The 230,686-nt window shown below is 50.9% G+C and carries 198 protein-coding genes, 2 pseudogenes, 4 riboswitches and 1 other annotated feature (1 of these 205 cut by a window edge); of the genes and pseudogenes, 135 read left to right on the top strand and 65 right to left on the bottom strand.

The features are described 5' to 3' along the window. Both A3848_RS00520 and aroB read left to right on the top strand, forming a co-directional pair. A protein-coding gene (locus tag A3848_RS00520; protein ID WP_256702106.1) for a YoqH family protein crosses the window boundary here: on the top strand, nucleotides 1-212 show its end. It extends 340 nt beyond the left edge of the window; the window shows 212 of its 552 coding nt (coding positions 341-552); its start codon lies beyond the left edge, outside the window; its stop codon occupies nucleotides 210-212. A gap of 112 nt (nucleotides 213-324) precedes the next feature. Continuing rightward, the gene (gene aroB / locus A3848_RS00525; protein WP_074082914.1) at nucleotides 325-1,467 is read left to right on the top strand and encodes a 3-dehydroquinate synthase; all 1,143 of its coding nucleotides are present in this window, start codon (nucleotides 325-327) and stop codon (nucleotides 1,465-1,467) included. A gap of 104 nt (nucleotides 1,468-1,571) precedes the next feature. Here aroB and A3848_RS00530 read toward each other — a convergent pair whose 3' ends face one another. The 3 genes from A3848_RS00530 to A3848_RS00540 all read right to left on the bottom strand — a co-directional run bounded on the left by A3848_RS00530 (nucleotide 1,572) and on the right by A3848_RS00540 (nucleotide 6,782). Continuing rightward, nucleotides 1,572-3,251, bottom strand: coding sequence for a type 2 periplasmic-binding domain-containing protein (locus tag A3848_RS00530; protein ID WP_074082916.1), 1,680 nt, complete (start codon nucleotides 3,249-3,251; stop codon nucleotides 1,572-1,574). Between the two features lie 104 nt (nucleotides 3,252-3,355). Continuing rightward, nucleotides 3,356-4,966 carry a response regulator transcription factor gene (locus A3848_RS00535; protein WP_074082918.1) on the bottom strand — a complete coding sequence of 537 codons (1,611 nt, stop codon included), beginning with the start codon at nucleotides 4,964-4,966 and terminating at the stop codon, nucleotides 3,356-3,358. Next, complete coding sequence (locus A3848_RS00540; protein ID WP_074082920.1) at nucleotides 4,947-6,782, bottom strand: cache domain-containing sensor histidine kinase; 1,836 nt, start codon at nucleotides 6,780-6,782, stop codon at nucleotides 4,947-4,949. The genes A3848_RS00535 and A3848_RS00540 overlap by 20 nt, the downstream gene beginning before the upstream one ends. 143 nt (nucleotides 6,783-6,925) lie before the next feature. Here A3848_RS00540 and A3848_RS00545 point away from each other — a divergent pair, with 143 nt between their 5' ends. Both A3848_RS00545 and A3848_RS00550 read left to right on the top strand, forming a co-directional pair. Continuing rightward, entirely contained in the window at nucleotides 6,926-7,876 is a 951-nt protein-coding gene (locus A3848_RS00545) for an ABC transporter permease (protein ID WP_074082922.1), read from the top strand. Between the two features lie 15 nt (nucleotides 7,877-7,891). Next, nucleotides 7,892-8,764 (top strand): carbohydrate ABC transporter permease, encoded by an 873-nt coding sequence (locus A3848_RS00550; protein WP_074082924.1) that lies wholly within the window; start codon nucleotides 7,892-7,894, stop codon nucleotides 8,762-8,764. Between the two features lie 90 nt (nucleotides 8,765-8,854). On the opposite strand, the gene A3848_RS00555 is transcribed toward A3848_RS00550, so the two are convergent. The 6 genes from A3848_RS00555 to A3848_RS32020 form a co-directional block, all read right to left on the bottom strand. Beyond that, nucleotides 8,855-9,331: a DUF2231 domain-containing protein gene (locus A3848_RS00555; RefSeq protein ID WP_074082926.1), complete on the bottom strand. Its 477-nt coding sequence runs from the start codon at nucleotides 9,329-9,331 to the stop codon at nucleotides 8,855-8,857. A 17-nt stretch (nucleotides 9,332-9,348) separates the two neighbouring features. Continuing rightward, the gene (locus tag A3848_RS00560) at nucleotides 9,349-10,686 is read right to left on the bottom strand and encodes a sensor histidine kinase (RefSeq protein WP_083609433.1); all 1,338 of its coding nucleotides are present in this window, start codon (nucleotides 10,684-10,686) and stop codon (nucleotides 9,349-9,351) included. Beyond that, on the bottom strand, nucleotides 10,673-11,368 hold the full coding sequence (locus A3848_RS00565) for a response regulator transcription factor (RefSeq protein WP_074082931.1): 696 nt from the start codon (nucleotides 11,366-11,368) through the stop codon (nucleotides 10,673-10,675). The genes A3848_RS00560 and A3848_RS00565 overlap by 14 nt, the downstream gene beginning before the upstream one ends. 130 nt (nucleotides 11,369-11,498) lie before the next feature. After that, nucleotides 11,499-13,280 (bottom strand): hypothetical protein, encoded by a 1,782-nt coding sequence (locus A3848_RS00570; RefSeq protein WP_074082934.1) that lies wholly within the window; start codon nucleotides 13,278-13,280, stop codon nucleotides 11,499-11,501. 37 nt (nucleotides 13,281-13,317) lie between these two features. Beyond that, complete coding sequence (locus tag A3848_RS00575; protein ID WP_074082936.1) at nucleotides 13,318-14,247, bottom strand: hypothetical protein; 930 nt, start codon at nucleotides 14,245-14,247, stop codon at nucleotides 13,318-13,320. Continuing rightward, entirely contained in the window at nucleotides 14,234-14,386 is a 153-nt protein-coding gene (locus tag A3848_RS32020; protein WP_167374697.1) for a hypothetical protein, read from the bottom strand. Before A3848_RS32020 ends, A3848_RS00575 begins: the two co-directional genes overlap by 14 nt. A gap of 150 nt (nucleotides 14,387-14,536) precedes the next feature. Between A3848_RS32020 and A3848_RS00580 the strand changes: the two genes are divergently transcribed. From A3848_RS00580 to A3848_RS00610, 7 genes are all read left to right on the top strand, one after another. After that, nucleotides 14,537-16,354: a vWA domain-containing protein gene (locus A3848_RS00580; protein WP_074082938.1), complete on the top strand. Its 1,818-nt coding sequence runs from the start codon at nucleotides 14,537-14,539 to the stop codon at nucleotides 16,352-16,354. A 12-nt stretch (nucleotides 16,355-16,366) separates the two neighbouring features. Further along, nucleotides 16,367-19,756 carry a tubulin-like doman-containing protein gene (locus A3848_RS00585; RefSeq protein ID WP_074082940.1) on the top strand — a complete coding sequence of 1,130 codons (3,390 nt, stop codon included), beginning with the start codon at nucleotides 16,367-16,369 and terminating at the stop codon, nucleotides 19,754-19,756. A gap of 4 nt (nucleotides 19,757-19,760) precedes the next feature. Next, nucleotides 19,761-22,211 carry a transcription initiation factor TFIID gene (locus A3848_RS00590; RefSeq protein ID WP_083611830.1) on the top strand — a complete coding sequence of 817 codons (2,451 nt, stop codon included), beginning with the start codon at nucleotides 19,761-19,763 and terminating at the stop codon, nucleotides 22,209-22,211. A 79-nt stretch (nucleotides 22,212-22,290) separates the two neighbouring features. Then, the gene (locus A3848_RS00595; RefSeq protein WP_074082942.1) at nucleotides 22,291-23,568 is read left to right on the top strand and encodes a vWA domain-containing protein; all 1,278 of its coding nucleotides are present in this window, start codon (nucleotides 22,291-22,293) and stop codon (nucleotides 23,566-23,568) included. A gap of 55 nt (nucleotides 23,569-23,623) precedes the next feature. Continuing rightward, a complete protein-coding gene (locus tag A3848_RS00600; RefSeq protein WP_074082945.1) occupies nucleotides 23,624-24,259 on the top strand; it encodes a beta-mannanase in 636 nt (211 codons plus the stop codon). Nucleotides 24,260-24,535: 276 nt separating this feature from the next. After that, on the top strand, nucleotides 24,536-25,798 hold the full coding sequence (locus tag A3848_RS00605; protein WP_074082947.1) for a hypothetical protein: 1,263 nt from the start codon (nucleotides 24,536-24,538) through the stop codon (nucleotides 25,796-25,798). After that, nucleotides 25,795-28,887: a GAP1-N2 domain-containing protein gene (locus tag A3848_RS00610; protein ID WP_074082948.1), complete on the top strand. Its 3,093-nt coding sequence runs from the start codon at nucleotides 25,795-25,797 to the stop codon at nucleotides 28,885-28,887. Before A3848_RS00605 ends, A3848_RS00610 begins: the two co-directional genes overlap by 4 nt. 267 nt (nucleotides 28,888-29,154) lie before the next feature. Here the strand turns inward: A3848_RS00610 and A3848_RS00615 are convergent, their stop codons facing one another. Together A3848_RS00615 and A3848_RS31135 are read right to left on the bottom strand one after the other, a co-directional pair. Beyond that, nucleotides 29,155-30,063: a GNAT family N-acetyltransferase gene (locus A3848_RS00615; RefSeq protein WP_178381865.1), complete on the bottom strand. Its 909-nt coding sequence runs from the start codon at nucleotides 30,061-30,063 to the stop codon at nucleotides 29,155-29,157. A 356-nt stretch (nucleotides 30,064-30,419) separates the two neighbouring features. Next, a protein-coding gene (locus A3848_RS31135; RefSeq protein ID WP_178381866.1) for an IS5 family transposase occupies nucleotides 30,420-31,195 on the bottom strand; the annotation gives its coding sequence in 2 pieces (ribosomal slippage) (nucleotides 30,420-30,868 and nucleotides 30,868-31,195; 777 coding nt in all). 684 nt (nucleotides 31,196-31,879) lie between these two features. Next, nucleotides 31,880-32,083: riboswitch (cobalamin riboswitch) on the top strand. Between the two features lie 182 nt (nucleotides 32,084-32,265). On the opposite strand from A3848_RS31135, the gene A3848_RS00635 reads away from it, so the two are divergent. The 6 genes from A3848_RS00635 to A3848_RS00660 all read left to right on the top strand — a co-directional run bounded on the left by A3848_RS00635 (nucleotide 32,266) and on the right by A3848_RS00660 (nucleotide 43,043). Further along, a complete protein-coding gene (locus tag A3848_RS00635; RefSeq protein ID WP_074082956.1) occupies nucleotides 32,266-36,870 on the top strand; it encodes an S-layer homology domain-containing protein in 4,605 nt (1,534 codons plus the stop codon). A 451-nt stretch (nucleotides 36,871-37,321) separates the two neighbouring features. Further along, nucleotides 37,322-38,185: a DUF4430 domain-containing protein gene (locus A3848_RS00640; RefSeq protein ID WP_074083323.1), complete on the top strand. Its 864-nt coding sequence runs from the start codon at nucleotides 37,322-37,324 to the stop codon at nucleotides 38,183-38,185. After that, nucleotides 38,182-39,126 (top strand): energy-coupling factor transporter transmembrane component T, encoded by a 945-nt coding sequence (locus A3848_RS00645; RefSeq protein ID WP_074082958.1) that lies wholly within the window; start codon nucleotides 38,182-38,184, stop codon nucleotides 39,124-39,126. The genes A3848_RS00640 and A3848_RS00645 overlap by 4 nt, the downstream gene beginning before the upstream one ends. After that, a complete protein-coding gene (locus A3848_RS00650) occupies nucleotides 39,042-40,817 on the top strand; it encodes an ABC transporter ATP-binding protein (protein WP_074082960.1) in 1,776 nt (591 codons plus the stop codon). Before A3848_RS00645 ends, A3848_RS00650 begins: the two co-directional genes overlap by 85 nt. Beyond that, nucleotides 40,790-41,476 carry an ECF transporter S component gene (locus tag A3848_RS00655; RefSeq protein ID WP_074082962.1) on the top strand — a complete coding sequence of 229 codons (687 nt, stop codon included), beginning with the start codon at nucleotides 40,790-40,792 and terminating at the stop codon, nucleotides 41,474-41,476. Before A3848_RS00650 ends, A3848_RS00655 begins: the two co-directional genes overlap by 28 nt. Before the next feature lie 142 nt (nucleotides 41,477-41,618). Further along, on the top strand, nucleotides 41,619-43,043 hold the full coding sequence (locus A3848_RS00660; RefSeq protein WP_074082965.1) for a methyl-accepting chemotaxis protein: 1,425 nt from the start codon (nucleotides 41,619-41,621) through the stop codon (nucleotides 43,041-43,043). 128 nt (nucleotides 43,044-43,171) lie between these two features. Here A3848_RS00660 and qoxD read toward each other — a convergent pair whose 3' ends face one another. From qoxD to qoxA, 4 genes are read right to left on the bottom strand one after another with little or no spacing between them, the layout of a single operon-like run. After that, nucleotides 43,172-43,465, bottom strand: a complete 294-nt coding sequence (qoxD, locus tag A3848_RS00665; protein WP_178381867.1) for a cytochrome aa3 quinol oxidase subunit IV — start codon at nucleotides 43,463-43,465, stop codon at nucleotides 43,172-43,174. A 1-nt stretch (nucleotide 43,466) separates the two neighbouring features. Next, the gene (locus tag A3848_RS00670; RefSeq protein WP_074082968.1) at nucleotides 43,467-44,063 is read right to left on the bottom strand and encodes a cytochrome (ubi)quinol oxidase subunit III; all 597 of its coding nucleotides are present in this window, start codon (nucleotides 44,061-44,063) and stop codon (nucleotides 43,467-43,469) included. Continuing rightward, nucleotides 44,060-46,006 (bottom strand): cytochrome aa3 quinol oxidase subunit I, encoded by a 1,947-nt coding sequence (gene qoxB, locus A3848_RS00675; protein WP_074082970.1) that lies wholly within the window; start codon nucleotides 46,004-46,006, stop codon nucleotides 44,060-44,062. Before qoxB ends, A3848_RS00670 begins: the two co-directional genes overlap by 4 nt. A gap of 39 nt (nucleotides 46,007-46,045) precedes the next feature. Continuing rightward, nucleotides 46,046-47,065, bottom strand: a complete 1,020-nt coding sequence (gene qoxA / locus A3848_RS00680) for a cytochrome aa3 quinol oxidase subunit II (protein WP_074082972.1) — start codon at nucleotides 47,063-47,065, stop codon at nucleotides 46,046-46,048. A 501-nt stretch (nucleotides 47,066-47,566) separates the two neighbouring features. Between qoxA and A3848_RS00685 the strand changes: the two genes are divergently transcribed. Beyond that, the gene (locus A3848_RS00685; protein WP_143192314.1) at nucleotides 47,567-48,703 is read left to right on the top strand and encodes a polysaccharide deacetylase family protein; all 1,137 of its coding nucleotides are present in this window, start codon (nucleotides 47,567-47,569) and stop codon (nucleotides 48,701-48,703) included. 164 nt (nucleotides 48,704-48,867) lie between these two features. Here the strand turns inward: A3848_RS00685 and A3848_RS00690 are convergent, their stop codons facing one another. Beyond that, complete coding sequence (locus A3848_RS00690) at nucleotides 48,868-49,485, bottom strand: TetR/AcrR family transcriptional regulator (protein ID WP_074082976.1); 618 nt, start codon at nucleotides 49,483-49,485, stop codon at nucleotides 48,868-48,870. 167 nt (nucleotides 49,486-49,652) lie between these two features. Between A3848_RS00690 and A3848_RS00695 the strand changes: the two genes are divergently transcribed. The 9 genes from A3848_RS00695 (at nucleotide 49,653) to A3848_RS00730 (ending at nucleotide 58,416) form a co-directional block, all read left to right on the top strand. Next, the gene (locus tag A3848_RS00695; protein ID WP_074082978.1) at nucleotides 49,653-51,350 is read left to right on the top strand and encodes an MFS transporter; all 1,698 of its coding nucleotides are present in this window, start codon (nucleotides 49,653-49,655) and stop codon (nucleotides 51,348-51,350) included. 89 nt (nucleotides 51,351-51,439) lie between these two features. After that, the gene (aguA, locus tag A3848_RS00700) at nucleotides 51,440-52,540 is read left to right on the top strand and encodes an agmatine deiminase (protein ID WP_074082980.1); all 1,101 of its coding nucleotides are present in this window, start codon (nucleotides 51,440-51,442) and stop codon (nucleotides 52,538-52,540) included. A 149-nt stretch (nucleotides 52,541-52,689) separates the two neighbouring features. Next, nucleotides 52,690-53,076, top strand: a complete 387-nt coding sequence (locus A3848_RS00705; protein ID WP_074082983.1) for a GntR family transcriptional regulator — start codon at nucleotides 52,690-52,692, stop codon at nucleotides 53,074-53,076. Further along, entirely contained in the window at nucleotides 53,073-53,975 is a 903-nt protein-coding gene (locus A3848_RS00710) for an ABC transporter ATP-binding protein (RefSeq protein WP_074082985.1), read from the top strand. The genes A3848_RS00705 and A3848_RS00710 overlap by 4 nt, the downstream gene beginning before the upstream one ends. Next, on the top strand, nucleotides 53,950-56,007 hold the full coding sequence (locus A3848_RS00715) for a DUF6449 domain-containing protein (RefSeq protein ID WP_074082987.1): 2,058 nt from the start codon (nucleotides 53,950-53,952) through the stop codon (nucleotides 56,005-56,007). The genes A3848_RS00710 and A3848_RS00715 overlap by 26 nt, the downstream gene beginning before the upstream one ends. Nucleotides 56,008-56,125: 118 nt before the next feature. Continuing rightward, nucleotides 56,126-56,266: a hypothetical protein gene (locus tag A3848_RS32025; RefSeq protein ID WP_178381868.1), complete on the top strand. Its 141-nt coding sequence runs from the start codon at nucleotides 56,126-56,128 to the stop codon at nucleotides 56,264-56,266. A gap of 99 nt (nucleotides 56,267-56,365) precedes the next feature. After that, nucleotides 56,366-57,169, top strand: coding sequence for a nucleotidyltransferase domain-containing protein (locus A3848_RS00720; RefSeq protein WP_074082990.1), 804 nt, complete (start codon nucleotides 56,366-56,368; stop codon nucleotides 57,167-57,169). Between the two features lie 130 nt (nucleotides 57,170-57,299). Beyond that, complete coding sequence (locus A3848_RS00725) at nucleotides 57,300-57,857, top strand: RNA 2'-phosphotransferase (protein ID WP_074082991.1); 558 nt, start codon at nucleotides 57,300-57,302, stop codon at nucleotides 57,855-57,857. A gap of 40 nt (nucleotides 57,858-57,897) precedes the next feature. Then, nucleotides 57,898-58,416 (top strand): mismatch-specific DNA-glycosylase, encoded by a 519-nt coding sequence (locus A3848_RS00730; protein WP_074082993.1) that lies wholly within the window; start codon nucleotides 57,898-57,900, stop codon nucleotides 58,414-58,416. 214 nt (nucleotides 58,417-58,630) lie between these two features. Here A3848_RS00730 and A3848_RS00735 read toward each other — a convergent pair whose 3' ends face one another. Next, nucleotides 58,631-59,590 carry an MraY family glycosyltransferase gene (locus A3848_RS00735; RefSeq protein WP_371916002.1) on the bottom strand — a complete coding sequence of 320 codons (960 nt, stop codon included), beginning with the start codon at nucleotides 59,588-59,590 and terminating at the stop codon, nucleotides 58,631-58,633. Between the two features lie 102 nt (nucleotides 59,591-59,692). Between A3848_RS00735 and A3848_RS00740 the strand changes: the two genes are divergently transcribed. From A3848_RS00740 to A3848_RS32035, 3 genes are all read left to right on the top strand, one after another. Then, nucleotides 59,693-60,376 carry a YjjG family noncanonical pyrimidine nucleotidase gene (locus A3848_RS00740; protein ID WP_074082997.1) on the top strand — a complete coding sequence of 228 codons (684 nt, stop codon included), beginning with the start codon at nucleotides 59,693-59,695 and terminating at the stop codon, nucleotides 60,374-60,376. A 102-nt stretch (nucleotides 60,377-60,478) separates the two neighbouring features. Continuing rightward, the gene (locus A3848_RS32030; RefSeq protein ID WP_074082999.1) at nucleotides 60,479-61,147 is read left to right on the top strand and encodes a stalk domain-containing protein; all 669 of its coding nucleotides are present in this window, start codon (nucleotides 60,479-60,481) and stop codon (nucleotides 61,145-61,147) included. 9 nt (nucleotides 61,148-61,156) lie between these two features. Then, the gene (locus A3848_RS32035; RefSeq protein ID WP_178381869.1) at nucleotides 61,157-61,333 is read left to right on the top strand and encodes a hypothetical protein; all 177 of its coding nucleotides are present in this window, start codon (nucleotides 61,157-61,159) and stop codon (nucleotides 61,331-61,333) included. On the opposite strand, the gene A3848_RS00750 is transcribed toward A3848_RS32035, so the two are convergent. After that, on the bottom strand, nucleotides 61,330-62,313 hold the full coding sequence (locus tag A3848_RS00750) for a ring-cleaving dioxygenase (RefSeq protein ID WP_074083001.1): 984 nt from the start codon (nucleotides 62,311-62,313) through the stop codon (nucleotides 61,330-61,332). The two genes, A3848_RS32035 and A3848_RS00750, sit on opposite strands and share 4 nt — an antisense overlap. 261 nt (nucleotides 62,314-62,574) lie before the next feature. Between A3848_RS00750 and A3848_RS00755 the strand changes: the two genes are divergently transcribed. The 7 genes from A3848_RS00755 to A3848_RS00785 all read left to right on the top strand — a co-directional run bounded on the left by A3848_RS00755 (nucleotide 62,575) and on the right by A3848_RS00785 (nucleotide 68,480). After that, nucleotides 62,575-63,387 (top strand): AAC(3) family N-acetyltransferase, encoded by an 813-nt coding sequence (locus A3848_RS00755; protein ID WP_074083002.1) that lies wholly within the window; start codon nucleotides 62,575-62,577, stop codon nucleotides 63,385-63,387. A 131-nt stretch (nucleotides 63,388-63,518) separates the two neighbouring features. Next, nucleotides 63,519-64,451 carry a manganese-dependent inorganic pyrophosphatase gene (locus A3848_RS00760; RefSeq protein ID WP_074083004.1) on the top strand — a complete coding sequence of 311 codons (933 nt, stop codon included), beginning with the start codon at nucleotides 63,519-63,521 and terminating at the stop codon, nucleotides 64,449-64,451. Between the two features lie 329 nt (nucleotides 64,452-64,780). Further along, complete coding sequence (locus A3848_RS00765) at nucleotides 64,781-65,221, top strand: RrF2 family transcriptional regulator (RefSeq protein WP_074083005.1); 441 nt, start codon at nucleotides 64,781-64,783, stop codon at nucleotides 65,219-65,221. Nucleotides 65,222-65,312: 91 nt separating this feature from the next. Continuing rightward, complete coding sequence (locus A3848_RS00770; protein WP_074083007.1) at nucleotides 65,313-65,960, top strand: nitroreductase family protein; 648 nt, start codon at nucleotides 65,313-65,315, stop codon at nucleotides 65,958-65,960. A 252-nt stretch (nucleotides 65,961-66,212) separates the two neighbouring features. Next, the gene (locus A3848_RS00775) at nucleotides 66,213-66,914 is read left to right on the top strand and encodes a pirin family protein (RefSeq protein ID WP_074083009.1); all 702 of its coding nucleotides are present in this window, start codon (nucleotides 66,213-66,215) and stop codon (nucleotides 66,912-66,914) included. A gap of 32 nt (nucleotides 66,915-66,946) precedes the next feature. Next, entirely contained in the window at nucleotides 66,947-67,273 is a 327-nt protein-coding gene (locus tag A3848_RS00780; RefSeq protein ID WP_074083010.1) for a hypothetical protein, read from the top strand. 112 nt (nucleotides 67,274-67,385) lie between these two features. Then, the gene (locus A3848_RS00785) at nucleotides 67,386-68,480 is read left to right on the top strand and encodes a Glu/Leu/Phe/Val family dehydrogenase (RefSeq protein ID WP_074083012.1); all 1,095 of its coding nucleotides are present in this window, start codon (nucleotides 67,386-67,388) and stop codon (nucleotides 68,478-68,480) included. A 99-nt stretch (nucleotides 68,481-68,579) separates the two neighbouring features. On the opposite strand, the gene A3848_RS00790 is transcribed toward A3848_RS00785, so the two are convergent. Next, nucleotides 68,580-69,278 (bottom strand): peptidylprolyl isomerase, encoded by a 699-nt coding sequence (locus A3848_RS00790; RefSeq protein WP_074083325.1) that lies wholly within the window; start codon nucleotides 69,276-69,278, stop codon nucleotides 68,580-68,582. A 210-nt stretch (nucleotides 69,279-69,488) separates the two neighbouring features. On the opposite strand from A3848_RS00790, the gene A3848_RS00795 reads away from it, so the two are divergent. Then, nucleotides 69,489-70,718 (top strand): MFS transporter, encoded by a 1,230-nt coding sequence (locus A3848_RS00795; RefSeq protein WP_074083014.1) that lies wholly within the window; start codon nucleotides 69,489-69,491, stop codon nucleotides 70,716-70,718. Between the two features lie 72 nt (nucleotides 70,719-70,790). Here the strand turns inward: A3848_RS00795 and A3848_RS00800 are convergent, their stop codons facing one another. Both A3848_RS00800 and A3848_RS32040 read right to left on the bottom strand, forming a co-directional pair. Continuing rightward, the gene (locus tag A3848_RS00800) at nucleotides 70,791-72,125 is read right to left on the bottom strand and encodes a voltage-gated chloride channel family protein (protein ID WP_074083015.1); all 1,335 of its coding nucleotides are present in this window, start codon (nucleotides 72,123-72,125) and stop codon (nucleotides 70,791-70,793) included. Nucleotides 72,126-72,200: 75 nt separating this feature from the next. Further along, nucleotides 72,201-72,263, bottom strand: a riboswitch (Fluoride riboswitch). A gap of 54 nt (nucleotides 72,264-72,317) precedes the next feature. Further along, nucleotides 72,318-72,833: a hypothetical protein gene (locus A3848_RS32040; protein ID WP_074083017.1), complete on the bottom strand. Its 516-nt coding sequence runs from the start codon at nucleotides 72,831-72,833 to the stop codon at nucleotides 72,318-72,320. A gap of 274 nt (nucleotides 72,834-73,107) precedes the next feature. Here A3848_RS32040 and A3848_RS00810 point away from each other — a divergent pair, with 274 nt between their 5' ends. Beyond that, nucleotides 73,108-75,003, top strand: a complete 1,896-nt coding sequence (locus A3848_RS00810) for a sensor histidine kinase (protein ID WP_074083019.1) — start codon at nucleotides 73,108-73,110, stop codon at nucleotides 75,001-75,003. Between the two features lie 162 nt (nucleotides 75,004-75,165). After that, nucleotides 75,166-77,046: a sensor histidine kinase gene (locus A3848_RS00815; protein WP_256702108.1), complete on the top strand. Its 1,881-nt coding sequence runs from the start codon at nucleotides 75,166-75,168 to the stop codon at nucleotides 77,044-77,046. 42 nt (nucleotides 77,047-77,088) lie between these two features. On the opposite strand, the gene A3848_RS00820 is transcribed toward A3848_RS00815, so the two are convergent. Then, complete coding sequence (locus A3848_RS00820) at nucleotides 77,089-77,328, bottom strand: NHLP leader peptide family RiPP precursor (protein WP_371916000.1); 240 nt, start codon at nucleotides 77,326-77,328, stop codon at nucleotides 77,089-77,091. Between the two features lie 83 nt (nucleotides 77,329-77,411). Beyond that, nucleotides 77,412-78,347, bottom strand: coding sequence for a hypothetical protein (locus A3848_RS00825; protein ID WP_074083024.1), 936 nt, complete (start codon nucleotides 78,345-78,347; stop codon nucleotides 77,412-77,414). 131 nt (nucleotides 78,348-78,478) lie between these two features. Here A3848_RS00825 and A3848_RS00830 point away from each other — a divergent pair, with 131 nt between their 5' ends. Then, nucleotides 78,479-78,793, top strand: coding sequence for a hypothetical protein (locus A3848_RS00830; RefSeq protein ID WP_074083026.1), 315 nt, complete (start codon nucleotides 78,479-78,481; stop codon nucleotides 78,791-78,793). Nucleotides 78,794-78,842: 49 nt separating this feature from the next. Next, nucleotides 78,843-79,919: a Gfo/Idh/MocA family protein gene (locus A3848_RS00835; RefSeq protein ID WP_074083028.1), complete on the top strand. Its 1,077-nt coding sequence runs from the start codon at nucleotides 78,843-78,845 to the stop codon at nucleotides 79,917-79,919. Between the two features lie 164 nt (nucleotides 79,920-80,083). Here the strand turns inward: A3848_RS00835 and A3848_RS00840 are convergent, their stop codons facing one another. Continuing rightward, nucleotides 80,084-82,015, bottom strand: a complete 1,932-nt coding sequence (locus tag A3848_RS00840) for a beta-N-acetylhexosaminidase (RefSeq protein ID WP_074083030.1) — start codon at nucleotides 82,013-82,015, stop codon at nucleotides 80,084-80,086. An 84-nt stretch (nucleotides 82,016-82,099) separates the two neighbouring features. Here A3848_RS00840 and A3848_RS00845 point away from each other — a divergent pair, with 84 nt between their 5' ends. The 24 genes from A3848_RS00845 to A3848_RS00975 all read left to right on the top strand — a co-directional run bounded on the left by A3848_RS00845 (nucleotide 82,100) and on the right by A3848_RS00975 (nucleotide 112,410). After that, nucleotides 82,100-82,954: a helix-turn-helix domain-containing protein gene (locus tag A3848_RS00845; protein WP_074083032.1), complete on the top strand. Its 855-nt coding sequence runs from the start codon at nucleotides 82,100-82,102 to the stop codon at nucleotides 82,952-82,954. 480 nt (nucleotides 82,955-83,434) lie between these two features. Further along, entirely contained in the window at nucleotides 83,435-83,596 is a 162-nt protein-coding gene (locus tag A3848_RS32045) for a hypothetical protein (RefSeq protein WP_178381870.1), read from the top strand. A 125-nt stretch (nucleotides 83,597-83,721) separates the two neighbouring features. Then, nucleotides 83,722-85,239: a sensor histidine kinase gene (locus A3848_RS00850; protein WP_256702109.1), complete on the top strand. Its 1,518-nt coding sequence runs from the start codon at nucleotides 83,722-83,724 to the stop codon at nucleotides 85,237-85,239. Between the two features lie 23 nt (nucleotides 85,240-85,262). Beyond that, nucleotides 85,263-85,898 (top strand): response regulator, encoded by a 636-nt coding sequence (locus tag A3848_RS00855; RefSeq protein ID WP_074083036.1) that lies wholly within the window; start codon nucleotides 85,263-85,265, stop codon nucleotides 85,896-85,898. A 382-nt stretch (nucleotides 85,899-86,280) separates the two neighbouring features. Beyond that, nucleotides 86,281-87,021, top strand: coding sequence for a YveK family protein (locus tag A3848_RS00860; protein WP_074083038.1), 741 nt, complete (start codon nucleotides 86,281-86,283; stop codon nucleotides 87,019-87,021). Beyond that, nucleotides 87,005-87,646 (top strand): CpsD/CapB family tyrosine-protein kinase, encoded by a 642-nt coding sequence (locus A3848_RS00865; RefSeq protein WP_074083040.1) that lies wholly within the window; start codon nucleotides 87,005-87,007, stop codon nucleotides 87,644-87,646. The genes A3848_RS00860 and A3848_RS00865 overlap by 17 nt, the downstream gene beginning before the upstream one ends. 142 nt (nucleotides 87,647-87,788) lie before the next feature. Beyond that, complete coding sequence (galU, locus tag A3848_RS00870; RefSeq protein WP_074083042.1) at nucleotides 87,789-88,676, top strand: UTP--glucose-1-phosphate uridylyltransferase GalU; 888 nt, start codon at nucleotides 87,789-87,791, stop codon at nucleotides 88,674-88,676. A 53-nt stretch (nucleotides 88,677-88,729) separates the two neighbouring features. Continuing rightward, the gene (locus tag A3848_RS00875) at nucleotides 88,730-89,422 is read left to right on the top strand and encodes a sugar transferase (protein WP_074083044.1); all 693 of its coding nucleotides are present in this window, start codon (nucleotides 88,730-88,732) and stop codon (nucleotides 89,420-89,422) included. Between the two features lie 19 nt (nucleotides 89,423-89,441). Next, a complete protein-coding gene (locus A3848_RS00880) occupies nucleotides 89,442-90,383 on the top strand; it encodes a glycosyltransferase (protein ID WP_256702110.1) in 942 nt (313 codons plus the stop codon). A gap of 8 nt (nucleotides 90,384-90,391) precedes the next feature. Continuing rightward, entirely contained in the window at nucleotides 90,392-91,738 is a 1,347-nt protein-coding gene (locus tag A3848_RS00885) for an O-antigen ligase family protein (RefSeq protein WP_074083046.1), read from the top strand. Then, nucleotides 91,735-92,508 (top strand): WecB/TagA/CpsF family glycosyltransferase, encoded by a 774-nt coding sequence (locus A3848_RS00890; RefSeq protein WP_074083048.1) that lies wholly within the window; start codon nucleotides 91,735-91,737, stop codon nucleotides 92,506-92,508. The genes A3848_RS00885 and A3848_RS00890 overlap by 4 nt, the downstream gene beginning before the upstream one ends. 17 nt (nucleotides 92,509-92,525) lie before the next feature. After that, on the top strand, nucleotides 92,526-93,971 hold the full coding sequence (locus A3848_RS00895; RefSeq protein ID WP_371916073.1) for an O-antigen ligase family protein: 1,446 nt from the start codon (nucleotides 92,526-92,528) through the stop codon (nucleotides 93,969-93,971). Next, the gene (locus A3848_RS00900; protein WP_074083052.1) at nucleotides 93,937-95,316 is read left to right on the top strand and encodes an oligosaccharide flippase family protein; all 1,380 of its coding nucleotides are present in this window, start codon (nucleotides 93,937-93,939) and stop codon (nucleotides 95,314-95,316) included. Before A3848_RS00895 ends, A3848_RS00900 begins: the two co-directional genes overlap by 35 nt. 232 nt (nucleotides 95,317-95,548) lie before the next feature. Beyond that, complete coding sequence (locus A3848_RS00905; RefSeq protein ID WP_074083054.1) at nucleotides 95,549-96,403, top strand: glycosyltransferase family 2 protein; 855 nt, start codon at nucleotides 95,549-95,551, stop codon at nucleotides 96,401-96,403. Next, nucleotides 96,390-97,583 (top strand): glycosyltransferase family 4 protein, encoded by a 1,194-nt coding sequence (locus tag A3848_RS00910; RefSeq protein ID WP_074083058.1) that lies wholly within the window; start codon nucleotides 96,390-96,392, stop codon nucleotides 97,581-97,583. Before A3848_RS00905 ends, A3848_RS00910 begins: the two co-directional genes overlap by 14 nt. Next, nucleotides 97,577-98,716, top strand: coding sequence for a glycosyltransferase family 4 protein (locus A3848_RS00915; protein WP_074083062.1), 1,140 nt, complete (start codon nucleotides 97,577-97,579; stop codon nucleotides 98,714-98,716). Before A3848_RS00910 ends, A3848_RS00915 begins: the two co-directional genes overlap by 7 nt. A 100-nt stretch (nucleotides 98,717-98,816) precedes the next feature. Then, nucleotides 98,817-99,917 (top strand): glycosyltransferase, encoded by a 1,101-nt coding sequence (locus tag A3848_RS00920; RefSeq protein ID WP_074083064.1) that lies wholly within the window; start codon nucleotides 98,817-98,819, stop codon nucleotides 99,915-99,917. Between the two features lie 4 nt (nucleotides 99,918-99,921). Beyond that, nucleotides 99,922-101,262, top strand: a complete 1,341-nt coding sequence (locus A3848_RS00925) for a UDP-glucose dehydrogenase family protein (protein ID WP_074083066.1) — start codon at nucleotides 99,922-99,924, stop codon at nucleotides 101,260-101,262. Nucleotides 101,263-101,707: 445 nt separating this feature from the next. Beyond that, entirely contained in the window at nucleotides 101,708-103,081 is a 1,374-nt protein-coding gene (locus A3848_RS00930; RefSeq protein WP_074083068.1) for a sugar phosphate nucleotidyltransferase, read from the top strand. Nucleotides 103,082-103,293: 212 nt separating this feature from the next. Continuing rightward, nucleotides 103,294-103,374: riboswitch (cyclic di-GMP riboswitch) on the top strand. A 13-nt stretch (nucleotides 103,375-103,387) separates the two neighbouring features. After that, the gene (locus A3848_RS31140) at nucleotides 103,388-105,784 is read left to right on the top strand and encodes a glycosyl hydrolase (protein ID WP_256702111.1); all 2,397 of its coding nucleotides are present in this window, start codon (nucleotides 103,388-103,390) and stop codon (nucleotides 105,782-105,784) included. Between the two features lie 198 nt (nucleotides 105,785-105,982). After that, entirely contained in the window at nucleotides 105,983-107,506 is a 1,524-nt protein-coding gene (locus tag A3848_RS00960; RefSeq protein WP_074083072.1) for a glycosyl hydrolase, read from the top strand. Nucleotides 107,507-107,571: 65 nt separating this feature from the next. Further along, a complete protein-coding gene (locus A3848_RS00965; RefSeq protein WP_371916070.1) occupies nucleotides 107,572-110,256 on the top strand; it encodes a discoidin domain-containing protein in 2,685 nt (894 codons plus the stop codon). Nucleotides 110,257-110,379: 123 nt separating this feature from the next. Continuing rightward, nucleotides 110,380-111,855: a potassium/proton antiporter gene (locus tag A3848_RS00970; RefSeq protein ID WP_074083074.1), complete on the top strand. Its 1,476-nt coding sequence runs from the start codon at nucleotides 110,380-110,382 to the stop codon at nucleotides 111,853-111,855. 99 nt (nucleotides 111,856-111,954) lie between these two features. Continuing rightward, nucleotides 111,955-112,410, top strand: coding sequence for a Dps family protein (locus tag A3848_RS00975; protein ID WP_074083076.1), 456 nt, complete (start codon nucleotides 111,955-111,957; stop codon nucleotides 112,408-112,410). 113 nt (nucleotides 112,411-112,523) lie between these two features. Here A3848_RS00975 and A3848_RS00980 read toward each other — a convergent pair whose 3' ends face one another. Together A3848_RS00980 and A3848_RS00985 are read right to left on the bottom strand one after the other, a co-directional pair. Next, complete coding sequence (locus tag A3848_RS00980; RefSeq protein WP_074083078.1) at nucleotides 112,524-113,228, bottom strand: AIM24 family protein; 705 nt, start codon at nucleotides 113,226-113,228, stop codon at nucleotides 112,524-112,526. Between the two features lie 24 nt (nucleotides 113,229-113,252). Continuing rightward, nucleotides 113,253-113,741, bottom strand: coding sequence for a hypothetical protein (locus tag A3848_RS00985; protein WP_074083080.1), 489 nt, complete (start codon nucleotides 113,739-113,741; stop codon nucleotides 113,253-113,255). Nucleotides 113,742-114,025: 284 nt separating this feature from the next. Here A3848_RS00985 and A3848_RS00990 point away from each other — a divergent pair, with 284 nt between their 5' ends. From A3848_RS00990 to modB, 10 genes are all read left to right on the top strand, one after another. After that, nucleotides 114,026-114,718 (top strand): M50 family metallopeptidase, encoded by a 693-nt coding sequence (locus A3848_RS00990; protein WP_074083082.1) that lies wholly within the window; start codon nucleotides 114,026-114,028, stop codon nucleotides 114,716-114,718. A 182-nt stretch (nucleotides 114,719-114,900) separates the two neighbouring features. Further along, nucleotides 114,901-115,584, top strand: coding sequence for a hypothetical protein (locus tag A3848_RS00995; RefSeq protein ID WP_074083083.1), 684 nt, complete (start codon nucleotides 114,901-114,903; stop codon nucleotides 115,582-115,584). Between the two features lie 231 nt (nucleotides 115,585-115,815). Next, nucleotides 115,816-116,781, top strand: coding sequence for a helix-turn-helix transcriptional regulator (locus tag A3848_RS01000; protein ID WP_074083084.1), 966 nt, complete (start codon nucleotides 115,816-115,818; stop codon nucleotides 116,779-116,781). 251 nt (nucleotides 116,782-117,032) lie between these two features. Next, nucleotides 117,033-118,022 carry an ABC transporter ATP-binding protein gene (locus A3848_RS01005; RefSeq protein WP_074083085.1) on the top strand — a complete coding sequence of 330 codons (990 nt, stop codon included), beginning with the start codon at nucleotides 117,033-117,035 and terminating at the stop codon, nucleotides 118,020-118,022. Continuing rightward, nucleotides 118,019-119,011 carry an ABC transporter ATP-binding protein gene (locus A3848_RS01010; protein ID WP_074083086.1) on the top strand — a complete coding sequence of 331 codons (993 nt, stop codon included), beginning with the start codon at nucleotides 118,019-118,021 and terminating at the stop codon, nucleotides 119,009-119,011. The genes A3848_RS01005 and A3848_RS01010 overlap by 4 nt, the downstream gene beginning before the upstream one ends. Before the next feature lie 119 nt (nucleotides 119,012-119,130). Further along, on the top strand, nucleotides 119,131-120,798 hold the full coding sequence (locus A3848_RS01015) for an ABC transporter substrate-binding protein (RefSeq protein WP_256702112.1): 1,668 nt from the start codon (nucleotides 119,131-119,133) through the stop codon (nucleotides 120,796-120,798). An 80-nt stretch (nucleotides 120,799-120,878) separates the two neighbouring features. Beyond that, nucleotides 120,879-121,883: an ABC transporter permease gene (locus A3848_RS01020; protein WP_074083088.1), complete on the top strand. Its 1,005-nt coding sequence runs from the start codon at nucleotides 120,879-120,881 to the stop codon at nucleotides 121,881-121,883. A gap of 11 nt (nucleotides 121,884-121,894) precedes the next feature. Continuing rightward, nucleotides 121,895-122,791, top strand: a complete 897-nt coding sequence (locus tag A3848_RS01025; protein ID WP_074083089.1) for an ABC transporter permease — start codon at nucleotides 121,895-121,897, stop codon at nucleotides 122,789-122,791. Nucleotides 122,792-122,996: 205 nt separating this feature from the next. Next, entirely contained in the window at nucleotides 122,997-123,776 is a 780-nt protein-coding gene (gene modA / locus A3848_RS01030; protein ID WP_083611834.1) for a molybdate ABC transporter substrate-binding protein, read from the top strand. Nucleotides 123,777-123,828: 52 nt separating this feature from the next. Next, a complete protein-coding gene (gene modB / locus A3848_RS01035) occupies nucleotides 123,829-124,491 on the top strand; it encodes a molybdate ABC transporter permease subunit (RefSeq protein ID WP_074083091.1) in 663 nt (220 codons plus the stop codon). 395 nt (nucleotides 124,492-124,886) lie between these two features. Here modB and A3848_RS01040 read toward each other — a convergent pair whose 3' ends face one another. Continuing rightward, a complete protein-coding gene (locus A3848_RS01040) occupies nucleotides 124,887-125,882 on the bottom strand; it encodes a helix-turn-helix transcriptional regulator (protein WP_074083092.1) in 996 nt (331 codons plus the stop codon). Nucleotides 125,883-126,005: 123 nt separating this feature from the next. Further along, entirely contained in the window at nucleotides 126,006-126,719 is a 714-nt protein-coding gene (locus A3848_RS01045) for a polysaccharide deacetylase family protein (protein WP_256702113.1), read from the bottom strand. A gap of 250 nt (nucleotides 126,720-126,969) precedes the next feature. On the opposite strand from A3848_RS01045, the gene A3848_RS01050 reads away from it, so the two are divergent. The 3 genes from A3848_RS01050 to A3848_RS01060 all read left to right on the top strand — a co-directional run bounded on the left by A3848_RS01050 (nucleotide 126,970) and on the right by A3848_RS01060 (nucleotide 135,072). Beyond that, nucleotides 126,970-128,379 (top strand): deoxyguanosinetriphosphate triphosphohydrolase family protein, encoded by a 1,410-nt coding sequence (locus A3848_RS01050; protein ID WP_074083093.1) that lies wholly within the window; start codon nucleotides 126,970-126,972, stop codon nucleotides 128,377-128,379. A gap of 429 nt (nucleotides 128,380-128,808) precedes the next feature. After that, the gene (locus A3848_RS01055; protein WP_074083094.1) at nucleotides 128,809-133,020 is read left to right on the top strand and encodes a glycosyl hydrolase; all 4,212 of its coding nucleotides are present in this window, start codon (nucleotides 128,809-128,811) and stop codon (nucleotides 133,018-133,020) included. Between the two features lie 261 nt (nucleotides 133,021-133,281). After that, nucleotides 133,282-135,072, top strand: coding sequence for a methyl-accepting chemotaxis protein (locus A3848_RS01060; RefSeq protein ID WP_074083095.1), 1,791 nt, complete (start codon nucleotides 133,282-133,284; stop codon nucleotides 135,070-135,072). Between the two features lie 108 nt (nucleotides 135,073-135,180). Here the strand turns inward: A3848_RS01060 and A3848_RS01065 are convergent, their stop codons facing one another. After that, entirely contained in the window at nucleotides 135,181-136,137 is a 957-nt protein-coding gene (locus A3848_RS01065) for a D-2-hydroxyacid dehydrogenase (RefSeq protein WP_074083096.1), read from the bottom strand. Between the two features lie 166 nt (nucleotides 136,138-136,303). Here A3848_RS01065 and tnpB point away from each other — a divergent pair, with 166 nt between their 5' ends. From tnpB to A3848_RS01080, 3 genes are all read left to right on the top strand, one after another. Beyond that, on the top strand, nucleotides 136,304-137,386 hold the full coding sequence (gene tnpB / locus A3848_RS01070) for an IS200/IS605 family element RNA-guided endonuclease TnpB (protein WP_074083097.1): 1,083 nt from the start codon (nucleotides 136,304-136,306) through the stop codon (nucleotides 137,384-137,386). A 164-nt stretch (nucleotides 137,387-137,550) separates the two neighbouring features. Beyond that, nucleotides 137,551-138,156: an RNA 2',3'-cyclic phosphodiesterase gene (thpR, locus tag A3848_RS01075; protein WP_074083098.1), complete on the top strand. Its 606-nt coding sequence runs from the start codon at nucleotides 137,551-137,553 to the stop codon at nucleotides 138,154-138,156. Nucleotides 138,157-138,239: 83 nt separating this feature from the next. Next, nucleotides 138,240-139,133: a cell wall hydrolase gene (locus A3848_RS01080; protein WP_074083099.1), complete on the top strand. Its 894-nt coding sequence runs from the start codon at nucleotides 138,240-138,242 to the stop codon at nucleotides 139,131-139,133. 139 nt (nucleotides 139,134-139,272) lie between these two features. On the opposite strand, the gene A3848_RS01085 is transcribed toward A3848_RS01080, so the two are convergent. Beyond that, nucleotides 139,273-140,469 (bottom strand): MGDG synthase family glycosyltransferase, encoded by a 1,197-nt coding sequence (locus A3848_RS01085; protein ID WP_074083100.1) that lies wholly within the window; start codon nucleotides 140,467-140,469, stop codon nucleotides 139,273-139,275. Between the two features lie 263 nt (nucleotides 140,470-140,732). Here A3848_RS01085 and A3848_RS01090 point away from each other — a divergent pair, with 263 nt between their 5' ends. The 5 genes from A3848_RS01090 (at nucleotide 140,733) to A3848_RS01110 (ending at nucleotide 150,908) form a co-directional block, all read left to right on the top strand. Beyond that, the gene (locus A3848_RS01090; protein ID WP_143186335.1) at nucleotides 140,733-141,308 is read left to right on the top strand and encodes a TetR/AcrR family transcriptional regulator; all 576 of its coding nucleotides are present in this window, start codon (nucleotides 140,733-140,735) and stop codon (nucleotides 141,306-141,308) included. A gap of 177 nt (nucleotides 141,309-141,485) precedes the next feature. Beyond that, entirely contained in the window at nucleotides 141,486-143,840 is a 2,355-nt protein-coding gene (locus A3848_RS01095) for a YhgE/Pip domain-containing protein (RefSeq protein ID WP_074083102.1), read from the top strand. 431 nt (nucleotides 143,841-144,271) lie between these two features. After that, nucleotides 144,272-148,867, top strand: a complete 4,596-nt coding sequence (gltB, locus tag A3848_RS01100; RefSeq protein WP_074083103.1) for a glutamate synthase large subunit — start codon at nucleotides 144,272-144,274, stop codon at nucleotides 148,865-148,867. Between the two features lie 336 nt (nucleotides 148,868-149,203). Further along, nucleotides 149,204-150,130: an ABC transporter ATP-binding protein gene (locus A3848_RS01105; RefSeq protein ID WP_074083330.1), complete on the top strand. Its 927-nt coding sequence runs from the start codon at nucleotides 149,204-149,206 to the stop codon at nucleotides 150,128-150,130. Next, entirely contained in the window at nucleotides 150,123-150,908 is a 786-nt protein-coding gene (locus A3848_RS01110) for an ABC transporter permease (protein WP_074083104.1), read from the top strand. The genes A3848_RS01105 and A3848_RS01110 overlap by 8 nt, the downstream gene beginning before the upstream one ends. 69 nt (nucleotides 150,909-150,977) lie before the next feature. On the opposite strand, the gene A3848_RS01115 is transcribed toward A3848_RS01110, so the two are convergent. After that, a complete protein-coding gene (locus tag A3848_RS01115; RefSeq protein ID WP_074083105.1) occupies nucleotides 150,978-151,418 on the bottom strand; it encodes a bactofilin family protein in 441 nt (146 codons plus the stop codon). A gap of 70 nt (nucleotides 151,419-151,488) precedes the next feature. Further along, entirely contained in the window at nucleotides 151,489-152,640 is a 1,152-nt protein-coding gene (locus A3848_RS01120; protein WP_074083106.1) for a M23 family metallopeptidase, read from the bottom strand. Nucleotides 152,641-152,876: 236 nt separating this feature from the next. Between A3848_RS01120 and cls the strand changes: the two genes are divergently transcribed. Continuing rightward, complete coding sequence (gene cls, locus A3848_RS01125) at nucleotides 152,877-154,307, top strand: cardiolipin synthase (protein ID WP_074083107.1); 1,431 nt, start codon at nucleotides 152,877-152,879, stop codon at nucleotides 154,305-154,307. A gap of 122 nt (nucleotides 154,308-154,429) precedes the next feature. Then, complete coding sequence (locus tag A3848_RS01130) at nucleotides 154,430-155,338, top strand: YitT family protein (protein ID WP_074083108.1); 909 nt, start codon at nucleotides 154,430-154,432, stop codon at nucleotides 155,336-155,338. Nucleotides 155,339-155,530: 192 nt separating this feature from the next. Here the strand turns inward: A3848_RS01130 and ligD are convergent, their stop codons facing one another. From ligD to ku, 3 genes are read right to left on the bottom strand one after another with little or no spacing between them, the layout of a single operon-like run. Continuing rightward, on the bottom strand, nucleotides 155,531-156,415 hold the full coding sequence (gene ligD, locus A3848_RS01135; protein ID WP_074083109.1) for a non-homologous end-joining DNA ligase: 885 nt from the start codon (nucleotides 156,413-156,415) through the stop codon (nucleotides 155,531-155,533). Nucleotides 156,416-156,454: 39 nt separating this feature from the next. Next, nucleotides 156,455-157,402: an ATP-dependent DNA ligase gene (locus A3848_RS01140; protein ID WP_074083110.1), complete on the bottom strand. Its 948-nt coding sequence runs from the start codon at nucleotides 157,400-157,402 to the stop codon at nucleotides 156,455-156,457. Between the two features lie 3 nt (nucleotides 157,403-157,405). Beyond that, the gene (gene ku, locus A3848_RS01145) at nucleotides 157,406-158,380 is read right to left on the bottom strand and encodes a non-homologous end joining protein Ku (protein ID WP_074083111.1); all 975 of its coding nucleotides are present in this window, start codon (nucleotides 158,378-158,380) and stop codon (nucleotides 157,406-157,408) included. Nucleotides 158,381-158,521: 141 nt separating this feature from the next. Between ku and A3848_RS01150 the strand changes: the two genes are divergently transcribed. From A3848_RS01150 to A3848_RS01185, 7 genes are all read left to right on the top strand, one after another. Beyond that, on the top strand, nucleotides 158,522-158,719 hold the full coding sequence (locus A3848_RS01150) for a hypothetical protein (RefSeq protein WP_074083112.1): 198 nt from the start codon (nucleotides 158,522-158,524) through the stop codon (nucleotides 158,717-158,719). Next, on the top strand, nucleotides 158,716-158,901 hold the full coding sequence (locus A3848_RS01155) for an H-type small acid-soluble spore protein (RefSeq protein ID WP_074083113.1): 186 nt from the start codon (nucleotides 158,716-158,718) through the stop codon (nucleotides 158,899-158,901). The genes A3848_RS01150 and A3848_RS01155 overlap by 4 nt, the downstream gene beginning before the upstream one ends. A 335-nt stretch (nucleotides 158,902-159,236) precedes the next feature. Next, the gene (tsaE, locus tag A3848_RS01160) at nucleotides 159,237-159,728 is read left to right on the top strand and encodes a tRNA (adenosine(37)-N6)-threonylcarbamoyltransferase complex ATPase subunit type 1 TsaE (protein ID WP_074083114.1); all 492 of its coding nucleotides are present in this window, start codon (nucleotides 159,237-159,239) and stop codon (nucleotides 159,726-159,728) included. Further along, nucleotides 159,725-160,546: a tRNA (adenosine(37)-N6)-threonylcarbamoyltransferase complex dimerization subunit type 1 TsaB gene (gene tsaB, locus A3848_RS01165; RefSeq protein WP_074083115.1), complete on the top strand. Its 822-nt coding sequence runs from the start codon at nucleotides 159,725-159,727 to the stop codon at nucleotides 160,544-160,546. Before tsaE ends, tsaB begins: the two co-directional genes overlap by 4 nt. Continuing rightward, nucleotides 160,546-161,070 (top strand): ribosomal protein S18-alanine N-acetyltransferase, encoded by a 525-nt coding sequence (gene rimI / locus A3848_RS01170; protein WP_083607010.1) that lies wholly within the window; start codon nucleotides 160,546-160,548, stop codon nucleotides 161,068-161,070. The genes tsaB and rimI overlap by 1 nt, the downstream gene beginning before the upstream one ends. Next, nucleotides 161,067-162,116: a tRNA (adenosine(37)-N6)-threonylcarbamoyltransferase complex transferase subunit TsaD gene (gene tsaD, locus A3848_RS01175; RefSeq protein WP_074083116.1), complete on the top strand. Its 1,050-nt coding sequence runs from the start codon at nucleotides 161,067-161,069 to the stop codon at nucleotides 162,114-162,116. The genes rimI and tsaD overlap by 4 nt, the downstream gene beginning before the upstream one ends. A gap of 449 nt (nucleotides 162,117-162,565) precedes the next feature. Further along, nucleotides 162,566-162,858: a binding site (T-box leader), on the top strand. A 218-nt stretch (nucleotides 162,859-163,076) separates the two neighbouring features. After that, nucleotides 163,077-164,651, top strand: coding sequence for a 2-isopropylmalate synthase (locus A3848_RS01185; protein ID WP_074083118.1), 1,575 nt, complete (start codon nucleotides 163,077-163,079; stop codon nucleotides 164,649-164,651). 494 nt (nucleotides 164,652-165,145) lie between these two features. On the opposite strand, the gene A3848_RS01190 is transcribed toward A3848_RS01185, so the two are convergent. Continuing rightward, nucleotides 165,146-167,101: an ABC-F family ATP-binding cassette domain-containing protein gene (locus A3848_RS01190; protein ID WP_074083119.1), complete on the bottom strand. Its 1,956-nt coding sequence runs from the start codon at nucleotides 167,099-167,101 to the stop codon at nucleotides 165,146-165,148. A 310-nt stretch (nucleotides 167,102-167,411) separates the two neighbouring features. On the opposite strand from A3848_RS01190, the gene A3848_RS01195 reads away from it, so the two are divergent. The 7 genes from A3848_RS01195 (at nucleotide 167,412) to groL (ending at nucleotide 172,870) form a co-directional block, all read left to right on the top strand. Continuing rightward, the gene (locus A3848_RS01195) at nucleotides 167,412-168,059 is read left to right on the top strand and encodes a 5-formyltetrahydrofolate cyclo-ligase (protein ID WP_074083120.1); all 648 of its coding nucleotides are present in this window, start codon (nucleotides 167,412-167,414) and stop codon (nucleotides 168,057-168,059) included. Further along, complete coding sequence (gene moaC, locus A3848_RS01200; RefSeq protein ID WP_074083121.1) at nucleotides 168,050-168,556, top strand: cyclic pyranopterin monophosphate synthase MoaC; 507 nt, start codon at nucleotides 168,050-168,052, stop codon at nucleotides 168,554-168,556. Before A3848_RS01195 ends, moaC begins: the two co-directional genes overlap by 10 nt. 53 nt (nucleotides 168,557-168,609) lie before the next feature. Then, nucleotides 168,610-169,095 carry a MogA/MoaB family molybdenum cofactor biosynthesis protein gene (locus tag A3848_RS01205; RefSeq protein ID WP_020429419.1) on the top strand — a complete coding sequence of 162 codons (486 nt, stop codon included), beginning with the start codon at nucleotides 168,610-168,612 and terminating at the stop codon, nucleotides 169,093-169,095. A gap of 129 nt (nucleotides 169,096-169,224) precedes the next feature. Further along, nucleotides 169,225-169,467, top strand: coding sequence for a twin-arginine translocase TatA/TatE family subunit (gene tatA, locus A3848_RS01210; protein WP_074083122.1), 243 nt, complete (start codon nucleotides 169,225-169,227; stop codon nucleotides 169,465-169,467). Between the two features lie 199 nt (nucleotides 169,468-169,666). Next, nucleotides 169,667-170,440 carry a twin-arginine translocase subunit TatC gene (tatC, locus tag A3848_RS01215; protein ID WP_074083123.1) on the top strand — a complete coding sequence of 258 codons (774 nt, stop codon included), beginning with the start codon at nucleotides 169,667-169,669 and terminating at the stop codon, nucleotides 170,438-170,440. Nucleotides 170,441-170,828: 388 nt separating this feature from the next. Beyond that, nucleotides 170,829-171,110 carry a co-chaperone GroES gene (gene groES, locus A3848_RS01220; RefSeq protein ID WP_074083124.1) on the top strand — a complete coding sequence of 94 codons (282 nt, stop codon included), beginning with the start codon at nucleotides 170,829-170,831 and terminating at the stop codon, nucleotides 171,108-171,110. Between the two features lie 128 nt (nucleotides 171,111-171,238). Beyond that, nucleotides 171,239-172,870 (top strand): chaperonin GroEL, encoded by a 1,632-nt coding sequence (gene groL, locus A3848_RS01225; protein ID WP_074083125.1) that lies wholly within the window; start codon nucleotides 171,239-171,241, stop codon nucleotides 172,868-172,870. Between the two features lie 155 nt (nucleotides 172,871-173,025). Here groL and A3848_RS01230 read toward each other — a convergent pair whose 3' ends face one another. The 4 genes from A3848_RS01230 to A3848_RS01250 form a co-directional block, all read right to left on the bottom strand. Further along, on the bottom strand, nucleotides 173,026-173,997 hold the full coding sequence (locus A3848_RS01230) for a tRNA dihydrouridine synthase (protein WP_074083126.1): 972 nt from the start codon (nucleotides 173,995-173,997) through the stop codon (nucleotides 173,026-173,028). 345 nt (nucleotides 173,998-174,342) lie between these two features. Continuing rightward, the gene (locus A3848_RS31145) at nucleotides 174,343-175,272 is read right to left on the bottom strand and encodes a stalk domain-containing protein (protein WP_083611837.1); all 930 of its coding nucleotides are present in this window, start codon (nucleotides 175,270-175,272) and stop codon (nucleotides 174,343-174,345) included. 287 nt (nucleotides 175,273-175,559) lie between these two features. After that, nucleotides 175,560-176,846 (bottom strand): ammonium transporter, encoded by a 1,287-nt coding sequence (locus A3848_RS01245; RefSeq protein ID WP_371916029.1) that lies wholly within the window; start codon nucleotides 176,844-176,846, stop codon nucleotides 175,560-175,562. Nucleotides 176,847-176,848: 2 nt separating this feature from the next. After that, complete coding sequence (locus A3848_RS01250) at nucleotides 176,849-177,256, bottom strand: hypothetical protein (RefSeq protein ID WP_074083127.1); 408 nt, start codon at nucleotides 177,254-177,256, stop codon at nucleotides 176,849-176,851. A gap of 184 nt (nucleotides 177,257-177,440) precedes the next feature. Here A3848_RS01250 and A3848_RS01255 point away from each other — a divergent pair, with 184 nt between their 5' ends. Further along, nucleotides 177,441-177,626 (top strand): hypothetical protein, encoded by a 186-nt coding sequence (locus tag A3848_RS01255; RefSeq protein WP_143192316.1) that lies wholly within the window; start codon nucleotides 177,441-177,443, stop codon nucleotides 177,624-177,626. A 203-nt stretch (nucleotides 177,627-177,829) separates the two neighbouring features. Here A3848_RS01255 and A3848_RS33270 read toward each other — a convergent pair whose 3' ends face one another. From A3848_RS33270 to A3848_RS01275, 4 genes are all read right to left on the bottom strand, one after another. Beyond that, nucleotides 177,830-178,063, bottom strand: coding sequence for a Rossmann-fold NAD(P)-binding domain-containing protein (locus A3848_RS33270; protein WP_074083129.1), 234 nt, complete (start codon nucleotides 178,061-178,063; stop codon nucleotides 177,830-177,832). A 37-nt stretch (nucleotides 178,064-178,100) separates the two neighbouring features. After that, complete coding sequence (locus A3848_RS33275; RefSeq protein WP_074083130.1) at nucleotides 178,101-178,412, bottom strand: NAD-dependent epimerase/dehydratase family protein; 312 nt, start codon at nucleotides 178,410-178,412, stop codon at nucleotides 178,101-178,103. Between the two features lie 75 nt (nucleotides 178,413-178,487). After that, nucleotides 178,488-179,621, bottom strand: a complete 1,134-nt coding sequence (locus A3848_RS01270) for an ATP-binding protein (protein ID WP_074083131.1) — start codon at nucleotides 179,619-179,621, stop codon at nucleotides 178,488-178,490. A 185-nt stretch (nucleotides 179,622-179,806) separates the two neighbouring features. Next, the gene (locus tag A3848_RS01275) at nucleotides 179,807-180,553 is read right to left on the bottom strand and encodes a LytR/AlgR family response regulator transcription factor (protein ID WP_143192317.1); all 747 of its coding nucleotides are present in this window, start codon (nucleotides 180,551-180,553) and stop codon (nucleotides 179,807-179,809) included. Between the two features lie 148 nt (nucleotides 180,554-180,701). Between A3848_RS01275 and A3848_RS01280 the strand changes: the two genes are divergently transcribed. From A3848_RS01280 to A3848_RS01295, 4 genes are read left to right on the top strand one after another with little or no spacing between them, the layout of a single operon-like run. After that, nucleotides 180,702-181,622 (top strand): ABC transporter ATP-binding protein, encoded by a 921-nt coding sequence (locus A3848_RS01280; RefSeq protein ID WP_074083133.1) that lies wholly within the window; start codon nucleotides 180,702-180,704, stop codon nucleotides 181,620-181,622. After that, a complete protein-coding gene (locus A3848_RS01285; protein WP_074083134.1) occupies nucleotides 181,619-182,416 on the top strand; it encodes an ABC transporter permease in 798 nt (265 codons plus the stop codon). The genes A3848_RS01280 and A3848_RS01285 overlap by 4 nt, the downstream gene beginning before the upstream one ends. Nucleotides 182,417-182,447: 31 nt before the next feature. Continuing rightward, entirely contained in the window at nucleotides 182,448-183,410 is a 963-nt protein-coding gene (gene msrA / locus A3848_RS01290; protein WP_074083135.1) for a peptide-methionine (S)-S-oxide reductase MsrA, read from the top strand. A gap of 54 nt (nucleotides 183,411-183,464) precedes the next feature. Then, the gene (locus tag A3848_RS01295; protein WP_074083136.1) at nucleotides 183,465-184,061 is read left to right on the top strand and encodes a Crp/Fnr family transcriptional regulator; all 597 of its coding nucleotides are present in this window, start codon (nucleotides 183,465-183,467) and stop codon (nucleotides 184,059-184,061) included. Here A3848_RS01295 and A3848_RS01300 read toward each other — a convergent pair. Continuing rightward, complete coding sequence (locus A3848_RS01300) at nucleotides 184,018-184,728, bottom strand: DUF4386 domain-containing protein (RefSeq protein WP_074083137.1); 711 nt, start codon at nucleotides 184,726-184,728, stop codon at nucleotides 184,018-184,020. The two genes, A3848_RS01295 and A3848_RS01300, sit on opposite strands and share 44 nt — an antisense overlap. A 251-nt stretch (nucleotides 184,729-184,979) precedes the next feature. On the opposite strand from A3848_RS01300, the gene A3848_RS01305 reads away from it, so the two are divergent. From A3848_RS01305 to A3848_RS01360, 12 genes and pseudogenes are all read left to right on the top strand, one after another. Continuing rightward, nucleotides 184,980-185,732: an alpha/beta hydrolase family protein gene (locus tag A3848_RS01305; protein ID WP_074083138.1), complete on the top strand. Its 753-nt coding sequence runs from the start codon at nucleotides 184,980-184,982 to the stop codon at nucleotides 185,730-185,732. Between the two features lie 172 nt (nucleotides 185,733-185,904). After that, nucleotides 185,905-186,927 (top strand): DUF2804 domain-containing protein, encoded by a 1,023-nt coding sequence (locus tag A3848_RS01310; protein WP_074083139.1) that lies wholly within the window; start codon nucleotides 185,905-185,907, stop codon nucleotides 186,925-186,927. A 215-nt stretch (nucleotides 186,928-187,142) separates the two neighbouring features. Beyond that, nucleotides 187,143-187,312: pseudogene (locus A3848_RS33365) on the top strand (alpha/beta hydrolase); the annotation flags it as partial. A gap of 93 nt (nucleotides 187,313-187,405) precedes the next feature. After that, entirely contained in the window at nucleotides 187,406-187,708 is a 303-nt protein-coding gene (locus tag A3848_RS01320; RefSeq protein ID WP_074083140.1) for an ArsR/SmtB family transcription factor, read from the top strand. Between the two features lie 30 nt (nucleotides 187,709-187,738). Then, on the top strand, nucleotides 187,739-189,130 hold the full coding sequence (locus A3848_RS01325; RefSeq protein WP_074083141.1) for an aldehyde dehydrogenase: 1,392 nt from the start codon (nucleotides 187,739-187,741) through the stop codon (nucleotides 189,128-189,130). 33 nt (nucleotides 189,131-189,163) lie between these two features. Beyond that, the gene (locus A3848_RS01330) at nucleotides 189,164-189,616 is read left to right on the top strand and encodes a DUF1569 domain-containing protein (protein WP_178381871.1); all 453 of its coding nucleotides are present in this window, start codon (nucleotides 189,164-189,166) and stop codon (nucleotides 189,614-189,616) included. Nucleotides 189,617-189,834: 218 nt separating this feature from the next. Further along, nucleotides 189,835-189,915: riboswitch (glycine riboswitch) on the top strand. Between the two features lie 130 nt (nucleotides 189,916-190,045). Next, on the top strand, nucleotides 190,046-191,431 hold the full coding sequence (locus A3848_RS01335; protein WP_074083143.1) for an amino acid permease: 1,386 nt from the start codon (nucleotides 190,046-190,048) through the stop codon (nucleotides 191,429-191,431). Between the two features lie 92 nt (nucleotides 191,432-191,523). Continuing rightward, nucleotides 191,524-192,195, top strand: coding sequence for a YdeI/OmpD-associated family protein (locus A3848_RS01340; RefSeq protein ID WP_074083144.1), 672 nt, complete (start codon nucleotides 191,524-191,526; stop codon nucleotides 192,193-192,195). A gap of 85 nt (nucleotides 192,196-192,280) precedes the next feature. Continuing rightward, nucleotides 192,281-193,246, top strand: coding sequence for an SseB family protein (locus A3848_RS01345; protein WP_074083145.1), 966 nt, complete (start codon nucleotides 192,281-192,283; stop codon nucleotides 193,244-193,246). Between the two features lie 20 nt (nucleotides 193,247-193,266). Continuing rightward, nucleotides 193,267-193,671: an acyl-CoA-like ligand-binding transcription factor gene (locus A3848_RS01350; protein ID WP_178381872.1), complete on the top strand. Its 405-nt coding sequence runs from the start codon at nucleotides 193,267-193,269 to the stop codon at nucleotides 193,669-193,671. A 97-nt stretch (nucleotides 193,672-193,768) separates the two neighbouring features. Next, nucleotides 193,769-194,506, top strand: coding sequence for a leucine-rich repeat domain-containing protein (locus A3848_RS01355; protein ID WP_074083146.1), 738 nt, complete (start codon nucleotides 193,769-193,771; stop codon nucleotides 194,504-194,506). Nucleotides 194,507-194,566: 60 nt separating this feature from the next. Then, on the top strand, nucleotides 194,567-195,049 hold the full coding sequence (locus A3848_RS01360; protein WP_074083147.1) for a GyrI-like domain-containing protein: 483 nt from the start codon (nucleotides 194,567-194,569) through the stop codon (nucleotides 195,047-195,049). A gap of 50 nt (nucleotides 195,050-195,099) precedes the next feature. Here A3848_RS01360 and A3848_RS01365 read toward each other — a convergent pair whose 3' ends face one another. From A3848_RS01365 to A3848_RS01375, 3 genes are all read right to left on the bottom strand, one after another. Then, nucleotides 195,100-195,426, bottom strand: a complete 327-nt coding sequence (locus tag A3848_RS01365; RefSeq protein ID WP_074083148.1) for a Rossmann-fold NAD(P)-binding domain-containing protein — start codon at nucleotides 195,424-195,426, stop codon at nucleotides 195,100-195,102. 187 nt (nucleotides 195,427-195,613) lie between these two features. Then, complete coding sequence (locus A3848_RS01370) at nucleotides 195,614-195,982, bottom strand: DUF1304 domain-containing protein (protein WP_074083149.1); 369 nt, start codon at nucleotides 195,980-195,982, stop codon at nucleotides 195,614-195,616. A gap of 24 nt (nucleotides 195,983-196,006) precedes the next feature. Then, nucleotides 196,007-196,504 carry a DinB family protein gene (locus A3848_RS01375; RefSeq protein ID WP_074083150.1) on the bottom strand — a complete coding sequence of 166 codons (498 nt, stop codon included), beginning with the start codon at nucleotides 196,502-196,504 and terminating at the stop codon, nucleotides 196,007-196,009. Nucleotides 196,505-196,727: 223 nt separating this feature from the next. On the opposite strand from A3848_RS01375, the gene A3848_RS01380 reads away from it, so the two are divergent. The 4 genes from A3848_RS01380 (at nucleotide 196,728) to A3848_RS01395 (ending at nucleotide 202,310) form a co-directional block, all read left to right on the top strand. Beyond that, nucleotides 196,728-197,243: a GNAT family N-acetyltransferase gene (locus A3848_RS01380; RefSeq protein WP_074083151.1), complete on the top strand. Its 516-nt coding sequence runs from the start codon at nucleotides 196,728-196,730 to the stop codon at nucleotides 197,241-197,243. Nucleotides 197,244-197,330: 87 nt separating this feature from the next. Further along, on the top strand, nucleotides 197,331-198,062 hold the full coding sequence (locus A3848_RS01385; RefSeq protein ID WP_074083152.1) for a ZIP family metal transporter: 732 nt from the start codon (nucleotides 197,331-197,333) through the stop codon (nucleotides 198,060-198,062). A gap of 46 nt (nucleotides 198,063-198,108) precedes the next feature. Further along, the gene (locus tag A3848_RS01390) at nucleotides 198,109-199,572 is read left to right on the top strand and encodes an O-antigen ligase family protein (RefSeq protein WP_074083153.1); all 1,464 of its coding nucleotides are present in this window, start codon (nucleotides 198,109-198,111) and stop codon (nucleotides 199,570-199,572) included. Nucleotides 199,573-199,631: 59 nt separating this feature from the next. After that, nucleotides 199,632-202,310 (top strand): S-layer homology domain-containing protein, encoded by a 2,679-nt coding sequence (locus A3848_RS01395; protein WP_074083154.1) that lies wholly within the window; start codon nucleotides 199,632-199,634, stop codon nucleotides 202,308-202,310. A 90-nt stretch (nucleotides 202,311-202,400) separates the two neighbouring features. Here A3848_RS01395 and A3848_RS01400 read toward each other — a convergent pair whose 3' ends face one another. The 4 genes from A3848_RS01400 to A3848_RS01415 all read right to left on the bottom strand — a co-directional run bounded on the left by A3848_RS01400 (nucleotide 202,401) and on the right by A3848_RS01415 (nucleotide 206,119). Continuing rightward, nucleotides 202,401-203,309, bottom strand: a complete 909-nt coding sequence (locus tag A3848_RS01400; RefSeq protein WP_074083155.1) for an aldo/keto reductase — start codon at nucleotides 203,307-203,309, stop codon at nucleotides 202,401-202,403. A 131-nt stretch (nucleotides 203,310-203,440) separates the two neighbouring features. Further along, nucleotides 203,441-204,430, bottom strand: a complete 990-nt coding sequence (locus A3848_RS01405; RefSeq protein ID WP_074083156.1) for an aldo/keto reductase — start codon at nucleotides 204,428-204,430, stop codon at nucleotides 203,441-203,443. A gap of 323 nt (nucleotides 204,431-204,753) precedes the next feature. Further along, a complete protein-coding gene (locus tag A3848_RS01410; protein WP_074083157.1) occupies nucleotides 204,754-205,602 on the bottom strand; it encodes an AraC family transcriptional regulator in 849 nt (282 codons plus the stop codon). 205 nt (nucleotides 205,603-205,807) lie between these two features. Next, complete coding sequence (locus tag A3848_RS01415; RefSeq protein ID WP_074083158.1) at nucleotides 205,808-206,119, bottom strand: (2Fe-2S) ferredoxin domain-containing protein; 312 nt, start codon at nucleotides 206,117-206,119, stop codon at nucleotides 205,808-205,810. Nucleotides 206,120-206,468: 349 nt separating this feature from the next. Here A3848_RS01415 and A3848_RS01420 point away from each other — a divergent pair, with 349 nt between their 5' ends. The 8 genes and pseudogenes from A3848_RS01420 to A3848_RS01460 all read left to right on the top strand — a co-directional run. Further along, on the top strand, nucleotides 206,469-207,185 hold the full coding sequence (locus A3848_RS01420) for a general stress protein (protein ID WP_074083159.1): 717 nt from the start codon (nucleotides 206,469-206,471) through the stop codon (nucleotides 207,183-207,185). Between the two features lie 620 nt (nucleotides 207,186-207,805). Beyond that, nucleotides 207,806-208,327 carry a MarR family transcriptional regulator gene (locus A3848_RS01430; protein WP_074083160.1) on the top strand — a complete coding sequence of 174 codons (522 nt, stop codon included), beginning with the start codon at nucleotides 207,806-207,808 and terminating at the stop codon, nucleotides 208,325-208,327. Next, nucleotides 208,308-209,087 carry a Fe-S cluster assembly ATPase SufC gene (sufC, locus tag A3848_RS01435; protein WP_074083161.1) on the top strand — a complete coding sequence of 260 codons (780 nt, stop codon included), beginning with the start codon at nucleotides 208,308-208,310 and terminating at the stop codon, nucleotides 209,085-209,087. Before A3848_RS01430 ends, sufC begins: the two co-directional genes overlap by 20 nt. A gap of 23 nt (nucleotides 209,088-209,110) precedes the next feature. Beyond that, on the top strand, nucleotides 209,111-210,418 hold the full coding sequence (gene sufD, locus A3848_RS01440) for a Fe-S cluster assembly protein SufD (protein ID WP_371916071.1): 1,308 nt from the start codon (nucleotides 209,111-209,113) through the stop codon (nucleotides 210,416-210,418). A 53-nt stretch (nucleotides 210,419-210,471) separates the two neighbouring features. Beyond that, on the top strand, nucleotides 210,472-211,869 hold the full coding sequence (gene sufB, locus A3848_RS01445; RefSeq protein WP_074083163.1) for a Fe-S cluster assembly protein SufB: 1,398 nt from the start codon (nucleotides 210,472-210,474) through the stop codon (nucleotides 211,867-211,869). A gap of 28 nt (nucleotides 211,870-211,897) precedes the next feature. Then, nucleotides 211,898-212,125, top strand: a complete 228-nt coding sequence (locus tag A3848_RS01450; protein ID WP_074083164.1) for a hypothetical protein — start codon at nucleotides 211,898-211,900, stop codon at nucleotides 212,123-212,125. Between the two features lie 32 nt (nucleotides 212,126-212,157). Continuing rightward, nucleotides 212,158-212,397, top strand: a complete 240-nt coding sequence (locus tag A3848_RS01455; protein ID WP_074083165.1) for a NifU family protein — start codon at nucleotides 212,158-212,160, stop codon at nucleotides 212,395-212,397. Between the two features lie 24 nt (nucleotides 212,398-212,421). Further along, a pseudogene (locus tag A3848_RS01460) lies at nucleotides 212,422-212,604 on the top strand (transposase); the annotation flags it as partial. Between the two features lie 336 nt (nucleotides 212,605-212,940). Here the strand turns inward: A3848_RS01460 and glpX are convergent. The 4 genes from glpX to A3848_RS01485 all read right to left on the bottom strand — a co-directional run bounded on the left by glpX (nucleotide 212,941) and on the right by A3848_RS01485 (nucleotide 217,019). After that, a complete protein-coding gene (gene glpX / locus A3848_RS01465) occupies nucleotides 212,941-213,936 on the bottom strand; it encodes a class II fructose-bisphosphatase (RefSeq protein ID WP_074083167.1) in 996 nt (331 codons plus the stop codon). Nucleotides 213,937-213,990: 54 nt separating this feature from the next. Then, a complete protein-coding gene (locus tag A3848_RS01470) occupies nucleotides 213,991-214,803 on the bottom strand; it encodes a pyruvate, water dikinase regulatory protein (protein ID WP_074083168.1) in 813 nt (270 codons plus the stop codon). 19 nt (nucleotides 214,804-214,822) lie between these two features. Then, on the bottom strand, nucleotides 214,823-215,467 hold the full coding sequence (locus tag A3848_RS01475) for a helix-turn-helix transcriptional regulator (protein WP_074083169.1): 645 nt from the start codon (nucleotides 215,465-215,467) through the stop codon (nucleotides 214,823-214,825). Between the two features lie 592 nt (nucleotides 215,468-216,059). Then, a complete protein-coding gene (locus tag A3848_RS01485; protein WP_074083171.1) occupies nucleotides 216,060-217,019 on the bottom strand; it encodes a DMT family transporter in 960 nt (319 codons plus the stop codon). Nucleotides 217,020-217,220: 201 nt separating this feature from the next. Here A3848_RS01485 and A3848_RS01490 point away from each other — a divergent pair, with 201 nt between their 5' ends. From A3848_RS01490 to A3848_RS01500, 3 genes are all read left to right on the top strand, one after another. Then, nucleotides 217,221-218,642 (top strand): aminotransferase-like domain-containing protein, encoded by a 1,422-nt coding sequence (locus tag A3848_RS01490; RefSeq protein WP_074083172.1) that lies wholly within the window; start codon nucleotides 217,221-217,223, stop codon nucleotides 218,640-218,642. 164 nt (nucleotides 218,643-218,806) lie between these two features. Next, nucleotides 218,807-220,075 carry an alkaline phosphatase gene (locus A3848_RS01495; protein WP_074083173.1) on the top strand — a complete coding sequence of 423 codons (1,269 nt, stop codon included), beginning with the start codon at nucleotides 218,807-218,809 and terminating at the stop codon, nucleotides 220,073-220,075. Between the two features lie 228 nt (nucleotides 220,076-220,303). Beyond that, nucleotides 220,304-220,855, top strand: coding sequence for a hypothetical protein (locus tag A3848_RS01500; protein ID WP_074083174.1), 552 nt, complete (start codon nucleotides 220,304-220,306; stop codon nucleotides 220,853-220,855). 91 nt (nucleotides 220,856-220,946) lie between these two features. On the opposite strand, the gene A3848_RS01505 is transcribed toward A3848_RS01500, so the two are convergent. The 9 genes from A3848_RS01505 to A3848_RS01550 form a co-directional block, all read right to left on the bottom strand. Then, on the bottom strand, nucleotides 220,947-222,356 hold the full coding sequence (locus A3848_RS01505) for a nucleoside recognition domain-containing protein (RefSeq protein WP_074083175.1): 1,410 nt from the start codon (nucleotides 222,354-222,356) through the stop codon (nucleotides 220,947-220,949). Beyond that, nucleotides 222,334-223,065, bottom strand: a complete 732-nt coding sequence (locus tag A3848_RS01510) for a FeoB small GTPase domain-containing protein (protein WP_074083176.1) — start codon at nucleotides 223,063-223,065, stop codon at nucleotides 222,334-222,336. Before A3848_RS01510 ends, A3848_RS01505 begins: the two co-directional genes overlap by 23 nt. Beyond that, entirely contained in the window at nucleotides 223,062-223,316 is a 255-nt protein-coding gene (locus A3848_RS01515) for a FeoA family protein (protein WP_074083177.1), read from the bottom strand. Before A3848_RS01515 ends, A3848_RS01510 begins: the two co-directional genes overlap by 4 nt. 274 nt (nucleotides 223,317-223,590) lie before the next feature. Further along, entirely contained in the window at nucleotides 223,591-224,046 is a 456-nt protein-coding gene (locus A3848_RS01520) for an SRPBCC domain-containing protein (protein WP_074083178.1), read from the bottom strand. Nucleotides 224,047-224,147: 101 nt separating this feature from the next. After that, a complete protein-coding gene (locus A3848_RS01525) occupies nucleotides 224,148-225,104 on the bottom strand; it encodes a helix-turn-helix transcriptional regulator (protein WP_074083179.1) in 957 nt (318 codons plus the stop codon). 151 nt (nucleotides 225,105-225,255) lie between these two features. Beyond that, nucleotides 225,256-226,353 carry a GerAB/ArcD/ProY family transporter gene (locus A3848_RS01530; protein WP_074083180.1) on the bottom strand — a complete coding sequence of 366 codons (1,098 nt, stop codon included), beginning with the start codon at nucleotides 226,351-226,353 and terminating at the stop codon, nucleotides 225,256-225,258. Between the two features lie 253 nt (nucleotides 226,354-226,606). Then, on the bottom strand, nucleotides 226,607-227,839 hold the full coding sequence (locus A3848_RS01540; RefSeq protein ID WP_074083182.1) for a Ger(x)C family spore germination protein: 1,233 nt from the start codon (nucleotides 227,837-227,839) through the stop codon (nucleotides 226,607-226,609). Further along, the gene (locus A3848_RS01545; protein ID WP_074083183.1) at nucleotides 227,836-228,939 is read right to left on the bottom strand and encodes a GerAB/ArcD/ProY family transporter; all 1,104 of its coding nucleotides are present in this window, start codon (nucleotides 228,937-228,939) and stop codon (nucleotides 227,836-227,838) included. Before A3848_RS01545 ends, A3848_RS01540 begins: the two co-directional genes overlap by 4 nt. Continuing rightward, nucleotides 228,936-230,558 carry a spore germination protein gene (locus A3848_RS01550; RefSeq protein WP_074083333.1) on the bottom strand — a complete coding sequence of 541 codons (1,623 nt, stop codon included), beginning with the start codon at nucleotides 230,556-230,558 and terminating at the stop codon, nucleotides 228,936-228,938. The genes A3848_RS01545 and A3848_RS01550 overlap by 4 nt, the downstream gene beginning before the upstream one ends. Nucleotides 230,559-230,686: the final 128 nt, after the last annotated feature.

Raw genomic sequence — 230,686 nt, forward strand, 5'->3', positions numbered from 1 at the left:
ATGAGGGATTTGCTCAAGTGGCGGGTGAGATCAGCTGGCGATTCCCTTTGCATCCGGCTCCTGCAGGAACGGAGAATCCAACCTGGGCTGGCCGGATTGATGATATCACAGGTCCGCTGGAGCGTGCTTCCGTACAGGTCCGTCTATCCAACTCTACAACGAATACCCTGGGTCCCATCGTTCTGGAGAGTGTTATGAGCAAGTGTAATTGATGCTAATATTGCTACTCGATAAGTAAAGCATGCAGGGAGAAGCAGGAGAATTTTCCACTTCGGGCGAATGTACTCTACATCATGTCCAAGTCTGGGGAAAAGAGGTTGTGCCATGTCCCGAAGCTTTCAGGTTGTACTAAAAAAGGTAGTCGATCACTCCTATGCGATTGAGATTGGTGAGCGGCTGTTTGATTCGCTGATTGAGGATTTACAGCAGGGGCTAGTGCCGAATGTAAGTAAATATGCGATTATTACGGATTCCACGGTGGAACCGCTCTATGGGCGGCCTTTGCTTGAACGGCTGCGTCAAAACGGTTTGGAGGCGGACTTGTTTTCTTTTCCGGCGGGGGAGACCTCGAAAACCCGGGAAACCAAGGCCCTGCTGGAGGATCAGCTGCTGCACCGCGCTTATGGGCGGGACTCCTGCATCATCGCCGTGGGCGGCGGAGCTGTGATCGATCTGGCCGGATTTCTGGCCGGGACCTTTGGTCGGGGAGTACCGAGCCTGAATTATGCAACCACCCTGCTGGCTGCAGCGGATGCGTCGGTCGGCGGCAAAACGGGTGTGAATACGCCGGTGGCCACGAATCTGATCGGTGTGTTTCACCAACCGCGCAAGGTATACATAGATTTAGCCGCTTGGCGCACCCTTCCGGCCCGTGAATTCAGAAGCGGCTTGGCCGAAACCATCAAGCATGCCTGCCTGGGGGATGCCGGTTTTTTCAGCGATCTGGAGGAGAATCTGGGCAAGGTCATATCGGATCGCGGGCAGCTGGTGCTTGATGCCGGAGTTTGTGAGCGGATTGCGCTGGCCAACTGCCGGATCAAATACGAAGTAGTGGAGCAGGACGAGCATGAGAGCAATCTGCGGCAGATTCTGAATCTGGGCCATACGGCCGGCCGGGCGCTCGAAGCAGTAAGCGGTTATACGCTGCTGCATGGAGAGGCCGTTGCGGTGGGACTGGTGATCCAGGCGAAGCTGGGAGTGAAGCGCGGGTACATGACCGAAGAACAGGCAGAGCGCGTCATTGCACTGCTTAAGAAGGCAGGATTACCGACGGACATTCCAGATCAGGTCTCGAACAGACAACTGATGGACAAGATGTATACGGATAAAAAAGTGCGCAGCGGCCGCATCCGGTTTGTGTTCCAGGACGGTATCGGGGCGATGAAGCGTTTTGCAGACGGCTCGTATTCGGTTCCGGTTGAGGAAGCAGAGGTTATGGAAGTGCTGGAAGAGATGCGTCAATTGTAGGAAATGAGCCCAAAGCAAAGGCAGGACCCGGCAGCATTCATAGCTGCCGGGTCCTGCCCGTTTTTATTAGATACTGCTCTACTCCAATTATTCCCGGCTTCTAATTATTTGGCAGATACCGATTTGTACCAATCGTTAACTTCCTTCGTGATTTGATCGCCGCCGTTAGCTTTCCAGTTGGTAACGAATTCGTCAAATGCATCAACCGGCAATTTGCCGTAGATGATTTTGTTGAAGGTTTCCATCTCGGACTGGCGTAGCAGATTCCACTTGGAGACCATGGTCGGTGTAGCTGCACCTGTGAAATAGTTTTGCTTGCGGATATCTTTCTGTGACATTACGATCTTGGCGGCTGCCCAGTTTTCCGGCTTGCGGAACTCAGCCATTTGTTTCTCATAAGGGGTTACCGGTTTTTCGCCGTCTGCCAGCTTAACGAGTGTTTTCATGTACAGATCAGGAATACGGGCCGGACCGGTCAGGAACGGGAACTCATTGTTGAAGTCCTTAATCTTGTCTTTATCGCTGGTAGGCTGGCCATCAATGATATCCCAATCGTAGCCTTTGGCAAAGCCGTATTCATATGGGCTGCCTGCGGCCGGATTCGCCACGTTATCGAGCAAATAGTTATAGTACAGGAAGATAGCTTCCGGATGCTTGGCATCTTTATTGATCATGATACTGGCATTTACACCGGAATTCTGCCATTTGGTGCCGATCTTGCCATCAGGTCCTGCAGGGATAGGGTAGGCTTTGTACTTAGATCCCGGTACATTCTTGAGCAGATCGGGAGCGGGCCAGTCTGGGACCCATTGGGCTCCCGGCAGAATGCCTGCCGTGCCTTTGGTCCAGCTCTCAGCGGATTTCGCTTCATCCCACAGAGCGGAGTCGGCATGGATATAGCCTTTATCCATCCATTCCTTCAGCTTTGCAAGGGCTTGCTTGGCACCCGGGTTCACAGAACCATACTCCAGATTGCCATTCGCATCCATGTTCCATTGCTCCTCGATGGTTCCGTAAGCTCCGAATAGCCAGTCGAGCGAGCCCATCCAGGTGTTTGTGTTATTTTTCAGCGAAATGGCCAGTGGATACACTTTATCGGGAGCCAGACCGTCAGGGTTCTGGTTCTTGAATTTGTCCATGATATTGTCTAAGTCGGCAATAGTCTTGGGTGCCTTAAGATTCAGCTTCTCCATCCAGTCCTCACGGAGCCAGAGCAGGGTATCGTCATTGTCAGTATATTCCATGATCGGCATATTGTATTTCTTGCCGTCTCTCATGAAAGGATACCAGAGCTCAGGGTGTGCAGCAGCATGGTCTTTCAGTGTCTTGTTGGCGTATTTGTCAAACAGATCATCAATCGCAATGAACTGGCCGGAATCAATCAATTGATTAGTCAGCACCGGATTGGTAGGTACGGATACGAAATCCGGAAGCTTCTCGCCCGAGGAGATCGCTAGCTGAAGCTTTTGCCGGTATTGGTCGTCATTCGCGGGATACCAGGTATCTTTATGCTTGATTCCCAGAGTCTCCAGCATCCAGCGGTCATGTACATTGTTTTCCTTCGTGTCGCCATGGGCGTACTTCTTCGGCATAAGTACTGAACTGATCTCAATCGGCGGATCGTATTTGCCTTTGGCGAAGGCAGCGTCGGCTTCAGAGGTAGTTGCACTATTGGAAGCGGCATTGTCTTTGGGTGCCTTCTCATTGGATGTTCCGTTACAGGCTGTAAGTGTGACGAGAGCTGTGACAGCGAGCAACGAGCCTAATTTTTGGAATGTATTCATTCATCATGTCCCCCTACTGTGTATGATGCTTACATGTGTACTGTACCAACTTTGAGGGGAGGGCATCTATATGAGTTTCTTAGTTTTGATAGGACTCTATCATGCTATTTTTTCCCGTCCCTGTATTCCTGCGGTGTCACTCCAAACTGGCGTTTGAATACTTTGATGAAGTAGGCGGGGTCCATGTAGCCTATGTCCGTGCTGATTTCATACACCTTTTTACCGGTAGTCTTCAGCATATGACAGGCCCGGTCCATACGCAGGCGTGAGATATATTCGCTGATGCCTTCACCTGTTTCGATCTTGTAAATTTTGGATAAATGAGTGGGATGCAGATTGACATGGTCTGCCAGGACCCGCAACGAAACATCCAGATGCAGATTCTTATCCGTAAACTCCTGGATCTTCTTCACGTAGAGGGAACGGATGTCTTTGATTTCGCTTGAGGTTCCCTCTTTCAGCTTGCCAAGCACGCTCAAGGACCATACTCTGAGCTTGTTGATGGAAGAAAAGGCTTCCCCGCTCTGCAGCTCTTCAATATCTGTCCCCAGCAGCTTCCCGAGTGTATGTCCATTCCGGTGTGCCAGGTTGGAGAAGGCCGCCGAGATTAGGAATCCGGCCTCCATGCAGTGCTCCCAGGATTCAGGCCATTTCTCATCCAGTTCTGCACATACATCCATCAGCTTGGCCTCGGCGGCTTCCCAATGCCCGGATTCCAGCAGATGAATCAGGGAAGGAGGCGTGTAGAGGGCATCCAGCGGTCCTTGCTCTGCTTGTTCGCCGGGTTCACTGACCCGCATAACGAATTCCCGCTCATCCCCGACAATCTGACGGAAGTAGGCCGAGGCCTGGCGGAACCGGTCATACAACTGTTCAGGGAACTTGAACCATTCTGTGATCACTATAGACAGCGACCCTTTCAGGAATTGTTTTACCTTGTACTGGAGCTGTACAGACAGCTGCTCCAGAAGGCCTTCTGTCCCCAGATCTGCTGCCCGTTTCTTCAGCTGAAGCAGAAAGACCAGATATCCATGCTCTTCCTTGACGCCCCAGACCTCCATGAACTCACCAATAATCTCTTCCGCCATATTAATGACTGCATATTCAATGAGCGGCTGTCCGTTATTCTTATACTGTCCGAATTCTTCCTCCAGCCTGACAAGCATCAAGGCGCAGTCCCCCTGGCTGAAGGGGAGACCGTAGCTCCTCAGCTTGCGTTCCCATTCGTCGGCTGGCAGCCGCTGCCCCTGCAGAGCACTCAGAAGCAACTGGCCGCGCAGCAGCGGCAGGTTCTCTCTCAGCGTATATTGGGTCCGCTCCAGGGAGCTGACCAGCTCCCACTCCGCATTCAATTGATCAATTGCCGTTTGGACGGCACCCAGTAATTCAGGGTCTGTCGGAGGCTTAAGCAGATAATCCACTGCACTGTGCTGAATGGCAGTTTTGGCGAATTCGAAGTCCGAATGCCCGGTTAAGATGATGCATTTGATTTTCTTGTCCCGTCTCCGGATCCGTTCTATCAGTTCAAGTCCCGTCATTTCAGGCATCTGAATATCTGAGATCACAATATCTATAGGGTGCGTTTCGATGATCTGAAGCGCCTCGGTAGCGGAATATGCCTTGTGTACTTGTTCGATTCCCAGTGTGTGCCAGGGTTTGGTCATGGACAGGTTATCTACCCAGTGGGCTTCGTCGTCAACGATGATCATTTGCATGCTGTGTGTCTCCTTGTTGGTTAGTGTACAGGTGATACTCTTCCTGAGCTGGAATCTCCCAGATGATCTCTGTCCGGAAACCGCCTAGCGGTGATTCCCTGAAATACAGAAAGGATTGATTACCGAACTGGTGAATAAGCCGCTGATTCGTATTCCAAAGGCCGCAGCCCATTTCCTCGCGCAGCGGCTCCCGCATCTTCCGGTTAAGTGCTTCCTGCTGGTCCTGGCTCAGGCCCGGCCCATCGTCGTCAATATACACCCGGCAGAAGCCTTCGGTAGTCTCGCCGGTGATTCTGATTTCACCGGAGCTGTACGATTTTCCGACCCCGTGGATAACCGAGTTCTCCACAATGGGCTGCAGCAGGAGACGCGGGATAGACTGTTTTAGCATCTCTTTGGGGATATCAATATGATAATCAATTCGGCCATTGCGCAGCTTTTGAATATCCAAATAGTTAACCAGCAGTTTGACTTCGTCGTCCAAGGTGGCTGTATCCCGCTCCATCCGGGTAGTATAGCGATAGTAAGCGCTTAAGTTATAAGCCATCGATACAACGGCTTCTTCATCCTTCATTTGGGCCATATTGATAATATATCCCAGGCAATTGTAGAGGAAATGCGGATTAATCTGAGCTTGAAGCTGCTTCAGGGTAGCCTCACGGGCACGGATTTTTTCGTTGAAGACATTTTCAATCAGGTCCTGAATCTGATGAGACATATCATTGAACCGGTGGAAGAGAAACGAAAATTCGTTTTGATCGTCGGAGTGGAGGCGCACAGTGTAGTCGCCCCGCTGCACACGTCTAAGCCCTTTGATGAGCTTCTTGATAGGCTGTTGAACGTTCCGGTACAGCAGAATGGAAGCCGAGATTCCAACAACAAAGAGCAGAAGCATGGATACATAGAATAAATTACGGCTGCCGGATATAGGCCCGAGAATACGGTCAAGCGGTACAACGTCAACCAGATACCAATCCAGATTAGTGGACTTCACCGAGCTGACCAGATAATTTTTATTCTCCAGTTTCACTACATGCTGCGTGCTGTTGTCCGGTGAATGCTCATTCAGATAAGTAATCAAATCACCGGTTAGGCGCTGGTCCGCACTGCGGTTCAGGATCGGCTTATCGCCTTTGTGATAGAAGAACGGGTCCCCTTGTCCCCCTGCCTTATACGTATCCAGCATATTCTGGATATTCTCATAGCTGAAGCTGGCTTCAACGACCAGATCACTTCCCGTAAACGTACCCTGCGGAGCAATAGAATCGCTATAGAACCAGTAAAAAGCCTTGGTTTTCCCCGGATAGCCGGATTGGCCGTCGCTGTATGTCCATTTGCCGCTCATATTTTGCTTCAAGTAGTGTTCATCATAACCTGTAGGTTTATCGTAATTGGAAATGACATCCTTGTTCTGCTGGGAATATACAGCGTATCGGGAAGGCCAGATATCCGTTAACCCGGACTGGAGCATCATCTTCTCCTGAATGACATAACGGGTCTGCATATGGTCGTAACGGTCTTCCCACATATTCAGGCCATTGAATTTCCTGACATTCGGATCTTTCGAGAATACCAGGCTGAAATCCATCATCTGGTTGATCCGTGAATCGATTTGACTGGATAAAAAAGTGAGCTGTTTGGTATTGGATTCCTGGAGCTCTTTACTGACTACATCGTAAGTGACGTTATTGGAATACGTATACACGATGATGATCGGCACAAACAGCACAATGATCAGACTGTTCATTTTGGCGAACAAACTAAATCTGCTCCAGGATTTTTCCTTAGCGAAGTTAATAGCTTTACTTAGACCCATCTTTGTCCCCCCAGACGATGCCCTAATAAATCCCTATGCGAGCCTAACAAAGTAATATAGTCAAACCTTAGAAATGCTTGCTACTATTTATATCAGAGATTCATACAACACACAAAATAATTTTTTGAAAGCGGGAGAGAGCGATGGAAGCTAACACTATACAGCAGGTGAATCCTGGAAAAACGCCGCGCTTATCGAGGAAAAAAGGGTATAAGCAGCCGTGGGTGCTCCACTTTATGGTGCTGCCGGCGGCCGTTATGGTGTTTATTTTTTCTTATGTTCCCATGGGCGGAATTCTAATGGCCTTTCAGGATTATAAGCCGGCGCTCGGATTCGCTGATTCTCCTTGGGTGGGACTCAAACATTTCGAATACATGTGGCAGAACGATTACTTCCTGCAGATTACATGGAACACCTTGTTCTTCGCCTGCTCCAAAATGGTGATGAACCTGATTATCCCGTTCTTCTTCGCCTTACTGCTGAATGAGGTCAGAAAGATGGCGCTCAAACGAACCATTCAGACGCTTGTCTATTTGCCGCACTTTTTATCCTGGGTTACCCTGTCGGGGATTCTGATTGATATGCTTGCCCAGACGGGCCTTATCAACCAGTTCATCTCCAGTGTTTTCGGCGTGAAGCCGATTTTCTTCCTGGGTGACGGCAACTGGTTCCGGTTCACGATCATTTTCAGTGATGTCTGGAAGGAATTCGGGTTCAACATGATTATCTTCCTGGCCGCACTGTCCGGCATTAATCCCTCCCTGTATGAAGCGGCGGAAGTGGATGGGGCAGGGCGCTGGAAACAGACGATTTATATTACCATTCCGGCGTTGATTCCGATTGCCATCGTGGTGGCAACCCTGGCGCTGGGCAACGTGCTGAATGCGAACTTCGACCAGGTGTTTAACCTCTATAGTCCTTTGATCTATCAGCAAGGGGATATTATTGACACCTTTGTCTACAGAGAGGGCCTGCTCAGCGGACAGTTCAGCTTTGCCACTGCGGTGAATCTGTTCAAGTCGGCGATAAGCCTAATCTTGATCGTGATCTCCTATCGTCTGGCATACCGGTTTGCCGGCTACAGAATCTTTTAGAAAGGATGACATCCTATGTATCACAAAACGGTGTCTTACCGCATATTCAGCGTATTCAATAATGTCTTCCTGACGGTTATTTCCGTGCTGTGCCTGCTTCCGTTATATCACTTACTGATGGTATCAGTCAGTTCGACGGCTCCGGCCAATGCCGGGCTGGTGACCTTTTGGCCGATCGGATTCACCCTTGAAGCCTATGCAAAAACATTTAACAACAGCAACTTTCTCTCCGCCCTGTGGGTGTCTGTAGAACGGACCGTGCTGGGAACGGCGCTTGCTCTGGTTGTGAATACCATTGCTGCATACGCGCTCTCCAAGGAAACCCGTGTATTCCGGGCCCGCAATATTTATCTCTGGTATTTTGTCGTCACCATGCTGTTCAGCGGCGGTCTGATTCCCGGCTACATTCTGATTCTGAAGCTTGGGCTGATGAATTCCTTGATGGCACTGATCCTACCGGGACTGGTGGCTGTGTTCAATATTATCCTGCTGCTGAACTTCTTCCGTACGGTGCCCAAAGATCTGGAAGAAGCCTCCTTTATTGACGGGGCAGGGCAGTTCCGCACCTTTTATAGCGTATATTTGCCAGTGTCCCTGCCGGTTCTTGCCACGGTATCCTTGTTCATTATGGTCGGACATTGGAATTCATATTTTGACGGGATTATCTATATCAAGGATGCCTCTAAGCTCCCGCTGGCGACCTTTATGCAAACGATTATCGTGCAGGCCGACATGTCGAAGCTCGATCCGACCGCCGTTGCCAATCTGTCGCAGCGGACCATCCGGGCGTCACAGATTTTTATAAGCGCCTTGCCGATTTTGATGGTTTATCCTTTTTTACAGCGGTACTTTGTAACCGGGATTGTTGTCGGTGCTGTAAAAGAATAGCGATGCCAGGCGGCAGCATGCCAAACAGGACGTTCATCACAACGAAGCCGGTGCTCACCTTGTATAGGGGGCACCGGCTTCTTATCGCTGTTACTTATGATTACCTTGCACAGGAGGATTGACTGCAGCGCCGTTGGCTGAGACGCCCACGCCATCTGTGTACACCATTTTCCCGCCGTAATATCCGGTTCCCAGCACAAGCCCGCAAGCGACAAGAGAGACGGCTAAGTACAGCACCAGCGGAACCTTCACAAAAGCCCGCTTGCCCTTCCAGAACATTATCAATCTCCACACAACGATCAGAGAAGCTGCCCAAGCGGTCAGAGTAGCGAGCGTCTCGTGAGGCTCAATAAATGAAGTCACGCCGCGGGCATCATCATCCGGTCCGGTTGCTATAGCGACCCAGGCTCCCACTGCAGCAAGAAGCCACATCCATAACCCTCCGGCAGGATTCAAAGTGCGTTTTTTCAGGGCCATCACCAGATCATATCCAAATCCGATGAGGATCAGAGCGATAGGGAAATGTACAACAATGGGATGGATGTGGTTAAAGACTTCAGTAAACATAGTAATACCTCCATTTTCTACTTGAGTGGTTGCCTAAGGATTCGCTGGGTTTCAGGAAGGATGACCGTAAATGTGCTCCCCTGATGAAGGGTGCTGGTTACGACGATTCTGCCGCCGTGCCGGCTGACGATCTCGTGTGCAATGGCGAGTCCCAGTCCGGTGCCGCCATGCTCTCTTGTGCGGGCTTGATCTACCCGGTAGAACCGTTCGAACAAGTGGGGAAGATCCTCCTCGGGAATCCCGCAGCCCGTATCCTGAATGATTACATTCACAGTGCCGTTGTCATTCCGGGAAAGCCCCAGCGTGACTGTGCCTCCCTCCGCAGAGTATTTGATTGCATTGTCCAAAAGAATATAAAGCAGCTGATCAATCTGTTCACTGTCGCCCAGACAGGTAAAGGTATCTTCCGTGTTGCCGATATGGAGCTGCAGCTGCACAGTTTTCTCTTGAGCCACCAGCTGCATTCTTGCGGCTGCAAAAGAAAGGCTATGCTTCAGGTCGAATAACTCTCGTCTCATCTGCTGCAGAGGGGAATCGTTTCTGGCCAGCGTGAGCAGTTGTCCGGTTAAACGTGTCATGCGCTGTATTTCTTCTTTCATATCCTGGAGCACCGTCTGATGGACCGGTGAAAGCTTGTGCTGTTCCTCTTCCAGAATGTCCACCGACAGCTGAAGTACACTTAGGGGTGTCCTTAGCTCATGGGAGGCGTAAGCGGTGAACTTTTGCTGCCGGATAAACGCATGGTTGAGGGGAAGCATAGCCCGGCCGGCTAGTATATATCCTATAATTGTGGCCACCGCCAGGAGGAGAAGCGTGATCCCGATGAGGAGCAGCCTCATCTCCTTCAATAAATGCTCCTGTTTGCTCACCTCTTCCCCGAGCAAGAGAAACGGATGTTCTTCATCACCTGTCATCACACGCAGTACCGCATAATTCGTCCTGTTGTTACCCGAAGAGATGCTCAGATGAATGTAGCTTTTACTCCCTTGGGCATCCAGCAGCTTCTGGAAGGAAGGCTTGAGCAGCAGGTTATTCCCCTCTGGCGAATGAACGAAGATCGTCCATGAAGGATCTGTAATGACTGCAAATTGGTCACTTTGCAGATATTCCCATTCCATCCGGTGGCTGTCCGTCTGGCGCTGCTCCCGGATTTCCTCCTTATCCTGCGGCCCCGGTGAATGATTACGCCATTCGTTTACGGCCTTTTGCCCGGCGGACTCCAGATTATGCCTCTCATCCCTGTGCATCACATCGGTCAGTACCCAATAGAAGGAAGCCGCCATGATGAGCAGAATCAATCCAATCATAGTGCTGTAAAAGATGGTTAATTGCCTGCGGGTGTTAGGTATCATCATGGACAGCTCCGGTATCTACCAGGCGGTAGCCTCTTCCGTGCACACTCCTGATCAATTTCACAGGGAAGGGGTCATCGACTTTTTTGCGCAGCAGCTTGATCACCGCATCCACCGCATTCAGAGTAACATCGGCATTGTTACCCCATACATAATTAAGAATCCGCTCTCTGGACAGAACCTCATTGGGGTGACGGGCGAAAAACTCCAAAAGCTGAAACTCGCGGTTAGTCAGGGTGAAGGTAACCCCGGCACGTTCTGCTTCCTGTGTGGCCGGGTTCAGCCGCAGGCCGCTGACCGCATACTGGTTCACATAACCCTGGGTTTGTTTTCTGCGGTCCAGGGACGTAATACGGGCCAGTAGTTCTTCAAAGGCGAAAGGCTTGATCATATAGTCATCCGCTCCGGTAAGCAGTCCGCTGACGCGGTCCTCGATCTCGCCGCGTGCCGTCAGCATCAGAATGGCCGTGTTGTCATTCAGTCGGCGCTGCTGCCTGCATAGTTCAAGGCCAGTTTTGCCGGGAAGCATCCAGTCCAGAATGTAGAGATCGAATTCTGCAGAGGAAAAGAACAGTTCCGCTTCATCCGAGTTGCGGGCCCATTCTGCCAGATGGCCTGCAAGCTGCAGTTTATATTGGATCATATACCCGAGTTTGGTATCGTCTTCTACTAATAGAATACGCATGGTTGCCTCCTCAGCCGCTCTTTATAAGGCTCATTATATCCCGTAATAATGAAAAAATAATGAAATCATTGCAGACATCAAAAGGAGCAGCGTGCATGACCACGCTGCTCCAACAATAGTATTAGAGTACTTAGGGGATTGGATTCATACTCCCCAATGACTCGACTGCAAATACAGGCACGTACTGCTCCCCTGTATCGGTTCCTACATAATCGAATCTATACTGGAATTGGCCGGTTGCCAAGGCGGGACCCGTAACCGTACCCACATTTCCTTGCAGGGCCAGGAAGCGCCCATTCGCGCTTGCTACGGGTCTGCCGTTGGAATCGATATAAATATCAACCTTCAGGACAACGGTCTCCAGGGGGTGAAGCTCCAGCTCAGAAGCGTCCACAAGCGGATACTCCTGGTAGATTTCAGAGAACTGGTAGACTCCATTCGTCTGCCGGAATATGGCAGTCCGGCCCTCCGAACCGTCTCCCATATCTGCATTGGTGACACGGATGGAAGCATCGTCCGGTTGGAACTCGTAGCTGTTGCCGGCAAACGAGAAGAGCAGGGAGATTCCTTCAGGCCTGATGGTGTAGGCCGTGAAAGAGGTCCGCCCGTCTTGGCGGCTGCCTGCGGCGACTACCACCGGCACTTCAGAATAGACGGACAATGGGTCATCAAAAGCAAGGCTGCGGAGACTTTCAAAGCCGGGTATCGGATCTCCGGTCCGTGTAGTTACGGTGCCGTCATTCCTTAAATCCGCATAGTAGAGGCGTCCGCTGCTGTCTGTTCCGGTTACGGCAAGCTTTGCGCCGTAACGCCCGCTGACGGAAACAACATGCGTATACTTACCAGGCTCCTCTCCGCCGGGCAACATGCGGACGGGTTCGGCAATGTTCCACGCAAGCTGTGCTGCGGAGATTTCAGCACCCGTGTCCTGAAGCTGGGCCAGGTCGCTGTAGCGCTGAATGGCCTCCGCGTACCCGCCGCTGCGTACCAGCATCGCGGCGCTTCGGAGCAGCTTAGAGGTGGTACTGTCAATTAGAGTCAGCACCTTCGAGGCAGCAAGGCCAGCCGAGGCGGCATATTTGCGGTACGCTGCAGCATGCGTAGAGAAGGCGGCAATCTGATCGCCGTCTACATCCTTACGCAGAATGAGCTTGGCGCTCATTTCAATCTGGCTGGCTACCCAGGGAGCCGTATAGCTGTGGCTGCTATAGGCATCGGTAAGGGATAAAGCGTAATCCAGCATGGGGGAGAAGCTGCCTGCCGCAGCAAGCGCCTTGAGCTGGGCGGTGTCATGCGCTTTGAACTGTGTGGCCAGCAGATCTTTTTTGGCATCAGCTCCGCCTAGATACACATCGGGAATTCTCAGCAGATTCCATTTGAAGCTGTCTCCGTCATTATCGGTGCTGCTGCCGCGCTGGCTTGCCGCCAGTTCGGCAAGAAACTGCGCCTTGAACTGCTGAAAACCTGTCCCCAGCCGATCCGAAATGCCTGAATCTCCTGACAGCTGGCGATAATAGGTTTCATAGGGTCCGCTTGGTTTCATATATTGGCTCTTCAGACTCAGCAGAGAGGCATAGCTCTCCATAAAACCGCCAAAATCCTTGGTCGTCAGCTGGTCTTCAATCTTCAGTGTAAGTGTGCTAAGACCGCTGCGGATCGCCGTAATCGGAGCCAGCTCCTTAAGTCTCGCGGCAATCTGGTCTTCCTTGTAAAGAATGGAAGCATTAGCGGCTGCCAGGCGGTAATGCTTCTCGGCGGCAATCAGGTCTCCGGAGGCATAGAGCCGCTCGGCTTCCCGCACCGTCTCGATCTTGCTGTGAAGCCTGAGAGCCTTCTGCCCCAGCAGGGCCAGCATGAATATACACAGAATGATCATAAAGTTCCGCAGGGTTAAGACCTGTTTGATCGTCATATTATAGTAGCCCCTTTTCCGGCTGACAGTGCTCTATTCAAAAATCGGGGTCCCAGCGGTATTTGGCTTCGCGGACCTCCGCCACTTTGAGGTCCAGGCCGTTCCAGGCCTCATAGGGACTGGCGGATATGATCCGGCTCAGACGCATAAAACGGTCCTTGGGAAGCTCCTGTATGTATCGTCCGATCATGCCCGAGTAGAGCAGAGCGTAACGTTTTAACCGCACTGCCGCTCCCGCCACAGCCGTCAGAATGGCTGCGCCACGGTCCATTTCCAGAATCTGCACCTCATAGGTTTTGACATAGCGCAGCGTGCGGTCCTTGATCAGCTCGGGCCGCACTCTGGCAATCTCGCCGATATATTCGGCGAGCAGCGGTTCGAAATCCTTGAGCAGTAGCTGTTCAAGCTCCAGGTTCATATCCTTGCGCAGCTGAAAGCCGTGCAGCAGAGCGACACGCTGGCGGGCGACCCGGTCGCCGCGCAGCAGGATTGAGATTTCGCGCAGCTTCTCATAGGCCAGCACATCATTCTCGCGCAGAACGGACACCGCTTCCTGGCGGTTGATCTCTAGGCCTTCTCCGATGCTGTCTATACTGCGGCCCAGCAGCTCATTCAGTGCATACAGATTTTCGTTCTGCCGCACTTTGCGCTGCATAAGCAAGAGCAGTCCGGCCAGCACAATACCGCCGGCACCGGACAGCGTCATCTGCTGCAGACTTTGGCCGAAATAGACCGAACCGAGAGTAAGCAGCAGGATGAGCAGAAGCCGGGTATGCATTTTGCGTCCGGTAAGGGAAACAGCATGCTTCTCTACTGGCGTCAGCGAAGCATGGCCGCAATGGCCGCACCGGTCTTCACCGAGCGCAGTATAACGGCTGCACCGGCGGCAGATACGCAGCTTGTCAAAGGCATACCGCGGAGCCTTAAAGGGGCGGAACGTCACGGGTTTCTTCTTATTTACCGGCATGGTCGCCTCCGTTCAGCGCAGCCAGCAGACGCTCATCAATGTCATCACGGGTCAGCGGCTTGCGCTGCCGTAAAGCATAAATAATGATCTGAATGACTACATAAAGAAACGTAATGCCGAGAATGGCGTATGAAATCATGGAACTCTTCCTTTCTTGTTGGAAGCTGACAGCCCTAAAGTTGAAGTTTACAAGGTTTAATTATATCATAATGGCATGCTATTGACAGAATTTAGCTATACCGGCAACCCTGCCGTAGTTGCCTAATTTAACACAAGAGGAGCCCTATTTATGCTTCGTACACCGATTAATATTTCAAAGACAGCCAAGAACATACTGCGGCATGTTGTCCCGCTGCTGCTGGTGCTGTGCATCTCGGCGGCGCCGTTTGGAGCCGGTAGGGCAAGCGCGGCATCACCTGCGCCATCCCATATTGACGCTGTACTGCTGATTGATGTCAGCAATTCCATGAATAAGAGCGACAAAAACAAGATCGCAAATGAAGCGATGAAAATGTTCATAGATATGCTGTCTGCCCAAGGCGATAAGGTCGGGATTGTGGCCTATACCGACAAGGTGCAGCGGGAGAAGGCACTGCTGCAAATCGGCTCTGCCGGAGACAAACAGGACTTGAAGGATTTCATTGACGGTCTGGACCGGGGAGCTTATACGGATATTGCCGTCGGAATGGAAGAGGCCGTAAAGGTGCTGGAGAACGGCAGCGATCCGGCACATGAGCCGATGATCGTCATGCTGGCGGACGGCAACAATGACCTTAACGAAGCAACTGGACGCACGCAGAGCCAGTCGGATCAGGAACTGGACGGTGCGGTAGCCACTGCCAAGCAAAAAGGCTATCCGGTCTATACTATAGGCCTTAATGCCGATGGAAAGCTGAATAAGGAGATTCTGGCCGGAATTTCCAATCAGACAGGTGGCAAAGCGTTCACCACCGATTCGGCGGATGACCTGCCACAGATTCTCAGCGAAATTTTTGCCGACCATTTGAAACTGAAGGTGGTTCCGGTACAATCCATCACAGCCAACGGCAAGTACCAGGAGGTTACAGTAAATGTTCCCAATGGGAGCGTGCTGGAGGCGAACATCTCTATTATGTCCGCACAGCCGGTTACGGCGAAGCTTAGTGATCCCTCCGGCAAGGAAGTGGCTATTCCGTCTAACGATGTGCTGCTCTCCAAGTCCAGCTCGTACAGCCTGATCAAGCTGCTGTCCCCGGAACAGGGGGATTGGAAACTTCAGGTGAAGGGCGTGCCGAAGGACAAGATCGATATCAATCTCGTCTTTAACTATGATCTGGAGCTGAAGCTGGATGCACTGTCATCCAAGACCTACCAGAAAGGCGATACCATAGAAATCTCTTCACACCTGTTCAGCAATGGAACTCAGGTAACACTCAGCAATTTGTATCAAGATATGAAGGCGGTATTGCTTGCTACAGATACCGATACGGGGAAGGTGCAGGAGCTTCCGATGGATAACACCGGGGCGGTGTTCAAAGGCTCCTTCAAGATTACGGAGAGCCATAATTATGAGCTGAAGGTGCGGGCGGAGGAGAGCAGCTTCTACCGCGAGAGTGATGTTCTTAAGATCAATGCCAAGACAGGAGCTGTGGCGACGAGTCCGGCAGCAGGAACGGGTGTGAGTGAGCCTGCACAGGATAAGTCTTCTTCCAAAACTCTCTATTATATTATCGGCGGGATCGTGCTGGTACTGGCGGCGGCTGTGGTGCTGTGGATGCTGCGTAAGCAATCAAACCGCGGCTTCGTAGGGCAGATGGTAGTAGAAGTTCTGGACGGCAATACCGGGGAGAAAACCTATCCGCAGTACAAGAAACTCTCAGCTTTCCGAGGCAAGTTCACTCTGCATCAGCTTCTGCAGCTGGCGCCTGAGCTGAAGGAGAGTGAGAAGCTTGTATTCACTCCGGGCAAAAATGACCGCCTCATGCTGCGCGGCAGCGAAGGGATTTCTGTTGAAAAATCAGGACGCGCCGCCGATGTGACGCGCGGCCTGGAACTGAAAAGCGGCGACCGCATTTCCGTGGCCCTGGCTACGGTGGATAAGACAATTTTACTGGAGTATTTGATATAAGGGGGAGCACGTATGAAACCGGTAGTAAGAGAACATATTCAGCAGCTCGACGTATCGCTGGGCGGAGGAATCGTCAGCGACAAAATCCGAGTGGACACCATTGACAACCCAATCCTCATCATTGGCCTTGGCGGCACGGGGATTGACGCCCTGCTGCGGCTGAAATATCAGATTAACCGCCGTTTCAAGCTGCCGGAAGATCCGCTGTCCAAGAAGAAAAGGGATAAGCCGGATAACGTAGAGTTCCTGGCGTTTGAGACGAATGAGCAGGATCGCGGGAAGAGGTACAAAGGCATCGGCCTCGATCCGCAGAATGAATTTGTGCTGCTGGCCAATGCGGAAATCGGCGGATTGCTGCAGAACCGCAGCATTTTGGAGCCTTATATTACGGATTGGCTGTCGCCGGAGCTGAGCATTACCGATGGCATGAACGGAGCCGCCGGGGTGCGCCAGGCCGGACGCCTGCTGCTGTTCACGAAGATCAACCAGGTGGTAGCGGCCATCGACAAGAAGATTAAGACGCTGTCTGTCGGTACCAGCAAGAAGCTGATGGTTTTCCTGCTCACCGGCTTGTCCGGCGGAACAGGCAGCGGGGCTTTTCTGGATATCGCCTATATCGTACGCGGGATTATTGAACGGGATTACGGCTCAGCCGGTATCGACCGTGTAAATACACTGGGCTACCTGTTCACGCCGGATGTGAATCTGTCGAACAAAAGCCTCAGCGAGCACACCCGTGAATATATCCGCAAGAATGGCTATGCGGCGCTCAAAGAGCTGGATTACTGGATGAACGTGGACGGCCGGGGGGAGAGATTCCGCCAGCAGTACGGCAATATTTTGACTGTGAACTCGCCGCTGCCTCCGTTCAACCTGTGCCATCTGATCTCCGCGACCAATACCGAAGGCAAGCTGCTGGAGAACGCCTATGACTACTGCATGAATGTGACAGCGGAGAATATTACGAACTTCATGGCCAGCGAGGAAAAACAGTCGGGCGAAGAATTCGCCATCCACGACTATATCAGCAACATCAGAACGAATATTGCGCAGATGAACAAGACCTATCCTGCCAATTATGAATACAACATCATCGGCGCTTCGTCCGCGGTGCTGCCGATTGAGGAAATGACGACCTATCTGGCATTCCGCCTGTTCGACAAAATGGACAAAATGTTCCAGCAGGCTCCCGGGCAGGAGGATGTGGAGAAGCTTGCGCGCAAGCTCGGCATCGATCTCGACAGCATGATTAAGACCTTCGAATCCCGTGTGCCGGAGCCGCTGCCCGGCTATGAGAACAGCGAGCGCCTGAATCACAGCAATGTCATCAAGCACCAGGTGGTGGACATGGATACGGAGCTGGAGCAGAATTTTCTGGCCCGTGCCCGTGAGGAATATATCAAGTCCAAGAAGCAGCTTCCCGGAGAGATTACCGGACGCTTTGGCGAGGAGCTGGAACGAATCTTCCTGCATCCTGAGCAGGGTCCGTTCTATGTGTCACGGCTGCTCTATACCGAGAAGGGCTTCTGTATTCTGAAGTTGATCCAGTCTTATATTGAAGCGCTGCGTGAGAGCCTGCTGCGTCTGCCGCGCGATATTGAGACGGCACAGGACAGTGCGCAGGAGAAGCTGGGCGATGCGCGGAGCGCTTTTGTCTCCAAGGAGAAGAAGAAAAATGCCTACATTGAAGCCAAGATCAATGAATACTGGCTGCATGCCGACGTAGAGCGCACCGAACAGATGATTGAGTTCTATGAAGATCTGTTTGAGCTTCTCAATGAAGAGAACAACCGGATTTATGGTGTGTTCACAGAGATTCTCAGTGCGCTTAGCACGATCTTCGAGAAGAATGGCGACATTCTGATCAATGGTGAAGAACAAGCTGACCAAAAAGGGAATAAAACCTACTATTGGAATATCGTTAACGTGCCGGATATTGCCTCAACCATCTCTAAGGTGATGGACCAGAAGGACGGCGACGATCTGATCCGCGACTTCACACGGGAGATGCTGAAGCATTCCGGGCGCTGGGTCAAGGAGCAGGAGATTGATATTGTGCGCTCTATTTCAGAGTTCCTCAGCGATAAGTTTGGTGATCTGATTACCCGCTCCATGGAAGAATTCCTGGTGATGAAATATGGCCGTGAGGAGCCGCTGGACAAGTTCGTGGAGCGGATTATCGCCGGACGTCTGGATGAAGACGCGGTGCCGATTTTCCACCTCAGCAACAGCTCCGGCAGTTTGCATTTCCCTTCGTGGGGGTTTGTCTCCGTGCCGGTCAAGGCGCCGGGCATTCTGAAGGGAATCCGCAATTATCAGAACAACGCGCTGGGCAAATCACAGTTTACGATTAAGGAAAGTCAGGTGAAGAACCGGATTTTCTGGCTCAATACGCGCAACGGGGTGCCACTGTTCGTATATACACCGCTGCGGGTATTCGAGGAGAATTATGAACGGACGATTCTGGATAAGGAAGGCATTGGCCGCCATTTGGTGATGACCGACAAGAACAACTGGACCTATCTGCCTTCACCGATTCCGGAAAAATCATGGGGGGATACTTACGTTAACACCCGTGTCCGGGATTACAATGCCAGAGTCCGGGCCGATTTCGCCAGAGCGCTTGAGATCGGGGTAATTATTGAAAAAGGCCTCGACGAAAATACAAGCAGCCGTTTCTCGGTCGTCTTCACGAAGCCGTTTGATGTGGATAAAATGCTTAGCGGCTATGACCTGCAGCTTGGCATGGCTCGTCCAAATCTGGGCGAAGTGAAAAAGGCGGCCGATGAGCTGAAATCGCTGCGCGCAAGCGGCCTGGAACGCGAAGGGGTTAAGGATATTTTTGGCAGCATCAACAAGGACCTGGCCCAGGAAAATCTCATTCGCTCGCCGCAGCTGATTACGCGTGTCCGCGAGGAATTGGCCAAATATGAGGCACTGGCAGCGAAGGCGGGCGAGCTGGATGGACTGCTCCATCAATATCTCGACGAAGACAAGTGGATCGACCAGTTTATTGAAGCCCTGTATACGGACACGATCACCAAAAAGGGCGCGCTCTACGTCTATGACCGTGATGAAGACGAAGACGCCTGGGAGCCGTTCGCCAACTTGATGAAGGAACGCAGCTATGTGGAGTATGCCGTCTACCGTCATTTCCGCGGTCTGGACGAGAAAAGCCGCAGCCTGCTGCTGCGTAAGGCGGCGCGCCGTGCCGGGGAAATGACCGCTGCCGAGGATGTGACTCCGCTGCTGTATAAACTGGAAGGACTGTATGTCTCCTTCCTGGAAGCACGTGACAGTCTGGAATATGAGCGGGTAGAGCATGCGGACGGCGATGAAATGTACAGCTTCTACAAGAGCCTGACCGGCAAGCTTGGCAGCATCCGCAGAAAGCTGAAGTAATCCTATGATCAAAGCACAGGCATTAACCTATGCGCAGCAATATGCGGCCCAGGAAGAGGCGCAGCGCAGCAAAGGGGACGGGCGCAGCAGTATTCATTATCCTGCCCTGTTCCTGTTCCTGGGTGACAAGGTAGCCCCGGCCATCGGCCCGGTGCTGGACAGCTGTGAGCGGAAATGGGACAATGCGGGCGGTATTATGGCGCTGCATGCCGCATCCTCTAGAAGCACAGGCCAGTCTGGCGGTGGTACTCAGACTCAGGCTCAGGCTGGAAATGCCCATGACGGGAATCAGGTGCAGCCTGAAGGCGGCAGTGGCAGAAGAGAACGGGTCCTGGCCATGGCCCTGCCGGAAACGGCGGGCCGTGATCCCCGCACCGTCCGTCAGGAACTCTATCGCGAGTTTCATGAAGACAGCCGGTTTCTGGCCGGGTTGAACCGGAGCCTGCGGCGTTTAAGCAACAGCATAGCGGATTATGGACGGCTGTATTCCTCTTTTGACGTCATCCATCTCTCTATAGTTACGCGGGTCGATGACCCGCTTAACGTGCTGCTGCCGGAGGTTGCCCTGCTGGCCCGTGCGGTGCTCAGCCAGTCCTTCAAGTCGGTGCAGACTGACCTGTACGCGCTGATCAATGAGCGGGAGCAGGGGGACAACTTCGGTTATTCCAGCTCGGTAGGGCTGGCTTTTCTGCGTGAGCTGGACGGGATGCAGCAGTCGGATTATGCCTTCAGCGCCCCGCTGCTGGTCACGGAGGACGGGCTGTCCATACCTGTAGCTCATGGTCCTTCTCCGCTGTTCGATCTCGTCTATCTGCTCTCGGACAAAAACGAGCGGGGGATGATGTCCGCTCACGGCATGGACGACAACTACGAAATTATCGCCCATATCAGCCTGCTCAAGAACCGTGTACGCCCGGCTACAGATACGGCTACGGGACACGGCGGATACAACAATATGACCTTCAAAAGCGGCATCCGGGGCAGCTCCGGAAGACAGGGCTACGCATCCGCCGGGTTCTCGGCAGTGCGCAGACCGAACCGGCAAATCGCTCTCGCGGTGCTGGCTCATGCCTTTCATTATCTGGCCTCAAAGCTGCAGGAAGGCGGAACAGTCAGTCTGCGCGAACGGCAGGCTCTGCTCGGCCTGAGCGCCGATTCCCTGCGTGAACGGGCAGCTTCGCTGCTTCCGGATGAAGCGGGAATTGAAGAGATGACCGGGCTGATGAGCCACGGCCGGCCCTCCTATAGCGAGCTGAAGCCGCTGTCGCTGCGCGAGGCCGAGGCGTTGCTGTTCGGAGACGGCGGGCAGGCCTATTTCCGCAGCAACTTTGCGGATGTGGCGTCGCGGCGGGCGGCGGCTCTCGACCCTGCCCGCGAGTGGGCCGCTCTACTGGCGGACCAGGAGAAGGCGGTTCCGCCGCTGACCTTCTACCAGCTGGCGGAATGGACCGCCGAGCAGGGCGGCGGGGGCAGTGTACTGCATGCGCTGCGCCAGCATATGGCCGGACTGCGGGCGGCGATTCTCTCCGCGCAGGAGGAGCTGGATCAGCTCTACGCGGAGAGCGTGGAGCGCCAGCCGTTCCAGCGCGTGCCGCTGCTGGACAAACGGACGGTTCGCAACTTCATTCATTATTTATTCGCAAGTGTGTACGGCCGGAAATATGAGCTGCTGCGCATGGAAAGTGAGCTTGCACTGTGTCTGCGCTACGATACGGCGCTGGAGCAGCTGCACGCGGACAGCAAAGCCAAGGTGCAAACCATGGAAGCGCTGGAGGGGGAGCTGCGCGGTCTGGCGCTTGACAGTATCGGCCGGACGGGCGAGACGGTGGACCAGAACATTATGGAGTATTACCGGACCGTCACGGAAGATGTCATGCGGGATATGGAAGCACGGCGCGGCCCTGGTATTTTCTTCAGCGAGCGGTTCCTGGGAAGCGTCTCGGGCCTGCTCCGCCAAGGCGGCGCCGCTGTCGCGGAACGGCTTACCCAGCTGTGCCGCCTTGAACTGCTGACAGCGGAGCCGTTCGCACTGCCGTTCGAGGAAGAGCTGCTGCGGCGCGCCAATGTCGCGGCGGCTTACGAGAACCGTGAAGTAGTCTCCAGGGAGGAGCTGTTCAAACGGCTCTACCGCAGCCTGGAGGAGGAAGCGAGCATCAATGTCCGCCTGTTCGAATATACACAGGAGCACCGCCATGAGGAGAAATATTTCTTCGGTGACAGCGGCTCCGAATTCCTGCGTTATGCCTTCGGCGCGGATGAGACGACGCGCATTTACCGGCTTGGGTTTGTACATGAGCAGCGCAGAAGCGGTGTCGAGAAGCTGAACCTGATGGGCGGCTTCCATCTGGAGGATCTGCTCTACTACCGCAACGGCAAAGTCTATTATGAGACCTACGCCACTAGCGGCTACAAGCTGCATGGTATAAGCGAAGAAGAGCTGCCGGAACTGAGGTAGGTGAGTGGAAGCAGATAGTCATGGCCACAAGAATGAATATAAGCTCAATTCAAGTTTTTCCGGGAAAGGATGGATATCAATGCAGCGAAAAATCAATCTGCTCTTGCTCCTCTTCAGTCTGCTTGGCGGTGGAGTTGCCTTTGTGTTAGGTGAGCTGCTGCTGGACAGCAGGCCTTATGATCTGCCGTCGATCGTACTGATCGGCATCTATTTTGCCATTGTAGCACTTGGGGTCGGGCTGGGCAGCTTGCTCGCGGAGATCATTTCGCCCAGATTGAACGGCTTGTCGTGGAAGCAGCGGTATCTGGGCTTATCCTGGAAGCTGCTGCCCGTAACGCTGGTGATGCTGTTTGCGGTTGGCACTGTAACGGAATTTGTGTATGAGCTGAACTTCGGCGGCGTGAGACCGGTAAAAGATGTGGTCATGGTCATTGATGACTCCGGCAGCATGAAGCAGAGCGATCCGGGCAACAGCCGTTATACGGCTGCAGAAGCACTGGTACAGCGCATGGATGAAGATAACCAGGTAGCCGTGGTGACGTTCAGTCAGGAGGCCACAGTGGTTCAGCCGCTGGTCCCGCTGTCCAGCACTGCGAACCGTGAGAAGGTAACTTCGGTTATTCGCAGTCTGCAGACCACAGAAGGTGGTACGAATTTTAGCGCCGCACTTACGGAAGCCATGAGTGTTATAAACAGTGACAATACATCCGGGCGTGGAGCTATGGTAATCATGCTGTCCGACGGATTCAGCCAATTTGATACCTCGAAGGAACTTGCGGAGTATGTCGGCCGCGGGATTGCAGTTAATACCATTGGCCTGGCACTGGATGATCCTTCGGGATCAGCTTTGCTTCAGAATATCGCCACCACAACCGGCGGGCAATATTATGATGTAACGAATGCAGCGCTCCTCGGCGGTGTGTTTCAGCAAATCTATGACCGGCTGGGTGACCGGACGCTGATGACGGTGCGCAGTGATTCAACAGCGGACAGCCCGTATTATGCCGGGGTGCGGATTCTGGCACTGCTGCTGGTAGGTACGGCTCTCGGTATCGGGCTTGGCATTGTGTTTGACAATCGGCATCTTGCGCGAAGCTTTGGCGTAGGCGGCGCAGTATCCGGCCTGCTTGCCGGCCTGATACTGGAATTTGGTCTGGACGGCCACTCCTTCGGGGATGCCATGACCCGTCTGCTGGCTCTGCTTGTTCTAACGGCCGTCATTGCGTTGTTCACCTTTGTGATACCAGTCGGAGAGGGGCGTCTTTCCCGCAAAAGAGGAAGAGGCGCAGAAGTTCCTTCGCCATCGTCGGAAGGCTTCCCGTCTTCACGCAGAAATCGGGGAAGCAAAGGGTTCTGATCGTGAAAGAGACATTGAAAGATACTGAAAGAGATACGGAAAGGAGCCTACATTCATGAGGTACGCCGAGGTTGATTCCTCCACACCGGTAATTATGGAGGTATCCTCCCGGATGGAGGACAGGTTCTGTACACTGCGGTGGCACTGGCCGGACGGCGTACAGGCAGTCTACATTCATAAGTCACCTGCGGAGGCGCCGGACAACCTGGAGCTTCCTCCTCCTGGGATGAAGCTCTATACCCGTGAGGAGTACAAGGCGAACAACGGATACCGTGACCGGCTGGATGACATCGGCCTGGTTGTCTATACCGTTTATGTCCGGCTTGCCGATGGCGGAGACATCCTGCTGGTTCGTCAGCGGGATGGTGCCAACCGTACGCTGGTCAGTGCCGGCAAAGCGCGGATCTACTATTCCATCCAGCAGAAAAAAGGCTTGTTTGGCAAGCAAAAAACAGTACATATGACGCTCACGGCCGAAGTGCCCGTATCCAAAGAGGTACTGTGCTATGTGAAAAAACGGGGCGGTTTTCCGGCGTCCAAAGAGGACGGCGTACTCTTTCCGTTCGTCCAGGATTTTGCCGCCGGACGCAACGTGCTGCCGCCGATCGAAATCGGCAAAGAGGACGCTGTCCGTATCTTTTTTACGGATGGCCGCAAATATGGATTGTATTATGAACTGATACCTGAATAAGTGGAGAGAATGCCTGCTGACGTGATGCAAGGCATTCGGAAGGGTATCACTGGGCGCAGGAACTGAAGGCAGCGGGCCTGCCGAGCGTTCAACACTCACAAGTTAAGGGAGCAGAAGCTCACAAAACTTAAGCGTATGCTTTCGAAGCGAGTTTTGCCGCAAGCATTCTCGAAGAAGCGGGTATTCTGCAAAACTTAAGCAAATGCTTCCGAAGCGAGCTTTGTTCGTAGTGACTCAAGGGAGCAGAAGCTCACAAAACTTTCAGGAGGACAAGAGATGTCTTTTTTCAACCGGTTTAAGAAAAAGAATCAGCCGCAGCAGCGGCCGCTTTTTTATGATATTGTCTGTCCGTATTGCTTCACCCGGTTCCAGCCGGAGGATGTGGTCTTTCGGGCTATGCACAGCCGTGAGGATGACGAGAATTATGCGCTGGGCGAAGACGATGCACTGAACAAATACCGCGAGCGCTTTGGCCTCGATACCGTTGACGATATGGAAGCCATTCTGAATCCGGCGGATATTCCGGAGGAGTACCACCACTATACGGACCATGTGCTGACCGGCATCACCGACCGCTATGGTGTGCTTACACGCAGACGGCTGTGCCCGTCCTGCCATAATGAGCTGCCCGTGACCGCAGGCAAGGTGCCAAGTAATATTATTTCGATCATCGGTGCTTCCCAGGTCGGGAAGTCGGTGTACATGACCTCGCTGATCCATACGCTCCAGCATACGACGGCGGGGCATTTTGACGCAGCCTGCATGCCGCTGAATGCCGAGATCAGCCGCAAGTTCCGCACACTGTATGAAGAACCGCTGTTCGAGCGGGGGGATCTGCTGGCTTCGACCCAGAAGGAGAAAATGCAGGAGCCGTTTATTTTCCAATTTGTATTCAAGGATGAGTCCAAGCCGCCGCTGACGCTGGTATTCTTCGATGTCGCAGGTGAAGGTATGGTCGATCAGGATTATCTCGGGCTGCACGGACAGCATATCAAGAATTCCGCCGGTATCCTGTTCATGGTCGATCCGCTGCAGATTCGCTCGATCCGCGAGAAGATCCGCATCAACTTCGGAGACCGTCCGGGCGAATGGGTCTCGCAGTATGACGAGCCGCGCGATGTGGTGCTGACCATGTTCGGTGATTTCATCGCCTATCAGGAGAAGAGTAAAACCGATATCCCAACCGCAGTTGTGCTCGCCAAGAGCGACATGCTCCATTCACTGAAGGATGAGGACGGTGACTATATTAAGTCCAACAGCAATGTGTTCAATAACTATGTGCACCGCAAAACGCTGAATCTGGACGAGTTCCACAACATCGACGGCGAAATCCGCCGCTTCATTGAGAAGGTAGACCGGCCGTTCAAGGATACGATGGATGTGTATTTTGCGAATACGGGGTATTTTGCCGTGTCGGCACTGGGCAGCAATCCCGTGAATCAGAGGATAGAAGGTGTAGTCAGCCCGATCCGTGTGGACGAGCCTTTCATCTGGCTGCTGCACAAGCTGAACTATATTGAGGGGAGCGACGGGCCGTGAACAGATTTTCAGGGTCCATGATCACCCAGCAGATGTATACCCGGGAGCGGCGCGGGGTGTACCGGGCGACAGAAGGATTCGATACGGTAGCGAAGTCGGAGAGCCTGGACAATAATTTTGTCAAAAAAATTCTGCACCCCTTCTGCCTCTATGATGCTCCGGCAGAGCTGACGGCGCGCGGTGAGAAGAATGAAGAACTGTATCCTGCCGCGCTGCATTTGTTCCATACGGAGACGAATGATACGGTCATTGGGCAGAGCCGGTATCTGGCGGTGGATTTCACAGGGCAGCGGAGCGCTTTTTTTGCCCATAATTTCGTGGTGCCGCCCATCCGTTCCGAGGAGATTCTGGAGGGTTACCGGGACTTTCTCCATGCGGATTTTGCCGGTAGTTATGTGGGTGAGCTGGGCGGGACACTGCCGGAGCTTCCGGCTGTTCCTGTCCTGCAGCAGGAGCGGAATACGAATCCGCTGACGATCCTGAGCGCGCTCGGCATTACAGAGGAGCTGTTCAAGTCGCTCCTCCAGGCAGTGATGGTCTCTGTGGCCGGGAAAAAGAAAATATATGTTGCTTTGGATGTTCCGATTGTAGAGCTATCCCGGCACGCACTGGAACTGACGGAGGTGCTTTTTGCATCTTTGCCTTATGATTTCCGCCGCAGACTGGGTGTGATCACCTATGCGAGCGAGCCCAAAAGCCGTAAATATATCCATCTGACCTTCGTGGAAAAAGGCTCGCTCCGCCCTGGCGACCGCAGCATCGAGAAGGATTTTGTGTTCGATCTCGCTTCGGGCCGGATCATGAATGCGGACTTCGGTGATTCACGTCAGCCTTATGCCGAGCTGGCCTGGAAAACACTGAAACAGCCGGAGCGCGGACTGGAAGATTTCGCACATTTTGCCGATTCGCTGCTGCCTGGGGAGAGCGTGGAGCGCAAGCTGTCGCTCGCGCTGTACAACGAGCTGGCGGTATTTTATGAAATCGAGCAGGGCAATGAAGAGCTGTATACAGAGAACAAGCAGGCGGTGCTGGGCGGATTGCTGTCCTACCTGAAGCCGGAGGGTGCGCTCACTTCCCGGGTGAGGCTGAATGATATGTTCCTGGAGCGGTTTGACCGCGAATATGATCTGATCCGGCAGAAAGGCATCCCTGTGCCCGAGATTATGGAGCAGTTTGTGGAGTATTTTACGCTGAAGGACCATAATTACCGGGTCAAGATTGTCGATTATTTCATCAACGGTATGCTGAATGCCCAGGCTGCCGGCCGTGAAGATGCACTGGCAGCAGCTTACGGTATGATCGAGAGCAATGATGAGCTAAGTGCGTCTTTCTTCAAAAGAGTGCTGGCCCAGCCCATCTTCCGCCGGGCGCTGCTGGAGCCTTATATGGAGTCCCGGCTGTCTGCGGCGTCAAGGTCTGCTGACATTTTACGCTTTGTAGTACACTTTGGCAGGTTCTTGCCGGAAGCGCTGCAGCAGTCGTTTGTCCGCGATACCGTCAAGGAGTACCTGCTGGAGAAGCTGCAGCGGGAGGCCGATCCGGTAGCGGCGGTAGCGGCGATCCATGATTCCGTAGACAAGGCGGAAAAGGAGCGCCGCAGAGGAAGCGGGCTCTATCCCGAAGCCCTGTCGCTGCTGGAGGAGCTGATGACGGCGGCGGACCGCTTCCTGCTGAACCGGGTCTCGCTGGACGAGCTGACACAGGAGCAGCTGCTGGAGATTTCTTTTCTGCGCTACCGCGAGGTTACCGACTGGCAGCCGCCGCTGGATGCGATTACCCGGCAAAAGGCGAACGCCCTCCGGGCTGCGTACCGCTGGTTCGGGGAGGAGAAGCCGACAGAGGAGATTTTTGCCGGACTATCGCCGAGAGAGCTGGATGATGTGCAGCTGCTCGGACGGCGCTGGCTGAAGGAATCGCGTAATATTGAACCGTTCGAGCGTGTACCGCTGGCCTTCTATCACAGCAGCGAGCGACAGGATGGACCGCTGGATTATGAGACGCTGATGGAACTAATAAAGCGTAAGGCGGGCGACGACAAAGAGAGGGTCTACCGTTTCCTGGCCTGGTCGCAGGGCAATCCGCTATTTTCTATTTCAAATAAAAAGCTGTGGCCCGGTTACCGCCGGGCTATTCTGAAGTATTTCCTGAGCAGCGACCGCGATGCGTTCAAGAGCCGTGATTTCCGTAAAAGCTATACCGCCGCTGCGGGCCCGGCGCTGCAAAATGTATACAACGAAGCGCGCTCCCAGCTGGCTTCGCCGCTGGCGCGGTGGGTCAGCCGCAGCCGATTTCGACTCCTGATCTCCGGCAGCGTGCTGGGTATTGTGCTGATCGCTGTAATGATCGCGGTCAGCGTGCTCCGGCCGGACCCTGCGGACACGGCTCTGCCGGAAGGCAGCGCACAGCCCAGCGCCACAGGTGGGGCTGGTGCTCTAGTTCCCGCCACCGTCCGGCTGGGCGGCGGGACAACAGGCGGCAGCCTGGTGTTCACCTTTGCTGCTGCCGCCGACTGCTCCGCCTTCAAACCGGCGGAGGTCCGCGTGGTGTCCTCCGGCGATGTGACGGAGGACTACAAGGTCACGGCGACGACAGGCAGCTGCCTGGTCGTGTCGCCGAAGCCGGGCGCCGCCGGTACCGGCACGGATGCGAGTGCGCCGGCAGGGTCTGACAGCGGCGCAGATGCATCCGCTGGAGCAGAAGGCAGCGCGGAGGCAAGCGCGCCTGCAGCGACTGACGGCACCGACACGGGTGCCGGACAGAAGACCGGCGCGACTGCGAGCGCTGGTGTGAAGGGGGCCGCGGGTGGGAACGCCGGCGCGGCCACGCCTTCTCCGGCGGCGGGAGGCACCGCGCCGGGAGCTCCCGGAGCCTCGGGAGCGGTGCTGGAGGCATCCGCATTCGAGGTGACCGTGCAGCTGGAGGCCGGCGCGAAGCTGGCCGCAGGCGACATGGTCACCGCCGGGGAGTACAAGCTGATCCTGCAGCCGGCTTCGGGCACGGCAGCAGACAGCACCCCGGGCGCCGGAGCAGATGCAACTTCAAGTACTAAACCTTCGCCTAAGGCGACTGGTAATACGGACAACGAATGATGCGTGGCAGTGGAATATAGTTTATCCTGAACAGCACGATTAGCCGAGAGTGTGGGGCGCGTGCAGTTCGGGATTTTTGTTAATTTATGGTCTACATGAGTTGAACCCGGGAAGTCGAAGGCTGGGCGTATTAACAGATAATAAAGTATCTGACTGACCCTGGAAATTGAAACAGCGACAGTAAAGGACAAGAAAGTCCTAGACTGTCGCTGTTTCATTGAACAACGTTCTCCGTTAGAGTTAAATATGAAAAAGAAAAGTATAACTCTAAGCATGTGCTAATGCAGGTACACAGAATTTTGAGCTTGGATCTAAAATAAAGTTAGACTTTATAAAAAGCATATCACCATTGTTGTCCATCCACTCGTACTGTACGTTCTCAGGCAATTGATCTGGTGTGAAATGAAAATGAATATATTCTGTTTGCTCATTAGCAATACGCTTAAGTAGGCGATCTAAATTAACGTCACATTGACTAACTACATCATATAAATTTAGGTTATGACCTTCTTGTTGATAGACGATAATCGCCTCGTCCTCTTGCGAATAATATATTGATTCGGGAAATACTTTTATAGCGTAAAACATAAAGAGTCCTAGGTTATTAATATCACCAAATTGTTCTGAAACAGGTCTGCGAGATAAAACCATTCTTTTGATAAATGCCAAGTCTTCCTTACGGGAACAATTCAACTTGCGCAAGGTAGTATCCGCATTTGGAGTGGGAAGATATTTAAGTTTGATTTGTGATTCACCAACGGATTCAAATCCAAATATTGGATAGAAATCAATTACACTGCTATTAGCGAATAAGAAGAAGATATCACAATCATGCTCGTACAAATCTAGAACGTGCCTCATCAATTTTCCAGAAAGCCCTTTCCCTCTAAAATCAGGATGAGTCATAACTGTGCCAATTTGAATCGCTTTTTTATTTAATCCATTTATCATCAAGTCCATTTTGCTAACGGATACATTGGCAATCACTACATTATCTCTGATGAAAGAATGGCATATATAACGATCATCCCAGAATCCTTTCTGATACCAATCTTCAAAGTTGATATCAAAAACCAAAGTCGCTAGTTGATTAAAACTATCCCTGTAAACTTTGCTATCTTTATAGTCGTAAACTAGGTCTATTTTATCAATATCTACATTTTCACTAGAAAACACAAATATCCCCCCCATTGTCTTTATGTTCACACTACCACGGGAAGTTTTATTATATAAGGGTAAATATCAGGTATACCTAAACTATCCAAGACAGTTAATCGCAGCGAGTAGCCAGTCTACCTCTTGAGTGCAGGATTCACTGCCGACTAAAATATTTACATTATGAATAATTCGAGGATATACTAAATGGAGTGGATAATTTATCTAATTTTGTTAATCAATTAAATACCGCTAAATTATTTGTACAGTTTCACACCAAAGTGACCAAGTTAAAATGAATTGGAAAAGAGGTTTTGAATCAATGAACAGCAATATTATTTGGGGGATAGTATTATTAGGTCGTGTCTGAAAACTTTTCATTGAGTCAATTTGAAAATGGCAGCTACGTATACAAACGCCAAGAATGACTTGGCCAATTTGTCGTAACGAGTAGCCACACGGCGAAAATGTTTGATTTTATTGAAAAAGCACTCCACTAAGTGGCGTTCTTTGTACCGATACCAATCGACTTCCCATGGGTTTTGACTATTCGCTTTAGGCGGGATAGTGTAGGATGCCTGCTTAGCTGTAATCCAATTCCGAATCACTTCTGAGCCATAGGCTTTGTCGCCAAGAATATGACTTCCTGTAATATCAAGCTTCTGAAGTAAATCGATCGCTGGAACGGAATCGTAGACTTGACCACCCGTCAGAAGAAAAGCGAGGGGATTTCCTAATCCATCGACGACGGTATGAAGTTTGGTTGTCTTTCCGCCACGACTGACGCCGATGTGCTGATTCACTTCGTGTCCTGGGGCGTTTTTTTAGCACCGGCACTATGTTGATGGGCTTTGACCGATGTAGAATCAATGCTCAAGTTTTCAAAGTCAGGTTCGACCTGAAGAGTTTGGAAGATCGCGACAAGCAGTCCGGTATCTCGCCACTTGCAGAAGCGACTGTAGACCGTTTTCCATGAACCATAGCGTTCCTCCGGTAGATCGCGCCAGGCAGCACCACTTCGAGCGATCCATAAAAAAGCATTAAACATGGTTCTTTCACTTAATTTTGACGGACGCCCTGTTTTGTAGGGTGGAAACATGTCCTTAATTTGTTCCCACTGTTCATCGCTTATTTCGTACCGTCTTTGAATCATGCTTGACGCCCCATTCGTTTTCTCAAATCTTACCATGTTATTTAGTTTTCAGACACATCCTAGTGCTGTGTTTGTTTCTTAAGCCATTATTGGCGATTGTGGGGCTGGATGAAAGGTTGTTCGGAGTGGTCTGGCAGGGTGAAGCTGTGTTTTCATTGAGTCCATTTTTAGTTCGGATTATTCTAGCAGTAATTGGGATTCTCATGTTTATCATCGGTGGTATGCAAGTTGCAAAGCAGAAGAATAATTAGTTGAATACAATGTTAAACAGAAAAGACTGATAGAGGTAATCCTGTATCAGTCTTTTTCTCAATTATGAAGTATAAGAAATTATTTCTATCGGATTTTCATTTACTTAGCTATAACGATGGAGCGGTTAACTTGTTTGATGTGGTATATAAAATCAATATTAATATAAGTAGAAGATGTCAAATTCTGATCGTGTAGTTTTGGCATAGAATCCCCCTTAAAAAATCCCGACCACTTGGCTTTAGTGACATGTGTTTTTACCATTTCTACAGGCGAGGCATTAACAAATGACGTACAATGAAACTAACCATAATTGCAAAAGTTAGAAACATACTAAATCCTTCTGCAAGTTTGCTGGGCTACCTGCGTCCACTATGAAACAGCTTGTCTATAGACATACAAGGGAATACTGGATATGATTATGGATATTAAAATTTAATAGGTTATGAAGAAGGTGCCGGTTCTGCTTCACAGAATCAGAATCGGCTTAAAAGGGAAGCACGGTGCAAATCCGGCGCGGTCCCGCCACTGTAAATGCGGAGCGGCTCTTAGAGCGGCCACTGTCCGGTAGAAGGATGGGAAGGCCAAGAGCAGCAATGAGGCATAAGCCAGGAGACCTGCCTTTTTCGTGAACGTTTCTATTCTTCGTGGGGTAAGAATGCGGAACATATGCAGATGGATGGAGTCCGGAGCTTAGGAGCGCCGTAGCCTTCACTTTGTATTCTTCCGGGCCGCCCTGAACAAGGGCGGTCTTTATGTCGTTAGGGTCATCCCCTGCTGTGCACTACAATCCATTTCATTAAAAAGGAAAGAGGTTGACGATGAAACCATTGTATTCTGCCAAGTCTTTTGTACTTGGTCTGGTCTTATTACTGCTTATTTCGATTACAGGTACCGCTGTGGTTCCGGCGGGACAGGCTTTTGCTGCGGCAGGAGCATCCGCTAACAAGGTAACGAATAGTGTTGCAGACGCTGTGTATGCGGCTGACCATGCTGCGGACGGAGAAGCAGCAGCGGCACTAACTGCAGCAGTTCCCGGGGGACAGGTATCGGTCTCGCAGGCAACGTATACAGCTGCTGAATATATTATCAGCGGCGGTGTGACTTCGGAGTGGCAGGCGATCGGCCTGGCCCAGGCGGGCTACCGGGTGCCGGAGAGCTATGCCCAATCGCTTGCACAGAAGGTGCAGGCTGCGGGAGGCATTTTCCCGAATGTTACGGATTATGCGCGGATTGTGCTTGCTGTGCGGGCGACCGGCGGGGATCCGGCGAACTTTGCCGGAAGTGGTTCGGGGGCAGGGTACAATCTGCTGGAGCGCATTTACAACAGTGACAAAATTAGCGGCCAGTCGCTGAATGCTCCGGTATATGCACTGCTCGCACTGGATTCCGGCAGTTATACGCTTCCCGGCGATGCCAAATGGAACCAGACATCATTGTTAAGCGAAATTCTATCCAAGCAAAACAGTGACGGCGGCTTCGCTCTGTTCCCGGGAGCGAGCGATCCGGATATGACGGCCATCGTCCTGACTGCCCTTTCTGTTCATAAGAATGAAGCGGCTGTTACGACAGCCGGACAAAAAGCTGTAGCCTGGCTGGCCGCCAAACAGGATGCCAGCGGCGGTTACGGGGACAGCAGCGAAAGTGTGGCCCAGGCCATCATTGCCCTGTCTTCTTATGGCATAGACCCCACCAGTGACGAGTTCACCAAGAACGAAGCGGATCTAATCAGCAGGCTTCTGAGCTTCCGGCTGGAGAATGGTGCCTTTGCCCATAATCAAGGCGGTAGCGCCAATGTGCTGGCCACGGAGCAGGGACTCCAGGCGCTGGTGGCCTACAGCTTGTTCAGCGGTGGAACGAACGGCAAACTGTATGACTTTTCCAAGCCGGCACCGCAAAATCCGTTAGTCTATGTACCGCTCACGATCGAAGGTCCTGAGAAGACACTGGGCCAGGGCAGCACGTATGCGGGAAATGTACTCGAGGCGCTGGACAAAGTAGCTGCGGCAAATGGCCTGCCGGTTACGAATCCTTCAGGTAACTATGTTACGGGTATCGGCAACATCTCTGCCGGGACCTATGGCGGGTATGATGGCTGGATGTATGCCGTTTCGCGCGGCGGTGAATGGGCAAGCGTCGATGTAGGCATGAAAGACTTCAAGCTGAAGGAGTCGGACAAGCTGCTGGTATATTATGCTGGCAGCGATACACAGCTTGTAGATCAAGTAGCCCTTTCCAAGGCGCAGCCCAGAGAGGGTGAAACTTTTACCGTCACGGTCACCCAAAAAACATGGGTATGGAATAATTTCACAGCCACTTCCAGTCCGGTAACCTCAAGCGCTGCCGGGGTACAGGTGACGATTGGGGATCATACGGTCACAACAGATGCAAAAGGCATTGCAGCTTTTACCGGAGGAATTCCAGCAGGTAATTATACGCTTGCTGTGACCGGTTACGCGCCGGGGAAGGCCCCGGCAGTTGCGAAATATACGCAGCCTTTGAAGATTGCTCCGAAGAATGTAGCGGCTTATCTGTCGGTTGAAGGTCCACAGGGACCGGTCATCGACGGTACGCTGGAGGCGTATAATGCACTGGAAGCGCTGAAGAAACTCGCTGAGTCTGGGAATATTCCGCTGAAGATTACAGAATCATCTTTTGGCAGCTATGTCTCGGCGATTAACGGAATAGAGAGCGGCACGTATAAGGGCTATTGGAGCTTTGCGGTGCAGCGGGGCGGCGAATGGATCTACCCGTCTGTCGGGATGGGGGATTACGTACTGGAGGCATCCGACCGGGTGCTGGTGTATTATGCCGGTGCGGATACCCAGGTGGTGAATACGGTACAGGTCAGTCCAGCGCAACCTAAGCCGGGTGAAAAGTTCACCGTTGCGGTAGCGCAGAAGCAGTGGGTCTGGAATAATACCACCTTTACCTCTGACCCGGTGGTAACGCCGGCAGCGGGTGTACAGGTCAAGATTGGCGGCACAGCAGTAACTACTAATGACAAAGGTATAGCTGCCTTTGACAAAGGTCTGCCTGCGGGTGCGTACACGCTTGCTGTAACCGGCTATGTTGCCGACAGCACGCCGAAAATTGCCCGCTATACGCAAAAGCTGACCGTTGCAGATCCGGCAGTTGTGCCTCAGCCGGCATCGGCAACGATCTCGGTTATCGGAGACAGTGCCAAAGGAACGATTCTGCCCAGCACGCAGGTGGTCTTGAATCCGGGGGAAACGGCATACAGCCTGCTGAAACGTCAATTAGGGGGCAAAGTAGAGGCCACCACCTCCGGCGGAAGCCTGTATGTGGTGTCTATCGACGGTCTCAAAGAATTTGACCGGGGACCCAAAAGCGGATGGCTCTATTACGTAAATGGTAAGGACCCCGGATTTAGTGCGGCTGATTATAAATTGAGTAATGGAGATATGCTTGTCTGGTCCTACACGACAGATTATGAAATCACTTCTCCAGGCGCAGGCGGTCTCCCGGGGAGTAAGGGAACCGTGGACATCACCACTGACAACACTCTTCCGCTGAATCAGGTGGGGCAGACAACAGCCGTTACGAACCTGAACGCGAGAATGACGGCGTCAGAAGCGGCGGCACTGAGCGGGAAATTCACGGCAAACTCTGCTGCCTTCGAGCAGGAAGTTACCCCTGGTGCGGGTGCAGCCTTAAAGGACAGCGGCGGTGAAGTGCAACTGCTGATTCCGGCCGGTGCGGTTACCGGAACCGTGAAGATCAGCGTGCGGGAGAACAGCTCGTCCCGCAAGGAGCTGGTATCGGGGCTGTACACCTTCTCCCCGGATGGTACCAAATTTGTGAAGCCGGTCGACTTGTCCATTACGGTGCCTGTCACCGTCCTTAATCCAGCCAATCTGGCCTTGGCCTGGCTCGATCCGGCCACAGGCCGCTGGATTCCGGTTCCGTCTGTATTGGATGCCAAGACGGGGGTTCTCACCGGAAAGGTTAGCCACTTCACCGATTACGCAGTGGTTGACCGCAGCAAGTGGGAGCCTAAGCCAGAGCAGCTGAAAAGTGACATTGCTGCTACAGCAAAGGGCATAACAGCAACGGAAGAGCTTAGTGACTGGCAAGCTGTTGGGCTTGCCCGTTCAGGTCATGCGGTACCTGCTGCTTATCTGGCAGGTGTGAAGGAGCAGCTGTCGGACAGTCAGGGGCAGCTCCGCAAGGTTACAGACTATGAGCGTCTAGTTTTGGCTGTGGCTGCTGCGGGTGCAGATCCGCAGACGTTCGGCGGCTATAACCTGATTGAGAAAATCTACAACAATGACAAGTTGACCAGCCAGGGAAACAATGGTCTGATCTTTGCCCTGATTGCCCTGGATAGCGGCTCCTATACGGTGCCTTCTAGTGCCAAGTGGACCAAAGAACGCCTGACTCAAGCCCTGCTCGAAGCTCAGGATAAGGACGGCGGCTTCCCGCTCACTGCAGGCGGAACAGCAGATCCGGATATTACCGCAATGGCGGTTACCGCACTTGCTGCTCATGCTGACCAGGCTGCTGTTGCGGCGGCAATAGACAAGGCCATTGCCTGGCTGTCACAGCAGCAGCAGGAAGACGGCGGCTACAAACAGGCTGGTGAAGCGAACAGTGAGAGTACAGCGCAGGTGATTATTGCCCTGAGTGCTGCGGGCATTGGCCCGAATGACTCCCGGTTTGTCAAAGCCAAAGGCGGATTGCTTAGCCATCTGGCTTCCTTCCGGCAAGCGGACGGCGGTTATGCGCATACACTGGGACAACCCGCGAACAGCGTAGCTACCGAGCAGGCACTGCTGGCGCTGACAGCGTATAGCCGTTATCTGAACGGTGAGTCGAAGCTGTTCAGCATTTCTCCTTCCGGTGTGACCGGGGGAGCGGTATTCACCGATGAGGACCTGATTTCGGCCTGGGCGCTGGATTCCGTGCATCAGGCTTACACCCGGAAGCTGATGGAAGGGGTCAGCGGAAACAGCCTGATCTTTGCGCCGAAGCAGAAGATTACCCGTGCGGAATTTGCGGCTCTGCTGCTCAGACTGACCCACAATGAGCCTTCTTCAGCAAGCAGTGCACCGGTATTCAGCGACGTCAAGACTGGCGCATGGTATTATGGAATAGTGCTGAGAGCCAAACAGCTCGGCATTGTCGATGGGATCACGGCTACAACCTTTAATCCGAACGGCATCATCTCCCGCCAGGATATGGCTGTCATGATCGCCAGAGCGTTCAAGCTGGAAAATACAGCTTCTGCGTCCGCCCCGCAGGCTGTGAAATTTACGGACGAGGCCCGGATTAGCAGCTACGCGCTATCTGCTGTCCGTTCCGTCACTCAGCTTGGCTATATGACCGGATCTGGCGGTACCTTTGACCCGGCGGCAGCGGTCACCAGAGAAATGGCGGCCGTTGTGGCTGTAAGATTGCCTTGATGTTACTTGCTCCAGTGAAGTTGATCCATTCAGATTTGGTTTGAATTGGAGTAACTGGAGTTAGTTAAATGGCCGGATCGGTCAGGTGGATGTATAGTCAGTTTCTGTGAAGTAGCAGGATGCTCAAAGCTGTACGCATAATGCCGACGCATAATTTACGGTAAGGCAGCCTCTAGCCGATCCCCTTGCGAACGGAAACGGACTCCGATGCACTTATCTAGTGACTTTTGACCGATTTCCAGAATGAAGTAGCATAATAACGGCTTCTGTGTCCATATAGTCAGAGAAAAGAGCGGATATTGCGAAATAACGCTTTTCCAGTCCTTATAGGCCTGTCCAGGTATGAAGTGGAGACAGTGCCGTTATACCAGCAATCATATTGTAAAAGAACGGAACGGGGGAGCAGTCTGCAGCCCCGTTCCTTTCCCTTTTCCCGGAGGTGTCCATGTTCATGTTGAGGTCCATCCAGCAATGGCTGTCTTACCCGCTGCTGCTTCTGGCCGCAGCGCTGCTGCTCGCCGGCTGCGCATCCGGCGCAGACACAGCCGGCGGCGGTCCAAGCCCCGCCGCCGCGAATACGGCTGCGGTGCAGAGCCCGCAGCCCCAGAACCCGGCGTCCCCTATTCCCGGGGACGCCGCAAGCCCCGTGCCGTCCGGCGCGGAATCCGCCGCCGGGACGTCCACGGGGGCGGCTGCATCCCCGCCGCCGCCCGCCGCTGCCGTAACGGAGCCAGCTCCCGTTACGGGCAGCGCTGCTGCGCCGGCTGCATCCGCGCCGGCGGCCGCCAGCGCAGCTCCGGCCACGGCGCAAGCCCCGGCCGGGCCTGCGAAGCCTGCTGCGGGCGCGAAGCCCTCAGCAGGCACCAAGCCGGCGGCGACGGCGAAGCCTGCCGCCACAGCGCAAGCCCCGGCAGCTGTGAAGCCGACTGCTGCCGCATCAGCCGCCCCGGCGAAGCCTGCCGGGGCCGAAGACACCGTCACGTTCTCCATTACCGGAGATGAGGAGCACGGGACGATTTTTGCGGCAGCCGCCGTTGAAGTCAAGGACGGGGAGAGTGCGCTGGAGCTGCTGAAGCGCATTACCCGCAAGAATAAAATTCAAATGGAATACCAGGGAGCCAAAAGCTTCGCTTATGTAGAAGGAATAGATAATCTCTATGAGTTTGACCACGGGCCGGAGAGCGGCTGGATATACAGAGTCAACGGTGAAATCCCCGGGAAGGGGGCAGGAGGCTACACACTGAAGCCTGGAGATACCGTGGAGTGGCTGTATACACTGGATCTCGGCAAGGATGTGGGGGCCGAAGTGCAATGAGCAGCGGCTTCCGTTCGATGCATCCTTCGGTGGCGCTGGTCTACTATGCAGGGCTGCTATTATTCGCTGCCTTGCTGTTTCATCCCCTGTTCCTGGCAACGGAGATTGCTGGACTGACCTTCCTCCTGGTGCTGCAGGGACAAGGACGCGGGCTGCTGCGCGGCCTGCCCTTTTATCTGCTGATGGCGGTTTCCGTGGCGGTGCTCAATCCCTTGTTTTCACACAGGGGGGCGCATATCTTGTTTTATTTTATGGATCAGCCGATTACACTGGAAGCCGTGCTGTACGGGCTGATGATGATGTTGGTGCTACTGGCTGTCTTTATTCTGTTCATCTCTTACAATTACACGGTTACTACTGATAAATTCATGTATCTGTTCGCTGCGGCTGCCCCCCGGACCACTCTGCTTACGCTCATGACCATGCGGTTCGTCCCCTTGTTCCAGCGGCGGCTACGGCAGATCACCCTGATCCAGCGGATTCGGGGAGTGGATACGGGCAAGGGCAGTCTGCGCTCCAGAATGAGGGACGGCATGACACTGCTCAAGGTGCTGCTGACCTGGTCACTGGAAGAGGCCCTGCAGACGGCAGACTCGATGAAAGCGCGGGGGTATGGCATCCGCAAACGCAGCGTATACGGCATATACAAGCTGGACCTGCAGGATAAAGCCATGCTGCTGCTGTTTACGGTAAGCGGATGGATTCCGCTGTTTTTTTGGATGAAAGGGTATGGGGTGCTGGACATTTATCCGCGGATGAAGCCGATGCACCTCGGCTGGGCTGATGCTGCGATGTATGCCAGCTTCTGCGTGTTCGTGCTGACGCCGCTGGCCCTGGAAGGAAAGGAGAAATGGTTATGGAGATCCTCACGGCACAGCAGTTATCCTTCAGCTACCCTGAAGAAGACAGGGACTCGCTTCATGAGCTCTCATTTACGGTAGAGGAAGGTGAATTTGTGGTGCTGCTCGGCCCGTCCGGCGGCGGCAAAACCACGCTCCTGCGCCATTTGAAGCGCGAGCTTGCTCCAGTGGGCAAGGTTAGCGGGATGATCGCTTACAAAGGGAGGCCCTTGTCTGATCTGCCGGCGGAGCTTGCTGCCGGAGAAATCGGGATGGTGTTCCAGAACCCGGACGCTCAGATCGTGATGGACACGGTGTGGCATGAGCTGGCTTTTTCAATGGAGAATATGGGCTATCCGCCTGCGGTCATGCGCAGCAGGCTGGCAGAGATCGCCGGCCTGTTCGGGCTGGAGCCGCTGCTGTACCGGCCCATACATGAGCTCTCCGGTGGCCAAAAGCAGCTGCTGAACCTGGCCTCTGTGCTGCTGCTGCAGCCGAAGCTGCTGCTGCTGGACGAGCCAACCTCACAGCTCGATCCGGTCGCTGCGCGGGAATTCATCCAGACGCTGCACCGGTTGAATGAGGAACTGTCGGTGACGGTAATAATCAGCGAGCACCGTCTGGAGGAAGTGCTGCCGCTGGCTGACCGGGTGCTGCTGCTGGAAGAAGGGGAACTGCGGTTCCAGGGTACGCCCCGTAATTTCGTGCGCCAGGCCGGCAAGGAACCGGACTCAACACATAGGGCGTATTTGCCAACCGCCTCACGTCTTTTCCTCGCGCTTGCGCCGGACGCAGGTTCTGCTCCGACGGAGTCTATCCCGCTGACTGTGCGTGAAGGCAAGCGCTGGCTGCATTCCCTGGACGGAATAGCGGCAGGCAAGGATACTAACGCTGCCTCTGGAGGAGATGGCTCTGCTGTACATACCTCCCGGACACTCGCTGGGACCGCAGAGGGCTTCAGAGCTCATGAAGATCCCGGTAGTCCACTTTCACCCGCAGGCGCTTCACGTACGGTCCCAGCGCCCTCTAACGAGCTGCTGCTCGGCTGCCGGGAAGTGACCTTCCGCTACACCAAGGACGGAGTAGAGGTGCTTAAGAAGCTCTCGTTATCGCTGTACCGGGGAGAGCTTCTGGCTATAATGGGCGGAAATGGGGCCGGGAAATCGACGCTGCTGCATGTAATGAATGGTCTGCTTAAGCCCCAGCGCGGCAGGGTCACGCTGGGCAAAGGAATGACCAGCGGCTTTCTGGCCCAGAACCCGCTGCTATACTTCAGCTACGACACGGTTCAGGAGGAGCTGAAGCAGATGGCAGAGTACGCCGGGCTTCTCGGAGAAAGGGCGGAACGGGAGATATCCCGTCTCCTCGAAATCTTTCAGCTGGAGAACCTCCTGCTCAGCCATCCGCATGATATGAGCGGCGGCCAGCAGCAGAAGCTGGCGCTCGCCATGGTCATGCTGCTCTCCCCAGACATTCTGCTGCTGGATGAGCCGACGAAGGGACTGGATCCCGGGGCCAAGGAACGGCTGGCTGCTTTGCTTGGGGACTTGCGCAGCCGGGGAGTCAGTATCGTTCTGGTAACACATGATGTTGAATTTGCTGCGAGATATGCCTCGCGCTGCGCGATGCTGTTCGACGGCGGAATTACGTCAGAGGGGGCACCGGCAGAGTTCTTCAGCAGTAATTACTTCTATACGACAGTGGTTAACCGTATGGTGCGGGATCTGCTGCCGCAGGCATTGACGATAGAGGATGTGATGAAAACATGGCCCGTTTTCGCTTCCCGCTCCTGATCGCACTCGGGTTATTTGTAGCCGGCCTGGCGCTCACCTCTGCGCTGAAGGACCGCCATTATATGCTGCTCAGCCTTGTGCTGCTGGCAGTGACCCTGCTGCCGTTGTTCCTCCGGCTGGAGCGGCGTCCGCTTGAATCCAGAGAGCTAGTGCTGCTGGCAGTGCTGTCTGCTGTCGCTGCGATCAGCCGCATTCCTTTTGCTGCCTTGCCGAGTGTAAAGCCTGTATCTGCCATTGTCATTCTGTCGGCCTATGTTTTCGGGGCAGAAGCGGGCTTCATCATCGGCGCGGTGGCTGCACTGGTGTCCAATATCTATTTCGGGCAGGGTCCATGGACGCCCTGGCAAATGTTCGCCTGGGGGATGGTTGGTCTTACGGCGGGCTGGCTGCGGAATACCTGGTGGATGAAGAAAAAGGGCGGAATGCTTGCCTTTGGCTTCGTATGGGGTTTTTTGTTCGGCTGGATTATGAATATCTGGTATCTGATCAGTCTTCCCGACGCATTCAGCTGGGGGCTGGTGGCGACCGCCTATGCATCAAGCTTTTATCTGGACCTGGCCCATGCCTTGTCCAATGTGTTTTTCCTGGCCGTTCTCGCCGGAGGCTGGACCAAAGTGCTGAAACGGTTCCGTAAAAAATACGGGCTGCTTCAGGAATGAATGATTATCTAGTCTTAAAGTCACGCAATATACTATAATATTCGTTATTTCGACAAATTCCTCGGAAGAATCATCATACTTTCGACCTTTTTCTCCGATAAAATATGTACAGCAAGATTCGGAGAAGGCGGGAACCGGAAATATGAAACATCTTAAGGTTAGACATAAAATGTTATTGCTGGTGATGATTTTTGTGATCATGCTCTCCGGGATTGGAGCTATCGGCATGATTACTACCGATCACATGGCTGACAAATCCAGGGAAGCCTACAATCAGAATCTGCAGCCCCTCTATCTGATTGCAGAAATACGCGGAAACAACCGGGAGATTGAGTCGTTCCTGTTGGAGAATCTGATCACCAAGGACGATGCCAAGAAACAGGAGTTCAACGCAGCCATCGAAGAGAACATCAATACTAACAATAATCTGATCAACCAGCTGAAGGGCATTTCATTCGGCAATAAAGAGATTTCGAATAAAATATATCAATATTTGTCTCTGCTGCCGGATTACCGGGCACAGCGTGATAGTATCATCCAGCTCGCCGACAAGAACCTGGATAACGAGGGCTATCAGATATTTTCGGGCACCAGCTTCAAGGAATCACGGAAGACTATGGTAGGCCTCCTTGAAGATGCCGGCGTGCTGCTGGTTCAAGACGCTGGGGATCATAATCAGACGACACTGCTGAATGCCAACAGCTCCAGGACGATGAGCATTTTTCTGATCATTACAGCCGTTCTCCTGTGTGCAGGAATCAGCTTCATGATCTCAAGGCTGATTACTAAGCCGCTTAGAGAATTGCAGACGTTGATGAAGCGCGCAGAAACGGGGGATTTGACCGCAGCAGCTTCCTATGACTCGCGGGACGAGATCGGGCAGATCAACGGTTCATTCAATGCGATGCTGGGTAGCCTGAAGCTCATGATGCAGGGGGTTTCGAAGAGCGCTGAAATGCTGTCGGCATCCTCACAGCAAATGAGTGCCAGTGCAGAGCAGACGGCCCGTGCTTCACAGGTAATCGCCGAGAACTCCAGTGAAATCGCCACCGGGTTCAATGTGCAGACAGAGACAATTGGCCGCACTGCACAATCCGTACAGATGATGGTGAAGGATATTGCTGCTGTTGAGAGAGGAAGCAATGAAATGTCTGTGCTCTTGGCTGCGGCCGCGGCTTCCATCGATCATGGTGCTGGCACAGTAGGAGTTATTCTTGGGCAGATGAAGCAGATGGATTTCAGCGCCTCATCCAGCCGGGAGATGTTCAGTAATCTGGGTAGACTATCGGCAGAAATCAATACCATACAGGAGTCCATTAGAAATGCTGTGCATCAGACCGAGGAGATTCGTAAGGCCACGCTGCATGTCTCTCTTGAAGCCCGATCGGTATCACAGGCTATGGAGCAGGTAAGCGAAGTTTCGCGCAAGGGTGCAGGCGATGTGAAGGATACCAGCGCCGCCAGCGAAGAGCAATTGACTGCGATGGGCGAAATGTCGATGTCGGCTCAGTATCTGGCAACATTAGCCGAGAATTTGCAGATGGATTTGGCTCACTTTAAACTTTAATACAATCAACAAGCAGCCCCCTGGAGCCAGAAGCTCTCAGGGGGCTGCTTGTTTGGTTGGTCCGTCCGGCAGAATACCGGAACAGACCGCTGGTTAGTAAGATCCAAAGGAACCACTTGGTTGAAGTCTTAAGAGTACCATCCCCATACGAAGATGAACAAAGTACCGAAGATAGTAACCAGACCCACGAAGAGCGCATAGCCGATATTAATGTACAGCTCTTTCTTGGTATCTGCCGATTCCCCGATGTGCATGAACACGAACAGCTGCAGGGAAGCCTGAATCAGAGCTGTGATCAGCAGTACGGCCATGTTGGCGCCGTGTGAGAGATCACCATAGATAACAATGAGCGCTGCGGCAGAAAGGACCAGAGAGGCCAGATAACCCATCACATGGCGAATTGGGAACAGTTGCTTCATCATGTCACATCAGTCCTTTCAGGTAGACGAAGCTGAAGATAAAGATCCAGACAACGTCCAGGAAATGCCAGAACAGTGAGAAGATAAATGCTTTGTTGGCTGTAGCCGGGTTAATACCCTGACGCCATAGCTGAATCATAATCGCCGTTCCCCACAGGAAGCCGAAGCTGACGTGGGCACCGTGCGTTCCCAGCAGGACGAACAGACTGGAGAGGAAACCGCTGGTTTGCAGCGTAGCCCCTTCATGCACGTAGGTCACAAATTCAGTGATTTCAATGCCGATAAAGCCCAGACCCATCAGCAGCGTGAGAGCCATGAAGACCATCATTGCCTTCTTATAGCCTAGACGCATGGCATGAACCGCAAGACCGATCGTGAACGAACTGGTCAGCAGCAGGAAGGTTTCAATCAGCACCGGGCCAATTTCAAAAAGCTCTTTTCCGTTAGGGCCGCTGGCGAAGCGGTCCACCATGACCAAGAATACGGTAAACAAGGTGGCGAACAATGGAATTTCAGCTCCAAGAAACACCCAGAACCCGAAAATTTTGTTACTGTTCTCTTCTGTTGAGTATTCAAGCGGCTTGGACGCATCTATTTTCATACAGTCTCACCCCGCATCAATTTCTTTTCTGTAGCGTTAACTTCATCCACTGAGATGTAATAGCCGTGATCGCGGTCGAAGGACATAGCTGCCAGCATAATCAGAATACCCACTCCGGCAACAATCGCAGGAATCCACATGCTGAAGACCAGGAAGAAGCCGGCGAAGAAGAAGATCACACCCAGAATAAACGGCTTGCCGGTATTGCTTGGCATATGGATCTTAGTGATTTTGTCTTCGAACAAAGGTAATTTGTCATGCTTGGCGGACCAAAAGGCATCACGTGTCTGAACTTTTGGCACAACCGCAAAGTTGTAGACCGGCATTGGGCTATGCGTAGCCCATTCCAGTGTGCGTCCATCCCAAGGATCGCTTGTTGTATCTCTTGGCATGTAGCGTGTGCTCCAGTAGATGTTGTAGACCAACAGTACAAAGCCTATCGCTAATCCCACCGCACCCACAAAGGACAGCATATTGAGCGGGCCAAAGCCGGTTTCCTTAGAGTAGGTGTACATCCGGCGAGTCATCCCCATCAGACCGAGGAAGAACAGCGGGAAGAAGGTCACATTGAAGGAAATCACGATCCACCAGAAGGAATGCTTACCCAGCCGTTCGTTCAGACGGAAGCCGAATACTTTCGGGAACCAATAGTGGAACCCGGCAATAACGGCGAAGACAGCACCCGGAATCAGCACGTAGTGGAAATGCGCAACCAGGAACATGGTGTTGTGGTACTGGTAGTCGGCACTGGCCATTGCCAGCATGACCCCCGTTACCCCGCCGATGGTGAAGATCGGGATAAAGGCCAGCGTATACAGCATCGGTGTCGTAAAGGTAATCCGGCCTTTTCGCAGTGTAAACAGCCAGTTGAATATTTTAACCCCGGTAGGTACAGCTATCGCCATCGTGGTGATGGAGAAGAAACTGTTGACCATAACGCCTTGACCCATGGTGTAGAAATGGTGAGCCCATACCAGGAAGGACAAGAGGGAGATGATCAGCATACTGAATACCATGGAGGTATAGCCGTACAGGTTCTTTTTGGAGAAGGTGGCGATAATTTCGCTATAAATACCGAAGGCCGGCAGAATAACGATATATACCTCAGGATGTCCCCAAACCCAGAACAGGTTCGCCCAGAGCATATCCATCCCGCCGTTGGCCATGGTGAAGAATTGGGAGCCGAACAGGCGGTCGAACATCATCAGCGCCAGAGCCACGGTCAGAACCGGGAAGGCGAAGACGATAATCACGTTGGTGATCAATACGGACCAGGTGAACATCGGCATCTTCATCAGCTTCATGCCCGGTGCGCGCATTTTAAGAATGGTTACGATAAAGTTGACGCCTGTGATCAGAGTCCCGATACCGGAAATCTGCAGCGCCAGGGAGTAGTAGTTGTTGCCGACCGTCGGACTAAACTCCAGACTTGCCAGCGGGAAGTAGGCCGACCATCCGGCATCCGGCGATCCGCCGATGACGAAGGAAATGTTGAGCAGCATGGCCCCCATAAAGAAAAGCCAGAAGCTGACGGCGTTAAGACGCGGGAAAGCTACGTCGCGTGCGCCGATTTGCAGCGGTACGATAACATTCATCAGACCGATAATGAACGGCATGGCCATGAAGAGGATCATGATCAGACCGTGGGTAGTAAAGACCTCATTATAGTGCTGTGCGTCGAGGAACTTCATTTCCGGCGCTGCGGTTTGCAGACGCATCATCATCGCGTCCACGCCCCCGCGGAACAGCATGAGCAGCGCGGCCAGGATATACATGACGCCGATTTTCTTATGGTCGACCGTGGTCAGCCATTCGCGCCAGAGGTAGCCCCATTTTTTGAAATAGGTAAGCCCGACGAGAATCCCGATAGTAGCAAGTGCGATACTGATCATGGCTCCGTATATCAAGGGTTCGCCGTGAACCTTAAATTTGTCTAAATCCATTAGGGTGGCTCCTTTCAGGTTGTTTCATCGAGCGGTACATTACGAATTGCTGTTTTGCGTCTGTTCATCTACCGGTGAGCTTGGCAGCGGCTGTTCGACTTCCGGATTCGGTTTACTGTCGAACTCGGTCTGGCTCGAAGGCTCCGGTGAAGGATGAATATCCTTATTGTTCTGATGATCCATATTTCCGTTATCCATATCCATCTCCTTGCCTTCACCGCTCATATGCTCGCTGTGGTCTCCCGGAGGAGGGCTGAATTCCAGATGGGTGGAAGAATACGTTTTACGTCCAAGAAAATCGGTGGCGAGCAGGCCCTTGAATTCTTCTTCTGTAAGCTTAGGAGCCGTTTCCTTGACCTCTTTCACCCACTTGTCATAATCCTTGCTGCTCATGACAAGCGCTTCGAATTCCATATGGGCGAAGCCTTTACCGCTGAAGTTGGCATTCTTGCCAATATATGAGCCTTCAGTATCTGCGGAAAGATGAAGCGTGGTAAGCATGTCGCTCATCGCATACTTTTGTCCGGCAAGCTGTGGAATCCATAGGCTCGTGATGGTACCGAAAGAGTACATTCTGAACTCTACTGCCCGGTGCACTGGCATATTGACATAGTTCACGGTTTCAATGCCTTCCTCTGGATAGCTGAAATGCCATTTCCAGTTGGAAGAAGAAGCATAGATGACGAGAGGAGTCTGGTCTTTGTAATCTTCGGCCTGCTTCTCGACAGCGCTAGTCGTTTTGACTGTCACCACGGACAGGAAGGCCACGATAATGATCGGGATAATAATCCAGATCGCTTCGAGCACCTTGTTGCCCTCCTCATGCTCCGGAATGTATCCTTCATTGCTTTTCTTGGCCCGGTATTTCACCAGCACGAAGATATATAAGATGTAGACAACGGCCAGAACACCGAGCATCACGAGAATAGAAAGGATGATGGTGTCAGATAAAGTTCGTGCAGACGGCCCCTTCGGGTTCAGAACAGCGAGTGAACTGCATCCCGGCAGGAGGAGGATGAGGCTGAGAAACAAAGCGTATAACGGTCCCTTTTTTTTCATATAGAACTCCTTCCTTCAATAGTTCTTTTCATGCACCGATCTTTAGCGGGCAAACATTAACCTGTATCTATAGTAAGAACTACTTACCCATAATGCAAAATACATATTTTGTAATAAAAGCTATAATCGTCCTTAAAAATGTCCATTCAGTTAAATATATGTGATCAATTTGTTACAACATCCTTAACGTATGATAAAGATCACAGTAACGGTGCGCCTTAAGGTTATTTTAAGAATGTTCAAATTTTGTTCATAATTTCACAAATGTTACTATTTTCGTCACAAATATTTAAGCCGTAAAAGGCCCGAATTCATTGGGATTTGCTTACTATGACAGCATTCGACTAAGTTTGAGTTCTTTCTGAAAACAATGACAATATGTCATATATCACAGCATAACAGTTACAACTTTTTCTGCTCGCGGTTACAATCTCTCAATTTACGTTATATCTATGTATGCTAAAGTAATAGATAAATATACATAGATTGGAGATTGTGTCGGTGGCTACTAAAAAGATAATGCTCTTATTCATGTCTTTATTCCTGTGCTTCGGTGTCATTCAAACAACAGCAAGTGCAACGGGAGTGAACAAATCTCTGAAGTTGGGGGTAGGGGATACCTTAAGCGGTATCACAGCCGTATCCCAAAATGATACCTATTATGTTCCTCTCCGCGCTTTGGCGGCAGAACTGAAGTGGACCCTCACCGGTCTTCCAGATGGCATTCAGGTCGACGGCGGGGGACGAACGCTCAGGCTGCTGGGGGATAATGGGGGAGCTAAGCTCCAGGATGGAACGGTTGCCAAGGCAGATACATTTCTTCAGAATGGAACATTGATGGTTCCGCTGAAGATAAGCGCCTACCTCGGATATATCATTTCCTTTGAACCGGAGAAATATTTACTGCGCGTCTATGATGCCTCGGCAACCTTGGATGACGCAGGGTTCTTAAGCAAATACAAGAGCGAGCTGACGCCGCCTGTAACCCCCGAAGAACCTGCAAAAACTCCTGTAACCAAGCCGGGTACTACCTTGTATCTGACCTTTGATGACGGACCGTCAGCGACAACATCAGAGCTGCTGGACATCCTGGACAAGTATGATGTCAAGGCAACGTTCTTCATGATTGGACCCAATATGAACCGTTATCCTTCCCAGGTGAAGCGGATTGTGGAGATGGGAAGTGGTCTCGGCTTGCATGGCATGACGCACCGCAAAGAGAAGTTCTATGCGTCTGCCTCTGCTGCACTTGCCGAAATGAACGGGGACAATGCTATCCTTACGAAGATCACTGGCAAAGGGACAACACTGATTCGTCCGCCATACGGCAGCAAGCCTTATTTCACCAAGACCTTTAGAGACAAAGTGCTGGGTCAAGGCTATCATCTGTGGGACTGGAATGTGGACTCGGACGACTGGAAGTACAAAGAAGATAGTGCCACCATCTACACAACAGTCATGAATCAGGTGCATAAGCTGCAACACTCCAGAACCAATCCGGTGATCCTGATGCATGACCAGAAAGCAACACTCAAAGTACTGCCGCGCCTGCTGGAGTCGCTGAAGAAGGAAGGCTATACGTTCGAGATTATTACGAAGGATGTCGAGCCGTTGAATTTCTGGCGGGACAAGCGCTAAGCAACTCAAGGGTTGGAACTTTCGGGGACAACTGTTGGTCATTATGATTTTCTATACAAAGGAGCAAGCTGCGGGGATGAATCAACCCGCAGCCTGCTCTTTTTTTGTCATTGAATGGGGAGACCAGCAGGGGAAAGACGGCAGAAATGCCGTTGTTTCAGCCCTCACTTATACAAATAACTGATAACCATCTGAACCAGCTCGGACTTCAGCCGGTCGGTTGCGATACGCTGCGGGGAGAAGGAGATGACATCAACGATGGCGCTGACCGTTTCGAACACGATGATAGAAGCAGCCTCCACGTCTTCCGTCTTAAGCTCATCTTGTCCCATCTGCAGATACTTCAGTGTTTTAATCCGGCCCACCTCATACTGGGCATCCATCAGCTGCTTAATTTCCTCATCGCTATGGTACATGACCGTCAGATCTTTATGGTATCCGATAAAGGCCTTATGGGAGACGAGAAGGGTGTCGACCAGATGGGTAATCAGCTCGGTCCGTTCGATGGTTTTGAAGTTGATCTCAGACATCGAAGCGTCGATCCGGGCCATAAGCTCGTCGCCATATATTTTGAGAGCATCGATAAAAACAGCTCTTTTATCAATGAAATAGGAATAGAAGCTGCCCGTCGATACTCCGGCGGCCGCTGCGATTTGCTTGGTATTGGTCTGGTGGAAGCCCTTGTCCGAGAAGAGCTTCATAGCCGCCTGGATAATAGCTTCCTTGGTTTTGATACTGCGTTCTTGCCGTGGTGTTCTGATCTTGTCCTCCATATCACTCATGTCCGGCAGCTCCCCCTTGTAGTACTGATTGTAGAGGAGGGGATTTGGGCTGTCAATAAAAGTTGAACTAAAGTTCATTTTTATTGACAAAGATGAACTTTAGTTCATATAATCACAACATGAACTTTAGTTCACATTTTGGGAAGCCTTTTTGAGGAGTGGTGAAGATGAGTATTAGAATGCGCAGAGCTTTATCTTTTACGGCAATCGTCCTTGGTTTTTTCATGGCGCTGCTGGATACGACGATTATTAATATTGCCCTGCCGGAGATGACGCGCCATTTCGGCGGGAGTGTATCACGGATTTCATGGGTGATGAACGGGTATAACCTGGCTTTTGCCATATTCATTCTGACCGCCTCGCGGCTGGCGGATCAATTTGGCCGGAAGAAGGTGTTCATGTTCGGGGTGGCCCTGTTTACGCTAACCTCCCTGCTTGCAGGGTTTGCAACCTCTCTCGGGGTTCTGATCCTGCTGCGGGTGATTCAGGGTCTAGCCGGGGCTATTATTGTTCCGGTCACCATTCCCCTGACTACGACTACTTTTCCGAAAGAAATGCATGGCCTGATTATTGGCATCTGGGGAGCTGTGTCAGGTATTGCGGCGGCAAGCGGACCGGCGCTGGGCGGGATTCTTACGCAGAAGCTCAGCTGGGAGTGGATCTTTTTTGTGAATGTGCCGCTCGGTGTACTGAGCATTGTGCTGACGGCTGTCTTCATTGAGGAATCGCGGGATAATACGGCAGGCCGGACAATCGATTACGGCGGAACCCTTGCCATTACCGGAGCGATGTTCTTCATTACGTATGCGCTGATCAAGGTGCAGGAATATGGCTGGAATTCCGGTGTGATCCTTGGGCTGCTCGGGGCAGGCCTTGTGTTCCTGCTGCTGTTCATCTTTACGCAGTGGAGAGGGAAGGAGCCTATGCTGCCTTTGTCACTTATGCGGATACGTACATTCAACGGTGCTTCCCTGACCTTGCTGATTGTCGGTGCAGCGCTAATGAATCTCTCCCTGTTAACTTCCTTCTTTCTGACGCGGATGATGGGGATGACCGAACTGAAGGCAGGTCTAGTATTGTCCATGATCGCTGTAGGCTCGATTGTAAGCTCGGCTATTTCGGGTCCGTTGTCTGCAAAATACGGAAGTCACCTGTTCGCTGCATCCGGTATCGTGGTCACTGGCGGAGCAATGTATGCTTTGAGCGGACTTCACGCAGACTCGGCTCTTTCAGAGGTGGTGGTGCGGCTGTTAGTGGCGGGTGTCGGCGTGGGCCTTACCATGGCGCCGGTGATGTCTTCCGCTGTTCGCAATGTGCCGGATGACAAAGTGGGCATTTCTTCAGGAGTCACCAATATGGCCAAAGCGCTGGGCAGCGTCATCGGAGTGGCTATTATCGTGACCGTGCTGCAGCACAATACGGACAGTGAGCTGGGCAAGGCGGGGATTTCCGCCACTAAGGTCATTCAGACGAATACGGAGCTTCAGCCCTTTGTCAAAAATGTTCTAACCGAAGCGGTGGCTTCCATCGGCAAACAAGGGAATGCAGCGAGGGACAGCAGTGGCAGGGAAGCGGATACCGCTTCAGCTGTAGTTCATGCGGTGGAGCTTGCAGCAGCTAAGCTGCCGCCTGCGGAACAGAAGGCTTTTGCGGCAGACAGCGCCAATCAATTTCATGAAGTGAAGCTGCTCCTGTCTCAGGCAGGAGGCGGAATGCAGCAAGCGGCGGTGAAGGGATTCAGCCGGACCTTTGCTTTTGCCGGTCTGCTTATGATCCCTGGGATCCTGTTCGCTCTCTTAAGCGATAAGCGGCGGAAGCCCGAGGAGCCTGTGGTGCAAGCTGAGCCCGCTGTACTGGAGCGTTAATCTCCTCAAGGGTCATAGCCCTCCGCTGTGACACCAGTCCTACTGTTAGCATAGAATGGACTACATTCTATTAGCCGAGGTGATACTGGATGCCTAACACCATAAGAAGCACACCCAGAGAGGATGGCTACCGTATGCCGGGCGAATTCGAACCGCATGCGGGAACCTGGATGCTCTGGCCCACCCGTACAGATACCTGGAGGCTGGGCGCGAAGCCGGCACAGGATGCTTTTGCCGAAGTAGCTGAGGCGATTGCTGAATTTGAGCCGGTTACCATCGGTGTAATCTCCTGCCAGTATGAGCATGTCCGCTCCCGCATGCCTGCGGCTGTGCGCGTGGTTGAGCTGTCGTATAACGATGCCTGGATGCGGGATATCGGACCGACCTTTGTCGTGAACGGGCAGGGGGGAGTGCGGGGGATCGATTGGGGGTTCAATGCCTGGGGCGGCCTTCACGGGGGATTGTATTTTCCCTGGGATCTCGACATGCTGGTGAAACAAAAAGTGCTGGAGATCGAGCGTATGGACCGCTATGATCTTCAGCATTTTATTTTGGAGGGCGGTGCAGTCCATGTGGATGGTGAAGGCACACTGCTGACCACCAGTCAGTGCCTGCTGCACAAGAACCGCAATCCGCATCTGACGAAGCGGCAGATGGAGAAGCTTTTACGGGATCACCTGAATATTACAAAAATCATCTGGCTGCCCCAGGGCCTGCATAGCGACGAGACAGATGGTCATATTGATGAGGTGGCGGCTTTTGTGAAGCCTGGAGAAGTAGTGATGAGCTGGACGGATGACCCGGATGACCCGCAGTATGCGGTGCTGGGCAGGGCCTATGAAATGTTGAGCCGGGAGAGGGACGCCAGGGGCCGCAGACTGGAGATTCATCGGCTGCATCTCCCGGACCGGCTGATAATAACGGACGAAGAAGCGCGGCGGATTGACACGGCCCATCACAGCTACTACCGGGGAGCAGGCACTGTTTTTGCAGCAACCTATGTAAATTTCTATATCTGCAACGGCGGTGTGATCATTCCCGCTTTTGGCGACCCGAGGGATGCAGAGGCACTGCGTACACTCCGTGGTTTATTCAAGGACCGCAGGGTAGTGCAGATCAATACGCGGGAAATCGCCCTCGGCGGCGGCAATATTCACTGCATCACCCAGCAGCAGCCAAGAGGGTGGTGAAGCTCTGTTGCTTAGCTATAGTAGATTTCTGGACGGCCCTGTTGGCCGTTTCTTTGTGTTGACATCCCTATCTGACTGTATTAATAATAGTAGTACAGTTAATACACTGAGATGCTTGCCAGAAGACAGCATACGAAAGGAGGACTGTCATGTTCGAATTGGACGTCCGCAGCCGCAAGCCGATCTATGAGCAGTTGACCGATAAGGTCAAAGAGATGATCATGCACGGAATTCTGCGGGCAGATGACCAGCTTCCGTCCGTAAGAACCTTATCCTCACAGCTAACAGTGAACCCCAACACGATTCAAAAAGCCTACCGGGAGCTGGAGCGTGAAGGCTATATCTATTCTTTGCAGGGCAAGGGGAGCTTTATAACCCCTTCGCAGCAAGGGCAGAACGAGAGCAAAAAAGCGGAGCTTCGGGAGGAATTGCTGCGCCTGATGGCGGAAGCAGTCTATCTCGGATTCACCGAAAGTGAGATAGGAGCGCTGTACCGCCAGGTGCTGGAGCAAAGAGAGGGAGGGGAGAAACCATGATCGAGATTCGCGGAGTCAGCAAGAGCTTTCAAGGTGAAAAGGCTGTGGACAGCCTGTCGCTGACTGTACATAAAGCAGCCATTTATGGACTGCTGGGCTCCAATGGTGCCGGAAAAACCACGCTGCTGAAGACACTTGCGGGCATCTACCGGCCTGACGAGGGAACGGTCCGCATTGGGAACAAACCGGTGTTTGAGAACCCGGAGGTGAAGCAAAGCCTAATCTTTATGCCGGACAGCCCTTACTTCTTCCCGCAGGCGTCGGTCAACAGCATGGCGGCCTACTACCGTTCGATTTATCCTGGGTGGAGTGACAAGCGTTATGAGGAGCTGGGGACAGTGTTCCGGCTGGATACGGCACGCAAGCTAAGCCGCTTCTCGAAGGGGATGCAGCGCCAGGCGGCGTTCTGGCTCGCGCTAAGCTGTACACCTGATGTGCTCATCATGGATGAGCCGATTGACGGGCTGGACCCGGTGATGCGCCGGCAGATCAAAAATCTGCTGTTTCAGGAAGTCGCTGAGCGGGAGCTCACTGTGCTGATCTCTTCACATAATCTGCGGGAGATTGAGGATCTGTGCGATCATGTCGGCATTATGCACGGCGGCCGGATGCTGGTTGAGAAGGATCTCGATGACCTGAAGGCGGACACGCACAAGATTCAGGTGGCTTTCCGGGATGAGCGTCATGCTGCGGCACTGGCGGCCAAGCTGCAAATTCTCCATCAAGAGCAGCGGGGCAGCGTGAATCTCTATATCGTAAAAGGCGACCGGGAGCGGATTTCGCAAGCTTTTCATGTCTATGAGCCGTATGTGTTCGATCTGCTTCCCTTGACGCTGGAGGAAATCTTTATTTATGAAATGGGGGATGCCGGGTATGACGCACAGCCGATACTTCTTTAACAGCGGTGTAATCCGCCAGAATGTGCGCCAGCACGGCTGGATCGGAATCATCTATACCCTGGGCCTGTTATTTTCACTCCCGTTGCAGCTGTTCATGAGCGGTAATTCCGGTACACAGCCCCAGAAGGTGGATAATCTGTTCCGCGTAGCAGGAGATATTCAGGTGCTGTTCATCGTCGTTCTTCCTGTAGCTGCAGGCTTGTTCGTGTTCCGCTACCTGCAGTCCAAAATGGCCTCCGATCTGTGGCATAGCCTTCCGCTGCGGAGGGAGCATCTGCTTACTGCCCATATGGCGAGCGGACTCGGCCTTCTGCTGCTTCCGGTCTGGCTGACGGCAGCGGTTACCGCAATCGTGACTCCGCTGGGCGGCAATATGTACATCTATTCTGGTGCAGATATTTGGAATTGGTGCCTGATCGTCAGTGTTCTTACCCTGTTCCTTTTTGTGTTCAGCACCTTTGTTGGCATATGCACGGGGCAAACGGTGCTCCAGGGAATAATCATTTATATTCTGCTCATTCTTCCGGCAGCATTGTTTCAGCTGGTCAATTTACATTTGAGCACGTACCTGTATGGCTACCCGCAATGGTCCGGGTCCAGCGACAGTCTGTATATCTGGTCACCGCTGCTGCGTCTTATCACTTATACAAATGACATCTTTAGCGTAGCAGAGCTATGCATTTACGCGGCACTGTCGGTTGTATTCATCGCCTTATCCTTTGTGCTGTATCGAAATCGCCATGGGGAGAAGACAGGGCAGGCCATTGCCTTCGCCTATTTCAATCCACTGTTCAAAGCGGGTGTCATGCTCTGTGCCATGCTTCTCTCGGGAACTTATTTTACCTCAGTGAAACCTCATCAGCTGGGCTGGATGATCTTCGGTTATATTACCGGGGCTATACTGGGCTATATTGCTTCTGAGATGATTATCCGTAAAACCTGGCAGATCCTAACGCGTAAAGTGCCAATGGAGTTTGCAGTGTATGGTATTCTGCTGGGTTTGCTGCTCTACATTCCGGTATCCGGATTAACCGGATATGAGAACCGGGTGCCTGCGGGGGAACACGTCACGGGGGTGTATGCAGGGAGCAAATACCAGATGTACAATGACGATTCCTATCCGCGGATATACAGTTTCAGTGCAAGCGTAGATTCGTCCGGCGTGGATCAAGATCCTCCTTTGGCTAAGCCGGATTTCTACACTACCGATAAACAGTACATCGAAGCTGTACGCAGCCTTCATCATGCGCTTGTAACGATGCGGCCAACGAATCAGGATTCAGTGAGACACGATTCTCCTGGAGCCAGAATGTTCACTCTTGCCTATCAACTGGACAACGGGCGCAAGCTGGTGCGGCAGTACTGGATTCCGGGTGAGGGATTTGAGCCGGAGATGAAGTCGGTGATGGAAAGCAAGGGCTTCAAACAGAATGAATATACGCTTTATCAACTGGATGAGGACATAGAAAGCATCCGCCTTGGCTCCAATTATACAAATAAAGCTGTTAGCATCTCTGATCCACAGGAGGTTAAGGAATTTACCGGGCTATTGAAGCAGGAAATTTTGAACATGAGCTATGAAGATCAGACTGGCGACCAGAAGTCGATCGCTACTATGCAGATGAACAGTAAGCCGAACCATATAGGGTATGGTTTTTATTATGACTTCGACTGGAAGCCTTCCTTTCATGAGCTGGAGAACTGGCTCGTTCAGAAGGGATATGCGGATAAGGTCCGTTCTACAGCACAAGATGTCATCTCCGCTGAACTGATCCAAGATGATTATGCCGGCAAGCTCCCTGAAGAGACTAGGTTTGACGCTGAACAACATGTGAAGCTGGCACGCAGTGAGAACCGTGCTGTTATCGTTAAGGGTGCGACAGAGATTAACGATATTCTGAGCCGCCAGCGCAATTTTACAGGCAAGAATGGCGATTATATGGTAAAGCTGGTCTATAAAGGCGGATTCATAGATTATGCTTCGCTGCATGAAGAAGACTTAACGCCAGGCCTTAAAGCACTTATTCCCTAGAACTGGGTTGACAGAACCTGGAACCGTGGATTATGCTTTTGGAAATATTATGATGCCCACATCGCTAAGCGTATGCTTACGAAGTAATGCTAACCAAACTTTTAGGAGGTCAGGACAGATGAATGAACAAGGAAAACTATCGTACCCGAATCTTATCCATTTGTTTCCCATTTATCTGTCCGCCTCGTTCGGCAGGCTGGCCCTAGCAGCGGTTGATTCATTTCCGGCAGCAGCAAGTGATCTTGTTCACGGGAAGTAATTTGCCTGAATATGCATGAGGCGAAAGCATGGCCATGGACGATGGAGTCCATGGCCTTTTTTGACTTTTTATCTTGAAAAAGATTGGGGGAGATACATCATGTCTGAAATTCATCAATCCATTATCCGCGAGCTTCACGCCATCGAATCCGAGGAGGATGTCCGTATCCTGTACGCTTGTGAGTCCGGCAGCAGGGCCTGGGGTTTCCCCTCCAAAGACAGCGACTATGATGTGCGGTTCCTTTACCTGCGCCGCCCGGAAGCTTATCTCTCGATCTTCGGGCAGCGGGATGTCATTGAGCGTCCAATCAGTGACCTGCTGGATATTAATGGATGGGACCTGAAGAAAGGGCTGACCCTTTTCCGTAAATCCAACCCGCCGCTCCTGGAGTGGCTGCAATCCCCGATTCGTTATGAAGAGAACTATACCGTAGCAGACAGAATCCGCCGCTTGTCGCCGCTTGGATTTTCGCCCAAATCCTGCATTTACCATTATCTGAATATGGCCCGCGGGAATTACCGGACTTACCTTCAGGGCAGCGAGGTTAAGATCAAGAAGTATTTTTACGTTCTCCGGCCAATGCTGGCATGTGCATGGATTGAGAAGTATCAGGAGGTGCCCCCTCTGGAGTTCACAGTGCTGGTAAAAGACCTGATTCCGGAAGGAACGGAGCTGAGAGAAACGGTCGATAGGCTGCTGGTCCGCAAAATGTCAGGCGATGAACTGAACCTGGAGCCTCGGCTTGAGTGTATTAACAAGTATCTGGAGCAGCAGATCAGCCACTTTGAAGAAGCGGCGGCCCGGTTTGGACCAGGAAACGGGGTAGAGGACCACGTGCTGGACGAACTGTTCCGTTCCGCACTGCTTGAGGTGTGGGGCGGAGAAAGCCGCTGGATCCCTTAGAGAGAAAATCGAGTAACGTAGAAGGAGAGATGGGCGCTATGCATTTAATGAGCTAACAAATCGCACCGTTGTGCATATCTGGATGGCGTATAACTGAACCTGTGAAGAGAGAACAAATGAGGTGTAACAAATGTTGAACCCAGCTGCTGAGGTTTCACTCAGCAAATTTATGGCCAAGATGCTCCGGCATACCCCGTCAGCGTATGGGCTGCTCCTTGATCCTGAGGACGGCTCCTGCCTGCTGGGGGATCTGCTGAGTGTCATCCATGCCGCCCCGAAATGGGCCGGCATCACTGTAGAGGACATCTGTCAGGTTGTCCGAAACAGCGAGAAGCAGCGCTTTGCCATTGAAGGTGAGCGTATAAAAGCGCGGTATGGGCACAGTCATGCCAAGCTTACATATGAGACGGGAACCCCGCCTCCTGTGCTGTATCATGGCACTAATCAATCTGCATTGTCCGCGATCCTGAAAGAAGGGCTGAAGCCGATGGGGAGGCAGTATGTACACTTGTCAGAGGGGCTTCATTTTGCCAGCTTGGCCGGGAGCCGCAGAGGCAGGCTGGTTCTGCTGAGCGTGGATACGGTTAGGGCTGTGCATTTGGGAGTAATCTTCTATTATGCGGGTAATGAGGTATGGCTGGCGGAGCCGGTTCCACCTGCTTGTATTGCCTTACGGAAAGAAGAGTAGACGGGTACCGCCAGCTTCCAGCTTACAGGAGGGATGTCCCATGGATGAAGTGCCGGATCACCTAGATCACGGCTTGCAGATTGTATTTATCGGCTTCAATCCCAGTCTCCGTTCCGGAGAGCTGGGGCATCATTACGCCAATCCGCGCAATCATTTCTGGCGCATTCTCGAACACTCCGGCCTGACGCCCCGCCTCTATGATGCCTCGGAGGACGGTGAACTGCTCCGGCTAGGCTTGGGCTTCACCAACATCGTTGCCCGCCCGACACGTGGAGCGGAGGACATTACCCGTGGGGAATATGCGGAGGGACGTCAGATTCTCCGGGACAAGCTTACCCGCTACCGCCCGGAGATCGCCTGTTTTGTAGGCAAGGGGGTCTATACGGAATTCACCCGCAGAGCAAAGGCGGACTGGGGGTTTCAGGAGGAGCAGCCCCCGATCGTAGATGGCGTGAGGGAATTCGTGGCTCCTTCGTCAAGCGGCTTGGTACGAATGCCGATGCCGGAGATCGTGGCTATTTACCACAGGCTGTATGAGTATATTCAGGAAAATACTTGATTCCGCCCCACTGGCCGGAAACGGGGCTGTAGCTGTATAAGCAAAGTTTCATGGAGTATAGCGATTCGTTAAAAAGTAGTGTTTGCACTACATAGGTCGCCGCTTTTGCTACTCGTAGCGCTCATTCGGCAGGCCTGCACTCAACGCAAAACACCCTTGATGTTCAAGGGTGTTTTGCTGTATTACTGTGCCCTTACCCCTATCCCAGTCTGCGTCAGGTCTGGATCAGCAGCAGAATAATTGAGGAGAGCGACAGGCAGACGCTGGCCAGATAGAGGACGGCAACAACCTGCTTCTGGTTCAATCCGGCTTTGAGCAGACGGTAATGGACCTGGGTTGCATCGGCTTGATAAATCGACTTGCCTTGCACGAACCGTTTGATGACGACAAACAAATTGTCGAAGATCGGCACGCCCAGTGCGAGAATCGGGATGAACAGCGACAAGACCGTTGCCTGCTTGAATGCACCGTCCAGCGCAATTACAGCCAGGATATAGCCGAGAAAGGTGGCGCCTGCATCACCCATGAAAATTTTGGCCGGGGCCTTGTTGTACCGCAGATAGGCAATGGTGACACCCACGAGAGTGATGGCCATCATGGCTGAGGCGGATTGCCCTTTGGCCAAAGCGACCACAAATAAAGTTACTGCGGAAATGGCCGTCAGCCCTCCTGCCAGACCGTCCATACCGTCCGAAAAATTAATCACAGTCGTCACGCCGAAGATCCAGAGAATGGTAAGCACAAATTGCAGGATTACCGGCAGCGAGATATAATCCCCGGAGAAGGGATTGAAGAATCCGGTGAACGCATTGCCCGACAGAAAGACCAGAATCGCAGCCGCGATCTGAACAATGAACTTCGGCAGCGCCGGGAAGTCCTTGCCCTTGGTTTTGTACCAGTCATCGATGGTGCCTATGGTCAGCAGGAGCACACCGCCAATGAACAGGGCGAGTGTACCCAGCGAGAGATCACGGGTAAACAGCAGGTATGTAATGAAAAATCCGATGAATATCGCATAGCTGGCTGTCAGCGGAATGGGCTCCCTATGTATTTTTCGCTCGACGTCCTGCCGGGGTTTGTCCACAAAATCGAGCCGGAAAGCAAGCCTGCCAAGCGGAGGAATAAGCAAATAGACGATGCAGAAGGACACCAGAAACGCTAGAACGTAAAAAATGACAATCACCGCCGTTACATTTTTTGAAAGAGCCTCTCTGAATTATATCGCAGATGGCAGGTGCTTGTCGACGAGACTCGAAATAGGAGGGAATATGGGAATATGAAATACGAGGTCATTTTATTTGATGCCGATGATACCCTGTTTGACTATGGAATGGCTGAGAGCAAGGCGCTGTACAATGCTTTTGTCCATTTTGGCTTGCCTACGGGCGCCGAGGATTATGCTGCAAGCTACCAAGAAATTAATAGGGCACTGTGGAAAGATCTGGAGCAAGGACGGACCACGTCTGCTGTGCTGCGGGTTGAACGGTTCAACCGGCTGTTTGCTGCGCATAAGCTCGAACTGAGTCCTGAAGCATTCAGTGAAGCCTATTTAAAGTTTCTGGGTGAAGGGACGTACCTGATTGAGGGGGCGGTGGAGCTGTGTCAGGAACTGAGCGGATACAGACTTGCGGTTATCACCAATGGGATCAAGGATGTACAGCTGTCCAGAATTCAGGGCTCGCCGCTAAGTGATACCTTTGAGCAGATCATTATTTCCGAAGAGACAGGCTATCAGAAGCCGGAAGCGGGGATTTTTGATTATGCTTTTGACAAGCTGGGGATCTCTGACCGGAGCAAAGTGCTGATTGTCGGTGATTCGTTGACCTCGGATATTCAGGGTGGAATGGGCTATGGCATCGACACTTGCTGGTTCAACCCGCTGGGCAAAGAAGGCGCTCCGGGCATTCATCCAACCTATGAGATCCGGGAGCTGTCCGGGCTTTTGGAGATTATCCGATAGTCCGGCTATATGGCCCTGAGATTGAAAACTTTCCCAGGTGTTAAATATATTAAGATACAATACTCATACTCTATTATTTAATTCTAATGGGAGAGGATCAACTTGAACAAAAAGTGGCTAATTGCCGCTGTCGCTGCAGGCATGACAATCACCGGATCGGCAGGTGTCTATGCAGGAGCCAAGCTGGAGCAGATCAAGGCCTATCTGAATCACAGTATTGGTGTGGTGGTGGATGGCACCCCTTATTGGCTGAAAGATGGCAATGGTAAAACCTTAACACCGATCACCTACGAAGGTATTACGTATTTGCCGGTCCGTTCAGTCGCCGATGCCCTGAAAGTACCGATAACTTATGATGCCGCGAACTATAAAGTGAGAATTGGCATCGGCGCCGAGACTGGAGGAGCCACGGGAACAGGCGCTGGGACAACAACCCCCCCGGTGGAGAGCACAGTGCGGCCGGTGAACCTGCCGAAGGATTTTCCGATTCCGGAGGATGCCCTGATTGCGACTACACTGGATACGGACGCCGATGGGGTGAAGAAGGTGGCTTTTACCTACTCCACGCAGGAGACGTTGGAAACGATGGGTTTTGTGTACAGTGAATATGTGCGGATCAAACGGCTGGAGAATGCTTCCCAGACCGTAAGCGCCACTACAGTCAAAATCTCAGGCAGACTGGGCGGGACTAGCCCGCTGTCCATCACCGCCAAAGCTTCAACTGCGCGTCCGGGCTTCAATATCTTCACCATCACTTTCTCGGAGAGCTGATTATCCCTATTGTTTACAAAAAACAGCTGCGCCTTCAAAAGGTCGCAGCTGTTCAGCAGTAATTCCCTTGCTGAGTTGGTCTTCCAGAACCGCAGCGGAGTGCAGCCGCCTTGTAAGCTGTGCAGGTTCCAGCCCAATCACTGGATTATGCCTGCTGCCGTGCATCCGGCCGAATCACTGGATTAAGCTTGCTGCCGAGTATCCAGCGGCTTCAGGTGCGCTTCAATCTGCTCGCGCTTCGCTTCGAGGAAAGGCGGCAGGGCCAGGGACTCGCCCAGATGCTCAATGTCCTCATCCGTGGCAAAGCCCGGGCCGTCCGTTGCCAGCTCGAACAGGATACCGCTCGGCTCACGGAAATACAGGGAGCGGAAATAAAATCGGTCCACGAAACCCGAGTTCGGGAGCTGGTAGCTGCCGATCCGCTCGATCCATTGCTTCAGCTCGTCGGCGTTGTCTACGCGGAAGGCCACGTGATGAACACCGCCGCGTCCGAGCCGTTCCTGAGGCAGATCTTTGCGTTCTTCCAGATGGATCTCCGAGCCGGAGCCGCCTTCGCCGGTCTCGAATACAATGACATCCGGCTGCCCGGCAACCGGGGAAGGATAGCTGCCTTTACGGCGGAACCCGAGCAGATCCACAAGTACTTTTGCGGAAGACTCTGCCGTCTCAACGGTCAAATGGACCGGACCCAGACCGAGGATGCCGTAAGCCGCCGGAACCGGACTTTTAGCCCAAAGCTTCCCGCCTGCAACACCCTGATTATGCTCATCCGATACAAGAATCAGGCGCTGCCCCTCATGATCCCGGAAGGATAGCGTTTGGCGTCCTCCGCGATCTGTGATCTCGTCATGCTCCACCTGGAACTGCTCGAACCGCTGGGTCCAATACTCAAGTGACTTATCGTCCGGCACCCGGAGCGACAGTGCGGAAATACTGTTATTACCGTCACGGTTGCGCCCTGCGTTCGGAATCTCGAAGAAGGTGACTTCCGTACCAGGATTGCCTACTTCGTCCCCGTAGAACAGATGGTAGACGGAGACGTCATCCTGGTTGACTGTTTTTTTGATCAGGCGCAGTCCAAGTACCTCGGTATAGAATTTGAAGTTTTCCGGGGCTCTGGCGGTTAGGGCCGATACATGGTGAAGACCTTTTAATGTTAAACTCATGATAGTTCCTCCTCAAAGGCATGGATTGAAGTACTGATAACAGGGTTTATTATGAATGTGATGTAAAGTATATAATTATTATTAAGTTACTTACATTTTAATAGTAAAATGAATAATTGGCAAGTAAGAATTTCATTACCTTGAAATACAAGGATCTGCAGGGTTTCAACTATAAACGATCCTTCTATACTTGGAGATTAAGGAAGCTGCCTCTTTCAGGGACAGTTAACCCTTCTCTTCTTATCTGCAAAGGAGAGCGATATGATACATACACAAATTAGCTTGATGGAGCAGCTGAAAGGAATGGGGATTGATCCGCAGGGGACACTCCTCGTCCATTCTTCGCTGAAGAGTATCGGGGAAGTCCAGGGAGGTGCAGACACAGTACTGGATGCGCTCTCTGCCTATATGAAACAAGGCCTATTGGTTCTCCCAACGCATACCTGGTCTTATATCGATGCGGATAATCCGCGATTCTCCGTCCAGGAGTCCCCTTCGTGTATCGGCATCCTGCCGGAGCTCTTCCGGAAACGGGCGGACGTTATCCGTTCGTGGCATCCGACCCATTCTGTAGCAGCGCTGGGTAAGGATGCGGCTGCATTCACCGCAGGTGATGAGCGCTGGGATACGCCTTGTGCCCGCGGTTCCGTATATGGCAAACTTCTGGACCGCCAGGCGGACATTATGCTGCTTGGTGTAGATTTGCGGCGGAATACCTTCATCCACGGAATTGAAGAATGGCTCGATATTCCCGGCAGAATGACGGATGAGTATGAGCAACTGTACACGGTGACACCCGGCGGGGAAGAGCTTCCAGTCCCTTCGCGGAGGCACTGCGGACTCTCCTGGTCGCAGCATTTCTGGAAGGTAGAGCGGGTGCTTGAGCAAGGCGGAGCACTGCGCAGAGGCCGTTTTGGAGATGCGCCTGTGATGATCTGCGGGACAGTGGCAACAACGGATATTCTAAGCCGTATGCTGCACAGCAATCCGGATCTGTTCTCAGACAATGAACCCTTGGATGGTTTAGAGGTGCCTGAGCCGCTGCCCAAGACCAAGCGGGTCGTTCCGGATTGACTGCGCACCAGATGTGCCTCCTTGGCGTAGTCAAATAGGTAATGAATTTCAGGTTCTTGTCCGCAATCTGGCGGGCACCTATCAATGTATGGTATATTATTCTCACAAAAAACATAGTAAGGAGATTGGAAATGGAAAAAACTTTGATTTTTGGACACAAAAATCCGGATACGGATACCATCTGCTCGGCTATCGCTTATGCGGCATTGAAGAAGGAACTGGGCTGGGATGCTGAGCCGGTTCGTCTCGGAGAAGTTAGCGGCGAAACTCAGTATGCGCTAGACCACTTCAGCGTGCAGGCTCCGCGCCTGGTTGAGAACGTGGCAAGTGAAGCTAAACAGGTCATTCTGGTTGACCATAACGAACGCCAGCAAAGTGCGAATGATATCGATCAGGTCCGTGTGGTCGAGGTTATTGACCACCACCGGATTGCTAATTTTGAAACAGCTCACCCGCTCTACTACCGTGCTGAACCCGTAGGCTGCACAGCAACGATCCTTAACAAGCTGTACAAAGAAAACGGAGTGGCTGTTCCAAAGGATATCGCCGGTCTGATGCTGTCCGCTATCATTTCCGACTCCCTGCTGTTCAAATCGCCGACCTGCACCGAGCAGGATGTGGCGGCTGCGCGCGAGCTGGCTGCCATCGCCGGTGTTGACGCTGACAGCTACGGTCTTGCTATGCTCAAGGCGGGTGCCGATCTAAGCGACAAGAGTATCGCCCAACTGATCTCCCTGGATGCCAAGGAATTCAAAATGGGTGAATACAAAGTGGAGATTGCCCAGGTGAACGCTGTAGATGTTAACGATGTACTCTCCAAGCAGGCTGAACTGGAAACAGCCCTGACTGCCATCATTGATGACAAAGGCCTGGACCTTTTCCTGTTCGTAGTTACAGATATCCTGAACAATGATTCCGTTGGTTTGGCCCTGGGCCGTGTGGCAGGTGCGGTTGAGCAGGCTTACAATGTGAAGCTGAACGACAACAAAGCAGTTCTGAAGGGTGTCGTTTCCCGCAAATCACAGATCGTTCCCGTTCTGACCGAAACCATTGCCAAGCTGTAACAGACAGGCCTGGTAAGCGGAGTTATTCAGCAATTCATTGGATAGAGTTATGACACAGCCCGGCTGTGTGCCTTCTTTATGGGAGGCCCGCAGCCGGTTTTTGTATATATAGGCTATCTCAGCAACTTATTTCCGAAAAGAAGGGAAGCTTCTGGTTCAACTCCGTGGAATACTCCTATATGTTTAATGAGAAAGGTAATCGTTTCTAAAATGCAGATTTCCATGGTTTAGCGGACAGCATAATTACAGCAGAAGGTGAATCCTTTTGCCAAAAGGACCCGCAGACTCTATACTTAAGCTTACATCGAAGTGTAAAGGAGCGGAGGAATATGACTAGAACACGAAACAGCGGAGCTCTTCAATATAAATCGTTTGGTCTGGTTCTACAGGCACTTGTGATTATGGCCCGTAAAGAGGGCAATACCTGTTCCAGCTGTGAAATTGCCGGGCATTTGTCGTCCGAACCCACCGTTCTGAGAAAAGCTCTGGCCAAGCTGACCAAGGAACACATTCTGGTGACCCGTGAAGGGCGGGATGGCGGCTACATGCTGAACCGTTCCCCGGAAGACCTGACGCTGGCTGAAATATACAGCGCCATGGAGGCCTGCGGGGTGCGCAGCAATACTGTGAATGAGACGATGTGCGAGAACGCTTTTGGGCGGCAGATGAAAGGCGCATGCGGAGACATTCTGGAAGAGATGGATCAGAGTGCAGTAGCTGTTCTGCAGAAGTATACCCTGGCAGATCTTGTGCGCCGAACGGAATGTTGACAGGGTGCTTTTTTATGAATTATACTGTGCTTATTAAATCACAGTTAAACGCATGACAATAAAACAGGGATAGGAAGAGGAGGAATAAGTTATGGCAGCAGAACTGAAAGTAGAACAGGAATTCAGCAAGGTGATTCGGGAACGGCGTTCGGTGCGGAAGTATGATCCTTCCTGGAAGATTTCAGATGAGGAGATCAAGGAGCTTCTTGCAGAGGCTACCCTGGCTCCATCTTCCTCCAATCTTCAGCCATGGCGGTTCATCGTCATTACTGATCAGGAAATTAAGGAGAAGTTACTGCCTATCGCGTTCAATCAGGCGCAAGTAACGGAGGCTTCGGCGGTGATCGCTGTACTTGGAGATACTGAGGCATACAGCAACGCGGAAGCAATCTATGGTCATGCCAGTGCTAACGGGCTTATGCCGGAGGATGTTGCTGCCGCTATGGCCAAACGCAGCCGTGAAGGCTATTCCAGCCTGCCAAAGGAAAAGCTGGAGGACATAGCCCTGGTAGACGGCGGGCTGGTATCCATGCAGCTGATGCTTGCAGCCAGAGCCAGAGGCTATGACACGGTGCCGATGGGTGGTTTTGACCCTGCGGGTCTCAAAGAGCTGTTCCAGATCTCTGACCGTTATATTCCGGTGATGCTGATTGCGCTTGGCAAGGCTTCAGTGGAAGGACGGCCAACAGGCCGCTTGCCGCTGGAAGAGATTGCTTACTGGAACGGCTTCCAGGCATAAGCTGGACCGGACATCCTCTTATTTACGGATATCTCAGTTTTACTGCAAGACGCTCTAAACCCCGGTTTCGCTGTCCCTATGGGGATGGTGAGGCCGGTTCTTTTGGAGATCAGGTATCTTCCTTGATCGAGGACGATGCCTTTTTTTGTTGGTCGGAATCTTGTGGGCTGCTGTTCATTTCTGGTTTCCGGCGCTTTCTGCTACACTAGGATTAGCTGGATTGATCCATGAATTATCTCAGGAGGGGATCACATGATACGAGTATACCCGGCGGAATCCGCCCATCATTTTGACCATGGCTGGCTGAAAGGGATGCACAGCTTTTCGTTCGGTGATTATTATGATCCTGCCAACACGGCTTTTGGGCCCATGCGCGTCTGCAATGATGATATCATCGCTCCGGGAAGAGGCTTTGGTGCCCACCCGCACAGCGATATGGAGATTGTCTCCATTGTGCTGTCCGGCACGCTCCGGCATGAGGACAACCTCGGCAATGTGGTTGAGACAACTTTTGGCGGCATCCAGCGGATGTCGGCAGGTACGGGGGCTATCCATACCGAGCATAATCCCTCGGAGTCGGAACCGGTAAGGCTGCTCCAGTTATGGTTCATGCCGCGTACCCGGGGTACAGCACCTTCCTACGGTACTGGCCGTTTTGATCCCGCGAAGCTTGAGGGAAAACTGCTGCCTGTAGTAGCGGCTGTGAGTACAGAAGAGGTTGTGGGGATCGCTCAGGATATGACGATCTATCTGGGCCGGGTGAAAGCCGGAGAGCAGCTGAAACATCAGCAAAATCCCGGACGGCGGATATATGTCTACTTAATAGAGGGGCAGATGGAGCTGGACGGAAATGTGCTTCGTCATTCCGGAGATTCTGCTCGGATCGAAGAGGTTAGCGGGCTGAGTCTTGTCGCGAGTGAAGATGCTTTTGTCATGCTGATTGATCTGCCCTAATATTTGTATATTCGCACAAGGAGGGAACAGCGATGGAACAGGAGAGAGTTCTAATTAAACATTCTGTAACCGGGCGTATGCTGGTCAACAGCACAGAAGGAGTGACCTACACCTTTGACCAACAGGGAGGCCTGACCCTGATCACTCTGTGTGGGGTATCTGCCGAGAAAGGACAAGCGGTTATGGAGCTGAAGAGCGAACTGAATGTTTTCCGTTTCGAAGAACCGGAAGCTGGCCCTGCCATCAAACATTGGTATTATGTCGGGGATAATCCAGTGAACTATGATAGCTCTTCCAGATGTCTGAAGATCACTGTGCAGTCGGAAATCGAATATCGTCCGGATCAGTACTGGAAATAAGTTTATTTTCATGGGATGAAAAGGATAAAACACATTGACAATATTCTCTAAAAGTACTAGCTTTGTTATGAAACATAACATGAAAAAAGTAGAGATAGGAGTAATGAGACCAATGGAATTGTTTGCAGCAATGGAGCGGGACGATTACGAGGAACTGTTGTTTTGTCAGGACAAGGCATCGGGACTTAAAGCCATTATCGCCATACATGATACAACACTGGGTCCCGCACTGGGTGGAACAAGAATGTGGACCTATGCTTCGGAGGAGGACGCGATTGTAGATGCGCTCCGGCTGTCCAAAGGAATGACCTACAAGAATGCTGTAGCCGGGCTCAATCTGGGCGGCGGCAAGACGGTAATCATCGGGGACCCCAAAAAAGACAAAAACGAGGCGATGTTCCGTGCCTTCGGCAGATACATACAAGGTTTGAACGGCCGCTACATTACAGCCGAAGATGTGGGCACCACGGAAGCGGACATGGATATCATCCATCAGGAAACGGATTATGTGACCGGGATTTCGGCAACCTATGGTTCTTCCGGCAATCCGTCCCCGGCCACAGCTTTTGGTGTATACCAAGGGATGAAGGCAGCGGCGAAGGCGGCTTTTGGCAGCGATTCTCTGGAAGGGAAGACCGTTGCAGTGCAAGGTGTCGGCAATGTATCCTTCACACTGTGTAAGTATTTGCATGAGGAAGGCGCGCAGCTGATCGTAACCGATATTAACAAAGAAGCGGTGAAGCGGGCGGTAGAGGCCTATGGGGCCAAAGCGGTTGATCCTGCAGACATCATCTCTGTCAAAAGTGATATTTATGCGCCCTGCGCCCTCGGCGCGACGATCAATGATGACTCGATTCCGCTTCTTCAGGCGAAGGTTGTCGCCGGTGCTGCCAACAATCAGCTGAAAGAACCGCGTCATGGAGACACCTTACATGAGATGGGAATCGTATACGCTCCTGACTACGTCATTAATGCGGGCGGTGTAATCAATGTGGCGGATGAATTGAACGGATACAACAAGGAACGCGCCTTCAAGCAGATTGCCAAAATCTATGACAGTATTTCGCGGGTGCTGGAAATCTCCTCTACCAGTGGAATACCTGCTTATGCGGCGGCAGATCATCTGGCGCAGGAGCGCATCAACCTGCTGCGGAACAGCCGCAGCACCTTCCTGCGTGACAGTCACCATGTGCTCAGCAGAAGATAGCAACTGCAGATATAGTAAAAAGCCTCTTTTCCGGGATGGGAAAAGAGGCTTTTTGCATATGTGCCGGAGATTCATGAGTAGATGTAGCCTGGAAAAAGCCTACTGTAACTTTTGCGGTTCCGGATAAGTTACGCCTAGCGTATCCACGGTGACCTTCTTCATGACCGGCGGTTGTTCCGGACGGTCTGAGCTGTCACGGGGCAAATTCACGATGGCATCTACCACATCCTGGCCTTCGGTAACCTTCCCGAAAGCAGCATATTGGCCGTCCAGGCTTGGATACGCAGCAGTCATAATGAAGAACTGGGAGCCGCCGGAGTTCATATCCTGGCTTCTTGCCATGGACAATACGCCCTGCGTATGCGCCAGATTGTTGGTGAAGCCGTTCGCTGTGAATTCACCTGGGATGCCGTAGCCTGGTCCGCCCGTGCCCGTGCCATCCGGATCTCCGCCCTGAATCATGAAGCCTGGAATGACGCGGTGGAAGATTGTTCCGTCATAGAAGCCTTTTTGAATCAAAGAGATGAAGTTATTGACGGTATTAGGAGCGACCTCAGGGTACAGCTCGGCCTTAATGATGCCGCCGTTATCCATCTCTATCGTGACTACCGGATGGCTGGCGGTTGCTGAAGGTACGCCTTCAGTCGGTGCCGTAGCGCTCTCTTGGGGAGCAGGACTCGCTGCATTGCCCGATGTATTACCCGCTGCACTGCTGCTGTTTCCGCTATTGGCTGAACTGTTGTTATTCCCGGGCTTGTTACCGCAGCCAGCGGCAATCACCAGCAGGAGGCTCATCATCAGCAGCAGGATGACGGGATTTCTTCTTGTACGCTTCACGTTCTTAATCGCTCCTTTGATCTATAATTATCGTAGTTCATCTACCCTATCATACCCCGTTTGTCCTGCTCCTTGCAAAATGAAGGGACGGTATTGGTTGGCACATCCCTGTATGAGAGTTACAATGAAAGGATGATGCTTCCAAGAATACTCAGAAGGGACGTGTGCAACATGCGTTTTTCATGGAAGCGGAACCTGATCGTGCTTTGGGTAGGGGTGTTTTTTTGCAGTACAGCATATTCGATCTCGATTCCGTTCCTCTCGATCTTTCTGAGCGACCAGCTGGGTGTTACGAATCATTTGGAAATCTGGTCAGGGTTCAGCTTTGGCATTACCTTTCTCGCCAGTGCGCTGATTTCACCTTACTGGGGGTCGCTCGCCGACAAATACGGGCGCAAGCCGATGCTGATCCGGTCGGGCTTCAGCCTGGCGGCGCTGTATTTGATCAATTTTTTCGTACATGATCCATATGTGTTTATTATCGTGCGTATTTTTCAGGGACTTTTGGCGGGTTTTGTTCCGGCAGCCATTGCGATGGTCGCCACCAATACCCCGGAAGACAAGACAGGTTATGCGCTCAGTATTATGTCTACAGCGGGGGCTACCGGAAGCATTATTGGCCCGCTGATCGGCGGCGTAGTCAGCTATTATTCCAGCAACCGCAGCGCATTTCTGTTCTCGGCAGTGATTGTGCTGGTATCGGCGCTGATCGCCACCTTTTTTGCAAAGGAAGAGAATTATGACCGGTCGGCACCAAGATCGCATGTACGTGATGATATCCGGGAGGCGCGGGCGAATCCTGCGTTTATGACGCTGCTGCTGCTGGCAGGGCTGGCGACCTTTTCCGTGATGATCCTGGAACCGCTGCTGCCGATCTATCTGCTCGACATGGGGGTTTCAAGGAACAGCGCCACCCTAAGCTCCGGCATCGTCTTCTCTGCTGTAGGGATTGCCACAGTAATTATGGCTCCGCAGTGGGGTCGTATCGGCAGCCGCAAGGGCTTTGGATTCATTCTGTTCATCGGCCTGGTCGGCGGAGGTATCGGCAATATTCTGCAGTATTTTGTATCGGGCTATGTAGAGTTTGCCATCCTGCGATTTGCTTACGGCTTGTTCTATGCCGGTGTGCTACCTTCGGTGAACGCGATGATTGTGCAGGTGATTGACCCTGGCTTCCGCGGCCGGGCCTTCGGTCTGAATCAGGCAGCCACCCAGCTGGCAACCATGGCCGGACCGATTATCGGCGGACTGCTGGGTGCGTTTCTTCCAATCCGCTGGATATTTATTATTAACGGTGTGATGCTCCTCATGGCGGCAGTGCTGGTCAAGACCCGCAAGCTGGAGGCGAAAGTCGCAGCCACCCACCACGGCACCGGACAAATGGGGATACTGGACAATTAATAACAGAAGCTGTTGACAGACATCTGCCTGAAGGCAACTCTTCAGCGGACGGTGTTTTTGATGCTATCCTTTTTAAGGACCATCGTAGCCGTTTTTATTTGCCTGGCGCAGCTGCTTGACGGTTCCCAGTGTGGTACCTTCAGGAATGCGGACCCACTCACTTTTGGATATTCCAATCTGCTGGGACGTATAGATGCCTGAATGTCCGGAGAACAGGTAGCTTACCAGGCAAGCGATGAACATATAGACTGCCCCACCGGAGCCGAACAGTTCAATTCCCATTAGAAAACAGGCGATCGGTGTATTGGTCGCTCCGCAGAAGACGGCAATGAATCCCAGCGAGGCCAGAAAAGGCGCATATAGATGAAGAAACCCGGCTAAGCTGTTCCCCAGCGTGGCACCTATGGCAAAGAGCGGAGTCACTTCTCCCCCCTGAAATCCGGTTCCCAGGGTAAATGAGGTGAAAATTAGCTTCCATAGAAAGGCGAAGGGGGCAACATCCGTCTGAAACGAATCCTGAATCAGAGGAATCCCGAGACCCAGATAATCTCTGGTGCCGGCAATATAGACCAAGGCAATGATGATGAACCCGCCGAGCGCGCTTTTGAACATAGGATTCTTCACTAATCGGGTGAAGGTTCTTTTCAGATAATGGGTCAGCTCGCTGAATGCAATACTGGTAAGTCCGAACAGAACGGAGGCCAGGATGACTTTGAGCAGTACAATCATGGAAAGCGCCGGAAAGACATCTACCTGATAATGGATGTGATGTACGTTCCATAGACGGGTAGTCACGATATCTCCGACAAAGCTGGCTGTGAAGCAGGGGAGCAGTGCCTTATGGCTGATCAGACCGATGGCGATGACCTCCAGACCAAACAGTGTCCCAGCCAAAGGTGTTCCAAAAATGGAGCCGAACCCGCCGCTGATTCCGCACATAAGCAGAATTTGACGGTCAAGGGAATTGATGCGGATCAGCCTGCCGAAGGCTTCCGCCAGACTTCCGCCCATTTGCACAGCCGTTCCTTCCCGTCCCGCGGAACCTCCGAATAGATGGGTAACGAGTGTTCCGAACAGGACCAGGGGAGCCATCCGCAGCGGAATCGTCTCATTTCCTTGCTGAATCTGCTCAAGAATCAGATTATTCCCCTTACCGCTGTTTTTGCCGTACCGCATGTACAGATAGCTTACCAAAGCTCCGCCCAGCGGGAGCAAATACAGCAGCCAGGCGTGATTCAAGCGTACTTCTGTCACTGCATCCAAGCTCTTCAGGAAAATGGCTGAGGCTGTACCGGACAGCATACCGACAACGCCGCCAAGTACAATCCATTTCATAAAAGTACCCCATAGGGCCCAATAACTGCTCCTTTCTATAAGCTTCTGCCACCGTGCGTACACTGCTCTCATCTTCCTAGCCCCCAATAAATAATGATGCCACAACATGGTTCCCTAAAATCAAACAGACTCCTACCAGCGAATGGACTGCTGGTAGGAGTCATTAGTCTCTAGAGACGGTTAATGGCGAACTCCATCGCCGTATTGAATTACAACCAATATTAAGGACATCATGTGAAAAAGTCAATGCGAAAAATAACGGTGTTATTCATCCTCACCATTTGAGCCATTCAGAACATCTGTACCCGGCATGACATCGATTGGCGGGGAGACCGGATCAATGGCTGTTCCAGGTTCAATCTCATCGGCATCGGGAATATCTTCAAGCGGAAGCTCTTCATCATCGTCATCTATAAGCTCTTCATCATCGTCATAATCAATCGCATTGCCGGCCAGTCCGGCAGCTTCAGCAGCAAATATGGCATCCGATTCCAGCACCTCGTCCCGCTCGGATGGCGGAGGAGAAGTCATGCGGGTGACTCTGTCTGCCCGGCGTCCAAGTGCGGGTTCAGGAGCATTGAGGTCGATATCGGCAGCAAGAATAGGATCACCCTCCAAGACGGGATCGGAGCCGTCATCTACCACACCATCCCAATCGACAGGCTTCTCGTGAACCGGGGGTTCCTCAAGCGGGATATCCTGCTCGGATGAAGCCCCGCCCATTTTACTATAACGCTCATATACAAAGTCGGCTTCAGTCTTATTAAATTCATTACCCATCGCAGTTCAGCTCCTTTTGGCCTCATGTACTATAGTAATTCTATACCCTAATCTCTTGCGGCGAATCTTCATGCCTTCCCCCTGCCTATGCTTAATATAATCGTTCTGCTGATGGATTAACCATTATTGAAGGGAACGTTCATTTTATAAGCTGAGATATAACGTCTTTTTTCGAGGTTTTTTGCAAGAATAGGCAGGTAAAATGCGAAGGTTGTCGAAAATAAGAGTTGTATGGACTACATAAATCCAACTAAAGATTTACTGAGGTGCCACAATGAAGTTTTCATCAACAAAGGCAGCGGCAGTTATTTTCACAATGCTGCTGCTGATTGTTATAGTGCCTACGGCTATTGCCTCACAGTGGAGCGGCAAGGCGGGAACCTTATTGACAGGCTGGGAGTTGAAATGGGAAGACTCAGCTGTGTGCAATCCTGCTGCAGCAGCTTCGGCCCCTGACAGGGATTGGATCTCAATTGCCGGGCAATCTGCCAGACCCCTGGCTCCAGCAGGGGCTACAGCCGTCTGGCTTCGCTTTTCTCTCCCGGAGACCGGGGCAAACCCGGCCCTTTTGATTGATAAGGTCTATGGGAATAATCTCAGGGCTTATATGGATAATAAGCTCATTTATGATTCTCAGGATGTAGTGAATTATAATGGGAGCAAGGTGTTGATCCCTTTGTCTGGCGCCGGGGAGCCTTCCCGGCTTTATCTGTGGAGCAGCGGAACCGGTCAGGACTTTGGGGTTGATGGCACAATCACAGCAGGAAGCTACGGCAAACTGCTGGCTGTTTATGTGAAGCAGGATTTGGCGGATATTGTGATTGGTGTTGCTTTTTTATTTATGGGTGCGGCATTGATGGTTTGTTTGCTGTTTCTCAAGCTGGATTTCTTCAAGGGCGGTTTTTTTCTGGTTCTGGTCATTGTTTGCTTTGGCATACTGTTCATCACCTATTCGCCGTTTTTGCCGATTATTTTGCACACCCGGGGACATTGGATAGAGATCTGCTTCGATCTGGCGTTATTGACACTGTTGCCGTCGTTTACATTTTACTTTGAGCAAATCTTTAGTCCAGGCCGGCATGGACTCATTATGCGGCTGCGTCAATTTCAGCTGGGCTACTCTCTAATCTGTGTACTATTTCTGGTTATCAACGCTCTGATGTCTTACCGGTTAGACGGAATCTATAGAATCTTCACCGTAGATGTTCTGGGTCTATTGATGATGATGCAAGTGATCTATTTGTTGTACGTGGCTGTTCAGGCTGCATTCCGGGGGAATAGCGATGCGGTGATCTTCTCGGTCGGGTTCTCGGTATTTGCTCTATTGACACTAACGGAGCTGGTTCTGTACTATGCCAACGGCAGTTATCACTTGCAATGGTGGAAGTGGGGGGTCATTGTGTTTGTCCTTTCGCTTATTATCATTCTGGGGAGAAGATTCGCCAGCAATCATGAACAGGCACTAGAATATTCCCGGGAGCTGGAGAGATTCAATGATGATCTGCAGCGGTCGGAGAAAATGGAGATTATTAGCGAACTCGCGGCCTCGGTGGCTCATGAGGTACGTAACCCCCTGCAGGTTACCCGCGGATTTTTGCAGATTCTGGGGGAACGCTCCGGCAAGAAGGAGAAGGAGTACCTGCAAATGGCCTTAGAAGAGCTGGACAGAGCTTCGCTTATCATCACGGACTTTCTGACCTTTGCCAAGCCTGGACCTGATTCACTGGACAGCTTTGAAGTAGCGGAGGAGCTTAAGCATATCTCGGGCATTCTGGTACCGCTGGCCAACATGCAGGGAGGGGCCATCAAGCTTCAGCTGCAGAGCGGACTCCAGGTACTGGGCAGCACCTCCAAGTTCAAGCAGGCTTTTATCAATCTGATCAAAAACGCCATTGAATCCCTTGAGGAAGATGGGCTGATTACTATTGCTGCATGGAAGTCTGGCGAGCATGTCATTATCAGTGTGCAGGACAACGGGGAAGGGATGAAAGTGAGCGAGCTGGCGCATCTGGGTGAACCGTATTATTCGAATAAAAAGAAGGGGACCGGGCTTGGCCTAATGGTGACGTTCCGGATTATTGAAGCTATGAACGGCTCCATTCAATTTGAGAGCCGTAAAGGTGAAGGCACCCAGGTGATTGTTAAATTACCATCGTCCACAAATAAATAGGAATTATTTTGGTTAATTCCGTTTTTTTGAAGGGATGGACTGTAGATGGGGCGAAGTACTAACAATAACAGAACAATAGCTTCTGAAATTTACTTCTGAGGTGCTCGCATGCGCTTGTTCGCTAGAATTCTACATCTATCGGTAGTTCTATTCGTACTTTGTATGGCTTGTGGTGTGCTTCAGGCATCGGCAGAAGGTCGGTATGGCTCCACAGAAATCACAAACTGGCAGATGAAATGGGGAAGCCCGGACGGGGAGACAGGCCGGGAGGTTCCGCTTGCGGACGAGCAGGGATGGATGGAGGTCCACGCTCTGCAAGGTACACCTGAGCTTCCCAAGGGAATTTCCTCCGCGTGGACGCGGATAACGTTACCGGAGAACGGGTATACTTCGCCTGCGGTCTACATTAATACGTTATACGCGCTGCATGTTAAGGTGTATGCAGGGGACCGTCTCATTCTGGAGGGCGACCGCAGCTTCATCCATGACAATTATTCCTTGCTTATCCCCCTTAGTACCCAAGACAACGGCAAAACCTTATACATATGGACGGAGACCCTGCAAGACCGCATCGGAATCAAAGATAAAGTGCTGCTGGGTGAGCATAGTCTCCTGATTAAGGATTATTCAAAAAACGGACTGGTCGATGTAGTCTTGGGCGGCGCTTTTCTGTTCGTGGCTATCGTTCTTTTTGTTTGCTCATTTTACTTGAACAAGGAATATTTCCCTATCGCGGCTTCCCTGTCCATAGTTATCGCCTCCACCGGGATTCTATCCATTACTTATTCTCCCTTTACCTACACCTTCTTCAGTTATTTAGGCCCGCTTAGCGTCGTGCTTTTCGATATGGCACTGCTGTCGCTTCTGCCTGCATTAACCTTTTTATTCGAGAAAATTTTTGGCAGCGGCAAGCGTGGAATCATCCGCCGTTTTCGTAAATTTCAGGTGGTGTACTCCATGTTCTGCATGGTCTGTCTGATTGTGAATTACCTGTCGGGCAACCGGCTGGTGGAATTTTATTATTTTGTGTCTGCCTCCGTGATCGGCATTATCATGATTCTGCAGTTTATCCTTCTGACCGCCTGTGTCGTCCTGTTCTCTCTGCGGGGGAACAAGGATGCAATCACCTTTGCCGTCGGGTTTGGTACTGCTGCCGTGACCGGGGCGGGTGAGCTGGTGTGGTATTACATCCGGCAGGGCAATTATGATCTGATCTACTGGAAGTGGGCGCTGGTGGTGTTCATTCTCTCACTGATCATCATCCTTGGGCGCCGTCTCGCTTTGAACCATCAGCAGGTTGTCAAATATTCACGGGAGCTGGAGCTGTTCAACAACGAATTGCAGCGGTCCGAAAAAATGGAGATTATCAGCGAGCTGGCTGCATCGGTGGCGCATGAGGTGCGCAATCCCCTGCAGGTGACAAGAGGGTTTCTGCAGCTTCTAAGCGAAAAGTCGAGCGGTGATGAGAGACGGTATTTATTCATGGCCCTCAGCGAGCTGGATCGCGCATCCAATATCATTACGGATTTTCTTACATTTGCCAAACCCGAATTCGAGAAGATCTCCCTGCTCAGTGTCCAGGATGAATGTAAGCATATCGAGAGTATCCTGCTGCCGCTATGCCATTTGAACGGAGGCAAGATGGTGCTTGAGGTCGCCGGCAATTTATGGGTGAAGGGCAATTCCTCCAAGTTCAAGCAGGCATTCATTAATATTATCAAGAACAGTATTGAGTCGCTGGGAGAGGATGGGAGCATTCATATTACGGCCTATGCCAAAGGGGATAAAGCATTCATTCATATCAAGGACAACGGGTCGGGGATGGATCCATGGGTTCTGAGCCGGTTGGGAGAGCCTTATTTCTCTTCTAACAAGACCAAAGGAACGGGACTCGGACTGATGGTGACGTTCCGGATTATTGAGGCGATGGGGGGCGAAGTCCGCTTCATAAGCACAAAAGGAGCCGGAACCGAATCCATTACCACTCTGCCTTTGGCAGAAGCGCCGGATGGTTCTGGCTCCTATGAAGCTAAGCTTGTTTAGGATTACCAGGTGCTGTGTAGGCTTACCAGGTGCTGTGTAGTATTACCAGGTGCTAAGTGTGTTAAAGTCCGTTTTCATTACACCTGATGCCGGACTAGGCGGGATAACCAGGTAGAACTCGTTGGATCCTTCTTCAACGGTCTTAAGTGTAATATCATCGGGAAGTTGAATGCCTAGCGCTTCTTGGAGGGCTGCTTTTGGATCTGTGAGTAATCTTTGCTTGAAACCCGGATCTTCCCATGCCTTCTGAATCACTTGATTTCGGAGAATTGCTTCTGACAAAATAATCACCCTTCCCAAAATGGTTATATTTTCCTGATCAGTATAGCATAGCCCAATCTATTATTCTACATCCTATTTCCTATTTACAGATTAATATGTTTGGATAACCAGTAGCTGAGACCCCCGTGCTGCAAAAGCTGCTTTTCGGCTTCAATGGCTGCGGCCATGTGCTGCAGATTCTTAACCATCATCTGGTGGAAGGATATGAGATGAGGGGCGTTGAGCTGGCAATGCTCCAGCTTTCTGTGATTGGATAATGCCGTCTCGGCATACTCGGCAAGTCCGCCTGTGGTATAAATATAATCCTTGACCTGTGTTTTGGTAAGCGCTTCCCTTTGAGTGTTGAAATGACAGCAGACCAGTGACAGCAGACAGTTGTAGCTCCCCCCGGCAAGATCCTGCTCCCAATCCTCGTAGTCGTCCAGCATTTGCAGCGTCAGCAGTATCGTGTGGAGTACATCTTCCGCTTCCGTAATCAATGAAGCATTGCCGGAGTACAACAGGACAGCTGTACTGGTAAGCTTCAGCGGACTGGCTTTGTGAGAAATCTTCAGGCGGTCATTCAGAAAATAATCCCCATGCGCCTCACCGGCCATACTGTCAGCCCACTCCAGGATATAACGGTTGAAGCAGAGCCAGAAGAGTGAGTCCGACGGGAATAGCGGTCTGTATCTGTTGAGAAATTCAACATACAGCAGATTGGCAAGCGGGAGCTTGCGGGCTGCACTGTCCTCGCTGCTGTCAATCAAGTCATCCTGAATGAAGAAATACAGCATACAAAAGACATTGCCCACCGACAGTTGCCGGACTTCCGCATCCGTAAGACCATAGCCGTCCCTAAGCCAGAAGGGAAGCAGATAACAGATGTAATTTTTGTGGCTTCCTGTACTAAACACGTTAAACTGTTCGAGATAGGATAGTCCTTGGGCACGAATCGGTTCAGGGAATCCTGAAATAATGCTGCTGCAGTCCTTAAATACCAAACGGAGCTCTTCATCGAAATCATGCAGCCAATCCATAGTTTTGTCTCCTGTCATCAGCTTTTTTGAAGGATTTATGGTTCGCATTTACAGGTAATAAATGGTTATTCAAGATGATTATAGTCTTCCCGTCAGGTGTTTTCAATCTAAATTCGAGGGGGAATTCTACTATGGAATGGTATACGTTCGGGCAAATGCTGATGCATATCCGCTTGGGACAAAAGGCGGCCACTCCTGATGGGCGTATAGTGCTTCGGACCTCTGCCGGATTGCTCTGGCAAGGGGGAAGGATGGATGGGGTTTTCGTAGAAATTAAGGATTATCTGTTCTCCGATCTATGGAGGATTTACGAGGATGAAGCGAGCTTGAAGGAGAGCCATAACCGGGATTTTTTGGAGCGGAGAGAGCGGGAAATGTTGGAGAACCAATATGAAGAACAGCGCTGGAACTATATGAAGGAACAAGGAGGGAAGAGAGGAGAATAATTCTACTGCGTGGGTTGACCAAGATATTAAGGGTGAAGGGGAATTAGGTATGGATAAAGTAGTATTTGGACTGGTGGGCGGGGGCTGGCGTGCGGAGTTCTATTTAAGGATCGCCCGAGAACTGCCGGAGCGGTTTACCGTTGGGGCCATGTTTGTCAGGAATAAGGAAAAGGCAGCAGCTCTTAGCAGAACTTGGGGTGTAAAGGTGTTCACCACCATCGAGGAATATATCTCATCGGGAGCTTTTTCATTCACCGTAGTGAGTTTGAAAAAAGATATCAGTACAGCCTACGTGATCCGATTGGCCGAGGATGGGATTCCGGTGCTGGCTGAGACGCCTCCCGCTTCAGACCTGGCACAGCTCAAGGAGCTATGGAACCGAGTGGGCCGCTCCGCGAAGATTCAGATTGCTGAGCAGTACTTGTTCCAGCCGATGCACGCCGCAAGAATTAGACTCGCTGCATCAGGCAGGCTTGGAGCCGTCAGCCAGGCTCAGGTATCCGCTGCGCATGGTTATCACGGAATCAGTCTGATCCGCCAACTGCTCGGCATGGGCTTCGAGGATGTCAGAATCCGTGCTCAGAATTTCCGCTCCCCGAACCTTCAAGGACCGCAGCGGAGCGGTCCACCTTCCGCCGAAGTACCGGTGCAGGCTGTCCAGACCCTGGCAACGCTGGATTTTGGGGATAAGCTGGGTGTATTCGATTTCACCGGTGAGCAGTATTTTTCCTGGATCCGCGGCAACCGTGTCCTCGTTCGCGGGGAGCGTGGGGAGATAAGGGATCATGACGTATCCTGGCTGCAGGCCTATGACACGCCGCTGTACAGCAAGCTCCGCCGGATCGATGCTGGGCATGGCGGGAATCTGGAGGGCTTTTACCTCAAGGGAATTATGGCCGATGGAGAATGGCTGTACAAGAATCCATATGGACCTGGGCGCCTGTCGGATGATGAGCTTGCCATCGCAGAGAGTCTTACCCGGATGCAGCAATATATCCAAGGCGGGCCATCATTCTATAGCCTGGCTGAAGGAAGCCAGGACCAATATTTGGCGCTGCTGCTGGAACAGGCAGCCGGGAGCGGCGAGACGGTAGTCTCGCAGCGTCAGCCCTGGGCGGTGGAATGAGCCTGCGCCGCGGGGAACCGGGTTTGGCACCTTCAACTACGGCAGAAATGCCATTGATTGCCCAAAAAAAACTGCCCGTTCGCAGTGACATGCGGCAGGGCAGCTTTTTGGCTTTTTAACAGTTGGTTCTTACAGTTACTTGTTCTTACAGGTTAGATGAGGAGTTATAATGCTGCCGAACCGGTTAACTCAGCAGCCAGCCCGATGTACTCGGAGCGGAGCCGGACCAGCTTCGAGACACTTTGCTCCAAACCGCCGGGCCGGTTACGCTGAATCCACAGCTGGCGGTAGTGGTGAAGCAGAAGGTCAAGGTCTTTGATCTGCCTGTGGATCAGGGACGGGTCTAATGGGCCGGCACCCTGTGCCAGATGTTTCTTAATTCGGGCCAGCTGCACTGCATGCTGTACAAAATGAATGCCATTCCGCAGCTCCTCCAGGACAAGACGGGCATCGCCGCATCCAAGCTCCAACTGCTCCAGCTGTGCTTCTATTCCTTCTATATAATGCTCCAATTGATCGAAGTGCCCGTGCGTCAGGTTGGTGACAAGCTGCACCTGATGCAGCGGGGTACGCATCAGCATGGACATTTCCGTATCATTGGGACGGACAACCCCAGATTCATACTTGTAATAGTTGCCCAGATCAAGCAGCAGCTGACCGATTTTGCCCGAGCGGTCATGGAAGACGGCTGTATTCAGATAAGCGGCAACATCTGCTTCAAGATTATTCTCCACGTTCCAGGCTACTGCCGCACCATAGGCGAATCCGGCATAGCTGACGGGCAGGTGCTGCCAATGTCCGAAATCACCCCAGTCGGTGATCAGGTAGCCGATGGCACCATTATTTTTGCCATGCACTGCAGCGCTGCGCAGATTGGCCAGCATGTTATCGCTGCGACCCGTGAGTGAATTCCAGGAGCTGGTTCCGGGGCATACGTAGAACGGAATCCCCGCTTCCCGGAATTTCAGCGTATCTGCCTCAAACGGATGGGCTGCGCTGTAGCCCCATTCCATAGCAATGATATCTTTGGGCAGCTGGGGGATAAGCTCGGGGTGCTGGATGATAATATCTCCCCAGAACTGCATCGTTTTGCCGCGCTCCAGGACAAGCTTATGAATCTTCTGCAGGAAAGACAAATACAGCTGACCTTTGCCTGCGGCCCCGGCCGAAGCTTTGCTTTTGCCAAGACCCAGTTCATACGTCTCATCACAGCCTACATTGAACTGCTTCGATGTGAAATAAGGAAGGAGGTCGTCATACATGGTTCCTAACAGTTCGAGGACTTCGGGATCTTCGGTATGGAAGGTACCGGGGTGCATGAACAGTCCTTCCGGGTACATTTCGCTGTCGTACATATTCTCCGGGAGCATGAAGCCTTCCGGAATTTCGGCCAGGGTATTGAACTCCGGACGGGTCAGCCAGCCTTCCATGTGCCCGAAGCTGTTTTGATTCGGAACCAGCTCGATATAACGTTCCTTGCAATAGGCGTCCAGCAGCAGAATTTCCTCCCCGGTGATGGGCGTTTCCAGCTCCCAGACCTGTGGAAAGGACTCGTAAGCGAATGGAGAACCTTCTATATATAACTGTAGCTGGTTCAGCTTCAGATCCGCCATGAAATCAATAATGTGGTAAAGGGTTTCGAGCCTCGGGATTTTGTTGCGGCTGATATCGATCATTAGTCCTCTGGCGGCAAAGTCAGGCTGGTCCATAATCTGCAGATACGGGATGCTCCTGCCGAATTGCTGCAAAATTTGTTTTAGCGTGGCTGTAGCATAATAGGCTCCTTCTGGAGAACCGTAAATGACGGCAATTCCGCTCGAATCGATGCGGATTTCATAGCCCTGTGCGGGTAGCAGGGGACTATAACTAAAGTGATAGACGGAACGGGTAGCTGAACGTGTGCCTACAGACAAGGATAGACTGAGCTGCAGGACCTGCGACAGGATGAGCTGAAGCCTGTGCGCGGCAGGAAGAACGGAACCCTCTGCTTCTCCCGCAAGAACTATGCTTCCTGCGGAGGGATGCTGGAACCGGCCTTCGGACCTGACCAGCACCTGTGGCTTAGGAAACAGCTGCAATGGATGATTATCAGACATAGCGTGGACACCTCTTGTTCATGTAGAATATGATCATCTTCAGATTAACCATATCACTCCTGGATAGAGGGAGGAATGCACATCATGTCCGAGGTCATGGATTATATGATCAGTCCATACCCCATAAGGATTATTGATCCCAAAGTAGAGTCTTCCAGGCTCAGGCTGAAGGCGATACAGATAGGTCAAGCGGGTCATCTTCCGGGAAGAATATTGTTTCGTACAAACGTTGTATTCGAACATTGGGCACTTGTATATATTTTATCCGGGAACGGTACCTATAGGGAGAACGGCGGCAAGATACAGCAGGTGCGTGCCGGAAGCCTGTTTTTCTTCCGTCCGGGCTGCAATTACAGCTTCGGACCTCCGCAGGGAGGAAGCTGGGACGAATACTATGTTAATTTCACAGGTACCCGTGTGACCGAATGGCTGGAAGCGGGACTTATTGAGGGGGGGACGGTATTCGAGGCTGCTGCATTTCAGGGGCTCACTTCCCTATTCGAGCAGGTGCTCGGACTGATGGAAGGCGGTGTACCTGCAGATGCGGACAGAGCGGCAGCTATGCTGGAGGGGATATTGCTGGAGTGCTCGCTAATCACTCAAGGCTTTGCCTGGACACGGGAGGCCGACATTATGCCCCAAATCCGCGAAGCGTTGAACACCTGCATCTACGGAACGCCGGATCTTTCGGACATTGCTGCCAGACATCATATTTCCATGTCAACCCTTCGCCGCCTTGTGCGGCACAGCAGCGGATACCCTTTGCATGAGTATATCCACCGGCTCAAAATGGCTGAAGCGAAGCATCTGCTGCTTAACACCTCCCTTCAGGTAAAAGCGATAGCCGGGATGCTGCATTACGCCGATTGTTTTTATTTTTCAAGGTTATTCAAGAAATATATGGGCATGTCTCCGCTCAACTGCCGCAAAAGCTTATAATTACCGACAAATTTCTACTTCATATGACGTATATATGTCGGAATTTGCGGTTTTTTCATTGACATCGGCAAAAATTAAATGTTATTATTTAGGGAATATTTGCAGAATCACGATAGTTCTTATAGACTATGCCGGAGATGAAGCCATGAGGGAATTTTACTGCATCAGTTGCCGCAGTCTCCATAAGGTGGATATACACAACCACACCGTACGTATTTTATCCACTGGTTATCATATCGTTGGCGAACAACGCTATCAGATTTGCATTTGTAATTCATCCAAGTTGCCCAAAGCTTTGCCGTCGGTGACCGAGTAGACTTCGAAAGACTGGAACGATTACCACAACCATAGATTTCAGCTGACAAAACAGTCTGCCCCATTTTAAGGGCAGGCTGTTTTTAGTTTAAATGCATGCTGGAATATATTACTTATTAATGAATTCGCTATCTTTAGAAAAGATGGATTGGATTTGATGATCCTTTGAAAAAAAAAGCCCTATTTAATGCAAAAATCATCAAATGTAAACGTTATCAACAAAAACAGGAACTTGTTATTGTGATTTTTCTCATGTATGATGCTTTTAAACAAAGCTTAGAAAAAGCTCGCATTTTCCAAAAACTGGAGAATAGGGTGGTGGGATGAAAATTAAAGCAACCGCGGAAGACAGAATGATTACACTTTACAGAAACATTTCTTTGTCCCTCACATCATTGATGTACCTCCTGGATCATACGGGACCTTCCGTCTTTTATAAATCCCTATTAATCATGCTGTTATTTTTATTTGCCCTAGTATTCACTGTTTATTACCGGAGGCTGCGTAAATGGCCGCGTGTTCTTATGCTTGCAGTGAGCATTGAGATCGCTGGAATCATTGTACTGGCGTTGTGTACTGGCGGATATGACAGTCCGTTTAAACTATACGTGCTTAATCCAGTACTCATCGCAGCAGGTTCCCTGTCCTTTTACTTCAGTTGGAGCCTGTTGTTTGGATATTTTGGGATATTCTCTGTATTTTGTTACTTTTTCATGAACTCATCCGGTAAAACATTTGCAGAAGCAGTGCTTGATAACGGCAACCTGTTTCTAGTCCTGGTACTTACGGTTATAATTATGCAAATGGTCAATCGGATCAAGCGGCAGCGGGAAGCGGCAAACGCACGGACGAACGAAACCATGGAGCATATTAAATCGCTCTATCACATTGTAGAGACTTCAAGTCAGCATGATTTTATGAACATCGGGCAAGTCATTACGGATTATGTGGTGAAGCTTACTAAGCTGGACAAAGCATTGTTCTGGTTTGCAAAGAAGAGTGGGGAGCCTGCCCCTGAGAGCCGTCAGACCGGCTGGCAGCAGGAGGAGGAATGGTTCCTGTTTGCAGAGCTGGAAAAGCATGAGCATGAATGGAGATTGCAGCGCGAACCTGTATTTAAAAGCCTACCCGGACTCGGAGACTTTCTGCTCATGCCTGTGAGAATGAGTACACGTTTTGTGGGCATGATTGGCGTCAAGCTGGAAGCATCGGAGGGGCTGGAAGGCCGCAGATGGTACATCCAGCAGTTAATGTTTCTTTCGGAGCTGAGCGCCATTATTCTGGAGCGTCATGAGCTTGGCGTTATTGAGAACCGGCTGATCATCACCAATGAGCAGAACCGGATTGCCGATGAAATGCATGATAGCGTGTCGCAGAGCCTTTTCGGCATTGTCTACGCTACTCATTCTCTGAAGCAGGCCTGGCGGAAGATGTCCGAATCCGAGCTGGAGGAGCAAATCGAGTTGATCCATGATTCAGCTACCAAGGTTGCAAAGGAGCTACGCATTACCATTTACAGCCTCAGCTCCAAAAAGAGCGGCGGTCCTACATGGCTGGGCATGGTTAGATCACATTTAAAAAGCTTATCCAGGTTGAATGATGTGGAAATTGAGTTAAAAATAACGGGGGATGATTTCAGTCTTCCTTATCCTTACCACAAGGCGCTCTTCCGGATTATATCCGAAGCGACAGGCAATGCCATACGTCATGGTGCTGCCAGCCGGGTGGATGTCGAACTGTCACTTAAGCCGAAATGGATCAGACTTTCGATAAGCGACGATGGCGTTGGTTTCGATACTGATCTGCTCTGGACCGAATCCGAGGATAATACCGGCGGACTAGGCATGAAGAATATGCAGTATCTGGCACAATCCCTAGGCGGTGACTTCCAGTTGTCCAGCAGTGAGAATGCAGGCACCAGAATATTAATTTCGATACCTGTCGGCGTGGCTGAACTAAAAAATGCATAAACTTTAGGCAGGAGGTCGTTCTAGTGAAAATCGTCATTGTTGATGATCACCCATTGGTTAGAAGAGGACTCGCGGCGGTCATTTCCATGCAGTCGAATCTGCATTTCGCCGGCGAAGCAACGAATGGCCAAGAAGCTCTTCTGATCATAGAAGAGACGCAGCCTGATCTTGTGCTTATTGATCTCAAGCTGGCCGATGAATCAGGTCTGGATGTCATCAAAGCAGCGCGTTCACGTGGGGTGATCAGCAAATTCATCCTATTGACCTCATCGGCGAGCCGGGAGGATTTCCTGAAGGCGGAAGAAGTACTGGTTGACGGGTATGTTCTCAAAGAAGCGCTGCCTGAGGAACTGCTGTTTGCCATTCAGCTGGTTCACAAAGGCCGAAAGTATTATGACCCCGGACTGATGGAAGATAAGATGCGGATGAACGGCAACAGTCCAACAGACGAATTGACTCCGAAAGAAAAAGAGGTGCTCATTGAGCTTGGACAGGGGGCAAGCAACCGGGAAATCGCCTCAAGGCTGTTCATCAGTGAGTTCACGGTGAAAAAGCATGTTAGCCAGATTCTGGCGAAGCTTCAAGTGGCTGACCGGACACAGGCAGCACTATACGCGAACGCGGTGGGGCTCACCAAGTATGAAATGTCATACGATTAACTTCCATTTAATTTAAATTATGTAAGAACACGGACGTAATAGTCTGTGTTTTTTTTTGCCTTCAGGAGGTTTTTTCGTACGATTTTTGTATTTCCTCTGATGTTAGAAAAGCCATCTGAACAGAATCTGAACAGGATGTACATGCCCATATGCCTGCGGACGTAGCTATTCATGCCACGGCTTGTCAGGCTTTTCCAGTCTTATGGTACTAAAGTATACCATGCGGTCCCTCTTTTGTAGTAAACCTCCTCACACGAAAGTGAAGATTAAAGTGATGGTATGACCCATGTGGGGATTCCCGGAGATTGATAAAATAAAAGCAAGATATCTGAAACTTTCATGATTGCTTTCAGAATGCAACGAATGCGGAAGGAGGGTTACTGTGGAAAAGACGATTTTAGATTACATTAACCTGATAAAGAAGAGGTTATGGTTAATCACACTGTTTGTATTAATCTCCTGTGCCACCACCTTCTATGTCAGCAAGAACTTCGTCGTGCCTGTCTACTCAGCCTCCGGACAGCTGCTCGTCAACAACGCCGCGAATGTCCCCGAGAGCAACAATCTTAATAATCTGAACTTCAGTCTCAACCTCATCGAGAGCTATAAGGAAATTATGAAGTCGCCAACGATTATGAAGAGCGTAGTAGCAGAACATCCGGAGTTCAATCTGACAGAACAGCAATTGGCTGGCAAGCTGCAGATTAAGTCTTCGGAAAAAAGCCAGGTGATCAACCTGAGCGTACAGGATGAGAGCTACACCAAAGCGGCTACGATAGTAAACGCGGTCTCACAAACATTCATCCGCAGTTTGCCGGCACTGATGAATCTGGACAACGTGGCATTCCTGACACCGGCAGATCCTACTGATGTTCCTGGACCCGTTAACGGCGGATCCACAATGAACATTATCATCAGTTTTGTAGTCTCGCTGATGGCAGCAATCGGAATTATTCTGCTGATGGAAACTCTCAACGGTACACTCCGGACAGAGAAGGAAGCAGAGTTCGATCTCGGACTTCCGGTGATCGCCAGCATTCCTGCGATCCGCAAACGGGACTTAGGAAAGTCGGCAAACGCTAAAGCAAGAGTAGGGGAGGGTGCTTATGTTACGGCTGAATAAAAGTCTGATTGCGGACATCAATCCATCCTCGCATATCTCCGAATCCTTCCGCTCGCTGCGCACTTACATTAGGCAGCTTGGGCTGCTGAAGGGCAGTGGAGGGCAAGTGCTCCTCTTCACTTCTGCTGAACGCGGGGAAGGCAAGACGACGATATTGTCGAATCTTGCAGTTTCCTTTGTACAGGACGGTAAAAAGGTGGCGGTTGTAGACTGCAACCTGAGACGTCCGGGGCTGCACAATGTGTTCGAGGTTGAAGGCAGTCAAGGACTTGCCGCATATCTCGGGGGCATGGAAGAAGCGAAGGACATTGCCGTTTACGGCAATCTGGCCAATCTGGCTGTAATCCCGGCGGGAATTACCAGCGTGAGTCCTCCGGACCTGCTGGGCAGTGAGAGAATGGCAGCCTTGCTGGAGGAACTGAAGGCGAACTTTGATCTGGTGCTGCTTGATTCGCCACAGGCAGTTGAATTCAGCGATGCACGCATCCTGGCTCCTCTGTCTGATGGACTGATTATCGTTGCCAGACACGGCAAGACCAAACGCGAGTCGCTCAAAAAGCTGAAAGGCCTGATGGAGCAGACAGGCGTGAAAATTCTCGGAATTGCTATGAATCAGACCAGATAGTACTTCCAAGCGGGTTTTGTTCTAAAGAGAAAATGAGTGGAGCCAATACTTACAAAACCTGGTGTATGCTTCCGAAGCAAGTTTTGTACGAAGAATATTCGGATGAGGCATATGCTTACAAAACTCTTAGGAGGTAAGTGCGATGAAGAAGGTAAAAAAGGTGATTATCCCCGCAGCAGGACTAGGAACGCGCTTCCTTCCGGCGACGAAAGCAATGCCTAAGGAAATGCTGCCAATCATTAACAAACCCACTATTCAGTACATTGTGGAAGAAGCGATCGCTTCCGGCATCGAAGACATCATCATCGTTACAGGTAAAGGGAAACGCGCAATTGAGGATCACTTCGACAACGCTTTTGAACTAGAGTCCAGACTGCTGGAAGACGGCAAGCTGGAGCTGCTGAAAGAGGTTCAGCGTTCATCGAAAGTTGAAATTCACTATATTCGTCAAAAAGAACCCAAAGGTCTGGGTCATGCAGTATGGTGCGCTAGACGCTTCATCGGAGACGAGCCCTTTGGCGTAATGCTGGGTGACGACATCGTAACCGGCAAAGTTCCCTGCCTGAAGCAGCTGATCGACCAATACGAGGAAACGCAGAATTCAGTCATCGGAGTCCAGGAAATTCCTGATGAATTCACCAACCGTTACGGCATCATTGAACCCGATTTGCAGGATGGACGATTGTACCGGGTTAATAATTTTGTCGAAAAACCGGCGATTGGCACCGCGCCATCCAATCTGGCGATCATGGGACGTTACGTGTTCACTCCAAAGATCTTCAAATACCTGGACCTTCAGGAAAAAGGTGCAGGCGGTGAAATTCAGCTCACGGATGCCATTCAGAAGCTGAATCAGAGCGAGCGGGTATATGCTTATAACTTTGATGGTACGAGATACGATGTCGGTGAACGGCTGGGATATATTTTGACTACACTTGAATTTGCACTGCAAAGCGAGGATCTGCGGTATCCGGTGATGGATGCGATGGCTGAATGGCTCAGCAAAGAGGGATTAACTCTGAATAGTTGAAAGCCAAGTTTATACTTTCGAAAAGAGCAAACTTTTAGGAGGAATGAGGAGAAATGAGCATGCAAAAACTGCCGGAAGACTATGAGGCCGTCCTGCCGAAACTTTACATGCTACATGCCAAAGAAGGAAGTAAAGAAATGGATTCCTATCTGGTGATGAAGCGGATTATCGACATTTTTTTCTCCGCTCTTGGCCTTCTCGTGCTGCTGCCGCTGTTCATCGTGGTGGCGATCCTGATTAAGCTGGAAGATCCGAAAGGAAAGGTGTTCTTCCGTCAGAACCGGGTTGGCAAGGATGAGAAGCTGTTTCCAATGTATAAATTCAGATCCATGGTCTCCAATGCCGAGGAGCTGAAAGCGAATCTTTTGGCCTACAACGAGGTCAGCGGCGCGATGTTCAAGATCAAAAATGATCCCCGCATTACCCGTACAGGAAGATTCCTGCGCAAGACCAGCATTGATGAATTGCCACAGCTCTGGAATGTGCTGATGGGTCATATGAGTCTGGTGGGTCCCCGTCCTCCGCTAGTGGAGGAAGTTGCCCAATACACGGAATATGACAAGCAGCGGTTAATGGTTACACCAGGCTGCACGGGCTATTGGCAGGTAAATGCGAGAAACAGTGTCGGATTTGATGAAATGGTTCAGCTGGATCTGACCTACATCCATATCCGCAGCACGATGCTGGATCTCAAAATCATCTTCAAGACAGGCCTGATGCTGCTCGGCTCTAAAGATGCGTATTAATAAAATGGGAATTGGGTGAATGCCGATGCTTGTATACGGAGACGTTCCTAAGATTTCCATAATCATCTGTACCTACAACCGGGCAGCTTTGCTGCTTAAGACGCTTCAGTCGCTGTTGCCGCTGGAGAATCTGGATCAGGCCGAAGTCATTCTGGTGGATAACAGCTCCAAGGATGATACGGCAGCAGTGGTCAAGCGGTTTATGGATACGGAAGGTACAGATATGGATATCCGTTACATTCTGGAGCCGGTACAAGGGTTATCGGCGGCCCGGAATACAGGGATTCTGGCTTCCAAATCGCCGCTCATCGCTTTTCTGGATGATGATGCGATTCCTTGCCGGAATTGGATAACGACAATTGTAGACACGTTTGATCAAAAGCCTGAGGTCATGGCCATGGGCGGCAAGATTGCTCCAATCTTCGAAAGCAAGCGTCCGGATTGGCTGATCAAGCCGTTCGAGCTGCCTTACACCATCGTCGATTTGGGCAACCGCATTAAGGAATATCCGAAACGGCTTCATCCCTGCGGCGCGAATATGGCGATGCGCAAGGTGGCCTTTGATATCAGCCTGTTTCCACTGGAGCTCGGAAGAAAAGGAGATTCACTTCTCTCCGGTGAAGAGACCTGGCTGTTCAATCAGATTGAAAGTCAGGGACATTCGATTCTTTATCATCCGCAGATGGCTGTCGATCATTTCGTACCGGCCAACCGTTTGACGGAGGATTGGATAATGAAAAGATATTACAGTCAAGGCATATCCAACGCGATGAAAAGCGCTGGTGTGAAGGATAATCTGCTCCTGCTGGGTAAGACGGCCGCCAAAGTCATCTATGTGATGGCTGACTCGATCCTCTCCAGAAGCCAGGGAAGAAAACTTCTGAACAAATGCCGGCTGGAGAGTATTCGCGGAACTCTTCATATGATCTGGAACCGGAAGAGGGAATCTGCAGCGGGGTGAGGGAGACAATGACGAATTTTGAGTGGGGCTCCAAAATAAATGCTTTACCATACGGAATGCTCTATCTCATGTCCGCACTGTTCCTAGGAACAGCGGTCATCTATCAGCCGGTAATAGCGATAGCAGCCGTACTCCTGATTATATTGCTGGTTGTCTCGATCACTCGTCCTGAACTCATCAGCTATTTCGTCCTGCTCACGACAGCGGTCTCCATCAACTTTCTGTATCCCGGCAGCATGTTCGGCGTTGAGATTCTCTCGCTTTACAAGCTGGTGATCCTGATGCTGCTGGTACCCTGCATTCTGGTGAACGGATTGAAGTTCCGTTTGAGCCCGCCCCTTTGGGCGATGGTGGGGCTGCTATTCATCACCTTTGGCACCTCCATATGGCTGCCGGAGATGAACGGGTCCATTGCAATCAAGGCATTTATCGGTTTGTCCCTTCCTTTTGTCTTCCTCCTGATTAACTGGAAGAGGGAAGTAGCTGAACGGCAAATCCGTATTATCGCTTCGCTCCCACTAATGAGTGTGCTGGCCGGAATCGCCCTGCAAGTCGCACATCTTCACTCATTCCTCGATGTGGAGTTCACAGGCGCTGTACGGGTTCAGGGAGCGAACATTCCGGCGCATCTGGCGATGCTGGCCTTCATGGGCGTGGGAATTGCCTTCATTGAGATCAAGCGCAGTCCGCAGCATGCACGTTACTTCTATACCATGCTGGCGCTGAACTTCCTGATTCTCATTGGAACCGGGACACGCGGACCGATATTGGCACTGGTGTTAATGGCTCTGTACTATTTCTACGATATTTCGCGGCAGTACCTGAAGGGCAGAACACAATTTCTGATTCCGCTCCTGTGCTCGGTTATTCTGATCTTCTCGGCGGTATATCTGCAGCTCGACAACATCAAGAAGCGTTCCTTCGAACGCACGACGGAGACGACGGTTGACTTATCGGGACGTGCAGAAGCCTGGGAGTACTTCCTGAACAAGGCGGCAGATTCTCCGTGGTCGGGCAGAGGACTTGGAGCCGTTACGGTGGCGAACGACGGGACACTGTATAAAGGATTCGTGGTTCCCCACAACGAGTATATCCGCTTTTACTTTGATGGAGGGTATATCGGAGCCATACTGCTTCTCATTTCATTATTGGCTGTGTTTACTCTGGTGTACAGAGCTTTGGCAAAGCCAGTCAAACCATATTATCTATTCTTCATAGCAGGGTTTATGATTTATTCGTTTTCCGACAACACGCTGTCGACGGTCCAATCGATTATTCCATTTTGTTGGTACCTGAACTGCCTGTATCGATCTTCACAGCCAACCGATTCCCCACAAAAAGAAGTGATACGATGAACCAAGTGAACATGTTCGATGTCAATTTCGATAACTATGATTTCATGGACCTGCTTGATTACATTGATAAGACTATTCAGGAGCGGTCACAATCGTACATCCTGACCTGCAATGTCGATCATGTGATCAAGCTTCGCAAGGACAAAGAGTTCCAGACCGTCTATTCCGAAGCAGGTGCTGTAGTGGCAGACGGAATGCCGCTCATCTGGGCCTCAAAAATGCTTGGTAAGCCGCTGAAGCAAAAGGTATCGGGAGCAGACCTTTTCAGCCGCCTAGGCAATGCCTTTGAGCAAAGGAAGTACCGGCTGTTCTTCCTCGGCTCTGCACAAGGTGTGCCGGAGCAGGCAACCAAGAATCTTAAAGCGGCCTATCCCGGCATGAATATTGTCGGCTGCTATTCTCCTTCCTACGGCTTTGAGCACAACGATGAAGAGAACCAGCGTATTATCGAAATGCTGACAGAGAGTCAGCCGGATATTGTGTTCGTAGGCGTGGGAGCGCCGAAGCAGGAGAAGTGGATTTACCGGCATTACAACTCTTACGGGGCGCCGATCTCCATTGGCGTGGGAGCGACCTTTGACTTTTTGTCAGGATCGGTGAAGCGGGCGCCGGATTTCATGCAGAAAACAGGGCTCGAATGGTTCTGGAGACTCAGCCAGGAACCGGGCCGGCTCTGGAAAAGATATCTTGTCGATGACGCTCAATTCCTGGTTCTGCTGCTCAAGGAGCTGCGCAAACGGGATAAAGCAAAGGGAGGCAGGCTGGAATGAATGTAAGTCTTCCGTCCATGAAGTCAGCAGGAACGCTGCTGCTGATCTGCGGTATATGTCTTGGGCTTCCGCTGATGATCGGGTTTGCCAGTGCGAAGCTCAGCTCTTCCAATAGTCTTCAGGGGATTATCCTGGCGGGAATCCTGTTTCCGGCCTTCCTGCTGGCATTGCTGAAGCCGAAGGCGCTAATCGCCTATACCTTGCTGGTCTGGGCGGTTGCTCCAGAGCTGCGGCGGATCGCTGATTGGTCGGAGGGAGTCTATCATTCTGTATCACTGCTCAGTCTGGCGCCGCTGCTCACAGGTGCTACCCTGGCAATTCCGGTGCTGGGGGAGATTCACCGCATCCGCAAATCCTCCACCCGGATTATCCTGTTGTTCTCGGTGGCACTCGCTTACGGAGCGCTGATTGGCCTGGCGAAGAACGGCATAGGCTCAGTGTACGATCTGGCCAATTATATCGTACCCTTGCTGCTGATTCCCTTCTTCGCGGTAACCCGCTTTAGACCGAAAGACATTGACCGGTTGCTGTATGCTTTTGCGAACATCGCTGTTCTCGTAGCCATTTACGGAATCGTCCAGTATTTGACCGTTCCGCCTTGGGACGCCTTCTGGATGAAGAATGCCGATATGATGTCCATTGGCACACCGTATCCTTTGGAAATCCGGGTTTTCTCCACGCTGAATTCACCCGGACCTGCAGCGACCTTCCTGGTCTTTGCCCTGGTACCGATGATTCTGGAGAAAAGATGGCAGGGTACCCTGCGCTGGATTGGCGTTATGCTCGTTGTCGTCTGCCTCCTGACCACATTGGTGCGTTCAGCCTGGCTGGTCATGCTGGTCATGCTGCTGGTATACATCGCTTCCTCCCCGTCAAAGGGCAAATGGAAGGCGCTGCTCCAACTGGTCTTCGTCGCTGCCGTACTGTTCTGGATTGTCCCTAAGCTTCCGGGCGCGGAAGGGCTGGTCGCCCGTATGGAGACACTGACCTCTGTGCAGGAAGACCACTCCTATAATGAACGCCTGAGTCTATGGCAGAACATGCTTCCGATGGTGGCGTCCAATCCGATCGGCCAAGGCATAGGCAGTGTAGGCCAGGGTACCAAGATCGGCAACGGTGGAGAACTTGGCGAATACGGAAATATGGACAACGGTGTGATCGCCTTACTGCTCACCTTCGGGGTCCTGGGCGCATTGTTCTTCTTTGGTGCCCTGGGCGCAGTCATTAAACAAATTATAGTCAGAGTGACCAGCAGAGACAGTCTTCAGCCATATGCCCGGTTATCACTGGCAGCATGGATGGGAGCAGTGGTCAGTCTGGTATCGGACAACGGTTTTCCCGGACTCAAGGGCTACCTGATCTGGATGCTGATCGGACTAGGGCTTGGGGCCAAAGAGATTATTGATAGCAGAAAGAAGGGAACACCACATGCAGCCATTGAACGCGAAATCACTTCCCACTAGCACCGTCTGGTCCTCGCTTCGGCGGTTTACCAAGAGCAAGGACAACAGCTCCGCAGCTGTGAAGACTATGTTCGTCAGCGTGCTGATCCTGCTGGTGAATATGCTGACCGGTGTGCTGACCGCCCGCTACCTGGGTCCTACAGGACGCGGAGAACAGACAGCTATGGTGAACTGGTCACAGTTTCTGGCGTTCAGCATGAGCTTCGGGATTCCTTCGGCGCTGATCTACAACGCCAAGAAGAATCCGGATGAAGCAGGCGTACTCTATCGGGTGGCCTTGCTAATCGCACTGGCATTCGGGACAGCAGCCATGATTGTGGGGATTGTGATCCTTCCATATTGGCTGAAATCCTTCAGCCCGAATGTCGTACTGTTTGCGCAATGGTCAATGATCCTGTGCCCGCTGATCGTGGTCTCACAGATCAACAATGCAGCTTTCCAGTTCAGAGGTGATTACAAGACCTTCAACTGGCTGCGGTATCTGCTCCCGCTGTTGACGCTGGTAGCCATCGGAATTCTGATCCTCACCCATTCGATGAATCCTTTTACAACTGCAGTTGCATATCTGGTACCTTCAGTGCCGGTCTTCATCTGGATGACGGTTACCCTGCTCCGTACCTACAGAGTGAAGATGAAGGATGCTTACAAGAATTTCAAAAGACTGTTCACCTATGGACTCGGTTCCTACGGAAATGATCTGCTCGGACAGTTCTCCTTCTATATCGACCAGATCATTATCGCCGGCCTGCTGCGGCCAGCCGATCTGGGATTATATGCGGTAGCGGTAAGCCTCTCGCGGATGGTCAACTTCTTCTCGAATTCGATCACCGTGGTGCTCTTTCCAAAAGCTTCCGAGCTGTCCAAGGATGAGGCCATTTCCCTTACCTTCAAAGCCTTTCGGATCAGCACAACATTCACCCTGCTGGGCTCCCTGTTCCTGATGCTGGTTGCACCATTCGTGATTCCGCTGCTGTACGGCAAAGATTTCAACACAGCTCTGACAGTGTTCCGGCTGCTGCTGCTGGAAGTTACGATCAGCGGAGGCACATTGATACTGGCCCAGGTGTTCATGGCGCTCGGCAAACCGAAGTTCGTATCGATCCTGCAAGGGGTCGGATTGATCCTGGTGATTCCGCTGCTGTTCCTGCTGGTGCCGAAATTCGGATTGTTCGGGGCAGGGGTAGCGATGCTCTCCTCGGCAGTGCTGCGGTTCTTATTTATTATCCTGAATATCAAATACAACCTGAAGGTCAAGCTGCCCCGCCTTATCATTAACGGGGATGACATTCAGTGGATGAAGACGACGATGAATTCCTATATTCGCAAAAAACCTATGGATACCTAAGCAAGCGAGCAGAGGCACTAAGCGAGCCGCTTCTCTGCTTAAATAATAATGGACGGTGTTGAGAGGAAAGTAGAGAAAGTTTGGAGCTGTAGAAGCGTAGCGTTCGCCTTTGTCTTCTGATTTCAACCGCAGCTGCGGTCTTAAATAAAGAAATCAGAAGACAACAGCGATCGGAAGCCCAAACATTTCTCGAATTGACGACAAACACCGGACTGAAAAGGAGGATACCTTCATGGATTCAGTGAAAAGCGTGCTTGGCAGCCCGGGCAGTTACCCGATATCCGCTGTCATCATTGCTCAGGATGACGAAGTTCGAATATCCAAAGCAATTCAGTCCTGCCGACTATTCGCCGATGAGGTGGTTGTAATCGACGGAGGGAGCAAAGACGGGACGGTGCAACTCGCCGAAAGCTTGGACTGCCGGGTGTTCGTTAACCCATGGCCCGGATACGCGAAACAAAGGGAATTCGGAGTGGAACGCGCCGTCCATGATTGGGTCTTCCTGATTGATACCGACGAAGTGGTCAGCGATGAGCTGGCGCAGGACATTCTGGACCGCAAGCCGGGACTTACAGACAGGGAAGTAGCGTTCTCGCTGTACCGGATCGGTGATTTTCTGGGCAAGTGGCTGGATAAAGGTGAATACCTGGTGCGTCTCTATAACCGCACGGCATATGCCATCCGCAACAGTCTGGTGCATGAAATACCTGAGGTACCAGAGGAAAAGACGGTCAAGCTGAACGGAATACTCTGGCATCAGGGCTTCCGGAGCATCAATGACCATGTCGCCCGCTTTAACAAATATACCGATCTGGAAGCACAAACGGCTTATGCCAGCGGCAAGCCCTTTAAGATCAGCCGCTTGCTGATTCGCCCGCCGGCTCGCTTTTTACAGAAATATTTCCTGCATGGTCTGTACAAAAAAGGGATTTCAGGGTTTGCAGTATCCATATTCTGGGTGATGTATGAATTCATGGTCGGCTTCAAGCATTACGAACTGAACAGCTCCGGCAAGCTGGCCCGGCATAATGCACTGGGTCAGGCGGAAAAAGAGAAAAAAGGGGAGAGAAGCTATGCCGTACAGTGACGGATTGAACATTATGACTACCGGCCTTAGCTGGCCCTCTTTACAGCCAGGCGGACTCAACACGTATTTCAAATCCGTCTGTGAGCAGCTCTCTTCACGCAACAAGGTGCACGCGCTGATCTGCAGTCAAGAGACGCCTGCCACCGCCAAAGAGCTGATTATCCACAACGCCGGCGACCCCAAGCAGACCATTTGGAAGCGCAAGGATGCGTTCCAGCGTAAGGCAGCGGATCTGATGGGGAATGGAAGCGGACGTATAGATATTCTCTATTCCCACTTTGCACCTTATGGAATCGGCCCGGCGCTCGAAGCCAAGAAACGCGGCATTCCTGTGGTGATGACCTTCCATGGTCCGTGGAATGAAGAGATGAAGATCGAAGGTCAAGGAATCAAACACCGGGTCAAAACAACCATTGCCAAATCGATTGAACATAAAGCCTATAAGCTTGCGGACAGATTCATCGTACTCAGCGAATACTTCCGCGACATGCTGCACAGCCTGCACGGGGTGCCGCTGCATAAGATCACAGTTATCCCTGGTGCTGCTAATGTGGACCGCTTCATCCCTGCTACGAACCGGCTGGCGATCCGGCGGACACTGAATCTTCCAGAGGGAGCAACCACCGTTCTAACGGTGAGACGCCTGATGAACCGGATGGGGCTTTTACAGCTGCTGGAGGCCTGGAAGCAGGTCGCCGAGCGTTTCCCGAATGCGATTCTGCTGATTGGCGGCAAAGGCCCGCTGCGCGGAGAGCTGGAGGAGAAAATTGCAGACTACGGACTCGGCAACAAAGTAAGGCTGCTGGGATATATTCCTGACCATGAACTAGCCTCTTATTATCAGGCAGCGGACATGTTCGTGGTTCCATCCCAGGCACTGGAAGGGTTCGGACTCATCACCGTCGAGTCATTGTCCTCCGGACTTCCCGTTATGGCGACTCCTGTAGGCGGCAACAAAGAAATTCTGCAGGGCTTCCGGCCGGAGCTGCTGTTCAAGGGTTCATCCAGTGATGATATGGCGGAAGGCATGATTCACATGCTGAGTAACCGTAAGCTGCTGCCGGGCCGTGACGAATGCAGAAACCATGTGCTCGAGAAGTATACCTGGCAGCATGTAGGCGACCAAGTAGAATCCGTATTCCTTGAAACGTTGGGAAAGGGTGTGGCTGCAGGATGCTAAAAGTCGCTTATATCGATCACACCGCCAAATGGAGCGGCGGAGAGGTGGCGCTGTTCAACATCCTCACCAATATCGGTGAAGAGATTGAACCGCTCGTGATCCTCGCTGAAGAAGGAACACTTGCCGAACGTCTCCGGGAGAAAGGCATTGATGTACGCGTCATCCCGATGGATGAAAGCATCCGCAACCGCGGACGGAATGCCGTCAATCTCGGTGCACCTGCTGCCGCGCTTGGACTACTGTCCTATGGCCGCAAGCTGGCTCCCATCCTCAAGCAGGAGAAAGTGGATTGTGTGCATACCAATTCCCTGAAATCGGCATTCTACGGAGCCGTTGCCGCCAAAAAAGCCGGTGTGCCGCTGATCTGGCATATCCGCGATCACATCGGCGCCCCTTACCTCAAGCCGGTTGTCGCCAAGGCGATCCGGCTGATGTCGCGCCTGCTGCCGAACGGTGTCATTGCGAATTCGCATTCCACGTTGAATGCGCTGGAGCTACCCCGTACGAAGAAGACACTGGTTGTCTATTCCGCTTTTGCCAAAGCAATTGGTGAAGGCATCGGCAAAAGGGATCAGAAGGATTTCAACGTTCTGCTGGTAGGCCGGCTCGCGAACTGGAAAGGCCAGCATATCGTCCTGGAAGCGGCTAAGGCTTTTAAGAACGATAGCCGGGTGAAATTCTGGCTGGCCGGGGATGCCCTGTTCGGTGAAGAAGAATACAAAAATGAGTTAATTCAGAAGATGCAGCAGGATCAACTGACCAATGTCAGCCTGCTGGGTCATGTGGAAGATATACAAGGCCTAATGAACAAAGCCGATTTGCTGATCCACACCTCGATTACACCTGAACCGTTTGGCCAGGTGATTGTCGAAGGCATGGCGGCTGGACTTCCGGTCATTGCCTCCAATGAAGGCGGGCCGGTAGAGATTGTGGTTCCCGGTGTCACGGGAATGCTGATCCAGCCTGGAGACCCAGTCGTACTTGCAGACTCCATCACCTGGATGCTGAACCATCCCGAAGAGCGAAAACGGATGGCGGATAGTGGAATGAAACGGGTGAAAGAGCATTTTGTCATCGAAAATACGGTCAAGGATATCGTCGATTACTACAAAGGCTTGCTGGCAGCGACCTGACCTTATGTAAGACAAGAGCTTGTAGCTCGATCAGGAACTAATACATCCATGCGTTCACTACTTGATGATGCTGCTCCATAAAACTTTGAGGATGATTCACATGAAAATTGCGATAGCGCACGATTACTTAATCCAAATGGGCGGGGCGGAAAGAGTAGTGGAGGTATTCCACCACATGTATCCGGATGCTCCGATCTTCACGACGGTTTTTAACGGAAGCCGGCTGACCGACAACCTCAAAGACGCGGATATCCGGGCCTCCTGGCTGCAAAAAATCCCGGGAGTGAAGACCAATTTTAAAGGGGTGCTGCCGCTTTATCCCATGGCCATCCGTGATTTGGACTTTCGCGGGTATGATATCGTCCTGAGTTCCAGCAGTGCTTTCATGAAAAGCATACAGGTGCCCGAGTCTACGTTTCATCTTTGCTACTGTCATACTCCGATGCGGTTCGCCTGGGACTATGACACCTACATGGAGCGGCAATCGAATTCCGGATTGTTCAAAAGACTGCTCAAGGTCTACATGCAGCGCCTTAAGAACTGGGACCAGCGGACTTCGAAGAATGTAAACCAGTTCGTTGCCAATTCGTCCGTAGTAAAAACGCGGATTCAGAATTATTACCACCGGGATGCGGATGTGATTTTTCCACCGATCAACACGGCACGCTTCAGCAGTTCGTCCTCTATAGGCGATTACTACCTGATTGTATCCCGGCTTGTATCCTACAAGCGGATTGATCTGGCGGTGGAAGCCTTCAACCGCAACGGTCTGAAGCTCTATATCGTCGGTGACGGGCCGGACCGCAAGCGTCTGGAGGGCATGGCCAAAGACAATGTATCGTTTCTGGGCCGGCTTGAGGATACGGAGGTTACGGGCCTGATGTCGAAGTGCCGGGCGTTCATTTTTCCCGGAGAAGAGGATTTTGGCATCACGCCACTTGAGGCGAATGCCGCAGGAAGACCAGTGATTGCCTATCAGGCCGGAGGGGCACTGGATACCATCGTACCCTATGTCAACGGCGTATTCTTCCAGCATCAGGAAGTTGATGATTTGCTTAAGGCCATTTACGAAGTGGAGTCCTACGCGTGGGACATTGGGCAGATTATGGGTCATGCGCGTAAATTCGATGAACAGGCGTTTATGGTTCAGTTCAAGCAGTATGTAGAACAGGCCTACGTCAATTTTCTAAAAGGAGGATGAGTGTATGAAGCTGACAGTAATCGGTACCGGCTATGTCGGTCTTGTATCTGGCGTATGTTTTACACTGAATGGGAACCATGTGATTTGCGTGGATAAGGATGAGGAAAAGATTGAAAAGCTGGGCCGGATGGAATCCCCCATCTACGAGCCGGGTATCGAAGCGCTGATAGAAATGAATTTGCGTGAAGGCAGGCTTTCTTTCTCCTCCGATCTTCAGGAATCGGTAAGACGCTCCGATATCGTCATTCTGGCTGTAGGGACACCTTCACTACCGGGCGGCGAAGCGGATCTGAGATATATCGAAGGTGCAGCCATAGAAGTCGCTCAAGCGATGGAAGGCTACAAAATCATCATGACCAAGTCAACTGTTCCTGTTGGCACGAACGAGAAAATCCGTGGTATCATCGCTTCCCATACGAGTCATCCCTTCGATATCGTCTCCGCTCCGGAATTCCTGCGTGAAGGCTCAGCCATCCGCGATACGCTCCATCCTGACCGGATTGTCATCGGACTTGATAACCCGGAGCTTGAGCCAACGATGCGCCAGCTTCACCAGGGCTTCACGGAAAATGTGTTCGTAACGGATATCCGCAGTGCGGAAATGATCAAATATGCATCCAATGCTTTTCTGGCAACCAAGATCTCCTTTATTAACGAGATTGCCAACATTTGCGAAAAAGTGGGAGCTGATGTAACCCTGGTGGCGGAAGGCATGGGGATGGACCGTAGAATCGGCTCCTCGTTCCTGCAGGCCGGCATCGGTTATGGAGGCTCCTGTTTCCCGAAAGATACCAATGCGCTGATCCAGATTGCGGGCAACGTGGATTACGAGTTCAAGCTGCTGAAATCCGTAGTCGAGGTGAACAAGGGGCAGCGGTTCATGATTATCTCCAAGCTGCATGAATCCCTTGGCAACCTGCGTGGCGCAGTGATCGGTGTATGGGGCCTGGCCTTCAAACCGAACACCGATGATGTACGCGAAGCACCCGCCCTTGAAATTGTTGAGGTACTGGTGGCCGAAGGCGCTATAGTGAAGCTGTATGATCCGATTGCTGCAGATAACTTCAGACAGCAGTACGATCATCCGCAGCTCCGCTGGTGCGGTCTGCCGGAAGAAGCGGCAGAAGGCAGTGATGCAGTATGCCTGCTGACCGACTGGAGCATGTTCAAGGATATTGATCTGCATAAGCTTGCGGAGAGCATGCGCCGCCAGGTGCTGATCGATGGCCGCAACGTGTACTCCAAGGAGCAGATCGAGGGCACCGGCCTTGAATACCATTCCGTCGGCCGCCCGCAAATGGGGGGCCTGAGCGGCTACTCCCCCAGCGTAGCCGGAGCGGTTTAATCCTTTGATCTTATCTGCTCTTGCTTGCTCTTGCCTGCCGCGTAAACAAGCGGCAATGCCGGATCTTTAGCAGGGCGCTTCGCCTGCGGGTGAAGCGAGCTGAATGTCAAAGGAATTCACTGTAGCCGTGCTACGGTGAAAATGCTGCCTGGGAAGCTGTCTAGGAATGGAACGGAGAGGAATTTTGGAACTGTAGGAGCGTAGCGTCCGCCTTTGTCTGCGGATTTCCACCGCCAATAGTGGTTTAAATCTAGAAATCTGCAGACAACAGCGGCCGAAAGTCCAAACATTCCTTGCAGAGACTTCCGTAACAGTTGACCTTAAGGATTGTCACATAGCAGATAGCGCCAGTGACATTCCTGTCCACCTGCTCCAAAACCCAGCGGCAGCGCACAATAACAATCCGATATTTTCGCGACAACACATAAATGAGGAGGGTTCACTTATGAAACTGGTACTTCTATCTGGCGGTTCTGGTAAACGTCTCTGGCCTTTATCCAATGATTCACGTTCCAAGCAATTTCTGAAGGTACTGCAAAGTCCGGCAGGTGAGCCGGAATCCATGGTACAACGTGTATGGAGACAACTGCAGGAGACAGGGATGGCGGAATCCTCGTACCTGGCGACCGGCCGCAGCCAAGTGGAGATGATACAGAGCCAGCTCGGCGCAGAGGTGCCTATCATTGTGGAGCCGGAACGCCGGGATACCTTCCCTGCCATCGCTTTGACTGCAGCTTATCTGTATTCCGTGGCAGGAGTGTCTCCCAGCGAGACAGTGGCCATTTTGCCGGTCGATCCTTATGTGGAGGCATCATTTTTTGACACCGTCGTCCAGCTTGAAGCAACGATGGAACAAAGCGGCGCAAACCTGGCGCTGATGGGGGTTGTTCCTGAGCTGGCTTCCGAGAAATACGGCTATATTATTCCTACCAGTGACGAGGCAGCGGCAAGCGGCTATCTGCAGGTGAGCCATTTCCAGGAGAAGCCGGACCGTGTACAGGCTGAAGAACTGATCAGCAAGGGCGCGTTGTGGAACTGCGGAGTATTTGCATTCCGTTTGGGTTATTTGCTGGATATTTTGCAGCGTAAAGGTCTGCCTTTGAACTATGAGGAGCTGCAGAAGCAATATAAATTGCTGGCTTCCATCAGTTTTGACTACGAAGTGGTAGAAAAAGAGGAGAAGATCGTCGTTCAGCCTTACGCCGGTTTCTGGAAGGATCTTGGCACCTGGAATACCCTCACAGAAGAAATGAGCAGCAACCACGTGGGTAAAGGGTTCGTGACTGCCGATTCTGAAGGAACCTGCCTGATCAACGAACTGGATATTCCGATTACAGTCATCGGTGCGAAAGATTTAATCATCGCAGCCAGCCCGGATGGCATTCTGGTCACTCACAAAGCCGAAAGCCCGCGGATTAAGGAAGTGCTGAAGTCTTTTGAACAAAGACCCATGTACGAGGAACGCCGCTGGGGCCACTATAAGGTTATTGATTATGTGAAATATGATGAGGGCAACGAGGTGCTGACCAAGCGGATTTTCATAGCCGAAGGTAAAAACATCAGCTACCAGCTGCATCACAAACGCAGTGAAATCTGGACGATTGTCAGCGGGGAAGCCAGCATTGTGCTGAATGAGAAGATGCATAATGTGAAAGCGGGAGATGTAGTGCGCATACCGGAAGGCACAAAACATGCAATCCTGGCGCTAACCGATGTAGAGTTCATTGAGGTGCAGACCGGTTCAGAGCTGGTGGAAGAGGATAATATCCGCATCACACTGGACTGGAAGGATATTGCTCTTCATCAATTCATTTCTTAAAATAGGAACGCTAATTGCGTTGTAAAATTCGACTGAATCGTCCCGGTTGATGTATAGGATGGGCCTAAACCTAGGGCTAAATCATCTATTTACCCAATTGTGTCAAATCCAAAACAGGTATTAAGAACCATTTATTAAGAAAAATTCATTAATGCTCTAAACTAAAAAATTAATAGAGACGATACTTACGGTAAGAGGGATAAATCCTTCCAAAACGAAAAAGGCAAACCTAATCGAAAGATAGGGACGCAAAGCTATAGGGCCTTCGAAAGAGTGGCAGCCTAGCTACCGAAAGGAAGATGAATTTTGACAACTTACCGTAATTCGCGTCTGCTGTGCACCATTGTAACTATTGCCCTGTTGTTGACCGTTGTACCACTGGGTTTGGGGGCTGCGCCTTCCACCGCAGCTGCTTCGAGTTCTTCAGCACCGGTTAATCCGGATGCTTCAGCTGAAGCTGTCAAGCTGCTTGACAATCTGTACTCCATTTCCGGAAAAGGCATTATCACAGGCCAGCATGACTACCTGGAGAGCCCGGATGAGTTCAGCAACAAACTGAAGGGAACCAGCGGACAGTTCGCTGCCCTCCATGGCTTCGAGCTTGGTGTGATCAGCGGCCAGTCGGAAAGTACTGCAGCAACTCAGCGCAAAAATGTAGTGAACAGTGCGATCAACTGGTATAAAAATGGCGGCATCGTCGCTATGACCTTCCATGAGCAACTGCCAGGGACTTCTTATCTGTGGTCCAATGTGCAGAAGACACTCAGCCAAGAGGACTTCAATAAGTATGTAACACCTGGAACAGCCCAATACAACAGCCTCATCGCCGATCTGGACAAAGTGGCGGTTTCACTCAAAAGCTTGCGGGACGCGGGCGTTCCTGTACTTTGGAGACCTTACCATGAAATGAACGGCAACTGGTTCTGGTGGGGGAAGAAGAACAATTTTGCGGAACTTTGGAATATTATGTATGACCGCTTTGTGGGCGTTCATCAATTAAACAACCTGCTGTGGGTATGGAACCCGAATGCTCCCAATGCCTGGTCTGATCCATATGAACTGACCTATCCGGGAGCGGATAAGGTAGACATCCTTGCAGCAGATATATATAACAATGATTATATGAACAAGTATTATGACGACCTGTTGAGTCTCGCCAACGGCAAACCCATTGCTATCGGTGAAAATGGTGAAATGCCAAGTACAGCCAAGCTCCAGCTTTCCCAGAGAAAATGGGTATACATGATGAACTGGGGAAAAATGCTCTATGAGAATAACAGTACAGATACCATCAAAAATTTCATGAGTGACAGCTATACAGTATCGCTTAATGAATATAAAGCGGAGGTAGTGCAGACACCTGCTCCGACTGCCACACCAACGGCAACGCCAACTGCCACACCGACTGCAAAGCCGACTGCAACGCCGACTGCCACAGCAACGCCAACGCCAACTGCTACGCCAGTACCTTTACCCACAGCAACGGTAAAGCCAATAACCACTCCGGCGTCCGGTGATAATGTACAAACGCCTGTTGTGAATGGCCTTCACGGAGAGTATTACAATAACATGACGCTTTCAGGCACACCTGCAAAGGTACGTGACGACGCGCTGCTTAATTTCAACTGGCGTCAAGGCTCACCGGACAGCTCCATAAAGGTAGATGGGGTCTCGGCCCGCTGGACAGGGAAAATCAAGCCTTTATACAGCGAGACCTACCAGATTATCACTACTTCTGACGATGGTATCCGTGTCTGGATTAACGGCACAGCCGTAATCGACAGCTGGACCAAGCAGAGCGGAACTGAACGTATCGGAAGTATCGCTATGACGGCTGGACAGCTCTATGATATCAGAGTGGAATATTATGAGAATGCAGGCGATGCCAACATCCGTCTGATGTGGCAAAGCGCAAGCCAGGTCAAAGCGACCGTCCCAACAAGCGCATTGTTTGTAAATACGTCAGCAGCCAGCGTTAGCAAAACCTCGTTGGCGCTTGTAGAAGCACCAACGCCGGTGCCAACACCGACACCAACGCCGGTGTCAACACCGACACCAACGCCGGTGTCAACACCGACACCAACGCCGGTGCCAACACCGACACCAACGCCGGTGCCAACACCGACACCAACGCCGGTGCCAACGCCGGTGCCAACACCGACACCGACGCCGGTGCCAACACCGACACCAACGCCAGTGCCAACACCGGCACCAACGCCGGTGCCAACACCGATACCAACGCCGGCTCTAACAGCGGCGGCTACTGCTGCAAACGGACTGCAGGCGGAATATTTTAATAACATGCAGTTAACCGGTGTTCCGGCAGTTGTACGCACCGATGCTTTGCTGGATTTCAACTGGCGGCTGGGTACACCGGATGCTGCGATTGGCATTGATTTCTTTTCCGTAAGATGGAGTGGCAAGATCAAACCGCTGTATAGCGAAACCTATCAGATTTATACAACATCAGATGATGGTGTCCGCGTTTGGATCAATAACACTCTTGTCATTGACAGCTGGATGAAGCAGAGCGGGACCGAACGCACAGGAAGCATAAGCCTGCAAGCCGGGCAACTATATGATATCAAAGTGGAGTATTATGAGAACCAAGGGGATGCAAGAGCGCGGCTGATGTGGGAAAGTCCAAGTCAAGTCAAAGGGACGGTCCCTGCCAGCGCACTGTTCCTTCCTTCCGCTTCCTAAAGTACTGCTGAATTCATCACCGAACGCCGATACTGGTTAAGACGTTACAATTCTAAAATCCTAAAAGTCCGATGGCCCTGCTGAACAGCAGGGCTACTAAGCTATTAGTCTGTATGGCCGCAGGTTGGTGTAACCCTTGGAGGGAAGACCATCCATAAGCGTCAATACAGCACTTGAGGCTGGAGAGAGGAGATTACATTGAACACTTACCGTAAGTACCGGCTTTTTATTACGATTATACCTATTATTTTCATCCTTTCCCTGCTGCCATGGAGTGAGGTGCGTAGTCTTGCCGTTGAACGAAGTATAGACATTCCTGCGGAGGCGGAGGCAGTTCCACCAGTGAATCCTGCGGCTTCGAAGGAAGCTGCCAGCCTGCTCAATTATCTGGTTAACCTGGGGGGAAAAGGCATGATTTCCGGGCAGCATGATTATCTGGAGAGCCCGGATGAATACAACAACAAGCTGAAGAATGCAACGGGAGATTATGCCGTCTTGCATGGGTATGAGCTTGGAGCGATCAACAACCAGTCCGAGAGGACTATTGCCCGTCAGCGGCAGGGTGTTGTGGATAGCGCTATCGAATGGTATGAAGATGGCGGCATTGTGGCAATGACGTTCCATCAGAATCTACCCGGCACAACTCCTGAATGGGCGAACGTCCACACGAGTCTTAGCCAGGAGGCGTTCGATGCCTACGTAACTCCGGGCACCCCTCAATACAAAAGCCTCCTTGCTTCCCTTGATGAGATTGCCGTTTATCTGGGGGAATTGCGGGATGCAGGGGTTCCTGTCCTGTGGCGTCCATATCACGAGATGAACGGGAACTGGTTCTGGTGGGGGCAAAAGGATAACTTTTCCAAGCTCTGGGACATCACTTACGACCGTTTGGTCAACAAGCATAAACTAAATAATCTATTGTGGGTGTGGAATCCGAATGCACCGAATGAGTGGGCAGATCCTTATAGTGCCTACTACCCGGGGGCGGATAAGGTGGATATATTGGCAGCAGATATCTACAATAATGATTACAAGCAGTCCTACTATTCAGATTTGCTCAATCTGGCTGATGGCAAGCCTATTGGCATAGGAGAGAGTGGAGAGCTTCCAGACCCTGTCACATTGTCTCAAACCCAGCGTAAATGGGTATATACGATGACATGGGGGAAAATGCTGACTGAAAAAAACGACCTCCAGAAAATCCGGAGCTTTATGACGGATAAGTACACGGTTTCGAGAAAGGAATACATTGAATCCCTAAGCGACAAACCGAACACTCCGGTGCCCGTTATTGCCAAAAAAGGCTTAACAGGAGAATATTTCAACAATGCCGAACTCTCAGGGACGCCTGCACTGATCCGTAATGACAAGAAGATTGATTTTAACTGGCATGGAAACGGTCCGGCTGCGGGCCTTAATAAGGACACATTCTCCGTTCGCTGGACGGGTAAAATTAAGGCAGGCTATAGTGAGATGTATACCTTCACTGCTTCCTCGGATGATGGCATACGTGTATGGATCGGCGGCCAGCTAATCATCGACAGCTGGAAGAAGCAAAGTGGTGTCAGCCGCGAAGGAAGCATGCAGCTAAGCGCAGGAGTCTCTTATGACATTAAGGTCGAGTATTACGAGAACCGCGGAGATGCAAGCATCCGTTTGATGTGGGAAAGTCCGAGCCAGAAGAGTGCGGTCATTTCCCCAAGCGCCCTTTCCTTTCCTTGATGAACGAAGCAGACCAGCCTTTACAGAGTTGAACACGCACCCCGGAAGAAAGCGAGGACAAGGGAATGAGAACTAGGACTAAGAAAAAAACATACAAGCCTCTTCACATACTGCTGAAATTCGTAGCACTGACCGTCTTGTTTCTGTTGTCCGTCTCTGTCTTCGGAGATGAAGGAACGAATAGGGGCAAGGTGGAAGTAGATATGAACAAGCTATCCTCAGCGGGTGATGTGGGACCGGAGCTGCCAGAGGGCACAGTGCTCTGGCAGCTGGGACAGCATGATGGATCTGCTGGAGAATTTGCCGAGACTGGCACCGCGAATGTGGAGGAAACGGTTAATGCCGCTTCTTCCGCTCAAAAAGCCTCTGTACTCCAGAAGATCCCTTCTGGACTCAGGGGGGATACCAATCCCGAACTGCGGATTTCGTACAAGCTGGATAAGATCCCGGTGAACGGGGTCTTATTTCGCGTAAGCATCCTGGATGCATACAAATCCGTTCCGCAGATGAGCGTGTTCTCCAACCGCCAGCTCTCGGGGATCATTCAGATCGCCGGTGTTTCCGGAACGGACAGCAAATATACCTTCCAAAAAACATATGAGCTGTATATTCCGAAGGAGCAGCTGGTTACCGGTACCAATGAGCTGAAGCTGCAGGTAGCGCGCGGAATTTATTCCTCTGACATGGAGGATAAATACAACTGGTGGACCTGGGACAACCTCAGCCTGGAGTCCCTGAAGTCTCCGATCAAGGAGCCGATTCATGGCAGCTACACCCTGACCGGCACTATGGTCAACAATAAGCAGTTTTATTTTGACGAAGGTGCGGTTACGCATCTGCCTTATATTATGAAGTGGCTCGGAGTAGCTTATAGCGGGAATATTATGCGCACCAGCTGTGCCAGCGATGTGGGGCGTTCCTGTTCCAATATGGGGGATTATTACAAGGTCCTCAAAGATTACAATATGCAGGCTGTAGCTTTGTACCTGTATACCGGAGATATCAAGCTTAAGGAAGATGGCTCGCTGCCGGATGATGCGGAGAAGAAGCTAACCGATTATTTCGAACAGTACAGCCCGTACTTCCAGTATTATGAGGTGGATAATGAGCCGGGGCTGTTCAACCGTTCCAAGGCGGTGAACCTGGCTATTGCCGAATGGCTGAACAAAAAAGGCAAGACCATCGCCCCTCATCTGAAGACCGTAGCTCCAGGCTGGGCCTATTGGCCGAATTACAGTAAGGATTCCTGCGGCAATCAGAAGGGCACGGCACGCCAGTGCGGCGATCCGGACGGCTGGGAACGTGATCCGGAGCAGCGGGAGGAGCTGGAGAAAGTCACCGATCTGACGAATGGACATTCCTACGGGGAGTCCTATATTTTCAGCAACGGAGGCAGTTTTACCGAGAATCTCAAAACCTTTGGCGGAGCTGCGGACGGACTTCGCAAAAAAATGCTGACGACGGAGTTCGGAACCTCCGACTCTCATGTGGATGCTTACCAATACGGGGCCTCAGAGCGCACGGCGGCGGTGTTTGACCGGATTATGCGCGCTCATATCGGTTATGCGGATATGTTTGTGCAGCATGCCGCTTTTTTCAAGAATTTTAGTTTGTTCAAATACGGCTTTAATCTGGAAGAGCATGATCCGGCAAAAACGGAAATCTATTATACCAAGAAGGGTGAGGATTCCCGGGTCAGTATCATGAGACGGCTGGATCTGGCCTATGCAACACACGGTGCTCCGCTCAGCTATAACATCACCAATAAGAATGCGTTAGCTGACAAATTGGTCTATGTCCGTGCGGTAGATACCTCTACACTTGAGCCTTTGGCGGGTAGCGGGGCCACCTCAAACAAGGTCCTGGTGAACTTTGTGAACTTCGAAGAGACCCCGCAAACCGTTACGGTGAAGGTGACGATGCCTAAGAAAACCGTGTATGAGGGCGAACGCTTTGGTAATGGCGATACGTATGAAGAAGCCCGAAGCTACGTTTCGGATAAAAAGGCTACACCTGTTCTTGAATTTACAGAAACGCTCGCACCAGGAGAGGCAGTACAGTATATACTGGAGCCCTCATCCGAGGTAGCGGACGTTGCGCCTCAAGGCTTAAACGCGGCAGCCGTCAAAGGGCTGGCTGTTAAGCTGAGCTGGCTGGAGGCCCCTGGAGCAAGTTATGAAGTGCTCCGGGCCGAGGGTTCAAGCAGTGATATGAAAGTGATTGCAAGTGGTATAACCGATACCGGGTATACAGATAGCAATCTGAATGAAGGCACGCTATATACTTACGCGGTAAGAGTGGCGGGCTCAGGAGTTATGTCGGAAAAAACTCAGATTACCGCGACTGGATTGGTTCCTTTGGACCGTTCGGATTGGAAGGTGTCATCCAATGTGAATACGGAAGCCTCTAATCCGGCGAATGCCATTGACGGAGACAGGCGGACTCGCTGGGATACCGGCAAACACCAGGCATCGGGAGAATATTTTCAGATTGATCTTGGCCAAGTACATTCAGTGGAAGCTGTTGATTTGGACTATACCTTATCTTCGTATGATTATCCCCGGGGCTATGAGCTATATATTTCGGATGATGCTAAGAACTGGAACATGATCGTTTCGGGTAAAGGAAAACTGGAGATGACCAAAATTGTGTTTGCCCCGGTCAAAACCAGATATATCCGGATATTGCAGACCGGATCTGGCGGGAATTACTGGTCGATCCAAGAAATGCAGGTATACTCAAGAGAATAGCATCTGGATAACCTCCGTGGATTCACAGAGCCACTGGGGTTTTTTACTGCGAATTGGGAAAGCTGAATACAGCATTGGTTACTTTGGAGGCCCACTGCTTACCAGAAAGGCGGTACCATAGACATGACTCACCTAGCGGACAATATTATTTTAGTGCTGGCTGCGCTGATGCTGGTGGGTGTGCTCTCCACCAAATTCTCCACACGTTTTGGCATGCCGGCGCTGGTGCTGTTCATCGCTGCGGGAATGGTGCTCAGCCGCTTTGTTTTTTTTAACAATGCCTCATTGACACAAGTAGCCGGTATTTTTGCGTTGATCGTTATTTTGTTTGAGGGCGGTATGCAGACCAGCATGAAGGACATCCGGCCTATCATCGCACCAGCGCTATCATTGGCTACGGTAGGAGTGCTCCTGACGACAGTGATTGTGGGAATATTCGCAAGACTTGTACTGGATGTGCCATGGGCTGAAAGCCTGCTGTTCGGAGCAATCGTGGGCTCCACCGATGCGGCAGCCGTGTTCTCCGTGCTCGGCGGCAAAAATATTGATAAGCGCCTGACTTCTACACTGGAGGCAGAATCAGGAAGCAACGATCCGATGGCTGTTTTTTTGACGGTATCGTTAATTGAATGGATTCAGCATCCCAATACAGCCGTTTGGAGCCTCATGCTGTCCTTTATCTGGGAAATGGGGATAGGCCTGTTCATGGGGATTGCTGTCGGGAAGCTTGCCGTCTATTTGATAAACCGGATTAATCTGGAATCCACCGGGCTGTATCCGGTAATGGCAATAGGATTCGCTGTATTGACCTATGGCCTTGCAGTGACGGTGCACAGCAGCGGCCTTCTGGCGGTATACATCATGGGTCTGACTCTGGGTAACTCCGAGCTGATGTATCACCGTACCATCATGAATTTTAATCACGGCTTTGCATGGATGATGCAAATCGCGATGTTCACACTGCTGGGCCTGCTTGTATTTCCTGATGAGCTGACGGAGATTGCCTGGCAGGGCCTGCTGTTGTCAGTTATTCTCATGCTGGTCGCAAGACCGGTTGGGGTATTCCTAAGCCTGCTGTTTTCCAGGTTCTCGCTCCGGGAGAAAACGCTGATCTCCTGGGCTGGACTTCGCGGGGCGGTACCGATTGTATTGGCGACCTATCCACTGCTGGCGGGGCTTCCCCAAGGGCAATTATTTTTCAATGTAGTATTCTTTGTGGTATTGACCTCGGCAGTCATTCAAGGAACGACCATTTCCCCGTTGGCCTCCAGACTGAAGCTGGTTGGCAAAGACGATGCCCAGCCTTCGCTAATGGAGCTGGTGGCACTCGGCAAGACGGATTCCGAATTCAATCATATTGCCATCGACAAGCATATGCCCATAGCCGGTATGCAGATCGCACAGATGGGGCTGCCCGATGATATTCTCTTTACTGCCATCATCCGCAATAAAAGTATCGTGACCCCGCACGGGAGTACTGTTATTGAGCCTGGTGATACAGTCTATGTGCTCAGCCCTAAATCCAAGCGAGACGAGATGAGATCCATCTTCCGGAGCGGCAAAGGTAAGGCGGCGGAATCCAATATTCCTATGGTTTAAAAACAGATTGCAAAAGAATGAGAAATGTGTTAAATTGTATATAGATTTAGAACGAGTCTAAATACAAATAATATATATAGGTCACAGGAGGGTATTGGAATGAGTACACAAATTAAAAGCCAGACTGAACTGCACGCTGCCTTGAACCGCCAAACCGCAAATTGGACACTGCTTGGAGTCAAGCTGCATCACTATCACTGGTATGTGAGCGGATCGCAATTCTTCACGCTACATGCCAAATTTGAAGAGCTGTATACCGAAGCAGCTACATATGTGGATGATCTGGCAGAACGCCTGCTTGCTATTGGTGGACAACCGGCCTCGACCATGGCACAATATTTAGCCCTGTCTGAGCTTAAGGAAGCCGTTGGCGGTGAAACAGCCAAGGAAATGGTTGCTCAGCTGGTTAAGGACTTTGCTGTTGTGGCTGAAGAGCTGAAGAGCACGATTTCAGCTGCAGAAGAACTGAGCGATCAGCCTACTGCCGACCTGCTGACTGGAATCAGAAGCAGTGTCGAGAAATCCTCCTGGATGCTGAACGCTTTTATGGGATAATACAGAAGCTGAGGAAGTGAAGAGAGCTTCCCGATCGCTTGAGCATAATAGCAATATATACAAAGAGCGCCGCGCGATGTGAATTCGCGGGCGCTCTTTTGCGGGTGTCTGGGCTACTTAATGAAGACTCCGCCGAAAGGAATGGCTTCACGCAGAAACCGCTTGATAATGCCGTCTTCATTATTGTCACGCTCGAAGCGGCGGCTTTGGCGTCCAGCCTGAAACATCACCGGCCCGTGACCGGTCATTTTCCAGTGGTAGCTCATATGCTGGCTGGCTAAGTGATTGCCGTAGACTGTCAGTTCAAGCTTGGCATTTTCGGGATAAGCGATGATACTGCCGGCATCAATGTATATTGGATCGAAGGGATGCAGCTCGGCTTCACATACCGTTCCTTCGGTCAGAATACCGATGCTCCCCGGTCCGGAGAACTTGACCTTGATAATGTCGCGTGTCACAAACATGTTCTTCATGCTTAGCACTCTTGTCTGCATGGTGATTCCTTTGCTGTAGAAGAACAAATGCCTGAAATCATAGAGCAAATCGCTTTTCCCGTCCAGATGGAAGGTCTTGACGCGGTAGCCGGGAGGTAAAGCGGCTACAAAGCGGCAGGGTCCGGTCATATCCGAACGGATCAGTTTGCGTTTGCGGTACATTCCCTTGACATCCATCAGCCGGTCCGCACGGCCTGAAGAAGGGCCTTGATATGCGATAATTTGCTGCGGATGCAGCACATGGATCTCCTCGTTCGCTTCTACAGTGAAGGCCACGGCTTGTCCGCTGCCGCTGTCACCTTCATCCTGGATATCAATGTTCATCCTTTACACTCCCTCATGTACTCATTAACCCAGGCGGTCACTTTTTCTGGACCGGTGGCGCATGCCCAGCCGCAGCAGCCGGATCATCAGGAAGTAACCGAGCACAAGTGCAATTCCGGTATAAATAGTATTTTTGATCCGGTTATAGTACTTTTCCCTGGCCGTACGATCATCTTTCAGTTCATTGACCACTTGGCTAAGCTTGCGGTTCTGTTCCTGCAGAGCGGCGTTCTGGGTTTGATAGTCTGCCATCTGCTGCAGGGTCTGGCCCAATTGGTCTTTAGTCTGCCCAAGCTCCTCCTTCGTCTGCTGAAGCTCCTCCGCCGTTTGCTGATAACTCTCCTGCAGCTTGTTAACCTCACCAGGAAGCTCCGAGAAACTCTGCAATCCATTGTATATATCATTGATATAATTAGCTTTTGCCGCAGGAGCGGGAAAGATGATTGACAATCCCAGGAGCAGCAGTGCTGAAGACAACAATTTGGCATAAGTGCGTTTTACCTTTTGCTTCATTATAAATCACCACCTGTATTAGGCTAGCCTTCCTTCTTTATTTTAGCATAGCAGGACAACATTCGCGCGGCATATGGTGCCGAAGATGGGCCGGATTTGGCGGTTTAAGGGGTTATTTCTCCTGAATGACAACCACCTATCAGTAATACCGCATAAGCCTCCTGATGGTTTCTATTTCATGGTTGAAAAGGTACAGTCCTGTAAGTGGGCAGCAAAGGCGTATCTGATGTCTACCGTTTCCGCTTAAATTAACGTATACTTTGTACGGAAAGGGGCTGCATGCTATGAATAAATGGCTCAAAACCCTGCTGTTTCTTGCAGGTTCTGCACTTCTAACCCGGTGGATACCGTTCTCTTCGCTGTTTCGTAATCTGGATACCCTGTTCCATGAATTTGGCCATGCGCTGGTGACACTGTTGCTCTCGGGCAGAGTGCTGCGGATTGAACTGTACGCGGATCACAGCGGAGTTACCTATTCGGCAATCGAAGCGGGTGGAAAAGCGATTCTGGTATCACTTGCGGGTTACCTGTTGGCGTCTGTATTCTCGCTCCTGCTATTCTATTTATATACTAGAGGGCGCTATCCATGGGGGCTGATCATGGCCTCCGGCGTGGCCCTGATCATGCTTGTCCTGTATGTGCGGGGCGGCTTTGGAATGCTGTGGCTAAGCGGATTCATCCTGTTAAATCTCATGATGCTGTTGGTCTGGCCAAAGGCCGGCAAATATTATTATTTATTTCTGGCTTTTCTAACCCTGGAGGAATCCGTCACGGGTACACTGTTTCTGGTCTCGGCTGCGGCAATTACACCAGACCGTGCGGGCGATGCGACCAATCTGGCAAGACTTACACCTCTGCCTGCCTTTGTCTGGGCACTCCTGTTCTTTGTATTCTCGCTGCTGTGTGCAAAATGGGCACTCGGGTTCTTTTTCGAGGGGGAACGGAGCAGACGCTACTCGGACAAACTACTAAAATAATGGCAATCTTCCGCCATCTTTAGACAAAAGAATGAGCTTTCGCAAAGAGGCACTCTACTTTACAGGGGGAGTGGCTCTTTTTTTGTCGATATTATAGGACCGAACATATATTCCATGACAAGGAGTTGTCCGCCAATATTGGTACATTAATAGAAGACCCAAAAAAAGAAAGAGGTGGAAATATGCAAGCAAGTATTCAACCCATATTTACATGGAGCCAGGAACGGATTTTTGCCGGCGGAACCCAAAATGTCATTCTGCTCATAGAGTGGAAGGGGATTTCGGGGAAGGAAGAATCCCGTAGGCAGAGCCGGAAGGTGGTAGCCCGTGAGATTGAACTTAGGATCTGGCTGGAGGCGCATGTGACCTTCACTGAATGTCATGGCTGCACCGCAGAAGCCGGAGAAGGACGTTCTATACTGCTAAGGCTTGGAAAAATACAATCCAAGGCACGTAAATTTATCGCATTGGAATTCTCAATGGCAGCTAAACCGGCGGGAATACATGAAGCTCTCTGGCTGCAGTGGCAATACAAGCAGCCTCCGGTAGAACGGATCCGCGAGCTGCCACTGAAAAAACTCAGCTTGGAGTATTCGCATCATACGGATGTGTTGTCAGAAAAATGCTGCTTCCATGTAGAGAAGCATTTGGAGCTGCTGAAGACAAAAAAACTGCTGGAAGAAGCGGTGTTGCATCGGACAAAAAGCTCTGTGCAGACGGACTTCGAGCATCTCCGGAGGCAAGCGGATGACCTGCTGCTCCTGGCGGCCAGATCAGGAGATATGCAGCTTGTGAAGGAAGCGGAAACCGTGTATAAACAGCTTGACTCAGAGGTTAATGTATGGAGTAAGACCGCAACAAGATAGAGAGCTCTCCGGCATATAAGCAATCCTGCCAATACATACATAAGATCAATCCATCATAGAAGTTTGCTTGGATTTGTTGACTGCTAATATGATTTTTATATGTGGTAATATAGTAAAATAGTTCTATTATATTTATTAATTTCGGTTATAAGATCATTGGTTATAGATACATATAACTAATTTACTTAAAATAATGGGTCTATTTTACCATGAACTCAAGGGGAACTGAAAATGACAGACCGATTGATCCGGCTAATGCGCATCATTACGCTAGTACAAGCCAAACCTGGAATTTTGGCCCGTGAACTGGCGGAACGCTGCGGTAACAGCGAGAGAACGATATACAGGGATATGGACGCGCTGAGTGCCATGCACATCCCTATAACCCATTTGGGACATGGGAAAGGATATGCTTTTATAGGTAATTTTGCTTTATATCCTCTGGATTGGTCGGAAGAAGAATCGGCCGCTTTTTCACAACTGCGAGGCATTTTGGATGATATCAAACCCATGCTGCCTCCCAGCTTTGAGAGCGCCTACGAGAAAGTAATGGCCGCAGCCTATAAGCAGAAGGCGGAAAGGGAAGAAACCATGGAAACTGCCAAGAAAGAAGCAGGACAGCTCTGGATGGAAAGAAGCGGATACCAGGATGAGCCGCCCCCCTTTTTGACTGAAATATTGGCCGCCATTATGAAGCAAAGCAGTATTCTAGCCGACTATAGTTACAATTCCTATGAAGAAAGAGGCATCCGAATTGACCCATACTGCCTTGTTCCCTTGGAGAATCGTTATCATTTAATCGGTTTTTGTCATCGATTCGGGATTATCCGGACGTTTCATCTGGGTGGGTTCTCTAACGTAAAGCCGACGAATCACTGGTTTTCCAAAGAGCAATTTGATCTGCAGGCTTTTATGGAGGAGAAATGGTCTCTGGACCAGGACAGTCTGCAGGTAGAGTTCAAGATCAGGTTTTCGGAACGGATGATGGACCGGATCAAAAATGAGGATATGTTCGTGAGGCCGAGCAAGGTTGACCGTCAGAGCAGGTGTGTGCATTTTAAAGTGGCGGTGGAACAGGACATTGGTTTTGTCCGCTGGATCTTAAAATTTGAAGAAGAGGCGGAGATTGTAGAGCCTCTCTATTATCGGGAATTGCTGAGAAATCAATTGGAAAAATGGCTATCACTATATAAATAGCGATATATTTATTTAATAGGAATTAATTTACTATACTATAACATTTGATGTTAGTTTTATGCATAAGTTTCTCTTGTCTACAGTAGAATTCTATAGTAATGTTATACATTAAATAACAACAATGGTTTTTTAATCCCAAATTTATTCCGCTATGTGTTAGATATGGGTTAATGTTTCTATCTTTTGTGAGGTAAGTCACTTTCCTTTCATTTGACCTTTGTTCAATTTTTAAGTGGAAGAGAGGTATCGTCTTGATCCAGCCTATTTTGAAAATTGAGGATCTTCATACGCATTTTTTTACCGGCCGGGGCGAAGTGCCGGCTGTGGACGGGGTTGATCTGTATATTAATCCGGGTGAGGTTCTGGGTGTGGTAGGAGAATCGGGTTGCGGTAAAAGTGTTACTTCGCTGTCCATTCTGAAGCTCGTTCCGAATCCGCCGGGTAAAATAGTGAGCGGACATATTTGGCTAAAGGGCCGGGATATCGTGCCGCTGAAGGAAAAAGAACTGCGGAAAATCCGCGGTGACACCGTATCCATGATTTTTCAGGAACCCATGACTTCCCTTAATCCTTTGTTTACCGTCGGCCAGCAAATCATAGAAACCGTCCGGCTGCACCGGGGGCTGGCCAAGAAGGATGCCCGTGCACATGCGGTGGATATGCTTCGCAAGGTAGGCATTCCACGGCCGGAGGCTATTATTGATGAGTATCCGCATCAATTGTCAGGAGGGATGCGGCAGAGGGTGATGATTGCGATGTCGATCTCCTGCAGTCCCGAACTGCTCATTGCCGATGAGCCGACAACGGCACTCGATGTGACGATACAGGCACAGATTCTGGACCTGATCCGCAAGCTCAACGAGGAGCAGGGAACGGCGGTTATGCTAATCACTCATGATCTTGGCGTGGTTGCGGAAATGTGCCACAGGGTTGCCGTAATGTATGCCGGCAAGGTGGTGGAGGAAGGCAGCGTGCGGGATATTTTCAAGAATCCTCTGCACCCTTATACTCGAGGGCTTATTGAGTCGGTTCCAAGAATGGGTGAAACCAAAGAGCGGTTGTACTCCATTCCCGGGAATGTCCCTATCCTGAGCAAGGAGATGCAGGGATGCCGGTTCGCGCCCCGCTGCCCGAATAGGATGGAGATCTGCCGTCAATCGCTTCCACAGCTCAAACTGCAGGAAGAGAACCACAGCTGCAGATGCTGGCTGCATGATAATCAACGGGAGGATGCGGTATGAGTGAGAGCCTGCTGGAGGTCAAGAACCTCAAAAAGTATTATCCAATCCACAAAGGCTTCTTCAATAAGACTGAGGTGTATGTGAAGGCTGTAGATGATATTTCCTTCGCTGTCAAACCAGGTGAGACCTTTGGCCTTGTCGGGGAAAGCGGCTGCGGCAAATCAACAACCGGACGTTCATTGCTTCGTCTGATTGAGCCCACGGCGGGAGAAATCTGGTTTGAAGGCCAGGATATTACGAAGCTGTCTATGGAAGAGATGCGGAAGCGCCGGAGGGAAATGCAGATTGTTTTCCAGGACCCGTTCTCTTCACTGGACCCGCGTAATACCGTGCAGCGCATCCTCGAGGAACCGATGATTGTGCATGGCGTAGGCAATGCGAAGGAACGGCGGGCTTCAGTGGAGCGGCTGGCAGATGTTGTCGGTCTGGCCAAGGCTCACCTTCAGCGATATCCGCATCAGTTCTCCGGCGGCCAGCGCCAGCGGATCGGGATTGCCAGAGCGCTTGCACTGCAGCCGAAGCTGATTATTGCTGATGAGCCCGTATCTGCCCTGGATGTGTCTATCCAGTCCCAGGTCATTAATCTAATGCAGGATTTGCAGAAGGAATTCGGACTAACCTATATATTTATAGCCCATGACCTCAGTGTGGTGAAGCATATTTGCGATCGTGTCGCCGTAATGTACCTGGGACGGATTGTGGAAATCACCGACAAGAATAAGCTATATGACCAGCCGGAGCATCCTTATACTCAGGCGCTGCTGTCTGCAGTGCCTGAACCTGATCCGGATATCCGTAAGGAACGGATTATTCTGCAGGGGGAAGTGCCTAGCCCGGCAAATGCGCCAGTAGGCTGTGCTTTTAATACCCGTTGCCCGCGGGTGATGGATATTTGCCGTAACGTAAGGCCCCCGCTGCTGGAGACGGGGGCCGGGCACTTGACCGCATGTCATTTGTATTCCACAGGGGCCAAGGCTCATTTAGCCTAGAGTGTACAGCAGGAAGACTATTCCTTAATCAATCATTAGCCCTGGTTTATGGCTGCACTTTGACGCAGCTCCATATAAACGTTTTAACACTTTAAATGGAAGAAGGGAGCTTTTTAGAGATGAAGAAATGGAGTAGTCTTGCACTGGCAGTAACGCTGGGGACGGTTTTGACATTAAGCGGCTGCGGAGGTAACAACAACAATTCTGCAGCAGAAGCAACTACCGGCTCGAATGCGGCGGCGACCACCGCACCGGAGAACTCTCCTGAATCGGCAGCAACGCAGGATACATTGATTGTGGGACGCGGCGGCGACTCTGCCTCGCTGGACCCGGCTATTGTGACCGACGGCGAATCTCTGAAGATCGCCCATCAGGTATTCGACTCTCTATTGGAGTATAAACCGGGAACTTCTGAAGTGCAGCCTTCGCTTGCTGACAGCTGGGAGGTTTCTGCAGACGGTCTGACTTACACTTTCAAGCTGCATCCGGGTGTGAAGTTCCACGACGGAACGGATTTTGACGCAGAGGCGGTAGTGTTCAATTTCACCCGCTGGAGCGATCCGGCAAGTGAATTCAAATTCGAAGGCGATTCTTTTGATTATTATGATTCCATGTTCGGTCCTGAAGGCAGCCGCGTGATCAAGGGAGTTAAGGCTGTGGATGCGACGACTGTACAATTTACACTGAACCAGCCACAAGCGCCATTCCTGCAAAACATTGCGATGACTTCCTTCGGGATTGCCAGCCCTACAGCTATTAAAGAGAAGAAAGAAAACTTCAAAAATGAGCCTGTAGGCACTGGGCCTTTTGTCTTCACTGAATGGAAGCACAATGATTTCATCACGCTGGACAAGAATCCTAACTACTGGAAAGAAGGACTTCCTAAGCTGAACAAAGTCATCGTTCGTTCTATTCCGGACAATTCGGCACGCTTCAATGCCTTGCAAAACGGCGAGATTGACCTGATGGAGGATTTGAGTCCGGATGATCTGTCTACGCTTGAAGGCAATACTGAACTGCAGAAGATTCAGCGTCCGCCGTTCAATGTCGCTTACCTCGGCTTCAACTTCAAGAAGAAACCTTTTGATAATGTAAAAGTGAGACAAGCGCTGAACTATGCTGTAAATAAACAGGCAATTATCGATGCCTTCTTCTCAGGCCAGGCTACTGTCGCAGTGAACCCTATGCCTCCATCACTGTGGGGCTACAATGATGCTGTGAAGGATTATGAATATGATCTGGATAAAGCCAAGGCGCTCCTGGCTGAAGCCGGATACCCTAATGGTCTGCCGGATACTGTAACGCTGTATGCAATGCCTGTATCCCGTCCTTACATGCCTGACGGCAAAAAGGTTGCAGAAGCCATTCAAGCGGATTGGGAAAAAATCGGCGTCAAAACCGTTATTGAATCCCCGGAATGGGCGACTTATCTTGATGATACCAAAGCCGGAGAAAAAGATGATATCTACATGCTCGGCTGGACAGGCGATAACGGGGACCCGGATAATTTCCTGTACACACTCCTTGATAAGGATGCGATTCCAGGCAACAACCGCACCTTCTATGTAAATGAAAAGCTGCATACCCTCCTGATCAATGCCCAGAAAGAAACGGATCAGACCAAACGTTCCGATCTGTATAAGCAAGCTCAGGAAATCATCAAAGCGGATGCGCCTTGGATTCCACTGGTGCACACCACACCACTGCTGGCTGCCAAGGCCAATCTGAAAGGTTATGTTCCAGGTCCGACAGGTACGGAATATTACAGCGAAATATTTTTCGAATAGTATGCTCCATAAGTATTTCCTTGCCGCCGCTGCCTGCGGCGGCAAGTTATGCTTAAGGAACTCTGGAAGGTGAGCCGAATTTGAACTCCTACCTATTAAAACGCATTATGGTTCTAATCCCTGTGTTGATCGGGATGACAATTATCGTTTTTTCCATTATTCATGCAATACCGGGTGATCCGGCAGAAACTATCCTTGGTCAAAAGGCTACGGAACAGTCGAAGCAGGCGCTTCGGGAGCAGCTCGGTCTGGATAAACCATGGCTGCAGCAGTACTTCAACTATATGGGTGATTTGCTGCAAGGTGATCTGGGAACCTCCATACGGACCAAGACACCGATTGCCAAAGAAATTATGCCTTATCTCGCGGCTACACTGGAGCTTACGGCTGCCAGTATGCTGTTCGCTACAATTGTAGGTGTCAATGCGGGGATTCTGAGCGCTTGGCGGCAAAATTCATGGTTTGACTATACCGCAATGGTTATTGCACTCATTGGCGTATCCATGCCGATCTTCTGGCTTGGGCTGATGGAGCAACTGTTATTCGCGCTGAAGCTGCATTGGCTTCCCTCCATCGGGAGGATGGACCAGCGCAATCCGGTGGAGAGCATCACCAATCTCTACGTAATTGATACCATCATTGCCGGACAGTGGGGACAGCTGTGGACGGTTATTAAGCACCTAATCCTGCCAAGCATCGCGCTGGGCACGATCCCGATGGCAATTATCGCCCGGATGACCCGTTCCAGCATGCTGGAGGTTATGAATTCAGACTACATTCGTACGGCAAAAGCCAAAGGCATGTCGCAATTCATGGTCGTGTATAAGCATGCGCTCAAGAATGCACTGATACCTGTGCTGACGGTAATAGGTTTGCAGACCGGCGCTCTTCTCGGCGGCGCGGTGCTGACGGAGACAATCTTTGCTTGGCCGGGCGTGGGGAGATATATATTCGAGGCGATCAGTTCCCGTGACTATCCGGTGATTCAAACGGGGATCCTGATCATTGCCTTTATTTTTGTTTTGATCAATCTGCTTGTGGATCTGCTCTACGCTGCTATCGATCCGCGCATCAATTACAAGTGAGGGATGAACCTATGGGACAGGCATCAATTCATGCAACGCCTCCGGCTGCTGTACCTGGCGACAAGGTATCCGGACCTTGGCGTGATGCGTGGAACGCTTTCCGCAAGAACAAGACAGCTATGCTCGGGTTAGGCATTATCGTGTTTTTTGTGCTGATTGCATTGTTGGCACCACTCATCGCGCCGTATGGCTTCAAAGATCAGGAGCTGGTTAACCGGCTAAAAGCACCGACTGGTGACCATTGGTTCGGCACGGACGATCTGGGGAGAGATATGTTCACCCGCATTATTTATGGGGCGCGTATCTCGCTGTGGGTTGGTTTCTTCTCAGTCATCGGATCTATTATTGCGGGGACCTTTCTGGGCGTGCTGGCCGGCTTCTACGGGAAATGGATTGATATGCTGATCTCGCGGCTGTTCGATATCCTGCTTGCCTTTCCGAGTATTCTGCTCGCTATTGCTATTGTGGCTATTCTTGGACCTTCCTTGCAGAACGCGCTGTACGCTATCGCAATCGTAAATATCCCTTCCTACGGCCGGCTTGTGCGGGCTAAGGTTCTCTCGCTGAAGTCGGAAGAGTACATTACAGCGGCAAGAGCGATCGGGATGACCAACACCCGTATTCTGCTTACCCACATCCTCCCTAACAGTTTGACGCCAATTATTGTGCAGGGTACACTCGGCATCGCTACTGCAATCATCGAAGCGGCCGCCCTTGGCTTCCTTGGCCTTGGCGCCCAGCCGCCAGATCCTGAATGGGGTAAAATGCTCTCTGACTCGCGTCAATTCATCCAGAAGGCTCCCTGGACGGTGGTGTTTCCTGGTCTGTCCATCATGCTGACTGTGCTGGGCTTCAATCTCATGGGGGATGGCCTGCGGGATGTGCTTGATCCACGGATGAAGAATTAGTGAATTAGTGCCCTTCCATGTGGTCCTTTAGGCGTTCGTTACGCCTAAAGGTCTTTTTTTGTGTTAGTTAAGAAATGCCAATTCCAAACAGCCTAACTACACATATCTAAATATATACAAACATAATCAAACGTATAGATAAACCAAAAAGGATATGCTAAAATAGCATCTAAATATACAAGATACATACATGGGAGGAATGGAAATGTTCAAGAAACTTGGAGTAGTTGTAATGGCTGTGCTGCTGGCAGTGGCTTTGTCGGCGGTACCTGAGAAGCAGGTTGAGGCGGCGAAAAAAACTGAAATTATTATCTCTGCCGCAGCGAGCCTGCAGGACAGTCTCGACAAGATCGCTGTACTCTATGAGAAACAGCATCCTGATATTGATCTTGTGTTCAACTACGGTGCTTCCGGTACGCTGCAGAAACAGATAGAGCAAGGCGCTCCGGCCGATCTGTTCTTCTCAGCAGGGGATAAGCAGATGAAAGCTCTCGTCGATGGCGGACTGGTTTCTGACAATACGGAGCTTTTGAAGAATCAGCTGGTGCTGGTTGTGCCTTCCGATTCCAAGACTTCCATTTCAACGATTACTCAACTTACGGATAAAAGCTTCAAAAAAGTGGCTGTAGGACAACCTGAATCGGTTCCGGCGGGACAATATGCGCAGCAGTCATTGACAGCCAAGAACGTATGGGATACGCTGCAAAGCAAGCTGGTATTTGCCAAGGACGTGCGCCAGGTGCTCTCTTATGTGGAAACGGGAAATGCTGATGCCGGATTCGTCTACAAGACGGATGCACTTACTTCGAACAAAGTGAAGATTGCTCTTACCGTAGGCGCCCATGTACACAAGCCGATTAATTATCCGGTAGGCCTTGTGAAGGAATCGAAGCATCAGGCGGAGGCCAAAGCCTTTTACAGCTATGTTCAGACCAAGTCGGCAAACGATGTCTTCACCAGCTACGGCTTTAAGCTTGCTAATTAACCAAGGGAATCTAAAGTTTAACTTATTTAACATATACACGGGGTGAAGAGCGATGGAGATCAATTGGACTGATTTTTTCGCCCCGGTCTGGCTTTCGATTAAGATCTCAGTCATAACCAGTATCATTGTGTTCCTGCTGGCGACACTGGCAGCCAAGATGATGGCGGGACGGAGGTTTCCTGGCTACAGTCTGCTTGAAACGGTGCTGCTGCTTCCGCTGGTGCTGCCGCCAACAGTGGTCGGGTTCGTATTGCTGGTGATTTTGGGCCGGAGGAGCTGGATCGGGAAGCTGTACGAGCAGTTTACGGAGCACACGATTCTATTCACTTGGGGCGCGGCGGTTATTGCTGCGGTTGTCGTTGCTTTCCCCCTCGTATACCGTACAGTGAAGGCGGGCTTTGAAGGGGTGGAAAAGGATCTGGAAGACGCTGCACGTGCGCAGGGAGCCAGCGAGCTTCAGGTGCTTACATATGTGACGCTTCCGCTCGCCGGCCGCTCGTTGGCAGCCGGATATGTACTTGGGTTTGCTCGCGGGCTTGGTGAGTTCGGAGCGACCATTATGGTGGCTGGCAATATTCCCGGCCGGACGCAGACGGTGCCTACTGCCATTTACGTGGCTGTCGATGGCGGGAATATGACGCTGGCCTGGATGTGGGTATGCTCGATTATTGTCATTTCCGCGCTCATGCTGATGTTCGTTAACCGCCGTTCCTGACAGAGTGAATATAGTATGGGTTATCCATGATAGTATACAGAGCAGATCTTTGGGCAGAGCAGTGCCTACAGACCTGCTTTTTGCTGTGTTATTGTTGATAAGCAGCTCATCGAAGGATACCGGGCGGACAGGCGGGAAATGCTCGGACCTTTAGTGGAAAGATACCAGGATGACTTGTACCAGTTCTGCCGCCACCATACCCTGTAACTGTATGATCTGACCATAAGCTGTTCAAAGAGCTGGAGACGAATAAGGAGGGGGAGGAAGAGCTGCAGATACAACAAACCGGCACCTACAAGCTGGAGATCGTAGGAACCGGAACGAAAGGGAGCTATAAGTTCAGCTACAAAAAGGAAAATAAGGATTCTGAGTAAGCTGGCGGCGATAGAAGTGTATCAAGTTTCGTAAATAACGTTGCCGGTCTCGCTAAGGTCATAGCCATGAATGGAGCTGAGCTCGTTCTTAAAGGCGGTTGAACGTAAAATATCAATAACGGTTCCGATCAGTGCTTCGTGCTCCGGTGTCTTGAGTATCACCAGATCGTACCGCTCCTGGATGAGGGGGATGAAATCAACGCCGTCAATAATCTTGGCGGCTTTTTCTGTGCCGATGCCCACATCAGCTTCTCCCCTGGCGACTCTGCCGGCAATAGCGAAATGGCTGTTCTCCTCGTTGCCATACCCGCTGATGCTGGAGGAAGAGATGCCATGGAGGCGGAGCTGCTCGTCCAGCAGAACCCGTGCTCCTGCACCGCGTTCCCGGTTGATCAGCCTAATTCCGCCCTGCTGCAAATCGGACCAGTTATGGATGCCTTTCGGATTGCCCTTTTGCACATAGAAGCCTGCACTCCGGGACAGCATATGCACTACGATATAAGAAAAGCCGACCAGCAGTCTGCGGATATAAGGCAGATTGTACTCCCCTGTATCTCCGTCCAGCAGATGGGTGCTGACAATGTCGGATTCCCCGTGGTACATCGCAATCAGGCTGTCCAGACTCCCGGCATACGACCGCAGAGGACGGGCAGAAGACTCGCTGCGTTCCAGATGAGTTGCCAAGATGTCCAGTGACATATCCTGCCCGGTAATCACCACATTCACGCCGGCGGCTTTGCCGGAGTGTCCCTGCGTCTGGTTAAACTGCAGCGGCAGGACGGGCTTAGGCATGGACACCGGCGCTTCGGCCAGCCCTGGGGCTGTCATCAGACTTCCGGAAGTACCACTGCGCGAGTTCTGTTTGTATGCCTCCAGGTCGGAAAGATCCACACGCATCTGCTTGCCGACCCGGTAGGAGGGCAACTCCCCTTTTTTGATCAGATCATAGACCTTGAGTTTGGATATCTTCAACAACCGGGCGATCTCCTCGGTTGTGTAGGATGTATTTTCGGACATGGATAAAGCCTCCTAAGGATGAACTGCGGCAGTTCTCTGAATACAGCTATAATAGCTCAAGACTACCTTATTTTAAGTTCCTGTGCAATTCATTCACCTGGGAGGCTGGAGACTTAGAGGAGGCTAAAATGCCAGATGTCTGCGTTGCTTGACCTGCTGGAAATCGGACAGTCCGATCATATCGGAAACGGTGACAAAGCGGAAGCCTTGCTTCTGCAGCTCGGGCAGAATAATTTTCAGTGCCTCCAGGGTTTGCGATTGTCCATGAACATGGTCATGCAGCAGCACGATGTCGCCGCTGTGCGCATTGCGGATCACGCGGTTGGCGATGCTGTACACACCCGGGCGCTTCCAGTCACGTGTATCCTGATGCCAAGACCAGAGCACCGGCGTAAGGCCCATGCTGTTAGAGATGTCGACCAGAGTCTCGTCGTACATGCCGCCCGGCGGCCTGAACAGGCTGCTGTGCCTGCCAGATACCTTCACAATCTCCTTCTCGGTCAGCGCAAGCTCCTCTTGAATCTGCTGTCCGGAGATTGGTTTTTTGAAATAGATATGGTTATAGGTGTGGTTAGCCAATTCATGTCCGTCTGTGATCACCCTTCGGGCGACATCGGGGTAGGCTGCGATTCGTTTGCCGATAGCGAAGAAGGTGCATTTGGCGTTGTACTGACGAAGCACCGCCAGAATCTGATCAGTCGCGGAGGGATCGGGACCATCGTCGAAGGTCAGGGCGATTACTTTTTGGCTGGTGTGCACTTCCCAGATCATGTCGCCTCTCTGCTCGTAATAGTCACGGTTTTTGACAATGGGCTTGCCTTGTGCAGGGTTTGTCATGCCAGAGACTAGTATTATTGCTGCAAGTGCAGCGGCAGTGGTTCTCCAGACGGATTTCATTGGCTTCAGGTCCATTCCACTCTGTATCCGGTACAGGTTATTTGCATTGCTGTTCTAGGATGCGCCAGGACGGATATGAAATATTCATACCTGTCCGAGTCCCCCGATTATTTCTATTTAGGAGTGAAAGTTCCGGGTAAAATGACTATAATGAAATACTAAATACAGAACATGGATGGGGGCAGCGGATATGACACTAATTGAAAAGAGAGAGCACCGGCAATATCCGGAGATTACCCGCCTGGAAACCTCTAGAGCCGCATATGAACGTGATTATTCACGTCTGATTCATTCGCCGACCTTCCGCCGGCTGCAAGGCAAGTCACAGGTATTCGGTGCAGGCACGGGAGACTATTACCGGACGCGTTTGACCCATTCGCTGGAGGTGGCGCAGATTGCCCGTGAGGCGGCCAAAAGCCTGCTGCGCTCCTACCCGGAGGTGGAGACCGGACAAGCAGAGAATCCCGGGCTGGTCATCGATCCGGAAGTGGTGGAATGTGCAGCGATCGCCCATGACTTCGGTCACCCGCCGTTCGGCCACAAGGGAGAAGAGGTGCTCGACAGCATACTGGAGCAGCTTGTGGCGAAGAAGACAGCGGAGGCGGTTCGCAAATCCGGCGCAGGTCCGGTGCAGCAGCAGACGATCCGTGAGAACATGAGACGGCAATATGAGCATTTTGAAGGCAATGCCCATAATTTCCGGCTGATTATGTTCCTGGAGAAACGCGAAAATATCGACGGGCTGAACCTCTCGGATGCGGTGCTGCTGGGGATCAATAAATACCCTTTTCCCGGTACGGTCTTGAAGAAGGGCATGTATCTGCACGAATGGAATTATATCTCGGACATCCGCAGCCAGTGGGGAGTTCCGGAAGGAAAGAAGACGCTCGAAGCCCAACTGATGGACCTTTGTGATGACATCGCGTATTCTGCGCATGATCTGGAGGATGGCATTAAAGCCGGTAAAATTGAGGTGCATGAGCACTTCATGCATGATGCGTATATCCAGAAGCTGATCGTAGAGAAAATCACCACTTTAGAGGATGCCTTCTGGATGGGGTGGAAGGATGCCGACATACACATCAAGGTTGAAGAGGTACTGAGCTCGTTCCTGCGGGTATGGATGGAGAAGATGCCTACCTGTGAGAATGATTATTCCCGTACCCGGCGCGAGGTCAAGGCTTATTGGGTTAGCACCTTTGTAGCCAGCCTTGGTGTCATTGAGGACGGGGACTGGAAGAAGGTTACCTTCATTAAAGATGGTCAAGAGGATGAGGACATGCTGCGGACCGTCAGTGTGCTGAAAAGCTTTGCCTGGGTCACGATGATTCGTGATCTGCGTGTGCAGCGGCTGCAAAAACGCAGCGAGTGGATTCTGCGGCGCTTATGGGAGGCATTCCTGGACCCGGAAGCCTCACGGGCGATTATTCCCAGCGATTGGCTGCAGCGTTTTGAGAAGGATCAGCGTCAGGCTAAGCCCATCTGGACCTGGGAGCATATGGTGATCGATTATATCGCCGGAATGACGGATGCTTTTGCCGAGAAAATATACAATGAGCTGTACGGATTAAAAGTCGGATCGATATATGATCTGGACTAGAATGAAGCTGATCGACGGAAGCTGCTGAAGCTGCTGATCATGAGAGTGAACCTTCCTAAATAAAGTGAGCCGTTCCTGTAAGGGGCGGCTTTTTTCTGGTCTCTTATTTTCTTTTCTGGTCTTTGCTTTAGAATTCTGGTGTTGCCTTGCTCTATTTTGTTATTATATTGTTATTATTTTTGGTTGAGGTGGTTCAGTTGAGCGCCTCCGTTTGTAAAAAGGGGTATTTCTAATACCCCCTTGATATACATAGGTTTATGCGAATGATATCTATTGCTTATCTTCAGTAAATTCAATAATAGATAAAAATTTTAGAAAATATTATAATTTTGTTATTGTTTATTTATGGTTGTAGTGCTAATATTGCCAATGTAGTTATTATGTTTCTTCGTAAAAATGAAAACCCTTACACAAAAGGAGGACAAATGGATGAAGAGATTCAAAAAAGGGTTCACGCTGCTCCTCACCTCCATCATGCTGATTTCGATGGCGGCTCCTGCGCTTGCAAGCGGCAAGGCGGATGAGAAGATGGGAATGCACTGGGCCAAGGACAGTATTGCAAAGTGGCAGGAAAACGGTGTGGTTCAGGGTTACCCTGACGGATCATTCCGGCCGGATAATCAGGTGACCCGGGCTGAGCTGGCCAGCATGGTGAATAAGCTCTTCGGATTCAGCGCTGCGGCGGTGAACCCCTTTGCAGATGTACCGGCAGGAGTCTGGTATGCCAAGGATCTGTCTATCGCCAAACAGGCCGGTTATTATAAAGGCTTCCCGGACAACAAAGCGAAAGCGGATACAAAAGTCACCCGTCAGGATGCCGCCGCTCTTTTTGCAGCAGTGTTCTCGTTAAAGCCAAATACTGGTGCGGCATCTGCCGCTTTCACGGACAGTAGCACTATCAGCGGCTATGCCAGGGAAGCCGTTCAAGCGCTGAACGGAACGCTTAGCGGATATCCTGACGGCAGCTTCCGTCCGGACATTCCCATTACCCGGGCTGAGCTGGTGAGCATCGTTGACAGACTGGTCAGCCGTTACATTAACACGTCCGGAACGGTTACCGGCGGTGCTATTCAGGGCAATGTCCTGATCAACCACACAGGTGCTGTGCTCAAAGACAGTGTGATTTCGGGCAATTTATATTTGGCGCCCGGCATCGGCAGCGGTGAAGCCACCTTGGAGAATGTAACCGTGACAGGTTCCGTATATACTGCTGGAGGCGGAGAGAACTCCATTCATTTCAATCATTCCAAGCTGGCTGCAGTGAATGTCAACCGGCCGGAAGGTAAAGTGCGTATCGCAGACGAGGGCGCTACAACTGTAAGCCGGATGGGAATTGAAAGCGCTTCTATTATTGAGGTGGCCGAGAATGCGGTGATTTCCGAACTTGTAATCGGCAGCGGTGCTGCAGGCACTTCTCTGGCAGGCAAGGGAACGATCAGCAAGCTAGACGTCCGCGCAGCATCCGTTGTCCTGAACGGCCAGCCTCTGGCGGCCGGAATCTATAGTGTTAAGGGCGGAGTGGCTACGGCGTGGACCGCAGCGGGCAGTACTCCGGCTCCAAGCCAGCCGGTTGCCACAGCTTCGCCTGGCAATCCATCTGTAACACCGGTACCAAGCAGCCCGGTGGTCACACCTGCTCCAAGCAGCGGTAACGGGGGAACCGAACCGTCCCCGCGTCTCGTGAATTTGGCAGATGCAGATGCATCGTCTGCTACCCGGTCACTGTTCGCTTATCTGGAAGATATCAGAGGAACAGGCACCCTTTTCGGGCAGCAGCACGTAACCGACGAAGGCCAATCCATCAAGAAGCTTGACGGAACGGAGTCCGATGTGAAAAATGCCGTTGGTGCTCATCCGGCCCTGTTCGGCTGGGATACACTCAGCCTGGAAGGCAAAGAGAAGCCAGGAGTATCAGGGGATGTATATGCCAGTATCGGCAACCTCGTTGCCAGTATGAAGAAAGCCTATGAATCGGGAGGTGTACTTACCCTCAGCTCACATATGCCTAACTTTGTGACCGGAGGCGATTTCTATGACCTTAAGGGCTCTGTCGTCTCACATATCCTGCCCGGCGGGGACAAGCATGCCGAGTTCAACACCTTTCTGGATCATATCGCGGCCTTTGCGAACAGTCTGAAAGACGACAGCGGCCAGCCCATTCCGGTTATTTTCCGCCCGTTCCATGAACAGAGCGGCAGCTGGTTCTGGTGGGGGCGTGCTTTTACAACAGAGGATCAATATAAAGAGTTATACCGGTACACAGTGGAATACCTGCGGGACATTAAGAAAGTGCACAACTTCCTGTATGCGTACTCTCCGGGCGGTGGTTTTGGTACGGATGAAGAGCAGTATCTCGAAACCTATCCTGGTGATGATTATGTAGATATTCTGGGCTTCGACAGCTACTACAACGGGGAAGGGCAAAGCTGGTTCGACGGTGTGGCGACAGAGGCCGCAACGCTCTCGAAGATTGCCGATACGAAGCACAAGGTTGCCGCGCTGACTGAATTTGGCTATCAAAACATGAAGGTGGCAGGCAACTCCACTCCGGATTTCTATACCCGTCTCAGTACGGCGTTAAAATCCAGTCCGGATGCCAAGCGAATGGCCTATATGCTGACCTGGGCTGATTTCACCCCAAGCGAGAACTCTTATGTTCCTTATCCGCTTGTTTCTGGAGAACAGCATCAGATGATGGCCGACTTTAAAGCTTTCTTTAATGATGCGTACACACTGTTCAGCGGCGAGATTAACGGTGCTTATACAAAGCTAGTTACCGCTGCTAAGGAGCAGCCGTTCATGCACATTGCCTCTCCGGCAAATCAGGCGACAGTAACGGAGAAGACGACCCGTATTCGTGTTCGCGTACTAAATGTGGAGCCGTCAAAAGTGGTATATTCCATTGGTGGATCTACTGCGGAGATGCCACTCGTACTGGACCCGGTAACAGGCTTTTATGTGGCAGACTGGTCCCCGGACGCGAAGCTGAACGGTAAGATGGCGACGGTCACGGTGAGGGTATACGGTGAAGGCGGAACCGTATTGTTGGAACAGACGAACACGGTTTATGTAAAAATCAGTGAAGTTCTGCTTGGAGTCTATACATTCGACAATGGCATTGAGGGTGTTCAGAGCAACGGCGGCTATCAGGCGGCAATAGACTCCACCCAGCCGGTTTCGTTCAACGGCAGCGGTGTGCTGAAGGTGAATGCAAGCGGGATGAACCCCGCAGATACTTGGCAGGAGCTGAAGCTGGAGCTCAAAACTGCAAAAACGGTTATAGACAGTGTGTATTTATCAGATGTGACCCGCGTCAAGCTGGAAGCATGGGTTCCATTGTCCGCGCAGCCGGAGAATGGGAAGGCAAGTCTGCAGGCAGTCGTGCAATTGCCTCCGGATTGGAACGGCAAGTATGGGATCGGAACGACACAGGTCACTTTTGCGGATCTGCCAAAAGTAACCATCGATGGCGTGGAATATGTGCATTTCACACCGACTATTGATTTGACTGACGCAGCGGCGCTCCTGGCAGCGGATGATATTGCGGTATCCATTGTGGGCAGTGGACTGGCAAGCGGGAGTATTCCGCTGTATATCGACAATATCGGATTGTACAGCACCTATGTGGAGACCGGAGCTGATCCGGCAATGGTTGACGATTTCGAAGGCTATCTGGGCAGTAACGAGGCGCTGAATACAAAATTTGTGCATGCGGGTGGAGATGCGACCGAAACGGTGCTAGATGCGAATAAGCATAGCGGCAGTTACGGCATGAAGTATACCTATACCCTGGGCACGAGCGGATATTCAGGTGTGACCAAGGCGCTTAACGTGGATTGGTCCGCTTACAATGCACTTCAATTCTGGTATAAGCCGGATGCCAAGGGGCAGAAACTGGTAATACAGATCAATGCCGGTGGCAGCACTTACGAGTACTACCCGGACACGACCACTGACGAGGCTGTACTTGTAACTGCCAAGTTCAGTGAGTTCGTTCCGGCCAATGGCGCTACAGGAACACTGACCAAGACTAACCTGAAGGATGTTCAAAAGTTCTCAATCTACACCAATGCCAGACCGGATGGTACGCAGCTGACATCTTCGATGTACTTTGACGACATTAAGGCGGTTAATGATCCGAATGCCGGAAATGTGCCGGGCGGAAGTACCGGAGGCGGCCTGCCTCTGGGAACCCTGTTTGACTTCGAAGGCTCTGTGCAAGGATGGACATTTGGTGCTAACACTATGGGAGCAAGCCATTTGATATCGGGTACTGACGGAGGCAAAGGGGTACTGAGCGCTGACTATCCGCTTGAGGCGGAGGCCCCGAAGGTCTTCGATCTGAACTTCGTGGGTGATAAGGACCTGAGCAACGGCAGCACCTTGAAGCTTCACGTGCGGGTTTCATCCGGAACGGCCAAGGGCAAGATGTTCCTGAAAAGTGGAGCGAACTGGGACTGGGCCAATACGGATGAAGTGACCTTAACGGATCAATACCAATGGATTTCGCTGGATCTGAATGGATATGACTGGACCGGAAAGGTCAAGATCGATAAGACAATGGTTCGCGCGCTGGGCTTGGAGATATTCTCTACGGACAGTGCAGCTAGCGTATATGTCGATGAAATGATTCTGGAGTAGCAAAAAACTTCATAACAGCACATCGCCCTCGTGCAACCGCACGGGGGCTATTCATATACAATAAATGAGGATAGCCCAGCTGATCCCGGTCCACCTGCAAATATGTCTAATTCCCTATTCCTGAACCTTACATAGTATAAAATTCTTAATTCATTCTTCCGAAATAAAGACTATAGTCTATAGTTTTGCCTATTTATGAAAATGAAAAGTAACAATTGGAAGTTGAAGCTATGTTTTCACAAAGGTTGAGGGGGCGCTGACATGGTTGAGAGGCTTAGGCAGAAAGGTTTTGGGAAGAAAGGTACCTCGGGAAGGTGGAATAGCGGGATCATGAAGCGGGGGGTCGCAAAAGTCAGAGGCAGCATCTCAATAAAGATTGCCTCCGGTTATGTAGTCTTGGCCATTCTGGTTATGGTTCTAGGGGGCGTCTCCCTGTCTCAAATGAAAGGAATGCAGAAGAATACAGGCCAAATCGTCGACGAGATGATTCCTGCGCTGAATCAGATCCACAATATCAATTACTACACAGAACATATTATGTCTGTCAGCATGCAGCATATTTTAGATACCGGGGGTACCGGGAAGGCGAAGCTTGAACAGGAACGTGATTCGTATATCCGCAAGTTGGCTGAAACCATGAAAAGCTACAAGGCTGTCCTCAAGAATGAAGGTCAATTGCAGCAGTTCAATGCTCTCCAGGATAAGTGGGATGAGTATATGACTATCAACAACCAGACGATCAAGCTTAGCGGATCAGGCGATGAGGAGCTTGCCCTGGAAGTCTCGAAAAAAGGGATTGCCGCATTTAACGCCATGCAGATTGATATCGTGAAGCTTGTGGAATCCAGTCAAAAGGAAGCTGCGGATAAAGGAGAGCAGGCTGGTGATATTTACAAGACCTCCTGGACCCTGAGTCTTATCACGCTGGCGATGGTACTGATTGTAATCGGGGGCATCAACATGCTCATCCGGCGGTTGATGATTCACCCGGTGAAGAAGGTGACTATCCATCTACAGCGTATATCCGGGGGTGACTTGACTGCGGAGGATACCCTTATTGGGAATATGGATGAAATCGGCCTCTTGGCAAAGACAGTGAATGACACGAACCGGACCCTTCTGGAAATCGTCAACCGGATCAGAAGCGTTGCCCAGATTATTACAGAACAAAGTGAAGGCTTGGTAAATAACGTAACTACAACCAAGGAAGGGGGCACCCAGATTGCCCTCACCATGGAGGAGTTGGCCAAGGCGGCAGGAAGTCAGGCCGAAGCGGCTGTGGATGCATCCAGAGCTGTAGAAGACATGAACCGGCTGATTGAGAATTTTGCCGGCAAAGGCATAGAACTGTCGGAGCATTCCGAGCAGGTTAGGAAGAAGGGCGATAAAGGTAAGGAATTGATGGAAAGCTCTGTAGCACAAATGGGCAAAATTGCCGAGGTGGTCTCACGGTCCATGGAGGCGGTAGAAGAACTTAATCTCAAGAACGAAGGTATATTCAGGCTGGTGGGATCGATCCGCAGCATTTCTGAACAGACGCATCTTCTGGCGATTAATGCGGCAATCGAGGCTGCTAGAGCCGGTGATAGCGGACGAGGCTTCGCTGTTGTTGCACAGGAGGTGCGCAAGCTGTCGGAGGATGTGCAGCAGACGGTCTCGGAGATTACCGGCATCACACAAGGCATCCAGGATGATTCCAGGGAAATGGTTCAGCAATTACGCAGCGGTGTGGAGAAGACGGAAGAGGGTAGCCGCAAAATCATGGAAACAGGTGAAGCATTGGCCGAAATTAACAAGTCAGTATACGTGATGTCCAGCACCATTGATGAGATGGGCAATGATCTCCAGCAGATGACCGGGGCAAGTGAAACCATGAATGAATTCAGCCAGCACATCTCAGCCCTGGCCCAGGAATCGGCAGCTAGTGTGGAAGAGACTTCGGCATCAGCCCATGAGCAGGTCAGCTCCACCAATGAGGTGGCAACCGGGATAGAACAGCTTAGAACCCTGCTGGGAGAGCTGAAGGAATCAGTTACGCGGTTTCAAGTATAGCAGAGCGGAGCGTTAGCGGATGTTTTGCTGATGCGGAACCTGTTCGTGAACATTGAATAACGGGTGTTGTCCTCGGGAGAGGACAGCACCCGTTATTTGCTTACTCCGTTAATACCGGCGGCTGTAGTCTACCAGATTGCGTGCAGGGGCTCCTGATTTCAAATAGGATTTCATGTTCTCTATAAAAATATCAACCAGCCGGTCCGCATAGCGGTCCGTGGCCCCGGCACAATGCGGGGTGATGATGACCTGTTCCATCCCCCATAGCGGGTGCTCCCGGGGAAGCGGTTCTGTCTCGAAAACATCCAGGCCGGCACCGGCCAAATGTCCGCTGTTCAGCGCCTCCATCAGAGCTTCTGTATGGGTTGTGGCTCCCCGGCCAATATTGATATAATAAGAGCCCTGTTTACAGGCTGAGAAGATCTCAGCATCGAACAGTTGCTTCGTCTCTTCGGTAAGCGGGAGTGTGTTGATCACGAAGTCGCCTTGGCCTACAGCATCTTGAAGTTGACTAGTCGTGTAAACTTCATCGAAGCTGTCCACCGGCTTGCCGGAGCGGCTTACGCCCACGGTTTTCATCCGAAAGGCTTTTGCGATTCTTGCGGTCTCACTGCCAATAGCACCGGTTCCGGCGATAACAGCCGTTTTACCGGTCAGTTCACTCTCATTGCCTTCCGAATGCCAGCGGCGGTTCAATTGATTGCGAACCGCTGTATGCAGATTACGGGTAAAGAGCAGCATGAAGCCGAAAATGACCGCTGCAATCGGCTCCGCGTGCACACCGCTGGCGTTGGTCAGGAGAATTCCTTTGTCCTCCATCGCATCAAGAGGAAGCTTCTCGATCCCCGCCGACCAGGTCTGCACCCAGCGCAGCGGAGACTCGGGCTTCAGCAGCGTGTCTCTAACTCCTTTGCCCCAGCCGATAACAATTTCGGCTTCGGCAAGCATGGCAAGATCGGGATCTTTGCTGTTTCCAAGTATAAGGGAATAACCTGGAGCGGCTTCGCGGATTAACTCTTGCTGCCGTGGTGAAAGAGTGTGCAAACAAACAATGGATTTCGTCAAGATGGTTCCCTCCCGTTATACTATTTAATAATAAGTTGTCAGAATTCCCCCACTTCTAAAGTGGTGGGATGAATGTAAACGGTCTTTCTAAAGGAAATGAACATCCATGCATGCGAACATTTGTGCTATAATAAATTCGGAAATTCCTGGAAAGGAGTTGCGTGGCATGTTCGTACATAAAGCGTATAAGTACCGGATTTATCCTAACCCCGAGCAACAACAATATCTGGCCAAGGTGTTCGGATGTGTCCGGTTTATCTACAACAAAATGCTTGCGGATAAGATCGAACACTATCAACAAACGGAGAAAATGCTCCATAATACACCTGCCCGGTACAAGAAAGAATTCCCGTGGCTGAAAGAAGTGGACAGCCTTGCATTAGCAAACGTTCAGCTCCACCTGGAGAAAGCCTATATGCATTTTTTTCGGGATAAGAACGTGGGTGTCCCTAAATTCAAAAGCAAGAAGACGAACAACCATAGCTTCACAACGAACAATCAAAACGGAACGATAGCCATTGAAGAGGGAACGATTAAAATTCCGAAACTAAAGACAAGAATCCGAATCAAGGTCCATCGTCCATTCACCGGGCGAATCAAATCCTGCACCCTATCCAAAACACCATCAGGAAAATATTTTGCTTCCGTACTGGTGGAAACAGAACGAATCCCTCTGCTGAAAACAGAAAAGAAAATTGGGGTGGATCTGGGACTAAAAAACTTCGCGATAACTTCGGATGGTGAAGTGATCGTAAATCCGAAACATCTACGTCATTCGGAACAACGATTAGCCAAGCTGCAAAAGGACTTGTCGAGAAAGAAAAAAGGGAGCAATAACAGAAATAAGGCAAGGCTGAAGGTTGCCAAGCTTCATGAAAAAATAGCGAATCAACGTAAAGACTTCTTGCACAAAACGTCCACCCAAATGATACGCGATAACCAAGTGATCGTGATGGAAGACCTGCGTGTAAAGAACATGATGCAGAATCACAAATTAGCGAAAGCCATCTCCGAAGTATCGTGGAGCCTGTTCAGAGAAATGCTGACCTACAAATCAGAATGGTACGGTAGAGAATTGATGATTGCGCCTAAACACTTCGCAAGTAGTCAATGTTGTTCCTGCTGTGGCTACAAAAATGCAGAAGTGAAAAACCTTGCAGTACGAGAATGGACTTGTCCTGAATGTAGTGTACAACATGACAGAGATGTAAACGCAGCTAAAAACTTACTACAATTAGCCATATCATAGGGCAACGATTGGGCTAGGAACTAGCCTATAAGCTTGGGTAAACTTGGAGCAGTAGCTCTATTGACCAAGAAGCACCCACCTCTTAGGTGGTGTGTAGTTCACTAGGGCTGTCTGATTCTGTATAGAATAAGGATAACAAATCTACCCTGAAAGGTGAAATTGAAATGGATCGTAAGCAGTCCGGCTCTGAAATGGAACGCTTGTTCATCGCGGTGAATCTTCCCTCCCTACTATGTAAGAGCCTGGGAAAAGAGTGCAGCTCCTTGTCTGCCACGCTGAATTTTGCCAAATGGACACATTCTGAGGATTATCACATTACCCTGCAATTTCTCGGGGATACACCCAAGCCGTTGATTCCTGATCTTCTTGAGGCTCTAAAGGAGGTATCTTCCACTTGTAAGCCATTTCAACTGCACCTCACAGAATGGGGAGCTTTTGGGCGCCTGGAAGCGCCAAAAGTGCTCTGGGCGGGGGTTTCCGGAGAGATGGATAAACTGGCGGATCTCCAGAAGTGTGTGATTTCCGCTACCCGTCCTCTTGGTTTCATACCCGAAGCAAGAGAATTTAAACCACATCTTACATTGGCCCGCAAATACCGCGATACCCTCCCGTTCAGCCTCGAGAGGCTTTCTGATTTACGTGCCCAACTGCCCGATGTTGAGGAAGATAATGGAACAGCGGGCTGGACGGTGGATGGTTTTTTGGTGTATGCTACCAGGATGCATGCCATTCCTATGTATGAAATGATCGAAAAATTACCGTTTTTCTGATATAAAATCGATAAGAAAGTTTTCAAAGCTTCCATTTTCGGTTACATACAATAGGAATGTGCCGTAAATTTAGGAGGTAAAAAATGGCAATCTTTAAACAAAACCGCTGTATTGCGCTGCTTGTTGGCGTTATTCTGGTGTGTTTCTCTGCGATAAGCCTGCTTGGTTCTGAAGGAACCGCAAAGGGCAAAAATACAGTACAAATGAATCATTTGAACTCGAACGGACAAGCTTCGGCGTTGACCCTGACCAGTGAAGCCTCAACTAGCTTGGTGAGGACAAAGAATACCCCGAAACCCATGCTCTACACCACAGCCGCCAATCTGTTCCATACCCAGAGGATCAGGCAGACCTTGGAATGGATCAGTCCAGATATACTGAAGCCGAAAGGTACAGCAGTAAGGACTGGGATTCTCCGGCAAAAGGCAGCTGTGGTGAAGTCAACTCCGCCCATGGTGCAGCAAGTGGCCAAGACGGCGGTGGCTAAGGGGAGCCAGACCGTAATTACCCAAAAGACGGAAATTCAGCAACATCCCCCCACTCAATTGTTCTTCTCTCGGACAAAGCTATTAAGCCAGGAGCAGCGAGGTCAAGCGACCTGGAGCTACGCGGTATCCGAAGAAGACCTGCTACTGCTGCAAAAAATCGTCATGGCAGAAGCAGAAGGCGAACCGTACCAGGGCAAGGTGGCAGTCGCCAACGTTGTTCTGAACAGGCTGCGGTCAGCCAATTTTCCCGACACCATACATGATGTAATCTATCAGAAAAGCCAGTTCAGTCCTGTGGCCAACGGGCGCCTTAAGCGCGTGAAGCCCAACGGGGACAGTATTAAAGCTGTTACCGCCGCACTCTCCGGAACCAAGGCAGTGACTGACGATACGTATTTCTTCCTGTCTCTTAAGCTTGCCCAAGATCTGACGGTGCATCATTCCAGGCAGTACGCCAAAAAGATCGGCAATCATACTTTTTATAAATAAATGATAAAGCAGGTGTCCCGAAGTCCTGAAAATGGTATTGGGACATCTTTGCTTCATTACAAGCAGAAACGGTACCGGGCTTTATGCCCGGTACCGTTTCTGCTTGAGTCCTATCCTCTTCCATCGGCCATCGTCTTGCTTAAGGAGTAACGTACACGGCTTCTTCATTTCGTGCTGGAGCAGCAACCCGTGCCCCCCGGAGCTCCGCAGATGTTCCGGCTGCAGGTTTGCCCAGCATCTGCAGGACGGCGGCAGCGCAGTGGCTCGGCTGCTGGCGATCCGGGGCGACCCGCCGTCTGCGCAGCTCTTCTAGGCCGGCATATTCACGCATCAGCAGTGAGAACCATTTGTCCACCACATCTGAATCGAGCTCCTCGGCAAGGCCCAATTCCACGAAGTATTGGCAGTTCTTTTCTTCCTGGCCGGGAATGGCGCTGTAAAAAAGCATCGGAATGCCTTTGGCCTGGCCTTCCGTACAGGTCATCCCTCCGGGCTTCGTAATCAGGAGATCGGAGGCGTCCATCAGCTTATTGATCTCGCTGCTGTATCCCAAAATTTTCACATTGGGATGGTTCAGCAGAGGATTGGCCCTCATTTTGGCTACAAGCCTGTCGTTGCTGCCCATACAAAACACCAGTTGGATATCATTCGTCCGGGCGGTGAGTGATTTCATGACTTCTTTTCCGAACATGAGCCCCCAGCCGCCTCCCATAATCAGTACGGTAGGGATATCAGCAAGTCCCAGTTCCTTCCGTAACAGCTTTTTGTTCGATCTCTCCCAGAACTTAGGGTGTAAAGGCATGCCTGTGACGGTAACCTTGTCCGGCGAGACCCCCCGGCCGGTAAGTATCGACTTGACCCGGGAAGTGGACACCAGGTACCGGTTTGCTTCTTCATTGATCCAGCTTCCATGTGCATCATAATCCGTAATCAGTGTATACATTGGCACATCCAGCCCCTGCCGCTTCAAGCGGGAAATGACAGCAGCCGGAATGGGATGCGTACAAATAATCAGATCGGGCTTAAGCTGTTCGATGACCTGTGAGGCATGTGTATAAAAAATCCGGTGAAGCGCCAGCTTGGTCAACCGGTTCAGAGATTTATGATATTGGGTTTTGTACATCATGCCGACCAGCTTCGGCTGGCTGCTGACTGTTTTGCGGTAAGCTGAAAGAATCCAGGGAGCGACCGTTGGGTTGAGGAATTTGCCAAGCTCAATGACCCGGCACTGTACATCCGGGCTAAGACGCTTTATTCCTTCGGCCAGAGCATAGGCTGCCCCTGTATGGCCCGTACCGAAGCCTTCCGAAAACAGCAGTACTCTTTTCTTTCGCATAAGTTCACCTGCTACTTTCCTTCATAGGTAGGATTAATCTTCTCTTCTATTATACTAGGGATATTGCTTCTTTTCTCACATTATACAAATAAGACGTAAATAGAAAGTTAAAACACTGCAAAAATAAAAAAAATAAAGATTTCACCCAAGTATTGCAAACAAAGAAGCAACGTGATAAAGTGGGTATTGACCGATTGACCGAAATAGTAAAACAGTCATATCGTATGACAGGCCTATTTCATGAAGAAAGGAAGTGTGCGCAGGTGGCTGTGGTAGATCGAAGGCAACAGGTGCTCCAGGCCGCAACCAAGTCTTTTTCATTATTCGGCTACAAGGCGACCACAATGGATCAGGTCGCGAAGATCGCAAATGTCGGCAAAGGAACCATCTACACCTTTTTTACGAACAAGGAACAGTTATTTGATGAGATACTGCGTGAAGTGATGATGGATATGAAGGTCATCGCCGAACGGGAGATCAGACGGGAACGGTCATTTTTTGAAAATCTGCACCGTGTTCTCGATGCTCTGCTCGAATTTCGCAGTGAACATGAGCTGTTTATCAAGTTGTCCCAGGAAAGCCGTGATTTCGGCACCCCCCAGGCCAACGAAGGTCTCGACAAGCTTGAGAATGTCGTTCTCGAATATTTGCAGCGGGAAGTAGAGCATGCGATGGATCAAGGGGAAGTGAAGCCTTGTGACCCCAAGATTGTATCGCTGGTAATGTTCAGACTGTATATTGTGCTTACGGCCGAACTGAACAGGGTGCATGAGCCTTTGACCAAGGAGCAGATTAAAAATTATTTTCATCTCTTTTTGGCAGAAGGGTTGGCAGAGTAGCTTCATACATGAGAATGGACAGTCTCAGACGACTCCGGTAGGAGTTTTTATTTGCCCTTGAGTGACCGAATGGGGAAATCAGTCATCTAGTGTTACTGCAAGTTTTCAAGAGATTCACCTTTTTTAGATAGTAATAGGATTTTAAAGAGAGCATATGATCAGAAGGAGAGAACCAGAATGAAATCTTTATCCGTATTTGCCAAGGACCTGGGCGCAGTGTTCAAGAACCCCAAGGTGCTGATTCCCATGTTTGTCGTCCTGTTCATTCCGGTACTATACAGCGGATTGTTCCTCAAGGCATTCTGGGACCCGTACGGCAAAATGAATGAGCTGCCCGTCGCTGTTGTCAATGAAGATAAAGGTGCCGACTATGAGGGAACGAAGCTTACTGCCGGGAATGACCTGGTAGAGGAGCTCAAGAAAACGGACGGGTTCAAATGGAACTTTGTCACCCGGGCGCAGGCGGACGCCGGCATGAAAGACGAAACCTACTATATGACTATCGTCGTTCCGGAAGATTTCTCCGCGAATGCGACTACATTGCTGGATGATAGTCCAAAGCAGGCCAAAATTATCTACGAGCCAAACGAAGGCTATAATTTCTTGGCAGGTCAAATCGGCGGCACAGCCGTGAAAGATATCAAGACAAAAGTATCTGCTAAAATTACGGAAGCTTATACGACCTCTGTTTTTGATAAAATCACAGACATCGCCAGCGGTCTTGGTGAAGCGGGAGACGGCGCCACCAAGATTGCCGACGGCGCGACCAAGCTGGACGACGGTGCGCTCAAGCTGAAGGATAACCTGCTTGTGCTGACCGAAGGTACGGGTAAACTCTTGGATGGAGCAGCGCCTCTTACAAAGGGTGTGGCAGATCTGAATACCGGAGCTGCTGCACTGCAGACCGGTAGCAGTACACTTGCAGGCGGACTTCAGCAGTTGTCTGCAGCCCATAAACAGCTGCAGGATGGTGTAGCACAGACAGCGGACGGCAGCAAACAGCTCAATGCCGGATTGCAGAAAGCGTCTGCCGGAGCAGCTGCATTGCAAGCTGGTACAAAATCGGCTGTAGACGGAACCACTCAGCTGCAAGCCGGTACAAAGTCTGTTGTGGATGGAAGCGCGAAGCTGGAAGCGGGCCTGACTTCTTCCGTAGACGGCAGTGCGAAGCTGGAAGAAGGACTTAAAGCTTCGAAGGACGGCAGCGCGAAGGTAAGCGCGGGAGCCAAAGCGGTCGCAGATGGCCTGTCGCAACTGGCCAAATCCAATCCGCAGCTGGCGGCAAGCCCGGATGTGCAGAAGCTGCTCGCAGCCAGCACCGCAGTCGCTCAAGGCACCGCACAGCTGGATCAGAGCCAGCAACAGCTCCTTGATGGCGCAACTGCGCTGCACAGCGGCCAGGAGCAGCTGGTGCAGGGAGCGAACCAGCTGCATACCGGTTCGCAGCAGTTGGATGCCGGAGTGACCCAGCTGCATGACGGGGCACAGCAGCTGAATGCCGGCAGCTCACAGCTGCTGGACGGACAGAAGCAGCTCCTGGCTGGAGCCGGAGCGCTTGAAACCGGCGGCACCAAGCTTGCCGCAGGCATGAAGCAGTTCGGTGCGAAGCTGAACGAAGCAGCAGCAGGCGGTGCGAAGCTTGCTAACGGCGGCAAAGCGCTGGAAGCCGGAACGGCTAAACTGCTCGATGGAGCCGGTCAGCTTAGCAGCGGCCTAAGCTCTGTAGCAGACGGCTCGAAGAAGCTAAGCGATGGAGCCGGACAGCTTAAGAACGGACTGGATGACCTGAAGGCCGGCTCCGGTGAGCTGGCAGTGAAGCTCGGTGATGCCGCTTCTCAGACCAGCACCGTGAAGAAAACCGATGCACTTGTATCGATGTTCGCCCAGCCGGTAGAGATTGAAGAGAAAGAATTTACTACAGTACAAAACTATGGTACAGGGTTTGCACCGTACTTCCTGTCGCTTGGTTTGTTCGTAGGCGCACTCATCTGCACCATTGTAATTCCAATGCGTGATTCCGAGGTGATTGGTGCCAGCCGGTTCAACCGTTTCATCAGCCGCACCCTTACTTTCTCAATGATGAGCGTGTTCCAGTCCCTGATGGCAATCCTTATTGTTCTCTACGGACTTGGCCTGGATGTACAGAATGTACCGTTGTTCTATGCCTTTACCTTCATTACCAGTATCGCCTTCATGTGGATGATTCAAGCTATTGTTACCTGGATGGATCAACCAGGACGGTTCGTGGTTATCGTTCTGCTGATATTCCAATTGACAACAAGTGCAGGAACCTTCCCGCTTGAGCTGATTCCGGACTGGATGAAATTCTTCAACCCGTTGCTGCCTATGACTTATAGTGTAAGAGGGTTCAAGGCAGTAATTTCCACCGGTAATTTTGGTACTATGTGGAGCGATGCCGGAATGCTGGCCGTTTACGGAGTAGTATTCCTGGTTTGCACCTTCACTTACTTCATGACCCGTGACCGTGATAGTGAAATGGCTGTGCAGAAAGAACAAGCATTAAGCTTGTAATTGAAAAATAATTCATTGAGTAAACACACAAAGGACGCTCCTTGCCGGGGCGTTCTTTGTTTTTTCCTAAACAAAGAATTTATAGGTTTCACGCAAAGGGCGGCGAAGCTGTTTCTACTTATTTCAGGAATGAAAAACAGTCCAAAAAATACCATGATTGTGTCAGGAAAATGGATGAAACGCTTTCATTGAATAAGAGCTTATTCGTTATTCATGCATATTTATGCATAACAAAGATTTTTTACGCTTCAATTCACTAAAGCTGTGACGCAAAAGCAATTGTTAATCAAGCTCATAAAAAAGTTTAAATTGCGCTCATGTCAGGTCGATGATAAAATAATATAACCAATCTGTCTTGAATATTTATTAAGAATTCCCACTGAAAATTTTTCCTGAAATCCGTCTACTTTATAATAGAAAGGTTGCATACAATGAGACACACTGAACTGCCCGTCAAACAAGGCCTGTACGATCCCCAGTTCGAAAAGGATGCCTGCGGAATGGGGTTTGTCGCCCATATCAAAGGCAAGCCATCCCATGATATTGTAAGTAACGCTTTGACCATGCTCTTCAATATGGAGCATCGGGGAGGCCAGGGAGCAGAACCAAACTCAGGTGACGGAGCCGGCATTATGCTGCAGATTCCGCACCGTTTCTTTACCGGTGAAGCCAGCAAGCTTGGATTTGAACTGCCTGAGCAGGGGCATTACGGTGTAGGCATGATCTTTTTGTCTCACAACGAGGAGATCCGGGCCCGCCACGAAGCGCTCCTTAGCGAGATTATCACCGAGGAAGGCCAGCAGGTGCTCGGCTACCGCGATGTACCTACTTTTGACGAAATGCTGGGCAAGACAGCCAAGGCGGCTAAGCCTTATGTGCGCCAGGTATTCATCGGCCGCTCCGAAGGAATCAAGGATGATCTGGCATTTGAGCGCAAGCTGTACGTCATCCGCAAACGTGCCGAACTATCGATCCGCTATGGCGGAGCAGAAGAAGGCGAATCTTTTTATGTGCCAAGCATGTCCTGCCGAAAGATCGTATACAAAGGCATGCTGACCACAGCGCAGGTAGGCCAGTTCTATCTGGATCTGCAGAATGAAGCGCTGGAATCGGCGATTGCCCTTGTGCATTCCCGGTTCAGCACCAACACATTCCCAAGCTGGGAACGTGCCCACCCTTACCGTTTCATGATCCACAACGGTGAGATCAATACCTTGCGCGGCAATGTGAACTGGATGCACGCGCGCCAATCGCTGTTCAAGAGTGAAGTATTCGGGGAAGACCTGAGCAAGATCAAGCCTGTCGTGAACCCTGACGGCTCCGATACGGCTATGTTCGACAACACCTTCGAGTTCCTGTACCTCAGCGGACGTTCATTGCCGCATGTGGCCATGATGATGGTTCCTGAGCCTTGGGGCAACCATGACAGCATGGACGAGGAGAAGAAGGCATTCTATGAATATCACAGCACACTGATGGAGCCATGGGACGGACCCGCTGCAATGGGCTTCACCGACGGTGTACAGATCGGTGCGATTCTTGACCGAAACGGCCTTCGCCCTTCACGTTATTATGTAACCAAAGACGATCTGATTATTTTGTCCTCGGAAGCCGGAGTGCTTGATATTCCTGCAGAGGATGTACTATACAAAGACCGGTTAAGACCAGGACGCATGCTGCTGGTGGATACGAAGCAGGGCCGGATCATTTCCGACGAAGAAGTCAAAGCCGAGATTGCTTCTGAGCAGCCTTACCGCCAGTGGCTGGATGAGCATCTGATTGGCCTTGACGAGCTTCCTGATGCTCCAGAGCTGCCGAATCCGAAGCATGACAATGTGCAGCAGCTGCAGCAGTCCTTCGGATATACCTTTGAAGATCTGCGCAAGGTGCTGGAGCCGATGGCTTCCACCGGTGCCGAAGCTGTAGGCTCGATGGGCTATGATGCCCCATTGGCGGTACTGTCGGACCGTCCGCAGCGTCTCTATAACTATTTTAAACAAATGTTCGCCCAGGTAACCAATCCGCCGATCGATGCGATCCGTGAAGAGCTGGTGACCTCGACAGCGACAACTATCGGACCTGAACGCAACCTGCTTAAGCCGGAACCCGAGAGCTGCCGGCAGATTTCACTGGATTCACCAATCCTGTCCAATGAGGATTTTGCGAAGATCCGCCATGTCCGCCGCGCAGGGTTCAAGTCGATGTCGATTCCGATTCTGTTCCCGGCTGAGCTGGGTGCGGAAGGGCTGCGTATCGCGCTAGAGCGGATGAATGAAGCGGCTGACCGAGTTATGGCCAAAGGCCATAACATTCTGATTCTGTCTGACCGTGGCGTAGACCGTGAGAATGCGGCTATTCCGGCACTGCTTGCCGTTTCCAGCCTGCATCACCATCTGATCCGCTCGGGAACCCGTACCAAGGTCAGCATTTTGCTGGAATCCGGCGAACCGCGTGAAGTGCATCATTATGCGCTGCTGCTCGGCTATGGGGTGAGTGCGGTCAACCCTTACCTCGCTTTCGAGAGTCTGGATGACATGATCGGCCAGGGCCTGCTGCGCGGCATTTCACATGAGAAGGCTGTGAAGAATTATATTAAAGCTGCGACGAAGAGCGTAGTGAAAATATTGTCTAAAATGGGCATCTCGACGATTCAATCCTACCGGGGCGCGCAGATTTTTGAAGCTGTTGGCCTGAATTCGGAATTCGTGGACCGTTACTTCACCTGGACACCTTCCCGTATCGGAGGCATTGGCCTGGAAGAAGTGGCAGCAGAGGCGCTTGTCTCTCATAACCGCGCCTTTACTGACAAGGATGGCAGTGACAAGGTGCTCGATTCCGGCGGTGAATACCAATGGCGCAGTGACGGGGAAGAGCATTTGTTCAATCCGCAGACCATTCATCTTCTCCAGCACTCCGTGCGTAGCGGCGATTACGGGCTGTACAAGAAGTATGCGGCACTTGTGCAAGGAGAGAGCGAGAAGCATCAGACGCTCCGTTCCATGCTGCAGTTCAAGCCTGCGAATTCACCAGTACCACTGGATGAGGTAGAGTCTGCAGAATCCATCATGAAACGCTTCAAGACCGGTGCCATGTCCTTTGGCTCGATCAGCAAGGAAGCACATGAGACACTGGCGATTGCAATGAACCGCATCGGCGGCAAGAGCAATACCGGTGAAGGCGGAGAAGATCCGGCCCGGTTTACTCCGGACAGCAATGGCGATTCCCGCCGCAGTGCGATCAAGCAGGTGGCATCGGGTCGATTCGGGGTTACCTCGAATTACCTGGTCAATGCTGATGAAATTCAGATCAAGATGGCGCAGGGGGCCAAGCCTGGTGAAGGCGGGCAGCTTCCGGGCCGCAAGGTATATCCTTGGGTCGCAGAAGTGCGCGGCTCCACAGCAGGTGTAGGGCTGATCTCACCGCCACCGCATCATGATATTTACTCTATTGAGGATCTGGCAGAATTGATCTACGATCTCAAAAATGCCAATCCCCGTGCCAATATTAACGTGAAGCTCGTGTCTGAAGTCGGTGTGGGAACCATCGCTGCCGGGGTAGCCAAAGGCCGTGCCGATATTATCCTGATCAGCGGCTACGATGGGGGTACCGGCGCATCGCCGATGAACTCCATCCGTCATGCCGGTCTCCCTTGGGAGCTTGGCCTGGCTGAGACCCATCAGACCTTGATGCTGAACAATCTGCGCGACCGTGTTGTACTGGAAACGGACGGCAAAATGCTTAGCGGCCGTGACCTGGCAGTCGCTGTGCTGCTCGGTGCTGAGGAGTACGGATTTGCCACTGCACCGCTTGTAGCTGTAGGCTGTATTATGATGCGGGTATGCCAGATGGATACCTGTCCGGTAGGTGTAGCTACCCAGAATCCGGAGCTGCGTAAGAACTTTACCGGTGATCCGCAGCATGTAGTGAACTTTATGACCTTTGTGGCACAGGATCTGCGTGAGATCATGGCGGAGCTTGGTTTCCGCACCATTCAGGAAATGGTTGGACGCACGGACTGCCTGGATGCCGTCAAAGCTTCGAGTCACTGGAAGAAGAAAGGCGTGGATTTGAGTAGCCTGCTGCACATTCCGGCTATGCCGGAAGGAAGCACTCGCTACCGCAGTCAGACCCAGAACCATGGCTTGGAAGAAACATTGGATGTTTCCAAGCTGCTCGATCTTGCTGCACCGGCACTGGAATCCGGTACTGTGGTTGAAGCTTCACTTCCGATCACGAACGTCAACCGTGCGGTAGGAACCATCCTGGGCAGTGAACTGACCCGTAAATATGGAGCAGCAGGTCTTCCGGATGATACGATCCGCCTGCATTTCACCGGTTCGGCGGGACAGAGTCTGGGGGCATTCGTACCGAAGGGAATCACGATCACGGTTGAAGGGGATTCCAATGACTATGTGGGCAAAGGACTTTCCGGCGGCAAGCTGATCATTAAGCCGTCCTCTAAGGCGACCTTCGCTGCCGAAGATAATATCATCATCGGGAATACGGCCCTGTACGGTGCTACCGGCGGTGAAGCTTATATCAGCGGGATTGCCGGCGAACGGTTCGCTGTCCGCAACTCCGGTGCGAATGTCGTTGTGGAAGGCGTGGGCGACCATGGCTGTGAATACATGACCGGCGGCCGTGTGGTTGTGCTTGGTGCAACGGGTCGCAACTTTGCGGCAGGTATGTCGGGCGGTATCGCCTACGTGTATGATCCGGACAATACGTTCGTCAAACGCTGCAACATTGAGATGGTTCTCTTGGAGCGTGTGGAGGAGCCTGAAGAAATTGCTGAACTGCAAGGTCTGATTAACCGCCATACCGAGCTTACAGGCAGTAATGCCGGACAACGCATCCTGGATACATGGGATGAGGCCCTGCCGAAATTTGCCCGTGTCATTCCGAAGGACTATAAGCGGATGATGGAGCAGATCCGCAAGGTGGAACAGACCGGTCTGACCGGCGAAGCTGCCCTGATGGCTGCATTTGAAGCGAATATGCGTGAGCTTGCCCGTGTTGGCGGCTAAATGCTAACCACTCTCGAATAAAAGATAAACCAAGGGACAACATCCCCTCCTTAACCGGAGGGAGGTTGTCCCTTTTACTATTGCTGCATTTTTTTCCGCTTTTCAGGAAAAAGGGAAGTTGTGGTAGAATAAAACCCATATAAAATGAATTGTGAAAAAATGAAGGTGAAAGTAACGGTGGGAAGATTGGAACTGGAGGAGCGAATGCGACCGCCTAAAAGCTTTCCAAAGGAAAGCTCGCTTCGGAAGCATTATCAGTTCACGGATTTCAGCCGCATGCACCTCAATTGGAAACTCAAGCTCATTTTATATACACCGACGAAAGGAAGTGAGACCATGCCGAACACGGCAGAAGTGGTGAAGCCCGTAGCCAGTTTAATGGGTGTAACCAAAAAAATGGGCAACAAGACGTTGGTTAGCGACTTGACGCTCGATATCCCGCCCGGACAAATCTTCGGATTTCTCGGGCCGAATGGTGCCGGTAAAACAACTACCATTCGTATGATGGTCGGACTGATCTCGATCAGCCGCGGAGATATCCTGATTTGCGGCCGCAGCATCAAGGATCATTTTGAAGAAGCGGTTGCGAATATTGGGGCGATCGTGGAGAACCCTGAGATGTACAAATTCCTCAGCGGATACCAGAATCTGCGCCAATATGCGCGGATGGTGCCAGGTGTGGACAAGAAGCGGATCCAAGAGGTTGTAGAGCTGGTAGGGTTGGGACAGAGGATACACGACAAGGTGAAGACCTATTCACTGGGAATGCGCCAGCGGCTGGGTGTAGCCCAGGCGCTGCTTCACCGTCCCAAGCTGCTGATCCTGGATGAGCCGACGAACGGGCTTGATCCACAGGGAATTCGCGAGCTGCGCGACTATCTGCGCCGATTATGCCAGGAGGAAGGTACAACGGTATTTGTCTCCAGCCATTTGCTGTCTGAGATGGAGCTGATGTGCGATACAGTGGCAATTATCCAGAATGGCAAGCTGATTGACGTGAAACAGCTTAAGGCTGTAGGCACGGAGGTTCTGCCCGTCGGTGAGACGCTGTTTGAGGTTAGTGATCCTGAAGCGGCATTGACCTTGCTGGGGACCGGGGTACTGAAGGATGGTGGAATTGCCGTGGCAGCGGACCGTGAAGCTATCGCTGAATTGAATGCGAAGCTGGTCACAGGCGGGATCAAGGTATACGGCATTAAAGTGCTGGCCCGTTCACTTGAGGATCAATTCCTGGAAATCACCGGAGGTGAAGGCATTGGGTAATTTCGCGGCTCTCATACATAATGAGAACGTTAAAATCTACAGTCGTATACGTACATGGATCATGCTCATTATTCTGGCTGTGATGAGCGCGCTGTTTCCGGCGCTGTTCTACTTTACCAGCAGTGATACCTCCACGACAGAGCTGTGGAACAGCTTTCAAATGACGGTGAGTATCGCTTTTTTCCTCAATACGATTTTTACAGTTGTGATCGCCTCCGACTCCGTTGCGGGCGAATTTTCCTGGGGGACCATTAAGCTGCTGCTGATCCGCCCATGGAGCCGATCCAAAATACTGCTCTCCAAGTACATCTCCCTAATCCTGTTCAGCTTGCTGAGCACGGGTGTACTGATCGTATTTGGATATGTGTCTGCGCTTATCTTCTCCTCTTCCTCCGGGCTTGGAGGAGCCTCTATGTCGGCATGGAGTCCAGCAGAATATACATTCCTGGGCATTCTGTGCAGCTATGCTGAGCTATTCCTGACCGCTGCTCTGGCTTTTATGGTGTCCAGTGTCTTCCGTGCAAGCGGACTGGCGATCGGGTTATCGCTGTTCATTATGTTTGCCAAGGATATTTTTGTGGCCATCTTTAGCCCTGAGCGTTATGAGTGGGCTAAATATCTGATCTTCACCCATATGGATCTGCATGGTTATCTGTTATCAGATAAAGGCCCGGGTGGAGTCACGTTGGGATTTGCCATCGCGGTACTAGCCGTCTATTATCTTCTATTCATGCTGGTGTCCTGGATTGTGTTCCGTAAAAGAGATGTTGCTGCATAAATCGGGCTGCTGCACCAGCCCGATTCAAGGTTGTTCTGTACAATAAGAATTAATATTTCATAGGGACGGCTAAGCCGTTTCTGCTTGTTTGGAGCCGCGTTTGCCGGCTTTGTCCGTATGACCGTTTTTCTGAAGTCCGCCCGCTTTTTCTGTGGCGGGCTCTTCGGCCATGGTAACGGAGCCATTCAGCAAGCTGCCCTCCATGATGCTTAAGGTGCCAGCCAGAATATTCCCATGCAGCTGTCCGGTACCCGTCATCATTAGCCTCTGATCGGCAACCACATCGCCGTAAACCTTGCCCGCAATGATGATGTCCTGTGCTTTGATGGTGGAACGGACGGTTCCCTGTTCACCGACGGTGACAGTGCCCCGGCAGTGGATTTCTCCGCTGAAGTTGCCCTCAATCCGTAAATTAGTGTCGCAAGTGACTTTGCCCTCCAGCATACCCCCGTGCCCGATCAGCGAGTCGGTGGATTTCACCGGCGTGTGCTGTTTGTTTTTATTCCACATGCGTTCATCCTCCTGAGTGTTTATTTAGGATTACTCCACTGAATAACGTCGTACTTAACTTTCTTCCTGCTTAAGGCTGTACATAACCCAAAGGATTGACCGGTTTGTTTTGTTTGACCACCTGGAAATGAAGATGGGGTCCCGTGCTGCGTCCGGTATTGCCTAGCAAGCCGATCTTCTGGCCTTTGCTTACCCTGGTGCCCGGGGAGACCAGCATTCCATTCAAATGCATGTACCAGGACTCCAGCCCATTGTCATGTTTGATAATAATATATTTGCCTCGTGCGCCCATTTGCTCGGCGGTGGTGACCACGCCATCCATGGCAGCATATACGGGATCGCCGATACTGCCTGCTATATCGATGCCGGAATGATAGGCTGAAGTCCCGTTGAAAGGGTCGGAACGGTAACCGAAGCTGGAAGTAATGACCTTGGACTGCGTAGGCCAGATGACGGCAGGTGCCAGCCTGGATTTTTCAGCAATAGCCTTTTTGGCCTGGAGAGTAGCTTTAGCGGTATTTGCCTTTTGGGCTTCTGTAATCGTCACAGGGATCCTGCTCATCATTTCATCCAGCATGCTGCGGATTTCCTCATAGTCATCCTTCGTTTCCCGCACCAGCTTCAGGGGATCGTTCGCGTAGACAGCGATATATTCCCCGCCCACCTGTGGCGTGAATGTGCCGTCCGGCGATGCGGCAGCAGCTGATACAGCGGTAAAAGAAGCCCCGCCAGAATAATGCGTTTCTGCCGGAGGAGATAATTCTGTACCCGCTGCAGGTGCAGAGGGATCTACAGTACTGGATGTTTTGGCGGAGGAGGATTCCCCCTTGCCGCTGGCAGCCGGACTGCTTCCCTTGTCAATCAGAGACTGCAGCTGCTGCTCCAGCTCGCTTACGCTTTTCAGTTTGTCTTTGATACTGTCTGCTTCCTCCGATAGTTCAGTAACCTGACTGCGAAGCTGCAGCAAGGCCTGATCTTTATCGGCAACCTTCATTTCCATACGAAGATTGGTCAGGGACAGTGCCGCGGCTTCTGCTTCCAGCTCGGAAATGGAGCGGGAGGCATGAAAATGCATGGAAGTGACCAGACTGGACAGAGAAAGGGCGGCAGCGGCCGGCAGCGCAAGAGCGAGTGGCTTGGATAGCTGAAGCTGCCTTACCGGACGTCCGGCTTCACGGACAACAAGCAGCGTGATCCGGTTATGATCGGGCTGATTCTTCATAGCTTCTCCTTTCCTGCGGCTCGTGCAGCCGCCTTGTATTCACTGAAGTCCTAATTTCTAAGGGCTCATCCGAATCGTCCTACTACTCTATGTATTCCATGTCCGTGGGGAACATGACAACGGTTTGCTGGAACAAAGAGGGAGAATGAAGGTAACAGAAGGTACAAAATTGCCGGGTGCCAGCGACAGCTGGAATGAGAATGGACTCACTATAAAACATTCAAGAGGGTGACAGATTGGTAATATTGGCGTTTATTCTATGTCTTTTTATTCTGCAGATTGCTGTAATCCTGCTGCTCGAATTCCGCCGCCCGCAAAGAGCGTTGGCCTGGTTGCTCGTTACCTTCTGCTGCCCGCCGCTCGGGCTGTTGTTCTATTATTTTTTTGGCCGGGATTATTGGCAGAATCGCAAGCTCGAGAAGAGGTGTATTTCGTTATTTCGGGAGATCCGTGCTCATGTGTCCGGTATAGTCAAGCTTGTGAAACATGCGGAAGAGAGTGGGAATCCGCATTTCTCAGACTATAAAGGACTGTTGTTCCTGCTCTCCCGGCTGTCAGAGATTCCGGTCACCGGCCGGAACAAGTGCCAAGTACTGGCTGACGGACAGGAAGCTTACGACTCTATGCTTGAAGCTATGGAAGCAGCGCGGGAGCATATCCATATGGAATTCTATATTTTTCGTGATGATGAGACCGGGAAGCAGTTTCAGGAGGTCATGATCCGCAAAGCGCGCCAGGGGGTGAGGGTCCGCCTGCTTTGTGATGGACTCGGCAGCCATAAGCTAGGCAGCGGCTTCATTGGAAGGCTGAGAAATGCCGGAGTGGAGGTTCACTTCTTCCTGCCGCCATTAAACTCCCTGCTGGAGCGCAGGTTCAATTTCCGGAATCACCGGAAAATCGTTGTTGTCGATGGGCGTGTGGGGTTCACCGGTGGCATGAACGTAGGGGATGATTATCTGGGGAGAAATCCCAAGCTGGGATATTGGCGGGACACCCATCTTCGTCTGGAAGGGGATGCGGTCTACAGCCTGCAGTATGTTTTCCTGAAAGATTGGAGGCTGGCAGCAGGTGAGGGAGTGAGCCATCCCCGCTTTTTCCCGGCGCATGATTGTGCGGAAGAAAAGGCCGTTCTTGTTGTCGCCAGTGGACCGGACGGGGCGCTGGATACCTCACAGGAGATGTATTTCGCATCAATTACAGCGGCGAAAGAGCGGATATGGATTACCTCACCTTATTTTATTCCCGATCCTACGATCTGCCGGGCGCTCAAGAGTGCGGTGCTTGCTGGAGTGGATGTGCGGATCATCATTCCGGACAAACCGGACAACAGGCTGGTGTACAATGCGTCTCTCTCCTACCTGGAAAACCTGCAGGATGCCGGAGTGAAATTCTACCGGTATCAGAAAGGGTTCATGCATGCCAAAATTATGATTATCGATGATATCCTGGGGACGGTGGGGAGTGCCAATCTGGATATGCGGAGCTTTTACTCCAACTTTGAGCTGACAGCCGTCATGCTTAGTCCGGAGGTGATTACGCTGCTTGCTGCTGGTTTTGAACAGGATCTGGAGCATAGTGAATTTATTGAGCCGGCAATCTTTCGGAGAAGAGGAGGAATTGTCAAATGCATAGAAAACCTTTGTCAGCTGTTATCACCGCTTTTATGACAGTTTAAGCGATAGAAACTTGAGTTTTCGAAGGTTCTAACATTTTCTATGCCATAAAGGACCCTCTTTTATGATATAATGAAGGTATAAGAAGTAACTATACTTTTAACAGGGGGAGTTCTATGACTGTAAGCCAGCAATTATTCACGAATGGGGAACAGAAGAAACCTCAGAAATCAGAAGCCTTTAAGAGGGCCAAATTGGTTCAAAGGATCGTAATGATCGTCCTTGGATCAGCGATGATGTCTGTGGCATTGGAGATTTTCCTCGTTCCCAATCAATTGATTGACGGCGGAATTACCGGTATTTCCATTATGATATCCCATATTTTCCATATCCCGCTGGGGATTATATTAACTCTGCTTAACCTGCCGTTCCTTGTAATCGGCTATAAGCAAATCGGTAAAACCTTTGCCTTATCCACTCTGTTTGCTGTAGTTCTGATGTCCATTGGCACTCAACTGCTGCATCCTGTAGCCCCGCTAACGGGTGAACCGCTGCTTGCCGCAGTGTTTGGAGGCGTTATTCTGGGTGTAGGTGTTGGCCTGGTGGTACGGTATGGAGGATCGCTGGATGGAACAGAAATCATCGCTATTCTGGTCTCGAAGAAGCTTCCATTCTCCGTAGGTGAAGTAGTCATGTTCTTCAACCTGTTTATTCTATCCGGTGCAGGCTTTGTGTTTGGCTGGAACAATGCGATGTTCTCTTTAATCGCTTACTACATTGCTTTTAAGGTGATTGATGTTACGCTTGAGGGTTTGGATCAATCGAAATCGGTATGGATCATCAGCGATAAATTCCGTGATATCGGAGAAGCGCTGACCGAGCGACTCGGACGTGGTGTTACTTATCTGGAAGGGGAAGGCGGCTTCTCCGGAGATAACAAGAAAGTGATTTTTGTAGTGATTACCCGCTTGGAAGAAGCGAAGCTTAAAGCTATTGTTGAAGATTGGGATACCGAAGCTTTTGTCGCAATTGGCAATATCCATGATGTTAAGGGCGGCCGCTTTAAGAAAAAATCAATCCATTAGCTTTGCCCGTAATTAACGGGAGCGCTAACCGAAGGAAGGTATATTTACGAACGACAGTGTAATCAATTCGGCGTCTGTATCAAGTATCGCCGCATTCTCATATAGAATACCTTCCGTCCGTAAGATGGACGTCTGATAAGCCCGCAGCCTGAAAAGGCATTTGCGGGCTTATTGCTTTTTGGAGAGGAGAAACTATGGGAGCTTGGAAATAAGAGCCTCCACCGGCTGTGCAGGCACTTTGGCGATCAGATCACCCATGCGGCTGAGGCGCTCCTCGATGTTCTGCAGGTGGAAATCAGCAGGCGAGACATTCCGCCGAACTTCTTCCCACAGAAGAGGAGTAGATACGGTAGCCAGCGGGCGGGCTCGTGGCGTATAAGGTGCAGCAAGCGTTTTGCCGCCATAATGTTGAAGGTAATCAAAATAAATTTTGTCTCCCCGATGCTTCTTCAGCCGCTCCAGGGTGAACAGGTCGGGACGTTTCTCCGTCACGTACCGACCGACAAAGTGGCCGATCCGGCGAAGGCCGTCAAAAGTGACTCCGGGGCGGATAGGTACAATAATCTGCACGCCTGTTGCACCGGAGGTCTTCGGGACGGAGGCAATGCCCAGAGATTGGAGCACCTCGCCTACGACTGCAGTCGCTTCCATAATCCGTGGTTCGACTTCAAGCGACGGGTCAAGGTCAATCATCCATTCGCAGGGCAGCTCACTTCCCGCGTAATGAAGCGAAGGATGAAACTCCAGGGCGGCCATATTGCCCAGCCAGAGCAGCTCCGGCAGCCCTTGAAGAAGGATATAAGTGATGTTGTCATGTGTTGCTGTACGGACAAAGTCGGGCAGGGGCTCAGGTGCATTCTTCTGATAAAAGGACATGCCTGGCACGCCGTGCGGATAGCGGATCACCGTTAGGAGACGGTCCCGGCAGTATTGCAGCAGATAAGGGGAAAGGGCCGCCAGTTTTTCCAGGTAAATTCGCTTGGTAATGCCGCGTTCCGGCCACAACAGCTTATCCGGGTTCGTTATGGTGATTTCTTGTCCTCCGATGGTAATGGAACCCCGGATAGTCTTGGGCATCCGGCATCCTCCTTTGGAAATATGAAATATCTTGCATTGTCATCCTTTCTGCTCCAACCGGCAGGACAGCGGGGGAAGGTCCAATTGGGCTTGGATGACAGGTTGACGCAGGGTTCCCGAGTGGTTCCACTCCAGGAAATGCAGTTTGAAGACCAGCTGGGGCTGAATCCAGACGGCTCCCTTGCTCCGCTGCGGGACAGTGGTGAAGGGCATGTCTGAAGTTCGAAGCTTCTCAACCTGTGCAGTTAAGCTGCGCCAATCCTGTACGGTCATCCGGCCTGCTCCGGCATGCCCGATATAATGCAGCTTGTCTTCGCTGTCATAAAGGCCAAAGAGCAGAGCATTCACAAGTCCATCCCTATACGTAACACCGCCAGCTACGGCGGTTACGTCGGAGATGATCTTACGCTTTTGCCATCGACCGTCTTTTCCGCCGGGTGCATAGGTGCTGTTAATGTCCTTGCACACAATCCCTTCCAGGCTTCCGTTCTGTGCAGCAGCTAAAAGCTCAGACGGGCGGGTATAGCTGGGCACGTTCTGCACATGGGGATGGGGAAGCAGGATTTGGCCTAAGGTCTGCTGCCGGCTCGACAGCGGCTGGTCCAGAAGCCATAAGCCATCATAGTACAAAATATCAAATATCATATAGAGCACGGGCACCTGCGGGCGGACAGCCTTGATGGCTGCGGCATTCTTCAGGCTGTCACGGCGCATGACCTCATGAAAGGACGGTTTGCCGCCGCTGAGCGCGATGACTTCACCGTCCAGTATCACCGATTCAGCCCTGCAGTAAGCTCTGGGGTCGGCGATTTCAGGGTACTGCAGGGTACGGCGGTTGCCACGCCGGTTAATCAGTTCAGCGGCTTTCCCATCGTAATAGGAGAGCATACGCACACCATCCCACTTAATCTGCGCAATCCACTGATCACCCTCCGGCAGTTGTGATGCCAGTACAGGTTCGAAAGGAACTACCGGCTGCAGCTTCATGGGTTAAGCACCGGTTTCTTTGCTCTTGGCTGTGCGCCGTTTGGGTTTGGGCGGCGCTATGACCGGGATCGGACCGGTGGCCTCATTCACGACCGCAGTACCGGCTGGGACTTTGGATGATTTGGCAGTGGGTGTTTTTTTCCTGCCGGCTGCGCCAGTTTGCGGTTTCGTCTTGGCGGCAGCGGGCGATGGTCCCGGATCTGTTGGAATATGCTGTACCGCCTCGATACTGGCCTGAAGTGCAGCCATCAGATCGATGACATTGCTCTCCTGGCGGGCCGGAGCAATATGGAATTCCTCGCCGGCAATCTTATGGGTAATCAGGTCAAGCATCCGCTGGCGGTAGTCATCCGTGTATTTGCCCGGCTCAAACGGGGTGGACAGCTGGGAAATCAGCAGCTTGGCCATATCCAGCTCCTTATCACTTACGATACCGGGCTCCGGCAGTCCTGGAACCTGAGATACCGGCCGAACCTCATCGGGATAATATATAGTTTCGATTGCCAGGCAATCAGCCAGCACACGGATGGCGGCGAGGCTGCTTTTGGACCGGATGGAAATTTTGGCGATTCCGATCTTGCCGGTCTGGCGCATGGCTTCCATCAATAGGCGATATGCGTTAGCTCCCGCCTGGTCTGGAGAGAGGTAATATGTTTTTTGAAAATAGATCGGGTCGATCTCCGTTAAGTCCACAAAATCCAAAATGGTAATGTTTTTGCTGCTCTCCTCTGTCAGCTGATCCAGCTCTTCTTTGTCAAACAGGACAAATTTCCCCTTCTCATACTCGTAGCCCTTGCCGATTTCCTCCCAAGCCACTTCCTTGTCGCAGACAGGGCATTTGCGCACATAGGACAGCGGACTGCCGCATTCCTTATGGATGTAGCGTAGTGATATGTCTTTGTCCTCGGTAGCGGAGAACATTTTGACCGGAACATGGACAAGCCCGAAGCTGATGGCCCCTTTCCAAACAGTATGCATGATGATCCCTCCTGATCCAAAGTGCTTTGGCTTAGTATGCGGCAGCAGGTCTTTTTCTAGCCTGATGCATTTTTTGCGCCGGTTGGGAAAAAATAAGCTCAGGCATGAAGGATACCCTGCGTTCAATTGGAGGTAGCAGAAATGGATCAGGAACGAAACGGATGGATCGATGCTTTGTCAGAGCAGGATATCCCGGCTGAAGCCGTGGATTGGGAGAGTATCGTAGAGACTGGGGAAGACGAAGAGCTGCACGAAAATTTCGACCGGCTGGATGCGGAAGCGACGATCGGCGAACTGCCGGCGGTGGATGATAACCTATTTAAGGAGACCCAAAAATGAACATACAGCGGGCAAAGGAAATTTACGCTTCCGAGGATATGATCTCTGTACATCTGGACGGAGAGCCGGTCTGGATCGAACATGTGGATTCGGATAATGGGATGGCTACAGTGCAGGTGGGCTCACGTCCGACAAATACGCATACAGTAGGCGTGGAGCGTTTGGAAGAGCAGGGCAGCTAGGCCCAGAGATATTGTAAATATGAACCGATTGAGGGGGGCAGTACCCGTTCAATCGGTTTTTTATTATTGACGGAGGCTGAACCAAACCCCTATATTGAACTTGTGAAAATGATGAAAAGAGTTGATCTAGGGTGCGTCCCATATTGCTCGGTGTTTGTTCGGCGCTATTTTTTGCCGTAACGTGTGTACTTAACCGGAGGATGGAGCTGGCAGGCGGGAACTGGGGCAAAGAGTGAAGGACGGCTGTTGCGGTGGAAGTATCATACCGATATAATTGAAAGTATTGTTACTTGGAAAGCTGGAGTATTTTAATACGTAGAGGTGGTAGTTGCAGCTTGAACAACAATGCTGAAACGGTGTTCACTTACCGTTCATATAGCCTGGCGGATACAGATTTGCTGGCAACTGACCTGGCCGCCTTGGTGACTGCCGGCACGGTAATCGGGCTGGACGGCGATTTGGGTGCAGGGAAGACGGCGTTCTCGCAGAGCTTTGCACGTCATTTGGGCGTGGAAGGGATCGTCAGCAGCCCCACTTTTACGATCATCAAGGAGTATCAGGGACGCCTTCCGCTGTATCATATGGATGTATACCGCATTTCGCTTCAGGAAGCGGATGAACTGGGACTGGATGAGTATTTTTATGGGCAGGGTGTGAGCCTGGTCGAATGGAGCAGTATAATTTCGGATTTGATGCCACCGCAGCATCTCCATATAGCGATGGAAACTTACGGGCCGGAGGAACGGCTGATTACGGTGACCGGAAGCGGGGAGCCTTACGGTGAATTATGCCGGGCTATGATCCAGAAGTGGGGTAATGAAAGATGAAGAATCAAATGGAAGAGCCGCGCAAGCGGTTTTTGGCGCTGGATACATCCACGGCTGTACTCGGAGTAGCAATAACAGAAAACGGCAAGCTGCTGCACGAGACGAATGCTTCCGGGGAACGGAACCATTCCGTGCACCTGCTGCCTATCATTGAGCAGGCACTGCAGGCCACCGGTACGACTTCCGCCATGATTGGCGGAGTCTCTGTGGGCCTGGGTCCCGGCTCTTATACCGGAACACGCATCGCTGTTACAACTGCCAAGACACTGGCCTGGGCCTGGAAAGTGCCAGTAGCCGGTATTTCCAGCCTGCAGGCGTTGGCTTGGGGCGGTTTGGCGGCAGCTTTGGGGCAGCCGGAGGGGGCAGAAGGGAATCCAATGTCCGGGACAGGCCCGGACTGGATCATTCCTCTCTTGGATGCGCGCCGAGGGCAAGCCTACACTGCACTGTTCGTTGCGGACGGTGATCGGGCGCCCCGCAGGCTTGAACCGGATGCTATCCGGCTTATGGCAGACTGGGTGCAGCACCTGGCCGACAGACTGAAGGCGGCGGCGGCAGAAGGCATGAAGCCGCGCGTGATTTGGTTTGTCGGAGAGACGCAGCTGCACGGCAGCGAAGAAACGACCTTTTTGCTGCGCGAGCTGGGACGGGTACAGGCTGTGCCCTATGAGCTGGAAGGCCGCTGGGCAGGTTATTTAGGGGAAGAACGCCTGCAAGCCGGAAGCGATGATCTGCACAGTCTAATCCCGAATTATACTCAGCTTTCGGAAGCGGAAGCCAATCTGCGCCGGAGCAGTGAAGGGAGCCTGAATCAATAATGATGGAGTCGGAGCCGGTAAAAGATCAGGGAACGGAGCTTGTGTTCCGCCTGATGAAGCTTGAGGATATTCCCGAAGTTCTGATTATTGAACGGGAAGCCTTCACGATGCCGTGGACGGAGGAAGCCTTCCGCAATGAGCTGTCCCATAATCATTTTGCAAAATATATGGTCATGGAGCTGAACGGGCATATTCTTGGTTATGCGGGAATGTGGGCTATTGTCGACGAAGCGCATGTCACCAATATTGCCTTACTTGAGGCGTACCGGGGACGTAAATGGGGAGAAAGACTGCTGGACGAGCTGATGAAGACGGCTGCTTTTTTGGGCATGAAGTCCATCACACTGGAGGTCCGGGTCTCGAATGAGGTTGCCCAGAATTTGTACCGCAAAATGGGCTTCCGTCCTGCAGGTACCCGCAAAGGTTATTATTCGGATAATCGCGAGGATGCACTGATCATGTGGGCGGATCTGCCGGAGTATGGGGAGCAAGGCATGACGGAAGGAAGCGTGGACCTGAAATGAAGATACAAACGGGTGAAGTCCAGCCTGTGCTAATACTGGCTATTGAGACCAGCTGCGATGAGACTTCCGTTGCGGTGGTAAAAGACGGCAGCGAGGTGCTCTCGAACATCATCTCAAGCCAGATCGAAACGCACCGCGCGTTCGGCGGCGTCGTGCCCGAAGTGGCATCCCGCAAGCACGTGGAGGTTATTACACTGGTGATAGAGGAAGCGCTGGCGGTGGCTGGCGTACAACCGGAACAGCTGACGGCTGTTGCGGTTACTCAGGGACCGGGTTTGGTAGGGGCGTTGCTGGTCGGTGTTGTAGCTGCCAAAAGCCTCGCGCTTGCCTGGGGCAAGCCGCTGATCGGCACGCATCATATTGCCGGGCATATCTATGCCAACCGGCTGGTAAAAGAGCTGCGATATCCGAACATGACGCTTGTCGTATCCGGCGGACATACGGAACTGGTCAGCATGCAGCGGGAAGGTGAGTTCCGGATTATCGGCCGTACCCGCGACGATGCCGTGGGCGAAGCCTATGACAAAGTTGCACGGGCACTCGGGTTTCCTTATCCCGGGGGTCCCCATGTGGACCGTTTGGCCCGCGAGGCAACCGAAGCTGTGCCGCTTCCGCGTGTCTGGCTGGAGCCGGGCTCCTATGATTTCAGCTTCAGCGGCCTGAAGTCGGCGGTGCTGAATGTGGTCAATCAGAGCAAGATGAAGGGGCTAACGCCGGATGTGGCCGGTATTGCCCGAGGCTTCCAGGAGTCAGTGGTCGAGGTACTTGTGGAGAAGGCGGTTCGTGCTGTAAAAGCAAACCAAGCCCAGCAGCTCCTGCTAAGCGGAGGCGTAGCGGCCAACAAGGGCCTGCGCGAAGCGCTGACGGCTCGCTGCGGAGCTGAGGGCATCGAGCTGATCATTCCGCCTCCGGTGTACTGCACCGATAATGCAGCTATGATCGGTGCTGCGGCTTATGTGAAATGGCGGCATGACGGCAGTACGCCGCTGGACATGGTTGCCGATCCGGGGTTCTCGCTGGAAAAATGGTCGGTAGGAGCCTATTGACATCTTTTGGAGCTGGCGGGTATAATCAGTTCAATCATTATTCATAATTTGAACAAACGCGATGAATGGAAGCAGTAAGGAACCTCCGGGATTAGAGAGCTGCGGGTAGGTGCAACGCAGTCGAAGGAGACCTGAACTCGTCCGGGAGCGGAACGGTGGAAGCAGGAGGTTCCTTGTATAGGGACATCAACCGGTGCGTAAGTTTACCGGACCTTTCGTACACCGTTACGGTTTACCTCCGTAAGAGGGTCGCCCTGCACAGCAAGGATGGAACAAGTGATTGCTCCTGGTGTGCTTGCAAAGGCGTAGAGTGGATATCGTGAGGATCAGCTAAAGCGCTGGCTGAACCGGGATATCAACAAGAGTGGTACCGCGAAGGTGAACAGCCTGTCGTCTCTTGAATGAGACGGCAGGTTTTTTTGCGTGGGTTGGCACGGAACGTATATAGAGTACATGTGATGAACGGGAGTAGTAGATGATGACGGTGAACAGAGAGCTGCGGGTTGGTGCGACGCAGTCACCGGAGGCATTGAATCTCGCCCGGGAGCAGAGCGGCGGAACAGCAGATGATATGCCGCTACGGATGTCCCCGTTACAGGACCTTCATGGAGTGCTGAGAGCCACTATGGCTTGGCAGGCATCCTGTGGGGAAGAGCTGGACGCAGCTTGAAGCTTTGCTAACATAAGAAAGCTGTGCGTCAAAAAGAGTGGTACCGCGGAGGGGTGACCCGCCGTCTCTTTAATAGAGATGGCGGGTTTTTTGTGTTATTCAGGTGGTTGCTGGCTAAAGCACCATTCTGGAAAAGCAATTGAGAGTGAAGGCTGTCGCATAAATATGCAGTCAGCTACTCTATACTTGCTGCCGGCAGCAGTGGGCGGGATATCAGGAGAGCCGCAAGTCGACGTGGGGCTCTTGCAAGAAACTTTAGGTGAGGACACAAAACTTTCAGGAGGTTTTCCATGATTATTCCGGTAAAGAAACGAATTCAGATTTTTGACACGACGCTGCGTGACGGTGAGCAGGCTCCCGGTGCAAGCCTCACTCCGGAACAAAAGATTATTCTGGCCTATAAACTGGCTGAGCTGGGCGTGGACGTGCTGGAGCCGGGGTTTCCGGTATCCAGCCCGGGGGATTTTGCCGCCGTGGAGACGATCTCCCGGAAGGTGCAAGGGGTAGAAATCTGCGGCTTCGCCCGTGCGGTCAAAGGAGACATTGATGCAGCGGTCAGGGCGACAAGGGATGCTGAGCGGCGGCGGATTCATCTGTTCATCTCCTCCTCCGATATTCATCTTCGCCATCAGCTGCGCAAGAGCCGGGCTGAAGTGGTGGCCGCCGCCCGGGAGATGACAGCTTATGCAAGGCAATTTTGCGAGGTGGTGGAATTCACTGCTATGGATGCCGCGCGGACGGGTATCGATGATTTGATCGAAATGGTGGAGGCTGTTATTGAGGAAGGCGCGACGATTATCAATCTCCCCGATACGGTAGGCTACGCGCTGCCGCAGGAATATGGCGAGATGTTCCGCCGGGTCCGGCTTGGAGCCAGGGGCGGAGATACCGTGAGCTACAGCGCTCACTGCCACAATGATTTGGGGCTTGCTGTAGCCAATAGTCTGGCCGCTATCGCCGGCGGGGCCACGCAGATTGAGGTAACGGTCAACGGTGTGGGCGAGCGCACCGGAAACTGTGCGCTGGAAGAGCTGGTGATGGCGCTGGAGACCCGGGGAGATGTGCTGGGTGCGGAAACCGGAATTGTGCTGGAAAAGCTCTATGACACCTCACGTATCATCAGCGGGGCGATGCATTTTCCGATTGCTTACAACAAACCGGTTGTCGGCAGAAATGCCTTCCAGCATGAATCAGGGATTCACCAGGATGGGCTGCTGAAGGACCGGAGCACCTATGAAATTATGGACCCGGAGCGGCTGGGCATTCCGCGAAGCATGATCATTCTGGGTAAGCACTCCGGCAGGCATGCGCTCAAGGACCGTGCGGCAAAATATGGCATTGCCCTGAGTCCCGGGGAGCTGGACGCCCTGTATGAATCCTTCAAGGAGACGGCTGACCGCCAAAAGGCTGTCAGCGATGACGAACTGCTGCGGATGGTCAGCAGCACAACCGGACAGCAGGCACAGGTCTATGAGCTGGGCGAGGTCCAGGTGCTGGCCGGCAGCGCGCCGCGACGCGTAGCCGCTGTTACGGTGCGGCATTTGAGAAGCGGTGAGGAGACGTCGCATACCAGCACCGGCGACGGGCCGCTGGAAGCCATCATTGCTGCGATTGGGCAGGGGATTGCCGAAGAGATTAACTTTACCGGACTTGAGCTGCATTCCCTCGGCAGCGGGGAGAACGCACAAGCCGAGGCGGCGGTCCTTGTGGAATGGGATGGCAATACATTTAGGGGAACGGCTATTCATCAGGATATTGTAATGGCGGCGGGGATAGCATATATCGCAGCTTGTAACTCGGCATTGCTCTCCTCCGAACAGCAGACGGAGCTGCTTCCGGAAGAAGCGGTACAGATTCCGGAGTAGCTTGCCTGACGCATGTGATCTCCAAGCAGGCGGCAGCGGCCTTTAATACCATACACAATCTACGAGTCATCTTCCCGGGCGTAGTCCCGGGAGGAGGCTCGTTTTTTTATATAGTTGCTGAATTCCAAGCATTTTTGACGGAAAAATCAGAAATAGATAACAGCAGAATCATTTGTCAAGCTGTGGACAACGTTATCCACATATTCTGTCTGAATTGTGTAAAAACCGTGTAAAATCAGCAATAACAGCATTTTTTATTGCCCGGAAAATACAGATTTACTAAGAGGCGATTTCTTGTGGTGATTGTGGATAATGTGGATAGTTCGGTGGATAAAAAGTCCTTGACAAGGAAAAACGCGATTTTACGCATAAAAAAAGGCCACACGGGCCTTTTTGTGCTATGAGTTATACACGAAAACTGTGGATAGTCTTGTGGATAACTATTTATGAACAAATCGGGAACGGTTAAAAAATATTTATTTAACGTATTTACATTATTCGTCAGCAAGGTTTTCCCATTCGCTAAATAAATTTCCAAGCTGTTCTTTTTTGAGCTTCAAATCACCTTCATGCTCTTGAAGTGCCATATAATCCTGAAAAACCTCGGGTTTGGTCATTTCATTCTCAATCCTGGCGATGGTCTCCTCAAGCTCAGCAATGTTCTCTTCGAGTTCCGAAATCCGCCGCTGGCGGTTCCGTTCCTCCCGTTTGGCCTGCTTTTCCGCTTCATAGGAAAGGGCAGTGCCTTTTTCTGCTGCCTGAGTCTCCGTATTGGCGTTTTTGGAGGTCTTGGCAGAGGCCAGCTCCGCTTCTTCCAGGGCAATAGCTTCGAGCTCTTTCTTTTTCTCGATATAATCGTCATAATTGCCCAAATATTGATCAATCCCGCCCGGATGAAGCTCCAGTACGCGTTCGGCCATTTTGTTCAGGAAATAACGGTCATGAGAGATGAAGAGCAGGGTACCTTCAAAATCAATCAGCGCCGACTCCAGCACCTCGCGGCTCACCAGATCCAGATGGTTGGTAGGCTCATCGAGAATGAGCATATTGGCACTGCGCAGCATGAGCTTGGACAGCGCCACACGCGCTTTTTCACCGCCGCTCAGTGCGGCAACCTTCTTCAGGACATCTTCGCCGCTGAAGAGGAAATTACCAAGAATGGTGCGGATCCGTGCCTCCTCCAGCATCGGGTATTCGCTCCACAGCTCTTCCAGCACAGTATTGCGCGGATTAAGCCGTGTCTGTTCCTGATCATAGTAAGCTATTTTTACTTTGGTTCCCCAATTGACGGTGCCTGCAGAGGGCTCACGCGTACCGGTCATACACTGCAGCAATGTGGATTTACCGATACCATTCGGGCCAATCAAGGCTGCCGTTTCACCCCGGCGCAGCTCAAAAGAGGCGTTCCGGAACAGCGGCGCTGCATCTTTATTAAAAGCTACTGCGACATCCCGCACTTGAAGCACCTCTTTGCCGGACATGAAGTCTGGTTCGAAGGAGAAACTGGCTTTTTTCAAATCACCAAGCGGCTTATCAATACGGTCCATCTTGTCGAGTGCTTTGCGCCGGCTCTGCGCCCGTTTGGTTGTGGAGGCGCGCACGATATTGCGCTGCACGAATTCCTCCATCCGCGAAATCTCGTCCTGCTGCTTCTCGTACTGCTTCAGCCGGATCTCATATTCTGCAGCTTTCAGATCCATATAGCGGCTATAGTTGCCTGTATATCTCCGGGACTGGTGTCGTTCGATCTCGACGATTGTAGTCACCAGGCGGTCAAGAAAATAACGGTCATGGGAGACGACCAGAATGCCTCCGGCATAGCTGCGCAGATAATCCTCCAGCCAGGTGAGTGTTTCGATGTCGAGATGGTTGGTCGGTTCATCCAGCATCAGCAGATCCGGAGCCTGAAGCAGAATGCGGGCCAGCGCCAGCCGGGTTTTCTGACCGCCGCTTAGCGTGGCAATCGGCGTATCAGGCGAGAACTCCCCGAAGCCCATCCCATGCAGCACACTGCGGATGCGCGTGTTCATCTCATAGCCGCCATGATCCTTGAACCAATCCGAGCGTCTGGCGTAACGTTCCAGCAGATCCTCATAACGCTTTGGATCATCTGCCAGCTTCGGATCGGCAATATCTGCCTCCAACTGCCGCAGTTCCGCTTCCGCTTCGATCAGCGGGGCGAATACGGCCAGCATCTCTTCTTGAATAGTCTTGTCGGACTGCAGCCCGCTATTCTGGGCCAGGTAACCGATAGTGGTTTCCTTGGATTTATGAATCTGCCCGCTGTCAAAGGACATTTCACCTGCGAGAATCTGTAGGAAAGTGGACTTGCCGGCCCCGTTCACACCGACCAAGCCTACCCGTTCCTTCTCGTTCACCTGCAGGCTGATGCCGTCCAGCACGCTCTGTACTCCGTATGATTTTGTAATTCCTGTCGCTTGAAGAAGCATACCGATGAAACCTCCACCCTTGCATATTTCACCACGGCGTCTAAGCCGGGGCTGTATAAAAACCTTATTCTATAGTTTACATGAAAAGCGATTGCTGCGCGAGGGGAGGTGCGGTTTGGCATAGCTGTATTCTCCCGGGCAAGTGATCTCTCCCCCGGCAATGGCTACATCATAGGATAGGGAATTCAGACCTCTGACGGTTCCTATAACAGTGTAATAAGTGCAACCTTGGCGAACCGGGGGGAAGAGTGGTAAACTGAGTTTACAAACTATGATAAGCTAGGATATAACCAAAGGGAGGCGGCTGCCTATGACAGGCAACGGTGCGCTGCTTGCCGGACTCAAACGGAATCTTCGTGCAGAGCGAGCTGCAGTCCGTGATGGGATTGCTTCAGACGTACGGGACTTTAAGTCCGCTCAGGTCTGCAGATATGCACACGAGTGGCTGCAAAAGGAAAAGGCCGCTTCACTGCTCGCCTATGTTCCATTCCGTTCGGAGCTGGACTGCCGTGCGCTAATTGCGGAGGCTTGGGCACATGGCCGGGAGGTGCTGTTGCCCCGTGTCTTGTCTGAAGCCGAAACGATAAGCTTTCATCCGGTAAGCTCCTGGGAAGAGCTTGCACCGGGAGCTTACGGTATTCTGGAGCCATTGGCCAGCACAGGGAATGAGCAGGAGAAGGGAACGCTCCGGCTTCCGGATGTAGTCTTTGTACCGGGGCTGGCTTTTGACCGGCAGGGCGGACGTCTTGGCTATGGAAGAGGTTATTATGACCGGTTGCGGGCTTCCTGGCAGCAGGGGTCCACGCTTGCTCGAAAGCCTCCGGTTTGGATCGGTTTGGCATTCAGCCAACAACTGGTTCCTGAAGTACCAATGGATGATCATGATGCCTTTATGGACATGCTGATTACGGAAGATGGCATCATTCACTGCCGGAAGGAGAATAAACCATGGAGTTAAGCCATTTCAATGAGCAGGGCAGAGCGCGCATGGTGGATGTGAGCGACAAGGAGATTACCAAACGGACAGCGGCTGCGCGCAGCAGTGTCGGGATGGCCCCCGGAACGCTCACAGCGATCAAGGCAGGCCGGATCGGCAAAGGCGATGTACTGGCCGTTGCCCAGGTTGCCGGAATCATGGCGGCCAAAAAAACTGCAGACTGGATTCCCATGTGCCATCCGCTGCCGCTGACCGGTATTGATATCCGCTTCTGGGATAACAACGAAGACCAGCTATATATAGAAGCAACCGTCAAGACAACAGGAAAGACCGGAGTCGAGATGGAAGCGCTGACCGCCGTTTCGGCAGCCGCGCTGACCGTATACGATATGTGCAAGGCGCTGCAGAAGGATATGATTATCGGACCTACACTGCTGGTACAGAAGAGTGGAGGCAAAACCGGAGATTATGCGCTGGAGGAAACAGAACAGCAAGATGCAGGTCAAAGCGCTGATTAAAGGCCGTGAATGCGGCCGTCTATACATAGAATAGTGAGAAGGAGGGACAACCTATGGCGTGGAAAACAGCAATCCTGACGGCCAGCGATAAAGGGGCCAGAGGCGAACGGGAAGACACGAGCGCCCAGGTTATTCGGGAACTGGTGGAAGAGGAGCTAGGTGGCGAGATCGTTGAATACCGGATCGTACCGGATGAACAGGATGAGATTATTGCTGCTCTGATTGAATTAACGGATTATTTCCAGGCCGATTTGGTGCTGACTACCGGTGGCACCGATCTTGCGATTCGTGATGTTACACCTGAGGCGACCCGGCGTGTCATTGAGCGGGAGGTGCCCGGGCTCTCGGAAGCCATGCGGAGCACGGTCATGCAGAAGAACCGGGCGGTTATGCTGTTCCGGGGAATTTGCGGCATACGTGGAAGAACTCTAATCGTGAACCTGCCGGGTACGCCCAAGGGGGTACATGAGAACCTGGCGGCAATTATGGACCAGCTGCCGGAAGCGTTGCTCATGGTAACTGGCCAATACCGGCAATAATGTTTTTTCCTCCGGTCGTGTCACCAAGAATCGTCAGAGATCACTGATGGATGTGTGACATAAGTTATGGTATTATTAATTTATATTAACAATATCATGAACGGACAGAATGAGAAGGAGGAATAACACATGCTAAGTGGTATTGGTGCTCCCGGGATTATTTTACTGGTTATACTGGCACTGCTGCTCTTTGGTCCTAACAAGCTTCCTGAACTGGGACGTGCCGTCGGACGTACCTTCCGTGAGTTTAAGGATGGGGCGCGGGAAATTATCAGTGATCCGGAACCTGTGAAGAAAAGCGAAGCTCCGGCCGCGGCAGCCCCGCAGACGATGGCAGCAGAACTTCCGCAGGACAGACGTCTGCCGGAATAATACTATTTTTCACGCAGGGGCGTTTCTCTCAGTGCTGTTTAGACTGGGCGGCGCTCTTTTTTTGAAAGACAAGAAATAATATGTTTCACGCTATAAATGGTCCTTCTCTTTCTAGCTGGAACGGATGCCTGAAAGCGATGTGTAGTATCGCGGCTTCAATCCCTTATTATTCATACATAGTCATCGGGTGGTGTCAGTCATGTCTCAGGAAGCGGAAGAAATGTCAGTGGTGGATCATTTAACCGAACTGCGCAAGCGGATTATCTATGTGCTTATTGTATTTGTGGCCGGCCTGATTGCAGGGTTATTCGTGGCCAAACCGATCTATCTCTATCTGATTCACGCCGATCAGGCTCAAGGTTTTGTGCTACATGCGTTTTCCTTCTGGGACGGCATCGGAATGTACATGAAAATCGCCATGGCTGTATCGCTGGCCGTGTCTGTGCCGTTCATCGTCTATCAGCTATGGGCATTTATCAGCCCAGGCCTCCGGCCGGTGGAGCGGAGTGCGGCTTTGCGCTACGTCCCTTACGTCTTTATCCTTTTTATTCTGGGCATCGCGTTCGCCTACTATATTGTGTTCCCGATGGCGCTGTCCTTCACCATTACGATTACCCGCAGCATGGGGCTGGAGGAGACCTACGGCATTGCCCAGTATTTCAGCTTTTTATTCAGTCTGGTCATTCCGCTGGCGCTGCTGTTCGAGCTCCCGCTTGTGGTCATGTTCCTGACCAAGCTGAGGATTCTTAATCCGCTGCGTCTGCGTAAAATGCGCCGGTACGCTTATTTTGCACTCGTCTTTATTGCTGTGGTCATCACACCGCCGGATTTCATTTCGGACTTTCTCGTGACGATCCCCCTCCTGATCCTGTATGAATTCAGCGTGTTCCTGTCCGCCTTCGTCTATCGCAAGCAACTGGCCATGGACGATGAGCTGGAAGCGAGATATGTTAGGGAAGAGGAGTCCAGGTAGGGGACTTGGCCGCACCTAGGGAACTGCACCCGGGCACGGCCATAGTCTGGGCTGAATTCTCCCCTCACAAAAGTGGCATATTTTGCCCTCCGGTGGATAGAATGTAAGAGAGTATGGGCCGGACAACCCCTCTGACCATATTTTTCCGCAAAAGCTGGATGATTTTACGTAAAAGACTTGAAATCCGTCTTCAAGTTGAGTATCATAAAAATTGTTGTTAGCACTACAGAGGGTTGAGTGCTAACGCTGATGAAAAACAAGGAAATCGCCGGTATCTGCCGCGCTGAGAATCCTATTTTTCATAACTGCCGCTGAAACGCCTAAGCTTCACGGTATCCCAGTTATGTTTTCAAGGTAAACAACATATTTCAAAGGAGGCTATTTTTTCATGATCAAACCACTAGGTGAACGCGTATTGGTAGAACCAAGCGAGCAAGAGCAAACCACTTCTTTCGGGATTGTGCTTCCGGACTCCTCCAAAGAGAAGCCGCAAGAAGGTACAATTATCGCTGTAGGCAGCGGTGTCCTGAAAGACGGAGTACGTGTGCCGCTGGAAGTTAAGGAAGGCGACCGCGTGCTGTTCTCGAAATATGCCGGAACTGAAATTAAATACGAAGGCAAAGAATATTTGATTATGAAGGAAAGCGACATTCACGCGATTCTCGACTAATCGGATAGCCTTTCATAAGTGATAACCGAATATACTTACCAAACAAGCCTATGCTTTCGAAGCAAGTTTTGCACGATGTGTAGACGATGAAGTACAGCTCACAAAACTTTTAGGAGGTTAACAACACAATGGCAAAAGAAATTAAATTCAGTGAAGATGCCCGCCGCGCAATGCTGCGTGGGGTTGATGCTTTGGCAAATGCTGTAAAGGTTACACTTGGACCAAAAGGCCGCAACGTGGTGCTGGAGAAGAAATTCGGCAGCCCGCTCATCACTAACGATGGTGTAACTATCGCTAAGGAAATCGAACTGGAAGATGCTTTTGAGAACATGGGCGCACAGCTCGTCAAAGAAGTAGCTACCAAGACTAACGATGTAGCCGGTGACGGTACTACAACTGCAACCGTTCTGGCTCAAGCCATGATCCGCGAAGGTCTGAAGAACGTTACTGCAGGCGCTAACCCAATGGTTATGCGTAAAGGTATCGACAAAGCGGTTAAAGCTGCTGTAGCTGAGCTGCAAAAGATCGCAAAACCAATTGAAGATTCCCAGTCTATCGCACAAGTAGCTGCTATCTCCGCTGCTGACGACGAAGTGGGCCAACTGATTGCTGAAGCTATGGAAAAAGTGGGCAAAGACGGTGTTATCACCGTTGAAGAATCCCGTGGCTTCCTTACTGAGCTTGAAGTGGTAGAAGGCATGCAGTTCGACCGCGGTTACATTTCCCCGTACATGATTACAGATACGGACAAAATGGAAGCTGTTCTGGAGAACCCGTACATCCTGATCACCGACAAAAAGATCAGCAGCACACAGGAAATCCTGCCATTGCTCGAAAAGATCGTACAGCAGGCACGTCCGCTGGTAATCATCGCTGAAGATATCGAAGGCGAAGCTCAAGCCATGCTGATCGTGAACAAACTGCGCGGAACCTTCAACGCTGTAGCTGTCAAAGCTCCTGGCTTCGGCGACCGTCGTGAAGCTATGCTGCAGGACATCGCTGCTCTGACAGGCGGCCAAGTGATCACTGAGAAGCTCGGTCTGGACCTGAAGAGCACTACTGTGGAACAACTGGGTAATGCCCGTCAAGTACGTGTAACCAAAGAAAACACTACTATCGTAGACGGCAGTGGCGACAAAGCGGACATCAATGCACGCGTAAGCCAAATCCGTTCCCAACTGGAAGAAACTACTTCCGAGTTCGACAAAGAAAAACTGCAAGAACGTCTGGCTAAATTGGCTGGCGGCGTAGCCGTTGTCAAAGTTGGCGCTGCAACTGAAACTGAATTGAAAGAGCGCAAACTGCGCATCGAAGACGCCCTGAACGCAACCCGCGCTGCGGTTGAAGAAGGTATCGTTTCCGGTGGTGGTACAGCTCTTATAAACGTATATGCTGCTGTAGCTGCTGTTGTAGCTGAAGGCGACGAAAGAACTGGCGTTAACCTCGTGCTGCGCGCGCTCGAAGAGCCAGTCCGTACTATCGCTACTAACGCTGGTCAAGAAGGATCCGTTATCGTGGACCGCTTGAAAAAAGAAGCTGTAGGTATCGGCTACAACGCTGCTACCGATGAGTGGGTGAACATGTTCGAAGCAGGGATCGTTGACCCTGCCAAAGTAACCCGTTACGCGCTGCAGAACGCAGCATCCGTAGCTGCAATGTTCCTGACTACCGAAGCGGTTATCGCTGACAAGCCAGAGCCTGAAAAAGGCGGCGGTATGCCGGATATGGGCGGCATGGGCGGTATGGGCGGCATGATGTAATGAAGTCATTATCGAAGTAATTCGATGATGATCAACCATTGCATGACCTCATAGTGTAAAAATGAGAGACCTTACAAGAGTTCATTGAACTTTTGGGAGGTCTCTCATTATTTTTGATAAACAAGTTATCGGAACTGGAGTTCTATTTAGGTGCTTCAATCTAACTCTTGATCTAAAAGAGGTTGTACTAAACGACGCACTTCGTCAGTTGATGTGGTATTCATTAGTTGGTCTCTTAGTTCGCCTGCGCCTCTAAATTCACGAACATAGATTTTGAAATAGCGAAGAAGTGGTCTAAATGAACGTGGCAGGGTTTCTGTTGAATATTTATCGTGAAGATCCAACTGCAAAAGAAGTAAATTGAGAAAATCCTTCGCGCTATGTTCTTTAGATTCTTTCTCAAAAGCAAACGGATTGGTGAAAATGCCGCGGCCAATCATGACACCATCAACGCCGTATTGTTCTACTAATTGTAATCCTGTTGCGCGGTCGGGAATATCTCCATTAATGGTTAACAACGTATTTGGAGCAATTTCATCGCGTAATTTTTTTATATCAGGAATTAGTTCCCAGTGTGCATCTACTTTACTCTTCTCTTTTTTTGTACGAAGGTGAATGGAAAGATTCGCAATATCTTGTTTCAATATATGTCCTAACCAATCGCGCCACTCGTCAATATTAGAGTAACCCAATCTTGTTTTCACACTAACCGGCAATCCACCTGCTTTTGCTGCTTGAATAATTTCTGCTGCAACTTCAGGATGGCGTATTAATCCTGCCCCTTTTCCACTGGATGCGGCGTTTTGTACTGGGCATCCCATGTTTATATCGATACCACGAAAACCAAGTTTTTTCATATCCATACTCATCTGTTCAAAAAGTGCAGGTTTATTGCCCCAAATATGAGCGACAATCGGTTGCTCATCATCTGTGAACATTAATCGGCCACCTACATTTTCTTTTCCAACAGGGTGACAATAATTTTCTGTACTTGTGAATTCCGTGAAAAATACGTCAGGTGTTGCAGCTTCTCTAATGACCTGACGAAATACAATATCTGTGACATCTTCCATTGGAGCTAATATAAAAAACGGCTTTGGTAGATCCATCCAAAAGTTTGATTCCATCTGTTATCTTCTCCTGTTGCAACATATAAAAACGATATAATCTATAGCAAAGTCTTTTACCCATCATACATAGTATCATTATTTTTCGTTTGATGCACAGAATCAATTGTGTGAGCGACAGACACATTGGAGTGTGATTTGGCGTGAGAGTGATATAGATTCCAATCCTGCAACCTGTCGAAAACACATGCAAACAGTGTGGTAGTACAGGCGGTATGATGTAAGACAACGAAAACCCCCTTGCGCCAGCAGGGGGGGTTTCGTTGTCTTACGCATCAGCAATGAGAGGTTTTATATTCGTACTCCGAACTTTTGAGAAGCCTCTTTTTTATTTGTTTTTGTGGTTTACATATTGACTGATTTAAGAAAATAAGTATTCGTCTTTTTGTCCACTTCAAAATTTAAAAAAACACTGAATGAAGATATGAAGAAACCGGGCAAATCTATTTCATAGCACAACGTAGTATAGTCTCCGTCTTTTTCAGTCCAGGTTGAATCCATTTTAACATCATTAAGTGTTGCATTCTTTAAAATACCCGCATATTTCGTAATAATCGCACTATCATTGAGTTTGATATCCGCGGTAATTGCTTTGGCTATACTGTCCTTCGATCTTTTTTTGTAGCCCATATCATAGTCATTTAAATCATCAATCACATATTTATCAACCAAAGCATTAATGCCAGAGTTTGATCCAGAGGTTAAAGCATTTCCGTAAGCTTGGATAAAAGCCAACGCTACGGGTTTATATTTTTCACTTGAAGCTGAGAGATCATGATTGGCAGGCAGCGAGAGCACTCCATTTGGGAGGTTACTTTGCTGAGGTGCTGGTGCTGGTGCTGGTGCTGGTGCTGGTGCTGGTGCTGGTGCTGGTGCTGGTGCTGGTACTGGTACTGGTACTGGTACTGGTACTGCTGGTGTAGTTGTTGCAGTTGTAGTTGGCGAAGCGTCGTTGTAAGGTTCTCCGGCATTGTCACCGCCCGTGGTTGTAATGGCAACTGTTTTGCTGCTGCCGTTCCATAGGACATTCGCATTCATTGCTTCACCTACTGCCTTTGCGGGAAGGTAGGTAGAACCATTGTAGACGAGAGGCGAAATTTTATTTCCATTAGCATCTTTAGGTGTCCAGGAAGCCCCATTTACAGTGAATTTAATAGTACTATTCAGGTAAGCCTGGACTACGGAAACCCCGTTGGAAGCGTAGACCCCAACCGCCCCACATAGTAATCCGGTAACCAAAATGGAAGAGACAAACACTTTTTTCGAAATAGTCATTAAAATTAATCCTCCTAAATTATTATATGGATATTTCCTATGTACATAAAACCCCAATAAATTTAATATATCCTTTTCCTTTCCATATATTTGTAGTACCTAAGTATTATCGACAGCTATAATCTTTTTCTTTAGGAAGATTTTACATGGTTTCCATTCGGTCCAGACCTATTAAATGTGCAGTAAATTTTGTCCTATAAGCTTGATACATAAAAAAGCCGCCGGTAATTCCGACGGCTTTTCCCTAATTAGACGTCCCCGGTAGGGGGGCTATTTACTTTCTGGCCTTAATGGAGAGATTTATCGTCTTCCGCCAGATAATGATCTTCAAGCTCAATGAATTCAGCTGATCGATGTACGGCTATCATGCCGTGATAACTGATATCGAGTCCGATGTCTTCCTCTTCCTCGCTGGAACGGACATGGACCAGCTTCCCGATCAGCTTCAGACCACACCAGGTAGTTGCAAATCCCCAGGCAGCCAATGTAACCAGACCAAGAGTCTGTACCCCTAGCTGATGCCAGCCGCCGCCATAGAGCAGTCCACCATCGGTGGCGAACAAGCCTACAGCTATGGTCCCCCAAGCGCCAGATACGGCATGTACCGGAAAGGCACCCACTGGGTCATCTATGCGGCGGGCTTCCAGCCAGTTGGTAGCTGCCATCATGAGCAGACCGGAGACGGCGCCGATCAGGATAGCTGCACCGTCACTCACAAACGCACAGCCGGCAGTAATACCGACCAGACCGGCGAGGGAGCCGTTGATCACTGAGGGTGCATCTGATCGCTGGTAGCGGAATAAGGTGTAGATCAGTGTGATGCCGCCGCCTGCTGCTGCCGAGAGCATGGTAGCAATTGCGATGTGTCCAATCCTGACATCAGTAGCACTTAAGGTGCTTCCTGCGTTAAAGCCGAACCAGCCGAACCAGAGCAGGAAAGCTCCGACTGAAGCTAACGGCAGATTGCTTGGCAGGGCAACCGTACTGTTCCCGGCCTGATTAAACTTGCCTTTTCTAGGGCCGATCACGATTGCTGCCGCCAGTGCCGAGAATCCTCCAAGGGCATGTATGACGGCTGAACCTGCGAAGTCCTGCAGGCCCAGTTGGTTCAGCCAGCCGCCGCCCCAGGCCCAATGCCCACCCAGGGGATAGATCAGGCCGGTCATTAATATGACGTACAGCAGATAGGCGCGGAAGTTGATCCGTTCGGCAACCGCACCCGATACGATGGAAATAACAGCGATAGTAAATGCCGCCTGGAACAGCCAGAAGGTATCAATCGAGATGGTGAAATGGAGATTGGAGAGATCACCGCCAAGCAGGAATCCGCTCGTGCCCACCAAACCACCGGCGTCTTTACCGTACATGAGCCCAAATCCGAAAATATAAAAAATCAGCGTTCCTATGGTGATATCGGCGAATACTTTCATGATGATGTTCACACTGTTCTTATACCTTACAAAACCGGCTTCCAGCAGGGCAAAACCGCCCTCCATCAGCAAAATCATAGCGGCGCTCAATACGACCCAAATCGTATCTACTCCACCGCCAAGCGACTCCAGCGTCACATTCATTTCTATAGTGCCTCCATACCCCTAATGGTTTTGATTTCACGTATGATCTCTGGTGAGAGCGGGATCTCTTCCGTTGCCGGATGGTTTTCTAGAAGGAGTAGAACCTGATCTAGCTCTAGAATGTCTCTTTTAATGCTGTTTATTCGTTTGAACCGGTCTTTTACATGAACGATATATTCTACGGCTGTGTGATGGCTGGCCGGGTGTCCGGCAAACCATTTGCGGATCGGGGAGAGCGATTGGTACATTGCCTCTTCGGCCCGTCTTTTTTGTTCATATTTGTTGATTTTATCCTTAATCCCCTCGATTTCATCCTCTTTCTTGATCTTGAGGCGTACGATGAGGTCTTTTACTTCCTCTGCAGATAGACGATAAACAACATTATGGTAAACTTCATCTACAATAATCATGTTAGATCTCCTTACATGAAAAGTCATAGACTGATTATAGGGACAATATATTTACAAGTCAATAGGTTTTTGTACCAGGCGGCATGTCAATCCAGTAATGTACTATACGGGGATTGCAAGACCCTCTATTATATAGAGTACAAGACGAACGATCAGCAGGAAGATAGGTGAAAGGATGATGGTTATGACCTACTCGCAGAGGTTGGGCAGCTCAGGAGATGCCTCCGATATTCTCTATCTGGAACAGCAGATTGCAGTAGCCAAGCAGGTGATAAAGCGGGCCGAAGCTGCAGGACATAAGGAAGCGCTGGAGGAAGCGATGAACAAGCTTGCGGAACTGGAAACTGAACTGGATGAGCTTGAGAATTAAGGGAGTAGATTACGCCGATTAATTTGCCTGTAAAAAAAGCCGTACTGTAAGGTCTTAAGACCTGTAGTACGGCTTTGCTTATGAGTGTTAGTAACGAGGGTACTTACATCCGTTTTAAATGCCTCCCAAAAGCATACATGACCCATAAATGAGCTTTGGCCTGCGTGTATTTGTACAGAAACCAGGGCAGTGAGGGCAAATAATCATGAATCGCAATGATGCATTCCTGTGAACCGGGAAGCTGGAGGAATTCCAGCCTTCTGAGAAACCCAGAGGCGCGACAGGTTAATAGTCAGAAACGGAATATCGACTAATTTCCGTTTCTTGTGCATGACCTCTGCCGTCTGGATCATCATTTCTTTGCAGGTCATGCTGTCAGGTCCGCCAACATCAATGGCCCGGTTGTACAGTTCCGTGCTCCCAATGCTTACTGTCAATGCCCGCAGGACATCAGACAGTGCAATGGGGTGGGTCTTAGTGCGCGTCCATGTCCGCGAAGTTTGCCTGTGTCAGCTTCGCTGTCGGCATCATGGAGTGGACCAGATAGATGGCATAGTCAACCCCTTGTAATGCTTTTTCCGCAGAGGATATGGAGAACAGCTCACAGGAACGCCATTCCACATGGCTGTTGTCTTCCTTCTGGTCTCCGTGCCTGGATAACGCGATCACATCATATTCCAGAGTCAGCTGCTCCAGCAGGTTATGTCCGATATATCCGCTCGCTCCGGTTAAGGCGATTTTGAGCCTGTTGCCTGAGCTTTCTGTATTCGTTTCAATTGTATGCATGGGCATTGCCTCCTGTTGTGCGAACGTAATCGGACGATAAGCAAATAAAGCCGTGCTTTCCAGTACCCGTTTACGCTAAAGTTCAACCTCTTGCAGGTTCCATAAGGCACTAGCGCTATGTGGTCTTTCAATGCCAAACAGTACCCACTCGATCTGAAAGATACCATCTTCATATGAAATATCCAGCAGGCCATTCAGAGCTTCTATGGTTTTTTTGATATTTTTGAGCCCGATGCCATGTGATCTGTGATCGGCCTTCGTCGAACGGATATCGCCGAAAGGACCGGTCTGAACGGTATGGGCATACGGGTTGCGGATTCGTACAAACAGGCTGTCGTTCAAATAATGCATATGTACGGTGATCTGCCGCTCTGGCTCCGGTTCTGTTATTCCCTGGCAGGCCTCTATAGCATTATCCAGGGCGTTGCCGAGAATCACGCAAAGAGCTGCAGTGTCCAGCGTAAGTTGTGGGGGGATGGTCAGCTCCAGGAAGAAAGAAATACCATGGCGGGCAGCATTCTGGATTTTGTAATTTAGCATCGAGTCAACGACCAGGTTTCCGGTATTGCAGCTGTAAGCGTCGGGTTCGAGCCGGCCGAGCAGGGTATCCAGCTCCTGAGCTGTTGCGTCTGGTTCACCGGAATCCAGTTTTACACGCAAGCCCAGCAGGATATGCTTGAAATCGTGCTGAAACTTGAAGCTGTCCTCCTGCATGCTCTGGATCATGTGATATTGATTGAGATAATAGATGTTTTGCTGTTCGAGCAGGAGACGTTTGCTGCGCTCGGATTGGGCGTGCATGATACGGTCACTAAGGACATAAATGAGCAGATTGATGGCCAGCAGCAAAGAGGGAATCACCGGGAATAGCTGCGGGTAGCTCCGAAAAAACAGGTTGTTGGACAGCTGGAGCAGTGTTGTAATGCTCAGCAGCGGACACAGAAACAGAAGGCACCAGTACCACCCGGCAAGAGTACCACTTCCGTCTCCTTTGGTAACCCGCAACAAAACGAAGACGAGCAGGAGCATCAGCAGCTTGGAGAAGACCAGGTTTACCAGATAACCCACGTCTGAGAAGGCGAAGGGAATCACTGTATCGTTGAGAAAAAGAAGTGCAGCTATGAATAGCGCACTATACCCCTTCCATTTACGCTCTCCTGCATACAGCAGCGATAACAGAAGGATTAGGCCGGTGTTCACAGTGATCATCAGGATATCCGCCAGTGGACTGTAATGCAAGAGCATATGGCAGGCGGCATACAGGACGTAGAGCAGGATTAGGCGGCTTCTCCGTTCTATCCGGCAGACAAAGCATCGGCTGAAGAAATAATGAAGAATACCGGGGATCAGAAGGAAAGAGATCAGATATAGCAGTTCCTCGCACAGGATGGTATTCAGGCAAGACTCCCCCTAAAGCTTAAGTAAGCCTTCCGCACGGGAATGCTGTTCTTCTCGCTGACCGGAAGCTCATCGCCAGTAATCAGCCCGATTTTTCGGGCGCTTATCTCCTTTACACTATAAAAGTTAACGATGTAGGACTGATGAATGCGGATAAAATAACGGGCAGGCAGCTTCTGCGCTTCTTCGCCCAAAGTGCCGTAATACTGGATCTCCCCGTCCCTGGTCATCAGGGAAATACGCCGGATGCGGCTCTCCAGATAGTGAATGTCCCGGAACGGAATCAGCAGTTCTTTTCCTTTCTGCTGTACCGGCAGGAAATGTTGCTTGCCCTGCTGGCGGATGCGGATCGCTTTTTGCACAGCAGGGATCAACTTGTTCATGAAAGGCTCCGTCAGGACAGGTTTTTTAATGAAACCGGAAGGCTGCACGTCGAACAGCTTCAGATGATACTGCTCGTAGCTGGAGATATAAATGAGCTGTGCAGGATCATTGGCATCATCCGCACGCAGCGCATGCCCTACCGCAATGCCATCCATTCCCCGCATCTCAATGTCCATAAAAATAATATCAAATACGCTTCCGCACTCCATAGCCTGAACAAACCGTTCGCCCGAATAGTAGACAGTAACTTCTATCTTTTCGGAAAAACGCTCTAGGTTGTCCAGAATCAGTCTCTCCACCAGTCCCGCAGCGCGCGGATCATCGTCACAAATGGCGATATGGATCATACGTTCACTCACTTTCCATATGTATCGTTCTATTATACATTTATTCCCTATATACGACAGTAACTCTCGTAAAATGAACAGGCAGAAGATGAGGGCGAACCGCACATGTTATGGTCATTCCAGATGATTATCTAGATAAATCGATAAAGGAGTGTTCCGGTTGAAATTAGCGGTTTTTGAGGCAAAGGATGTAACCAAACGATACAGCTCAGGCTTCGTCCTGCAGGGGCTGGATATGACGATTATGGCAGGGGATATCTACGGATTCGTCGGCGAGAATGGTGCGGGAAAAACAACGTTGATGAAAATCATTGGCGGCCTCGTGCAGCCGACGGGCGGCGAGATTACCCTTTTCGGACAGCGTGGGAAAAAGGAGTTGCGTGTGGCTAGGCGGGGGGTTGGGTTTCTGATTGAAATGCCGGCCCTGTATCCGCATATGAGTGCTGAAGAGAATTTGAAGTTTTATTGCCATGTTCTAGGCATCAGGAACCCCCAACGAATTGATGAAGTGCTGCAGGCTGTGGCCTTAACGGATGCCGGAAATAAAAAAGCCTCGGACTATTCGCTAGGTATGCGGCAACGTCTCGGATTGGCCATTGCTCTTCTGGGAAGTCCGCAGCTGCTTGTACTGGATGAGCCCATTAACGGACTTGATCCTGCAGGTATTGTGGATATGAGACATATTCTGGAGCGGCTCGTGAAGGAACAGGGCGTAACTGTATTGATCTCCAGCCATATTCTCAGTGAGCTGCAACTGCTTGCGACCCAATATGGATTTATCCATAAAGGACGGCTCCTCAAAGAGATTTCTGCCGCTGATTTGCTGCGATCCGCCCAGACCCTGCTCTGTATTTCCACTCCGAATGCGGAAAGTGCCGCTGCACTACTTAAGCAAAGGCTCCAAATCGCAGACATTACCGTCAATGCCCCTGGAGAGTTGCGGATTCCCAAAGCCAGCGTGGATCTGGAGCGGCTGATGGCTGTGTTTTTGCAGGAAGGAATTCCTGTGGAAGGGTTCAATATGTCTGCGCCAAATCTGGAGCATTATTATATGGATTTGATTGGAGGCGGAGAACGATGAAGGATTTCCTGAGGGCGGAGGTTTATTTTTTGCGGAAAGATGTGGCGTTTAAGAGCATTACGGTGTTGTTTGCGCTCGCCAGTCTTGGGCTGGCCGTGGCCCTTGGCAGAATAGGAGGATATGCATTAAGCAGTCCCATAGAGCCGTTGCGGACGGCGGTGTCTTTCTCCATATTCCTCTATTTCATCATTCCGATGTTCATATGTTTTTTTATCACGGAAGGGTTTGAATATGGCTCGGTACAGAATATTATCGCTTTGGGGCAGAGCAGACAGGGGTATATTCTAGGGAAATATCTGCTAGGGGTGGTGGTCATTCTGTGGTGGCTGCTTCAATTTTTTGGATTATTTCTAATCGTGTATCTGTCTGCGGCGCTGATTACCGGCTCACCCGTCGGTCATGAGACAACCGCTGAGGATATTAGTACCGCTATGCGGGCTGTCGGGTTAAACATCCTGTATCTGGCAGCTTATTCCGCTGTTGTGATGATGCTGGGAGTGATGATACGAAAAGCGGCTTCCGCCATAGTAGCAACTCTTTTCTTCGTGTTCGGAAATTTTCTGCTTACGGGTTACCTTCAGGGAACGTCTTCGGCATTCCTTCGGCTACTGTCCGATCATGCTCTAATGACGCAGATTATGAAATTCTCCGGGATGTATGTAGAGAACTCACAAGTCATTCTCTTGACGGGTACAAGTGATTACGTTCGTGCGGTGCTGACTCCGGTCATTGTAATCATTGTTTGTCTAACAGCCGCACTGCTGTCTTTGGAAAAAAGAGATATTCATATATAATAGGGAAAATTCGCGATAGAAGGTGTGCCGCTTGAACGAAAAGAACGGAACGGAGCTTGCCACCTTTGCAGGAGGCTGCTTTTGGTGTATGATCAAGCCCTTTGACGAGCTGCCGGGCATTGTCTCACTGGTATCCGGGTATACGGGTGGTCACACGGTTAATCCGACTTATGAGGAAGTGGGTACGGAAACGACGGGGCATGTGGAGGCTGTGCAGATAACATTTGAGCCGGCTGTGTTTCCGTATGAGCGGCTGCTGGACATTTATTGGCAGCTGATTAATCCGACGGACAAGGGCGGGCAATTCATGGACCGGGGATATTCCTACCGGACGGCAATCTTTGTGCATAATGATGAACAGCGGAAAAAGGCGGAGGCGTCCAGGACGGCGCTCCAGGCGAGTAAAAGATTCAAGGACCCGATTGTGACGGAGATTCTTCCCGCTGCTCCATTTTACACGGCTGAGGCTATGCATCAGAATTATTATAAAACCCATCCCTTGGATTATAAGCTCTATTTGAAGGGCTCGGGCCGGGACGAATTCCTGGAGCAGCACTGGAACAGCCGTGAGGATCAAAAACGCCTGAAGAGCCAGCTCACCCGGCTGCAATATGAGGTCACTCAGCATAAGGCGATAGAGCCGCCGTATGAGAATGAGTATTGGAACGAATTCCGTGACGGCGTTTATGTGGATGTGATCAGCGGCGACCCGCTGTTTAGCTCGGCGGACAAATTTGATTCCGCCACCGGCTGGCCCAGCTTCACTGGTCCGATTGCCGAAGGGCTGATATGGCGTGAAGCTGACTATAGCGGCGGTGAGGTCCGGACGGCACTGCGCAGCAGGCTGAGCGGAGCCTATCTGGGTCATTTGTTCTTCGATGGGCCGGAGCCGGCGAAGCAGCACTACCGGGTTAACTCTGCCGCGCTCCGGTTCATCCCGAAGGAAGAGCTGGAGGCGAATGGTCTGGAGCGGTATCTGGAGCTGTTAAGATGATCGTAGTAATTAACGCAAGGGTGATTAGTGATAAAAAGAGGGGACGGCTGGAATATGAAGCATCTTTTACTCCAATATATGACCCGGCTGACTTCTTTAAGTAATGAAGAGCAGCAAGCGATTCTGGACGAAATCCTTGTCGAGGAATACAGCAAGGGAACCGTTCTGCTGAGGCAGGGAGAGGTTCCCGGCTATTGCTATTTTGTCCTGAAGGGATGCGTGCGGCAGCATGCAGTTGACGTTATGGGCCGGGACATTACCTCCAACTTCTATACAGAGGAGCAGGCAATCTCCATCTTCAATGCGCATAAGCCGGATAAAACGTCGGAGTACACCCTGACCTGTCTGGAGGACTGTACATTAGTTGTCGGCCCGCTGGACACTGAGAAGGCGATGTACACCAAACATACACAGCTCGAGACTATGACCCGTCAGATGCTTGAACAGAGCTTCGGTCAGATGCAGGAGGAATTCGCCGCTTTTATTGCCTCTTCTCCCGAAGACCGCCTGAAGGCTCTCCTTCACAAAAGACCCGAACTGATCAGCCGTGTCCCCCAGCATCAGCTGGCGAGTTATCTCGGAATAACGCCGGAATCACTGAGCCGGATCAAGAAGCGGATTCACCGCGAACCCGCGGAGCCGGGACTCTGAACAGCAGCCATAGGCCAAGGCCCAGCTCTCCCGCTGTCATCGGCAGCATAAATACCCATTTGACTACTTTTATAAATTCTTCATACTCAGGAACGAGTGTGCTGCTCAGATGGAGCAAGATATAACCTGCCCCAGCCAGCAGCAACAGAACACTAATAATCTTCGGGATATTCCCCGATTGGAAGGCCAGCAGGCCCACTATGAGCAAATGCCCCCCAAACAGAATCAAGCCGACCGACCACACTGCTTCAAAAGCGTGAAGAAAAAGCATCATCTCCGCCTGCAGCTCCTGCGGTGTGAAGCCGATCAGTGCCTGACTCCTGCTGTCTTCTGTAAGAAGCGAGACGACAACCAGGCTGGAGACAGCAACCCCCAATACCGCGGTATAAGACAGGCGCAGCCATGCGCCCAGCAGGGACAGTGCGTGCTGCACAGGTTGCAGAACCGTATATAATGCCCATGCGGCTGCAATGTCGCAGGCTAATATCAGCACCCATCCCAGAATTTCAGCCCTGAATAGCAGGGGAGAAGCTTGAAGGTTGCCGAAGGTAGCGGCTGGATCTCCCTCCACCACAAGACTTCCATGAACATATCCATACGAAAATGCGGCGGCCACCGCCATCACAAGTAGTGAAATTCCCCCAGTTCGTGCCACTGCTGCAGTCATTAACACAACCCCCTCTAATTGATTCTGGTTCCATTGTACAAAGAGGGTAAGGAGGGGGCATTAACTTAAGTCAAGGGAGTTCAGATGAGGGATGCAAAAGCGCCGGGTATCGAAGTCAAGCCGGGATAACGCAAGGTTGGTGAAACCGTACCACAAGCAAAGGTGAAATTGTAGGCCATGCAGAATATTTGAAAGAGGGTATCAAAGTTACAAAGCGTTGTGGAAAAGTTCTATGTCATGGAGGGTTAAATATGAACAGTTTTCAAAAAGAAACGGTAAAGATTAAACATCATGGGAGAGAAGTTTTTGGTGTCTCTTACATGCCTAATAAGAAAAAGTGTCCCGTTGTGATCTTCAGCCATGGTTTTAATGGAAAAAATGAAGACTTCGCTATGAATAGTGACTATTTAGCAAAGAATGGTGTGGGCGCCTATTGTTTCGACTTTTGTGGAGGCTCCGTAAACTCAAAGAGTGACCTTAGGACCAATGAAATGTCTATATTTACAGAAAAGGAAGATCTATGCGCTGTCGTTGAGAACATAAAAACTTGGGAGAATGTTGATCCTGATAATATCTTTTTATTTGGAGGAAGCCAGGGAGGATTAGTATCTGCATTAGTAGCTGATGAGTATATAAAAGATATTAAAGGACTCTTATTACTATTTCCAGCGCTGTGTATTGTAGCTGACTGGAATAAAAAGTTTCCAACAATGGAGAGCATTCCTGATGCATATGAGCTATGGGAAGTTCAATTGGGGAGAGTGTTTTTTGAATCCATTCATGAATATGATGTATTTGACCATATTGGCCAATTCGATAAAAATGTTTTGATTTTTCATGGGGATCAGGATGATATTGTGTCACTTGAATATGGGAAGAAGGCATCATTGATATACCCTCATGCTAGAATTGAAGTATTTCCTGGAGAAGGTCACGGTTTTTCAGAAGCTGGTAATCAAAGAGTTGCTGAGATGACGTATGAATTTATAAAAGCAAATATCTAATCTCTAAATGAAATAGATATCCCGGGTCTCTGTCTAGGTCTGGGCCGCCTTTCCTGAACGATCTTACCGCGTGTAAGACAAGCGTAATTCATAGTCTGCAAACGCTCTCATTAGTTAGAGGCGCTTATGAGCGTATCATGGTTTGGCAACTCAAGTCTGGAGGGGTTTACTTATGCAAAATCGAATTCATACGCCCGGTCCTGTGCTTGGCAGCGACGGCGTTTTGCTGCAGCGCGGTTACTCGACCCAAGCCGTGCTTACCTTCAATCGGGACGCAATCAAGGCACCACCCTGGCGAGTGAAGGAATGGGACTTCTATCAAGTGTCGAACGATCAGTATGGCTTGCAGATGACGATAGGGCATGTCTCCTACGCCGGCGATGTATCCGTGAAGCTCTTCGAGTTTGAGACCGGTAAACGGTACGATATATCGAACATGCTTATATTGCCATTCGGGCGTTTGAATATGCCGGCAACGGCCGAGCAAGGCGATCTGACGTATCAGAAAAAAGGCTTCCTCATGCAGTTTCAAGTGGTGGACGGAGAGCGCCGGCTTATTTGCAAGTCCGCTGGCAACGGCAAGCAGTTACCGATCGACATCGATATTCGGCTAATCCAGCCTGATTCTACCTCGATTGTGATGGCAACGCCATTTGATGAGGATAGTCGTTTTTTCTATTACAATCATAAAATCAATTGTATGCCTGCTAACGGTTTTGCCCGAATAGGGGAGCAGGAATATCGCTTCGAAGCCGATACCGCTTTCGGGCTTCTCGATTGGGGCCGGGGGGTATGGCCGTTCAGCCACGAGTGGTTCTGGGGAAGCGGCAGCGGTTATGCCTTCGGCAAACGGTTCGGCTTTAACATCGGCTATGGCTTCGGTAACACATCTGCCGCCACGGAGAACATCTTGTTCTATGACGGCGAAGCGCATAAGATCGGCCAAGTTCACTTTGATCTGCAAGGAGGCGGTGGTTACATGGCCAGGAAAACCTTCATCAGCGAAGATGGGCGATTCGAAATGGAGTTCAAGCCGATCTATGATCGGTACACGGAAATGAAACTGAAAATTGTCGATACGCATTGCCACCAGATTTTCGGGAAGTTTAACGGGAAGGCCGTTTTAGACGACGGTACGGTGATCGAGGTTAAGGATCTCGTGGCCTTTGCGGAACATGCGGTCAACCGGTGGTAAAGGGACTTAACGCAATCGGCTTGCGCAGCTTCATATTCCCAGGTTATATATCGGCTTCGGCCATTTGATCCGCAACGTAGCTAGATTGAGAAGTGAGAGGCTAAAGATCTGTTTTTTAGGAGGGATTTACAGTAAGGATATTGATTGTTATATTCTCAGCGTTATAAATATTAACTATATTTTCCACTGGAAGGGGGAGCAAAGAATACGGTGTCCGTTTATACAATCGCGATATTGCGGCTTTTGCTTCGCCGAAAGGCACGCTTGATTGCATCTCGGCATTTAGCTATACCGATTTCCGTGTGGACCTTGAGAAAATGTAATTGCCAACGCTTATTCTCATGGTGACGCCGATGCGATCGTTCCTGTCGAGATCAGTAGCCGCACTTGATTATTAAACAAGAAAAGTATAGTATGAGTCTATACCATTGGTTTAAATGTTTAAACATTTAGACTCTATAAACGGGGAGGCACCAGCATGGGAAAGCAGGCATTGCAGATTTTTCGCGAAAGCCTTCCAATTCTTCAAGTATTAAGTGATCCGCACCGTCAGGATATTCTGCTCCATCTATCGGAGGATGGCAGGATGACGGTCAATGAAATTACCGGGAAGTTGTCCTTGTCACGGCCGGCAGTTTCCCATCATCTGAAATTGCTCAAAAATGCGGGAGTCATCAAAGTCGAGCAAGTGGGGACCCAGCGATATTATGAGTTGTCCATGCAGGAATCGGTGGACCTGTTAAGAAGGCTTCTAGTTGCCTTAGAGCGGGATTGTCTCTAGACCTATTTCATAGAAAGAGGAGCAGGAAATATGAAGCAGTGGAACTCAGAGCAGGTCAATGAAATCCTGCAGGAGCATCGCCAGAAATTCCATAGCGGTTATACACGAAGCGTGGAGTTTCGTCTGGAGCAGCTGGGGAAGCTGTCGGATGCGATCAAACGGAACGAGCAGCTGTTACTGGCGGCGTTGTATCAGGACCTGCACAAAAGTGAATTTGAGGCTTATTCGACAGAGATTGGTTATACGCTGGACAGCATCCGCTACATGAGCAAGCATTTGAAGCGGTGGATGAAGCCGCAAAGGGTAAGAACACCCTTCTATCTTGCTGTATCTAAGAGTTACCAGTATAGAGAGCCCTACGGAACTGTTCTTATCATCGGACCCTATAATTATCCGTTCCAGCTGCTGATTGAACCGCTGATCGGAGCCATTGCGGCAGGGAACAGCGCGGTCTTAAAACCCTCCGAGAATACTCCTGCAGTTACTGCTGCCGTTAAGAAACTGATCAGTGAAACTTTTGATGAGACGTATATTAGGGTGATTGAAGGGGAGAAGGAGACCACCTCGGCGCTGATTCACGCTCCCTTTGACTACATCTTTTTTACAGGAAGCGTACCGGTCGGCAAGATCGTCATGAAAGCTGCTGCAGATCACCTTGTGCCCGTTACGCTTGAGCTTGGGGGCAAAAGTCCGGCTATCGTTGAGCGGACTGCAAACCTCGACGTTGCGGCCAAACGGATTATTTGGGGGAAGATGATGAACGCGGGACAGACATGCATTGCCCCGGACTATGTACTTGCCCATGAAGAGATTCGGGAGGAATTGATTGTCCGGATGAAGACGGTGGTGGCAGGCTTCTTCGGACCGGACGCCAGAGTAAGTCCGGATTATGGCCGAATCGTCAATGAACGCCAATTTGACCGCTTGGCCGCAATTCTGGAAGCGGAGCCGAATAGCGTGCTGTCGGGCGGGAGAACAATCAGAGATGAGCTCTACATCGAGCCAACGCTGCTTGCCGCAACCTCTTGGTCGGACCCTGCGATGCAGGATGAACTCTTTGGGCCGATTTTGCCCATTATGGGCTTCCGTCAAGTGGAGGAGGCGATTGAAATGGTGAACGCCCGTCCCAAACCGTTGGCACTGTACTTGTTCACCGAACAACGGCAGGTGGAGGAGAAAGTACTCTCACGCGTCTCCTTCGGCGGTGGGTGTGTGAATGATACGATCAGCCATGTTGCCAATCACCACCTGCCATTTGGGGGAGTAGGAAACGCCGGGATCGGTGCATATCACGGGAAATACAGCTTCGAGCTGTTCTCCCATACCAAAAGCGTATTGACCAAGAGCACAAAGCTGGATATCCCTTTCTTATTTCCGCCTTATGGCGACAAGGTCAAGTGGGTCAGAAAGATTATGCGTTAATACATGAGGAACCACGATAAGGGGGAGAAAAAGATGAATAATGTGCAATTTGCATCACTGGATGATGTGAAGAAAGAACTGCTGATCATGGTGGGGTATGACGTTATCCCAACCAAACAATGGCCGCTCTATGAGATTCTTGCCCATTGCGCCCAGACCATCGAATATTCTATGACAGGTTATCCGCAGCTGAAGCCCAGGATTGTGAGAAAAACCATCGGCCGCATCGTGATCCGGAAATTTTTGAAGCAGGGCCATATGAAGCATGATTTAACGGCACATGTACCAGGTGCGGCGAAGCTTGAAAAGCAGGGAACTGTCAAAGAGGGAATCGGACTTCTGCTCAGGGCAATTGATGCATTTCAAGCCTACGAGGGGAAGTTAGCTCCCCACCTGATCTTCGGAGATCTAAGCAAGGAGGAGTATGACCGGTATTTCACCATGCACGTTACGGATCATTTCTCCGAGGTGCAGTTCGCAAGCTAAGCTAATGACTAGGAGGCAATCACCTGACAGAGGAGCAGCGATGTAATAAGCTTGTTTATATTAAAGAGATTGCCGAAGAGATATGGAAGTAATTGGCTTGAGACTTTTATCACTGATCTGATACTCCCATTGCAAGTAATATGTTAGAATATCAGAAACGCATGGTACATTAACTTCATAATTCGCAAGCTATGATTGCTATGGATCACACTATAGCAGGAGCAGCTTCTGGAGAGACCACGGGAATTCCGTGGCGCCGAAGGGTTCACAATCTCAGGCAAAAGGACAGAAGAGTACGGAATGTATTTGTCATGCTGACAGCAGCAGGACAGGTATTTTTTCATATTCTTATAACCCGGGAGATTGGATGACATCCAGTCTCTTTTTTTATTGGCATCAATGTATTGTATTCATAAGGGGGAACTAGGAATGGCGCAAACAGAATTAAAAAGAGAGCTGGCCAACCGGCATGTTCAACTGATTGCCATCGGAGGCACTATTGGTACAGGATTATTCCTGGGATCGGGCAAGGCGATTCAGCAGGCGGGGCCCTCCATCATGATTACCTATCTAATCGTGGGCATCGCTGTGTTTTTCGTGATGAGAGCGCTGGGAGAGCTTCTGTTGTCTAACGCGGGATACCAGTCATTTACAGATATTGCCGAAGACTATCTTGGCCCCCGGGTGGCATTCATCACGGGTTGGACCTATTGGTTCTGCTGGGTCATGACGGCTATGGCTGATGTGATTGCAGTAGGCGTATATGTGCAGTATTGGTTTAATATTCCGCATTGGGTGCCTGCTGTCGTCTGCCTGATCATTTTGTTAGGACTTAATTTACTGACTGTCAAAAACTTCGGTGAACTTGAATTCTGGTTTGCTCTAATCAAAGTCATCACGATTCTTGCTTTAATCGGCATAGGTGTCATCTTCCTGATTATGGGGCTCAAAACGGATGCAGGATCGGTAACGGTCCGGAATCTTTGGGAACACGGAGGCGTGTTTCCGAACGGTGTAAAAGGCTTTTTATTTTCCTTCCAAATGGTTGTATTTGCTTATGTTGGTGTGGAATTAGTGGGGGTATCGGCAGCGGAAACAGCAGATCCGGAGAAAAACATCCCATCAGCGATCAACAAAATACCTCTGCGGATTCTTTTCTTCTACGTTGGCGCATTGTTCGTCCTGCTATGCATTAATCCATGGACGGAACTCAGTCCGGCAGAAAGTCCTTTTGTGAAAACCTTTAGTCTAGTAGGGATTCCAATCGCCGCAGGGATTATCAATTTCGTCGTATTAACTTCAGCCGCTTCTGCATGCAACAGCGGGATGTTCTCGACAAGCCGGATTCTTTATAATTTGAGCCGGAAGAATCAGGCCTCTGTTCATTTTGCCAAACTGAATAAAAATCATGTACCCGGGAACTCGTTATTCATTTCTACGCTGGTCATATCTGCCGGTGCTCTACTGAGCAAGCTCATTCCGGAGCAGGCCTTTGGAATCGTAACCACCATAAGTGCCATTTGTTTTATCTGGGTGTGGGGTGTTGTTCTCGTATGTCACATCAAATATAAGAAGACCCGGCCAGACTTACATTTGAAATCCAAATTCAAAGCACCGTTAACGCCGGCGGTTAATGTTGTTGTCCTCGCTTTGTTTGCTGCGATACTCATTATAATGCTGATCGCTAGAGAAACACGTCCGGCATTATTGTTTACGCCTCTATGGTTCATTCTGTTATATGTTCTGTATTCGGTGAATAGCAGGAAGAGGGAGCAGAGCAATAAAATAATCAGTGCAAAACCGACAATCCATTAAGTCAAAGCAGCCCTCAATCCCACAATTCGGTGGTTTTGGGGGCTGCTTTGATTTATTATGGGGAACAGATAACCATTAACGGAGGTCCTTACATGTCTAAAACAATCGCAGACAAATTAAACTTACACAAATTCAAAAAGGTTGCCATATTGAACAGGCCCGAAGATGAGGATAGTCTATCGGGGTTAATAGCTTTTGATACTGAGCTGACGGACAACTGTTATGATCTCATTTTTGCTTATGTGCTTAATATGGAAGCGCTGCAGGATCTCATCAATAAAGTGATTGATCTTAACTATTTAGATAAGGGCGGCTATTTGTACGCTGCTTACCCCAAAAAGGGAAATAAGGTCTATTCCACCTATATTCATAGGGACAGCCTGTTTGAAGGGGTGGGAGCGGATGAGGACGGATATATTGGGGCAAGCAGCCTGAAGTTTGCACGTATGGTGGGGCTAAACGACGTGTTTACCGTTGTTGGTTTCAAAGAGGAGACACGGAAGAAGAATGAGGCGTCCTCCAAGCCAAGTCAGCGGGTGGATGATTATACATCTATGGTTCCTGCTGTGGAAAATGACTTGCAGGATAGTCCGGAGGCGCTGAAGTTGTACCAATCGCTTACTCCCGGTTACCGGAAGGACTGGGCCCGTTATGTATATAGTGCCGTACAAGAAGGGACTAGAGCAAAGCGAAGAGCAGAAATGAAGAAGATTCTAGGTGAAGGTTATAAGAGTATCGACATTTACCGGAGAGAAAAGCCGTAAGGAAGGTTTAAAATGATTACCTGAGGATGGCAGGCGGGGAGCAAAGTATAAAAAGACTAACCCTTGATAGAATGGAGGCTTGGTGATGAGCGAGGAACAGAAAGATAAAGCAGCAGGAGAAGTTCTATTTATTTCTCCAATAACAATGGAAGCAAGCAGCGGACTTACGATTCAGGATCTGATCTCTATGATTCAATCTGCTCGGTATTCTAAGGAAAGCGGAGCTTTTGAGACGGGGCACTTTGATGCCAAGACGCTCTTAGACTCATTGAAACGAACCATCTTAAATGCCGAAGCGTTGTATATGGCGTACGATGTCCATACCAATTATCCATACATCGATGGTAATGACCAGGTATGGGTATTCTCTGAGGAAGCATTCTCAGCCAATGCGGCGGATTATTACCTGCAGCAGCTCATTGAGCTGGAAATGAGAAAGATCAGCCGGGAGGAGATCCGCAGGATGCTCGCTGAGCTTCATCTCCTTGGCATCCGCAACCTTCTTATTGATAACGGGCAAAATACGATCGTGATCAGCAGAGACGATCTATTGCCGCCGCCCGATTGGAGCGGAACGCCGGAGATCAATATTCCCGTAAGCAATCCGGAGCTGCAGCATGCGATGCTTTGTTTTTTTCAGGCGATGTATTCCCGGCAGCAGTATGAAGGCAAGAATCAGTTTCTTCAGGCGGCAGAAGCCCGGATGCTGGATGAACTCGTTCAGGCGAAGTTTTTGGTGCCGATGCAGCTTAAGGAAGAAGAGCCGTCACCCCCTGATGAACAGGGCATGAAGACGTTGAAGCAAGGAACGTACCTTCAATTTGCATCCCTTGGCGTGGAGGGGGAAGAACCTTGGCTGCCGGTGTTCACAGATTGGCTTGAGTTTGAAAAAGGTTATGATAAAACGGTATGGGGCGGCAATGTCGCTACCTATGAGGATATTGTGTCCCTATCGGAGAACATGAGCGGAGCCGTCATTAATTTCCGGGGGATCGGTTTCCGGTTGGATGACAAGAATAAGCGGATGATCGCCGAATATAAGAGGTTGTAGAGGCTACAAAAGAGGATGTATTGCTTATCGATAACTATGATCCTCTCTTTGTTGCTGCTTTTGAAGACCAGCCTTCTAATCTAAGTCCGCTCCAAGCAATACGTAACGCTATGCTTTCTGGAATTAAGGATATGTCCACAGATGAGCTGACTACGGTGCGTGAACGTAACGAGCTTATTATGAAGGTCCCGGAGCTGAGGGCTGCGAGTCTAAATAACATGACCCAAATGATGCAGTTGATCATGGAATTAATAGCTAAACGAGTAGGCCGTAACCCGGAAGACTTAGCGGTGCGCACTTTTGCTGGTGCAATTATTGGTGTCAATATCTCGGTGATGCTGTACTATGCGGAGAATCCTGATGCCGATTTTGCGACATTGTTAGATGAAGCTTTGAGTAAATTAGAGGAAGGCTTGCCATTATGAAGCCGAAATAGATGCTCTCCAAGGTGAATAGTTTTCAAGAAAAATCCGATAAAAGAAAGGATGACAACTATTCAAGTTGCGAAAAAGGAGAATCTAAATGCCTGCTAAATTAGTGAAAAATATCATCGTGTTTTGTTTGGTTTTTGTATTCTTACCGGCAACATCCATTTGGGCTGCCTCTGTTATTACGGACCCTGCTTTGGCGAAAGCCATTCGAGCGGAATTGAAGCTGCCAGCTAATAAAGAGGTGAAGGCCGCTGATTTGCAGAAATTGAAGTCTTTGTATCCTATGGAGTCCAAGAATAAAATCGTCAGTTTGCAGGGACTTGAATATGCTGCTAACCTGCAGGACTTATTTCTGCCCGGCCAAAAAATAAAGAATATCACACCCCTCGGCAAGCTGAAAAAACTGACGTTCCTGGCTGTTGACGGGAATCAGATTACTGATCTTTTACCGCTTTCCGGGTTAAGTTCTCTGCAAAAACTGGTGGTTGACGACAACAAGTTCAAAAGTCTAGTGCCGCTCAAGAATTTACATGAGCTGACTGATCTTCTTGCCAGTAACAATCAAGTAACAGATCTAAGTCCCCTTCAGGATTTGAAGTTAGAATGGCTTATCCTGAGCGGAAATCAAATTCAAGATTTGACGCCGTTAAAAAATCATCCAACCTTGGAGCACCTTTATCTGGACGATAACCTCATTCAGGAACTTGAAGTGCTCGAGACGATGCCGAATTTAAAGGAAGTATCTTTGGCAAACAACCCGCTGAATGAGCAAGCAAAGCAGGTCATCCAAAACCTGGAGGATAATGGCGTCATTGTGAATATAAATTAAACATGACAGTAAGCTGTCTACTTTCTCCTTGTATAATTTAGTTCAAGAGGAGAGTGAGGCATGAGCACTATTACAATTCACAAGCCAAAGCTAATACTGACTGGAGTAGCTGTACGTACAACGAACGAAGCGGAGGCCGGACCGGATGGGCAATTGGCTAAACTATGGGAAACTTACTTTCAGAGCAATCTCGGTTCCGCAGCTGGTATTAAAAATCCACATTATATTTACGCCCTGTATACGGATTATGAGAGCGATGCAAACGGAGCTTATACGGTTGTTATAGGGCACGAATTAAGCAGTGACACGGCCTTAGGAAACACTAATCATGTAGTTGCGGTCGTCCCTGAAAGTAAATACATGGTATTTACAACGAGAAAGGGACCTGTATATGAAGTAGTGGCTGAGACGTGGCATGAGATATGGGCCTATTTCAAGGAATCTAAGGAAGTAAGGACCTATACGGGCGATTTCGAGCTTTATGATGCCAGAGATTTCGATCCGGCCAATACAGAATTGCAGATTTATATAGCTATACAATAATTGCAAGGGGGTGTTCCAAGCTATTTCAGCTTATGGACACCCCCTATCTATTAATTATCCTTCGAATGTCGTTCCCCAACCTGGAAGTCATCCGCATGTTCGAACATGTACTTCACGGTCATTGCATCCTGCCCCGTCAGTATCTTGAAGTCAGCCGTATAATTATCCATCTTTCCTAACCGGATCGCTTCGCCAAAGGTTACCATCCCCTCAGATGAGAAGGGGGCCTCTGAGCCCTTTTTAAATTCACCCTCGGTTGTTCTTGGAACACATAGTGCGTCAAATATGGCGTAATTTTCTTCATCGGTGATAGGTTCATAGATTACATGATTGCCCGATACTTCATTTCCGATTGCCACAAAGTCGGTGATGGTCATTAGCTCAGTTTCTGTCGATCAATTGGATATTGAACTCGTCCTCAAGCAAGGCGATGTGCTGGCTAACCGTAGTCATGAACCTCCGGCGGCGTAAGTATGACTTATTATAGCTTACTTTTCCAGCAAAAAAACTGACCCCGATGCAGCATCGGCGCCAGTTATACAAGCTGATCATCAAAAACCGGATTTACAGATTCGCCAGAAGAAGGGCGATAATAGCCAGAAAGGCCGGAAGGCCCTGGACTAACAGAATGGATTTCTTGGCGGTCATGCCGCCATAGACCGCTGCAACTCCGACACAGATTAGAAAAAACAGTTGAAGCTGAAATCCGAACGTGTCGTTCGGATGAAACAAGCCCCAGGCCAGACCGGCGGCGAGAAAACCATTATACAGACCTTGGTTGGCTGCGAGCGACTTGGTATCCTGCGCGAACTCCTTGGTGGTCCCGAACGCCTTCTGCGCTCTGGGGGTAGTCCACATAAACATCTCCAAGGTTAAAATATACACATGCTCCAGCGCTACGAGCGCCACAAGTATAGTACTCAAAATCATCATCTTAATTCCCTCTTTTGTATTAGATTAGGCGGGATAGCCTCCGCCAGGTGGCGGCCAGGCCCCGTGTAGACGGCGAAGCAGAACAATTTCTCCTAGATGGTAGGAATTATGAGAGGCGATATTACGTAAAATTCCGCCCTTGGTCTCCCCAGGAAAACCGGGGAGCGGTTCGTCCAGTTGTACAGTCCGGGCAAAATCAACCGCCTTCTCCACGCCTTGCAGCAAATGCCTCACGGTGTCCTGCCATTCTGCCTCATCCCCCGGGGCTTCCTCCTCAGGCCAGCTATCCATTACACTTCCTGGCGCTTGCGGTTTGCCCCCCTCCAGGAAGGTCAGCATGAAATCCTGCCAATAGCTCATATGTTTCATTAATTGATAAATGCTGTACGGAATTCCTCCCGTACGTTGTCCGGCAAGCTCCGGTGTAATATCCGGCAAGGCTCTGGCAATCGGAATATGTCCCCGTTCGCCAATTAATGATTTCACAAGAGCTTGACCAAAAGCAGAATTGGACTCGGACATCATGAAGCTCCTTTCAATATCTTAATATTTGTGTTTAAATTATATTTTGCAAAATCGAATTTCACAAAAGTAAATATACCTAAGTTCAGTAATTTTGTCAATTGTCCAGGCGATCTGCCCATTCAATGTAAGTAGAAATATCTAAGGCCAGAATACAGGGGAAACCGGTATAATGTTAGCAGGCAGAGTCGAAATATTAACAATCGGGTCAGGAGGTATACCCTTGTACATAAGAATACTGACATCCGCCGATGCGGAGATTTACCGCGAGCTCCGGCTGCAGTCGCTGCTGCAGAGTCCGGAGGCTTTTCTCAGCTCCTATGAGTCGGAGTCCAAAATCTCCATGGTCACCACCCGGATCAGGCTGGAACCCTCGGATGATAATTTTACCCTTGGAGCGTTCATTGCTGAGGAAAAGCTGGTGGGTATTGTAACCCTTTTCCGCGAGAGCAGACCGAAGATCCGTCACAAAGCCCATGTATATTCCGTATACGTCGATCCGTGTGCGCGTAAGCAGGGGGTAGGGCGGGTCTTGATGCTGGAACTGATCAAGCGGGCCAAGCAGGTACCGGGTCTGGAAATCCTTAATCTGACCTTAACCTCCACCAACCTGTCCGCCAAACGGCTATACGAATCTCTGGGGTTTATCCGCTATGGCACAGAGCCGAGGGCGATGAAGCTCGGGGTTGACTACCAGGATGAAGATCTGATGTTTTTGCCGCTAGTGCCCGAGCTGTAGAATATAAATGGAAATTACAGACATAACTGTGCCTGCCGGAAGCATATGCTGGGTCTAGGAGTCCTGTCCACAAAAGGGGTTGAAGACTTGCAAACTGCGCTGCTTGGCAGCTTTTTATCGGCTATGGCTACTGTACTTGGGGTGGTTCCCATTCTGTTCGTCCGAAGATTGTCCGAGCTGTGGAAGGATGTGCTGGTCGCCTTCACTGCCGGGATCATGGTATCTGCATCTACCTTTGGGTTAATGCCGCAGGCGATCAAGGAATCGGGAATCCTTGCGTTAACCCTGGGTCTGATTACAGGTGTACTGCTGCTCGATCTGATCGAGAATAATATTCCGCATATTGATGTGGAGAACAAGCCCGGCTTCACTAACATGGATTCCAAAGCACTGCTGGTGCTGATCGCACTGTTTATTCATAATATTCCCGAAGGTCTCAGCACGGGCTTCAGCTATGCGAGTGAGCAGCCGAGCCTCGGTCCCATGGTGGCGATAGCCATCGGAGCACAGAATATGCCGGAGGGTCTGATTCTGGCAGTGTTTTTGCTGAATTCCCAGGCGACCCGGCGCAAAGCAATGATTATGGCCGCCTTAACCGGCCTCATGGAGATGGTGTCGGCGGTGATCGGATATTTTACAGCCAGCTATATGCAGAACGTGGTGGGGTACGGGTTGGCTTTTGCCGCTGGAGCGATGCTCTTTATCGTCTATAAGGAGTTGATTCCGGAGAGCCACGGACATGGGTACGAACGCCCCTCGACGTATTCGTTTATCTTTGGCCTGTTGGCGATGGTGTATATTACTCAAGTTTTTGGGTGAGGTCCTAGGAGGAATTCCGTCAGACCTTGTCGAAAACTTCCTTACTATGAAGAAAAATATACCAAACAACAAACCTGCGGAAAAAATGTCTTATTATACTTTGCTCGTGTATATGATTGCCGGAGCGCTCGGAGCGGGATACTTTCATACCCGTTCTTTTTTGGCGTTAGATGCTCTGTTATTTACAGCGGTACTGGTTTACATTCTGCGCACCGACCGGATCAAGCTGCTGCCGGTGCATTTTTTTCTGCTGATACTTACCTTACTGTACTGGTTGTCTGCCATTTGGGCGGTGGATGTTGAACAAGCTCTGCTGGAAGCGGGCAAAATCTCCTCCCTGCTCCCGCTATCGCTGCTGTTTGCCGGGTTGTCCCGGGAGCTGCGGGACCGGATCTGGTCAGCCTGGGCCTGGTGTGGAACAGCACTGACACTGTGGGGACTGGCCTTTGGGCTGTTCCGCGAAGGCAGGCTGGAATCGACGCTTGGTTATGCGAACAGCTTTGCCGTCATATTGGCGGCAGGAGTTGCGGCAGGCTGGGGTGCTTACAAGCTCTCAGGTCATAAACGCTATTGGCTCGCTTGTGTAATCCAGATTGGCGGCTTGCTATGGACCGGCTCCAGAGCGGTACTGGTTCTGGCGGTCATCGGGGCAGTCATTTATGTATTCCTGAACCGGGATGCGCAAAAAGTATCCATGCTGGGAACGATGGCGGCTTCAGTCTTGTTGGCGGTGGTCTTAGCCTTTGCTGCGCGTAATGGCGGCGCGGCGTTTCGTGAGATAGCATGGGATGCTCCCGAATTTGCCCTGCGCCGCATCTATTGGAGCGATGCCTTTCATCTATGGCTGAAGCACTGGCTGCTGGGTGTGGGTGGCAGCGGATGGGCAGTGCTGTATCCTTCCGTATATGTGAAATATGTGCATCAGCAGTATTTGCAGGTTGCTCTGGATACGGGGGTTTTTGGAGCTCTGAGTTTTATAGGTATGATTATCTTCTCTATACGCGCGGGGCTGCGCAGGGGAAAAGAAGGCTGGGGCTCTATGCTGGCCATTATCCTGTTCTGCGCCCATCTTGCTTTTGATATCGATCTGGCTTATCCGCTGGTGTTCGGGTTGTTCATTATGCTGCTCACCGGAGCAGAGGCCGAAGGCGGGCCCGGACAAGAAATTCCTCTGCCGCGTTTCAGAGCTGCAGCTCTCGCTCTGCCCGCAGTAATTGCTATATTTTTCTTTTCGTGGCTGACAGTAGGCTATACCAGTCTTGCCAACGGGAAGTCAGCGATAGCTAGGCAGGATTGGGAAAGGGCGGAACGATCACTGATTGCCGCTGCTGCACAGCTTCCGTGGTCCCATGAGACTCATTACGAATTAGCTGCTCTTTATTCTGCTATAGCCCGGTCCCAGGGTGATGAATCCTATATGCAAAAAGCATTGGAGGAAATGCGAACGGCTTCGGATATGATCCCGGAGAACAGGAGCTATAAAGAGATGGTGAAGCAGGCAGATAATTGAGGACAATAATGGAATATAAGTTAAATAATACGTTGTAATATGTTGGAATTCCTCGTATTATGGGGAAGGATTTCCGAATCCTACACATCCACCTGGGGGGAATTATTCTGAACAACATTTTACGCAAAATCAGCGCTTCACTGGCAGTCCTCATGCTGCTGGCGTTAAGCGCACCCGTACTGACCTATGCGGCCAGTATGCTGAAAGTATATTACGATGCATCTACCGGAGAGATTTCGGGAGTGATCTACTCCGATCAGAAAGACATTGCAATGGATCTGATTCATTCGAATGGCAGCAAGGTTCAAGTACCTTCATCGGTGCTTGGTGAGGTATATTACTCAGATAGTGCCAAGGCTTACTGGTCTAAGGTAAACGGTACGATTGCTCAAGGTCTGGTACCCGGCTATGCTAAAGTTGTTGCGGGCGATACAACGATGTATGACGCGAGTGTAACGGGGAATGTGTATTCGTTCGGGGATGCTCCAGTGGCCCCGGTGATTTATAGTACGAGCTGGTCCAATCAAACCGATAAGTCTAGCGATATCAGTGTTTATTGGCAAGCCTTTGACAGGTATTCAATTTCATATTACAAGTTTTATAACAATGACCAATTCATCGGAATTACTAAGGCTAACACATTCAAAATCAAAAATCTTCCCGAACATTCTTTGAATCATTTCAAAGTGTCTGCAGTAGACGTATTCGGCCGGGAATCGGATTTTTCACCTACCTATACAATGCGTGTCCGTGGGTTAATGAAGGAAGTGAACTTCCTCTTTAATGGAAAGAAACCCGGTTACGCGCTTCAACCAAATGACATGCTGGTATCATTTGTTGTATCAGAAAACGCTGTAGACCAGCCAGATACATGGGAAGATTTGAGTTTGATTTTATCTGATGCTTCTTCGGATTCTCTTTATAGCCCGTATACAATAAACCATTCAGAATTGAGCGCTTCAGATTTTGAATTAGTCAACAAAGATGGAGCTGTTTTTCCAGTAAGCAACCTCTATAATAATAATAATTATTTTAAATTTATTTTTCCAGTTCCACTAAAAACAGACGAACAATATATTTTGAAACTGACCTCTTCAGCTTCGGGTCATGAGATCAGCTTACCCAATGTTAACTCTCAATATGGAAGTGCTTATCTTTATACCAATGCCTACAAAAATGGCGAAGCCGATGCTTTTGTCTATGAATACCGTCAGAAGGGCATCGTAACCGGCGATCCATTCGCACCTGCTAAGCCTACAGGATTGAAGGCATCTGGCAACGGAAGTCTGTATGTAACCTGGGACAGCAATAAGGAAGATGATCTAGAAGGTTACCTGGTCTGGCTGGATGGCAGTCTGCTGACAGAACCTATTAAGCGAACAAACTTCACTATTAACGGTTTAACCAATGGTAAGATTTATCATGTTAATGTAGCAGCTGTAGACAAAGTGGGCAATCGCTCGCTGCAAGCTTACATTTTTCCAGTGCCTCAGGCTTCTGGAGGGGGGACGTCAGGAGGAGGAAGTACACCAGGCGGAGGCGGAGGTAGTGCAGCAGGAGGAGGCGGGGCCTCAGGACCAAGCTCATCTGTCCCTGCGGTGGTAGCGGTTAAATCTCTTATCAGTGTAGTCGACCTGGCTGGAGTCACGAAGGCCTTAGACATAGCACTCAAAAGTGAGAACGGGAAGGTAACTGTACCTGTAGCCAGCGATATTAAGCAGCTCCTGTTGCCTGCAAGCTCTGAAGCAATCAACAAAGACAATGCTCTGGTTGTCTCCAAAGATAATCTGTCTATTGAAATTCCAGGTGGTGATCTGGAGAAGCTTAAGGCTTCTGTGCCAGCAGAGCAGCTAAAGGATGCGAAGATTTCCGTCTCCTTTACTCCGCTTAGCAGTGATGATATTGCCAAGGCAACAAGCGGAACTACCGGTAAATCGGCGAATACTGCAATTTCCTCCGCTGGTGCGGCTTATGATTTTGGCTTATCGCTCATAACGGCAGATGGCAAAGAAACGAAGATGTCTGAGCTCAATTTTCCGGTCACGTTGAAATTGAAGGTTAACGAAGGCGTGAATACCCCGCTCTCAGGTGTTTATTATTTCGATGCACAAGGCGGACTGCAGTACACAGCAGGACAACTGGAGAGCGGCTATCTGAGTGTTCAGACCAGTCATTTCAGCAAATACGCTGTGCTGCAATACAGTAAATTGTTCAGTGACGTTTCCGCTACTCATTGGGCATCCGGTGCCATTCAAGCAATGGTGGCTCAGCAGGTGGTGACAGGGACAAGTGATCTGCACTTCTCCCCTAATCAAAAGGTGACACGGGCCGAATTTGCTGCATTTATTGCCCGCAAGCTGAATCTGAAGGCAGGCAATGCAAGCAGCTTCAGTGATGTTGGAGCGGCCAAATGGTATGCGGATGAGGTTGCTGCAGCTTCTGCGGCCGGTATCGTAACGGGAATCTCCGGTTCGGCATTTGCACCGGACAAGCTTATTTCCCGGCAGGAGATGACAGCCATGCTGATCAAATCTTATCTCTATAAAAATAATAAGTCACTGAGTACGGTAGAACCTTCTAGTGCTTTTGCCGACTACAGCTCCATTTCAAAGTGGGCCCGGCCATATGTGGCTTATGCTCATGAGCTGGGTCTGATTCAGGGCCGGAGCGGCAACAAGTTCCAGCCTCTTCAGAATGCGACCCGGGCCGAAGCGGTTCAATTGATCTCCAAGCTGTAGAACCAGCAAATCATGTATTATGAAAAGAGGCTGTTCCTGAACTGTTATGACCTAACAGTTACAGGGACAGCCTCTTCGTCATACATGTTCTTAGCGGTGCTGCACATACCGGTTGCACTTGCTGGCAGCCTGGACAGCGGCCAGCTCTGCGGGAGAGAGCGGAGCGGCTGTGGCCGCTGCCGCATTCAGCCGCAGCTGCTCCAGGCTGCTCGCGCCCGGAATGATAGCGGCAACTGCCGGATTTGCAAGCGGATAATTCAGCGCTGTCTCGGTCAGGGTACGGTAGCCGCCGCTCTGCTTCAGCAGATGTTCATGCAGCCCTACCAGTTCCTCGCTATCGTAGCCAAGATACTCCCGGTTGGCTTTACTAGCACCATGTTCGGTTAATATGCCGCTTGCCAGCGGTCCCCGGGCAATGAGACTAATGCCTTGCCGTTCCAGCAGGGGCAGAACCTCTTCTTCAGGCCGCCGGTCCAGGATGCTGTACTGGCTCATGACACTGACAATATTGGAACGGGAGACGTATTCCCTGATCACATTCGGGCGGATGGAGGAGATGCCGTAATAGCGGATCAGTCCTTCCTGTTTCAGCTCCTCGAAGGCTTCAATGGTCTCGTGAATCGGATCTTCGAGCGTACCGCCATGTAGCTGGTACAGGTCGATATAATCCGTCTGCAGTCTGTGCAGACTCTCTTTTACTGCCGACTTTATATAAGCTTTGGAAGGGTCCCAGGTCCAGCCTTCCTGACCGGGGACTCTGCGGTTGCCGACTTTGGTAGCGAGGATAACGTCTGCCCGGCGTTGACGCAGCGCCTGCCCGATAATTTCTTCATTCCGTCCGCTATCATAGAGGTCGGCAGTATCCAGAAAGTTAACGCCTAGCTCAAGCGCCTCATGAATAATCGGAATCGCCGTGGCTTCGTCGGTCCCCAGGGACATGCAGCCGAGTCCCATAGCACTTACGTATAAATCGGAATTTCCTAAACGGTTCTTGTTCATTTGCTTCCCTTTCTGTGTTGTTTTTTGTGTACATTATAGCATTCCCACAGCAAAAGACGGCAATAGAGCGCCGCCGCAGCCTGCCAGCTGTGCGGTCACTATTGCCGTCTTTGTGTGTGTATGCGTTCAGCTTATCCCCGCAAAATACTCTCGATTTGCTCCAGCTCTTCCGCGCTGAGCTCAGGTGCGTTCAGGGAGGCTACGGCATCCTCGATCTGGCTTACCTTGCTTGCGCCGATCAGAGCCGAGGTCACTTTGCCGCCGCGCAGCACCCATGACAGGGCCAACTGCGACATTTTCTGTCCGCGTGCAGCAGCCAGATCGTTCAGCTGGCTGACCTTGCTGATCACCTCTGCAGTGATTTCCTTCTCTGAGAGGAACACGCTCGGTCCGGCTGCGCGGGAATCCGGTGTGATTCCTTTGAGGTAGCGGTCGGTAAGGATACCTTTTTGCAGCGGAGAGAAGGCGATGGTGCCGATGCCTTCCTCAGCCAGCACATCCTGCAGCCCCTCTTCAATCCAGCGCGACATCATGGAGTAATTCGGCTGGTGGATCAGGCAAGGCGTGCCGAGACGGCGGAGAATCTGAGCCGCTTCCCGCGCTTCGTCAGCCTTGTAATTGGAGATACCGACATACAGCGCTTTACCTTGACGCACAAGCAGATCCAGCGCCGCCATTGTTTCTTCCAGTGGTGTATTCGGGTCCGGGCGGTGATGGTAGAAAATATCCACATAATCCAGTCCCATCCGTTTCAAGCTCTGATCGAGACTGGAGACAAGATATTTCTTCGAGCCCCATTCGCCATAAGGGCCCGGCCACATGTAATAGCCTGCTTTGCTGGAGATGATCATCTCGTCGCGGTAGACGGCGAAATCTTTGTGCAGAATCTGCCCGAAGGTCTCTTCAGCCGATCCGGCAGGCGGACCGTAGTTATTGGCGAGGTCGAAGTGGGTAATGCCTAGATCAAAGGCCCGTCTGATCATGGCCCGGCCGTTCTCGAACACATCATTGCCGCCAAAATTATGCCACAGCCCAAGTGAGATCGCCGGGAGAAGCAGGCCGCTGCGGCCGGTACGGTTGTACTTCATATTTGCATAACGTTCAGGACTTGCATTGTACATTTTTTTACCTCCTCAGAATTTGTGAGCGTTACTTCCTGCATTTACTTCGAACAAACTAGCATCGTAAGCATAAGCTTAAGTTTTGTAAGCCAAAGCATCATCGTGTTACTCCGTACAAAACTAACTTCTTAAGCATTCGCTTAAGACTTGTAAGCGTAATCATCGTGTGATAGAGGAGAGGCGGCTTGCCCTCATTTTTGCCGAAATAAAACCATTGGAATCACCAAGAATAATCACACGTAAGCATTTGTTTCAGCCGATCCCGGTCACGCTCTTATTGTAGCGGATGCACGGAGACAAACGTATGTCAGCAAGGAAGAAGTTTATAGAACAATGTCATTATCGGCATGACGGATGCGGTACTCCTTGGGCGAGCAGCCCTTAACCTTCTTGAACATACGCGAAAAAAGCAGCGGGTCCTGGTAGCCGACAGACCGCGAGATTTCACCAATCGTACAATTCGTATCCGTTAAAAGCTCACACGCTTTGGCGATACGGAAATTGAGCAGGTACTGTTGCGGCGGCAGGCCGACGGTCTTTTTGAACAACGCGGATAAATATTTGCGGTCCAGCTTCAGGGAGGAGGACATCATCTCCACGGTAACATTTTCACAGTAATGGGCATGTAGATAGTGGAGACATTGCTCAACGTAAATACTCTTTTGGCGTGGAACCGGGAAAATGTCCGCCGCCGCAGGAACCGTGCGCAGCAGCAGGCCAAAGAACTCATACATAATCGCTTTAAGCGCTAAATCGAGACTACCCGTGTGGTCAGCCGCAGCGCTAAGCCGGTCATAGAGTACGGGCATCAGTGATTCATCCATCGGAAAGATGGGGTGCTCGGGCGTGAGAGAGGTTTTGGACAGCAGATATCCAATCTCTTCTCCCGTAAAAGCAACCCATGAATATGTCCAGGGATGATCTATGTCCGCCGCATAATGAGTGACAATATGAGGATAAGTCAGGAAGGCTTGTCCAGGCTGCAAAATGTGGGTTTCTTCTCCTACAGTGACTTTGCCGGTTCCTTCGTGAATGAAATGGATTTTGTACAGGTTGCGCACGCCGGGGCCAACGCTATGTCCGGGAGCACACTGCTCACGTCCCCAATAATGAAGATGCAGATCGGGATTGCCCCGGAAGGGGCGCTCTGAATTATATTTGAATATGGCCATGCTTCAGCCTCTTTTCGGTATGGGATGGCTCCGGGATGGATATACACTTCATTATACAATAGATCGTTCGTGGCAGATCAACCGCAAAAAGTCCCAGACCCCAGGCTGAGGGCGGGACTTCCAGGATTTAGAATGGGGAGGCATAGCGGGGCACAGCTTGCTGTACCGGATGACGGAAAAACAGCCAGCCCGGTGTGAACCGGAATCAGGCTTCCATTTTGAGCATTACCAGTTCTTCGACCGGCTCGCCGTTCACGAGATGCTCCTCTACAATACGCGCCACATCATCCGTAGTCACATTGTAATACCAGATGCCGTCGGGATAGACGATAACAAAAGGCCCGTTGCCGCAAAGGCCGAGACAGCTGGTTTTGTTGATTTTGACGGTTTTGTTAATCCCTTTTTCCACGAGCTGTTCCTTGAATTCCTGCATGACCTCTTCCACATCCTGATTATTGCAGTGCTCGCTGCAGCAGAAGAGCAGGTGCTTCTTCAGCACCTTGAGTCGCATATTCATCCTACGCCTCCTTGGTTGTGTGAAAATAGTTGACCCTATCTTACGAGGAGTATAGACCCTTTTGCATCATCTGTAATCGGGTAACGGTCAAAGTTCCCAAAGGCTTAACAAATGCCCTGAAACCAGGATATTCACGTTAGATTATCTAACCCGAATTCTATAAATTTGATGAAAATGTGTCTAGTTTTCTATTTCCCGAATGATTTCCTGTTTCATAAATTGTTTTGTGGATTCAGCGTGAAAAGGGATATTCTACAGTTTCGGCACCGGCTGTTTGGTTAAGTAAGAGGTGTGAAACAAGCTGCATCATCAATGGACACCCAAAACATGCTATCAGGAGGGAATCGTTATGAATAAGAAAATTGTAGGTGTATTTTATACCGAACATGAGGCTTCGCAGGCTATTGAGGAGTTAAAAGGCCGCGGATTTATGACAGAGGATATCTCAGTGATTGCACGGAACAAACAGGATGTCGAAACTATCAATAATGAAACGGGTACCAAAGCGCCTGAGGGAATGGCTTCAGGGGCGGCAACCGGCGGTGTGCTGGGAGGTGTGACCGGACTTCTGGCAGGTATCGGAGCACTGGCGATTCCAGGGATTGGCCCTATTCTTGCGGCGGGACCCATTGCGGCTACGCTGGCGGGAGCTGCGGTGGGAGCGGGAACTGGCGGACTTGTCGGCGGACTGATTGGACTCGGCATACCGGAGGATGAAGCACAGAGCTACGACAACTATGTGGACGAGGGCCGGATTCTTGTCATGGTGGATGCGGACAGCTCCCGGGCCAATGATGTATATTCCGTGCTCCGCAATCATAACTCCGCCAATTCCGACCGTTATGTAGATGAAGCGATTCCTGAAAGTGAGGCTGCGGCCAGCGCCCGTTATTCAGTCAGTGACACTGTAGATGCCGCATTCAACGGCTCTGGTCTGGAGGGACGCGAGGATACTGGGCTGGACACGATGAATTCAGAGCGAAACAGAGAAGAGGAAGAACGCAGGCAGCGCCATCTCCGCCAAGATGAGCTGAATGCTTCCAACAGGCAGAATACGAACCGGTAAAGTGTAAGTTAACAGGTATAGTGGTGTATGACTTAATATATTTTCCATACAAGAAGGGTATCTCAGGTCCAGCCGGACCATGGGATACCCTTCTTGTATGGAGTGAATCAACGGATTGTGATGGGACCAGAATACTAAACCAGATCTCAATTTCGTTTAGCCATGAACAGTGTTTAGGCGTATACACAAACCGAATGTGGTGGCTGGAATCTGCTAAAAATCGTGCACGGCTGGTTTTGGTGGCCAGAATGCCATGCTTTCCCTTTTGATCGAGAGGTTCGTCCAGATGACCACAATCTGGCCGGTCGCCTCTTCCTCTTCATAGGCAATCGCAACGATTTACGACTTGTTGCTTCGTTACACCGGAGCGAAACGGATAAATCCCGGATAATGGAGATGAGACCCAACTGATCGGAACGCAGAATGAAGCTGATGACAATGACAACGAACCAATGAAAAGCGTCTCCAGAATTGCATCATACTGAACATAATTGATATTGATAATCATTATCAGTTATGTTAATATAGTTTTGTTCACATATGAACAAAAAAGAATTGCAATCTATTGCTGACACTGCACCTTGGTCTGCAACTACTACAAGAGAGGGGAGATTGCGAAATTGGAGTTTCAAAATCATTTTAAAGGTCATCTTTACGAGCTATATATAAGAATGCTGCATCTGAACGAGTTGTATACCGAACAAGAATTTAACTCGTTTCGGCAGCAGGCCAGAAAGTACCAGATTGACATGCTCTCCAACAATATTACTAGTGTACACGTTATTGATTGCATTGGTGATTATGAACCGATCAATCATACCGGGATTGTGGAGAAGATGGGGTTGTCCAAAGCTGGCATTACTAAAATTAGTTCAAAGCTGCTGGAAATGGGCTTCATTATGAGAAGTCAACTGAACAACAATCGTAAGGAGATTTACTTTAGTTTAACGGATAAGGGAAGACACGTTTATCATTTGCATAAAGAGCTGCACAAAGAAAAAGAAGAAAGGTTTTACCAATTCATGGAATCCTATACAGAGGCTGAACTGCAGACTATTGGAAAATTTATGAGTGATTTGGTGGCGCGTGCCGAAGAATACTCCGAAGGGAAGTTTACGATAAATGACGACATTAAAGATTGAGGAATTAAGATCCAAGATTGAAGGGAAAGAAATTTTAAAAGGGCTCACACTGGAGATTCAGGGCGGAGAGATTCATGCGATTATGGGGCCTAACGGGACGGGGAAAAGTACGTTGGCTTCTGCGTTAATGGGCCATCCAAAATATGAGGTTACCGGCGGCAAGGTGACATTGGACGATGAAGACCTTCTGGAGATGGAGGTCGATGAGCGTGCCCGGGCAGGCTTGTTCCTCGCTATGCAATACCCAAGTGAAATTGCCGGCGTAACGAACTCGGACTTTCTCAGAAGTGCCATCAATGCACGGCGTGAAGAAGGCCAGGAGATATCATTAATCCGTTTCATCCGTGAATTGGAGAACAAAATGAAGGGGCTAGAGATGAACCCGGAATTCGCGCATCGTTATTTGAATGAGGGATTTTCGGGCGGTGAAAAAAAGCGGAATGAGATTTTGCAAATGATGCTGCTTGAACCCAAGTTTGTGATTTTGGATGAAGTAGATTCCGGGCTTGATATTGATGCACTGCGTATTGTAGCCAATGGTGTAAATGAGCTGCGCAGTCCAGACAGAGGATTTATCATCATTACCCATTATCAGCGCCTGCTGAACTATATTACCCCGGATTTTGTGCATGTCATGATGCAAGGCCGGATTGTCAAATCTGGCGGCCCGGAGCTTGCACACCGTTTAGAGGCAGAAGGGTACGATTGGGTAAAAGAGGAGCTTGGGATTACGGATGAGACGGTAGGCGGGGAAGTATGAAAGCTGAAGAGGAGGAAAAGCAAGTGGGTATACAAGCAAAAATTTCAATGAATGCGAACGCTTTATGCGCTTGGTCAAGTGCTAAGGATGAACCTCGTTGGTTGCTTGAACACCGGATTCGGGCACTCGAGCTGGCAGGGACGTTGGGGCTGCCTAAAGTGGAGAAAATCAAGCTTGAAAAATGGGATATCTACGAAAGTGGTGATTACAAAGCTGAGAATGCGTGGTCAGGTTTGGAAGATGCGCCGGAGGTTGTTCGAGGTTTGGTTGCCTCTCCGGTGGAAGGCGGACTCATCGTTCAGATCAATTCGGATGTAGTGTACACAGAATTGTCGGCTGATTTAGCCGCCCAGGGAGTAATTTTAACGGACCTGCATACTGCGGCAAAAGAGCATGAGGAGTTGGTTCAACGTTATCTCTTTCAGGCTGTGAAGCCGGAAGAGCACAGATTGTCTGCTGTGCACAGTGCCTTATGGAGTAGTGGCGTTTTTCTATATGTCCCAGACGGTATAGAGGTTGAAGTTCCCATTCAAGCGATCTTTTATAGCGATACGAGCGGGGCACTTTTTGCTCCTCACATCTTGATTGTGACTGGTAACAACAGCAAGATCAGCTATGTGGATCATTGTATATCGGGAAGAGATGATATCAAGGTTTTGCATAATGGTGTGGTAGAGGTGTTTGCAGGGGCAGGCTCCAAGGTGCAGGTCGCTTCTGTTCATCAGCTTGCTGCAGCAACAACGGACTTCACCCAGCGGCGTGCGGTTGTGCTTGCGGATGGCGGTATAGAATGGATTGTCGGCGAGATGAATAATGGCTATACCGCCAGTGATACCAAGACATTACTCCAGGGCAACGGGTCCATCTCTGACGCTAAGGTGATTGCGATAGGCTCTGGGGACCAGAAATTGAGTTGTACTACACAAGCCCAGCATTTTGGCAGAAGCTCGGTGAGCCAAATGATCACACGCGCAGTAATGCGTGAAGAAGCTATGGCCATTATCAACGGGATTACAAAAATTGAAAAAGGTGCAACCCATTGTGATGGTCAGCAAACAGAACGTGTACTGATGTTAAGTCCAAATGCGCGCGGTGATGCTAATCCGATCCTGCTGATTGATGAGGATGATGTAACCGCCGGTCATGCTGCATCCGTGGGGCAAGTAAATGCGGAACAAATCTATTATCTGATGTCGCGCGGGATCTCACGGAGTGAATCCGAATATCTTGTTATTTTCGGATTCCTCGCTCCTGTCATTTCGGAGATTCCGCTGGAGGGAGTGCGTAGCCGCCTGCAGGATGTAGTGGAGAAAAAGCTTGGCAGATCATAGGCAATCAGAGCCAATCAAAGTGAGTCTTATGAAGGTTAAAAGGAGCGATACTAATGGCTAAAAAAGCGCCGGATATGGGTGAATATAAATATGGGTTTCGCGATGAGCACCAGTCTATTTTCCAATCTGGAAAAGGTCTGACTGAAGAGATTGTCCGAGAAATTTCCCGGATCAAGGAAGAGCCGGAGTGGATGCTCGATTTTCGGCTGAAAGCTTTGAAGCAATTCTACAAAATGCCGATGCCCAAGTGGGGAGCAGATCTGTCCGGACTAAATCTTGATAACATCCAATATTACGTTCGCCCTTCTGAGAAACAGGGAAAGACCTGGGAGGAGGTTCCCTCCGAGATTAAAGCAACCTTTGACAAGCTGGGGATTCCTGAAGCGGAGCAAAAGTTTCTGGCGGGCGTATCCGCTCAATACGAGTCGGAAGTAGTCTATCACAGTATGGGGAAGGAACTGGAGGATCAGGGCGTTGTTTTCCTTGATACAGATACTGCTTTAAAGCAATATCCTGAAGTGTTCAAGCAACATTTTGGAACGATCATCCCGCCCTCCGACAATAAATTTGCTGCGCTTAACAGCGCGGTTTGGTCAGGCGGCAGCTTTGTATACATCCCGAGAGGTGTGCAGTGTGAGGTTCCGATCCAAGGATACTTCCGGATTAATTCTGAAAATATGGGACAATTCGAGCGGACATTAATTATTGCCGAAGAGGGTAGTTTTATCCATTATGTTGAAGGATGCACAGCGCCTATTTATAGTACCAGTTCTCTGCATAGCGGAGTGATTGAAATTATCTGCCGCAAAGATTCCCGTGTCCGTTACACGACCATCCAGAATTGGGCTCCTAATATCTACAACCTGGTAACCCAAAGGGCTGTGGCAGAGGAAAATGCCACAATGGAATGGGTGGACGGCAACATCGGCTCTAAGGTAACCATGAAGTATCCGGCTGTAATCTTGAAAGGAAGGGGAGCCAAGGGGTCCATCCTGTCTATTGCCGTAGCCGGTAAAGATCAGCATCAAGATGCCGGCGCGAAGGTAATTCACCTTGCTCCCGAGACAACATCTACGATTATATCCAAATCCATCAGCAAGCAGGGCGGCAAAGTAAACTACAGGGGATTGTCGAGCTTCAGCCGCAATTCTGCAGGGTCCAAGTCCAATATTAAGTGTGATACGTTGATTTTGGATAACCAGTCAACCTCAGATACGATTCCGTACAATGAAGTTAAAAACGATCAGATTACTTTGGAGCATGAGGCAACAGTATCCAAAGTGTCCGAGGAACAATTGTTTTACTTAATGAGCCGCGGGCTTACAGAACAAGATGCCACACAAATGATTGTAATGGGCTTTATTGAGCCGTTTACCAAAGAATTGCCGATGGAATATGCCGTTGAAATGAATCGCCTGATTCAATTTGAAATGGAAGGAAGCATCGGTTGATTCATTAAGGAAGTACGAGGTGTTAGTAATGAAGAAAAAGAATTCGGACAATACAGAACTAGCTCAAATTACCCGAGAGATACGGAAACTTCAGTTCTACTTCAACATGCTGTCAGGATTGAGTGCAAGTTGTGGTGTGATGATACCTTTAGATTCTGTGTATACGGCTATAAGGGAACTTTCAGATCAAGAGGCCATTCTTAGGCAAAAAGCAAAGGATCACTCAGACTATCTAGGTGAAAAAGGCTTAAATTGACTGTTGGGAAAACAATGAGAGGAGCTGGCATAATGGAGGAGAATGGAATTTTATTCGATGAAGTATCGGAAGTGCTTCTCAAACTACGTCCTTTCTTACTGCGTGACGGTGGAGACGCTGAACTCGTCGAGGTTGAGAACGGTATAGCCAAATTAAGATTTTTGGGAGCTTGCAACGGTTGCCCAAGTGCTACGATTACGCTAAAGGTTGCTATTGAACGCGCAATTCTTGAGGAAATCGATGAGATTAAAGAAGTTGTACAAGTATTCTAAACTTCTTTTAACAGAGACGAATTAACAGTGCAGAGGGAGGTCATCAATCTCGTCATAGGGATTAACCAGCTCGGCCATCGGGAGATACTCGGATTTTACGTGGCAGGCCATGAGAGTTCAAACGGTTGGCGTGAGGTCCTAGAAGACCTGTATCACCGTGGAGCGACGGAGGTATGGTTAGGCATCTTTGACGCTCCTCCTCCGCTGCTGCCGCCGATTTTTGGGGTTTTTCACTGTATGCTCAGAGGGTCTAATTATCTCTACCTCTGAGCATAAATCCCCGTAGTCAATCCCCTCTATACCATCCTCCAGACAGGCTAGTACATCACAGCTGAAACAAACCATCATTTAGGCACAGAGGTGCTTCCCTTCCGGGTCGGCCCCATCGACGACGCCACAATCTGGCCGGTTGCCACGTCAAAGCCGGGAATGAGGCTAAGCGTGCACCCCTTTATAAGAGTTTTCTTCTTACTATCTCTTACACATTTTAGGAGCTAGTGAATTGCTGGGATTTTTCAGCTACGCTGTACTAGTCGACATCAATTAGATGAGAGCCGCATTTTGCCGGCTGATAGCCACCTGCGGAATATCCTTGCCAGGCAGGAAGTGTATGCTGCGGATATAACGGATGGTGCGGCTCTGTGCCCGCATAATGACGGAATGGGTCTCGGCACGCTCCTTGCCGATGAAGCGGACTCCGTTAAGGAATTCGCCGGAGGTTACACCGGTCGCCGCGAAGATGACATCTCCCGTACCCACCATATCCTCCATCGAGAGCACGCGTGTCGGGTTCTCAATACCCATTAAGAGGCAGCGCTGCAGCTCGAAGGGACCGTCCGGCAGCAGCTTGCCTTGCAGCTCTCCGCCGAGGCATTTCAGTGCGGCAGCAGCCAGCACGCCTTCCGGTGCTCCGCCGGAGCCCATGTACAGATCGACATCGCTGTCCGGCAGTGCTGCCGCGATAGCTCCAGCGACATCGCCGTGGCCGATCAGCTTGACGCGCACGCCCAGCCCGCGCAGGGTGGCGATCAGCTTCTCGTGCCGCTTGCGGTCAAGGACCATTACCGTCAGCTCGGAGAGCGCTTTGCCGGTGATGAGGCTGGCTTTGCGCAATGTGACTTCGGCCGGATCTTCCAGGCTGAGCCTGCCGGCGAGCTCGGGACCGCAGGCCAGCTTCTCCATATAGATGTCAGGCGCATGCAGCAGGCTGCCCCGGTCGGCGATGGCAATCACGGATTGGGCATTGTGAAGCCCGCAGGCTACTACCTCCGTGCCTTCCAGAGGATCTACGGCTACATCAACGGAGGGACCGGTACGGTTCCCGACCTGCTCGCCGATGTAGAGCATCGGAGCTTCGTCCATCTCACCCTCCCCAATGACCACAGTCCCATCAATGGAGACAGAATCAAACATGGAACGGATGGCGGTTGTAGCCGCATCATCCGCAGCATTTTTATCGCCTCTTCCGATCCAGCGGGCTGAGGATAAAGCGCCCAATTCAGTTACCCGTACAATTTCCAGTGCCAATTCGCGTTCCATATGATTTCCCTCCAGTATAATATTTGTATTGGTTCAGGCCTGAATCAGCAAAGCTTACGGAGAATCGGTAATATAACCCATAATAATACCTGCTGTTTCTTCAATCGCCTTGTTTGTAATATCAATAACAGGACAGCCCAGCTTGCCGAACAGCAAGGCAGCGTATTCCATCTCTTCAGTAATGCGCTCCAGGCTGGCATATTGCGAACCTGCCGGAAGTCCAAGCTGCTTCAGACGTTCGGAGCGGATCTTCAGCATATACTCGGGCTTCATCGTAAGCCCGATGAGCCGGTTCGGCGGCAGGCTCATCAGCTGCTGCGGCGGGCCGATTTCGGGAACGATCGGGTAGTTCACGACCTTTTTGCCCCGGTGAGCAAGAAAGATACTGAGCGGGGTTTTGGAGGTGCGTGACATGCCCAGCAGTACAATATCCGCCTTTAGCATCGCGCCAAGATCGCGCCCGTCGTCACAGGCCACGGTGAATTCAATCGCCTCGATCCGGCGGAAGTAATCCTCGTCGAGCTGGTGAAGCAGCCCGGGCCGGGCCTGGGGCGCATCATCAAAGGTATCAATGAAGGCTTGCATCATCGGGCCCATGATATCTACAATCCGCAGGTCGAGGCGCACCGCTTCTTCACGGATCATCTCCCGCAGCTCCGGTTGGACCAGCGTGTAGGCGACAAAGCCCTGAAGCTGAGCGGTCTCCTCCATCAGCTTCCTGAGCTCGTCTTCATGTCTTACGTTGCCGTATCTTCTGATCGTGACACGCTGATTCTGGAATTGGTGGATAACAGCCTGCACGACAGCCTCCGCTGTATCCCCTATAGAATCTGAGCATATCGTTATGAAATGTGAGGATGGCTCCATGCGCTTTTGATTCCTCCCGTTATCCTTTGGCTTCTAGATCGAGGAGTAGTTTGACAATAGAAGTTTTCGTCAGCCGTCCGACAACGTCGAGTTTCGGGCCGCTTTCTTCTACAATACCGGGGATGACCACCGGCAAACTGTCCACCTCGTGAAAAATCATTTTTTGTGCGGCATCAAGCACCGTATCCGCGGGAGAAACGGTCACGACCTTGGGCTGGCGGGTCATTACCATGCTCACGGGCATGGACACTGCTCCGGGATTGCCCAGCGTAACCTTCAAGAAATCCTTGCGCGAGGCCACCCCGGTCAGCTTGCCGTCCCCGTCGCAGATAATCAGCGTGCCGACATCCTGCAGAAACAGTGTGACTACAGCATCCTGAATCGTTGTCGTCTCGCGGATAATAATCGGGATGCTCTGAATATCCTTGACCTTGGTTTCTTTCAGCAGATAGCTGCCGCTGAGGCGCTGCGAGGTTTTTTTGCCGGGAAAATAACCTACCTTGGGTTTCGCGTCAATGTACTCCAGCATGACAAGTACGGACAAATCCGAGCGGATCGTCGGCTTGCTGAGGTTGAGATGCTCCGCAATTTGCTCGGCGGTGATAGGTGCTCTTTTTTTGACGATTTCAATAATTTGCAGTTGACGGGATGTCAGTTCGATCACAGGTTCCCTCCACTTTCCGGATACATTCAGGTGTTCCTTAACAGAAAAGGAGCACCAATAATCGATTCCCCCTTCCATTCTTACGTCCTATTAGAGTATTAAGCCCTTAACTTGCTTATATAATACGCAATAATGATCATTAATGCAATATATAATACGTCATATATATTTTCGGCAGAAGATATTCTAGAGATATAGAACGTGAACTTCAGTATTTCGGGCTCTTCCTTGAAGAGTACATTGTTGTTCAAGGCGATTTCGCAAGGGTTGTTATCCATGCTCAAGTTAGCCATGTGTGTTGGCACTATTGGAAGTTAAGTTAGGGGAGCATGTGCAAGCGTTGAGTTCATGAGAGATATGAGTACTGGTTAGTCCCTCCATATCTCTCGTTTATTCAGCTACCGTTCCAATGCAGATGGACTAAATGTTGCGGACTCAGAAACGTCATTGTCCGCGCCGTCCCCGGCCTGTCCCGGCCGGCGTGCCGTTCTCCGCCGTGTGCCGCGACTCCCGCTCAGTAACGCACCCGGCCCGCTCTGCCCGCCCCGGCCCACCTGGCACAGCGGCTTACGCCACCCTGGGCCGGCCGCTCTTACAGAATCCGCTTCCGCGGATAAGCCTCTCCTGCCACTGGCTGCACCAGCGGGGTGCTGCGCTTCGGCTTGAACAGCAGTTGCTTAAGCGCACCTGCATTTACGAGCACAGTGCCGGCGATGATGGTGAATACGCCGATGAGGGTGATCCAGGTTACCGATTCTCCGTAGAAGAGGAAGCCTACACCGACCGCGATCGGCGGGGAGATATACAGCCAGGTGGACGGAAAGACAGGATTGGTTTTCGCCACCAGCCAGTAGAACAGCGTATGGCCGACCATGGAGCCGATTACGGTCAGGTAGAGCAGAGAACCGGCTGTATGGAAGGACAGCAGCACCTCAGGATGTACTTTTTCCGTGAACAGGGACAGGAGGAACAGCAGCGCGCCGCCGTACATCATCTGCGCTGCATTCAGGGCAACGGGCGATTCGCCGGAGAAGGTGCTGGTTACTTTTTTGGAGTAGATGGCTCCCGCCGCGTAGCAGATTTCTCCGATCAGCACCACAGCGCAACCGGTGACCCACAGGGGAGAAACATCAATGGCGAGGCTGGGTAGCACAAGCAGCAGTACGCCAGCGAAGCCGATAATGCAGCCGATCAGCGAATAGGAAGGCGCTTTTTGCCGGAGAACAGCGGTCTGCATCAGCAGAATCATCATCGGACCGGTTGCGGACAGCACAGCGGCAAGCCCTGAGGAGACATATTGCTCGGCCCAGTACAGTGCGGAAAAGGTTCCGAAGGTTAGTGCAGCGCCGGTGAACAACATCTCTTTGCGCAGGAGCAGGGCGAAGCTGGCTTTGCCTTTCCAGGCCATAAAGAGGAAGAGTACAGCACCTGCAACGAAAAAACGCAAACCCGCCGAGAAGAACGGAGGTGTACCGGCGTCCACGCCGATTTTTATAGCCAGGAAGGTCGTGCCGAAGATCAGACAGACGAGCGAGTAAGCAAGCATAATCATGTTTCAGTTCCCCTTTGTGATGGTAGTGTGGCAGTTGGCTCAAGTGTTCGATTCATCATACCGGAAACTGGACAGAACAGATTGCAGACAATAGAACAGATAGGAGGCGGAATATTGTACAATAAGGCCAAGAGAAGTTAACTACAGGTGGTTATGGACTTAGCTATTGGCAGAGTCATCTGGTAAAGGAGCGGCAGACTGATGAAAAAGGCGGCAGGAGCAGAGCAGAACTCCCCATTGTTTCGCCAGGTGTATCAATACATGTACAACCGGATGGAGCGCGGAGAATGGAAGGCGCATGACAAGCTGCCGTCGATCCGGCTGCTGGCTGAGGAGCTGAAGGTTCACAGGCTTACGGTATTCAAGGCCTACAGAGAGCTGACGGAAGACGGCAAGGTATATGTAAAAGACAAATCCGGCTATTATATGTCACCGGTCAGCAGTTTGGCGGAAGAAGCGGCAGAGGGTGCGGCGGTATCCGCCTATATGCTGGCGAACCCGATGTCCGATATTCAGCGGATACCGGTCAGTTACCAGTTCTCACAGGCGCTGATTGATCCTGGACTGCTGCCCAACCTGTTCCTGTCCGAATACGTCAAAAAAGTGTTCGATCTCTATCCGAAGGTCATGGGAACGTACTCTTCAGTCCAGGGAGACGAGGAACTGCGGGATATACTTAGCCGCCATTTCCGGGAGAAGCACAAGCTGCAGTTGTCACCGGGTGAACTGCTGGTAACTTCGGGTGCTCAGCAGGCGATTAATCTGATCGCGGGCGTTGTGCTGGGGCCGATGGATGCGGTGCTGGTGGAGCGGCCGACGTATAGCGCGGCGATGGATATTTTCCGGCGTCTGGGAGCCCGGCTGGTACCGGTGGAGATTACTCCGGAGGGTTATGATCTACAGCAGGTCGAGGAACTGATGCGCAGGCACCGGCCAAGGATGTTCTATATGAATCCGACACATCACAATCCCACCGGCTATACGGTTCCGGCGCGGCAGCGCAAGCTACTGGTTGAGCTGGCGGAGCGCTACCGCTGTCTGCTCGTGGAGGATGATCCGTTCCGCGACATGTATTTCACGGAGGAGCCGCCGCCGCCGTTTTTTGCGTATGATTCGGAAGGCTGGGTAATCTACATCAGCAGCTTCAGCAAATATGTCGCCCCAGGCTTGCGGATCTGCGCAGTTGGGTGCCGGTACCCGTTCATGGAACAGCTGATTACCGCCAAATCGCTGGCGGACAACGGCACGCCGATTTTGAATCAGAAAATCTTTCTGCACTACTACACCTCGCCGCGCCTGCAGCAGCATCTCGGGAAGCTGCGGATCGCACTCCAGGTGCATAAGGAGATTGTGGAGGAGGAGCTTGCCGCTACCGGATGGGAATGGACAACCCCGCAGGGCGGGCTTAATCTGTGGGTGAAGCTGCCGGAGTCTATTTCCGTGCCTGAGCTGTTTGAGCGTTCTATGGAGCAGTCCATCTCCTTTGTCCCCGGTGAAATTCTTGATCCGCTGGGAGAGATGAAGTCCTGGCTGCGGCTGAGCTACTCCTTTGCCAGCGGAGGTGTGCTGCGCGAAGGTATACGCCGTCTGGCGGCGCTTGCGCTTGGGCTGCAAAAGAGGTGACTACGTGCTCATGAAAGAGTATCCGGGTTCCGCAGGAGAATAAAGAAATTTTACAAAAAATGCATAGTTCTTGTGTTGTTTTACATTAATCGGGCGTTCATGAAATATCCCCTTAATATAATTGCTCTAGTATGAGGTAGTAATTAACCTTAAGGAGGGTATATATGAATTCTCAGAAAAAGAATAGATTCAAGACTGCATTAACTGTAACTGCAGCAGGGGCGCTTTTGGCTACGAGTGTAGTGGCTGCACAGTCTGCCAAACCGGCAGCTGCGGCTTCCGCAAAAACGAAGAATGTCATTCTTTTTGTCGGCGACGGCATGGGGACAGCAGCGCGTAATGCGATACGGCTGGCGACCGTAGGCGAAAATGGCAAATTGGCTATGGATGATATGCCCTACGCAGGGCTGGTACATACGAGCTCTACCGTACCGGTTACAGATTCAGCTGCATCCGCTACAGCATATGCCAGCGGGGTGAAGACATATAATGGCGCCATCGGCATGGATGCCAACAAAAAATCGGTTAAAACCATAGCAGAATACGCCAAAGATGCCGGTATGTCCACAGGTGTAGTAACCACCAGCCAAATTACGGATGCTACGGGCGCAGCTTTTGGCGCTCACGTGGAAGACCGCTCGAAACAAAGCGACATTGCACTGCAGCTCTTGACTAAGAGCAAAGTGGACGTTCTGCTCGGCGGCGGTGAGGATTTCTGGTATCCGGCTGGCGAAGCAGGCAAGTTCCCGGATGCTCCGGCTGAAGATCCTTCGGAGAAGAGCAAAGGAAGCCAGGGCAATCTGGTCACCAAAGCGAAACAGCTGGGTTACAACTATGTATCGACCAAAGACGGCTTGAAGCAGGCCAAGAACGGCAAGCTGCTCGGACTGTTCGCCAATGAGGAGATGTTTCAGCAGAATGAGGAAGGCAAAGGGGATATCTACAACCCTGTAGTCTCCCTGCCGGAAATGACCCAGAAAGCGATTGACACCCTGTCCGCTAACAAAAAAGGCTTTTTCCTGATGGTAGAGGAAGAAGGTACGGATGAATTTGCCCACAGAAACAATGCCAAGATGACGATTAAATCCGGCCAGGCTCTGGATGCATCTGTGCAGGTGGCTAAGGATTTTGCCAAAAAGAATCCAGACACGCTGGTGCTGGTGCTGGCTGACCATGAAACCGGAGGACTTTCCATCGAAGCAGTCGATGCAGAGGATGAAACTGGAGATGGCATCTCCAAAGAAGACGGTCCGTTCGCTATCGCCAATTCCAAGCAAAGCTTTGTAGTGGACTGGACAACCTCCGGCCATACGGCGGTGGATATTCCGGTTACAGCAATGGGGAAAAACGCCCAGCTCTTTACGGGAGTTTTTGAGAACACAGCCGTGTTCGAGAAGATGATGCAAGCCTATGGTTTTAAAGCGAAGAAATAGAACGTCAGAGGGAGCTAGTGCCTTTGTAATAGATAAGCTGGCCGGACTTTCGGCTGGCTTTTTCTATATATAAAGATTGTTATGTTTGAGCTAAGAAACCTATCCGCTGCGTTTGGATTTGGTTCCATGTATTTACATTTTTCTAGTAACATTTGTAACTGACGGAATTGCTAGAAATTGATAAATATAGATTGTAAGCGTTTTAATCATAGGACTGGGGGAATGGTTGTGAAAAAGGTAACAAAATTATTGCTGGTAGCCGGTATCTCCTTGGCTGTTGTAGGCGTAGGGAACAGTGGCGCTCTGAACAATGTCTCTTCTGCTGCAAGCGCACCTCTTAAGGTTGGCCGGGTAGAAGCTGCCGCTCATGGCACGAAATGCTTCACTGTGGCAGTTGCCGTAGTCCAAAATGGTGTGATCGTAGCCGCTTCACTGGACGATTATCAATTCCTGGGCTCCGATGTGGCAACGGGAGTGCCTAACTCGGACAAGGACTTCGGACAGAACTACAAAGATCCAGCAATGGTCCTGGCTTCCAAGAAAGCCAATGCCAAATATTATAGCGAACATATGAAAGAAGAAGCCAAATCTACGGTTTCTTATGACAAGAACATGGCTGCCATTGAGAAATATGCAACGGGCAAAACAATCAAGTCGCTGGAAGCTACACTGGCTGCAAAGAGCAAAGAGCAAATGGTTGACGCTGTAAGCGGAGCTACTCTTGTAGATACCCAAGGCTACCTGAAAGCTATTGTAGCTGCTGCTAAGGCTGCCAAGTAAGCCATTGATTTAATCATTTCAGGCACCAACTCCTTCACGGTTTCGGCTGTGAAGGAGTTTTTTGCGTTTTTTACTTCTATAGTTTTCTGCATCACACCCAGCCGAACAACCGGGCGGCCTGGGCAACGGCGAAGGTTACCGCAATAGCGATTCCGAGCGGGATGACCGCAGAGAGCACGGCCCATTTCATACTGCGGGTTTCTTTATAAATATTGATTAGCGTGGTGCCGCATGGATAGTGAAGCAGAGAGAACAACATCATATTGAGCGCGGTTAGCCAAGTCCAGCCATGGCTCAGGAAAATATCCTTGATGCCGCTGAGGCCATCGATATCGACCATCGCGCCTGAGGACATATATCCCATAAGCAGGATCGGCAGCACGATTTCATTGGCTGGAAGTCCAAGGATGAACGCCATAATAATGAAGCCATCCAGACCCAGCAAATTCGCAAAAGGATCAAAAAAAGCAGCCATGTGGTTAAGTACACTGTCTCCTCCGACCATCAGATTGCCCAGAATCCAGGTGACGATTCCCGCCGGTGCAGCGACGACGATTGCCCGGGCTAGCACGTTCAGGGATTTTTCTTTGGAGGAGATCAATATGGTTTTCCAAATTTGCGGACGGCGGTATGGCGGAAGCTCCAGTGTGTAGTGAGTGGGTACTCCGCGCAGCGCAGTCTTTGACATGACCCAGGAGACGCTCAAGGTAACAATGATTCCAACCAGGACAATGCCCATTAACACCAGTGCAGTTGATAATGTGTGCAGTGCGCCTGCTGCAGCGCCTCCGACCATGAACAGAGAAGAGAGCATAATCAGTGTCGGCCAGCGTCCGTTGCAGGGCACGAAGTTATTGGTCAGGATGGCCAGCATCCGTTCCCGGGGGGACTCGATAATGCGGGTGGAGAGAATGGCAGCAGCATTGCAGCCAAAGCCCATCGACATGGTCAGGGCCTGTTTGCCGTGGCCGCCGGATTTTTTGAACAGCCGGTCCATATTGAATGCCACGCGCGGAAGATAGCCGAAATTCTCCAGCAGGGCAAACACCGGGAAGAAAATCATCATGGGCGGCAGCATGACACTGATCACCCAGGAGGTTCCGCGGTATAGTCCAAGCACGAGAACGCCATGCAGCCAGGCCGGTGCGTTCAACGCCTCAAAACCTGCCGTCAGATAGCCTTCAATCCAGCCGAAAAAGGAAGCGAGCCATCCTGAAGGATAGTTGGCACCTGCAATTGTAATCCAGAACACGAGGCCGAGGGCGGCGAGCATAATAGGGAAACCCCAGATTTTGGAGGTGACGATCTGATCCAGCTTATAGGTGCTGGCGAGTTTCTGCTGGTCCTTGTAGGTCACAGAGTCACGGCAAATACCGGCCGACACCCCGTAGATTCCACTGACAATTTCGTCGCGGATGGCCCCTTTGTCAGCCAGCTTCTTCGCGAAGGGCAGCAGGGAATCCATGGCGTCCGTTCCCTTAATGACATGCGGTGACTCCATGACCCACAACCTCCTTTGCTGCAGAAATATTTGTGCGCCCCATATGGGCCTTAAGCGAAGTGATCAGGCTGTCATCACCGTCTAACAGCCGGAGGGCAATCCAGCGCGCCGGATATCTTGTGCCAATGGCCTGTTCGACCATGGGGATCAGCTCAGCGATGCCCTGTTCAATTTCGTCACTATAGCTGATGCGAAGCGGCTGTGCCGTAAAAGCGCCAGTGGCGACACGCTCGATCTGATCCAGAAGAGCATCAATGCCGATTTTGCTCCTGGCGGAGATGGCCACAACCGGAACCCCAAGCTGCTTCGAGATCGCCTTCACATTGATGACGATACCCAGTCTGCGGGCTTCATCGATCAGGTTGATGCAGATCACGGCCCGCCCGGTAATCTCCAGCACCTGCAGCGCGAGGTTGAGATTGCGTTCAAGCGAAGTGGCGTCCAGAACTACGAGCGTTACATCCGGTTCCTCGAAAATGATGTAATCCCTGGCCGCCTCTTCGTCGGCGGAATTGGAGTACAGCGAATAGGTGCCCGGAAGATCGACTGCGCGGTAAGTGTGGTTTTTGTGGGTGAATTCGCCTTCGGCCGTAATGACGGTTTTGCCCGCCCAGTTGCCGGTGTGCTGACGCAGTCCGGTCAGAAGATTGAAAAGCGTGCTTTTTCCCGTATTGGGGTTACCCGCAAAAGCTACAGTAAACGGATTCATTCGCCTCCACCTCCAATCAAAGTTCCGTAGATTAATTCACTTTCTTCGCGCCGCAGCGCAATCGTTGTATTACTCAAGCGGAATGCCGTAGGGTCGCCCAGAGGGCTGCGCCGCAGCACTTCTACCGTGTTGCCGACGACAAATCCGAGATCTAGCAGCCTTCTCCGCAGCACCCCCTGCACTTCGATGCCGCTAATCACGAGTTTGCTGCCATTCACCGCTTTAGACAATGGAATAAGTGCTCCAGCCATAAATTCCCCTTCCTTCATATAGAAATTAGTACATATTGTGCACTAGGGATAGATTCTTGTAGTGTGCCACAATAGTAGTATACGTAAATAAATTTGTCCCTGCAACAAAAAAGTTTCCCTAGGGAAAAATAAATAATACATAATTACATTTCTTTTGATTCAGCCGCCGAAACGGGAAACAGCCGAATCTAAGGTAGAAAACCTTGATTCGGCTGCCGGGGTGAAGTTGTCCATATGCATCGTTCGGAAAGTGAGAGGTTAGTTCGGGATGCTACTAAAAGCTGCCAAAATCCAGAGTGTGGCCGGTCTCGGCCAGGGTTTTGATATTGCTCAGAATATGCCACCACGCGCTGTCGCTGGCTGCATAAGAAGGGTCGTCCGGATGCCATTCATCGTGAATTAATGTCAGCCGGGTGCAGCCGCCTACCGCTTCCAGCTGCCAGGAGATACGGGATTCGTAGTTTTCCCGGTCCTTGAGATAGGAGGGGCCAACCTTGTGAGTGAAGCTTAAGGTCTTCTCCGGGACGTATTCCAGCACCGTTCCGTATACATGTACTGTCTCGTCACCCCCGTCTCCGGGACCCACGTATTCCAGCAGTTCTCCTGGCTTGAAGCTGGAGCGGATTACGCTGCCGTAATAGATTTGCTTGACCTGCCCCGGCGAAACCAGTGTGTCCCACACCTGAGCCGGGGTGCCGGCAATATAAAATTCATATTTCAATTCGTTCATTTCAATTGTTCCTCCTTGAAAGGATATTTTTAAACCCTAGTCCTGTCTCTACTATACATAAGGATCACTGACAGATATGGTCAGTGATCCTAAGAAAGACATTATGCAGAATAATATGCCGCAAGATCCGCGGTCACCGCGGCGAGCTTCTGCTTCAGAGCTGCAGGCTCAAGGATGGTTAGCGCTTTGCCATAAGGCAGCAGAAAGTAAGGAGCGTAGCTGTACAGGGTGGCTTCATCCAGCAGGAATTTCGCTGTATCTGCACTGCGCTGCTCCAGCGTATGACCGAACAGCCAATGGCTGCAAAGATCATTTAGTACCCCTTCTGCGGCTGTTATGACAACTGCAGTCAGTTTTGCCGGATCGTTATATCCGGGCAGAAGGCTCTGAAGCAGGAACTCACGCGCCGAGAAGCTGGCGGGGCGCAGAAAGGTTTCCCCCGTCCTCCGCAGGCCCGTGATCCGGTCTACCCGGAAGCTGCGGATTTCCTGACGCTTATGGCAGAAGCCGGTCAGGTACCATTGGCCTTTCCACAGCACCAGTCCGTAGGGATCAATACTGCGGGAGGAAGGGGGAGACCCGTTGCCCTTGCGGTAATCCATCTCCAGCATCAGCCTGTCCGCTGTACAAATCTCAAGCTCTTCCAGCAGCTGCGCAAGCGGAGCTGCCGGTGAATGGAGTGTCTCCAGACCGCTCTCGTGGCGCTCCATGTGCGACAGCTGTTCGGCATTGCTGTAACGCTTAAGCTTGGCAATCGCTCCATCCAGCGCCTGCTCATAAGGATATCCGCTTCCCCGTGCGAAGGATGAGGCCTGGACAAGCGCCCGCCGTTCCCCGGCGTCGAAGAACAGCGGAGCTGAGCTGAAGTGCTCCGGGAGACTATAACCGCCTCCCGGACCGGCATCTGCGATTACGGGGACACCGCTGGCGCAGAGGGCGTCAATATAGCGGTAGACCGAGCGGACACTCAGCTCCAGCTCTTCGGCCAGCTCTGCAGCAGTTCTCTTGCGCTGCTGCAGCATCCATAGAATGGACAACATGTAATCGGCTTTGGACATGAGTCCGGAACCTCCTTGTACATTGGCTTATTCATTATAGCCAGTGTACCTGTAGAACAGCCCGCCGTCCAACTGGCACAATGACCTACCGGATAATGATCTGATACAGGACCGGACGAATCACTACCAGTGTCTGCACTGCTGCGACATTCTAAGATGAAGAACGCGCAAATCTGCTGCGCAGCAGGATGGAAAGGGCCAGCAGCAGAGGGATTGCCACCTGGAACACTGGATCGATCCTCAGACTTGGTCCCAGGCCGATAGCAATGTGCTGCGTGTAGTCCCTCTCCAGGAAAGAAGCGCCATAAATAACCGCGCCTACGGGGAATACCCACCATTTAGCCGGTTTTCCGGTCAGCTCCGCTACTGCCTTCACAGAACAGAAGAAGAACAGCATCATCTTGATCAGCAGGCCAACGAAGAGCTGGACGGTAACCAGAATATCGAGGCGTTCGATGAATTTCAGACTGGACAAGGTGCGTACCGATTTTAAAAAGGGAAGCTGGCTGATTCCTGCGACCGTGGGCCCGAGGACAGCTACATTCAGTGCGTTCATGAAAATCAGGAATATACTGATCAGGAGATAGGCCACCACAGTGTTTTTTACGGGAACCCCCGGCTTGTCCCATAAGGACCATAGCATCAGGAATACAATCATCTGCCCGAAGGGGAAGGAGACAATGTCCGGCAGTGCGGCGTCAGCAATCGGCTTAAATCCGTTCTCGAAGACCGGGCCTAGACGGTTGAAATCCAGGGAACCCATGATCCCGAACAACAGAACAAGCAAGGCATAGAAGAACAGCACCATCGGCAGCAGGACCTCCGGCAGGCGGAAGACAACCTCGGCCCCTTTCCAAATAGCGTAAATGGAAATCCCGACAAAAATCAGCATCGTAATGGACATCGGTGATCTTGGCAGCATGGTAAGCGCCGTCAGTTCCCCCAGGTCACGGACATTGCGCATCGACTGGTAAGCGAAATACAGGCTGTAAATTCCGCCAATCACAGAACCTGCGTAACGTCCGAAATGGATCTTAAGCATGCCGATAAGGTCTGTGCCCAGCGAACTTTGCTGAATCCACATCAGAAGCATAAGCAGAATAAAGCCGGCCATCGAGCCGGTACACATAGCGAGCCAGGAGTCCTGCTTGGCCTTGCCGCCAAGCAGAAACAGTGGCGTGCTGCCGATCTCAAACAGCATGATCATGAACGAGATTTGCAGGGCAGACACCTGTTCCTTTTTTTGCATGACGGAATCAACCTCCTAACCATTTGATCATTGCTCTGCCCGCCGGCTGAAAGAAAGCTATATACAGGCTAGACACACTTAGATGCGGAGTTCTGGTAAAGCCGCTAATATTAACATAGGCACAGTAAATCAATATACAGCCGTACCACAGCCTATTCAGCTTACGCCTCTTTCCCTTCAGCATGGTGCATCCCCGCCAGAACACGAGGACATAGAGCCCCAGAATTACAGCTATATTCATAGATATGCTCCTTTATTTCTCGTGAACAGATTCGAAGGATTTATTGCTGAGCCCTGTCCGCTCAATTTTCATCGAAACATGGGGCCGGATTTCAATCTCCTGGAACGTGCTGTCCCAGTTCTTGGCCTTCTTGATCTGCTTGAAGCGTTTGCGGTCACTTCGGTGTATTCTGACCGCGAAGCCTGTAACATCGGCCCCCAGCGTTCTGATCTCCTTCCAGGAATTGTTCACCAGCTCCAGCACCTGCTGTTCAATAGAATGTTCCATTTCTGTAATCGAAGTTCGATCGTTCAAATCCATAACGCTGCCAACTTCGGATAATACACCGCTCCCTTTGATATCTATATCTATCACGTAATGGTCCTGCTCCCACTTGGGATGGACGATGGTTTTGGATTTTTGGAGGATATAAGAGGCATCCGGCTTGTCGCCGGATTTGGGCTTCGAAGAGAAGGCTATGGTCGCTGTCTTAATCTTGTCTGTCATGAAGGACAAGCCGAATGCTTGCTTTTGACTTAACCAGCCCATCAGCTGATCTCCCTTCAGCACACCCAGCCTCCCCAGGGCCAGCCGGGTCTTGAGATCAGTACGTCCGGTTTCTGTCGTTTCGTCCATAATCTCCGTCCCGGTAAGCAGGATCTCCGGAAGGACAGCGCTGCCTGATTCGGAGGATAAGGCCATTGCCAGTTCGAACATCTGTACGCCTGGGTAATAGGAGATCAGCCGGGATTCCTGTTCGATCATCAGCTGGACGCCAGCCCCCTGGTTTTTGGACAACTGCATGAGCTGATCCAGAATATTGCCGGCTTCTCCCTTGGTAATAAATACATAGACGGTTTCCCGGGCATCCTGCTTGCGCAGGAACATATCAATTAATTGGTTAATACCATGTTTGGCGACACTTTCTCCCAGCACGGTAATCCGTGAATGGGAGAAGAACATTTCACGTGTGCTTGTCAGGTTGGTTTTTTCAATCGCTTCCATAATCGTCCTTCCCTTGACTGTAAAAGTCACAAACGGAGGCGAGCTGGTGCTTCCGCCTGTACTGCCCCCCATACCGCTGGATCCTGACGAGGGGTTGATGACCTGGTAGGTGGCCTTCCACTGGTTATTCTCCCAGTCATATGCAGACCCGGATGTAATGCCAAGCTCACTCAGTTCCCGGGCATCCCAGCAGCCGGTCAGCAGAGTGGATAAGAGGGGAAGGCACAGGAGGGGAATGAGAATTTTTTTGTGAATATTCAAGTTTCCCATCCTTTCTGTTTAGGTTTGCCCTTCTTGAACCGGTCCAGTCCAATCGCCCCCAAAGGAACGAGTACATTGAAGAGGAAGAAGACGAGAAATCGTCCTTCCTTGTTATAGAGGTTTAATTTCTCTGTGCTCTGCCAGGTATACAGACACTCGAGCAGGATGAGCAGACCCAGGGCACCGATGAACGGCCGGCTGCTGCCTACCCTGAAGGTTTGCTTAAAGCACTCTACGGTAGCAAACAGGAAGATTGAAAACTTCAGGTAAATGGACATCACCCAGTAGGAAATAAAAAGAATATCGAGCTTCTCGATAAATCTTCCGAGATGTACAATACTGGCTGCTGTGAATCCGGGATAAGTACTGAGTTTGATAAAATCAGGGCCAAAGACCATGAGCGTTGTAATCAAAGAAAACATCATGATTAAGGCAACAACAATCAGGCCACTCCAGCCTATGATCCGGGCCCGCTTCGGATCTTTCAGATATGGTGCCAGGAACAGCAGCACCGCAACCTCGGACATCCATGTGGTTGGAGTAATACTGGCGAGCGTCAGCTCGGCCAGAGAATGATCAAACATGGGTAACAACTGGTGCACATTCATTTCATTGGACAGTCCGAACAGATACAGCGGCACGAAAAATACAAAGAGCAATATCACAAGACTGTTTACCCGTGCAATGGCCTCCAGTCCTTGTCTTACCATATAGATAGTAATGAGCAGGATCAGTGTGCACAATATCGAAATTGGCGTATTGACCAGCACGTTGTCCTTCAGGAAATTGACGAATTCACGCAGTATGGTCGAGGTATTATCCAGGTAAAACTGCAGCATCAAGAGGCCAAGGACCGTACCGATAACAGGCGAGCTTTTCTCGCCGACCCATGTGAGAAATGGAGCGCCGTTGATGCGGCTGACGGTACTGCCGACCAGGGCTGCGATAAGGAGACCGAAGAAAGTGGACAGCAAAATGGCCAGCGGCGCATCCTGTTCCGCATAGTTACTGATGATCACAGGCAGTACGACGGTGGCTGTTGGCAGAATTGTATTGACAATCAGCATGGCTGCCTGAGTAGTGCCGACTTTTCCATTCATGCGGGGTCCTCCCCTTGTGGTTTGGGCTGCCCGGACTCTTGGCTATTCTTGCCTTCCGCCGGCTTAGGCTTCTGATCCGGGCCTTGTCTGCGTGTTTCCTTGCCAAGGTTGGTCTTGGGGCGCATCGTCATGCTCCAGAGAGGAACACGGATTAAGATATCCTTAAGATAACGAGGAACCATCGGTGCAACTGGTGACAGGTACGGCACACCAAACGAGCGTAATCCGGCCATGTGAATCAGCAGTACCATCAGAAAGGACATGATGCCAAAGAGTCCCAGTGTCGCGGCGATAAACATCATCACAAAACGGATGAGCCGGATGGAGTTAGCGATGGCCAGTGAAGGAATCACAAAGTTGGAGATCGCCGTAAAAGAAACCACAATAACCATAGCGGCGGAGACGAGTCCGGCCTGAACGGCAGCCTGCCCCAGCACCAGTGCGCCGACAATGGATATCGCCGGGCCGATGGTGCGCGGCATGCGTACCCCGGCTTCGCGCAGCACATCGAAGGTCAGCTCCATAAGCAGCGCCTCCGCCAGCGCCGGCAGCGGGACCCCTTCCCGCTGGGCGGCGAGGCTGACCAGCAGGGTGGTCGGAAGCATTTCCTGATGAAAGGTGGTAACGGCAATATAGAGTGCTGGCAGCAGCATGGATACAAAAAAAGCCCCATAGCGGATCAGCCGCAGAAAGGAAGAAATATCATAACGCTGATAGTAGTCCTCACTGGACTGGAAAAAGTTGAAAAACGTAGATGGTGCAAGAAGTGCAAAAGGTGTGCCGTCAATGATGATTCCGATTTGCCCTTCCAGAATGCCTCCGGCCATCGCGTCCGGACGCTCCGTGTTCTGGATGGTCGGAAAGGGTGTCAGGCCGCCGTCCTGGATGAACTCTTCAATATAGTTGCTCTCCAGAATGCTGTCTGTATGGATTGCATTCAGGCGGCGGCGGACTTCTTTCAGCACCTGCTCACTTGCGATGCCATCCAGATAGACCAGAGCTACTCCGGTCTGGGTGCGCTGGCCGATTTTATACTCTTCGATACGCAGATCAGAGGTTTTGAGTCTGCGCCGCAGCATGGAGGTGCCTGTCCGCAGGCTTTCGGTGAAGCCCTCCTTGGGACCACGGATGACGCCCTGCGAGGTCGGCTCATTGACGCTGCGTTTCTCCCAGCCCGAAGTATCGGCGGCCAGTGCCATCTGGAGTCCATCGAACAGAATTAGAGTATAGCCATCGAAGAGCATGGACAGGAGCGCTTCCAGCGTTTTACCTTCTTTGACGCCCCCAATGGGCAGGATTTGATCCTTGATCATCCTGAAGGCATCTGTGGCGGTGATGGATTCGCTCTTTAGTGTGACCGTTTCCAGCAAGGGCTGAAGCACAGTCTGATTGACCACGTCGGCGTTAACCAGGCCGTCAATATATACAAAAGCCAGCGCTAGTGAGCTTAAAGACTCGTTGGTGAATCTGCGGAAGACGACATCCGAGCTTTGGCCGATCCGCTTGCCAAGCTCCTGCAAGTTCACCTCGAGTGAAGGATCAAGAGGAAGCGGGGCAGGCACGGAGTTCTCTGAGGGAACACTGGCATTCTTGCGGGCCGGCTTCTGTTTGTTTGCCATCATAACACCTCGGTTCTGCTGGAATCTGGATTCTTTGGCGTTATTATCCCCGGTCTTCAATTCCTTATTCTGCCTGCATGAGAGAATGGTCTCTAAGGCTTGCATACAACAAAAGCTCCGTCCATAGC

The sequence above is a fragment of the Paenibacillus sp. P32E genome, from assembly GCF_001909085.1.
In the GTDB taxonomy this organism is placed as follows: domain Bacteria; phylum Bacillota; class Bacilli; order Paenibacillales; family Paenibacillaceae; genus Paenibacillus_AQ; species Paenibacillus_AQ helianthi.

Coding starts and splice junctions, on each gene's coding strand:
- aroB (WP_074082914.1), top strand. CDS start 325: ATGTCCCGAAGCTTTCAGGTTGTACTAAAAAAGGTAGTCGATCACTCC.
- A3848_RS00530 (WP_074082916.1), bottom strand. CDS start 3,251: ATGAATACATTCCAAAAATTAGGCTCGTTGCTCGCTGTCACAGCTCTC.
- A3848_RS00535 (WP_074082918.1), bottom strand. CDS start 4,966: ATGCAAATGATCATCGTTGACGACGAAGCCCACTGGGTAGATAACCTG.
- A3848_RS00540 (WP_074082920.1), bottom strand. CDS start 6,782: ATGGGTCTAAGTAAAGCTATTAACTTCGCTAAGGAAAAATCCTGGAGC.
- A3848_RS00545 (WP_074082922.1), top strand. CDS start 6,926: ATGGAAGCTAACACTATACAGCAGGTGAATCCTGGAAAAACGCCGCGC.
- A3848_RS00550 (WP_074082924.1), top strand. CDS start 7,892: ATGTATCACAAAACGGTGTCTTACCGCATATTCAGCGTATTCAATAAT.
- A3848_RS00555 (WP_074082926.1), bottom strand. CDS start 9,331: ATGTTTACTGAAGTCTTTAACCACATCCATCCCATTGTTGTACATTTC.
- A3848_RS00560 (WP_083609433.1), bottom strand. CDS start 10,686: ATGATGATACCTAACACCCGCAGGCAATTAACCATCTTTTACAGCACT.
- A3848_RS00565 (WP_074082931.1), bottom strand. CDS start 11,368: ATGCGTATTCTATTAGTAGAAGACGATACCAAACTCGGGTATATGATC.
- A3848_RS00570 (WP_074082934.1), bottom strand. CDS start 13,280: ATGACGATCAAACAGGTCTTAACCCTGCGGAACTTTATGATCATTCTG.
- A3848_RS00575 (WP_074082936.1), bottom strand. CDS start 14,247: ATGCCGGTAAATAAGAAGAAACCCGTGACGTTCCGCCCCTTTAAGGCT.
- A3848_RS32020 (WP_167374697.1), bottom strand. CDS start 14,386: ATGATTTCATACGCCATTCTCGGCATTACGTTTCTTTATGTAGTCATT.
- A3848_RS00580 (WP_074082938.1), top strand. CDS start 14,537: ATGCTTCGTACACCGATTAATATTTCAAAGACAGCCAAGAACATACTG.
- A3848_RS00585 (WP_074082940.1), top strand. CDS start 16,367: ATGAAACCGGTAGTAAGAGAACATATTCAGCAGCTCGACGTATCGCTG.
- A3848_RS00590 (WP_083611830.1), top strand. CDS start 19,761: ATGATCAAAGCACAGGCATTAACCTATGCGCAGCAATATGCGGCCCAG.
- A3848_RS00595 (WP_074082942.1), top strand. CDS start 22,291: ATGCAGCGAAAAATCAATCTGCTCTTGCTCCTCTTCAGTCTGCTTGGC.
- A3848_RS00600 (WP_074082945.1), top strand. CDS start 23,624: ATGAGGTACGCCGAGGTTGATTCCTCCACACCGGTAATTATGGAGGTA.
- A3848_RS00605 (WP_074082947.1), top strand. CDS start 24,536: ATGTCTTTTTTCAACCGGTTTAAGAAAAAGAATCAGCCGCAGCAGCGG.
- A3848_RS00635 (WP_074082956.1), top strand. CDS start 32,266: ATGAAACCATTGTATTCTGCCAAGTCTTTTGTACTTGGTCTGGTCTTA.
- A3848_RS00640 (WP_074083323.1), top strand. CDS start 37,322: ATGTTGAGGTCCATCCAGCAATGGCTGTCTTACCCGCTGCTGCTTCTG.
- A3848_RS00645 (WP_074082958.1), top strand. CDS start 38,182: ATGAGCAGCGGCTTCCGTTCGATGCATCCTTCGGTGGCGCTGGTCTAC.
- A3848_RS00650 (WP_074082960.1), top strand. CDS start 39,042: ATGGAGATCCTCACGGCACAGCAGTTATCCTTCAGCTACCCTGAAGAA.
- A3848_RS00655 (WP_074082962.1), top strand. CDS start 40,790: ATGGCCCGTTTTCGCTTCCCGCTCCTGATCGCACTCGGGTTATTTGTA.
- A3848_RS00660 (WP_074082965.1), top strand. CDS start 41,619: ATGAAACATCTTAAGGTTAGACATAAAATGTTATTGCTGGTGATGATT.
- qoxD (WP_178381867.1), bottom strand. CDS start 43,465: ATGATGAAGCAACTGTTCCCAATTCGCCATGTGATGGGTTATCTGGCC.
- A3848_RS00670 (WP_074082968.1), bottom strand. CDS start 44,063: ATGAAAATAGATGCGTCCAAGCCGCTTGAATACTCAACAGAAGAGAAC.
- qoxB (WP_074082970.1), bottom strand. CDS start 46,006: ATGGATTTAGACAAATTTAAGGTTCACGGCGAACCCTTGATATACGGA.
- qoxA (WP_074082972.1), bottom strand. CDS start 47,065: ATGAAAAAAAAGGGACCGTTATACGCTTTGTTTCTCAGCCTCATCCTC.
- A3848_RS00690 (WP_074082976.1), bottom strand. CDS start 49,485: ATGAGTGATATGGAGGACAAGATCAGAACACCACGGCAAGAACGCAGT.
- A3848_RS00695 (WP_074082978.1), top strand. CDS start 49,653: ATGAGTATTAGAATGCGCAGAGCTTTATCTTTTACGGCAATCGTCCTT.
- aguA (WP_074082980.1), top strand. CDS start 51,440: ATGCCTAACACCATAAGAAGCACACCCAGAGAGGATGGCTACCGTATG.
- A3848_RS00705 (WP_074082983.1), top strand. CDS start 52,690: ATGTTCGAATTGGACGTCCGCAGCCGCAAGCCGATCTATGAGCAGTTG.
- A3848_RS00710 (WP_074082985.1), top strand. CDS start 53,073: ATGATCGAGATTCGCGGAGTCAGCAAGAGCTTTCAAGGTGAAAAGGCT.
- A3848_RS00715 (WP_074082987.1), top strand. CDS start 53,950: ATGACGCACAGCCGATACTTCTTTAACAGCGGTGTAATCCGCCAGAAT.
- A3848_RS32025 (WP_178381868.1), top strand. CDS start 56,126: ATGAATGAACAAGGAAAACTATCGTACCCGAATCTTATCCATTTGTTT.
- A3848_RS00720 (WP_074082990.1), top strand. CDS start 56,366: ATGTCTGAAATTCATCAATCCATTATCCGCGAGCTTCACGCCATCGAA.
- A3848_RS00725 (WP_074082991.1), top strand. CDS start 57,300: ATGTTGAACCCAGCTGCTGAGGTTTCACTCAGCAAATTTATGGCCAAG.
- A3848_RS00730 (WP_074082993.1), top strand. CDS start 57,898: ATGGATGAAGTGCCGGATCACCTAGATCACGGCTTGCAGATTGTATTT.
- A3848_RS00740 (WP_074082997.1), top strand. CDS start 59,693: ATGAAATACGAGGTCATTTTATTTGATGCCGATGATACCCTGTTTGAC.
- A3848_RS00750 (WP_074083001.1), bottom strand. CDS start 62,313: ATGAGTTTAACATTAAAAGGTCTTCACCATGTATCGGCCCTAACCGCC.
- A3848_RS00755 (WP_074083002.1), top strand. CDS start 62,575: ATGATACATACACAAATTAGCTTGATGGAGCAGCTGAAAGGAATGGGG.
- A3848_RS00760 (WP_074083004.1), top strand. CDS start 63,519: ATGGAAAAAACTTTGATTTTTGGACACAAAAATCCGGATACGGATACC.
- A3848_RS00765 (WP_074083005.1), top strand. CDS start 64,781: ATGACTAGAACACGAAACAGCGGAGCTCTTCAATATAAATCGTTTGGT.
- A3848_RS00770 (WP_074083007.1), top strand. CDS start 65,313: ATGGCAGCAGAACTGAAAGTAGAACAGGAATTCAGCAAGGTGATTCGG.
- A3848_RS00775 (WP_074083009.1), top strand. CDS start 66,213: ATGATACGAGTATACCCGGCGGAATCCGCCCATCATTTTGACCATGGC.
- A3848_RS00780 (WP_074083010.1), top strand. CDS start 66,947: ATGGAACAGGAGAGAGTTCTAATTAAACATTCTGTAACCGGGCGTATG.
- A3848_RS00785 (WP_074083012.1), top strand. CDS start 67,386: ATGGAATTGTTTGCAGCAATGGAGCGGGACGATTACGAGGAACTGTTG.
- A3848_RS00790 (WP_074083325.1), bottom strand. CDS start 69,278: ATGATGAGCCTCCTGCTGGTGATTGCCGCTGGCTGCGGTAACAAGCCC.
- A3848_RS00795 (WP_074083014.1), top strand. CDS start 69,489: ATGCGTTTTTCATGGAAGCGGAACCTGATCGTGCTTTGGGTAGGGGTG.
- A3848_RS00800 (WP_074083015.1), bottom strand. CDS start 72,125: ATGAGAGCAGTGTACGCACGGTGGCAGAAGCTTATAGAAAGGAGCAGT.
- A3848_RS32040 (WP_074083017.1), bottom strand. CDS start 72,833: ATGGGTAATGAATTTAATAAGACTGAAGCCGACTTTGTATATGAGCGT.
- A3848_RS00810 (WP_074083019.1), top strand. CDS start 73,108: ATGAAGTTTTCATCAACAAAGGCAGCGGCAGTTATTTTCACAATGCTG.
- A3848_RS00815 (WP_256702108.1), top strand. CDS start 75,166: ATGGCTTGTGGTGTGCTTCAGGCATCGGCAGAAGGTCGGTATGGCTCC.
- A3848_RS00825 (WP_074083024.1), bottom strand. CDS start 78,347: ATGGATTGGCTGCATGATTTCGATGAAGAGCTCCGTTTGGTATTTAAG.
- A3848_RS00830 (WP_074083026.1), top strand. CDS start 78,479: ATGGAATGGTATACGTTCGGGCAAATGCTGATGCATATCCGCTTGGGA.
- A3848_RS00835 (WP_074083028.1), top strand. CDS start 78,843: ATGGATAAAGTAGTATTTGGACTGGTGGGCGGGGGCTGGCGTGCGGAG.
- A3848_RS00840 (WP_074083030.1), bottom strand. CDS start 82,015: ATGTCTGATAATCATCCATTGCAGCTGTTTCCTAAGCCACAGGTGCTG.
- A3848_RS00845 (WP_074083032.1), top strand. CDS start 82,100: ATGTCCGAGGTCATGGATTATATGATCAGTCCATACCCCATAAGGATT.
- A3848_RS00850 (WP_256702109.1), top strand. CDS start 83,722: ATGCTGTTATTTTTATTTGCCCTAGTATTCACTGTTTATTACCGGAGG.
- A3848_RS00865 (WP_074083040.1), top strand. CDS start 87,005: ATGTTACGGCTGAATAAAAGTCTGATTGCGGACATCAATCCATCCTCG.
- galU (WP_074083042.1), top strand. CDS start 87,789: ATGAAGAAGGTAAAAAAGGTGATTATCCCCGCAGCAGGACTAGGAACG.
- A3848_RS00875 (WP_074083044.1), top strand. CDS start 88,730: ATGAGCATGCAAAAACTGCCGGAAGACTATGAGGCCGTCCTGCCGAAA.
- A3848_RS00880 (WP_256702110.1), top strand. CDS start 89,442: ATGCCGATGCTTGTATACGGAGACGTTCCTAAGATTTCCATAATCATC.
- A3848_RS00885 (WP_074083046.1), top strand. CDS start 90,392: ATGACGAATTTTGAGTGGGGCTCCAAAATAAATGCTTTACCATACGGA.
- A3848_RS00890 (WP_074083048.1), top strand. CDS start 91,735: ATGAACCAAGTGAACATGTTCGATGTCAATTTCGATAACTATGATTTC.
- A3848_RS00895 (WP_371916073.1), top strand. CDS start 92,526: ATGAAGTCAGCAGGAACGCTGCTGCTGATCTGCGGTATATGTCTTGGG.
- A3848_RS00900 (WP_074083052.1), top strand. CDS start 93,937: ATGCAGCCATTGAACGCGAAATCACTTCCCACTAGCACCGTCTGGTCC.
- A3848_RS00905 (WP_074083054.1), top strand. CDS start 95,549: ATGGATTCAGTGAAAAGCGTGCTTGGCAGCCCGGGCAGTTACCCGATA.
- A3848_RS00910 (WP_074083058.1), top strand. CDS start 96,390: ATGCCGTACAGTGACGGATTGAACATTATGACTACCGGCCTTAGCTGG.
- A3848_RS00915 (WP_074083062.1), top strand. CDS start 97,577: ATGCTAAAAGTCGCTTATATCGATCACACCGCCAAATGGAGCGGCGGA.
- A3848_RS00920 (WP_074083064.1), top strand. CDS start 98,817: ATGAAAATTGCGATAGCGCACGATTACTTAATCCAAATGGGCGGGGCG.
- A3848_RS00925 (WP_074083066.1), top strand. CDS start 99,922: ATGAAGCTGACAGTAATCGGTACCGGCTATGTCGGTCTTGTATCTGGC.
- A3848_RS00930 (WP_074083068.1), top strand. CDS start 101,708: ATGAAACTGGTACTTCTATCTGGCGGTTCTGGTAAACGTCTCTGGCCT.
- A3848_RS00965 (WP_371916070.1), top strand. CDS start 107,572: ATGAGAACTAGGACTAAGAAAAAAACATACAAGCCTCTTCACATACTG.
- A3848_RS00970 (WP_074083074.1), top strand. CDS start 110,380: ATGACTCACCTAGCGGACAATATTATTTTAGTGCTGGCTGCGCTGATG.
- A3848_RS00975 (WP_074083076.1), top strand. CDS start 111,955: ATGAGTACACAAATTAAAAGCCAGACTGAACTGCACGCTGCCTTGAAC.
- A3848_RS00980 (WP_074083078.1), bottom strand. CDS start 113,228: ATGAACATTGATATCCAGGATGAAGGTGACAGCGGCAGCGGACAAGCC.
- A3848_RS00985 (WP_074083080.1), bottom strand. CDS start 113,741: ATGAAGCAAAAGGTAAAACGCACTTATGCCAAATTGTTGTCTTCAGCA.
- A3848_RS00990 (WP_074083082.1), top strand. CDS start 114,026: ATGAATAAATGGCTCAAAACCCTGCTGTTTCTTGCAGGTTCTGCACTT.
- A3848_RS00995 (WP_074083083.1), top strand. CDS start 114,901: ATGCAAGCAAGTATTCAACCCATATTTACATGGAGCCAGGAACGGATT.
- A3848_RS01000 (WP_074083084.1), top strand. CDS start 115,816: ATGACAGACCGATTGATCCGGCTAATGCGCATCATTACGCTAGTACAA.
- A3848_RS01010 (WP_074083086.1), top strand. CDS start 118,019: ATGAGTGAGAGCCTGCTGGAGGTCAAGAACCTCAAAAAGTATTATCCA.
- A3848_RS01015 (WP_256702112.1), top strand. CDS start 119,131: ATGAAGAAATGGAGTAGTCTTGCACTGGCAGTAACGCTGGGGACGGTT.
- A3848_RS01025 (WP_074083089.1), top strand. CDS start 121,895: ATGGGACAGGCATCAATTCATGCAACGCCTCCGGCTGCTGTACCTGGC.
- modA (WP_083611834.1), top strand. CDS start 122,997: ATGTTCAAGAAACTTGGAGTAGTTGTAATGGCTGTGCTGCTGGCAGTG.
- modB (WP_074083091.1), top strand. CDS start 123,829: ATGGAGATCAATTGGACTGATTTTTTCGCCCCGGTCTGGCTTTCGATT.
- A3848_RS01040 (WP_074083092.1), bottom strand. CDS start 125,882: ATGTCCGAAAATACATCCTACACAACCGAGGAGATCGCCCGGTTGTTG.
- A3848_RS01045 (WP_256702113.1), bottom strand. CDS start 126,719: ATGACAAACCCTGCACAAGGCAAGCCCATTGTCAAAAACCGTGACTAT.
- A3848_RS01050 (WP_074083093.1), top strand. CDS start 126,970: ATGACACTAATTGAAAAGAGAGAGCACCGGCAATATCCGGAGATTACC.
- A3848_RS01055 (WP_074083094.1), top strand. CDS start 128,809: ATGAAGAGATTCAAAAAAGGGTTCACGCTGCTCCTCACCTCCATCATG.
- A3848_RS01060 (WP_074083095.1), top strand. CDS start 133,282: ATGGTTGAGAGGCTTAGGCAGAAAGGTTTTGGGAAGAAAGGTACCTCG.
- tnpB (WP_074083097.1), top strand. CDS start 136,304: ATGTTCGTACATAAAGCGTATAAGTACCGGATTTATCCTAACCCCGAG.
- thpR (WP_074083098.1), top strand. CDS start 137,551: ATGGATCGTAAGCAGTCCGGCTCTGAAATGGAACGCTTGTTCATCGCG.
- A3848_RS01080 (WP_074083099.1), top strand. CDS start 138,240: ATGGCAATCTTTAAACAAAACCGCTGTATTGCGCTGCTTGTTGGCGTT.
- A3848_RS01085 (WP_074083100.1), bottom strand. CDS start 140,469: ATGCGAAAGAAAAGAGTACTGCTGTTTTCGGAAGGCTTCGGTACGGGC.
- A3848_RS01095 (WP_074083102.1), top strand. CDS start 141,486: ATGAAATCTTTATCCGTATTTGCCAAGGACCTGGGCGCAGTGTTCAAG.
- gltB (WP_074083103.1), top strand. CDS start 144,272: ATGAGACACACTGAACTGCCCGTCAAACAAGGCCTGTACGATCCCCAG.
- A3848_RS01105 (WP_074083330.1), top strand. CDS start 149,204: ATGCCGAACACGGCAGAAGTGGTGAAGCCCGTAGCCAGTTTAATGGGT.
- A3848_RS01115 (WP_074083105.1), bottom strand. CDS start 151,418: ATGTGGAATAAAAACAAACAGCACACGCCGGTGAAATCCACCGACTCG.
- A3848_RS01120 (WP_074083106.1), bottom strand. CDS start 152,640: ATGAAGAATCAGCCCGATCATAACCGGATCACGCTGCTTGTTGTCCGT.
- A3848_RS01130 (WP_074083108.1), top strand. CDS start 154,430: ATGACTGTAAGCCAGCAATTATTCACGAATGGGGAACAGAAGAAACCT.
- ligD (WP_074083109.1), bottom strand. CDS start 156,415: ATGCCCAAGACTATCCGGGGTTCCATTACCATCGGAGGACAAGAAATC.
- A3848_RS01140 (WP_074083110.1), bottom strand. CDS start 157,402: ATGAAGCTGCAGCCGGTAGTTCCTTTCGAACCTGTACTGGCATCACAA.
- ku (WP_074083111.1), bottom strand. CDS start 158,380: ATGCATACTGTTTGGAAAGGGGCCATCAGCTTCGGGCTTGTCCATGTT.
- A3848_RS01150 (WP_074083112.1), top strand. CDS start 158,522: ATGGATCAGGAACGAAACGGATGGATCGATGCTTTGTCAGAGCAGGAT.
- A3848_RS01155 (WP_074083113.1), top strand. CDS start 158,716: ATGAACATACAGCGGGCAAAGGAAATTTACGCTTCCGAGGATATGATC.
- tsaB (WP_074083115.1), top strand. CDS start 159,725: ATGAAGAATCAAATGGAAGAGCCGCGCAAGCGGTTTTTGGCGCTGGAT.
- rimI (WP_083607010.1), top strand. CDS start 160,546: ATGATGGAGTCGGAGCCGGTAAAAGATCAGGGAACGGAGCTTGTGTTC.
- tsaD (WP_074083116.1), top strand. CDS start 161,067: ATGAAGATACAAACGGGTGAAGTCCAGCCTGTGCTAATACTGGCTATT.
- A3848_RS01185 (WP_074083118.1), top strand. CDS start 163,077: ATGATTATTCCGGTAAAGAAACGAATTCAGATTTTTGACACGACGCTG.
- A3848_RS01190 (WP_074083119.1), bottom strand. CDS start 167,101: ATGCTTCTTCAAGCGACAGGAATTACAAAATCATACGGAGTACAGAGC.
- A3848_RS01195 (WP_074083120.1), top strand. CDS start 167,412: ATGACAGGCAACGGTGCGCTGCTTGCCGGACTCAAACGGAATCTTCGT.
- moaC (WP_074083121.1), top strand. CDS start 168,050: ATGGAGTTAAGCCATTTCAATGAGCAGGGCAGAGCGCGCATGGTGGAT.
- A3848_RS01205 (WP_020429419.1), top strand. CDS start 168,610: ATGGCGTGGAAAACAGCAATCCTGACGGCCAGCGATAAAGGGGCCAGA.
- tatA (WP_074083122.1), top strand. CDS start 169,225: ATGCTAAGTGGTATTGGTGCTCCCGGGATTATTTTACTGGTTATACTG.
- tatC (WP_074083123.1), top strand. CDS start 169,667: ATGTCTCAGGAAGCGGAAGAAATGTCAGTGGTGGATCATTTAACCGAA.
- groES (WP_074083124.1), top strand. CDS start 170,829: ATGATCAAACCACTAGGTGAACGCGTATTGGTAGAACCAAGCGAGCAA.
- groL (WP_074083125.1), top strand. CDS start 171,239: ATGGCAAAAGAAATTAAATTCAGTGAAGATGCCCGCCGCGCAATGCTG.
- A3848_RS01230 (WP_074083126.1), bottom strand. CDS start 173,997: ATGGAATCAAACTTTTGGATGGATCTACCAAAGCCGTTTTTTATATTA.
- A3848_RS31145 (WP_083611837.1), bottom strand. CDS start 175,272: ATGACTATTTCGAAAAAAGTGTTTGTCTCTTCCATTTTGGTTACCGGA.
- A3848_RS01245 (WP_371916029.1), bottom strand. CDS start 176,846: ATGAATGTGACGCTGGAGTCGCTTGGCGGTGGAGTAGATACGATTTGG.
- A3848_RS01250 (WP_074083127.1), bottom strand. CDS start 177,256: ATGATTATTGTAGATGAAGTTTACCATAATGTTGTTTATCGTCTATCT.
- A3848_RS01255 (WP_143192316.1), top strand. CDS start 177,441: ATGACCTACTCGCAGAGGTTGGGCAGCTCAGGAGATGCCTCCGATATT.
- A3848_RS33275 (WP_074083130.1), bottom strand. CDS start 178,412: ATGCATACAATTGAAACGAATACAGAAAGCTCAGGCAACAGGCTCAAA.
- A3848_RS01270 (WP_074083131.1), bottom strand. CDS start 179,621: ATGATCACTGTGAACACCGGCCTAATCCTTCTGTTATCGCTGCTGTAT.
- A3848_RS01285 (WP_074083134.1), top strand. CDS start 181,619: ATGAAGGATTTCCTGAGGGCGGAGGTTTATTTTTTGCGGAAAGATGTG.
- A3848_RS01295 (WP_074083136.1), top strand. CDS start 183,465: ATGAAGCATCTTTTACTCCAATATATGACCCGGCTGACTTCTTTAAGT.
- A3848_RS01300 (WP_074083137.1), bottom strand. CDS start 184,728: ATGACTGCAGCAGTGGCACGAACTGGGGGAATTTCACTACTTGTGATG.
- A3848_RS01305 (WP_074083138.1), top strand. CDS start 184,980: ATGAACAGTTTTCAAAAAGAAACGGTAAAGATTAAACATCATGGGAGA.
- A3848_RS01310 (WP_074083139.1), top strand. CDS start 185,905: ATGCAAAATCGAATTCATACGCCCGGTCCTGTGCTTGGCAGCGACGGC.
- A3848_RS01320 (WP_074083140.1), top strand. CDS start 187,406: ATGGGAAAGCAGGCATTGCAGATTTTTCGCGAAAGCCTTCCAATTCTT.
- A3848_RS01325 (WP_074083141.1), top strand. CDS start 187,739: ATGAAGCAGTGGAACTCAGAGCAGGTCAATGAAATCCTGCAGGAGCAT.
- A3848_RS01330 (WP_178381871.1), top strand. CDS start 189,164: ATGAATAATGTGCAATTTGCATCACTGGATGATGTGAAGAAAGAACTG.
- A3848_RS01335 (WP_074083143.1), top strand. CDS start 190,046: ATGGCGCAAACAGAATTAAAAAGAGAGCTGGCCAACCGGCATGTTCAA.
- A3848_RS01340 (WP_074083144.1), top strand. CDS start 191,524: ATGTCTAAAACAATCGCAGACAAATTAAACTTACACAAATTCAAAAAG.
- A3848_RS01345 (WP_074083145.1), top strand. CDS start 192,281: ATGAGCGAGGAACAGAAAGATAAAGCAGCAGGAGAAGTTCTATTTATT.
- A3848_RS01355 (WP_074083146.1), top strand. CDS start 193,769: ATGCCTGCTAAATTAGTGAAAAATATCATCGTGTTTTGTTTGGTTTTT.
- A3848_RS01360 (WP_074083147.1), top strand. CDS start 194,567: ATGAGCACTATTACAATTCACAAGCCAAAGCTAATACTGACTGGAGTA.
- A3848_RS01365 (WP_074083148.1), bottom strand. CDS start 195,426: ATGACCATCACCGACTTTGTGGCAATCGGAAATGAAGTATCGGGCAAT.
- A3848_RS01370 (WP_074083149.1), bottom strand. CDS start 195,982: ATGATGATTTTGAGTACTATACTTGTGGCGCTCGTAGCGCTGGAGCAT.
- A3848_RS01375 (WP_074083150.1), bottom strand. CDS start 196,504: ATGTCCGAGTCCAATTCTGCTTTTGGTCAAGCTCTTGTGAAATCATTA.
- A3848_RS01390 (WP_074083153.1), top strand. CDS start 198,109: ATGAAGAAAAATATACCAAACAACAAACCTGCGGAAAAAATGTCTTAT.
- A3848_RS01395 (WP_074083154.1), top strand. CDS start 199,632: ATGGGGAAGGATTTCCGAATCCTACACATCCACCTGGGGGGAATTATT.
- A3848_RS01400 (WP_074083155.1), bottom strand. CDS start 203,309: ATGAACAAGAACCGTTTAGGAAATTCCGATTTATACGTAAGTGCTATG.
- A3848_RS01405 (WP_074083156.1), bottom strand. CDS start 204,430: ATGTACAATGCAAGTCCTGAACGTTATGCAAATATGAAGTACAACCGT.
- A3848_RS01410 (WP_074083157.1), bottom strand. CDS start 205,602: ATGGCCATATTCAAATATAATTCAGAGCGCCCCTTCCGGGGCAATCCC.
- A3848_RS01415 (WP_074083158.1), bottom strand. CDS start 206,119: ATGAATATGCGACTCAAGGTGCTGAAGAAGCACCTGCTCTTCTGCTGC.
- A3848_RS01420 (WP_074083159.1), top strand. CDS start 206,469: ATGAATAAGAAAATTGTAGGTGTATTTTATACCGAACATGAGGCTTCG.
- sufC (WP_074083161.1), top strand. CDS start 208,308: ATGACGACATTAAAGATTGAGGAATTAAGATCCAAGATTGAAGGGAAA.
- sufB (WP_074083163.1), top strand. CDS start 210,472: ATGGCTAAAAAAGCGCCGGATATGGGTGAATATAAATATGGGTTTCGC.
- A3848_RS01450 (WP_074083164.1), top strand. CDS start 211,898: ATGAAGAAAAAGAATTCGGACAATACAGAACTAGCTCAAATTACCCGA.
- A3848_RS01455 (WP_074083165.1), top strand. CDS start 212,158: ATGGAGGAGAATGGAATTTTATTCGATGAAGTATCGGAAGTGCTTCTC.
- glpX (WP_074083167.1), bottom strand. CDS start 213,936: ATGGAACGCGAATTGGCACTGGAAATTGTACGGGTAACTGAATTGGGC.
- A3848_RS01470 (WP_074083168.1), bottom strand. CDS start 214,803: ATGGAGCCATCCTCACATTTCATAACGATATGCTCAGATTCTATAGGG.
- A3848_RS01485 (WP_074083171.1), bottom strand. CDS start 217,019: ATGATTATGCTTGCTTACTCGCTCGTCTGTCTGATCTTCGGCACGACC.
- A3848_RS01490 (WP_074083172.1), top strand. CDS start 217,221: ATGAAAAAGGCGGCAGGAGCAGAGCAGAACTCCCCATTGTTTCGCCAG.
- A3848_RS01495 (WP_074083173.1), top strand. CDS start 218,807: ATGAATTCTCAGAAAAAGAATAGATTCAAGACTGCATTAACTGTAACT.
- A3848_RS01505 (WP_074083175.1), bottom strand. CDS start 222,356: ATGGAGTCACCGCATGTCATTAAGGGAACGGACGCCATGGATTCCCTG.
- A3848_RS01510 (WP_074083176.1), bottom strand. CDS start 223,065: ATGAATCCGTTTACTGTAGCTTTTGCGGGTAACCCCAATACGGGAAAA.
- A3848_RS01515 (WP_074083177.1), bottom strand. CDS start 223,316: ATGGCTGGAGCACTTATTCCATTGTCTAAAGCGGTGAATGGCAGCAAA.
- A3848_RS01520 (WP_074083178.1), bottom strand. CDS start 224,046: ATGAACGAATTGAAATATGAATTTTATATTGCCGGCACCCCGGCTCAG.
- A3848_RS01525 (WP_074083179.1), bottom strand. CDS start 225,104: ATGTCCAAAGCCGATTACATGTTGTCCATTCTATGGATGCTGCAGCAG.
- A3848_RS01530 (WP_074083180.1), bottom strand. CDS start 226,353: ATGCAAAAAAAGGAACAGGTGTCTGCCCTGCAAATCTCGTTCATGATC.
- A3848_RS01545 (WP_074083183.1), bottom strand. CDS start 228,939: ATGAATGGAAAAGTCGGCACTACTCAGGCAGCCATGCTGATTGTCAAT.
- A3848_RS01550 (WP_074083333.1), bottom strand. CDS start 230,558: ATGGCAAACAAACAGAAGCCGGCCCGCAAGAATGCCAGTGTTCCCTCA.